This is a genomic window from Nannocystis sp. RBIL2 (assembly GCF_026626745.1).
In the GTDB taxonomy this organism is placed as follows: domain Bacteria; phylum Myxococcota_A; class Polyangia; order Nannocystales; family Nannocystaceae; genus Nannocystis.
This window is the reverse complement of sequence record NZ_JAPNJW010000001.1, coordinates 57,672-288,357: the sequence shown is the minus strand read 5'-3', so window position 1 is coordinate 288,357 and position 230,686 is coordinate 57,672. Positions and strand designations below refer to the sequence as shown.

At 72.2% G+C, this 230,686-nt stretch carries 175 protein-coding genes, 2 tRNA genes and 1 riboswitch (2 of these 178 only partly in view); of the genes, 76 read left to right on the top strand and 101 right to left on the bottom strand.

The annotated features are described in order from the left end of the window. Window positions 1-413: the 5' portion of a hypothetical protein gene (locus OV090_RS01095; protein WP_267701570.1), read on the bottom strand. 331 nt of this gene lie to the left of the window's left edge; only the first 413 of its 744 coding nucleotides appear in the window; the start codon lies at window positions 411-413; its stop codon lies beyond the left edge, outside the window. Window positions 414-580: 167 nt separating this feature from the next. Here OV090_RS01095 and OV090_RS01090 point away from each other — a divergent pair, with 167 nt between their 5' ends. After that, window positions 581-1,474 (top strand): hypothetical protein, encoded by an 894-nt coding sequence (locus tag OV090_RS01090; RefSeq protein ID WP_267701569.1) that lies wholly within the window; start codon window positions 581-583, stop codon window positions 1,472-1,474. Between the two features lie 179 nt (window positions 1,475-1,653). Here the strand turns inward: OV090_RS01090 and OV090_RS01085 are convergent, their stop codons facing one another. Then, window positions 1,654-2,910, bottom strand: a complete 1,257-nt coding sequence (locus OV090_RS01085) for an ATP-binding protein (protein ID WP_267701568.1) — start codon at window positions 2,908-2,910, stop codon at window positions 1,654-1,656. Between the two features lie 130 nt (window positions 2,911-3,040). Then, a complete protein-coding gene (locus OV090_RS01080; protein WP_267701567.1) occupies window positions 3,041-3,883 on the bottom strand; it encodes a hypothetical protein in 843 nt (280 codons plus the stop codon). Between the two features lie 100 nt (window positions 3,884-3,983). Here OV090_RS01080 and OV090_RS01075 point away from each other — a divergent pair, with 100 nt between their 5' ends. Then, window positions 3,984-4,790: a hypothetical protein gene (locus OV090_RS01075; protein WP_267701566.1), complete on the top strand. Its 807-nt coding sequence runs from the start codon at window positions 3,984-3,986 to the stop codon at window positions 4,788-4,790. 107 nt (window positions 4,791-4,897) lie between these two features. Here OV090_RS01075 and sppA read toward each other — a convergent pair whose 3' ends face one another. Then, complete coding sequence (gene sppA, locus OV090_RS01070; RefSeq protein ID WP_267701565.1) at window positions 4,898-6,838, bottom strand: signal peptide peptidase SppA; 1,941 nt, start codon at window positions 6,836-6,838, stop codon at window positions 4,898-4,900. Window positions 6,839-6,954: 116 nt separating this feature from the next. On the opposite strand from sppA, the gene OV090_RS50390 reads away from it, so the two are divergent. Beyond that, window positions 6,955-8,034, top strand: coding sequence for a ribonuclease H-like domain-containing protein (locus OV090_RS50390; RefSeq protein WP_267701564.1), 1,080 nt, complete (start codon window positions 6,955-6,957; stop codon window positions 8,032-8,034). Window positions 8,035-8,114: 80 nt separating this feature from the next. On the opposite strand, the gene tyrS is transcribed toward OV090_RS50390, so the two are convergent. The 3 genes from tyrS to prfA are packed head-to-tail and all read right to left on the bottom strand — an operon-like array spanning window position 8,115 to window position 10,803. Beyond that, window positions 8,115-9,389 (bottom strand): tyrosine--tRNA ligase, encoded by a 1,275-nt coding sequence (tyrS, locus tag OV090_RS01060; RefSeq protein ID WP_267701563.1) that lies wholly within the window; start codon window positions 9,387-9,389, stop codon window positions 8,115-8,117. A gap of 5 nt (window positions 9,390-9,394) precedes the next feature. Next, complete coding sequence (locus OV090_RS01055) at window positions 9,395-9,739, bottom strand: cell division protein ZapA (protein WP_267701562.1); 345 nt, start codon at window positions 9,737-9,739, stop codon at window positions 9,395-9,397. Then, on the bottom strand, window positions 9,736-10,803 hold the full coding sequence (gene prfA, locus OV090_RS01050) for a peptide chain release factor 1 (protein ID WP_346660378.1): 1,068 nt from the start codon (window positions 10,801-10,803) through the stop codon (window positions 9,736-9,738). The genes OV090_RS01055 and prfA overlap by 4 nt, the downstream gene beginning before the upstream one ends. Before the next feature lie 289 nt (window positions 10,804-11,092). Here prfA and OV090_RS01045 point away from each other — a divergent pair, with 289 nt between their 5' ends. The 4 genes from OV090_RS01045 to OV090_RS01030 all read left to right on the top strand — a co-directional run bounded on the left by OV090_RS01045 (window position 11,093) and on the right by OV090_RS01030 (window position 15,346). Continuing rightward, on the top strand, window positions 11,093-12,382 hold the full coding sequence (locus tag OV090_RS01045) for a hypothetical protein (protein WP_267701560.1): 1,290 nt from the start codon (window positions 11,093-11,095) through the stop codon (window positions 12,380-12,382). Between the two features lie 209 nt (window positions 12,383-12,591). Further along, on the top strand, window positions 12,592-13,239 hold the full coding sequence (locus OV090_RS01040; RefSeq protein ID WP_267701559.1) for a UPF0158 family protein: 648 nt from the start codon (window positions 12,592-12,594) through the stop codon (window positions 13,237-13,239). Beyond that, window positions 13,236-14,222, top strand: a complete 987-nt coding sequence (locus tag OV090_RS01035) for a DUF429 domain-containing protein (protein ID WP_267701558.1) — start codon at window positions 13,236-13,238, stop codon at window positions 14,220-14,222. Before OV090_RS01040 ends, OV090_RS01035 begins: the two co-directional genes overlap by 4 nt. A 116-nt stretch (window positions 14,223-14,338) precedes the next feature. Further along, complete coding sequence (locus OV090_RS01030; RefSeq protein ID WP_267701557.1) at window positions 14,339-15,346, top strand: hypothetical protein; 1,008 nt, start codon at window positions 14,339-14,341, stop codon at window positions 15,344-15,346. Window positions 15,347-15,738: 392 nt separating this feature from the next. Here the strand turns inward: OV090_RS01030 and OV090_RS01025 are convergent, their stop codons facing one another. Then, complete coding sequence (locus OV090_RS01025; RefSeq protein ID WP_267701556.1) at window positions 15,739-16,434, bottom strand: hypothetical protein; 696 nt, start codon at window positions 16,432-16,434, stop codon at window positions 15,739-15,741. Window positions 16,435-16,526: 92 nt separating this feature from the next. On the opposite strand from OV090_RS01025, the gene queF reads away from it, so the two are divergent. The 3 genes from queF (at window position 16,527) to OV090_RS01010 (ending at window position 19,748) form a co-directional block, all read left to right on the top strand. Further along, the gene (gene queF, locus OV090_RS01020; RefSeq protein WP_267707045.1) at window positions 16,527-16,895 is read left to right on the top strand and encodes a preQ(1) synthase; all 369 of its coding nucleotides are present in this window, start codon (window positions 16,527-16,529) and stop codon (window positions 16,893-16,895) included. 43 nt (window positions 16,896-16,938) lie between these two features. Continuing rightward, window positions 16,939-18,366, top strand: coding sequence for an OmpA family protein (locus tag OV090_RS01015; protein WP_267701555.1), 1,428 nt, complete (start codon window positions 16,939-16,941; stop codon window positions 18,364-18,366). Window positions 18,367-19,427: 1,061 nt separating this feature from the next. Beyond that, window positions 19,428-19,748 (top strand): hypothetical protein, encoded by a 321-nt coding sequence (locus OV090_RS01010; protein WP_267701554.1) that lies wholly within the window; start codon window positions 19,428-19,430, stop codon window positions 19,746-19,748. Between the two features lie 618 nt (window positions 19,749-20,366). Here the strand turns inward: OV090_RS01010 and OV090_RS01005 are convergent. The 5 genes from OV090_RS01005 to OV090_RS00985 all read right to left on the bottom strand — a co-directional run bounded on the left by OV090_RS01005 (window position 20,367) and on the right by OV090_RS00985 (window position 25,937). Then, window positions 20,367-21,443: a GAF domain-containing protein gene (locus OV090_RS01005; RefSeq protein WP_267701553.1), complete on the bottom strand. Its 1,077-nt coding sequence runs from the start codon at window positions 21,441-21,443 to the stop codon at window positions 20,367-20,369. Between the two features lie 150 nt (window positions 21,444-21,593). After that, entirely contained in the window at window positions 21,594-22,334 is a 741-nt protein-coding gene (locus OV090_RS01000; RefSeq protein ID WP_267701552.1) for a methyltransferase domain-containing protein, read from the bottom strand. A gap of 173 nt (window positions 22,335-22,507) precedes the next feature. Continuing rightward, entirely contained in the window at window positions 22,508-23,548 is a 1,041-nt protein-coding gene (locus OV090_RS00995; RefSeq protein ID WP_267701551.1) for a zinc-binding dehydrogenase, read from the bottom strand. 70 nt (window positions 23,549-23,618) lie between these two features. Further along, window positions 23,619-24,611 carry a DUF3829 domain-containing protein gene (locus tag OV090_RS00990; RefSeq protein WP_267701550.1) on the bottom strand — a complete coding sequence of 331 codons (993 nt, stop codon included), beginning with the start codon at window positions 24,609-24,611 and terminating at the stop codon, window positions 23,619-23,621. Window positions 24,612-24,881: 270 nt separating this feature from the next. After that, complete coding sequence (locus OV090_RS00985) at window positions 24,882-25,937, bottom strand: diacylglycerol kinase family protein (RefSeq protein ID WP_267701549.1); 1,056 nt, start codon at window positions 25,935-25,937, stop codon at window positions 24,882-24,884. Window positions 25,938-26,127: 190 nt separating this feature from the next. Here OV090_RS00985 and OV090_RS00980 point away from each other — a divergent pair, with 190 nt between their 5' ends. Continuing rightward, window positions 26,128-28,398, top strand: a complete 2,271-nt coding sequence (locus OV090_RS00980) for a S46 family peptidase (RefSeq protein WP_267701548.1) — start codon at window positions 26,128-26,130, stop codon at window positions 28,396-28,398. A 62-nt stretch (window positions 28,399-28,460) separates the two neighbouring features. Here the strand turns inward: OV090_RS00980 and OV090_RS00975 are convergent, their stop codons facing one another. After that, entirely contained in the window at window positions 28,461-28,904 is a 444-nt protein-coding gene (locus OV090_RS00975; protein WP_267701547.1) for a hypothetical protein, read from the bottom strand. A gap of 75 nt (window positions 28,905-28,979) precedes the next feature. Between OV090_RS00975 and aac(3) the strand changes: the two genes are divergently transcribed. Further along, window positions 28,980-29,801 carry an aminoglycoside 3-N-acetyltransferase gene (gene aac(3) / locus OV090_RS00970; RefSeq protein WP_267701546.1) on the top strand — a complete coding sequence of 274 codons (822 nt, stop codon included), beginning with the start codon at window positions 28,980-28,982 and terminating at the stop codon, window positions 29,799-29,801. Between the two features lie 78 nt (window positions 29,802-29,879). Here aac(3) and ggt read toward each other — a convergent pair whose 3' ends face one another. The 6 genes from ggt to OV090_RS00940 form a co-directional block, all read right to left on the bottom strand. After that, window positions 29,880-31,724 carry a gamma-glutamyltransferase gene (ggt, locus tag OV090_RS00965; protein ID WP_267701545.1) on the bottom strand — a complete coding sequence of 615 codons (1,845 nt, stop codon included), beginning with the start codon at window positions 31,722-31,724 and terminating at the stop codon, window positions 29,880-29,882. Window positions 31,725-32,129: 405 nt separating this feature from the next. Next, window positions 32,130-33,599, bottom strand: coding sequence for a DUF1254 domain-containing protein (locus OV090_RS00960; protein ID WP_267701544.1), 1,470 nt, complete (start codon window positions 33,597-33,599; stop codon window positions 32,130-32,132). Between the two features lie 443 nt (window positions 33,600-34,042). Further along, window positions 34,043-36,811, bottom strand: coding sequence for a DUF4388 domain-containing protein (locus tag OV090_RS00955; protein ID WP_267701543.1), 2,769 nt, complete (start codon window positions 36,809-36,811; stop codon window positions 34,043-34,045). Between the two features lie 218 nt (window positions 36,812-37,029). Beyond that, window positions 37,030-39,069, bottom strand: coding sequence for an ATP-binding protein (locus OV090_RS00950; protein ID WP_267701542.1), 2,040 nt, complete (start codon window positions 39,067-39,069; stop codon window positions 37,030-37,032). Further along, a complete protein-coding gene (locus tag OV090_RS00945) occupies window positions 39,066-39,710 on the bottom strand; it encodes a DUF4390 domain-containing protein (RefSeq protein WP_267701541.1) in 645 nt (214 codons plus the stop codon). Before OV090_RS00945 ends, OV090_RS00950 begins: the two co-directional genes overlap by 4 nt. Next, entirely contained in the window at window positions 39,707-41,203 is a 1,497-nt protein-coding gene (locus tag OV090_RS00940) for a BamA/TamA family outer membrane protein (RefSeq protein ID WP_267701540.1), read from the bottom strand. Before OV090_RS00940 ends, OV090_RS00945 begins: the two co-directional genes overlap by 4 nt. 136 nt (window positions 41,204-41,339) lie before the next feature. Between OV090_RS00940 and OV090_RS00935 the strand changes: the two genes are divergently transcribed. Next, complete coding sequence (locus OV090_RS00935; protein ID WP_267701539.1) at window positions 41,340-41,723, top strand: response regulator; 384 nt, start codon at window positions 41,340-41,342, stop codon at window positions 41,721-41,723. A 127-nt stretch (window positions 41,724-41,850) separates the two neighbouring features. On the opposite strand, the gene OV090_RS00930 is transcribed toward OV090_RS00935, so the two are convergent. Further along, the gene (locus OV090_RS00930) at window positions 41,851-42,609 is read right to left on the bottom strand and encodes an NTP transferase domain-containing protein (protein WP_267701538.1); all 759 of its coding nucleotides are present in this window, start codon (window positions 42,607-42,609) and stop codon (window positions 41,851-41,853) included. A gap of 233 nt (window positions 42,610-42,842) precedes the next feature. Between OV090_RS00930 and OV090_RS00925 the strand changes: the two genes are divergently transcribed. The 5 genes from OV090_RS00925 to OV090_RS00905 all read left to right on the top strand — a co-directional run bounded on the left by OV090_RS00925 (window position 42,843) and on the right by OV090_RS00905 (window position 53,081). Next, the gene (locus OV090_RS00925) at window positions 42,843-45,932 is read left to right on the top strand and encodes a hypothetical protein (RefSeq protein WP_267701537.1); all 3,090 of its coding nucleotides are present in this window, start codon (window positions 42,843-42,845) and stop codon (window positions 45,930-45,932) included. A 15-nt stretch (window positions 45,933-45,947) separates the two neighbouring features. Next, complete coding sequence (locus OV090_RS00920) at window positions 45,948-46,841, top strand: neutral zinc metallopeptidase (protein WP_267701536.1); 894 nt, start codon at window positions 45,948-45,950, stop codon at window positions 46,839-46,841. Between the two features lie 250 nt (window positions 46,842-47,091). Continuing rightward, window positions 47,092-50,244 carry a DUF2309 domain-containing protein gene (locus tag OV090_RS00915; RefSeq protein WP_267701535.1) on the top strand — a complete coding sequence of 1,051 codons (3,153 nt, stop codon included), beginning with the start codon at window positions 47,092-47,094 and terminating at the stop codon, window positions 50,242-50,244. Window positions 50,245-50,268: 24 nt separating this feature from the next. Continuing rightward, the gene (locus tag OV090_RS00910; RefSeq protein ID WP_267701534.1) at window positions 50,269-51,609 is read left to right on the top strand and encodes a proton-conducting transporter membrane subunit; all 1,341 of its coding nucleotides are present in this window, start codon (window positions 50,269-50,271) and stop codon (window positions 51,607-51,609) included. Further along, window positions 51,606-53,081 (top strand): proton-conducting transporter membrane subunit, encoded by a 1,476-nt coding sequence (locus OV090_RS00905; protein ID WP_267701533.1) that lies wholly within the window; start codon window positions 51,606-51,608, stop codon window positions 53,079-53,081. The genes OV090_RS00910 and OV090_RS00905 overlap by 4 nt, the downstream gene beginning before the upstream one ends. An 85-nt stretch (window positions 53,082-53,166) precedes the next feature. On the opposite strand, the gene OV090_RS00900 is transcribed toward OV090_RS00905, so the two are convergent. The 4 genes from OV090_RS00900 to thiC all read right to left on the bottom strand — a co-directional run bounded on the left by OV090_RS00900 (window position 53,167) and on the right by thiC (window position 61,790). Further along, window positions 53,167-56,028: a hypothetical protein gene (locus OV090_RS00900; RefSeq protein ID WP_267701532.1), complete on the bottom strand. Its 2,862-nt coding sequence runs from the start codon at window positions 56,026-56,028 to the stop codon at window positions 53,167-53,169. 459 nt (window positions 56,029-56,487) lie between these two features. Beyond that, window positions 56,488-57,381 (bottom strand): hypothetical protein, encoded by an 894-nt coding sequence (locus OV090_RS00895; RefSeq protein ID WP_267701531.1) that lies wholly within the window; start codon window positions 57,379-57,381, stop codon window positions 56,488-56,490. 255 nt (window positions 57,382-57,636) lie between these two features. Next, window positions 57,637-60,051: a sulfatase-like hydrolase/transferase gene (locus OV090_RS00890; protein WP_267701530.1), complete on the bottom strand. Its 2,415-nt coding sequence runs from the start codon at window positions 60,049-60,051 to the stop codon at window positions 57,637-57,639. Then, a complete protein-coding gene (gene thiC, locus OV090_RS00885; protein ID WP_346660346.1) occupies window positions 60,048-61,790 on the bottom strand; it encodes a phosphomethylpyrimidine synthase ThiC in 1,743 nt (580 codons plus the stop codon). Before thiC ends, OV090_RS00890 begins: the two co-directional genes overlap by 4 nt. Continuing rightward, window positions 61,780-61,872: riboswitch (TPP riboswitch) on the bottom strand. Its footprint overlaps the gene before it by 11 nt. Window positions 61,873-62,239: 367 nt before the next feature. Between thiC and OV090_RS00880 the strand changes: the two genes are divergently transcribed. Continuing rightward, entirely contained in the window at window positions 62,240-63,793 is a 1,554-nt protein-coding gene (locus tag OV090_RS00880) for a DUF4215 domain-containing protein (RefSeq protein ID WP_267701529.1), read from the top strand. 115 nt (window positions 63,794-63,908) lie between these two features. Here OV090_RS00880 and OV090_RS00875 read toward each other — a convergent pair whose 3' ends face one another. After that, a complete protein-coding gene (locus OV090_RS00875) occupies window positions 63,909-65,744 on the bottom strand; it encodes an STAS domain-containing protein (protein WP_267701528.1) in 1,836 nt (611 codons plus the stop codon). A gap of 90 nt (window positions 65,745-65,834) precedes the next feature. Here OV090_RS00875 and OV090_RS00870 point away from each other — a divergent pair, with 90 nt between their 5' ends. Continuing rightward, window positions 65,835-66,899 carry a saccharopine dehydrogenase NADP-binding domain-containing protein gene (locus OV090_RS00870; protein WP_267701527.1) on the top strand — a complete coding sequence of 355 codons (1,065 nt, stop codon included), beginning with the start codon at window positions 65,835-65,837 and terminating at the stop codon, window positions 66,897-66,899. An 80-nt stretch (window positions 66,900-66,979) separates the two neighbouring features. On the opposite strand, the gene OV090_RS00865 is transcribed toward OV090_RS00870, so the two are convergent. From OV090_RS00865 to OV090_RS00845, 5 genes are all read right to left on the bottom strand, one after another. Continuing rightward, a complete protein-coding gene (locus tag OV090_RS00865; protein ID WP_267701526.1) occupies window positions 66,980-67,498 on the bottom strand; it encodes a hypothetical protein in 519 nt (172 codons plus the stop codon). A 212-nt stretch (window positions 67,499-67,710) separates the two neighbouring features. Further along, window positions 67,711-68,481: a hypothetical protein gene (locus tag OV090_RS00860; protein ID WP_267701525.1), complete on the bottom strand. Its 771-nt coding sequence runs from the start codon at window positions 68,479-68,481 to the stop codon at window positions 67,711-67,713. Between the two features lie 14 nt (window positions 68,482-68,495). After that, window positions 68,496-69,233 carry a hypothetical protein gene (locus OV090_RS00855; protein WP_267701524.1) on the bottom strand — a complete coding sequence of 246 codons (738 nt, stop codon included), beginning with the start codon at window positions 69,231-69,233 and terminating at the stop codon, window positions 68,496-68,498. Window positions 69,234-69,423: 190 nt separating this feature from the next. Beyond that, window positions 69,424-71,481, bottom strand: a complete 2,058-nt coding sequence (locus OV090_RS00850) for a TonB-dependent receptor (protein WP_267701523.1) — start codon at window positions 71,479-71,481, stop codon at window positions 69,424-69,426. Between the two features lie 610 nt (window positions 71,482-72,091). Continuing rightward, a complete protein-coding gene (locus OV090_RS00845; protein WP_267701522.1) occupies window positions 72,092-74,164 on the bottom strand; it encodes an enoyl-CoA hydratase-related protein in 2,073 nt (690 codons plus the stop codon). A 283-nt stretch (window positions 74,165-74,447) separates the two neighbouring features. On the opposite strand from OV090_RS00845, the gene OV090_RS00840 reads away from it, so the two are divergent. The 5 genes from OV090_RS00840 to OV090_RS00820 all read left to right on the top strand — a co-directional run bounded on the left by OV090_RS00840 (window position 74,448) and on the right by OV090_RS00820 (window position 76,980). Then, window positions 74,448-74,711: a hypothetical protein gene (locus OV090_RS00840; protein WP_267701521.1), complete on the top strand. Its 264-nt coding sequence runs from the start codon at window positions 74,448-74,450 to the stop codon at window positions 74,709-74,711. 272 nt (window positions 74,712-74,983) lie between these two features. Beyond that, the gene (rph, locus tag OV090_RS00835; RefSeq protein WP_267701520.1) at window positions 74,984-75,730 is read left to right on the top strand and encodes a ribonuclease PH; all 747 of its coding nucleotides are present in this window, start codon (window positions 74,984-74,986) and stop codon (window positions 75,728-75,730) included. A 32-nt stretch (window positions 75,731-75,762) separates the two neighbouring features. Then, window positions 75,763-76,416, top strand: a complete 654-nt coding sequence (locus tag OV090_RS00830) for a non-canonical purine NTP pyrophosphatase (protein WP_267701519.1) — start codon at window positions 75,763-75,765, stop codon at window positions 76,414-76,416. Between the two features lie 364 nt (window positions 76,417-76,780). Then, window positions 76,781-76,854: transfer RNA gene (locus OV090_RS00825), tRNA-Pro, on the top strand. 52 nt (window positions 76,855-76,906) lie between these two features. Beyond that, window positions 76,907-76,980, top strand: a tRNA-Arg gene (locus OV090_RS00820). A gap of 36 nt (window positions 76,981-77,016) precedes the next feature. Here the strand turns inward: OV090_RS00820 and OV090_RS00815 are convergent. Beyond that, window positions 77,017-77,805: a BtpA/SgcQ family protein gene (locus OV090_RS00815; RefSeq protein ID WP_267701518.1), complete on the bottom strand. Its 789-nt coding sequence runs from the start codon at window positions 77,803-77,805 to the stop codon at window positions 77,017-77,019. A gap of 299 nt (window positions 77,806-78,104) precedes the next feature. Here OV090_RS00815 and OV090_RS00810 point away from each other — a divergent pair, with 299 nt between their 5' ends. After that, entirely contained in the window at window positions 78,105-79,193 is a 1,089-nt protein-coding gene (locus OV090_RS00810; protein WP_267701517.1) for a hypothetical protein, read from the top strand. 69 nt (window positions 79,194-79,262) lie between these two features. Here the strand turns inward: OV090_RS00810 and OV090_RS00805 are convergent, their stop codons facing one another. The 10 genes from OV090_RS00805 to OV090_RS00760 all read right to left on the bottom strand — a co-directional run bounded on the left by OV090_RS00805 (window position 79,263) and on the right by OV090_RS00760 (window position 91,377). Next, window positions 79,263-79,886 carry a histidine phosphatase family protein gene (locus tag OV090_RS00805; RefSeq protein WP_267701516.1) on the bottom strand — a complete coding sequence of 208 codons (624 nt, stop codon included), beginning with the start codon at window positions 79,884-79,886 and terminating at the stop codon, window positions 79,263-79,265. 38 nt (window positions 79,887-79,924) lie between these two features. Next, on the bottom strand, window positions 79,925-80,224 hold the full coding sequence (locus OV090_RS00800; protein ID WP_267701515.1) for a GIY-YIG nuclease family protein: 300 nt from the start codon (window positions 80,222-80,224) through the stop codon (window positions 79,925-79,927). A gap of 165 nt (window positions 80,225-80,389) precedes the next feature. Further along, window positions 80,390-82,417, bottom strand: coding sequence for an ATP-dependent DNA helicase RecQ (locus OV090_RS00795; RefSeq protein ID WP_267701514.1), 2,028 nt, complete (start codon window positions 82,415-82,417; stop codon window positions 80,390-80,392). A gap of 397 nt (window positions 82,418-82,814) precedes the next feature. Then, window positions 82,815-83,702 (bottom strand): hypothetical protein, encoded by an 888-nt coding sequence (locus OV090_RS00790; protein ID WP_267701513.1) that lies wholly within the window; start codon window positions 83,700-83,702, stop codon window positions 82,815-82,817. 499 nt (window positions 83,703-84,201) lie between these two features. Beyond that, on the bottom strand, window positions 84,202-84,903 hold the full coding sequence (locus OV090_RS00785; RefSeq protein WP_267701512.1) for a siderophore-interacting protein: 702 nt from the start codon (window positions 84,901-84,903) through the stop codon (window positions 84,202-84,204). A gap of 175 nt (window positions 84,904-85,078) precedes the next feature. Then, on the bottom strand, window positions 85,079-86,824 hold the full coding sequence (locus OV090_RS00780; protein WP_267701511.1) for an MXAN_6640 family putative metalloprotease: 1,746 nt from the start codon (window positions 86,822-86,824) through the stop codon (window positions 85,079-85,081). Then, entirely contained in the window at window positions 86,821-87,720 is a 900-nt protein-coding gene (locus OV090_RS00775) for an HmuY family protein (protein WP_267701510.1), read from the bottom strand. The genes OV090_RS00780 and OV090_RS00775 overlap by 4 nt, the downstream gene beginning before the upstream one ends. A 97-nt stretch (window positions 87,721-87,817) precedes the next feature. Beyond that, window positions 87,818-88,627 (bottom strand): ATP-binding cassette domain-containing protein, encoded by an 810-nt coding sequence (locus OV090_RS00770; protein WP_267701509.1) that lies wholly within the window; start codon window positions 88,625-88,627, stop codon window positions 87,818-87,820. Between the two features lie 718 nt (window positions 88,628-89,345). Further along, on the bottom strand, window positions 89,346-90,377 hold the full coding sequence (locus OV090_RS00765) for an iron ABC transporter permease (protein ID WP_267701508.1): 1,032 nt from the start codon (window positions 90,375-90,377) through the stop codon (window positions 89,346-89,348). Between the two features lie 97 nt (window positions 90,378-90,474). After that, window positions 90,475-91,377, bottom strand: coding sequence for an ABC transporter substrate-binding protein (locus tag OV090_RS00760; protein ID WP_267701507.1), 903 nt, complete (start codon window positions 91,375-91,377; stop codon window positions 90,475-90,477). 185 nt (window positions 91,378-91,562) lie between these two features. Between OV090_RS00760 and rpsD the strand changes: the two genes are divergently transcribed. Then, window positions 91,563-92,180: a 30S ribosomal protein S4 gene (rpsD, locus tag OV090_RS00755; protein ID WP_267701506.1), complete on the top strand. Its 618-nt coding sequence runs from the start codon at window positions 91,563-91,565 to the stop codon at window positions 92,178-92,180. Window positions 92,181-92,187: 7 nt separating this feature from the next. Further along, window positions 92,188-92,589 carry a hypothetical protein gene (locus tag OV090_RS00750; RefSeq protein WP_267701505.1) on the top strand — a complete coding sequence of 134 codons (402 nt, stop codon included), beginning with the start codon at window positions 92,188-92,190 and terminating at the stop codon, window positions 92,587-92,589. Window positions 92,590-92,767: 178 nt separating this feature from the next. On the opposite strand, the gene OV090_RS00745 is transcribed toward OV090_RS00750, so the two are convergent. After that, window positions 92,768-94,363 (bottom strand): hypothetical protein, encoded by a 1,596-nt coding sequence (locus OV090_RS00745; RefSeq protein WP_267701504.1) that lies wholly within the window; start codon window positions 94,361-94,363, stop codon window positions 92,768-92,770. 57 nt (window positions 94,364-94,420) lie between these two features. Between OV090_RS00745 and OV090_RS00740 the strand changes: the two genes are divergently transcribed. Both OV090_RS00740 and OV090_RS00735 read left to right on the top strand, forming a co-directional pair. Next, complete coding sequence (locus OV090_RS00740) at window positions 94,421-96,436, top strand: tetratricopeptide repeat protein (RefSeq protein ID WP_267701503.1); 2,016 nt, start codon at window positions 94,421-94,423, stop codon at window positions 96,434-96,436. Window positions 96,437-96,696: 260 nt separating this feature from the next. Further along, on the top strand, window positions 96,697-98,526 hold the full coding sequence (locus OV090_RS00735; RefSeq protein WP_267701502.1) for a DUF2330 domain-containing protein: 1,830 nt from the start codon (window positions 96,697-96,699) through the stop codon (window positions 98,524-98,526). 185 nt (window positions 98,527-98,711) lie between these two features. Here the strand turns inward: OV090_RS00735 and OV090_RS00730 are convergent, their stop codons facing one another. The 3 genes from OV090_RS00730 to OV090_RS00720 are packed head-to-tail and all read right to left on the bottom strand — an operon-like array spanning window position 98,712 to window position 101,603. Continuing rightward, complete coding sequence (locus tag OV090_RS00730) at window positions 98,712-99,131, bottom strand: VOC family protein (RefSeq protein ID WP_267701501.1); 420 nt, start codon at window positions 99,129-99,131, stop codon at window positions 98,712-98,714. A gap of 40 nt (window positions 99,132-99,171) precedes the next feature. Then, window positions 99,172-100,647, bottom strand: coding sequence for an NAD(P)/FAD-dependent oxidoreductase (locus OV090_RS00725; protein WP_267701500.1), 1,476 nt, complete (start codon window positions 100,645-100,647; stop codon window positions 99,172-99,174). A gap of 53 nt (window positions 100,648-100,700) precedes the next feature. Continuing rightward, complete coding sequence (locus tag OV090_RS00720; protein WP_267701499.1) at window positions 100,701-101,603, bottom strand: LysR family transcriptional regulator; 903 nt, start codon at window positions 101,601-101,603, stop codon at window positions 100,701-100,703. 62 nt (window positions 101,604-101,665) lie between these two features. Between OV090_RS00720 and OV090_RS00715 the strand changes: the two genes are divergently transcribed. The 4 genes from OV090_RS00715 to OV090_RS00700 all read left to right on the top strand — a co-directional run bounded on the left by OV090_RS00715 (window position 101,666) and on the right by OV090_RS00700 (window position 105,223). Then, window positions 101,666-102,217 carry a hypothetical protein gene (locus tag OV090_RS00715; protein ID WP_267701498.1) on the top strand — a complete coding sequence of 184 codons (552 nt, stop codon included), beginning with the start codon at window positions 101,666-101,668 and terminating at the stop codon, window positions 102,215-102,217. A 228-nt stretch (window positions 102,218-102,445) separates the two neighbouring features. Next, entirely contained in the window at window positions 102,446-104,035 is a 1,590-nt protein-coding gene (locus tag OV090_RS00710) for a DUF4215 domain-containing protein (RefSeq protein ID WP_267701497.1), read from the top strand. 95 nt (window positions 104,036-104,130) lie between these two features. After that, a complete protein-coding gene (locus OV090_RS00705; protein WP_267701496.1) occupies window positions 104,131-104,418 on the top strand; it encodes a hypothetical protein in 288 nt (95 codons plus the stop codon). Window positions 104,419-104,440: 22 nt separating this feature from the next. Next, complete coding sequence (locus tag OV090_RS00700) at window positions 104,441-105,223, top strand: hypothetical protein (RefSeq protein WP_267701495.1); 783 nt, start codon at window positions 104,441-104,443, stop codon at window positions 105,221-105,223. 178 nt (window positions 105,224-105,401) lie between these two features. Here OV090_RS00700 and OV090_RS00695 read toward each other — a convergent pair whose 3' ends face one another. The 3 genes from OV090_RS00695 to OV090_RS00685 form a co-directional block, all read right to left on the bottom strand. Further along, window positions 105,402-107,258 carry a DUF3604 domain-containing protein gene (locus OV090_RS00695; RefSeq protein WP_267701494.1) on the bottom strand — a complete coding sequence of 619 codons (1,857 nt, stop codon included), beginning with the start codon at window positions 107,256-107,258 and terminating at the stop codon, window positions 105,402-105,404. A 101-nt stretch (window positions 107,259-107,359) separates the two neighbouring features. Then, window positions 107,360-108,346, bottom strand: coding sequence for a HupE/UreJ family protein (locus OV090_RS50385; protein ID WP_267701493.1), 987 nt, complete (start codon window positions 108,344-108,346; stop codon window positions 107,360-107,362). Further along, window positions 108,343-109,197, bottom strand: coding sequence for a peptidylprolyl isomerase (locus OV090_RS00685; RefSeq protein WP_267701492.1), 855 nt, complete (start codon window positions 109,195-109,197; stop codon window positions 108,343-108,345). Before OV090_RS00685 ends, OV090_RS50385 begins: the two co-directional genes overlap by 4 nt. 109 nt (window positions 109,198-109,306) lie before the next feature. Here OV090_RS00685 and OV090_RS00680 point away from each other — a divergent pair, with 109 nt between their 5' ends. The 3 genes from OV090_RS00680 to OV090_RS00670 all read left to right on the top strand — a co-directional run bounded on the left by OV090_RS00680 (window position 109,307) and on the right by OV090_RS00670 (window position 113,311). Further along, window positions 109,307-110,125, top strand: a complete 819-nt coding sequence (locus tag OV090_RS00680) for a TIGR02452 family protein (RefSeq protein WP_267701491.1) — start codon at window positions 109,307-109,309, stop codon at window positions 110,123-110,125. Window positions 110,126-110,265: 140 nt separating this feature from the next. Beyond that, window positions 110,266-112,848 (top strand): hypothetical protein, encoded by a 2,583-nt coding sequence (locus OV090_RS00675; RefSeq protein ID WP_267701490.1) that lies wholly within the window; start codon window positions 110,266-110,268, stop codon window positions 112,846-112,848. A gap of 76 nt (window positions 112,849-112,924) precedes the next feature. Further along, the gene (locus tag OV090_RS00670; RefSeq protein WP_267701489.1) at window positions 112,925-113,311 is read left to right on the top strand and encodes a hypothetical protein; all 387 of its coding nucleotides are present in this window, start codon (window positions 112,925-112,927) and stop codon (window positions 113,309-113,311) included. A gap of 109 nt (window positions 113,312-113,420) precedes the next feature. On the opposite strand, the gene OV090_RS00665 is transcribed toward OV090_RS00670, so the two are convergent. Next, on the bottom strand, window positions 113,421-114,926 hold the full coding sequence (locus OV090_RS00665) for a lyase (protein WP_267701488.1): 1,506 nt from the start codon (window positions 114,924-114,926) through the stop codon (window positions 113,421-113,423). A 173-nt stretch (window positions 114,927-115,099) separates the two neighbouring features. Further along, window positions 115,100-116,548, bottom strand: coding sequence for a hypothetical protein (locus tag OV090_RS00660; RefSeq protein WP_267701487.1), 1,449 nt, complete (start codon window positions 116,546-116,548; stop codon window positions 115,100-115,102). Window positions 116,549-116,879: 331 nt separating this feature from the next. On the opposite strand from OV090_RS00660, the gene OV090_RS00655 reads away from it, so the two are divergent. Then, window positions 116,880-118,010 carry a hypothetical protein gene (locus OV090_RS00655; protein ID WP_267701486.1) on the top strand — a complete coding sequence of 377 codons (1,131 nt, stop codon included), beginning with the start codon at window positions 116,880-116,882 and terminating at the stop codon, window positions 118,008-118,010. Between the two features lie 109 nt (window positions 118,011-118,119). Beyond that, window positions 118,120-120,402, top strand: a complete 2,283-nt coding sequence (locus tag OV090_RS00650; RefSeq protein ID WP_346660345.1) for a phosphoenolpyruvate carboxykinase (GTP) — start codon at window positions 118,120-118,122, stop codon at window positions 120,400-120,402. A gap of 78 nt (window positions 120,403-120,480) precedes the next feature. Here OV090_RS00650 and OV090_RS00645 read toward each other — a convergent pair whose 3' ends face one another. Next, window positions 120,481-122,304: a hypothetical protein gene (locus OV090_RS00645; RefSeq protein WP_267701484.1), complete on the bottom strand. Its 1,824-nt coding sequence runs from the start codon at window positions 122,302-122,304 to the stop codon at window positions 120,481-120,483. Between the two features lie 115 nt (window positions 122,305-122,419). Here OV090_RS00645 and OV090_RS00640 point away from each other — a divergent pair, with 115 nt between their 5' ends. Then, the gene (locus OV090_RS00640) at window positions 122,420-123,358 is read left to right on the top strand and encodes a bile acid:sodium symporter family protein (RefSeq protein ID WP_267701483.1); all 939 of its coding nucleotides are present in this window, start codon (window positions 122,420-122,422) and stop codon (window positions 123,356-123,358) included. Here the strand turns inward: OV090_RS00640 and OV090_RS00635 are convergent. From OV090_RS00635 to OV090_RS00625, 3 genes are all read right to left on the bottom strand, one after another. Further along, the gene (locus OV090_RS00635; RefSeq protein ID WP_267701482.1) at window positions 123,334-124,377 is read right to left on the bottom strand and encodes a TauD/TfdA family dioxygenase; all 1,044 of its coding nucleotides are present in this window, start codon (window positions 124,375-124,377) and stop codon (window positions 123,334-123,336) included. The genes OV090_RS00640 and OV090_RS00635 overlap by 25 nt on opposite strands. A gap of 185 nt (window positions 124,378-124,562) precedes the next feature. Continuing rightward, on the bottom strand, window positions 124,563-125,444 hold the full coding sequence (locus tag OV090_RS00630) for a hypothetical protein (RefSeq protein WP_267701481.1): 882 nt from the start codon (window positions 125,442-125,444) through the stop codon (window positions 124,563-124,565). Between the two features lie 82 nt (window positions 125,445-125,526). Further along, complete coding sequence (locus OV090_RS00625; RefSeq protein WP_267701480.1) at window positions 125,527-126,849, bottom strand: hypothetical protein; 1,323 nt, start codon at window positions 126,847-126,849, stop codon at window positions 125,527-125,529. Window positions 126,850-127,409: 560 nt separating this feature from the next. On the opposite strand from OV090_RS00625, the gene OV090_RS00620 reads away from it, so the two are divergent. Both OV090_RS00620 and OV090_RS00615 read left to right on the top strand, forming a co-directional pair. Next, a complete protein-coding gene (locus OV090_RS00620) occupies window positions 127,410-128,639 on the top strand; it encodes an aspartate aminotransferase family protein (RefSeq protein WP_267701479.1) in 1,230 nt (409 codons plus the stop codon). 198 nt (window positions 128,640-128,837) lie between these two features. Then, window positions 128,838-130,163: a hypothetical protein gene (locus OV090_RS00615; protein WP_267701478.1), complete on the top strand. Its 1,326-nt coding sequence runs from the start codon at window positions 128,838-128,840 to the stop codon at window positions 130,161-130,163. Window positions 130,164-130,286: 123 nt separating this feature from the next. Here OV090_RS00615 and argH read toward each other — a convergent pair whose 3' ends face one another. The 6 genes from argH to OV090_RS00585 form a co-directional block, all read right to left on the bottom strand. Then, entirely contained in the window at window positions 130,287-131,582 is a 1,296-nt protein-coding gene (argH, locus tag OV090_RS00610) for an argininosuccinate lyase (protein WP_267701477.1), read from the bottom strand. Window positions 131,583-131,735: 153 nt separating this feature from the next. Next, window positions 131,736-132,686: an N-acetyl-gamma-glutamyl-phosphate reductase gene (argC, locus tag OV090_RS00605; protein WP_267701476.1), complete on the bottom strand. Its 951-nt coding sequence runs from the start codon at window positions 132,684-132,686 to the stop codon at window positions 131,736-131,738. Window positions 132,687-132,906: 220 nt separating this feature from the next. Then, a complete protein-coding gene (locus OV090_RS00600; RefSeq protein WP_267701475.1) occupies window positions 132,907-134,235 on the bottom strand; it encodes an acetylglutamate kinase in 1,329 nt (442 codons plus the stop codon). Between the two features lie 13 nt (window positions 134,236-134,248). Next, window positions 134,249-135,466: a M20/M25/M40 family metallo-hydrolase gene (locus OV090_RS00595; protein WP_267701474.1), complete on the bottom strand. Its 1,218-nt coding sequence runs from the start codon at window positions 135,464-135,466 to the stop codon at window positions 134,249-134,251. Continuing rightward, a complete protein-coding gene (locus OV090_RS00590) occupies window positions 135,463-136,692 on the bottom strand; it encodes an argininosuccinate synthase (protein WP_267701473.1) in 1,230 nt (409 codons plus the stop codon). Before OV090_RS00590 ends, OV090_RS00595 begins: the two co-directional genes overlap by 4 nt. A gap of 44 nt (window positions 136,693-136,736) precedes the next feature. Further along, window positions 136,737-137,741, bottom strand: coding sequence for an N-acetylornithine carbamoyltransferase (locus tag OV090_RS00585; RefSeq protein ID WP_267701472.1), 1,005 nt, complete (start codon window positions 137,739-137,741; stop codon window positions 136,737-136,739). Window positions 137,742-138,114: 373 nt separating this feature from the next. Between OV090_RS00585 and OV090_RS00580 the strand changes: the two genes are divergently transcribed. The 3 genes from OV090_RS00580 (at window position 138,115) to OV090_RS00570 (ending at window position 140,104) form a co-directional block, all read left to right on the top strand. Then, on the top strand, window positions 138,115-138,843 hold the full coding sequence (locus OV090_RS00580; protein ID WP_267701471.1) for a TetR/AcrR family transcriptional regulator: 729 nt from the start codon (window positions 138,115-138,117) through the stop codon (window positions 138,841-138,843). Further along, window positions 138,840-139,676, top strand: a complete 837-nt coding sequence (locus tag OV090_RS00575; protein WP_267701470.1) for a class I SAM-dependent methyltransferase — start codon at window positions 138,840-138,842, stop codon at window positions 139,674-139,676. Before OV090_RS00580 ends, OV090_RS00575 begins: the two co-directional genes overlap by 4 nt. An 83-nt stretch (window positions 139,677-139,759) precedes the next feature. Then, window positions 139,760-140,104 (top strand): VOC family protein, encoded by a 345-nt coding sequence (locus tag OV090_RS00570; protein WP_267701469.1) that lies wholly within the window; start codon window positions 139,760-139,762, stop codon window positions 140,102-140,104. 55 nt (window positions 140,105-140,159) lie between these two features. On the opposite strand, the gene OV090_RS00565 is transcribed toward OV090_RS00570, so the two are convergent. After that, a complete protein-coding gene (locus OV090_RS00565) occupies window positions 140,160-141,284 on the bottom strand; it encodes a hypothetical protein (RefSeq protein ID WP_267701468.1) in 1,125 nt (374 codons plus the stop codon). Window positions 141,285-141,607: 323 nt separating this feature from the next. Between OV090_RS00565 and carA the strand changes: the two genes are divergently transcribed. The 4 genes from carA to OV090_RS00545 all read left to right on the top strand — a co-directional run bounded on the left by carA (window position 141,608) and on the right by OV090_RS00545 (window position 148,579). Further along, complete coding sequence (gene carA / locus OV090_RS00560; RefSeq protein WP_267701467.1) at window positions 141,608-142,834, top strand: glutamine-hydrolyzing carbamoyl-phosphate synthase small subunit; 1,227 nt, start codon at window positions 141,608-141,610, stop codon at window positions 142,832-142,834. A 1-nt stretch (window position 142,835) separates the two neighbouring features. Continuing rightward, window positions 142,836-145,985 (top strand): carbamoyl-phosphate synthase large subunit, encoded by a 3,150-nt coding sequence (gene carB, locus OV090_RS00555; RefSeq protein WP_267701466.1) that lies wholly within the window; start codon window positions 142,836-142,838, stop codon window positions 145,983-145,985. A gap of 683 nt (window positions 145,986-146,668) precedes the next feature. Then, complete coding sequence (locus OV090_RS00550) at window positions 146,669-147,478, top strand: hypothetical protein (protein WP_267701465.1); 810 nt, start codon at window positions 146,669-146,671, stop codon at window positions 147,476-147,478. 342 nt (window positions 147,479-147,820) lie between these two features. Next, a complete protein-coding gene (locus OV090_RS00545; RefSeq protein WP_267701464.1) occupies window positions 147,821-148,579 on the top strand; it encodes a hypothetical protein in 759 nt (252 codons plus the stop codon). A gap of 333 nt (window positions 148,580-148,912) precedes the next feature. Here the strand turns inward: OV090_RS00545 and OV090_RS00540 are convergent, their stop codons facing one another. Together OV090_RS00540 and OV090_RS00535 are read right to left on the bottom strand one after the other, a co-directional pair. Next, window positions 148,913-150,655, bottom strand: coding sequence for a hypothetical protein (locus tag OV090_RS00540; protein WP_267701463.1), 1,743 nt, complete (start codon window positions 150,653-150,655; stop codon window positions 148,913-148,915). A gap of 103 nt (window positions 150,656-150,758) precedes the next feature. Then, window positions 150,759-152,045, bottom strand: a complete 1,287-nt coding sequence (locus tag OV090_RS00535) for a VCBS repeat-containing protein (protein ID WP_267701462.1) — start codon at window positions 152,043-152,045, stop codon at window positions 150,759-150,761. Between the two features lie 151 nt (window positions 152,046-152,196). Between OV090_RS00535 and OV090_RS00530 the strand changes: the two genes are divergently transcribed. After that, on the top strand, window positions 152,197-153,168 hold the full coding sequence (locus OV090_RS00530) for a cysteine synthase family protein (RefSeq protein ID WP_267701461.1): 972 nt from the start codon (window positions 152,197-152,199) through the stop codon (window positions 153,166-153,168). Window positions 153,169-153,285: 117 nt separating this feature from the next. Here the strand turns inward: OV090_RS00530 and OV090_RS00525 are convergent, their stop codons facing one another. Further along, complete coding sequence (locus OV090_RS00525) at window positions 153,286-153,969, bottom strand: hypothetical protein (RefSeq protein WP_267701460.1); 684 nt, start codon at window positions 153,967-153,969, stop codon at window positions 153,286-153,288. A 297-nt stretch (window positions 153,970-154,266) separates the two neighbouring features. Between OV090_RS00525 and OV090_RS00520 the strand changes: the two genes are divergently transcribed. Both OV090_RS00520 and OV090_RS00515 read left to right on the top strand, forming a co-directional pair. Next, window positions 154,267-154,644, top strand: a complete 378-nt coding sequence (locus tag OV090_RS00520) for a DUF5335 family protein (protein ID WP_267701459.1) — start codon at window positions 154,267-154,269, stop codon at window positions 154,642-154,644. Next, window positions 154,641-155,408, top strand: a complete 768-nt coding sequence (locus OV090_RS00515) for a hypothetical protein (RefSeq protein WP_267701458.1) — start codon at window positions 154,641-154,643, stop codon at window positions 155,406-155,408. The genes OV090_RS00520 and OV090_RS00515 overlap by 4 nt, the downstream gene beginning before the upstream one ends. Window positions 155,409-155,496: 88 nt before the next feature. Here the strand turns inward: OV090_RS00515 and OV090_RS00510 are convergent, their stop codons facing one another. The 6 genes from OV090_RS00510 to OV090_RS00485 form a co-directional block, all read right to left on the bottom strand. Then, the gene (locus OV090_RS00510) at window positions 155,497-156,405 is read right to left on the bottom strand and encodes a hypothetical protein (protein WP_267701457.1); all 909 of its coding nucleotides are present in this window, start codon (window positions 156,403-156,405) and stop codon (window positions 155,497-155,499) included. A gap of 3 nt (window positions 156,406-156,408) precedes the next feature. Further along, window positions 156,409-157,956 carry a hypothetical protein gene (locus OV090_RS00505; protein WP_267701456.1) on the bottom strand — a complete coding sequence of 516 codons (1,548 nt, stop codon included), beginning with the start codon at window positions 157,954-157,956 and terminating at the stop codon, window positions 156,409-156,411. Between the two features lie 2 nt (window positions 157,957-157,958). After that, a complete protein-coding gene (locus OV090_RS00500) occupies window positions 157,959-159,743 on the bottom strand; it encodes a hypothetical protein (RefSeq protein WP_267701455.1) in 1,785 nt (594 codons plus the stop codon). Between the two features lie 168 nt (window positions 159,744-159,911). Next, a complete protein-coding gene (locus OV090_RS00495; RefSeq protein ID WP_267701454.1) occupies window positions 159,912-161,534 on the bottom strand; it encodes a hypothetical protein in 1,623 nt (540 codons plus the stop codon). A gap of 354 nt (window positions 161,535-161,888) precedes the next feature. Continuing rightward, entirely contained in the window at window positions 161,889-163,772 is a 1,884-nt protein-coding gene (locus OV090_RS00490; RefSeq protein WP_267701453.1) for a potassium transporter TrkA, read from the bottom strand. A 231-nt stretch (window positions 163,773-164,003) separates the two neighbouring features. Next, on the bottom strand, window positions 164,004-164,357 hold the full coding sequence (locus OV090_RS00485) for a helix-turn-helix domain-containing protein (protein ID WP_267701452.1): 354 nt from the start codon (window positions 164,355-164,357) through the stop codon (window positions 164,004-164,006). Between the two features lie 123 nt (window positions 164,358-164,480). Here OV090_RS00485 and OV090_RS00480 point away from each other — a divergent pair, with 123 nt between their 5' ends. The 3 genes from OV090_RS00480 (at window position 164,481) to OV090_RS00470 (ending at window position 168,480) form a co-directional block, all read left to right on the top strand. Then, complete coding sequence (locus tag OV090_RS00480; RefSeq protein WP_267701451.1) at window positions 164,481-165,353, top strand: NAD(P)-binding domain-containing protein; 873 nt, start codon at window positions 164,481-164,483, stop codon at window positions 165,351-165,353. 277 nt (window positions 165,354-165,630) lie between these two features. Continuing rightward, the gene (locus OV090_RS00475; protein WP_267701450.1) at window positions 165,631-167,433 is read left to right on the top strand and encodes a hypothetical protein; all 1,803 of its coding nucleotides are present in this window, start codon (window positions 165,631-165,633) and stop codon (window positions 167,431-167,433) included. Between the two features lie 309 nt (window positions 167,434-167,742). Further along, window positions 167,743-168,480, top strand: a complete 738-nt coding sequence (locus OV090_RS00470) for a hypothetical protein (protein WP_267701449.1) — start codon at window positions 167,743-167,745, stop codon at window positions 168,478-168,480. Between the two features lie 192 nt (window positions 168,481-168,672). On the opposite strand, the gene OV090_RS00465 is transcribed toward OV090_RS00470, so the two are convergent. The 5 genes from OV090_RS00465 to OV090_RS00445 all read right to left on the bottom strand — a co-directional run bounded on the left by OV090_RS00465 (window position 168,673) and on the right by OV090_RS00445 (window position 176,633). After that, a complete protein-coding gene (locus OV090_RS00465; protein ID WP_267701448.1) occupies window positions 168,673-170,097 on the bottom strand; it encodes a phospholipase D-like domain-containing protein in 1,425 nt (474 codons plus the stop codon). A 192-nt stretch (window positions 170,098-170,289) separates the two neighbouring features. Then, the gene (locus tag OV090_RS00460) at window positions 170,290-173,163 is read right to left on the bottom strand and encodes an ATP-binding protein (RefSeq protein ID WP_267701447.1); all 2,874 of its coding nucleotides are present in this window, start codon (window positions 173,161-173,163) and stop codon (window positions 170,290-170,292) included. A 198-nt stretch (window positions 173,164-173,361) separates the two neighbouring features. Beyond that, window positions 173,362-174,159, bottom strand: a complete 798-nt coding sequence (locus OV090_RS00455) for a hypothetical protein (protein ID WP_267701446.1) — start codon at window positions 174,157-174,159, stop codon at window positions 173,362-173,364. Between the two features lie 43 nt (window positions 174,160-174,202). Next, entirely contained in the window at window positions 174,203-175,792 is a 1,590-nt protein-coding gene (locus tag OV090_RS00450) for a Na+/H+ antiporter (protein ID WP_267701445.1), read from the bottom strand. Between the two features lie 43 nt (window positions 175,793-175,835). Further along, window positions 175,836-176,633 carry a Smr/MutS family protein gene (locus OV090_RS00445; RefSeq protein ID WP_267701444.1) on the bottom strand — a complete coding sequence of 266 codons (798 nt, stop codon included), beginning with the start codon at window positions 176,631-176,633 and terminating at the stop codon, window positions 175,836-175,838. A gap of 71 nt (window positions 176,634-176,704) precedes the next feature. Here OV090_RS00445 and OV090_RS00440 point away from each other — a divergent pair, with 71 nt between their 5' ends. Both OV090_RS00440 and OV090_RS00435 read left to right on the top strand, forming a co-directional pair. Next, window positions 176,705-177,160, top strand: a complete 456-nt coding sequence (locus tag OV090_RS00440; RefSeq protein WP_267701443.1) for a cupin domain-containing protein — start codon at window positions 176,705-176,707, stop codon at window positions 177,158-177,160. Window positions 177,161-177,285: 125 nt separating this feature from the next. Then, a complete protein-coding gene (locus OV090_RS00435) occupies window positions 177,286-177,723 on the top strand; it encodes a hypothetical protein (protein ID WP_267701442.1) in 438 nt (145 codons plus the stop codon). Between the two features lie 61 nt (window positions 177,724-177,784). Here the strand turns inward: OV090_RS00435 and OV090_RS00430 are convergent, their stop codons facing one another. Continuing rightward, window positions 177,785-180,205, bottom strand: a complete 2,421-nt coding sequence (locus OV090_RS00430) for a CARDB domain-containing protein (RefSeq protein WP_267701441.1) — start codon at window positions 180,203-180,205, stop codon at window positions 177,785-177,787. A 338-nt stretch (window positions 180,206-180,543) separates the two neighbouring features. Between OV090_RS00430 and OV090_RS00425 the strand changes: the two genes are divergently transcribed. Together OV090_RS00425 and OV090_RS00420 are read left to right on the top strand one after the other, a co-directional pair. Continuing rightward, the gene (locus tag OV090_RS00425; protein ID WP_267701440.1) at window positions 180,544-180,999 is read left to right on the top strand and encodes a hypothetical protein; all 456 of its coding nucleotides are present in this window, start codon (window positions 180,544-180,546) and stop codon (window positions 180,997-180,999) included. A 186-nt stretch (window positions 181,000-181,185) separates the two neighbouring features. Next, window positions 181,186-181,491 carry a putative quinol monooxygenase gene (locus OV090_RS00420; RefSeq protein WP_267701439.1) on the top strand — a complete coding sequence of 102 codons (306 nt, stop codon included), beginning with the start codon at window positions 181,186-181,188 and terminating at the stop codon, window positions 181,489-181,491. Between the two features lie 9 nt (window positions 181,492-181,500). Here OV090_RS00420 and OV090_RS00415 read toward each other — a convergent pair whose 3' ends face one another. After that, on the bottom strand, window positions 181,501-183,096 hold the full coding sequence (locus OV090_RS00415) for a XylR N-terminal domain-containing protein (RefSeq protein ID WP_267701438.1): 1,596 nt from the start codon (window positions 183,094-183,096) through the stop codon (window positions 181,501-181,503). Between the two features lie 146 nt (window positions 183,097-183,242). Between OV090_RS00415 and OV090_RS00410 the strand changes: the two genes are divergently transcribed. Both OV090_RS00410 and OV090_RS00405 read left to right on the top strand, forming a co-directional pair. Then, entirely contained in the window at window positions 183,243-183,710 is a 468-nt protein-coding gene (locus OV090_RS00410; protein WP_267701437.1) for a nuclear transport factor 2 family protein, read from the top strand. A gap of 213 nt (window positions 183,711-183,923) precedes the next feature. Then, window positions 183,924-185,693, top strand: a complete 1,770-nt coding sequence (locus tag OV090_RS00405) for a S53 family serine peptidase (RefSeq protein WP_267701436.1) — start codon at window positions 183,924-183,926, stop codon at window positions 185,691-185,693. An 81-nt stretch (window positions 185,694-185,774) separates the two neighbouring features. Here OV090_RS00405 and OV090_RS00400 read toward each other — a convergent pair whose 3' ends face one another. Beyond that, the gene (locus OV090_RS00400; RefSeq protein WP_267701435.1) at window positions 185,775-185,930 is read right to left on the bottom strand and encodes a hypothetical protein; all 156 of its coding nucleotides are present in this window, start codon (window positions 185,928-185,930) and stop codon (window positions 185,775-185,777) included. Window positions 185,931-186,130: 200 nt separating this feature from the next. Between OV090_RS00400 and OV090_RS00395 the strand changes: the two genes are divergently transcribed. The 3 genes from OV090_RS00395 (at window position 186,131) to OV090_RS00385 (ending at window position 193,836) form a co-directional block, all read left to right on the top strand. Next, the gene (locus tag OV090_RS00395; protein WP_267701434.1) at window positions 186,131-187,558 is read left to right on the top strand and encodes a hypothetical protein; all 1,428 of its coding nucleotides are present in this window, start codon (window positions 186,131-186,133) and stop codon (window positions 187,556-187,558) included. A 117-nt stretch (window positions 187,559-187,675) separates the two neighbouring features. Continuing rightward, entirely contained in the window at window positions 187,676-189,280 is a 1,605-nt protein-coding gene (locus tag OV090_RS00390) for an ATP-binding protein (RefSeq protein WP_267701433.1), read from the top strand. Continuing rightward, window positions 189,277-193,836 (top strand): hypothetical protein, encoded by a 4,560-nt coding sequence (locus OV090_RS00385; protein WP_267701432.1) that lies wholly within the window; start codon window positions 189,277-189,279, stop codon window positions 193,834-193,836. Before OV090_RS00390 ends, OV090_RS00385 begins: the two co-directional genes overlap by 4 nt. A 102-nt stretch (window positions 193,837-193,938) precedes the next feature. Here OV090_RS00385 and OV090_RS00380 read toward each other — a convergent pair whose 3' ends face one another. The 5 genes from OV090_RS00380 to OV090_RS00360 all read right to left on the bottom strand — a co-directional run bounded on the left by OV090_RS00380 (window position 193,939) and on the right by OV090_RS00360 (window position 200,673). Then, window positions 193,939-194,133 carry a hypothetical protein gene (locus OV090_RS00380; protein ID WP_267701431.1) on the bottom strand — a complete coding sequence of 65 codons (195 nt, stop codon included), beginning with the start codon at window positions 194,131-194,133 and terminating at the stop codon, window positions 193,939-193,941. A 144-nt stretch (window positions 194,134-194,277) separates the two neighbouring features. After that, complete coding sequence (locus OV090_RS00375; RefSeq protein ID WP_267701430.1) at window positions 194,278-195,864, bottom strand: DUF4215 domain-containing protein; 1,587 nt, start codon at window positions 195,862-195,864, stop codon at window positions 194,278-194,280. A 74-nt stretch (window positions 195,865-195,938) separates the two neighbouring features. Beyond that, on the bottom strand, window positions 195,939-197,531 hold the full coding sequence (locus OV090_RS00370) for a hypothetical protein (RefSeq protein ID WP_267701429.1): 1,593 nt from the start codon (window positions 197,529-197,531) through the stop codon (window positions 195,939-195,941). Beyond that, a complete protein-coding gene (locus tag OV090_RS00365) occupies window positions 197,528-199,114 on the bottom strand; it encodes a DUF4215 domain-containing protein (RefSeq protein ID WP_267701428.1) in 1,587 nt (528 codons plus the stop codon). The genes OV090_RS00370 and OV090_RS00365 overlap by 4 nt, the downstream gene beginning before the upstream one ends. Further along, window positions 199,111-200,673 carry a DUF4215 domain-containing protein gene (locus tag OV090_RS00360; RefSeq protein ID WP_267701427.1) on the bottom strand — a complete coding sequence of 521 codons (1,563 nt, stop codon included), beginning with the start codon at window positions 200,671-200,673 and terminating at the stop codon, window positions 199,111-199,113. Before OV090_RS00360 ends, OV090_RS00365 begins: the two co-directional genes overlap by 4 nt. Window positions 200,674-200,806: 133 nt before the next feature. On the opposite strand from OV090_RS00360, the gene OV090_RS00355 reads away from it, so the two are divergent. The 3 genes from OV090_RS00355 (at window position 200,807) to OV090_RS00345 (ending at window position 203,133) form a co-directional block, all read left to right on the top strand. Next, a complete protein-coding gene (locus OV090_RS00355; RefSeq protein WP_267701426.1) occupies window positions 200,807-201,823 on the top strand; it encodes a hypothetical protein in 1,017 nt (338 codons plus the stop codon). A 24-nt stretch (window positions 201,824-201,847) separates the two neighbouring features. Beyond that, on the top strand, window positions 201,848-202,171 hold the full coding sequence (locus OV090_RS00350) for a transposase (protein WP_267701425.1): 324 nt from the start codon (window positions 201,848-201,850) through the stop codon (window positions 202,169-202,171). Between the two features lie 83 nt (window positions 202,172-202,254). Beyond that, a complete protein-coding gene (locus OV090_RS00345) occupies window positions 202,255-203,133 on the top strand; it encodes a DDE-type integrase/transposase/recombinase (RefSeq protein ID WP_267701424.1) in 879 nt (292 codons plus the stop codon). A 25-nt stretch (window positions 203,134-203,158) separates the two neighbouring features. Here OV090_RS00345 and OV090_RS00340 read toward each other — a convergent pair whose 3' ends face one another. The 5 genes from OV090_RS00340 to OV090_RS00320 all read right to left on the bottom strand — a co-directional run bounded on the left by OV090_RS00340 (window position 203,159) and on the right by OV090_RS00320 (window position 208,225). Beyond that, complete coding sequence (locus OV090_RS00340) at window positions 203,159-203,731, bottom strand: hypothetical protein (protein WP_267701423.1); 573 nt, start codon at window positions 203,729-203,731, stop codon at window positions 203,159-203,161. A gap of 328 nt (window positions 203,732-204,059) precedes the next feature. Further along, window positions 204,060-204,221: a hypothetical protein gene (locus OV090_RS00335; RefSeq protein WP_267701422.1), complete on the bottom strand. Its 162-nt coding sequence runs from the start codon at window positions 204,219-204,221 to the stop codon at window positions 204,060-204,062. Then, window positions 204,218-205,228: a hypothetical protein gene (locus OV090_RS00330; protein WP_267701421.1), complete on the bottom strand. Its 1,011-nt coding sequence runs from the start codon at window positions 205,226-205,228 to the stop codon at window positions 204,218-204,220. The genes OV090_RS00335 and OV090_RS00330 overlap by 4 nt, the downstream gene beginning before the upstream one ends. Before the next feature lie 7 nt (window positions 205,229-205,235). Further along, window positions 205,236-206,501 carry a vitamin K epoxide reductase family protein gene (locus OV090_RS00325; protein WP_267701420.1) on the bottom strand — a complete coding sequence of 422 codons (1,266 nt, stop codon included), beginning with the start codon at window positions 206,499-206,501 and terminating at the stop codon, window positions 205,236-205,238. Continuing rightward, window positions 206,498-208,225 carry a serine/threonine-protein kinase gene (locus OV090_RS00320; RefSeq protein ID WP_267701419.1) on the bottom strand — a complete coding sequence of 576 codons (1,728 nt, stop codon included), beginning with the start codon at window positions 208,223-208,225 and terminating at the stop codon, window positions 206,498-206,500. Before OV090_RS00320 ends, OV090_RS00325 begins: the two co-directional genes overlap by 4 nt. Window positions 208,226-208,786: 561 nt before the next feature. Between OV090_RS00320 and OV090_RS00315 the strand changes: the two genes are divergently transcribed. The 4 genes from OV090_RS00315 to OV090_RS00300 all read left to right on the top strand — a co-directional run bounded on the left by OV090_RS00315 (window position 208,787) and on the right by OV090_RS00300 (window position 212,501). Further along, the gene (locus OV090_RS00315) at window positions 208,787-209,650 is read left to right on the top strand and encodes a hypothetical protein (protein WP_267701418.1); all 864 of its coding nucleotides are present in this window, start codon (window positions 208,787-208,789) and stop codon (window positions 209,648-209,650) included. 263 nt (window positions 209,651-209,913) lie between these two features. After that, complete coding sequence (locus OV090_RS00310) at window positions 209,914-210,510, top strand: hypothetical protein (protein ID WP_267701417.1); 597 nt, start codon at window positions 209,914-209,916, stop codon at window positions 210,508-210,510. 149 nt (window positions 210,511-210,659) lie between these two features. Then, window positions 210,660-211,574: a UV DNA damage repair endonuclease UvsE gene (gene uvsE, locus OV090_RS00305; protein ID WP_267701416.1), complete on the top strand. Its 915-nt coding sequence runs from the start codon at window positions 210,660-210,662 to the stop codon at window positions 211,572-211,574. Between the two features lie 153 nt (window positions 211,575-211,727). After that, window positions 211,728-212,501, top strand: coding sequence for a hypothetical protein (locus tag OV090_RS00300; protein WP_267701415.1), 774 nt, complete (start codon window positions 211,728-211,730; stop codon window positions 212,499-212,501). Between the two features lie 50 nt (window positions 212,502-212,551). Here the strand turns inward: OV090_RS00300 and OV090_RS00295 are convergent, their stop codons facing one another. Both OV090_RS00295 and OV090_RS00290 read right to left on the bottom strand, forming a co-directional pair. Further along, a complete protein-coding gene (locus OV090_RS00295; protein ID WP_267701414.1) occupies window positions 212,552-215,077 on the bottom strand; it encodes a right-handed parallel beta-helix repeat-containing protein in 2,526 nt (841 codons plus the stop codon). Between the two features lie 21 nt (window positions 215,078-215,098). Continuing rightward, window positions 215,099-215,497 carry a hypothetical protein gene (locus tag OV090_RS00290; RefSeq protein WP_267701413.1) on the bottom strand — a complete coding sequence of 133 codons (399 nt, stop codon included), beginning with the start codon at window positions 215,495-215,497 and terminating at the stop codon, window positions 215,099-215,101. On the opposite strand from OV090_RS00290, the gene OV090_RS00285 reads away from it, so the two are divergent. After that, a complete protein-coding gene (locus OV090_RS00285) occupies window positions 215,475-216,341 on the top strand; it encodes a hypothetical protein (protein WP_267701412.1) in 867 nt (288 codons plus the stop codon). The two genes, OV090_RS00290 and OV090_RS00285, sit on opposite strands and share 23 nt — an antisense overlap. An 87-nt stretch (window positions 216,342-216,428) precedes the next feature. On the opposite strand, the gene OV090_RS00280 is transcribed toward OV090_RS00285, so the two are convergent. The 4 genes from OV090_RS00280 to OV090_RS00265 form a co-directional block, all read right to left on the bottom strand. Beyond that, complete coding sequence (locus OV090_RS00280) at window positions 216,429-217,112, bottom strand: STAS domain-containing protein (protein ID WP_267701411.1); 684 nt, start codon at window positions 217,110-217,112, stop codon at window positions 216,429-216,431. Next, a complete protein-coding gene (locus tag OV090_RS00275) occupies window positions 217,099-217,527 on the bottom strand; it encodes an STAS/SEC14 domain-containing protein (protein WP_267701410.1) in 429 nt (142 codons plus the stop codon). Before OV090_RS00275 ends, OV090_RS00280 begins: the two co-directional genes overlap by 14 nt. 211 nt (window positions 217,528-217,738) lie before the next feature. Next, a complete protein-coding gene (locus OV090_RS00270; protein WP_267701409.1) occupies window positions 217,739-218,749 on the bottom strand; it encodes a DnaJ C-terminal domain-containing protein in 1,011 nt (336 codons plus the stop codon). Window positions 218,750-219,135: 386 nt separating this feature from the next. Beyond that, complete coding sequence (locus OV090_RS00265; RefSeq protein ID WP_267701408.1) at window positions 219,136-220,050, bottom strand: AraC family transcriptional regulator; 915 nt, start codon at window positions 220,048-220,050, stop codon at window positions 219,136-219,138. A gap of 174 nt (window positions 220,051-220,224) precedes the next feature. On the opposite strand from OV090_RS00265, the gene OV090_RS00260 reads away from it, so the two are divergent. Further along, entirely contained in the window at window positions 220,225-220,962 is a 738-nt protein-coding gene (locus tag OV090_RS00260) for an SDR family oxidoreductase (protein ID WP_267701407.1), read from the top strand. A 184-nt stretch (window positions 220,963-221,146) separates the two neighbouring features. Here OV090_RS00260 and OV090_RS00255 read toward each other — a convergent pair whose 3' ends face one another. Continuing rightward, window positions 221,147-224,644, bottom strand: a complete 3,498-nt coding sequence (locus tag OV090_RS00255; RefSeq protein WP_267701406.1) for a serine/threonine-protein kinase — start codon at window positions 224,642-224,644, stop codon at window positions 221,147-221,149. A 77-nt stretch (window positions 224,645-224,721) separates the two neighbouring features. Then, the gene (locus OV090_RS00250) at window positions 224,722-225,366 is read right to left on the bottom strand and encodes an RNA polymerase sigma factor (protein ID WP_267701405.1); all 645 of its coding nucleotides are present in this window, start codon (window positions 225,364-225,366) and stop codon (window positions 224,722-224,724) included. Between the two features lie 232 nt (window positions 225,367-225,598). Here OV090_RS00250 and OV090_RS00245 point away from each other — a divergent pair, with 232 nt between their 5' ends. Together OV090_RS00245 and OV090_RS00240 are read left to right on the top strand one after the other, a co-directional pair. Further along, window positions 225,599-226,846, top strand: coding sequence for a hypothetical protein (locus OV090_RS00245; RefSeq protein WP_267701404.1), 1,248 nt, complete (start codon window positions 225,599-225,601; stop codon window positions 226,844-226,846). Window positions 226,847-226,916: 70 nt separating this feature from the next. Next, window positions 226,917-227,102: a hypothetical protein gene (locus OV090_RS00240; protein ID WP_267701403.1), complete on the top strand. Its 186-nt coding sequence runs from the start codon at window positions 226,917-226,919 to the stop codon at window positions 227,100-227,102. Between the two features lie 193 nt (window positions 227,103-227,295). On the opposite strand, the gene OV090_RS00235 is transcribed toward OV090_RS00240, so the two are convergent. The 3 genes from OV090_RS00235 to OV090_RS00225 form a co-directional block, all read right to left on the bottom strand. Continuing rightward, window positions 227,296-227,535 carry a hypothetical protein gene (locus OV090_RS00235; protein ID WP_267701402.1) on the bottom strand — a complete coding sequence of 80 codons (240 nt, stop codon included), beginning with the start codon at window positions 227,533-227,535 and terminating at the stop codon, window positions 227,296-227,298. A gap of 44 nt (window positions 227,536-227,579) precedes the next feature. Next, on the bottom strand, window positions 227,580-228,062 hold the full coding sequence (locus OV090_RS00230; RefSeq protein ID WP_267701401.1) for a hypothetical protein: 483 nt from the start codon (window positions 228,060-228,062) through the stop codon (window positions 227,580-227,582). A 687-nt stretch (window positions 228,063-228,749) separates the two neighbouring features. After that, window positions 228,750-229,538 (bottom strand): hypothetical protein, encoded by a 789-nt coding sequence (locus tag OV090_RS00225; protein ID WP_267701400.1) that lies wholly within the window; start codon window positions 229,536-229,538, stop codon window positions 228,750-228,752. A gap of 176 nt (window positions 229,539-229,714) precedes the next feature. Here OV090_RS00225 and OV090_RS00220 point away from each other — a divergent pair, with 176 nt between their 5' ends. Continuing rightward, a complete protein-coding gene (locus tag OV090_RS00220) occupies window positions 229,715-229,900 on the top strand; it encodes a hypothetical protein (protein WP_267701399.1) in 186 nt (61 codons plus the stop codon). Between the two features lie 267 nt (window positions 229,901-230,167). On the opposite strand, the gene OV090_RS00215 is transcribed toward OV090_RS00220, so the two are convergent. Continuing rightward, window positions 230,168-230,686, bottom strand: the 3' end of a protein-coding gene (locus OV090_RS00215) for a hypothetical protein (protein ID WP_267701398.1). Its footprint extends 1,554 nt past the window's final position; 519 of the gene's 2,073 nt are visible here — the last part of the coding sequence; the start codon falls outside the window, past its right edge; its stop codon occupies window positions 230,168-230,170.

Sequence of the window (230,686 nt, the reverse complement as noted above, 5' to 3'; positions counted from 1 at the left end):
CGCAGGCCGTCGATCTCGCCCTCGCCGCCCCAGAAGCGGCCGCGGACGTAGACGTAGGGCGGGGCCATCACGCCGGTGACGCCGGCGATCTGGCGGGCGGCCTGCGGCTGGTCGTGGAGGTTCATGCGGCGGAAGGCGATGCCCTCGGCGGTGAACACGGCGGACACGCGATCGGTGGCCGCGTCGCCGGGGTAGCCGAACACGACGACGACGATCGGATCGGACCTGTCCAATGGTTCATCCTGCGGCGCGGGCTCGCCGGCGGGCGGCTCGGGGCGGGCCTCGTGACGCCCTCCGAGCGCCGCGGCGCGCTCCTGCACCTGCTCGATGAGCTTGCGGCTGGTCTCGCGGACACCCTCGGGGAGGTGCTTCTCCGCCATCGATTGCGCCTTGCGCAGCAGATCTCGCAACACGCGAGGACAGTAACGCGAACACCCGAGGGCGACCAGAGCGCGCCCGCGACGGGCGGAGCGAGACCCCGGCGACGCGGCGCGCAGGGATTTTCGCGCGCGAGCGGGCCCGGCCGTTCCGAATCCCGCCGCCCCTCGCAGATCCGTGGTATGGGTCTGCCTCGCGCCCGATGTTGCGGCTCACGCTCCACCTCGTGCTCGCGGCCAACTTCGCCGTGAGTCCCGTTGCCGGATCCAAGGACAAGCCAGCGTCCAACTGCCGCAACCCGAGCGCCCTCTACGAAGAGGGCCTCAAGGATTACGATCAGAAGTTCACCAAGGCCGCGATCGAGAAGTTCGAGGCGGCTCACAAGTGCTCGAAGAACCCGCTGATCCTCTACAACATCGGGCTGGCCTACAAGCGCCTCTACGACACCGAGCAGCAGCCCGACCTGCTGCACGCGGCCAAGAAGGCGCTGGTCGAGTATGTCGATGCGATCGAGAAGGACCCGACGCTCGGCGCCGATCCGGAAGAGGTGAAGCCAGTGCTGGCCGAGATCGACGCCGAGATCGAGCGGATCCGTCCGCCCGAGGTGGCGCCCGAGCCGGAACCGCCGCCGCCGGCGCCCGATCCGGTCGACCCCGGCAAGCCGCGGCGCCTGCTCGGCATCGGGCTGATGAGCGGCGGTGGAGCGCTGACGGTGGTCGGCGTGGCGGTGAGCGCCGCGTTCGCCAGCAAGGGCGCCCGGCTGCACGACCAGCTCAACGGTGACGGCGGGATCTACGAGCAGCTCGAGGCGGGCGGCTGCGGGCTGACGCAGGTCGACGACGCAGTGGGCGCCGACACGATGACCTGCGACGCCCTCCGCAGCGAACGCCAGGACCTCAAGACCGACGGGGCGCGCGCCAACGGGGTCGCGTTCGGGATGATGGCCGTCGGGGTCGTCGGCCTCGGCCTGCTCATCGGCGGCGCGGTGGCGTTCGCCCAGGGCAAGCGGGCCACCGCCGAGTGGGAGTCGAGCCAGCGCGCCCGCGTGCGCGTGCTGCCGACGATGGGCGGGTTCGTGCTGCAGGGTCGCTTCTAGGCGGCGTTCGCGGTCGAACGGTTCGCGGCGTCGCGCGTCGGTCGCCTCGGGGCGCTGCGGCGCGTGTCGAGCCGAGGCTCGTGCGGCGCGAGGACCGGGGGCGAGGCCGCGTTCGCGGCCCTGGGCCGGGATGAGCGAAAGGACATGTCCTCACGGGCATGTTTTTAGGAACATGTCGTTCAGGACATGCCCTGAAGGCCACGGGGCAGCAGCAGGGTGAAGCGGGAGCCGCGGCCGAGCTCGCTGTCGACGAGGATGTCGCCGCCGAGGAGGCGGGCGAAGCGGCGGCTGATGGCGAGGCCGAGGCCGGTGCCGCCGTAGCTGTGGCGGGCGTCGTGGACCTGCGAGAAGTCGCGGAACAGCAGCGACAGCTTGTCGGCGGCGATGCCGATGCCGGTGTCGGCGACGCGGAAGGCGATGAACTCGCGGTCGCCCTCGTGGGCCACCCGCACCGCCAGCTCGATCTCGCCGCGGGCGGTGAACTTGATCGCGTTGCTCAGCAAGTTGAGCAAGATCTGGCGCAGCTTGGTCGCGTCGGTGATGATGTCCCCGAGGCCAGGTTCGAGCGCGAGCCGCCAGCGCAGCGGCTTGCCGCGCAGCTGCGGGCGCACGGCGGCCTCCATCTCCTCGGCCAGCGGCGCGAGCGCGACCGACTCGCGCCGCAGCTGCGGCACGCCGGCTTCGAGGCGCGCGAGGTCGAGGATGTCCTCGATGACGGCGACGAGGTGGCGACCCGAGCGGTCGACGGTCTGGATGTCGGGCAAGAGCTGGCCCAGACCGGCCGCGGTGGCCTCCTCGCGCAGCAGCTCGGCGCAGCCGAGGATCGCGTTCAGCGGGGTGCGCAGCTCGTGGCCCATGTTGGCGAGGAACACGTCCTTGGCGCGGGCTGCGGCGACGGCCTCGGCGCGCGCGCGGGCCAGGTCGGCCCGCTGCTCGGCGAGCTCGCGCTCGCGGCGATCGAGCTCGAGGCGCGCGGCGGCCTGGCGGGCCAGCGCGAGCAGGCCGCGCCGCTGGTCCTCGGTGAAGCGGCGCGGGACGACGTCGAGGACGCACAGGGCGCCCAGCGGCTGGCCGTCCAGGCCCGGCAGTGGGGCGGCCGCGAGGGTGCGAAGCCGGGGCCCGGCGGCCACCAGCGGGTGCGCGGCGAACCGCGGGTCGGCGGCGAGATCGCTCAGCTCGAGCGGCTCGTCGCGCGGGATCACGGAGGTACAAAAGGACAGGTAGGGCGAGGCGTCGACGACGTCGAGGCCGACGCTGGCGGCGAGCCACGCGGAGCCCTGGTCGGCGAGCGCGAGGAGGACGATCGGCGCGCCGAGCAGCGTGGCGGTCAGGCGCGTGAGGTCGTCGAAGGCCTGCTCGCGCGCAGAGCCGACGGCCGCACGCTCCGGCGCGGCCGCAGGCTTGGCCTCGAGCTCAGACGACGCGGCCCACTCCACGCCTCTACGATACTCGCCGCTTCGAGCCCAGCAAGCCGTCTTCATCGCCATCTGCCGCGTACGGCTGTCCGCGGGCAGCTGTTCGAGAAATGGCGCCGATCGAGCGGACGAGCGACGCGTGTCGTCGCTGTCAGAACTTGCCGAGGCGAAGGCCGAGAGTGCCGGTCAGACCGCTGAGGAGCCGGTCGCTCGGCCCGCTCCACGGCTGCGCCACGGCGAAGCGATAGCCGCCCGAGAGCACCAGCCGCAGCACGCGAGTCAGCGCGAACGACAGGCCGAGCTCGGGTTCGGCGACGAACATCGCGGCTCGATTGACGCAGCGGTCGAGCCGCTCGTCGTTGAGGCAGACCCGGCCGCCGCCGATGAGCGCGCCGATTTGGAGCGAAAAGAATCGGACCTGCAGCAACGCGACGGCCAGCGTGACGCCGGCGTACTGGGTCCGCATGTTGAAGGTGCGATCGTCGCTCCGCTGGGCCGGCAGCGGGGTGGCGAGCGCGGTGCCGGCTGCGCCGAACATGAAGCGCTCGTTGACGATGACGGCAAAGTCGGCGCCGAGCATCAGTCCGGGCGAGCGTCCGAAGCCGGTCAGCTTGAAGGTGGGGGCGATGTAGGCGCCGACCTTGGAGCCGCCGCCGATCAGCGGCTTGCCCTCGGTCCACAGCGGCCCGCGCTTCGGCCCTCCCTGGGGCTCGGCTGGCTTTGGGGCCATGGTCGCAGGGGCAGGTCCGGCGGTGGCCGGGACCGAGGGGGCGGCGACGTCGGGCGGCGGCGGCTGCCAGGCGGGGACGCTGGCGGGCTGGGTGAGGTCGGGCGGGTTGCCCTGGATCGGCTGGGTCGCGGGCATCGGCGCCAGGTCGGCGCTGCCGCTGCTGCTGGCGTGCGGGGAGGGCGGGGCCTGGACGCCCGCGGTCGCGCTCGCCGAAGCGGACAGGAGCGCGAGCGCGGCGAGCACGGGAAGGACGCGGGGGGCCATGCGTGGGGATACTGTTGCAGGGCCGGCCCCACGAGGCAATCGCTGGTGGACGACGGGCCGCGAGCTTGCCGGCCCGCGCCACCCCGTGCAAGATCCGCCCGTGCGCCGCCTCGCTGCTCTCGCCCTGTCCGCCTCGGCCGCGCTGCTCGCGTGCACCCCCGAGCCGGCCAGCACGGTCGAGATGCGCCAGGCGGTGGTCGAGGTGGTCGACCAGGGCCGCGCGATGGTGATCGAGAACGCCATGGTCGCGCTGGTCGGCAGCATCGACCCGGACGACAGCCTGGCCGGCATCACCGACGAGGTGGCGGCCGCCGTGGCGATGCACACGCCCTGCGCGGTCGTCAGCCGCCCCGGCGCGGTGGCGCTGCGGATCTGGTTCGGCAGCAAGGACTCGCCGTGCCCCTACGCCGGCATCGGCCTCAGCGGGACGATGCGCGTGGTGTATACGCGGCCGGACGGCCAGGGCCTGCTGGCCTCGATCTACTACGAGCCGCTGCGCGGCGACTCGACGCTGCTCGACGGCTTCTCGCAGCTGACGTGGGCGGCCGACGGCAGCCAGCGGCTGGTCACGGAGATCCGCGTCGACACGGCGACCGAGCGCGAGGTCGAGATCCAGTCGGATCGCCTGCTGTCCCGCGTCGACGACGCGCTCAAGGTCGAGGGCTGGCGCCGCTGGCAGACGCTGATGGGCCGCTGGGAGGCCGACCTCGCCGGCTTCCTGCTGGCGCCCGAGGAGCTGATGCCGTTCGCCGGCCTCGCGGCCGTCGACACGCCCTTCAACCACACGATCGTGCTCGACTTCACGCAAGAGGCCGGCGGCGCCCAGGTCCGCGCCAACGGCGGCCGCCGGGACCGCCTGTTCGAGGTCACCGACGAGGGCGACGTGATCGACCTCGGCGACGGCTAGCGGGCGCGGCTCTGCAATATGTGCGTTCGAGCATGCTCGAACGCACATGCGCGAAGGGACATGCCCGTGCGGGCATGTCCCTTCGGACAGGGGACTCGGCCCGCCGCTCAGCGCAGCAGGACCGGCCAGATGAGGGTGGTCTGAATCGGGTCGTCGCGCAGCGCGTCGAGCTGGGCGAGGACGCCGGAGACGGCCGCCATGCCGTCGACGCCGAGGGCGGCGGCGAGGCCCGGGACGAGCTCGTGGTCGGCGGCGGCGCGGAGCAGGCTGGGGCCGCTGTCGAAGCCCTCGATGAGGTCCTTGATCGTCGGCTCGGGCGGGTAGACCTCGAGCGCGACCTCGGGGCCGATGCCGGTCAGCTTGCGCGCCTCGGCGAGCGCCTCGGTGAGGCCGCCGAGCTCGTCGACGAGGCCGCGCTCCTTGGCGGCGGCGCCGGTCCACACGCGGCCCTGGGCGATCGCGTGGATCTCCTCCGGCGACTTGCCGCGGCCGCTGGCGACGCGGCCGAGGAAGACCTTGTAGACATCTTCCATCGTCGCCAGGACGCTGGCCCGCTCGGCCTCGGTCCACGGGGTCATCGGCGACCACATCGCGGCTCGCTTGCCCTTGGTGATCGGGAAGGTGCGGATGCCGGCCTTCTCGAGCATGCCCTCGAGCGCGATCTTGCCGCCGACGACGCCGATCGAGCCGGTGAGGGTGTTGGCGAGGGCGAAGATCTTGGTCGCGCCGCACGAGATGTAGTAGCCGCCCGAGGCCGCCACGCCGCCCATCGAGACGATGACCGGCTTCTTCTCCTTGGCCCGCTGGAGCGCGCGCCAGATCTGCTCCGAGGCCATCGCGCTGCCGCCGCCCGAGTCGACGCGCAGCAGGATCGCGGCGACGTTGGCGTCGTCGGTGAGGTTGTCGATCGCGGCGGCGAGGGTGCGGCCGGCGATCTGGTTGCGCGCGCCGATGGTGCCCTGGCCGCGGCCGTCGATGATGCCGCCGAGGGCGTAGACGAGGGCGATGTGCGGCTCCTTGGGCCGCTTGGGCGGGACGAGGCCGAGGAAGGTCTGCAGCTTCTCCATGTCGAAGCCGCCGCCGCTCGGGCTGTCCTTGAGCTTGACCTGCTTCCACGGGGCGCCGCTGGTGTGCTGGGTGCGGAAGTCTTCGTAGGTGGCGACGCCGTCGACGAGGCCGGCCGCGAGCGCGGCTTCGCTGGTGAACAGGGCCTCGTCGATCCGCTGCGCGACTGTCTCCGGGGACAGCTTGCGGCCGGCGACGATACCTGACTGCATGGTCAGGTAGGCCTGGTCGACCACGGCGGACAGGGTCTCGCGCATCTCCCTCGACGGCTCGGTGCGCGTCAGCGGCTCGGCCGCGCCCTTGAAGGCGCCGACGTGGACGAAGTCGGGGACGACGCCGAGCTTGTCGAGGAGGCCGCGCAGGTGCAGCGGCATGGCCATGGGGCCGTGGATCATGACCTCGCCGACCGGCTGGACGCCCACGGCGTCGCAGGCGCTCATGAGGTAGTAGACGGCGTTGGTCGGGACGTCGGCGTGACAGACGAGCTTGCGCTTGCCCTCGGCCTTGAAGGCGAGGAAGGCGCCGCGCACCTCCTCGGCGGTGGCCATGTCGAGGCCGACGTCGGTGAAGCGGACCAGCAGGCCCTGGACGTTGCCGTCGGCGGCCAGGCGGTCGAGGCGCTGCAGCAGGGCGTGGAGCTCGATGAGGGCGCCGCCGCCGAACAGCGACATCGGCGCGAGCTCGCCGATCTCGCCGCCGAGGTCGAGGGTGAGCCAGTGCGGTTTGCTGGCGTCGAAGCCGGGCGACTGGCGCGGCGGGTCGTAGGGACCGGGGGCGTCGAGCTTGTCGGCGAGCATGCTGCTCAGCGGGCCGAGGTTGGCGAGCGGGCCGCTCGCGGCCGGCGGCGCCGAGGTCGGGGCGACGTCCCGCTTGTCGGTGGCTTCGGGCGGGGGGGACTGGCCGGGTTTCTGGTCGCCGCGACAGGCGGTGGCGCACAGAGTGGCGAGGCTGAGCAGGACGGTGGTGGCTCGCGAGACGCGCAAGGGGTTTCCTCCGGGCGATGTGGACCCGGACCGGGCGCGCGGGGTGTCGCGAGCGGACGGCTGGGCGGGTCGCTTCCGCGCAAGTATCCTCCCGGCACTCGTCCATGCAAACTCCCGTGTCCGAGCTCGTCCCGCGGCCTCAGGGGCCTGAACTCCTCGCCGACCTGACGACCCTGGTGCCCGACCCGAATCGGCTGTGCGTGGCCTATGCGAGCCTCATGCAGGTGCAGGAGGGCCGCACCCGCCAGGGTCGTCCTTATTTCGACCTCGTGGTGAGCGACGCCGCGCGGACCATCGCCGCCAAGATCTGGGACGACGCGCCCGAGGCGATGGAGGCGGCCCGGGCGGCGCGGCGGGGGCAGGCGGTCAAGCTGCTGTTCCGCGTCGAGCAGTACCAGGGGGCGCTGCAGCTCAACGTCCGCAAGCTCCGCGGCGCGCAGGACGACGACGACGGCTACGCGCCGGCGCGGGTGTTCGGCGACGGCTTCGAGCGGGTCGCGGGCAAGCTGTGCCGCACTCTGGTGTTCGACCTCGAGACGGCGCCGGCGCACGATCCGGCGACGATGCCGGCCAGCGTGGTCGAGGCGATCCGCCGCCACGCGACGCGCGAGGGCTGCGAGCCGGAGCTGGTGATGAGCCTGTCGCCGCTGTTCGGGCAGATCGTGTCGCTGGCGTTCATGGACGGCGAGGACCTCGACAGCGAGGTGTGGGCGCTGGGGGTGCCGCCCGGCGGCGACCCGCGGCGGCTGGTCGGCGAGGTGCCGCCGTGGCTGCAGATCGTCAGCGAGCGCGAACTGCTACAGGCGTTCTGGCTGCTGGCGGCGCAGGCCGAGGTGGTGGTCAGCTACAACGGGCGCAACTTCGACGTGCCGTTCTTGCTCGGGCGCAGCCTGGTCCACGAGGTGCCGGCGCGCGTCGACCTGCTCGGCAGCCCGTACCAGGTGCGGCCGCACCTCGACCTCTACCGCATGGTCGCGACCGGCCGCTCGGTCGCCCCGGCCTCGCTCGACGCGGTCTGCTGGGCGCTCGGGGTCGAGAGCCCGAAGGACGGGATGAGCGGGGCCGACGTCGCCCCGGCCTACGCCCGCGGCGAGCTGGGCGCGATCGCCACGTACAACCGCGGCGACGTGCGCGCGACCGCCCGCGTGTACCAGCGCGTGCGCGACACGGTGCTGCGGTTCCGCGACGACTGGTAGAAGGGACATGTCCCCACGGGCATGTCCGTGGGAGCATGTTCGAAAGGGCATGCTCCGAGGGGCATGCCCTTCGGGTCAGATCAGGCGAACGTCACGCGGAAGCGGCACTTCTTGCCCGACTGCAGGCGCAGGCCCTGATCGCCGGTCTGGGCGGCGATGACGAGGTGGGCCGGGTCGGTGACGGGCTCGCCGTTGAGCTTGACGGCGCCGGCGGCGATCCGCTCGCGGGCCTCGCGCTTGGACTTGAAGGCCTCGATCTCGGGGTGGGTGACGAGGTCGACCAGGCGGATCTCGGGGCCGGGGACGGTGACGAGCGGGACGGCGCTCCAGTCCTCGCTGCTGCCGAACGCCTGCTCGCTGGCCTGCCTGGCCTGCGTGGCGTGATCGAGGCCGTGGAGCAGGGCGGTGGCCTCGAAGGCGAGGCGGGCCTTGGCGCCCTTGAGCGCCGCGCCGCCCTCGGCGGTCAGCGCCTCGATCTCGGCGAGCGGGACGTCGGTGAAGGTCTTGAGCAGGCGGACGACGTCGCGGTCGTCGCAGCCGATCCAGAACTGGTAGTACTCGAACGGGGTCAGCCGCTCGGGGTCGAGCCAGACGGCGCCGCGCTCCGTCTTGCCCATCTTGCGGTTGTCGGCGGTGAGCAGCAGCGGCAGGGTCAGGCAGTAGGCGGCGTTGGGCTGGCCGTCGGGGGTCATGCGCCGGATCAGCTCGATGCCGGCGACCATGTTGCCCCACTGGTCCGAGCCGCCGAACTGCAGGGTGCAGCCGTGGTGGCGGAACAGGTGCAGGAAGTCGTAGGCCTGCAGCAGCTGGTAGTTGAACTCGAGGAAGCTGAGCGGGATCTCGGCGTCGAGGCGGTCGCGGTAGGTCTTGACCGCGATCATCCGGTTGACGGTGAAGTGGCGGCCGACGTCGCGCAAGAACTCGATGTACTTGAGCCCGAGCAGCCAGTCGGCGTTGTCGAGCATGACCGCGTCGTTGGGCCGGCCGCTGTCGAAGTGGAGGAAGCGGCCGAGCTGGGCCTTGAGCCCGGCGGCGTTGACCGCCACGTCCTCGCGCGTCAGCAGCTTGCGCGTCTCCATCTTGCCGGAGGGGTCGCCGATCATGCCGGTGCCGCCGCCGACGATGACGATCGGCTTGTGACCCGCGCGCTGCAGGGCGCGCATGCCCATGATCTGGACCAGGTGGCCGACGTGCAGCGAGGCGCCGGTCGGATCGTAGCCGACGTAGAAGGTGACCATGCCGCTGTCCAGCGCGGCGTCGGTGGCGGCGAAGTCGCTGGCCTGTTCGAAGTAGCCGCGCTCGAGCATGCGCTGAAGGGCGGCGGAGCGGGGCGGCTGCGGCGGGGTGGCGTTCATGACGTTCACGCGGTCGGGGGTTCGTCGAGGGTGTCGGTGGCCGCCTCGGCGGCGGCCAGCCGCTGCTCGTGCTGATCGAGGGCGAGCCGCAGGCCGAGCAGGCGCTCGTGGACCTTGCGGCGGAACCGCTGGTGCAGGTCCTTCTCGCGGAACAGCTCGTCGGCGATCTGCATGGCGACGAGGAGGGCGACGCGCTGGGCGTTGGCGGCGCTGTTGACCCGCTTGTTGCCGCTCAGCAGCTGCAGGTGGCCGTCGACGAACTCGGCCAATTGCTGGACGTAGTCGGGCCCCTCGTCGCTGCGGATCGTGAGGGTCTGCCCGGCGATCTCGACCTGGACCGAGCGCTTCATGGCTGACCCTGGGCCTCGGCCAGGCGATCGGCCTCGTCGCTGGCGCGCAGGGCGGCGATCACGTCGTCGATGTCGCCGGCCATGAAGTCGGTGATCGCGTGCCGCGTGAGGCCGATCCGATGGTCGCTGATGCGGTCCTGCGGGAAGTTGTAGGTGCGGATCTTCTCGCTGCGATCGCCGGTGCCGACCTGGCTGCGGCGGTGGGCGGCCCGCTCGGCCTGGACGCGCTGGATCTCGCGGTCGAGCAGGCGGGAGCGCAGGAGCTTCATCGCCAGCTCGCGGTTCTTGGTCTGCGACTTCTCCTGCATGCAGTGCACCGCCAGCCCGGTCGGGATGTGGGTGATCCGCACGGCCGAGTCGGTGGTGTTGACGCTCTGACCGCCGGCCCCGGAGGCGCGCATGAACTGCACCTCGAGGTCCTTGGGGCTGATCTGGATGTCGACCTCCTCGGCCTCGGGCATGATGGCGACGGTCGCCGTGGAGGTGTGGATCCGGCCCTGCGCCTCGGTGGCCGGGACGCGCTGGACGCGGTGCACGCCGCTCTCGAACTTGAGGAGGGCGTAGACGTCGCGGCCGTGGATGATGGCCGAGATCTCGCGGAAGCCGCCGGCGCCGGCCTCGGACATGTTGAGCGGCTCGACGGTCCAGCGCTGCCGCTCGGCGAAGCGGGTGTACATGCGCCAGAGATCGGCGGCGAACAGCGCGGCCTCCTCGCCGCCGGTGCCGGCCCGGATCTCGAGCACGACGTCGCGGCTGTCGTTGGGATCCTTGGGCAGGAGCAGCTTCTGCAGCTCGCCCTCGAGCTCGGCCCGCTGCTGCTTGAGATCGCGCAGGTCGCTTTCGGCCATGTCCCGAAGGTCAGGGTCGGCGAGCAGCTCCTCGGCGTCGCGGGTGCGGGCCTCGAGGTCGCGGTAGCGGGCGACGGCGGCGGCGATGGGGGCGATCTCGGCGTGCTCGCGCGAGAGGGCCAGCAGGCGGGTCTTGTCCTGCGCGATTTCGGGGGCGCAGAGCATGACGCCCAGCTCTTCGTGACGCTCGGCGATGCTCTCGAGCTTGGCGCGCAGGGCAGGGTCCATGGCGAGCGCGCGACGCTAGCACCAGGGCGGAGGGCGCTCAAGGGCCACGCCGCCGCGGCCGGCGCCGACGCGGACGAGGCGCGGGACGACGCGACAAAGCACGGCCGGCGGCGAGCACACGTGTCCGCGGTCAGGTCGACGCGGCCGGGTGGGGCGAGGGCGACGCGCCGGACCACGGCCGGGGAGGGCGCGGAGAGGGGTCCCACGCGCCAGCGCGCACGCGGGCCGCGAGCGCCCTTGCCTCCCGGCCAGGGCGCGCGCTATCCGTGTGCGCGCCATGCTCCACGCCGACCGCTGGGCCGCCCGCTACGGCTTTCTCCGCGAGCTGTGGGCCGGCCGCAGCCGCGTGCTGGCCGACCCCGCGCTCGAGGCGGCGCTGCGCGGCGCGAAGACGTTGCCGGCTCCGTTCGCGGCGCTGCTGGCCGAGCTGCTCCCGGGCGGCGGGAATCAGGCGTGGCTGCTCGCGCACGAGGCGAGGCCCGGGACCGGGCGCGGGCGCACGGGCCCGCGGGTGGCCGAATTCGACGCGTTCGAGGAACTGCTGGCCGAGGCGCCGTGGCAGGTGGCGATCGTCGATTTGGCCCGCCACTTCGTCGACGCGGCCAACCTGTCGCGGTTCGCGGCGCGGGCCCAGAGCCGGCTGGAGAATCGCCTCGAGACGCGAGCGTTCCGCCTGCTGACGGCCCTGGCCGAGGGGGCCGAGGCCGGCCGCGTGGTGGTGGTGAGCGCCCCGGGCGAGGCCGCCGGCGGGCTCGAGCTGGGGCTCTTTCAAGAGCTGGTGACGCAGCACTTCCCGCGGGCGCGGATCTACGCGCTCGCCCTGACCCGCGCGGCCAGCGTGATCGACTGCGGCGAGGTCACCAGCGACGAGATCGAGGACGAGGAGGCCGACGAGCGCGGACCGGTGCCGCTGGCCTTCGACAACAGCCTCGGCGAGGACTCGGGCTTCGAGTGCCTGATCGCGGTGGTCGGGGCCCGCGACGTGCCCCGCGGGGTGACGCTGCTCGAGCTGCCGCCGACGGGGCCCGCGGAGCCGGCGCGGCCGGAGCCGGCGCGGCCGGAGCGGGCCAGGCCGGAGCGGGCCCGCGACGAGGAGAGCGAGTCGCTGCGCGGGCAACTGGCGCAGGCGCGGCGGCAGATCGAGCTGGCGAGCATCGCTCGCCAGTCCCTGGTGGAGCAGCTCGACGCGGCGCAGGGCCGCATCGACGCGCTCGAGGACCAGCTGGCGGGTCGCGCGCCGGCGCCGGCGAAGGCGAGCGAGGCCGACGAGGAGGGCCCGCGGCGAATTGACGCGGCGGCGGCGGCGCTGCAGAGCGCCCGCTGGGAGCTCGAGCAGCTGCAAGGCGAGCTGCGGCGGGTCACGGCCCGGCCGGCGGACGAGCTGGAGCGGTCACTGGCGGCGGCCCAGGCGCGGCTGGGGGCGCTGCACGCCTGCGCGGCCACCGTCGAGGCGCTGGCGCAGCGAGCCGGGGCGGACGAGGCGCTGGCGGGCGAGTTGCAGACCGTCCGCGACCGTCTGCTCGAGCTCGCTGGACCGCCGCCGACCGGGGTCGCCGAGTCCTCGTAGTGACGGCGGTCGCCGACCGGCCGCGCCGCGACATGGTTGCCGGGGCCGGGCGCGCCGGACTATCCTGGCCGAGGCGCGCTGGTGACCCAGACCCGCGCGCCTCGCCGTGCGGCCGCAAGCACGTCTGCGCTTGACCACCGCGGACTACGGGCCGGTCACGGTTGTGCGCACCGAACCATCACCCCCCCTAGAGCGGAAGCGACTTAGCCATGCGAGTTTCCCCGGAAGCGCCAGTCCCCGACTGGTCGGCCCTCGAGACCTCTTTTGAGCACAACGCCCCCGACCACCACGCCTACCTGGATCTGCAGAACGGGCAGGTGGTCACCATCAACGACACCCGGCCCGAAGACGAGGAGAAGCGGCAGCAGATCGCGCGCTCGACCGGGCGCTTCATCCACCTCGACCCGGCGTCGTCGCGCGAGCAGTACCGCTGGATGGAGCGCTTCGTCGCCTCGGTGGAAGATCCCGCGCTGCGCGAGCGGCTGACGCTGGCGATAGACGGGAAGGGCGCGTTCCGTCGCTTCAAGGACGTGTTGCTGTCGTACCCGGTCGAGCGCGACCGGTGGTTCTCGTACCGGGCGAATCTACTGCACATCTACATCGATGGCTGGCTGGCCAACCAGGACGTCGCGCTCGGCGCGTATCCGCCGTGGGGCAAGCCCGAGGATCCGCCGGAGCCGAACATCCCGCTCGAGAAGCCGGCGAGCGAGCGCGCGCCGGGGCCGTCGGAGACGCTGCGCCGGACCGCGCGCGATCTCATCGATCGCTTGCCCGCGATCGAACTCCCGGCCGCGATCGCCTATCTGCAGTACCTGCTCGACAAGCAGCCTTCGGTCCACCACGAGCCGACCACGTGATCCGTCCGATCGAGCTGTCCCTTGCGACATCTCCGGCGCGACGCTTCACCCGCTTCATCGGCGTGGCTCTCGGCGGCGGCCGCGGCAAGACGACCGCGGTCGCGCGGCTCGAGCGCGTCGAGACGGAGGGTGACGCGCCGCGCGTGCGCCTGGCGGAGGCCCGACTCCGCCACGGCCACCGCGGCAGCGGCGAGGAGGGCGGCGAGGGCGGCGGCGATCCTTTGTTCCGCGACGAGGTGCTGGTCGCGTACCTGCAGCGGTGGGTGTCGGACGACACGGTGGTCGCGATCGACGCGCCGCTGACGTTGCCGCCGTGCATCCGCTGTCCGCTGGCCTGTCCCGGAGTACAGGCGTGCACCGTGCCGGTGGTCGCGTGGATGCGGAAGCACGCGCCGGCCTTGCACGCGGCGCGGCGCTCGGACCCGGGCAAGCCGGCGGTCACGCCGTACACGCAGCGGGCGGTCGACGTCTTGCTGACGCACGTGGGGCTGTCGCCGCGCGAGTCGCTGGGGCAGGGCATGGGGCCGCTGGCGGCGCGGGCCGCTTATCTGCGGCGCGCTCTGTCGCCGCTGCTGCGGCTGCACGAGAACCTGATCGAGGTCCACCCGCCGGCGACCGTGACGCGGCTGTTCGGGGCCGAGGTCGAGCATCGGCACCGGCGCAGCGACAGCGAGCAGGCGTGGGAGCTGCGCAAGCGGATGCTGACGGCGCTCGAGCCGATGCTCGCGTTCGACTTCGTCTGGCCCGAGGTTGTGGTCCGCAGCCCGCACGTCTTCGACGCCGTCATCGCCGGCGTCACTGCGTTCTTGTGGGCGCATCAGGGGTGGCAGGGGCCGCTCGATCTGCTGCCGGCGCAGTCTGCGGCCGCCAGCGAGACGGTGACGCCCGATCCGCTCCGGGCCGCGATCGCGGGGCTCGAGGATCGCTGGCTCGAAGACGGCTGGATCTGGGTCCCACCAGCTCCTGGAGGCGGACGCGTGTGATTCTGCACGATTTGGCGCAGACCGGCGGCTCGGGCGGGCCGTTGCTTCCCCTGCTTGCCTGCGATGCGCCGCCAGGTGCACAGTAGACAGGCTACAGGCCCTCGGACCCCAGACGCATGCGAGACCCGGCCCACGGCAGCGACTTCACCCCCGACGAGCTCGATCTTTTGGAGGACGCGCTCGAGTGGGTGGAGGATCCCGCGCGCCGCGGCGATCTCGAGGCGATGCCCGCGCCGCTGCGCCAGCGCGCCGACGAGTACGCCGCGATCCTGGCGATGACGCGCGAGGCGATGCCGGAGGAGGACGTCTCGCCCGGGGTGCTCGACGGCATCCTCGCCGAGGCCCGCAGGGCGGCGCCTCCGCCGGCCGCCGCGCCGGGTCCGAATCTGTGGGAGCGGCTGCGGCGCTCGTTCTTGCTGCCAGGTGTGGCGCTGGCCGGCACGGCGGCGTTGCTCTTGTGGGTGGCGCGGCCGGTCGACGAGGCGGGGCCGTCGATCCGCGACGAAGCTGCGCCCGCGCCGTCACCCGCTCCTGCCGCTCCGGAGGCGGCCCGCGAGCTGCGAGCGGCGCCCGAGGCGGATGCCCGTAAGGACATGTCCCCGCCGACAGACGAACCCAAGGCCGAGGCGCCCGCCGAGGCCGCGCCGGCGATGCCAGCCGCCGACGCTGCGAGCGTGCCGGGGGCCATCGAGCAGGAGCCGTCCGCGCCGATGATGAAGGCCGCGCGGGGCGGGGCGCCGGCGAAGAAGAAGGCGATGGAGGTCGACGCAGGGCCGCTGCCCGGCCTCGGCGTGCCGGAGGAGCAGCGCGTCGACGCCGACAAGGAGTCCGTCCGCGACCAGCTCGAGAGCGGCGACCGGGCCCGCAACAAGGGCCGCTGCGAGCTCGCCGAGGCGGAGTACGCGGCGGTCGCCAACAGCAACGGTCCGGCGGCCGAGCGCGCGCGAGCCCTCGCAGGCCTGGGCCTGTGTCGTGAGGCAGCCGGCAAGGTCGCCGACGCCGAGCGCTACTTCGAGGCAGCCCGAGCGCTCGACTCCAGCGTGGAGCGCTGGATCGGCGGCGAGACCGAAGTGGTGAAGAAGAAGGCCGTGAAGGCGGCCAAGCCCAAGGCCGAAGGGCTGTAGCGGGACGGCCGAACGGCCGGCGCGAGCGTCCGCGGGGCCGTCTCATCCTGGCTCGAAGGACAGGTGACGCGCCGGCGACGCGAACCTGCGACCTGGCGGTCGGCCCTTCTAACTGTCCGAAAAGATAGGGTCGTACAAGGACTGACCGAAAGGTCAGGTCAACGCGCCGGCGCTCTCGCGTGCGTGGCGGATGGCGGCTGGCCGAGTCACCCGCGAGCTGGCGGAAAGGACAGATCGATGTGCCAGCGCTCTTGCGTGCGTCGAGGATGACGCTGGCCGAGTCACCGCCGAGCTGGCGGAAAGGACAGGTCGATGCGTCGGCGCTCTCGACGGCGCCGAGGCGGTTCGCTGGCCGAGTCATCGCCGAGCTGGCGGAAAGGACAGGTCGGTGCTCAGTCGACGTCGACCGCGAAGTCGACGCCGACGCTCGGGCCGTCGTAGCTGGGGAAGCGGTGGTCGTAGACCGCCTTGCGCGCGCAGGGGACGATGCCCCACACGTTCAGGCTCGCGGGGGCCTTGACCGACACGCTCTCGACCTTGCCGGAGGGCAAAAGGCGCAGCTGGACCGCCAGGCGGCCGCTGCCGACGTCGCCGTAGCGACTCGCAGTGATCACGCAGTCGGTGATCTTCGGCGTGATCTTGGCGAAGTGCTGATCGAGGACCCGCTCGTTCGGTCGCTCGCTGCCGGCCTCGAGATCGATGGTCTGGACCTTGTCGTTGGAGAACTGGGGGATCTTGCGATCGTCGACGGGGACGAACGGGGGCAGCTTCTCGCCAGCGGGCTCGGCCTCTTCGATCTCGTCCTCGGGGGCAGGCGTCGGTTCGGGGCCCGGTCCACCTCCCGCGGCCGAGCCCGGCGTGGTCCGGCGCACACGCTTCTTCTTGCGCCGCTTTTTCTTCTTCTTGCCGTCGTCGGCGACGGGGGGAGCGACCGGCGCGTCGGCGACGCACTGACCCTCGACGCAGGTGCTCCCAGGGCCGCAGGGGGCCGCGCAATCGGGCTTTGGCGCGGGTTCGCACGCGAACGAGGCCGCCAGCGCGAGCGTGGCGAGGCGGGCGAGGCGGGCGCCGGGCGGATGCTCACCCATGAGGCCCGGATGATGCCGGCCGCGGCGGCGCGGTTCAAGCTCACGGCCCGAGATCTGGCCCGCGGCCGGCGGACCATGGCAGCGTGCGCGCCGTGTCCACGGTGCCCTCCCGAGAGCTCGCCACGTTCGCCAATCCGCGCCCCGGGCGCGACTACGAGGTCCGCTTCGATTGCCCCGAATTCACCTGTCTGTGCCCGATGACGGGCCAGCCGGACTTCGCCACGATCCGGATCCGCTACCGCCCGCGGGCGCGCTGCGTCGAGCTCAAGAGCCTGAAGCTGTACCTGTGGTCGTTCCGGGACACGGGGGCTTTTCACGAGGCGGTCACCAACCAGATCCTCGACGATCTGGTCGCGGTCCTGGACCCCGAGCTGCTCGAGGTCGAAGGCGACTTCCTGGTCCGCGGCGGGATCCACACGGTCGTGCGGGCTCGTCACGTGGGCGCGCCGCTGCCGGGCTGAAAGCGGCGGGCGGGCGTGATAACGTCCGCCCGGACTCGCTGCCATGCCCATGTTCTCGACCCTCGCCGGCGCCCTGATCGCTCTCCTCCTCGACGGTCCCTTCAACTACGAGTTCTCGCGCGTCACCGACGAGAAGGGCCAGGCCCACGTGCTCCTGCGGGCCAACGAGGACCTGCAGGCGATGGAGGTGACGATCACCGGCGACCGCCAGACGATCCGCAAGAAGATCCCGGCGCTCAAGGCCGGCAAAGAGTTCAAGATCGTCTGGACGCAGAACGGCGACAACTCGGCCTACGAGATGGCGATCGTGTCGTCCGCCGGCGAGGCCAACGCCAACTTCGAGGTCGCGCGGGGGGCCGGCAAGCCGGCGGGTGGTGGCGGCGGCGGCGGCGGCGGCGGTACGGCCGGCAAGGTCACTGCGATGGCCACCGCGTCCGACATCCTCTACGACCACAAGGTCGCGTACACGACCAGCTTCGAGGTCAGCGGCTACGAGTTCAAGGTCTTCAACACCGACGGCGACGTGATCCACAACGACTCGGGCACCGGCGGCTGGAAGGCCAACGAGCGCATCGAGCTCAAGTGGGACACGACCGACGACGTGTTCCTGGTCAAGGTCCGCTTCGAGGGCGCGCAGGGCCAGTTCGGCGAGCACATCCTGGCGCCGATGGCGATCGAGATCCCGCACACCGAGGTCGTGTTCGACAGCGGCAAGGCGCTGATCCGCGGCGAGCAGGCGCCGAAGATCGACGAGGCCGCGGCGGTGGCGATGCACAAGCTGGCGGCGGTCGAGAACGCCAAGAAGGCGGTAGGCAACGCGCTCGAGGGCGCCGGCTACGTGCCCAAGCTGTTCATCTCCGGTTACACCGACACCGTCGGCAAGCCCGGTGACAATCAAAAGCTCTCGGAAGGGCGCGCGCGCGCGATCGCGGAGCGCTTCTACGAGAAGGGCGTGTGGGCCGAGATCTACTACACCGGCATGGGCGAGAAGGGCCTCAAGGTCCAGACGCCCGACTCGTTCGACGAGGAGAAGAACCGCCGGGCGGTCTATGTCATCAGCTTTCAGCCGCCGACCGGTCCGTGGTTCCCGTCACCGGGGGCGTGGAAGAAGGTCGCCAACGCGCGCCCGCGCCCGGCCGAGCTGCCGCCGTACCCCGAGAAGTGGAAGGAGTACGAGGACAACAAGCGCCACGGGAAGCCCGACGGCGGGTCTTCGCCCAGCGCGGGTAGCGGCGGGGGCAGCAGCTCGAGCGACTCGTCGTCCGGCGACGACGCCTCGGGCACGTCCGGCAGCAGCAGCTCGAGCGGCGAGCCGTACCTGGGCTCGGCCGAAGGCCCGCCCGAGGTCGGTGGCGAGCCGGGAGCGAGCAAGAAGGGCTGCAACGTGAGCACGGAGCCGACGCCGGGCGCGACCATCCTGCTGCTGGCAGGGTTGCTGACGCTGCGCCGCCGTCGCGGGCACGCTGCGTGAGCGCCTGCGGGCCCGCTCGCGCGGGCCGGGCTCTGTCGTTGCTGCGTCGAGCTCGAGCTGGGCCGGCTTCGGTGGTCTCGTTCTTCCTTTGCTGACGCGGCGCGTGAGCGGGGTCGGTTGGGTCGCCGGGGCTCGATAGTCTCTGCTCTCGCGCAGAGGACCGGCCGTTCGGGCCGGCTGTTCTCCTTTTTTCGCGGACCCCTCGTGCGGGCCGGGCCGTGCCGAGGATGAGGCCGGTCTCCTGCCTGGACCGGCGCGTGAGTGGGCGGATCGCTCGGGCAAATAGCCTTCCTTCTTCCCTGGTGCGACGCGATCGCGTGGCCGGTGGGTCCGGTCGCTTGGGCTCGTTGCTCTGATTCCTTCGCGTTCGTGGGGAGCGGGCCGTTTGAAGGAGTGCATCGGTCGCTCGGCCCGCTGCTTCTCTTCTTCGCGGGCGCGGCACGTTCCTCGTTCACGCGGGGGCGTCCGGGAGAGGGGCGCTCGGGCCATTTCTTGCCGTCATCGGCGCGGCTCGGGAGTGGACGCTCGGGTCCGCTGTTCTTCCTGCTTCGCGGATGCGGTGGGAGCGGGTCGGGCGCTGACTTGCGACCTTGCTTCACGGGCGGGGCGCGTGAGCACGGGGCGTCGATCGGGGGGCGAGGGCTTCGCCGCCGCCCGGCCGACTGCGGGGTCGTGCTTCCGAGGCCCGATGCAGGACGGTTCCCCCACGGGTCGCACACGGTGAGGGTCGATGCGTCGACGATGCCGATGCATCGACGAGGGCCCCGATCGCGCGGCGTCGCACCGATGCAGGCCCTCGGGCGGCGGGCCGGGAGCAGCGCACGAGCACTGCACGCGAGAGAGCCGCGAGGTCGTGGCCTCGAGAGAGCCGCGATCGCCGGCGTTCGATGCAACGAGAAAGGGCGCAGAATGGCATGCTGCGCCGCGAATTCAGCATTTTCGCCGAGGTGGCCTTTGGGACCTGCGCCACGCGGCAGGTGTTCACGTGCAGCCTGTGATCGATGAAGTGGTTGCAGGCCGGCCAACGTGTTCCAGACTTGCGCCACAGAAGGAGTGAGAGCATGGCACGTAGCACTCGGACGAAGCAGAGTGGGCCGGCGCGGGCCGGCGCGAAAGTACGCAAGACGACGCCGACCAAGACCGGTGCGAAGACGAGGGCGAAGAGCCCCGCGGTGAAGGGCAAGGCGACCGCCGGCCGGACGACGAGCAAGACGGCCGGGCGCACCGGCAAGCAGGCCGCGGCGCCCACGTCGAAGTCGCGCAGCGAGGCGGCGAAGAAGGGTTGGGAGACCCGTCGCAGCCGCGCCGCCAAGACTTCGCCGACGACCGCCCGCAAGACCACCGCCGGCGCGGCCAAGGCGAAGAAGACCCGGGCCCGCTAGCGCGCGACGACGAGCCGGGTCGCCCGAGTCGGCGGTCCGCTCGCGGATGTCCCTCGGGACATGCCCGTTCGCAGAGGTCGAGGACGAAGCAGGCGAGCACACGAGACCGCGTGTGCTGGCCGTCGCGGAGCGAGGCACGAGACCGCGTGCCTCGCCCGACCTGAAGAAGCAGGCGAGCACGCGTGTGCTGGCCGTCTCGGAGCGAGGCACGAGACCGCGTGCCTCGCCCGAGCTGATGAAGCAGGCGAGCACACGAGACCGCGTGCGCTGGCCGTTCGCGGAGCGAGGCACGAGACCGCGTGCCTCGCCCGACCTGCAGGCGAGCACACGAGACCGCGGAGCGAGGCACGAGACCGCGTGCCTCGCCCGACCTGAAGAAGCAGGCGAGCACACGAGACCGCGTGCGCTCGTCGTCGCGGGGCGAGGCGCGCGACCGCGTGCCTCGCCCGACCTGCAGGCGAGCACATGAGACCGCGTGCGCTCGTCGTCGCGGGGCGAGGCGCGAGACCGCGTGCCTCGCCCTTCATGCTTTCGGTGGCGCGGAGCAAGGCTTCGCCTCGACACGCCCGCGAGGCCGCGTGTACCCGCGACCGCGTGGGCTCGCCGCGGACAGGCCCCTCAGGCGAGCTGGCCTTCGGGACAGGAGCTCTGCAGGCAGTGCTGCAGCCCGCACTTGAGGCTGGTGGTCGCGGGCAGGCGGGCCAGCTCGGGGCACAGGGCGACCAGTTGGGTGACGGCATCCGTGTTGACGCCCGACAGCACGCAGGCGGCTCCGAGGCGGCGGACCGCGTGGGCGATCTGGGCGACGGACTCGGCGTTGACGGCGTCGATCGCCTCGAGGGCTTGTAGGTCGAGCACCACCCACGCGGCCTGTTGGCGGGAGATGGCCTCGGCCAGGCCGCCGATCGTGGCCGCCTGGCGGTCGCCGTCGAGGTGACCGATCAGCGGCACCGCGAGGACGCCGTCCCAGATCTCCAGCACCGGCGAGGTGAGGCGCGCGATCTCTTGCCGTTGCGCGTGGATGACCGACATCTTGTGCAACAGGTCGCGCTCGGCGGTGCGACGCCGATCGGTCTCGAGCACGAGCGTGACGGCGTCGGCGAGCGAGGCGACGAAGGCCAGCTCGTCGTCGGTCCACACGCGCGGGTCGCCGATGTACTCGCAGCAGAGCACGCCGGACAGCCCGCCGCGCGAGCGGATCGGGGCGTCGAGGGTGGCGGACACACCGTGGCGGCGAAAATAGATGGCCGAGAACTCGCGGGTGCGCGGGTCGGTCTGCGCGTCGGAGGCGTCCAGCACGCGGGTGGTCGCCAGGGTGGCAAAATAGATCGGGAAGTCGCAGCGGTAGAGCACGGAGCCCGACGTGTGCGCGGCTGTCGCCACGTCGTACAAGTCCGCGCACTCGAGGGCGGAGGCGTCGGGGGTGAAGAACCACACTCCTGCGCGATGGATCTTGAGGATGTCGATCGCGGTCTCGGTGATCCGCCTCAGGCCGGTTGCGAGGTCGACGTCCGGTCGCTCGCGATCGCGGGACAGCTCGAGCAGGGCGCTCAGCTGACGGGCCAGGTTCTTGTTGTCGCCCGCCTCGTCGCCGCCGCACATCAGCTCGGCCAGCACGCGCGCCCGGGCCCGATCCGGGTCCTCGGCGATGCGCGCGGCAGCGGCGATCCGCGCGGCTCGGTCGAGCAGGTTCATGCTTCCCCTCCAAGGCAAGTATGACCGGCAACACGAGGCGCGCGAGCGGTGTGGCCGCCGGATCTGCGTCACATGTCTGGAAGGGCAGGTCCCGGCGGCCGCGGCGCTGGCGGTTTCGCGGGCGGATCGGCGATCGGGCTCGGCCGCCCGTCACTCGAAAGTGACGACGAAGACTTCCTGTTCGCTGTCGGTGCCGGCGGCGCCGGTGGTGGCGCTGTCGTCTCCGCGGCGTGCGCGACGGATCTCCACCTCGCTGCGGTAGCCGAGCCCCTCGAGGGCGTTGACGGTCGTCTGGAACAGGGGGCGTCCCGGGTCGGCGAGGATGATCCGGCCGCCCGGGCGGCACAGGCGGGCCAGCGCCGGCGCGACCTGTTCCGCCAGGCCCGCCTCGTAGGCGACGTCGCTGGCGAGCACGACGTCGGCGGTGCCGAGCGAGGCGACCAGGGCCTCGGGGTCGGCGACGTCGCCGTGATGGTAGGCGATGACGGCGTCGTTGAGGGCGGCGTTGCGGCGCAGCAGGGCGAGCACGTCGGGGTGGGCGTCGCAGGCGAGGACGTGGGCGCCGAGGCGGGCGGCGACCAGGGCGGGCAGGCCGACGCCGCAGCCGACCTCGATGACGCGGCGGCCGCGGACGAGGGCGGGCCTCTCGCCGAGGTGGGACGCCAGCGCGCGGCCGGCCGACCACAGGGTGCCGAAGTACGGGACCAGGCGCAGCGCCTCGGCGTCGTCGAGGCTGCGGCCGACCTCGTCGCACAGGGCGTCGATGGCGGCGTCGAGGCTGGAGACCACGTCGAGCTCGACGACGACGCCGCCGCACAGCTCGCGGACGCGGCGCAGCGGGTAGTCGAAGCGGCTGCCCGAGAGGACGGGAGAGGGATCGGTGCGGGTCATCGGGCGAGGTGGTCGCGGCGGCTGGCCGAAAGGACAGGAGATAGATGGGTGCGGGTCATCGGGCGAGGTGGTCGCGGCGGTTGACCGAGAGGACAGGAGAGGGATTGGTGCGGGTCATCGGGCGAAGTCGTCGCGGCGGCTGGCCGAAAGGACAGGAGATGGATCGGTGCGGGTCATCGGTCGAGGGTGAGGACGACCTTGCCGAACTGCTCGCGGCGGTCGAGGTAGCGGTGGGCGGCCTCGGCTTCGGCCAGCGGGAAGGTGCGGTCGAGGATCGGCTTCAGCTCGCCGCGGCCGACGTGGGCGAGGAGCGGGAACAGCAGCGACTTGCTGCCCATGGTGCTGCCGAGGACCTGCAGCTGGCGGAAGAACACCTGGCGCAGGTCGGTGGTGGCGGCGTGGCCCGAGGTCGCGCCGCAGGTGACGACGACGCCGCCGCGCTTGCACAGGCGCAGGCTGGCCTCCCAGGTCGCGGCGCCGGTGTGTTCGAACACGATGTCGACGCCGCGCTTTTGCACCCACGGGACGGCCCGCACGCGGCGCTCCCACTCGGAGTCGTCGCTGCGGAAGGTGAGCTCGGCCCCGAGCTCGCGCGCGCGCGCCAGCTTGGCGTCGCTGCTGGCGAGGGCGAGCACGCGGGCGCCGAACAGGCGGGCGATCTGCAGGCCGGCGACGCCGACGCCGCTGCCGACGGCGTGGATCAGCACCGTCTGCCCAGGCTTGACCTGCGCGCGCACGACCAGCATCTGCCAGGCGGTGAGGAAGGTCAGCGGCACCGCGGCGGCGCTGACGAAGTCGAGGTTGTCGGGCTTGGGCAGCAGGTTCTGCGCCGGCACTGCGATCTTCTCGCAGTAGCCGCCCGGGAGCTGCTCGCCGAGGATGCCGTACTTCGGGCACAGGTTGTCCCAGCCCGACAGGCACGCCTCGCACTGGCCGCACGAGACGCCGGGGCTGACGACGACCTCGGCGCCGACCTTGCTGGCGTCGACGCCGGGGCCCACGGCAGTGACGACGCCGGCGATGTCGCAGCCGAGCACGTGCGGCAGCGGCAGCTTGAGGCCCGGCAGGCCGCCGCGGACCCAGATGTCGAGGCGGTTGAGGGCGCAGGCGCGGACCTCGACCAGCGCCTGGCCGGGGCCGGGCTCGGGATCGGGCAGGTCGGCGAGCTCGAGGACGCTGGGGTCGCCGTGGCGGCGGAGGACGACGGCTCTCATGGCGATGTTCCGAAAGGACAGGTCGAGAGGGACAGGGTGGAAGGGACAGGTCCGAAAGCGCAGGTCGAGCTCAGCGCAGGCGGGCGAAGTTGACGGTCTCGCCGTCGTGGACGACGTCGCCGTAGTCCTGGACGACCGCGCTGATGTCGCCCGAGCGGGCCTTGCCGGCCCGGATCGTCTGCGCCAGGGCGTCGGCGGCGGCGGCGTAATCGGCCAGGCTGGCGGCGAACTGCGGCAGCCAGAACACGGCGGCGGACGCCTTCGGGTCGGAGTCGTAGGCGGCCCGGAACTCGGCGTAGGCGGCGGTGAAGGCGGTGTGGAACGCCTCGCACACGCCGGCGGTGAACTCGTCGTGGTCGCCGATGCAGCGCACGTACGGCTTGGCCTGGGTGACGACGTTGCGCGTGTGCCACTCGAGGCCGGCGCCGGCGCGCGCCTCGATCTCGGCCAGGACGGCGGCGTCGAGCCGGCCCTGGCGGGCGGCGATCTGCTCTTCGAGCGCCCGCCGCGAGTCGTCCCAGGCGCGGTAGGCGTCGCTGAAGTTGTTGTAGATCGGCGAGCGCTCGCCGTCCTCTTCGATCGAAGATGACCTGTGGGACATGTCCTCGCGGACAGCGTCGATGGTGGCCGCGAACACCTTGGAGGTGTCGTTGTAGACGGCGGCGGCCTGCTCGAGCGCCGGCTGCGGCGGCTTCAGCAGCGGACCCTCGTGCTCGGCCTTGTCGCACTCGCCGATCGCCTCGGGCGGGATCTCGGCCGGCGGGGTGCGCGTGCGCCCGGCGAACGCGGCCGCGCCCTCGCGGTAGGCGTCGTACACCGGCACGCGCGTGGCGCCGACGCAGTCGACGTAGAGCCGCAGCTTGTTGAGGACGAGCTCGGGCGGCAGGCGGTCGGGCTCTTCGGGCCGCTTGCTGTCGGTGGCGGTGAGGCCCTGCTGCAGGCGCTCGCTGATCTGGCGCTGGAGGCCGGCGACCCCGCCGTTGCAGGCGACGACGGCGCACAGCGGCGCGGCGAGCAGGGGCCCGCGGAGCCGAGAGTGATGCGTGGCCGGGCCCGAAGTCATGCCGAACCGGCAGACCAGCGTGCCACGGGCCGCCGGCGCCCCGCAAGCGCCCGGGCGGCCAGCGAGCCCGACGATGCGGGGCGGCGACGCGACGCGACGCACGAGCAGGGACGACGAGATGGACGCGCCGGAGCATCCGCGCGACGCGGGACACGAGACGGGCGCGCCGGAGCATCCGCGCGACGCGGGGACGAGACGGGCGCGCCGGAGCAGCGGAGCACGAGCACTGCCCGGTGCGACGAGCGACGAGCGACGAGCGACCCGTGCGCGTCAGACCCAGTGCGGGTCCTCGGGGACGATGATGCGCAGGTAGTGGAAGAGGTTGCGGATCCGGTAGTGGTCGGTCGAGACGTACTCCTCGCCGTCGATCTGCGAGGGGACCGGGCCCATGCCGGCGGGGCGGAAGATCTTGACCTCGATCTGCGAGCCGCGCGGGATCTGCTTGGGCGCGAGGCCGAGGACGGCGAGGTCGTCCTGCGTCACCGGGTTGCGCTTGTGGGCGCGGATCGTGATGGCGCCCCAGTCGGCGGGGTTCTCGACGATGATGACCTCGAACTTGCCGTCGTCGGGCTTGGAGGTGGGATCGAAGATCCAGTCGCCGCCGTACAGGACGGTGCCCTTGATGACGATGTCGTTGATGCCGCCGAGCTCGCGCGTCTCGCCGTCGATGGTGATGAGCGCGGCGAAGCGGGCCTTGCCGATCAGCGACTTGAGGGCGTTCTTGGCGAGGCTCGACAGGCCGGCGCGGATGTAGACGAGCTTGTCGCGGTAGAGCTGGCGCAGCACCGGGATCTTGGCGACGATCTTGCGGTCGCGGTTGCGCTTGGCCAGGATCTGCGCCGACAGGCCGAGGCCCCAGCTGTCGAACCAGAGGTCGCGGTCGACGACCTCGCCGGCGGCGTCGCAGGCCTCGACCTCGCCGACGTCGAGCCACTGCTCGACGCCGGCGGCGATGATGGCGATGTTGTCGGGCAGGGCCTTGAGGCCGGAGTGGACGCCGAAGCTGCGGCCCTGATCGTTGGCGGTGCCCATCGGCAACATGCCCATCGGCGTGTCGATGCCGTAGCGCTCGCGGGCGAGGATGATGCCCTTGGCGGTCTCGGCGAAGGTGCCGTCGCCGCCGAGGTAGATCACCCGGGCGACGTCGCCGCGTTCGAGCCGATCGGCGAGCGCCGCGACCGTGGCCCCCTGCGGCAGGGTCGAGAAGAACTCGGGCTCGAGGCGGGCGCGGGCGAGGCCCTCCATCGCCGCGGCGATGGCCGCCTCGGCCTTGCCGCTGCGGGCCGTGGGGTTGCCGACGAGCAGCGAGACGCGAGGGCGAGGCACGGCGGCGGAAGGCTAAACCTCAGGGCCCGCGCGGGGCAAGTCCGTGCGCGGAGGCGCACCGGGGCCGTGCACGCGGTCGCGCGGGCCGCCCGCGCCCCGCCAGGCCGCCGCGGGGTTTCAGCGCCCTTCACCCGGGGAGGTCACGCGAGCGTCTCGCGCCGGGGCCGCGCGGATCTGATACCCATCCAAAATGCTCCGCACCCTCCCCGCCGCGCTGCCTTCCAGCCTCACCCTCGTGCTCCTGATCGCCGGTTGCGCCGGCAAGGGCGCCGATTCGGCCAGTCCGAGCGGCGGCGAGAGCGTGGCCCAAGAGACAGGTCCGACCACGCCCGCCGTCAAGTTCGAGAACCCCGGCGGGATGTGGATGCCCGGGCAGATGACGGCCCACGCCGAGACGCTGAAGAGCCTGGGGCTCGCCTACGACCCGGCCGCGCTGACCGACCCGACGGCGTTCCCGCTCGGCGCGATCGTCAGCCTCGGCGGCTGCTCGGCCTCGTTCGTGTCGCCCGAGGGCCTGATCGTCACCAACCACCACTGCGTGACGCGCTACCTGCAGGCCAACTCGACGCCGGAGAACAACCTGCTCGACAACGGCTACCTGGCGAAGACCCGCGCCGACGAGAAGTCGGGCGGCCCGGCGGCGCGCGTGTTCGTGACCACGGCGTTCACGGACGTCAGCGACAAGGTGCTCGGCGGGCTCGAGGGCGTGGGCGACGACAAGCGCGCGGGCCAGATCGAGGATCGCCGCAAGCAGCTGGTGGGCGCGTGCGAGGGCGGCCGCACCGGCGTGCGCTGCACCGTGGCGAGCTTCTACGAAGGGGCGCAGTTCTTCCAGATCGAGCAGACCGAGCTCCGCGACGTGCGTCTGGTGTACGCGCCGCACGAGGGCATCGGCGTGTTCGGCGGCGACATCGACAACTGGCGCTGGCCGCGACACACCGGCGACTTCTCGTTCCTGCGCGCGTACGTCGGCAAGGACGGGCAGCCGGCCGACTTCTCGCCGGACAACGTGCCGTTCAAGCCGAAGCACCACCTGAAGGTGGCGACCGACAAAGCGACCGAGGGCAGCCTGGTGATGGTGGCGGGTTACCCGGGCCGGACGCAGCGGCTCAAGACCGCCGCCGAGGCGCAGCAGGCGGCCGACTGGTACTACAGCCGGCAGATCCAGCTCTACGAGGAGCTGATCGCGGTGATGGAGGGGATCGGCAAGCAGGACCCGAAGGCGCAGATCGCCGGGGCGTCGCGCCTGCGCGGGCTCCACAACTATCTGCTCAACTTCCGCGGCATGCGCGACGGCCTGGTCAAGGGCGGGGTCGGGGCCGACAAGGCCCGCATCGAGGGCGAGCTGCAGAAGTGGATCGAGGGCGACGAGGCGCGCAAGGCCAAGTACGGCGACGTGCTGGCGCAGATGGCGACGCTGACGAGCGAGAAGGCCAAGACGCGCGAGCGCGACGCGGCCCACGACGACCTGGTGCGCGGCTCGCTGCTGCTCAGCGCGGCCGACACGATCGTGCGCCTGGCCGACGAGCGCGCCAAGCCCGACGACCAGCGCAAGCTCGGCATGCAGACCCGCGACGAGCGAGACCTCGAGCAGTCGATGCAGGCGCTGCAGGCCAACTATCACCCCGACCTCGACCGCGCGGTGTTCCGCCTGTACCTGCAGCGCGCGGCCAAGCTGCCGGAGGCCGACCGCCCCGAGGTGCTGACCGCGATCGTCGGCAAGAAGGGCACGATCACCGACAACGACATCGATCGCGCGCTCGACAAGCTCTACAAGGGCACGAAGCTCGGCGACGCGGTGGTCCGCCTCGAGGCCCTGCGGGCGGCCAGCGCCAAGACGGTCAAGGCCAGCAGCGACCCGTTCGTCAAGCTGGCGCTCAAGCTCAAGCCGATGGTCGACGAGCACAAGAAGCAGGGCGAGGCCACGACCGGAGCGATGGCGGCCCTGCGTCCGCGCTACATCGAGGCGCTGCGCGCCTACCACAACGGCTCGCTGGCGCCCGACGCCAACTCGACGCTGCGCGTGACCTTCGGGACGATCCGCGGCTACTCGCCGTCGGCCGGCGCGCCGGTCTACAAGCCGTTCACGACGGTGTCCGAGATGGTGCGCAAGAACACCGGCGAGGAGCCGTTCGCGGCCCCGAAGGCGGCCCTCGACGCGATCGCGGCGCGCAAGTTCGGGCCCTACGTGGCCCCGGAGCTCAGCGAGGTGCCCGTCAACTTCCTCGCCGACCTCGACATCACCGGCGGCAACTCCGGCTCGGCCACGCTCAACGCCAAGGGCGAGCTCACCGGCCTGGTGTTCGACGGCAACATCGAAGCGATGGCCAGCGACTGGGTGTTCATGCCGCCGATCACCCGCTCGATCCACGTCGACATCCGCTACGTGCTGTGGGTGATGGACGCGGTCGACGGCGCCGACCACCTGCTGACCGAGCTCGGCGTGACGCCGACGATCTGACGCCGCCAAGGCGGTGAGTCGAGGGCGACCTCGGGGGCGCGGCTCCCGAGGTCGTTCTCGTTTTACGGGGCCCCGGACGCGCGCGCGAGGACGGCGAGCACTGCGTCGGGCGTCGGGGTGCCGAGGCGGCCGTCGGCGGCGAAGAACAGGCCGCCGCCCTCGCCGAGAGCGATGTAGCCGAGGAAGGCCCCGCGCGGGCACGCGAGCGCGGGCATGGTCGCGTGGTTGCGCGAGAAGTCGAAGCCGCAGGCGGCGACCAGATCGGGCAGGACCACCAGGGCGACGAACAGCGGCACGATGTCCGCAGGGACCGCCGTGCGCGCGACGTCGAGGGCGCGCTGGACGGCCGGGAAGAAGGCGGCCCCGCGGTCGTCCGGCTCGAACACGACGATCCGCGCGTGGGCCTGCTCGAGCGCGTCGCCGACGCGCGGGTGGGCGTCGAGGAATTGTCGCCGCACGAGGGTCGGGCCGATGTGCGTCCCGAGATCGAGGACGTGCGGGTCCATGTCTGCTTGTAACACCCGGGCCCCGCGCTTGTCGCCGGCGCGGGTCCGGCCTATCGTCGGCGCACAGGAGCGGCCGTGAACCTCGTCTGTCCGCGGATCACCCAGGAGACGCTCGCGCGCGACTGCGCGGCGCTCGGCGTCGTGCCGGGCGACACCGTGATGGTACATGCGTCGCTGCGCGCGGTCGGACCGCTGCTCGCCGGGCCCGATACGCTGATCGCCGCGATCCTGCAGAGCCTGGGCGAGGCGGGCACGATGATGGTGTATCTCGGCTGCCCGTCGCCGTACGACGACATCGGGCGGGGGCTGCATCCGCCCGAGGACGAGCGCTTCATCGAGGAGCACTGTCCGCCGTTCGATCCCTGCCTGACGCGAGCCAGCCGCGACTTCGGCGTCCTGCCCGAGTTCTTCCGCGGCCACCCGCAGGTGCGCTGCAGCGCCAACGCCGGCATGCGCATGGGGGCCGTGGGCGCGCGCGCGGACTTCTTGACCCGCGATCACGGGCCGAACTACGGGCTCGGCGAGGGCTCGCCGCTGGCGCGGCTGTGCGAGGTGGACGGCAAGGTGCTGCTGGTCGGATCCGACCTCGACCAGGTGACCCTGCTGCACTACGCCGAGGCGGTGGCGCCGATCGAGGGCAAGCGCCTGGCCCATGTGCGCGTGCCGGTGCTGCGCGGCGGGGCGCGGGTGTGGCTCGACGTCGAGGAGTTCGACACCATGAACGGCATCAAGGACTGGCCCGACCGGTTCTTCGGCGCGATCGTCGAGGGCTTCATCGCCGCCGGGCTGGGGCGCAGCGGGCCGATCGGCCAGGCGACCTGCCACCTGCTGCCGGCCCGGGCGCTGGTCGACTTCGCGGTGCCGATCATGACCGCGACCGCGGCGCAGCTCGCCTGAGCGAACGGGCATGCCCCGAAGGGCATGCCCGTAGAGACATGGGCTTTGGGGCATGTCTCTGAGGACATGCCACGGAGGTCAGCGTCCGAGCCCGGCGACTCCGCCGACGCGGCGGGGGTCGGCGGCGCCGTAGGTCTCGCCGGTCTCCGGGAACCGGACTGCGATCTGGGCGGCGCCGAGCTTGAACACGAGGTCGAACGAGTAGCCGAGCTTGCGCAGGGGCTCGAGGGTGTCGAGCATCAGGCCCGGCTCGACGGCGGTGACCGCGGTGCTGCTGCCGCTCTGCAGGGTGAGGCGCGGGGCGGCGACCGCCTCGGTCAGGGTCTCGCCGTGATCGACGAGGCCGAGGGTGAGGGTCAGCATGGTGCTGGGGATAGTGGAGCCGCCGGCCGCGCCGTAGGCGGCGACGGGGCGGTCCTCGGAGAACAACATGGTCGGCGCCATGCTGCTGAGCGGGCGCTTGTTCGGCGCGGGATCGTTGGCGCCGGGGTCGATGGCCGCGGGATCGGTGCTGCGGGTCGGGCGGTGGTTGAAGTTCGCCAGCGAGTCGTTGAGCATGAAGCCGAACTTCGGGACCATCAGGCCCGAGCCCCACGCCGACGACAGGGTGCTGGTCCAGGCGACCATGTTGCCGGCGCTGTCGATGACGTTGAAGTGGGTGGTGTGGCCGCCGCCGTCGCGCGGGTCGCCGGTGACGGGGGCGACCATGCCGTCGGGGCGGATCGTCGGGTCGAACTGTCGCGGGTCGCCGGCGACGATCTGCGGCATGCGCACGCCGAGCTCGATCGACTGCGTGCGCTGCTCGATGTAACCGGCCGACACCAGGCCGGCGACGGGCACGCGGACGACGTCGGGATCGCCGATCCACATCGACCGGTCGGCGTAGGCCAGGCGCATCGCCTCCTGCTCGAGGTTGAGGGTCTGGCTGTCCTTCGGGCCCATGTCCTCGCCGCCGATCGGGAAGCGCTCGAGGACGCCGAGCATCTGCAGCAGGGCGACGCCGCCGGCCGAGGGCGGCGGGGTGGTGACGACCGTGAAGTCGCGGTACGGCCGGCTCAGCGGGCTGCGAATCACGACGTCGTAGGTGCGCAGGTCGTCGCAGGTCATGCTGCCGACGCCGTCGGGGTTGACCTCGCGGGTGGCTCGCTGGGCCTCGACGATGGCCTGGGCGAGCCCCGAGTCGTCGTCGCAGTCGTAGAAGGCGGTCGTGCCGCCGGCGGCGATGATCTCGAAGGTGCGGGCGAGGTCGGGCTGGAGCAGGGTGTCGCCGTCGGCGAGCGCGGTGTTCTCGGGGCGGAACACCGCGCGCGCCTCGTCGTAGGCGGGGTCGCCGAGCTCGTGGTCGAGCCGGGCGCTGCGGATGTCCTCGGCCAGCAGCGGTTGCACCCGCACGCCGCGCTTGACGGCGTCGAGCGCAGGGCCGATGACGGTGGGGATCCGCATGGTGCCCCAGCGATCGAGGGCGGTGGCGATGCCCTTGAGGGTGCCGGGCACGCCGACGATGTAGCCGGACGAGCCGCGCACCTCGGCGTCGGCCTGGCTGACGAACATGTCCGCGGCGGCGCCGGCCGGGGCCCGCTCGGAGGCGTCGAGGACGTAGGTCTTGTCCTCGGCGGCGATGTAGACGAGGAGGAAGCCGCCGCCGCCGAGGCCGGACGCCTGCGGCTCGACGACGTTGAGCATGAACTGGACCGCGGCCGCGGCGTCGACTGCGTTGCCGCCGAGCGTCAACATCTGGCGGCCAGCGTCGGCCGCGACCTGCGAGGTGGCCGTGACGACGCCGACGCTGAAGCCGCCGGGCGGGCCGTCCTGCATGTCGCCGGTCGGCAAGACGGGGTCGCCGCTGGCTGCCGGCTTGGAAGGTGACGGACAGGCGCCGGCGACGGCGAGGAGGACGGCGAGGGTCGCAAGGTGTCGGGTCATGATCATCGACGCTCCCGGCCGAGCTCGAGCGCGGCCTGTTGCTGCGGTCCACTGCGGGTGTACGCGGAGCGAGGCGCGCTCCCACGCGTGGCGCCGACGCGAGGGCGCTCGCGCGACGAGGCTCGCGTCGAGAGCGGCAGGCGGGACGCGTCGGCGCGGGCACCGACGCGGGCGCGGGGGCCGTTGCTGGGGCTGCAGCAGCGAACCGACGTGCGACATCAGCGGCAGCGATTGGGTGTCCTTGGGGACAGGCGAGCAAGCGGCGACTTCGCGGCTTCACGCGCGGCCGTGCCCATGCGCGCCGCCTCGTGCCGCTCGCGGGAAGCGATGTCTCCCGGGTCCGCGGAAAGGCGTGGCGGCGAGGTGTCTCTCGGGACAGGCGGGGCGACGTGCGATGAGCGGCGCTCAGGGCATGCGCGCGACCGGGGGCGGGACCCAATCGCCGCGCAGGGCCGGCTCCTTGGGCCAGTAGAGGCGCATGATCAGGTTGAAGTGGCCGGCAGGGGCCGGCAGCCAGTTGGCCTCGCGGGCCTTGCCGGGCGTCTCTTGCTGGATGTAGATGTCGATCGAGCCGTCCTTGTTGCGCCGCAGCTTGCTGCGGTCGCCGAGGGCGTAGCGATCGATCGGGTTGTCGACGAAGTAGTGCTGCTCGTCGTAGAGCGTGAGCGACCAGAAGCCCTCGACGGGCGGGGTCTCGCCCTTGTCGAAGTGGAGGACGTAGCGGCTCGCGCCGGTCAGCGGTTCGCCGTTGCCGTCGACGTCGGTGGCAGGGTAGAGGGCGTCCTGCGGGAGGTTGGCGCCGAGGCCGACCTCGGCGACGAGGGCCCGCCGCGCGTAGTCGACGCCGTACTGGCCGGTGTCGGTGAAGATCCGCCAGCCGTTGACCTTGTCGCCGGGCAAGTGACGGGTGGCCGCCGCCAGCTCGGCGCGGGCGTCCTCGACGCCCTCGCGCAGGGCGAGCAGCTCCGCGGGTCCGAGCGCCTCGGCGTCGAACGGGGTGCCGCGCACGAGCTTGAGCTCGCGCATCTTGTCGACCATGGGGGCGTCGGCGTCGCTCGGCGGGTTCTCGGGCAAGAGCTCGGCGACGCGGGCGAGGAACTGCTCGGGCGGCATGGCCTGGACCTGCTGCGGCGGCGGGGTGCCGATGTCGACGCCGGTGGTCAGCGGCGGCGGCTCGGGCGCGACGGCCATCGGGCCCCAGCCCGACAGCGGAGTGAGCTTGAACTGGTCCTGCAACTTGTGGACCGCGAGGGTGTCGAGCTCGCTGGTGACCCGGGTGCGGCCGATGATCCAGACGGTGTCGGTCGGCGCGCGCAGCAGGGCGAGACCCTCGGGCAGCTGGCCCTGCCACTCAGGCCCGGCGACCGCGAAGTGCTGGACCTCGTTGCCGGTGGTGCGCGTGCCAGGCGAGGCGAACACATTGGTCCAGGCGTCGAGCATGGGCATGAGCCAGTAGCGCTTGCCCATGTCGGGGATGCTCAAAACGATCGGCTCCTTGGCGAGGTCGAGCCAGGCGGAGGAGTAGAGGGTGTCGGCGTTGGGGCTGACGACCTCGCGGAACTTGGCGCTGGGGTAGGCGCGCAGGTGCTGGAAGGTGTTGATCGGGGTCTGGACGGTCATGACCTGGCGCGTGAGGTCCATGAGCACGAGCGGGTAAGCGAAGGTGTAGACCTGCTCGGCGATCTTGCGCAGTCGCGGGTCGGCGGTCGGTGCGGGCGCAGGCGGCGGAGGCTGCGGCTCGGGGGCGGGCTCGACCGGCGCTGCGACCTCCTGCGCGGGCGCGAAGGCGACCTGCTCGCTGCGGTGACACGCGAGCGCGAGGAGGGAAGAGGAGAGGAGCGGGACGAGCAAGCAGCAGGACGAGCTCCGATGCATCGGGCTAGGCTGGCCGAGGCGCGCCGCGGCGCAAGCGGGCGGCGCGGCGCGCCTGGGAGCGGGCGGGCGGAGGCGCGGATGTCCTGAGAGACGTGTGATGCTCTGGCGGAGCGGTGCTTCGAGAGACCCTGGCCGCCTGGCGGATAAAACGTCCCGAGAGACATGGGCGTCCGAGAGGGGTTTGGCCACCGAAACAAGATGTCCCGAGAGACATGTGGTGCCGGGGGCGGATCCCTGGGAGACGTATGGCGGCCGGGCGGATGTCCCGAGAGACACAGGGCGGCCGGGGAGCGGATGTTCGAGGGACATGTGGCTCCTCGACGGCGGATGTCCCGAGGGACATGTAGCGCCGGAGGAGCGAGTGTCCCGAGAGACATGTGATTTCGCGGAGATGTCCCGAGGGACATCTCCGCGGATGGGCCGACCTGGTCGGTCGCGCTCGCTTACTCGGCGTCGCGGTACTCGAGCGCGAGCTCGCAGTACGGGTCGAGGTAGAGCGCGCGCTCGAAGCACTCGCGGGCGTTGTCGGCGGCGCCCATGCCGACGTAGATCGCGCCGCGATAGGCGTGGAGGATCGCCAGGCTGGGGTTGATGCCCTCGGCGTAGTCGAGCAGGTCGAGCGAGTTCTGGGCGATCTCGGGGTCGCCGCCGCTGGCCCGGTAGCGGGCGAAGGCGAGGTGGGCGTGCAGGTCGGCGGTGTCGAAGCCGGTGTTGTACGCGTCCTCGAACAGGGCGACCGCGGTGTCGTAGTCGCCCTCGCGCATGGCGACCTCGGCCTCGCCGTAACGCATGGCCGCGTAGGCCTCGGCGCCGCCGTCGCCGCCGGCGCCCTCGTCGTTGGGCCCGACGAAGGTGTTCTCGCCGCTGGCGAGCATCGGCTCGTCGACATAGCCGGCGTCGCCGCCGAGGTCGCCGAGCTCGGGCTCGTCGTCGAGCGGGTCGAGCTCCTCGGCCTCGGCCTCGTCTTCGTCCTCGTCCTCGCCGAGGTTGCCGATCTCGGCCGAGAGGTCGCCGGAGACGTTGGGATCGCCGAGGTCGGCGAGATCGACGGACAGCGAGAGGTCGCCGGAGACGTTGGGATCGAGCGGGGCGCCGTCGAGGTCGTCGCCGAGGTCGCCGGCGAGGTCGCCGAGGTCGTCGCCGAGATCGAGGCCGTCGAGGTCGTCGAGGTCGGGCAGCGGCTCGTCGGAGTCGCCGAGCAAGAGGTCGTCGTCGACGCCGGCGAGCAGGTCGTCGGGATCGAGGCCGGCGTCGGCGGCGAGGCCGGCCTCGGGGGTGACGGGCGCGGGCGGCTGCAGGGCGCTGTCGCCGGCGAGGTCGCCGAGGTCACCTGGCTCTTCGGGCAGGTCCGTGAGGGCCTCGGGGGCGAGGCTCACCGGCGCCAGCGAAGGGGGAGGCTCGGCGTCGGGGTCGCTGCCGGCGAGGCCCGCGAGGTCGGCGAGGGCGTCATCGGCCTCGTCGCGCGGCTCGTCGACGTCGGCGGCGGCGGCCACGGGCGGCTCGACCGGCTCGTCCTCGTCGGCGGCCTCGTCCTCGATCATCTCGTCGTCGTCGAGCTCCTCGAGCTCCTCGATGTCGTCGAGCGGCTCGTCGCCGTCAGCCGCCTCCTGCTCGTCGGGGATGGCGACGCCGACGAGGGACTCTTCGGGGAGGGGCTCGTCGGGGATGGCGATGCCGACGAGGGACTCTTCGGGGAGGGGCTCGTCGGGGATGGCGATGCCGGCGAGAGACTCCTCGGGGAGGGGCTCGTCGGGGAGGGCGATGCCGGCGAGGGACTCGTCGGGGAGCGGCTCGTCGGAGAGGGCGACGCCGGCGAGCGACTCGTCGCCGAGGAGGTCGTCGGGATCGGGCAGGTCGTCGGGCAGGTCGTCGGGAAGCTCGGGGTCGTCGAGCAGGGCGATGACCGCGGAGGTGTGCGAGACGTCGGCGCCCCCGGCCGGCGGAACCACGGGCGCCGGGGTGTCCTTGCGCAGCAGCGAGGCGAGGCCGGGCGGCGGGCCGAGCTTGTGCGCGGGGGCCTGCGCGGGCGCGGGCACGGGCACCGTGGCGCGGACCGAGTCCTCGGGGCCGTCGCGCAGGTCGCTGAAGTCGGTCTCGGAGTCGAACGAGCCCGAGACGTCGGCGGCCGCGGGGGCAGGGGTGAGCGTCGGGGCAACGGCGGGAGCGGGGCGCGGGATGATCTCGCGGCTGGCGGCGGCCTGCAGCTTGGCCCGCAGGTTGCGCGGGTCGGTGACGATGCTCTCGTCGACGTTGAGGCCGCGGAACATCTCCTCGTCCTCGGTCGGCAGCAGCGGGACGCGAGGGTTGCGGCTCGAGGAGGCGCCGAGGTCGACCGGCAGGCGGCTCGGCAGCGGGGTGTCCTCGTACTCGCCGATGGTCGAGAGGACCTCGAAGCCGGGCGCGAGCTGCTCTTCGGGCAAGGTCGGCGGGGTCAGGTTGGGCCGCAGGGGGGCCAGGCGGCGCGGCGACTTGGTTTCGAGGGCATCGACGACGCCGGCGCTGACGAGGCCGAGCAGCAAGGTCGACAGCTGCGGGACCTCGAGGTCGGGCCGGCGCGACAGCAACTCGTCGGTGGTCCGGCTGCCGTCGATGCAGCGCAGGAAGTACAGCTCCTCCGGCAGGAGCTCGAGGCCGGCCGCGTCGCCGGTCCACTTCGGGCTCTGGGTCGGGTACTTGTCGGCGTAGGGGCGCAGGGCCTCGCGCGCGCGCTCGTCGGTGAAGCGCTCCTGGATCGCGGCGAGGATCAGCGCCTCGGTGGTGCCGGCCGGCGGGGTGCCGGTGAGCCCGGGCTCGGCCCCTTCCTTGAACTGGAAGCGGCCCTCCTCCCAGGCGAAGATCTCGAACAGCTTGCGTCGCAGCTGCTCCTCGAGGCCGTAGCGCAGGTTGTGCTCGGAGAGGATGCCCATCTCGACGAGCAGCTCGCCCTGCTTCTTGCCGGTGCGGCGGATCGCCTCGAGGGTGTTGTCGCACTGCTCCTGGGTGATGAGGCCCTGATCGGTCAGGACCTGGCCGAGGAACTCGCTGGCGAGGTTGCTGCGGACGACGGTGGGTCGGCCGTCGACGAAGAACACCACCTTCTTGGTGTCCCCGCTCATCAGGTAGAGGCTGCCGGTGACGCCGGCGCCGCCGATGTCGCGCAGCAGGCTGGAGAACGGCACGCGCTTGAGCGAGCCCTTGGTCGGGAACCCGAGATCGGTGTCAGCGGAGGTCATGCGCGAGAGCTCTGGAGCCGAGCGGGCCTACGATACCCCGGCGGCCACAAGCCGGGCAGCCCGGTCCGCGGGGAGTCTGCGCCGGATCGGGCGCCGGACGAGGCGCTTATGCCCGCGCCCGGGCGGTGTCAGAGTCGAGATGCGCGCCGCGCTGTTTGCGCGGTCGGAGGGACCGGCGCGCTGCGCAGATCTGCCCCTCGCCGCGGGGCCGCCGGCGGTCAGCCCGGGGGCTCGTGGAGCGGCAGCCGGATCACCACGGCGGCGCCGCCGAGCTCGCTGTCCTCGACCCGCACCTCGCCGTTGTGATCGAGGACGACCTTCTTGACGATCGCCAGGCCGAGGCCGGTGCCCTCCTTGCGCGTCGACTCGTAGGGCTCGAACACCCGCTCGCGCCGCTCGGGCTCGATGCCGGGGCCGTTGTCGTCGACCCGCAGCTCGACGAACCCGGGCTCGCCCTCGGCCGGGCGCGCGGTCACCCGCACGTGGACCGGGCCGCGCTGCCGCTGCGACAGCACCGCGTTCTCGACCAGGTTGACCAGGCACTGCTTGAGCAGCTGGCGATCGCCGAGGATGGCGAGCGAAGGCGGGGCCGGCATGACCTCGAGGACATCCGACTCGCGCTCGGTGAGGTGGCCGTAGGCGCGCTCGAACTCGGCGAGGATCCGCGCGACCACGGTCGGCTCGAGCTGGGCCTCGGGGACCTTGGCGAAGCGCGAGAAGCTGGTGACCATGCGCCGCAGCGACTCGATCTCGTCCTCGACGATCTCGACCGAGGAGCGGAGCAGGCGCGAGAAGTTCTCGTCGGTGCCGGGGTCCTTCTCGCGCAGCTGCTGGGCGGCCAGCTGGATCGGCGTGAGCGGGTTCTTGATCTCGTGGGCGATCCGCCGCGCCATCTCCTGCCAGGCGCCGACCCTCTGCAGGTACGACAGCTTGCGCTGGGCCGAGGCGAGCTCGTCGAGCATGCCGTTGAAGGCGGCGCCGAGCTGGCCGAGCTCGTCGTTGCCGAGCTCGGGCACCCGCGCCAGCAGGTCGCCGCCGGCGACCCGCAGCATGGCGTCGCTGAGCATGCTGAGCTTGCGCGTGGTGGCCCGCGCGAGCAGGAAGCCGGCGATGAAGGCGACCATCAACACCAGGGCGCTGGCGGCCCCGATCGCGCGGTAGACGGCCCGCTCGAGCTCGCCGCGGTCGACGACGTTGCCGTCGACGGTGACGTAGTCGAGGCCGCGCTTGATCATGCCGAGCGACTGGTAGTCGCGGTCGAGCGCGGGGTCGAGGGCGAAGATGGCGGCCAGGCTGCCCTGGTCGATCGGCCCTGTCGGGGAGGACATGTTCAAAGGGACAGGGCCCGACATGACCCAGATCCGCGCGCCCTCGTCCTCGGGCAGGAGGGCGCGCCGCTCGGCCAGGGCCGAGTGCGGACCCTGGGCCTGCAGCTCGACGAGGTCGGCCTCGCGGCGCAGGAGCTCGTGCAGGAGCTCGCGCACGGCGGCGGGGTCGTCGGCCGCGAGCTCGCCACGCGCGGACGCCAGCTCGACCTCGCGGGCCATGGCCTCGAGGCGGGCGCGGTAGGTCTCCTTGCGCGCCTTGACGTAGCCGTCGTAGAAGGGCAGCGCGAGGGCGACGGCGTCGTCGCTCTTCTGCGTGGCCGAGCCGACGATGCCCTCGAAGTACTGGACGGTGAGGGCGACGAGGTAGGCCGAGGCGCCGACGCAGAGGATGCCGAGGCACACGAGGGCGGTGATCACCCGCGACTCGAGCCGTCCCCACCACGGGACCCGCGGAGCGGCGACGATCCGCTGGCCGATCCGGGTCATGCGGATCCGCGAGAGATCGGAGGGCCGCGAGTCGGGCACCGAGAAGCGGGCGAACGAGGCGAACGACCGCTGGGGGGCGTCGGTGGAGGACTTGAGCGCGGCCGACTCGGGCCGCGCGGCCGGGGTGACTGTCGAGGGCGGGCGCCCGGCGGGTCGCGCGAGCGGGCGCGAGGGCTCGCGCTTGCCGGGCGCGAGCGGGCGCGAGGGCTCGCGGGGCCGGGCGCGCGGGTCGGAGGACGGCGCGGATCCTGCGAGGTCGTCGCGCCCGCGGGCGGAGGATCCTGCGAAGTCGTCGCGGGCGCGGCGGGCGGAGGATCCTGCGAAGTCGTCGCGCGCATCGGCGGAGCGAGGACGGGACGGATCGGCCGCGCGCTCGCCGGGCGGGGTGTCCGCCGGCCCCGGGCGCGGGGCGTCGTCGTCGTCGCTGGGGCCGCGCGGACTCATGACGACACCAGATAGAAGCCGGGGACGGTTTTTATTGCGAAGGTCTGCTCTGCGCTCTGGGTGGCGCGGACGAAGATGCCGACCCAGCGCGAGAAGACCGAGAGGTCGCGGCCCTGGCCGCGGTCCCACTCGTCGCCCGACTGCGGGGCGAGCAGGTCGCGGTCGATCGGGTTGCGCTGGCCGACGACGGTGGCGAAGTAGACGGCGTCGGGGCCGCGCTGGAGGGCGCTGACGCGGCCGACACGGACGCGGTCGAGGGTGGTGGCGCGGGCGATGGCCTCGTCGCGCTCGGTGTAGTAGCGGATCTGCGGGGCCCGCCCCGGATCGCTGGTGGTGACCACGTAGCGCTCTTTCCAGGGGTTGTACTGGATCTTGACGACGCGCGAGCGCTGGTCGACCGGGACGCTGTGACCGGCGCGGTAGACGACGATCTCGAACACGAGGGTGGTGGCGAACGCCGACTCGAGCGAGGCCATGGCGTCGACGTCGCGCGTGGGGAGCAGCTCCGGCATGGCGACGGTCATGAGCACGCCGTCGCCGACCTCCTCGAACTTGGCCCGGCGGTTGCGCAGCAGCTCGAGGCCGCTGGCGCCCAGCAGCGGCAGCGAGAGGCCGGCGAGGAGGAGGGCGCGCCGTCTCACAGCGGGGTCCTCCGCAGGACGTTGCCGACGCTGAACTCGAGCGCGCCGACGACGGTCTCGAGGCGCAGGCCGAAGTTGGCGTTGAAGCCGATCGGGGCGGCCCACTCGCCGGCGGCCCGGTGAAGGGCCCGCTCGGCGGAGTCGCCGGCGAAGGTGAAGATGCCGGTCGACCACACGAGGTAACCGGCCTTGATCCCGCGCACGCGATTGCGCTGGAACAGCGGCCACACGTACTCGAGGTCGAGGCGGGCGAACAACGAGCCGAGGACGCGGCGGTCGATGCCGGTATTGAAGACGTCGACGGGGCTGCGGGTGGTGTAGACGAGACCCAGCTCGCGTCCGGGGGTCCAGTCGCTGAGATCGCCGGCGAAGAAGCGCTCGAACCGCGGGGCCCGCCCGGCGATCTGCCCGGCGACGACGCTGGGGGTGATCCAGTGGCCCCAGGGCAGGCGGAAGCTGTAGGCGCCGCCGGCGACCAGCTTGATGTACTCGTACTCGCTGCCGACCAGCGGAGAGCTGAGCTGGAGGTCGAGGGCGACCCGCGCGCCCTTGCCGAACCGCGCGGCCTCGTCGCGGCCGTCGTAGTTGAGGCCGAAGTCGAAGGAGGTGAGGCGGTGGACGCCGGACAGCAGCTCGAGGTCGATCGACCGCGACTCGCCGATCGGCGAAGTGTAGGTCGGGTCGACGGGGAGCTGGGCGTTGACGCGCTCGAACCGGTAGTCGAGGCCGAAGACGAGGCGGTTGCCGGCGTTGAAGGTGGTGCCGAGGATGCCGCCGATCCGGCCGTAGTCGACGGTGCGGAACAGGGACGGGTCAGGGTCGTCGGTGCGGCCGGCGATCCGGTACGGCTCGCTCGCAGAGGTGACGTAGACGGTGCCGGCGAGGCCGAACCGGCTGCCGCGCAGGCGCGGGGCGGCGAGGTGGAGGCGGAAGGCCTGCTGCCGCCGACTGCGAGGGACCTGCCGCGGCAAGCTGCCCCACACGAAGCCGCCGCCGAGGTGGAGGGCGCGGCCGAGGAAGTTGCGCTCGAGCGCCTGGATGCCGCCGCGGAAGGGGGTGAAGCGAGATGTCCCGAGGTACAGGTCGGTGACCTCGAGCGAGATGCGCTCCTCGACGTCGACGGTCAAGGTGACGCTGCCCGGCTCGCCGGCGAGCGGGCGCAGTCGCAGGGTGACGCGCTCGAAGGCGTCGGTCTGGAGCAGGCGCAGGCGGGCCCGCTGGACCCGCGCGTCCTCGGGCCACAGCAAGGTCTCGCCCTGGCGCAGACCCTCGGCGGCGAGGATCTCGAGGACCCGCGCCGACGGGGTCTGCTCGGTGCCGCGGACCTCGAGCGCGGCGATGGTGACGCTGCGCCGCTCCTGCGCGGCGGGGCCCGCGGGCCCTGCGCTGGGGCTCGCGGTCGGGCTCGCCGTGCTGGCCGCGCTCGCAGGCACTGCCGGGCCGGCGGCCGCGGCGGTCCACGGCAAGACCCCTGCCGCGAAGAGACCCCACACGGGGCCGCACGACCACCGACTCGGAGCAGGCCGCCGGGATCGGCGGTCGCCTGCGCGGGCGTCAGGGGCGTGCATGGGCCGCGAGTGTAACGCAAGGCGCGCCCGCGCCGCGCCGTTGTCCGCTAGACTGCAGCCCGTGGAGGGCCGCAAGCTCGTCGTCTACATCGAGGACAACCCGAGCAACTTCGCTCTGGCCCGCAAGATCCTCGAGCTGTCCGGCGAGTACGAAGTCATCGGCGCCAAGGACGGGCTGTCCGGCCTGGCCCTGGTGCGCGACCGGCGACCCGACGTCGTGCTGCTCGACCTCGACCTGCCAGGGATCAGCGGGATCGAGGTGGTCCAGCGGATCCGCGCGACCCCCGACATCGCCGCGACGCCGGTCCTCGCCGTGACCGCCAGCGTGATGAAACGCGAGCGCCGCCAGGCGATGGACGCGGGCTGCGATCGCTTCATCGAGAAGCCGTTCGACATCCACGAGCTGCGCAGCCAGGTCGACGAGGTCGCGGCGATCCAGCGCTGAGGCGAGGGCGCGGGGGCGCGGGAGCCCGTGCGGAGACCGGTGGGCAGGTCCGAGAGGACATGTTTTGACGAACATGTCTGCGAGGACATGCGCGTTCGGGCATGCTCTCTCGGACATGCCCGAAGGGTCAGCCCCCGCGGGCGGCCAGCAGTTCGCCCACGGCGGCCAGCTGCTCGGGGGTGTTGACGCCGGCGACCTCGTCGGCGGGGACCTTCAAGGTGTGGACGCCGCGGCCGGCCGCCCGGGCCACGAGGTCGGTCAGGTAGATCTCCCCCTGCGCGTTGGCCCGCCCGAGGGCCGGCAACTCGCTGCGCAGGAGCTCGGCGGAGGCGCAGTAGACCCCGGCATTGCACTCCCGGATCGCGCGGATGGCCGCGTCGGCGTCGCGCTCCTCGACGATGGCTTGGATCCGCCCGTGGTCGTCGCGGACGATCCGGCCGTAGCCGTGCGGGTCGGCGGGCTCGAAGGTGGCGAGCGCCAGGCCGGCGCCGCTGGACGCGCAGGCGTCGAGCAGGCCGGCGAGGGTGGCCGGTCGCAGCAGCGGGACGTCGCCGGAGAGGATGAGCACCGGGCCGTCGTGATCGCCGATCGCGGGTAGTGCGCACTGGACCGCGTGCCCGGTGCCGAGCTGCTGGGCCTGCAGCACGAACCGGAGGTCGGCGAACACGGGCCGCAGGGCCGCCTCGACCTGCTCGGCCCCGTGACCGACGACGACCACGAGCCCGGCGACGCCGGCCGCCCGGGCGCTGCGCAGGACGTGCACGGCCAGCGGCTCGCCGGCCAGCGGGTGCAGGACCTTGGGCAGGTCGGAGCGCATGCGCGTGCCCTTGCCCGCGGCGAGGACGACGGCGAGCGGGGGCGAGGCAGGGACGAAATCGGCTGGCACGCGCGGCGGACGTTAGCAAAATCGCCGCGACCTGGCGTTCGGGTCAGCCGGCGACCGGCGCCGTGCGCTGCGCAGGGGCGCTCGCGCTCGCGTGGGACAAGGTGGGACCCCGGCGGCGGCCGCCACCCCCGCGGCAAAGCGATGCTTCGAGCCGCCAGGTTGCGCCGCAAGGTCCCCTGTGCGACCGTTGGTGTCGGTCCGCGCGCATCGGGATGGCACTCCGTAGCAACAGGTTGGCTGGTTGGAGCTCGGCGCCGATCGCCGTGGCGGTGCTGGCGCTCGCGTGCGGCGGTCCCGGCGCTCGCTCCGAGTCGGGGCCCGATCTGGCGAACCTGGCCGCGAAGACCGGCGTCGACGAGCCGATCCGCCGCGAGCCGCCGATCTCGCTGACCGCGGCCGACGGGGCCGAGCTGCCGCTGCGCGTGCTGCGAGTGCGGGCGGTGCTCGATCAGCCGCTGGCGTTCACGGAGCTCGAGCTGGCGTTCGACAACCCGGAGGGCCGCACTCTGGCCGGCCGCCTGGCGCTGGCGATCCCGCCGGGCGCCCGCGTGACCCGCTTCGCGGCGCTCCGCGACGGCGCGTGGCAAGAGGCCGAGGTGGTGCCGCGGCGCACGGCGATCCAGCAGCTGGCGCTGGACCACGCGCCGCAGGAGCCGCAGCTGGTCGGCGCGCCGGAGGGCGAGCGCTTCGTGGCGCGCGTCGAGCCGATCGCGGCGCGGCAACAGACGCGGCTGATCGTGGCGTACACGCAGGAGATGCGGGGCCGCAGCGAGCCGTACCGCGTGCCGGTGGCCGGCCTGGCGCCGCTGCGCGAGCTGGCGGTGGCGCTGCGCTCGCGCTCGCCGCTGGTGATGGGCGGCGACCCGCTGTTCGCCGGGGTCCGCGGCGACGGCGAGTTCTACCGCTTCGCCGACGTGCGACCGACCGGCGACATCGTCGTGCAGCCGCACGGGCCGCGCGAGCTGGGCCTGCGCCACGACAACATGGTGGTGGCCCGGATCTCGCCGATCCCCCACGACCACCCCGATCCGGTCGAGAGCCTGGCGATCCTGTTCGACACCAGCGCCTCGCAGGGGCTCGGCTGGGACACCCACGTCGATCGCCTGGGCCAGGTGATCCAGGAGCTGGGCGCACGTGTCCCAGGGGACATCCCGCTGCGCGTGGTGGCGTTCGATCAGGGCGCCGAGGTGGCTTACGAGGGCCCGATCCGCGGGTTCGGCGAGGCCGAGCTGGCGGCGATCCGCTCGCGGCGGGCGCTCGGCGCGTCGAACCTGCTCGGGGCGCTGCGCTTCGCGGTCCGCGGCGGCGAGCGGCCGGCGCGGCGCATGCTGGTGATGACTGACGGGCTGGTGACCGCCGGGGCGCACAGCGAGGCGGCGCTCGTCACCGAGGCCGAGCGGCTGCGCAAGCTCGGGGTGGCGCGGCTCGACGTGATGGTCGAGGGCGGGGCGGCCGACCCGGCGCTGCTGCGCGGGCTGACGACGCTGACGCAGCTCGGCGCGCGGCCGGAGACGATGAAGGCGATGGGCCACGAGCTGGCGGCGGCGCGGCCGGGGCTGGTGCTGCGCAGCGGGGTGACGCCGCGGGTCGCGGCCCACCGCATGACCCGCACGGTGGTCCGCGACGTCGAGGTGCGCGTGCCCGGGAGCGGCTGGGTCTACCCGCAGAAGCTCGAGAGCGTGCAGGCCGGCGACGACGTGCTGGTCTACGCCGAGTACGCGGAGGACGAGCTCGAGGTCGAGCTGGTCGGGCACGAGGTCGCGGCCCGCCACGGCGTGGCCCTGACGCGCTCGCCGTCGCCGCTGCTGCAGGACGCGTGGGCGGGGGCCCGCGCCGCCTGGCTCATCGACCAGGCCCGCTCGTGCGCCCGCGGGCCCGACGACACCTGCGACAAGTTCCGCGAGCGCGCGGTCGAGTTCTCGCTGTCGAACCGGATCGTCAACGACGCCACGGCGATGGTCGTGATCGGCTCGGCCCACGACTACGCCCGCTTCGGCCTCGACGGCACCTCGCTGCGCGACGTGCTGGCGGTCGGCAAGTTCGGCGCCGAGTGGCGCGAGGCGGCCCCGGTGCCGCTGCCCGACGAGCGCGTCGCGCCGGAGTCGCACGCGCTGCTGGCCGAGCTGCGCATGACCAGCTTCGACGTGGCGCCGCCGTCGATCAGCGCCGCGCCGCCGCCGCCGGTGCCGCCTGTCCGTTCGCGCAGGTCCCAAAGGCAAGGTCCGAAGGGACCTGTCCGGGAGAACAGCCGGGCCGACGCCGCGGCCGAGCTGGCCCGCGAGGACGCGCGCGACCGCCTGCGCGACAAGGACGCCGGGCTGCGCTTCGGGCCCCAGCGCACCCCGGCCGACGCCTACGAGGGCAACTTCCTGGCGGTGATGAACCTGCTGGGCGCGTGGGACGACAAGCGCAACGCGCTCGGGGTCGCCGAGCGGTGGCAGCGGGCGGCGCCGGCCGACGTGATGGCGCTGCTGGCCTTCGGCGAGGCGCTCGAGGCCAACGGCCGCGACGACCTGGCGGCCCGCGCGTACGGCTCGCTGATCGACCTGTACCCCGGCCGCGCCGACGTGAGGCGCACGGCGGCGGGCCGGCTCGAGCGCACCGGCGAGGCCGCCAACTGGCTGGTGCTCGACGCCTACAGCCGGGCCATCGAGCAGCGCTACGAAGACCCGGCCGGCTACCGCCTGTACGCCTACGCGCTGCTGCGGGCCGGCTACTTCGGCGAGGCCTGGGCGGCGCTGCTCGACGGCATGGCGTGGGCCCGCGTCGAGCCGAAGACCCGCGGGCTCGAGCGGGTGTTCAAGGACGACCTCGGCCTGGTCGCGGCGGCGTGGATCCGCCGCTGGCCCGACCAGCGCGACTACGTGATGGAGTCGCTGCGCGTGCAGGAGGCCGAGCTGGCCGAGCAGCCGTCGCTGCGCTTCGTGCTCAGCTGGGACAACGCGCAGGGCGACCTCGACCTGCACGTGCGCGACGGCCACGGCTGGCACGCGTTCTACCGCGAGAAGACGCTCGAGTCCGGCGGCCGCCTGCTCGACGACATGGACGCGGGCTACGGCCTCGAGGCGTTCGTGATCGACGGGACGGCCTCGGCCTACCCGTACCGCCTCGAGGTCGGCTACTACGGCCGCAACGCCGACTACGGAGCGGGCAAGGTCCAGATCGTCGAGCACGACGGGGCGGGCCAGCTGTACTTCGACGAGCGGCCGTTCGTGGTGCTGAAGCAGCGCGGTTACGTCGACCTCGGGGCGCTGACGGGCCCGCTGGCGCCGACCGACCCCAGCCAGAGCGCGGTCGCCTCGCTGGCGCCGTCCGGCAAATAGGATCACGCTCGAGGCATGCGCTTCGAGAAGGGCTACCGCAGCGACGACGTCATCGACCGCCGAGGCCAGCGGAGCTTCGGGGGCGGCGGGGGCGGCGGGGGCGCGATGCTCGGCCTCGTCGGCGTGCTGCTCCGCTCGCGCTTCGGCTGGATCGGCGTGATCCTCATGCTCGTGCTGTACGCGACGATGGGCCGCTGTGAGCAGCAGGGCTCGTACCTGGCGGGCCAGCAGGACGCGCCGGTCGCCGCCGACAAGGCCGACGACCTGTCGAGCTACGTCGCCTACGCGCTCGACGACGTGCAGGGCTCGTGGCTGGCCCGCTCGCCGATCGCGGTGTCCGGGGCCGGGCCGACGCCGTACCAAAAGGCCAAGCTGGTGCTGTTCACCGACCGCACGCCGACCGGCTGCGGCTACGGCGACGCCGCCTCGGGGCCGTTCTACTGCCCGGCCGATCAGCGCGTGTACATCGACCTCGGCTTCTACCGCGAGCTGCGCGACCGCCTCGGCGCCACCGGCGACTTCGCCCAGGCCTACGTGATCGCCCACGAGGTCGCCCACCACGTGCAGAACCTGCTCGGGCTGTCCGACAAGGTCCACGCCGCCTCGCCGCGCCAGCTGCAGGGCGCGGGCGGGCTGTCGGTGCGGCTCGAGCTGCAGGCCGACTGCCTCGCGGGGGTGTGGGCGCGCGACGCCGAGCTGCGCGGCAAGCTCGACCCCGGCGACATCGAGGAGGCGATGCGGGCGGCGGAGGCGATCGGCGACGACCGCCTGCAGAAGATGGCCCGCGGCACCGTGCAGCCGGAGTCGTTCAGCCACGGCACGTCGCAGCAGCGGGCCCGGTGGTTCGCCCGCGGCCACGACTCTCACGACCCGGCCAAGTGCGACACCTTCGGCGCCGCCGAGCTGTGAGTGGGAGGATGTGCCGGAGGACATGCTCCATCGGACATGTCCCGAGAGCCACGACTGAAACATGCGGCGCGAGCGGCGCGCGCCGCGTCGAATGTGACCGCAAGGCGAGCGCGAGGCGGGCATTCGTCCGCGGCGCTGCTGAGGCCGTCGCGGCCGGCTTTATGAACGCAGCTTAACCGGTGGTTCAGCGCGAGCCTCGAGACCAGCGTTCATGCTGGCCGGGCCGCGAGGTGCTCGCGCGCGGGTTCCCATGTCGACCGCAACGGCCCACCAGCTCTTCCACGACGCGCAGCCCGAGGTCGCAGCGGAGCCCGACATGCACGCGCGCGTGCGGGCGGCGCTGGAGCACGCCTCGCACTACCTGCCGGCCCAGGCGCCGCTCGAGGTGTTCGTCCACCACAACACGCTGCACGCGTTCCAGCACCTGCCGTTCCACGCGGCGATCCGCGAGGCGCAGAGCAAGCTGCGGGTGCGCGGGTACCTGACCAAAGAGACATACCGCGATCTGCTGGCGCGCGGACGGATCCGCGACGACGACCTCGACGCGGTGCTGGCCGACGAGCAGTTCTCGCCCGAGCCGATCGCGCCGGGCTTCCCGAGCCGCGACGTCGCGGCGGCGCTGGTGATCCGCCACGGCGTGGGCGCCGAGACGATCGCCCACCTGCGCTGGAACCTGGTCGAGAAGGACGCGGCCAACCGCTTCGACGGCGACATCCGCCAGGGGCCGCGCGACGCGATCGTCCGCAGCACGCGGGCCTGGCTCGAGCAGGAGGTGGCGGCCGCCGGCGGGCCCGCGGGGGCGCGCGAGGTGGCGGCCAAGGTCGTCAGCCCGACGCCCGGCGAGCGCGCGCTCGATCCGCTGCTCAAGCTCGGCGCGCTGCTCGGCCGCCGCGTCGACCCGCGCGACCTGCTGGCGGCGTTCGCCTGCAACCCGGAGCTGTTCTCGGTGCGCGCGCTGTGGACCGCGTGCGTCCGCGCGTGCGAGCACCTCGAGGGCCAGCCGTGCCCGCAGGCCACGCCGGCGGTGTTCCACCGCGACCTGCTGCTGCGCACCAGCGGCGAGGACCCGAACGAGATGGTCCACGCGCACCTGATCCCGCTGTGCGCGGCGTTCCTCGACCGCGGGCAGTCGTACTGGACGATGCCGGACCGCGAGCGCGGGTTCTTCCGCGCGTGGGCGAAGGTGCTGTCGTCGGGGCTCGGCGTGCGCCCGGCCTGGCTGGCGGGCCTCGGCGAGCGCCTGCGCGACTGGGACGCGCGCAAGCTCGGCGCCGAGGACGTGGTGATCGAACTGCTGGCCGAGCTCGGGATCGCGGACGACGAGCTCGACGCGTTCATCGAGCACACGCTGCTGCAGCTGCCGGGCTGGGCGGGGATGTTCCACCGCCTCGAGAGCGCGCCGGGACCGATCGGCCGTACGCGCGCGCAGGTCCACCTGATCGACTACCTGGCGGTGCGGCTGGTGCTCGACCTGTTCGCGTACTGCGACGTCGGGGCGCGCCTCGGCATCCGCGGCCAGGCCCGGGCGATCCGGGCGGCCTGCGCCGGGCTGCCGCAGGTCTCGGGGCCGCAGCAGCGCGGCCGCCACGACACCTCGTGGCCGCTGTTCCGCCTGTGTCAGCTCGCGGGGGTATCGGCGGCGACGATCTACGCGGCCAGCCGCGCCGACGTCGAGGCGGTGCTGGCGTTCCTCGACGAGCTCGACGAGCCGACGCGCCTGCGGGTGCTGCACGAGGCCTACGAGCGCCGCTACCGGGTCGAGCTGCTCGACGCGCTGGCGGCCAACCTGGCCGCGCCGCCGCCGGTGACGACGCGGCCGCGGCATCAGGTGGTGTTCTGCATCGACGACCGCTTCGAGTCGTCGCGCCGCCACCTCGAGGAGCTCGCGCCCGAGTGCGAGACGCTCGGCGCCGCGGGGTTCTTCGGCCTGGCGATCGCGTACCAGGGCATCGACGATCCGAGCACGTTCCCGCTGTGCCCGGTGGTGGTCCAGCCGCAGCACCGGATCGAGGAGCAGGCGCTGACGCGCCAGTTCAGCATCGCCGAGCTGCGCGCGAGCCGACGCCGTCAGCTCGGCGAGATCGAGACGGCGTGGGGCCGGATGTCGCGCTCGCTGCTGCTCGGATCGATCGTGACGGCCATCGCCGGGTTCTTCGCCGCGATCCCGCTGCTGGCCAACGTGTTCTCGCCGCGCGCGGCCGGGCGGGTGCGCAAGGCGATCGCGCGCTGGTGGCTGCCCGAGCCGATGACGCGGCTGACCGAGCTGCGCGCCGAGCAGGACGGCACCCGCACGGCGCAGGTGATGTCGGGCTTCACCCTCGACGAGATGGCGACCCGCGTGGCGGCGCTGCTCGAGAACATGGGCATCGTCCACCGCTTCGGGAAGCTGGTGGTGGTGCTCGGCCACGACTCGTCGAGCGTCAACAACCCGTACTTCCCGGCGTACTCGTGCGGCGCGTGCGGCGGGCGCTCGGGCGGGCCCAACGCGCGACTGTTCGCGCGCATGGCCAATCAAGCGGGGGTGCGCGAGCGCCTGGCGGCCCGCGGGATCGTCGTCCCGGAGGACACCGTGTTCGTCGGCGGGCTGTACGACACCGCCAACGACATGATCCGCCTCTACGACGCCGAGGACCTGCCCGACGCGGCGCTGCACGAGCTGCGGGTGCTGTCGCCGCAGCTCGAGGAGATGTGTCGGCGCAACGCGCAGGAGCGCTGCCGCCGGTTCGCGTCGGCGCCGCGTCGCTCGGCGCCCGAGCGGGCCCTGCGGCACGTCGAGGGCCGCGCGTTCGACCTGGCGCAGGCGCGGCCGGAGCTCGGCCACGCGACCAACGCGGCCTGCTTCGTCGGCCGGCGCGAGCTGACCGCGGGGCTGTTCCTCGACCGGCGGGCGTTCCTCGTCTCGTACGATCCGGGGCAAGATCCGACGGGCGCGATCCTCGAGCGGATCTTGCTCGCCGCCGGCCCGGTCGGCGCCGGCATCAACCTCGAGTACTTCTTCTCGACGGTCGACATGGAGCGCCTCGGCGCCGGCACCAAGCTGCCGCACAACGTCACCGGCCTGTTCGGGGTGATGAACGGGGCCAGCAGCGACCTGCGGACCGGGCTGCCCAAGCAGATGACGGAGATCCACGAGCCGGTGCGCCTGCACCTGGTGGTCGAGGCGTCGCCGGCGACGCTGCTGGCGATCGCCGGGCGCCAGCCGGCCGTCGCGGAGCTGGTGACCAACGAGTGGCTGCGGCTGGTCTCGGTCGACCCCGAGACCCGGGCGATCCAGACGTTCGACGCGCGCTTCGGCTTCCGCCCCTACACCCCGCTCAGCGCCGGGCTGCCGCGCGTGCGCAGCTCGAGCGACTGGTACGCCGGTCGCGATCAATTCCTGCCGCCGGCGCTGATCCGGCCCTGACCTTTCGGACATGGTCTTCGCGTCATGCTCGACTCGAACTCGCTCGCTCACGTGATCGCGCTGGCCCCGGCCGCGCCGGCGCTGGGGGCCGTCATCATCGCGCTGTTGCTGGCGGCCCGGCTGGCCAGCGAGCGCGTGGTGGCGACCGTGGCCCAGACCGCGATCGGCCTCGGCTTCCTCGGACTTTTGGTCGGCCTCGTCGGCTGGGCGGCGGGGCCCGCGGGGCCGCTCGAGCTCGGCTTCGGCTCGTGGTACTCGGGCGCGGGCTACGACTTCCGCATCGACCTGCTGATCGACGGCCGCTCGGCGGCGGTGTCGGCCCTGGTGTCGCTGCTGCTGGCGGCGACCAGTCAGTTCTCGATCGCGTACCTGCACCGCGAGCCCGGCTTCAACCGGTTCTTCCTGTTGATGCTGCTGTTCGGCGCCGGCATGCAGGCGCTGGTGCTGGCCGGCAACCTCGAGCTGCTGTTCGTCGGCTGGGAGATCGTCGGCATGACGTCGGTGCTGCTGGTCGGGTTCTTCCACGAGCGCCTGGGTCCGGTGAAGGCGGCGACCCGCGTGCTGGTGACGTACCGCCTGTGCGACATCGGGCTGCTCACCGCCGGGGTGTCGCTGCACCGCTGGCTGCACACGAGCGACTGGATGGCGGCGGAGCAGGCGGCGCTGACGAGCCCGTGGCCGTCGACGTTCGTCGGCCTGTCGCTGGTGTTCGCGGCGATGGGCAAGTCGGCCCAGTTCCCCCTGGGCGGCTGGCTGCCGCGGGCGATGGAGGGGCCGACGGCCTCGTCCGCGGTGTTCTACGGCAGCCTGTCGGTCCACGCCGGGGTGTACCTGCTGCTGCGCGCGGCGCCGCTGCTCGAGCACTCGCTGGCGGCGCAGACGATGATGATCGCGGTCGGGGCGATCACCGCGGTCATCTCGGCGATGAGCAGCCAGGCGAGCCCGGACGCCAAGTCGGCGCTGTCCTACGCGACGGCCAGCCAGGTCGGGCTGATGTTCGTCGAGATCGGGTTCGGGCTGTACACGCTGGCCACCATCCACCTCGTGGCCCACGCGGTGCTGCGCTACTACCAGTTCCTGCGCACGCCGTCGGCGCTGCAGGACGCGCTGGCCCGCCGCGCGGCGCTCGGCCGCACCGAGGCCGACGAGGGCGCGGTCCGCTGGGAGGCGCTCGGCCTGCGCACGCGCCGGTACGTGTACCGCATGGCGATCGAGCGCTTCGACGTCGAGATCGCGCTCGAGCGCTACGTGGTGCGTCCGGTGATGGCGCTGTCGCGTCGGCTCGATCGCCTGGAGTCGCAGCTGCTGGCGCTGCACGGCGAGTCGGAGCGGCGCGCCCGTGATTCGAAGGGAGGCCGGCGATGAGCGCGTGGGTGCAGTACTCGCTGATCTTCCTGTGGCTGACGCCGCTGCTGGCGGCCGCGGCGCTGCGCTGGGGCGTGCGGGGGGCGACCAAGCAGCGCGCGCTGGCGCTGGGCTTCGCGCTGCCGATCTTCCTGGTCGCGTGCGCGCTGTTCGTCCACGAGGGCACGCGCCACGCGTACAAGGAGGACCACCTCGAGCAGGGCCTGGGCTGGCTGCACAGCCACTTCGCGGTCGACGGCCTCAACGCGGTGCTGCTGCCGCTGACCGCCGGCCTGGTGCTCGTGGCGCTGCTGATGACGCCGCGGGCCGACATGCGCGCGGGGCTGGCGGCCAAGATCATGGTGGTCGAGGGGGCGCTGATGGGCAGCTTCCTCGCGCTCGACGCCGGGGTGCTGTCGAGCTTCGTGGTGCTGTCGCTGCTGCCGCTGTGGTTCGACGCCAAACACCGCGGGTCGCGGCCGCTGCAGGTGATCATGAAGTCGCTGGTGGTGGCGACGGGGCTGGCGCTGGCGGTGGCGATGATCGGGCTGGCGTTCGAGGCGTCGGCGGCGGGGGTGCAAAACCCGCTCGACCTGGTCGAGCTGACGAAGAGCCCCTACACGCCGTCGCCGTGGATCGGGACGCTGGTGCTGGCGGTGGCGCTGCTGCGCATGGGCATCGTGCCGCTGCACCTGTGGTTCCCGGCGACGGCGCAGCACAGCACGCCGCACCTGGCCCTCGTGACATGTCTGACGCCGCTCGGGTCGTTCATGCTGGCCCGCCTGGCGCTGGCGATCTTCCCGCGCGTGCTCGGGCCGGCGGCGCCGCTGCTGATGGCGGTGGGGGTGTTCACTGCGCTGTACGGGGCGTTTCTGGCGGTCGGGCAGTTCGACCTGCGCCGGATCGTGGCGTGGTTCTGGGTCAGCCAGTCGGGCCTGGTGCTGGCGGGCTTCGCCGGGCTCGACGACGCGAGCGTGTCGGGCGCGCTGCTGCAGGCGATGTCGACGGTGGTCGAGTGCGGCGGGCTGATGCTGCTGACGCTGGCGGTCGAGGTGCGCGCGAACACGACGGACCTGCGCAAGCTCGGCGGGCTGGCTCACAACGCGCCGCGCATGGCGACCGCGTACCTGATCCTGGCGGCGGCGGCGGTCGGCTTCCCGGGCACGATCTCGTTCGTGGCCGAGGACCTGGTCGGGCAGGGGCTGCTGCGCGAGCACCCGTTCGTGGTGGGGCTCCTGTTCATCGTCACCGCGGTCAACGGGATCACGCTGTGGCGGGCGTTCAAGCGCACGTTCCTCGGGCCGCCGTCGCCCCACGCGGACGACCTGCGCGGGTTCGAAGACCTGCGCCGCTGGGAGTCGTACGCGATCTGGGGGATGATAGGGACGCTGCTGCTCGGCGGGTTCCTGCCGGAGCCGCTGCTGGCGGTCCGCCGCGGGGTGGTCGACGCGATCGGCCGCGTCGAGGCGGCGGCGAGCGTCGAGCGGCACTGAGGTCCGGGCGTCTGTCCGGGCGGTGGTCGCGCGATCGTGCTGATCTTTGGAACATGCCTTTCAGGGCATGTTCATAGGGGCATGTTTAAAGGGGCATGTCCATGTGGACATGTCGGCCGGGGCGCGTGGGCGCGTCAGGGTCGGCGCGCCCAGCCGCGAGGTCGGCGATGAAGGCCTCGATCTCGGCCTCGCAGGCGATCTGCGGCGAGCGGGCCGGGTCGAACGGCGGCAGCTCCGGGAGCGGCAGGCCGAGCTGCTCGAGCAGGCGGGTGCACTGGCGCAGCCCGTCGAAGCTGGCGAACGGCGGGCCGTCGCCCCAGGCGAAGCGGTAGGCGGCGAGCGCCAGCGGCCGGGCGAGGTCGGGCTCGCCGAGGGCGAGGTGGGCCTCGGCGAGGAGCCGATCGGGCGCTTCATCGCCAGCGGCGGCGAGGGCCCGGCGGGCTTCCACAGGTCGATCGAGGTGCGCGAGGCAAGTCGCGAGCTCGGCGGAGAAGCGGGCGACGCTCGAACCCATGCGACGGGCGAGCTGCAGCGCCTCGCACAGGTGGGTCTCGGCCGCGGCCCAGGCACCGGCATCGGCGGCGACGCGGGCCTCGAGGGCGTGCAGCTCGGCAATTTCGAACAAGCGCGGCGTCCGCTCGCTCTCGCGCCACGCAGCCGCGAGCCACGGCGCGGGATCCTCGCCGCGGTAGATGGCGAGAGCGGCGCGGTCGTGGGCGAGGGAGAGGCGGTCGTGAGCGCCGAGCTCGCTCTCGGCGATCGCGGCGACGTGCGCCTCGGCCTCGTCCCACCGGCCGAACTCGATCGCCATCCGGGCGCGGTGGCGCAGCAGGAGGGCCTGCTTGCCGCCGGCGGCGACGGCGAGGCGGTGGGCGAGGATGAAGGTCCGCAGCGCCGCGTGGTTGTGGTTGTCGGCCTCGATCGACAGGGCCCAGTTGACGAGGCTGATCACCAGGCCGCTCGCGTCGCGTTGCTGGAGGTCGAGGCGGATGCCGAGCTCGCGCAAGGCCGCGGCGTCGTCGTCGCGGCCGACTATAGCGAGGGCGTTCGCCAGGCTGGTGAGCGCCCTGGCTTGATCCGCGGGATCGGAGAGGCGCGGGAGCTGGCGCAGGCCGGCGGGGAACAGCGGGGTCAGGAGCTCGACGATCGTCGTGCACGCGGAGAGGCGGTCGAAGAGCGGGCCAGACAGGCGGTCCCCATACAGTTGGTAGGCGGCGTAGAAGTCGCCGGCGCCGACGAGCGCGCTGTAGATCTCGATGGTGCGCTGGAGGTCGGCGACGCTGCGGACGGGAGCCGCGGGCTCGGGCGGGAGCTGCTCGAAGTGGTCGCGGATCGCCACGAACGCGGCGGTGCGCTCGGCGTCCGCGAGGCACTCGAAGGCGTAGGCGCGGACGACCGGGTGGAGGTCGTGGCGGTTGCTGCCGCGATCCCACAGCAGGAAGCCGCGGGCCTCGAGCAGGCACAGGTCGGCGTGGATGCGGGCGTAGTGGGCGAGGACTTCGGGCAGGCGGGCGTAGGGGCGCGCGAGGGCGCGGTAGACGTCCCAGGCGTCGCGGCGGGCGCGGAGCTTGTCGTGGCGGTCCTGCAGATGAGTGCGGGTGCTCGGATAGTAGTTGTCGTCGGCGAGGAGCCGCTCGAGCTGGCGCAGCGGCGCGAGGGGCTGCCGGGGCGGGCGGCGCAGGCCGAGCGGGGGCGGATCGGCCAGCGCGAGCACGGTGTCGATGCCGACCGGCGAGCGCAGCGCGGCGATCCGCGACAGCAGTCGCGCGGCGCGGGCCGGCAAGTGCTCGAAGGTGGTGCCGAGGATGTGTGTGCGCAGGGTTGCAGGCTCGCTGTCGCCGTGGCCGGTGAAGGTCGAGGGTCTGGCGTAGTCGTAGGCGCAGCCGGCGATCAGGCGCCACAGCAGGCTGGAGTGGCCGAGCTTGGCCATCGCCTGCGTGGTCGGTGCGACCCACCAGGCTTCGGGGTCGAGCCCGACCGCGCGCAGGAGCTCGGGGATGTCGGCGGGGTCGAGGCCCTGCGCGGCGGACAGCTCGACGCCGGGCACCAGGGCGTCGCCGTCGCGCAGGTCGCTGGGGAAGATCCGCGAGGTCGCGAGCAGCCGCGACGGGCTCGCCTGCACGAGCGCCCGCAGGAACCGGCCGTCTCGTGGATCCGTGCACGCGTGCAGGTCGAGGGCGGCGTCGGCGAGCTCGTCCGGCAGGCGCGCGGCGTCAAGTCGGTGATAGGCGACCAGAGCACGCTCGAGGCCGTCGAGCACGAGCAGGAACGGGCGCGCTCGCAGGGCCGCGAGCACCTGGCGCTCGAGCTCGGGTCGATCGGCGCGCATCGCCTGCGCGGGCGCGACGCCGGCGGCGTAGACCGCGAGGTGACGGATCATGAGGTCGAAGGTGGCGCCGCCCTCGTAGAAGCTCCACCACATGCAGCCGGCCCACGGGGCGTCGGGGAGCCGCCGCTGCAGCCAGGCCCACGCGAGGGCGCTCTTGCCGATGCCGCCGAGGGCCGCGAGCACCCGCGCAGGCTGGCCGTGCGCGAGCCAGGCGTCGAGCTCGGCGAGGTCGGCGGCGCGGCCGGTGAAGATGCGCGGCTGGAAGTAGGGGTGGACGAGATAGGGGGCGGGGAGGGCCGGCGGGGCGGGCAGGGTCTCGCTCGCGGGAGCTTCGGTGTCGGCTAGCTCGTCGTCTTCGTCGTCTTCGTCGTCGTCTGCGGCATCGAGCTCGTCATCGTCGGTGTGGTCGTCGTCTTCGTCTTCGTCGTCAGCGTCTTCTTCGCCCTCCTCGGTGTCCTCCTCGTCGTCCCCTTCGGCGGGCAGCGCGAGCAGGCGCAGCTCGGCGTAGGCGGCGGGGCCGACGTTTGCGTCGTCGGGGAGGCGCAGGTCGGCGGGGCCGGGTTCGGCGCCGACGCGGATGACCAACACGTCTTCGTCATGCGATGTCTCTTCGGACATGTCCACAGGGATATGTCCGGATCGCCATGCTGCGTCGAAGACGGCAGACCGCGCAGCTTCGGGGGCGTGGATGACGACGACGCGACGTCGGGGCTGCATCGCCATGCATGATCGTCGATGCACTCGCGCCATGGAAGTCCCGCGGACGCATCGCAACACGCCGTAGAGCGCTCGGATGGGCCGCGCATGCATGAGCGTCCTGGGCGTCGAGACGGCCTCCACGGGGCTCGTCGCGGGTCGGGCGGCCACGGGTCGAAGCAGGCCGCAGAAGTCGCTCTAGCGGGTTGGGGAGCCGTCACAGCGCCGATTTTTATTGGTCGTCGATTTACTCGCGGCATGGGTGTTCCGCAGGACGCATAGCGACACGCCGAAGAGCGCTCAGACGGCTGCGCGTGCATGAGCGTCCTGGGCGTCGAGACGGCTTCCACGGGGCTCGTCCGGGTCGGGCGAGCCAGCCGTTCACGGCAGGGCGCAGACGCCGACGTTCTCGAGCCCGGACGGAGCTTCGCCGGGCTCGTAGTAGGGCCGGCACTGCTGACCCACGCCGGGGCAGGCAGGAGCGCTCAGGTCGCAGTACGGGGAGCAGCAGCCCGGGCCTTCGCCACCCAGCACGCACTCCGTGGCCACGTCACCGTCGGCGCAGCTCAAGCCGGGGGCGCAGCGCCAGTCGCCGCCGCAGCCCTCGAACAGCTGGTTGCCGGGCAAGCCGTCGACCTTCAGGCACACGAAGTCGACGCCGGCGTACTGGCAGCTGTCGCCGGCGGGGCAGTCCTGAAGCAGCGGATCGCAGTGCGGCACGCACAGCGGCATCTGGTGGTAGCCGAAGCACTCCTCGTCGGCGCCGCAGATCGGCTGGTGGTCGCTGCCCTGGCAGATCACCGCGCAGGTGCCGGTGCCGGTCTGCGGATCGATGTCGTCGCAGAACAGGCCGAGGTCGCAGGTGTCGGGGCCGAAGTGTCCCTGAACGAGCCGCTGGCACGATTCGCCGGCCTGGTCCGGATCGGGGACGATGGCCGAGCAGGTGATGTTGTCGAAGTCGAGCGGCGGTGGGCCCTCGGCGGTGCACTTGAAGCCGCTGGGGCAGTCCTGCGCGTAGACGTCGCAGGCGGGCGGCGGCTCGGGCGGGACGATGAACACTGCCTCGGTGGCGCTGTCGCAGGTGGTGCAGGTCTCGCTGGCAAGGCCGGTGGTGTCGCTGCCGCCGGTCGAGGTGTCCGAGGTGGCGGTCGAGGTCATGGCCGGCGGGCCGGACTCCGAGTCGCCGGAGTGGCCGCTGGTGAGGATCGGGTCGAGGATCCCGAGGTCGCAGCCGGCGAGGACGAGGACGAGGGTTGATAGCGTTGAAAGGCGCATGTGCAGAGGTCGCGCGGGCCCCGGGCGATGGCTCATTTTTTTTCGCGCGGGGCGGTGACGAGGCGGCCGCCCGGCGTGAAGGCGACGCAGGCAGGTCGCCCAGCTGCGTGCGCCGGTCGCGTCGGCGCGGGAGCCACGAAAATGTCGGGCGCACGAGCTCGCTCGCGGCCCGGCCGCGCGAGAGCTCTTTCGCACATGTCTCGAGGATCATGTGCGATGGGACATGCCTCCAAGGGCATGTCCCTTCGAGCAGGCTCACTCGCCGGGCGCGGCGGCGTTGCGCTCGCGGAGGCGGCGGCCGCGGCTGGAGCGGTCGAGCTCGACGTGGGGGGCGGCGTGGTAGTACTGCATCAGCTCGCCGACGCGGCGGGGCGCCGACTCGGCGAGGTTGTTGCGCTCGCCGAAGTCGCCGCTGAGGTCGTACAGCTCGGTGAGGTTGTCGCCCGGACGCACGAGCAGCTTGTAGGGCCAGGCGATGACGCCGTACTGGTCGCTCTCGTTGAGGATCAGCGGGCGGCCGCGCGGGCGCAGCTCGTCGGGGCTGCCGGGGACGAGGTGCGGCAGGAGGCTGCGGCCGTCGAGGCCGGCGAGCGGCTCGGCGCCGGCGAGGTCGAGGAGGGTGGGGGTGACGTCGAGGACCGAGACGGGGTCGGTGGCGAGGCCGCCGGGGGTGCCGGGGATCCGGATCACCAGCGGGACGTGGATCAGCGGGTTGTAGAGGACGCGGCCGTGGTTGTCCGGCAGGCGCGGATCTTCGCCGAGGCCCTCGCCGTGATCGCTGACGATGACGACGAGGGTCTTGTCCCACAGCTGGCGCCGGACGAGCTCGTCGACGAGGGCGCCGACCTGCTCGTCGACGAGGCGCAGCATGGCGCGGTACTTCTCGCGCCGGCCGAGCCGCGGGTTCGGGTTGGCGAGCACGCGCCGCAGGCTGCGGTCGCCGCCGTCGACTTCGTCGTGCTCGTGGACGTCGAAGTAGTGCAGCCACAGGTAGAACGGGGACGCGGCGCCCTGGTCGGCGGCCTGCTGGCGCTGGTCGAGGAAGGCGAGGCCGAGGCCGGTGGTCCGCGCGGAGGTGCTGTAGGAGCCGATGTCGCGCTGGCCGGCGTCGTTGACCAGGCGGTCGTGGCTGTGAAGGCCGCGGGTCAGGAGGGTCTTGCCGGCGTAGCGCAGCACCTCGCTGGGGATGACGCCGTGGGCGACGCGGCCGGCGTCGTGCAGGGCCTCGGCGAGGGTCTTGTCGACCTGGGTGAACGGGTCGATGCGGCCGGTGAGGATGCCCGAGAGCGACAGGTCGGTGCCGGCCGACGGCGCGAACGCGCGGGTGAACACGGTCGACTCGGCGAACAGCTGGAACAGCCGCGGGTACTCGGCGCGGTTCTCGGGGCTGTCCGCGAGGACATCCGCGCGCAGGGCGTCGATGCTGAGCAGGACGAGGTTCATCGGCGCGGTGCGGCGCAGGAACTCGCGCACCTCGGGCTCGTCGCGCCACTGGCCCTGCTTGCGCGCGGCGACCTCGTCGGCCTGGGCCAGCGCGGCCGCCAGGTCCTCGCGGGCGACGTAGCCGTCGCAGTCCTCGTCGACGTCGTTGCCGATGATCTCGCGCGCCTCGGGGTGGACCTGCGGGTCGGTGTCGTCGCAGTCGGCGCCGCCGAGCGCGGGCGAGTGGCCGTCGCCGTCGCCGTCGACGAGGCCGCGGACGACCCGCGCGAGCAGGCGGGTGTGCATGCCCTGGGTGGCGACGACGAAGCGGGTGTCGGGGTCGCGCAGGCCGAGCTGGACGCAGGCGACGAGGTTGGCGACCACGGCCATGACTGCGCTGATGAGGCCCGCCAGCGCGAGCGCGCGGCCCTGGGCGACCGGGGCGCGGCGCTCGACCTGGTCGTAGCGCCAGGGGCGGGTGAAGCCGAGCCACAGCGACAGGCCGGCGGCCCCGCAGGCGCCGATGACCAGCATGGTGTGGAGGTCGGGGTACTCGCTGCGCAAGAAGGTGCGGTTGACGTACTCGCAGGCGACGGCGCCGAGGCCCAGAGCGAAGGCGATCACGCGCCGGCGGCGGATGAACAGCGGCAGCGCGGCGCCCTTCGGCGGGGCCCGGCCGACGGTGTCGGGCCGCGGGTACTGCAGCCATCTGCCACCTGGCCAAAAGGCCAGAGTGAGGCCGGCCCAGCCGAGCAGCGGGACCCACACGAACGCAGTGCTCGCGCCGGGCAAGGTGCTGGCGAAGGCGCCGTCGAACAGGTGGCGCGCGACGGGGATCAGCACCGGCAGGCAGCAGGCCGCCCGCACCGCGGCGGTCACCAGCGGGCGCGAGCGCAGGCGGGCGACCAGCCACTCGGCGAGCGCGAGGACGCAGCCGATGGCGGCCCCGAGCGCGAGGATCAGCGACCAAGCGGCCCAGATGGCGCCAAGGTCGGCGCTGCCGCCGAGCGCGCGGTGCTCGATCGGGGCGATGGCGACGGCGCCGAGCAGACCGACGGCGAGGCCCGCGATCACGCCGCGCGACGGCTGGACGCGCGGACGTCGGGCCCGCAGGCCGCTGCGCACCTCGGGCAGGTCGCGCACGGTGGCGCGCAGGGCCTCGTCGCCGGTGGCGGGCGGCGCGGCCGCTGGCGACGGGATGTCCTCGTCGCCGTCAGGCAGGGGCGTGATGCGATCGTCGTCGCTCAATCCGCGCCCTGGGTGGTGGCCTGGCCGGGCAGCAGGTCCTCACGCACGCGGACGTACAGGTCGCCGCCGCCGGCGCGGAACTCCTCGGCCTTCTCGCGCATGCCCTCGGCGATCGCGGCCTCGTCGAGACCTGTCCCCGAGGACACGTCAGCGGCCTCGCTGAGGTCGCGCAGGTCCTGGGTCAGCTTCATCGAGCAGAAGTGCGGGCCGCACATCGAGCAGAAGTGGGCGTCCTTGGCCGGCTCGGCCGGCAAGGTCTCGTCGTGGAAGCTCTGCGCGGTCTCGGGGTCGAGCGAGAGGTGGAACTGGTCGCGCCAGCGGAACTCGAAGCGGGCCTTGCTGAGCGCGTCGTCGCGGGCCTGGGCGCCGGGGTGGCCCTTGGCCAGGTCGGCGGCGTGGGCGGCGATCTTGTAGGCGATGACGCCGGCCTTGACGTCGTCGCGGTCGGGCAGGCCGAGGTGCTCCTTCGGGGTGACGTAGCAGAGCATCGCCGTGCCGTACCAGCCGATCATCGCCGCGCCGATCGCCGAGGTGATGTGGTCGTAGCCGGGCGCGATGTCGGTGGTCAGCGGGCCGAGCGTGTAGAACGGCGCCTCGTGGCACAGGCGCAGCTGCTCGTCCATGTTCTCCTTGATCTTGTTCATCGGCACGTGGCCGGGCCCCTCGATCATGACCTGGACGTCGTGGCGCCACGCGATCTCGGTCAGCTCGCCGAGGGTCTTCAGCTCGCCGAACTGGGCCGCGTCGTTGGCGTCGGCGATGCACCCGGGGCGCAGGCCGTCGCCGAGCGAGAAGCTGATGTCGTACTTCTTCAGCAGCTCGCAGATCCGCTCGAACTCGGTGTAGAGGAAGTTCTCCTTGTGGTGGTGGAGGCACCACTTGGCCATGATCGAGCCGCCGCGCGAGACGATGCCGGTGACGCGCCGCGCCGTCAGCGGGACGTAGCGCAGCAGCACGCCGGCGTGGATCGTGAAGTAGTCGACGCCCTGCTCGGCCTGCTCCTGCAGCGTCTCCATGAAGATGTCGATGTTCAGGTCCTCGGCCTTGCCCTTGACCTTCTCGAGCGCCTGATAGATCGGCACCGTGCCGATCGGGACCGGCGCGTTGCGCAGGATCCACTCCCGCGTCTCCTTGATCTGCTTGCCGGTCGACAGGTCCATCACGGTGTCGGCGCCCCAGCGCGTCGACCACTGCAGCTTCTCGACCTCGTCCTCGATCTTGCTCGACACGGCGCTGTTGCCGATGTTGGCGTTGATCTTGACCAGGAAATTGCGGCCGATGATCATCGGCTCGAGCTCGGGGTGCTTGATGTTGGCGGGGATGATGGCCCGCCCGCGCGCGACCTCGCTGCGCACGAACTCGGGGTCGACCTGCTCGCGGATGGCGACGAACCGCATCTCCTCGGTGACGACGCCCTGGCGGGCGTAGTGCATCTGGGTGTGGTTGCCGTCGCTCTTGGCGAGGCGAGCCGCGATCCAGTCCTTGCGCCGCGGGGGCAACCCGTCTCTCGGGTCATGTCCTTGAGGACCGGTGGTGTCGTAGACGACCACGTCCGGGTTGCCGCCGGTCTGCTGGATGCTGCGGAACGGGACCTTGAGTTCGCCGACCTCGATCTTGTTCGAGCTCGGGAAGCTGGTGTGGAGGGGAGGGACGGGACGCAGCGGGTGTACGTCGGGGCCCGCGATGGGCAATCCTGCGCGCCGCGCAGAGCTGTCGGATGTGTCGTCTTGACGGTCCATTCGCACTTTCCTCCGCCGGAATTATCCGGATCAGGTTCGAGGGGTATGTTCTCAGGCCGTATGGCCACCCCCAGGCGAGAGACGGGGACGATACGGCAGTTGGCGGCGGCCGGCACGTGATCTGCGCGAGAAAAAGCCCGTGCGCTAGTGTTTCTGCGCAACGAACGGCAAGGCCGAGGTCTGTAGACCCCGGTTTCGGCGCGGCTCGCCCCAGAGGGCACAAAATCGCGCAGAACGCCGTTTATTGTGCGTTTCGTCCGCTCATGGTCCGCCCGCGAGGGGTTGGATCACAGCCTCGGGGATCGGAGCATTTCCCGTTGCAATTCGGCACTCCGCCCGCGCGTCTCCCCCCGTTCGCGCCGGCCCTGAGCGACGCGACGCGAACGCCTCGTCCGGCTCGTACGCCGGTCGGGGCTCGCGCCACCGAACTCGTACCACGCAGGACCCCTATGCATCCCCACAAGCCCGCTCTCATCCCCTTCTGCGCGACCGCCGTGGCCCTCGCCCTCATCGGGTGCGGCACCGCCGACGCGCCGGGTCAGGACACCGACGGCGACCCGTCGACGTCGACCGGCGCGACCACCGACGCGCCGACCGGCACGAGCGGCGTGACCGAAGGCGGGCCGGCCTCCTGCGGCGACGGCGTGCAGGACGCCGGCGAGGAGTGCGACGACGGCGCGGACAACGGGGCCGATCGCCCCTGCACCCCGAAGTGCACCAAGGTGGCCTGCGGCGACGGCTTCCAGGGCCCGGGCGAGGGCTGCGACGACGGCAACTCGCTCGACGGCGACTCGTGTACGAGCGCGTGCCAGGCCCCCGGCTGCGGCGACGGGGTGGTCAGCGTCGGCGAAGAGTGCGACGACATGAACACCGACAACAGCGACGGCTGCCTCAACAGCTGTCAGCTGGCCAGCTGCGGGGACGGCTACGTCTACAGCGGCACCGAGCCGTGCGACGACGGCGACGACGACAACGGCGACGGCTGCCTCGACACCTGCGAGGTCGCCAAGTGCGGCGACGGCTTCCTCCACGACGGCGTCGAGGTGTGCGACGACGGCGACAGCGACAACGGCAACGAGTGCCTCAACAACTGCCAGGTGGCCCGCTGCGGCGACGGCTTCGTGCAGGAGGGCGCCGAGGCCTGCGACGACGGCAACGAGATCGACAACGACCTGTGCAAAAACGACTGCAGCGCGCCGGCCAGCTGCGTCGACGGCGAGCAGAACGGCGGCGAGAGCGACGTCGACTGCGGCGGGCTGCACTGCTTCGGCTGCCTCGACGAGCAGGTCTGCGACAAGAACGCCGACTGCATGTCGAGCTACTGTCACGAGGGCCTGTGCGTCACGCCCCGCCACTGCCGCGACCTCCGCGACCTCGGCCTCGAGACGGAGGACGGGGTGTACGGCATCGACCCCGACGGCTCTGACGGGCCGCTGCCGCCGGCGCAGGTGTTCTGCGAGATGACGTTCAACGGCGGCGGCTGGCAGGCGGTGTACAACATGATGGACAAGCCGATCGGCGAGGCCGCGGCCCAGGCGATGCTCGACAGCCTGATCGTCAACGGCCCGGCCGGCCCGGTGCTGCCCGACTCGAACAGCCCGGCGGTGCTCACGGAGGGCCTGGTGCTGGCCGACTTCACCGAGGTGGTGTTCGGCTGGGCGCCGACCAGCGGCAGCGACGTGGCCCGCTACGGCCGCCTCGAGTCACCGACCGGCCTGGCCGGGGTGTGCTACCTCGACGGCTACTGCGGCGCGGGGATCGAGGTCGGCGACTTCGACATCGTGCCCACCGGCAACACCCGCACGCTCCGCACCGGCGACGACGACGACTTCCCCCACGTCGGCCTCGGCTACGACGAGCAGATCATGGTGTGGGGCTACGACCGCCAGGCGTCGATCTTCAGCAACTGGGCCAACTGGAACGACCAGAACATGTGCTGCAAGGCCGGCAACGTCGAGGCGATCGAGGTGCCGGGCTGGCGCTACACGATCTACGTGCGCTGAGCCGACTGAACTTCGGGGCATGTGCCTTCGGACATGCCCGAAAGCGCATGCCCGAAAGCGCATGGCCTGGGAAGCATGTCCGAGGGGACAGCCTCCGAGCGGCGATCGCCCGCGCTCAGGAGCGGGGGTTGACGAGCGCGCTGGCGAGGGCGTCGCCGAGGCCGTCGATGTGCTCGCCGGCCAGGGCGTCGGCCAGGGTCGCCGGGGCGGCGGAGAAGATGACGCTGGCGCCGCGGGCGACCAGGGCGCGGGCGGCCTCGTGGACGACCGTGGCGGTGCCGGGGTCGATGCCGGTGATGCCGGTGAAGTCGAGGATCAGGGTCCGCGGGCCGCGAGGGACCTCGGCGACGACCTCGAGCAGCTGCTGCGCGCGGGCGTCGTCGAGGGCGCCGGTCACCGGGATGACTGCGAGCTCGTCGACGATCGCCAGCACGGGCACGGCGCGGCGGGCGAGCAGGGCGCCCTGGCGCTCGAGCAGGACGTCGCGGCCCTCGAGGCGCTGGCGCTCGGAGCGGGCGTCCTCGGAGGTGTCGAGGAGGACGCCGACGGCGTTGCCGGCGGCGCCGACCAGCGGGGCGGCGAACACGGCCAGGGCGGGCTCGCCGACGAGGTCGCGCCGCAGCTCGACGCCGGCGCTGAGGGAATCGGCGAGGGCGCAGGCGACGGGGAGGTGGGCGCCGCCGGTCAGGCCCAGCGCCGTCCAGCGCGAGTTGCCGCGCAGGGCCTCGCCGGTGCCGACCACGGCGGCGACGGGCAGGGCCTCGAGGTCGGTCGGCTCACCCGTGGGCGCGGCCGCGGCGGCGTCGGCGAGCAGGGCGCGGCCGGCCAGGCTGACCGCGGCGGGGCCGGCCAGGGCGACGTACAGGCGGCGCAGGGCGGTCGGCAGCGGGCGCGGCGAGGACCAGCCGAGCTCGACCAGGGCGACCTCCCGGCCGCCCCAGGCCAGCGGCAGCAGCAGCGTGGCGCCGTGGGACGAGCCGTCGGGGCCCGTGGGCTCGGCCAGCCGCGGCGTGGGCGCGCCGGGCTCGATCTCCGTCGGGGTGTCCGAATGGACCTGTTCGAACAGCCATGGCTCATTGGGCCTGGCGAAGAGGCCAGCCAGGTCGGCGAGCGGGCGGGTGGCCGGCTCGCCGCCGGCGCGCAGCACCAGGCGCGTCGGGTCGGCCGGGTCGCGCAGCCACAGCGCGGCGGTCGAGGCGTCGATCGCCTGGGCGGGCTCGGCGAGGGCGGCCAGCGTCTCCTCGAGCGTCGCGGCCTCGGCCAGCGCGAGCGCGGCGACGTACATGGTGTTGGCCTCGTCGATGGCGCGCTGGTGGTCGCGCAGGGCGTCGCGGGCGACCAGCAGCGAGGCGACGGCGGCGCCGAGCATGTCGTAGACGAGGCGCTCGCGCGGGCTCGGGATGTGGACGATCCTCCACGACAGCACCAGGACGCCGGGCCAGCGCGCTTCGGAGCCGCCGGTGGTGAGCGGCAGGACGACGAGGGCCTGGGCGCTGCGCTCGCTCGGGTGCGCCGCCGGGCGCGGGTCGGCCGAGAGGTCGTGCAGCACCAGCGCCTGCCGCGGCGCCGCCAGCCAGCGCGCCAGCACCGGGTGATCGGCGAGCGCGAACGGCCGGCCGAGCAGCGGGTCGGTGGCGGGGCAGATGCCGGCCTGCCACACGCTCGACAGCTCGGCGTGGGTCGGCACGCTGGCGTCGGTCTGGGCCGGGCGCGGGCCGCTCCGGTCGATGAAGCGCGGGTCGTGCGAGCCGAGGTCGCCCGGGTCGTCGCGCAGGGTGTAGAAGCGGATCAGCGACGGGCCGTAGCTGCTCACCGCGGAGGCCACCGCGCGCAGGACGGCGTCGTCGGTGTCGGCCTCGACGAGGGCGAGGAGGGCCCGGGCGAAGGTCGTGGCCAGTTCCACGCCCTGGGGGCCGTGGAAACCTGCTTCGGCGCGCGGGTCTGGGATCATGAGAGCCGCTAGAGACGATGAGCCGAGCGGCCGCCGAGTACAAGCGCTTTCTGTGGCGGGGACCCTCGCACCCGCGCTATAGCGCCGGGCATGCGCGAATGGGTGCTGTACGGCGCGAACGGCTATACTGGCGAGCTCATCGCCCGTCAGGCGGTCTCCGAGGGTCTACGCCCGATTTTGGCGGGCCGCGACGCGACGGCGATCGGGCGCCTCGCTGGCGAACTCGGGCTCGAAGCGCGGGTGTTCGGGCTCGACGACCCGGCCGCGCTGACCCGCGGGATCGCGGGCGCCGCCCTGGTGCTCCACGCCGCCGGCCCGTTCTCGCGGACCAGCGCGCCGATGGTCGCGGCCTGTCTCGAAAGCAAAATTCATTATCTCGACATCACCGGCGAGATCCCGGTGTTCGAGGCCTGTCGGGCGCAAGGTGCCAGCGCGCGCGAGCGCGGCGTGGTCCTGATGCCCGGCGTCGGCTTCGACGTGGTGCCGTCGGACTGCCTGGCCAAATCCCTGGCGGAGGCGCTGCCGGGGGCGACGCGGCTCGAGCTGGCGATCTTCGCGCTCGGCGAACTCAGCCGTGGCACCACCAAAACGATGATCGAGCACCTCGGCGAGGGCGGCGCGGTGCGCGAGCACGGGCGCCTGGTGCCGATCCCGGCCGGCTCGCGCACTCGCACCGTCCGCCTCGGCGGGCGCGAGCGTTTGGTGGTGGCGGTGCCGTGGGGCGATCTGGCGACCGCCCACGCGTCGACCGGGATCGAGAACATCACCACCTGGATGAGCTTCCCGAAGGCGCAGGTCCGCGGGATGCGGCTGCTCGGCCTGCTGGGGCCGCTCCTGCGCCGCAAGGCCGTGATCAGGGCCTTGCAGGGGCTGGTCGACCGCCGGGTCACCGGGCCGAACGAACAGGTCCGCGAGTCCGGGTCGAGCGAGATCTGGGGCCGCGTCGAGGCGCCCGACGGCCGCGCGATCGAGGGCCGCGTGCGCGCGCCCGAGGGCTACAAGTTCACGGTGATCGCGTCGCTGGCGATCGTCCGCCGCATGCTCGCGGCGCCCCCGGCGGCCGGCTACCAGACGCCGGCGACCGCGTTCGGCGGCGACTTCGTGGCCACGCTGCCGGGCTGCTCGCTCACGGTGCCCGACACGGCTGGCGCTTAGGGCATGCGCGAAAGGGCATGTGCTCTCGGGCATGGCCCGGAGGACATGCCCGAACGGGCATGTCCGAGCGGCGCGGCGGCTCACTCGCCCTGGTGCAGCGGGAACTCGCAGTCGTCGCAGGGCTCGACGAGCTCGTAGGTGTACTCGCGGACCACCGTGCAGCCCTCGCCGGCCCAGGCGCAGCTGCCGTCGTCGCGCCAGTCGGCGGTGAGTCGGCTGCGCACCGTCTCGCCGTCGACGGTCTCGACCTCGACCCGCTCGTTCTGCATGCATCCGCCGCCTTGCACCTCGGAGGCGTACTCGCCGGCCTCCGGGTCGAACTTCACCTGCATGAAGCGGTAGCCGGCGAGGGCCACGCACGCCTCGCAGGTCTCGGAGATTCCGAGGAAATCGACGTGGGGCACCTTGATCCACTCGGGCGTGACGTGGACGACCTCCTCGCCGGTGTAGTCGTCGTCGAGCTTCGGGTGGCAGTCGTTCTCGAGGGTGACTGCAGTCATGCGGTAGATGCCGCTCGGCGGGAGGGCCTCGCTCTCGGGGCCGCAACCGGGTGCCACGAGAAGGAGCGCCGCGAACGCGAGGACGGGGCGGGTGAACATGGCGGCGAGCCTAGCGCGGCGATCGGGGTCATGCACGTCGCGGGGGCGCCGTCGGGTCGCCGGACGCGAGTCGCCGGCCTGAAGCCCGTCGCGCGAGCAGACCGCGACGTTCCGCTGGCACGACGAGACTGCCCGCCGCATGCGCGATCACGGCTGGGGTGTGACGGCGAGAGTCGGAGCGGGCAACGACGCAGCGGCCCTCGCCCGTGGTGTCAGTCGGTGCGGGCGGCCGTGCAGTGGCCCTCGCCGTTGATGTGGCCGAGGGTGGTGGTGAGCTGCTCGACGAACGACCACAGGTCGGTGATGTTCGTCAGGTCGCCGACCTGGTAGCGCTCCTGAGTGGTGATGTCGACGGCGCGCAGGTCGTCCACGGTGAGCTCGCCGTCGCCGTCGTCGCTGGCGGCGATCAGGTCGAACGCGACCTTCGGGTTCTCCGCGAACAGGTCGTCGTAGAACAGGTGATCGGCGTGGATCGTGAGCTGCACGTCGGTGGCGCCGGCGAGCTCGCAGCTGCTGTAGATCGTGCGGGTGGAGAAGCCCCAGATGAAGGTGAGCGCCTCGCCGCCGCGGGTGGCGGTGCCCTGGACGTAGATCGAGTGGCCGCCGTCCTTCATCAGCGCGACGTCCTCCTCGGTGGCGTTGCCGGCGACCGCGCCGCTGCTCGGGCCGACGACGTAGGTGACCAGCGGGTTCTCGGCGGCGATCGTGCCCTCGAGGATCGGGAAGCCGGCGCCGTCGCTCGCCTGGGCGAGGTCGAAGATCCGGTACGGCTCGTCGTCTTCGCCGAGCATTTGAGTGTCGACCTCGATGCCGCCGACGCTGATCAAGAACTTGTCGAAGGTGACGGACCAGTTGTCGGAGAAGATCGCGGCGGGGATGCCCTCCTCGATGAACTTCTCGCCGTAGATGGAGGCCTCGTAGGTGCGCTCGGTGGCGCCCGTGCAGGCGCAGGCGAGCAGGAGCGGGAACAGGACGGTTCGCATGGCGGTTCTCCGGATCACAGAGGAGCGACAGTGTAGAACACGTGAGACTGTAATGCGCGCCGGACGAGGTTGTGCGCGGGGTCGCCGGGGCCGATGCTCACCGGGGTGCCGTCGCCCGCATCGAGGGCGGCAAAGTCGACGCCGTCGAACAGCGCGGCGCCGCTGGTGTCGTCGCGGAGCCGCAGCTGCAAGCCGAGGGCGTCGCTGCTGCCCTCGTCGATGTCGAGGTCGAACGGGGCGCCGATGACCGCGGCGCCGACGTCGAGGTCGAGGATCGCAGCGAAGGGGAGGTCCTGGCCGTCCTTGCTGGCGGTGCCGGCGAAATGCGCGGTGTGCCCGGCGAGCGGGTCGTCGGCCTGCAGCTCGTCGGCGCGGCGGAAGGCGATGTTGCAGCCGTGGTAGTTGCCGGTGAGCAGCTCGGCGCGCCCGAGCTCGTCGCCGTCGCCGGCGATCCAGTCGAGCACGAAGTTGCCCGGCAAGGCGCCGGTGACGTCGCCACCGGCGTAGTGGCCGGGGTGGGCGACTGCCGACGGGACGAGCAGATCCCACAGCCGCGCGAGGGCGTGCATCTCGCCCTGAATCGTGAATTCGAGGTCTCCGGTGGCGATCCGCGCGGTGTCGAGGTGGATGGTCCAGCCGAGGTCGGTGGTCGCGTCGACGAGGCCGCTGCCGTCGACGACGACCGGGAGCTCGACGCGCACTGCCTCCTGGCTGGGGGCGCAGGCGAGCACGAGACAGGTCGCAAAGGACATGGCGGAGAGGACAGGTCGGATCGACGGGGTGGCTGCGGCGCTCGGTCGCTTCATGGCAGTCACGGCGCAAGAGCGACCGCTGCCCGAGGCCGATCGCGGCGCTCGATCTGCACGGAGGCGCGCAGCGTCGGCATGTGTGATGGGACAGGTCGGAGAGGACAGGGCGGAGAGGACAGGTTTAATCATGACGTCACAGCCACAGGGTGGCGCCGATCCGGGCGGTCAGCGGCGGGCCCGCGAGGAAGTGCAGGGTGGGGATCGTGCTGCGCGGCTCGCTGCGATCCCACCACGAGGCGAAGTGGTACTCGCCCTCTTTCCAGTGGGCGTTGGTGACGTTGTCGATCTGCAGGTCGAGCTGCAGCGGACCGACGCGGTAGCCGAGGCTGAGGTCGAGGAGGGCGTAGGCGGAGGTGCGGGCGCCGTGCGGGAGGGCGCGGCTGCCGACGACGAGGAAGCGAGCGCCGGCGCGGAAGCCCGAGGGGTGGACGAGGGTGAGGCCGGTCGCCGACATGAACGGCGGCGCGAGCGGGACGGGGGCGCCGGAGTCGACGAAGCGCGCCTGCACGAGGCTCACGTCCTGGCGCAGCTGCAACCATCGCCGCGGCCACACCGCGAGGTCGAAGTCGACGCCGAGCCGGCGCGTGCGGTTGAGCTCGATGTTGACTGCGGACACGTGATCGAAGACGAGCTCGCGATCGATCCACGTGCCGAACAGCGACAGGCCGGCGCTGACGAGCTCGCGGTGCTGGAACCGCGTGCCGACCTCGACGCTGTCGGAGGCGACGATCCGCGCCGGGCCGCCGCGATAGCGATCCAGGGCGGTGTCCTCGGGGACCGCGGCGCCGCCGAGCACGGCGCGGGCCTCGGGCGCCCGCAAGCCGCGGCCGTAGGCGAGGAAGAGGGTGGCGAACGGGGCCAGGCGCACGCTGGCGTTGATCCGCGGCGAGGGCAGGGCGAGGACCTTGCGCGCGCGCCGGTCGAGGTCGATGCGGTCGCGGACGTTGTAGGCGACGAGGTCGAGTCGCGCGCCGGCCTCGAGGACGAAGCGATCGACGGGCCGCCAGCGCAGGCCGGCGCGCGCGTGGGCCTGGTGCTGGCCGGCGCCGAGGTCCCAGTTGCGGCTGACGACCTCGTGACGGACGTCGACACGGACGTCGTGCTGGCGAAGGACGTCGCCCTGCCAGGCGCCGCCGGCCAGCAGCTCAAGGGTGCGGTGGAGCGGGCGCCGGTAGTCGAGCTGATAGCCGAGGCTGGCGAAGCGATGCCGCTGGTTGCGACGATCGCCGGCGAGCGGATCGAGGAGGTAGCCGGTGAAGTCCTCGACGAGGTCGAGGGCGCGCAGCTGGCCGTGCAGCCGCTGCTCGAGCTTGCCGGCGCCGAGATCGAGCTGATGGCGCAGGGCGGTGAAGAGGCGGTTGGATCGGCCGCCGCCGTCGTCGCGGTAGACGCCGGCGAAGTCGACGCGACCGGCGGCGACGTCGTCGGCGCGCACTGCCCCGGGGGCGTCGAACTTGGCCGCGTAGACGCCGGCGGTCAGGTCGAGGGCGCCGTGGGTCTTGCTGTCGAGCAGGCGGATCTGGCCGAGGAAGGTGGCTCGCTGGGCGGCGCGGGCGGCGGCGAAGCCCTTGTCGGTCATGGCCTCGACGGCGAAGAATGTCTCTTTGGCCATGTTCTTCGGGGCATGCACGAAGACGCCGCGGTGACGCAGGGTGCTGCCGAACTCGTAGCCGATCCGGCTGCCGCGGGCGTCGGGCTCGACGCCGAGGTCGAAGCGGATCGTGCCGGCGTTGGCGAAGTTGCCCTGGTCGAGCAAGAACGGGCCCTTGTTGGCGGTGACGCGGCGGACGACCTCGGGGATGACGAAGCCGAGGTCGACGTAGCCCTGGCCGTGGATGTTGGACAGCTCGTTGACGGCGACGCCGGCGACCTTGACCTCGATGTCGGCGCCGTGGGCCGCGTCGAAGCCGCGCATGAACATCTGCTGGCCCTTGCCCTCGGCGCCGTGCTGGATCAGGAGGACGCCGGGGACGAGCCGCAGGAGGTCGTCGGCGCTGCGCCGGCGCGGGCTGGCGGCGATCTCGGCCGGTCCGACGGTCCGCTGCGAGGCCGTCCGCGGGCTGCGATCGCTGACGACGACGGTGGCGTATCGCCTGTCCTTGGGGACATCATGCGCCGCCGCGCCCGCAGGGGCCGCCAGGACGGCGAGGAGCGCAAAGGCGCGCAGCAGGGGCTCGCTCGGTCGGCGCACGCGTCGGGCCAGGATACGCGAGGCGCCTGGCGGCGGATCGAGGCGAAGGCAGAGGCGGCCGACCCGGGCGCTCGCCGGCGCGCGGGCCGATGGTGCGCGTGTGAGGGCGACGCAGGCGAGCGGTGGGGCTCGAGTTTCTGCGGCGACGGACGTGCATGTGCACGCGCGGACAGGCGCGGTCACGGTTCGTCGCGGTTGCAGGTGCACGACCCGGGACGCCGCCTGGGAGATGCGGGTGCATCGCTACGAGGTTTCGAGCGAGGCCGCACTTGCGAGGTGGCCCGCGCTCACGCGATCGCAGATGCACGACAGGGGGCTCCGCCTGCGAGCTGCAGGTGCATCACCGCGTGGCCTCGAGGCAGGGCGCGCTTGCGTGGCGGCCCGCGCTCACGTGATGGGAGATGCACGGCGGGGAGCTCGGCGCAGGCGAGCTACAGGCGCATCGGCGCGAGCGCCCCGGTCGTCCACGTTGCCGGGCAAAGGCTCGTGCGGTGCAGAGCGTGACAGGCTTCGCTGCGAGCGAGTCGTAGAAGCGTCGCCGCGAGCGCAAGGGCGCTCGCGGCGGGTGCATGTGCAACGGAGGATGCGGAGGCGAGCGCTCCGCGAGCGGTCAGGCGAGCGGGTGCTCGAACACCGGGGGCTTGCCGCGGCTCATGGCGGTGACGCCGACGCGGGCGGCCGACTGGTTCAGGCTGTCGGCGGCGCGCTGCTCCTCGAGGGCGCCGCCGGCGGCGACGTCGAGGGCGTTGGCGTCCTCGATGGTGCGGGCGAGGAGGTCGCGCAGCTCGGCGTCGAGGACGACGCCCTGCTCGTTGCGCGGATCGACGGCGCGGTCGACCGCGACCTCGGCGGGGCCGGTGCGGAAGGGCGGGAGCGGAGCTGTCCCTCGGGCCAGGCTGAGCGCGAGCTCGCCGCTGGCGCGCGGGAGGTCGCGCACCGGGACGACGGCGCTGACGAGGCCGAGCTCGCGCGCGCGGGCGGCGTGGATGCTCTTGCCGGTCAGCAGCAGCTCGTTGAGGGCGGTGTAGTGCTCGGGGGCGCTGCTGCGGTGGAGCAGGTGGCAGCCGCCGAGGCCGGGGATCACGCCGACGGTGGGCTCGGGCTGGGCGATGACGGCGCCCTCGCCGGCGATCCGCGCGTGGCAGGAGCTCGCCAGCTCCATGCCGCCGCCAAGGGCGCGGCCGACGATCGCGGCGACGGTCGGCTTGCCGGCCCGCAGCTTGGCGAGGGCGGCCTTCCAGCCCTGGATCAGGGCGAGCGCGGCGTCCCGCTTGCCGAGGACCGGGACGAACGCGCCGATGTCGGCGCCGTGGCCGAAGTCGCGGTTGTAGAGGCCGTCAGGGGCGACGACGATCGCCTCGACCGCGGGGTCGGCCTGCAGGGCGTCGACGGCCCGCCCGAACTCGGCGAGCAAGGTGTGGCCGAGGGTCGAGCGCTTGAGCGAGATCAGGCCGACGCCGCCGCTGACGCTGCGGCCGACGTAGATGCTGTCCCATCCGACATGTTCGCCGAGACCTGTCCGCGAGAACACGTCCAGCGGGGCGACCTCGTCGGCGCGGGTGATCTGCTGCTCGACGAGGAAGGCGCGGGTCAGGGCGGCGGCCTGCTCGAGGCCCATGGCGGCGATCAGCGCCGGCGGGCCGTCGCGGAAGGCGAGGGCTTTTTCGGCCAGGTAGTTGAGGGCGTCGGCGGTGACGATCTTGTGGGCGAGCATGCGCGCGGTGAGGGCGAACAACATGCCGTACATGCGCGCGCGGACGACCGCGACGCCCTCAGGCGGGCACTTCTGGCCGCGCTCGTAGGGCCACTGCTTGCCGGGGTCGGCGATGTACGGCCTCCAGGCGTCGGGGATGGCGTAGAGGCTGCTGTCGACCTCCTCGCGCATGAGCTCCATGCAGTGGGCCGACAGGCCGTTGGCGCCGCGGATGAGGTTGTGGACGAAGAAGGGGGAGGTGCCCAGCAGCTGCTTGCAGGCGTCGTCGATCTGCGCGGGGCTGAGGCCGGTGCTCTCGTGGATCCGCACGGCCTCGAGCATCATCCCGCAGAACAGGCGGTCGGCGGCGAAGCTGGGCACGTCGCCGACGGAGATCAGGGTCATGCCGGCGCGGCCCAGGAAGGCCTTGATCTGCTTGAGCGTGGCGGCGCCGGTGACCGCGCCCTGCTCGGGCAGCTCCCACAGCTTGTTGGTGAGGTGGGGGAAGAAGGGGTGGAGGACGCCGCAGCGGTCGGCGCCGGGGAGGTCGTCGAAGAGGTGCCGGGTGGTGAAGCCGCTGGTGGCCGAGAAGATCAGGGCCTCGGGGTCGCGGGCCCGGATGGCGGCGTAGAGCGGCTTCTTGATGGCGAGGCTCTCGGGGACGGCCTCGAACACGAGGCCGATCTTGAGCTCGGCCGGGATGTCGGCGATGCCGCCCCGGATCGGGATGATGGCCTTCGTGATGGCCTCGATCTCGGCCGGCGAGACGCGCGGGGCGAACTGCTCGGCGAGCTTGGCGGCGACCTGGTCGACGGCAGGCGACAGGTCGAGCGCGATCACGGGGACGCCGTGGCGGGCGAGGATGCGCGCGAGCTGCCCGAGCTTGCCGAAGCCGACGTTGCCGCAACAACCGGCGACGAGCAGAGCCCGCGGCGGACCCCCGTCAGGCTGAAAGATGGCTGCTACCGAGGGATCGCGCGCGTTTTCCATGGGCCGGGAGGATAAAAGGCGACAGCGACCGCCCGAGCGCGGTCCAGATTGAGCTTCCCCACGACCCGGACGAATTGTGTATTCGCCGTCATCTGCCATCTGCCGGCCGCTTCGCGGCGATCCGCAGAGATCGCCCCGGATCCTTCTATATAGCGGGTGTTCGCCCGCTTGCGCAGCAGGCGCCGCGGTTTTCTCTCGATCGTTGCCGAATTGGCGGCGTTCGGACTACAGTGCCGTTCACGACTCGATCGACCCACGATCAAGGCACGTAGGAGAACCCGTCATGAAGCACACCAAGATCGTCCTTGCGGCCCTCGCCGCGATGTCCCTGTCCCTCCCGGCTTGCGGCGGGGACGCCAAGAAGGAAGAGAAGAAGGAAGAGAAGAAGGTCGAGACCAAGACCGAGGTCACCAAGACGGTCGAGACCCCCAAGCCGGTCGAGGCGAAGCCCGAGGTGAAGCCCGAGGACGCCAAGCCGGCCGATCCGGCCGCCCCCGCCCCCGGTGGCGCCGCGGCCCCGCCGCCCGCCCCCGAGGCCGGCAAGTAAGCGGTCCTCTTCTCAGCCACCAAGCAAGACACGGCGAGGCGCCACGATGGCACCTCGCCTTGTTTTTTAAGGTGCTTCGTTCGCCGGGCGTCCTGGTCTTTGCCCTCGTTCGCGACTTGCGCGCGAGTCATCCGCGGGGCTTTGCCGTCGTTCGCGGCGAGTCACCCGCCACGACGAGGGCCGGTGTCTTGCCCTCGCTCGCTCGCGTCGCGACCGGTGACCGCGTCGACGACTGCACAGCGAAGCTCGGCTCGGTTTTGCTAGGGTGAGGCATGCGCCACGACGGCCGTGCTCTCGATCAGTTGCGACCCTTCTCCCTCGAGCCCGGCTTCATCGGCTCGGCCCTCGGCTCGGTGCTGGTGGCGACCGGCCGGACGCGGGTGATCTGCACCGCCAGCCGCGAGGCCAAGCCGCCGGGCTGGCTGACCCAGGGCGGCTGGGTGACGGCCGAGTACGCGATGCTGCCCGGCGCGGTGCGGCCCCGCGGGCGCCGCGAGCCGGACGGCCGGGCGAAGGAGATCCAGCGGCTCATCGGCCGCTCGCTGCGGGCGGCGATCGACCTCGAGAAGCTGGTCGGTCCGCAAGGCCCGGTGGCGCTGACGGTCGACTGCGACGTGATCGAGGCCGACGGCGGGACGCGCACCGCGGCGATCACCGGCGGGATGGTGGCGCTGGCGCTGGCCGTCCGGGCGCTGCAGCGCGAGGGAGTGCTGACCGCCGACCCGGTGCGCGCGCTGGTGGCGGCGGTCTCGGTCGGCGTGTGCCCGCTGCCGGCGGCCGGCGCGGAGGTGCCGATGCTCGACCTGGCTTACGTGGAGGACAGCCAGGCGGTGGTCGACTGCAACGTGGTGATGCTGGAGCGCGGCGGGCTGGTGGAGGTCCAGGGCACGGGGGAGCGCGGCGGCTTCGACCGGCCGACGCTGTCGCGCATGCTCGACCTGGCCGAGTCGGGCATCGCGTCGCTGTTCGCCGGTCAGCGGGCGGCGCTGGCGAAGGTGGCTGAACAGGCAGGATTGTGAGTTCGTAGATGATCGCGCAGGACGGTTCGGACATGTCCCGAAGGCTAGTGCTGGCGACCGGCAACCCGCACAAGGTGACGGAGCTGGCGGCGATGGTGCGCGCGGCCGGGCTGCCGCTGACGGTCTGCTCGGCGCGCTCGCTCGGGCCGGCGCCGGAGATCCCGGAGGACCAGGGCAGCTTCGAGGCGCACGCGCGCCTCAAGGCGCTGGGGATCGCAGGCTGGCTGCGAGGCCGCGGCGAGCCGGGGTCGACTCTGGTGCTGGCGGACGACTCGGGGATCTGCGTGGTGGCGCTGGACGGGGCGCCTGGGGTCGATTCGGCGTACTTCGCGGGGCCGCAGGCGGACGACGCGGCCAACAACGCCCGCCTGGTGGCCGAGCTGGGCGCCCGCGGGCTCGAGCGCTCGCCGGCGCATTACCTGTGCGTGCTGGCGCTGACGCGAGTCGACGGCGAGCCGATCGCAGGCGCGGAGGCGGTGGTGCGGCTGTTCACGGGCCGCTGGGACGGGGAGGTGCGGACGACGCCGCGAGGCTCGGGCGGGTTCGGCTACGACCCGTACTTCTGGCCGACCGGCAGCGCCCGCTCGTCCGCCGAGCTGGCGCCGGCAGAGAAGAACGCGCTGTCCCACCGCGGCCGGGCGACGGCGGAGCTGCTGGCGGCGCTACCAGCGGTGCTGCACGGCTGAGCGGGCGGCGAGTCCGCGAGTCGGTGGATCTTGCGAGGCCGCAAGGAAGTCGCGGGGCAGGCCCGGCCGACGCAGCGTGCGGTCCGAGGCGGATGGCGGTGCGGAGCGCGAGGGTCGAGAGGCGACGAACGGAGGACGGGCGCAAGGCGGGCGGATCGCGGCCGCGTGGGCACGGTCCTGAGCGCGAGGGCGGGGCGACGGGTGCTGAAGATGGCGCGCAGAGGCCGGTAGGGGGTCGTGTGAGCCGGTCCTGGCGGGGAGATGGGGCGCGGAGGACGGGACGCAGAGGCCGGCGGGCGAGCGGCGGAGAGGGTGTCGTGGCGCTGGATCGCGGCCCAGGGGTCGTGTATGGTCCGGGGCCGCTCGGGGCGTAGCGCAGTCTGGTAGCGCGCCTGCTTTGGGAGCAGGATGCCGGAGGTTCGAATCCTCTCGCCCCGACTTTTTTGTTTCACGGCCGTCCGCGGCCTGTTCCACGGCCTTCCGAGGCCCTGCGCCCATAGCTCAGTTGGATAGAGCATCGGCCTTCTAAGCCGAGGGTCCCAGGTTCGAATCCTGGTGGGCGCGTCGCGTTCGCGCCCGCCAGTGAGGGGCTGCGGAGGCTCAGGCGCCGGCGCTGGCGGCCCGCCAGGCGTCGGCGAAGCGACGGGCGCGCTCGGGGTCGACGGGGCCGCCGGCGCGGCCGTCGGCTCGCAAGGCGCTGCCGACGATGACGCCGTCGCACAGGCCGGCGAGGACGGGCAGGGCGGCCTCGGTGGCGCCGCTGGCGACGTAGAGCGGGACGCCGCCGGCGGCCGCCCGTACGCGGCGGAGGTGGTCGGGATCGACGGCCTCGCCGGTGCCGCTGCCGGTGACGAGGACGGCGTCGGCGAGGCTGCGCTGGACGAGGTCGCGGGTCTCGTCGGCGAGGTCGCGGGCGGCCAGCGGGGCGGAGTGCTTGACCGCGACGTCGGCCCAGATCTGGAGGTCGGGCCGCCCGAGCTCGCGGCGCAAGCGGAGGACGTCGGCGGCCTGACCCTCGACGACGCCCTGGTCGGTGACGCGCGCGCCGGAGAGGACGTTGATCCGCACGCTGGCGGCCCCGACGACGACGGCGATAGCGACCGCGGCGAGGCCGTCGTTGCGCAGGACGTTGATGCCGAGCGCGAGGTCGGGGCAGGCGTCGCGCACCGCGAGGGCGCAAGCGGTGATGCCGGCGATGGTGACCGAAGGGACATGTCCCTTGAAGAAGGGGACGTCGCCGAAGTTCTCGACGACGGCGAGATCGAAGCCGGCCGCGGCGAGGGCCCGGGCATCGCGGGCGACTGCGCGGGCGATCGCGGCGACGGGCTCGCTGCTGCGCGGGCTGCCGGGGAGCGGCGGGAGGTGCAAGACGCCGACGAGGCTGCGCATGACGGCGAAGGTAGCAGCGATCGCCGAAGTGCGGGTCCCAGCGCGCGAAGGCGGCGATCCGAGGTAGGCCGGCGCGAGCCTGCGGCGTAGCGAGAGCGGCGATCGTGCGCGTGCGCAGCGAGCTGCGCCGTGATGATGGAGACAGAGGCGCGCCCACGCGGCGCCGCGGCCGAGGTGGCGGGCCCGCGATCGGTCGAGCGCAGCGAGCTGCGCACGCGATCGCCGGGGGCCGCCGGTGATCGCCCGCACACGCGGCGCACACGCGGCGACGATAGCGTCGGGCACAGGAGGTGTTCGGCATGCGGGGGACGTGGACGATCGCGGCGGCGCTGGTGCTCGGAGGTTGCGGCGACAGCGGGCCGGGGGCGAGCACCGGCGGAGCGAGCGAGGGGACGACGACGGGGACGTCGACGGACGCGAGCGCGACGATGACGACGGGTCCGACGACGACGACGGCGGAGCCGACGACGACCGGGACGACGTCGACGCCGACGACGGGCGAGCCGACGACGACGTCGCCGACGACGGGCGCGCCGGCGGAGTGCCAGACGGCGGCAGACTGCCAGGCGCCGACGTGCCAGGCGCCGACCTGCGAGGCCGGGACGTGCGGGACGATGAACCTGGCCGAAGGGACACCTGTCGACGACCTGCCGGGCGACTGCCGGGCGACGGTGTGCGACGGGGGCGGCGGGACGAAGGAGATCCCGACCGACGATCCGCCGCCGCAGGCGCCCGGGGACTGCAAGCTGGCGGGCTGTCTTCAGGGACAGGTCGAGTACACGCCGGCCGACGACGACCTGCCGAACGACGACAACGACTGCACGATCGACACGTGCATGGCCGGCGAGCCGGTGTTCTCGGCCAAGCCGATGCACAGCCCGTGCGGGCCGATGGGCGCCAACTTCTGCCACTCGGACGCGAGCTGCCAGGCGTGCAAGGAGGTCACGGACGCGTGCGAGGACTACGGCGCGGAGCCGCACGAGACGCAGGCGACGGCCCACAGCCTGGGCGAGATCACGGACGCCGACGCCAACGGATCGTTCGCCTGCGGGACGATCAAGGGCACCGGCGACGTCGACTGGTTCACGTTCACCGGGGTCGACGCGTTCCTCAACATGGTCGACCCGTCACGCACTCTGGTGGCCGAGAACGACGCGGGCCGGCTGTGTGTGTACATGCAGTGCGACAACGGCACGACGTCGGTGACGTGCGGGGCCAACGACACGCCCGACACCGCGCCGCTGGGCCAGAAGGGCTGCTGCGGGCTCGGGACGGTGTCGCCGGGGCTGAACTGCACGGGCCTCGACGACTCGGCGAAGGTGTGGATCAAGGTCGACAACCCGGAGATGCTGGCCTGCGTGCCGTACCGGCTCGACTACCACTTCTAAACAGAAGTGGTGCGGCAGTATGGCGTCCGGGACATGCTCGATCGGGCATGTCCTCTCGGACAGGCCCGATCAGGCGGTCGTGATCAGCGACGGCGGCAGGTGGCCGGCGTCGTTGTAGTTGATCAGCGCCTCGAAGTCTTCCTGGTAGATCCGGAGCTCCGTGATCCCGCAGTGCGAGCAGTCGAAGCGGCTCCAGGCCTCGTAGGGGAGGCGCAGGGTGTGGGCGACGAGGTAGCGGATCAGGTTGCCGTGGGTGAAGATGACCGCGAAGTTCGTCTGCTTCGGGGTGCGGAAGAAGCGGTCGCGGACCTTTTCGACCTGCTTGACGGTGACCGCCCGGTCCTCGGGGCTGGTGAACGGCAGGCCGGGGTGGACGCCGAACTCGGCGATCCGGTTGGCGTCGACGATCGGCAGGACCTCGTGCAGGTACGGCTTGACCTTGATCCGGTCGATGTGGAGCTCGTGCGCGGCGATCTCGGCGGTCTGCAGCGCGCGCGGCCAGGGGCTCGAGAACAGGCCCTCGAACCGGCCCTGGGCGGCGTCGAGGATCTGCGCCAGGCGCCGACCGGTGCGCACGGCCTGGCGCCGGCCCAGCGGGGTGAGGCCCCAGACGGTGTCGCCTTCGTCGCCGATCCGCTCGTAGTGGCCGTGCCGGACGAGGATGACCCGGCTGTGGACGACTTCGAGGCTCATAGGGCGCGGCGGCGCTTTGTAGCACGGGGCCGGCAGGGTCACAAAGGAGTCACGGCGAGCCGCCGCAGCCGCCGCCACAGGGCGAGGTCCCCGGCCACGAGCCGCTCCTTTTCGGCCCGCCGGAGGGCCTTGAGGGCGTACTCCAGCTGCCGGGCGTGCCGCGGCAGCTGCTGCCCGCGCTTCCACGCGATCTCGACCGGCAGCCGCGCCCGGGTGTACTTGGCGCCCTTGCCGGCGTTGTGGGTCGCCAGGCGCCGGGCGAGGTCGTCGGTGATGCCGGCGTAGAGCGAGCCGTCCGCGCAGCGGAGGAGGTAGACGGTGTAGCGCCGCTCGGGCACGGGAGCGGACGATACTCGCGAATCGCCGGCGCGCGCAGCGAGGCGGCGGGCGGGCGTGGGCGCCGCGCGGGGCGAGCGGGCGCTCGCGGACCGACAGAGGCTCGCGGACCGATGCCGGGGAGCGGTCTCGGCGACGGCGCCGGCCTCGGCCTCGGCGTTCGCGGCTCAGCCGGCGGCGGCGATCACTTCGAGCAGGCCAGCGCCGTACTTCTCGGCCTTGGCGGGGCCGATCCCGTGGGCGAGCAGCAGCTGGTCGCGGTTGCGCGGGCGCATCAGCGCGAGGTCGCGCAGGCTGCGGTCGCTGGCGACCACGTACGGCGGGACCCCCTCGCGGCTGGCGACCTGCATGCGGTGGGCGCGGAGTCGCTCGAACAGCGCCAGGGCGGCGGCGTCGAGCACGGCCTCGGGCGCGTCCGGGCGATTGCTGGCCTTGGGGGCATGTCCGGAAGAACCTGTCCCTGGGAGCATGTCCTTGGAGGCAGGGCGCACGCGCGGCGGCAGCAGCAGCCGCGCCGGCAGCTCGCCGCGCATGACCCGGCGGCCGATGTCGGTGAGGACCACGACGGGGCGGTCGTCGCCGGTGAAGTCGACCCAGCCGGCGACGACGCAGCGGCGCAGCAGGCGGAGCAGCCAGGTGCCGTCGTGCTCGCGCAGGGCGCCGAAGGTGGGCGTGTTGACCAGGCCGGTGCGCTCGAGGCGCTCGTCGGCGGCCCCGCGCAGCAGGCTGACCGCCGCCTGCAGGCCGAAGCGGCGGTGGATCCGGGCCACCGCGCTGAGCGCCTTGCGGACGATCAGGGTGGTGGCCTCGGGGTCGTCGTCGGCGTCGGCCGAGAGCTGGCGGCACACGTCGCAGCGGCCGCAGCCGCCCAGCGCCTCGCCCTCGTCGCCGAAGTAGCGGAGGATCGCGTCGTGGCGGCACGAGCCGCCCTCGGCCCAGCGCATCAGCTCGAGGAAGGTGTTCCACTTGTGCTCGACGACCGCCGGCGCGGGCGGGCTGTCGTCGCCGCCGCCGCGCTCGATCAAGCGGCGCCGCAGCGGCAGGTCGCCGGGGGCGATCAGGAGCAGGCCGGTGGCGTCCTGGCCGTCGCGGCCGGCGCGGCCGACCTCCTGGTAGTAGGCCTCGATCGAGCCCGGCGGGGCCAGGTGGATCACCGCCCGCACGTCGCCGCGGTCGATGCCCATGCCGAAGGCGTTGGTGGCGACGACGACGTCGAGCTCGCCGCGCGAGAAGCGGGCCTGGACCTTCTCGCGCTGCGGGCCCTCCAGGCCGGCGTGGTAGGCCTCGGCCCGCCAGCCGCGGGTGACCAACCGGACCGACTCCTGCTCGGTGACCTTGCGGGTCGGCGCGTAGATGATGGCTGTCCCGGCGGGCATGTCCTGAGAGGCATGTGCCGGCGGACGGCTGCCGGGGCCGCGGCCGAGGGCGATCTCGAGGGTGCGGTCGACGAGCCGCTCGCGCGCGCGGCGGTCCTCCTCCTCGGCGACGTGCAGGGCCAGGTTGGGGCGGGCGAAGCCGCGGACGATCTGCGGGGTGTCGGCGGGCAGGCCGAGGCGCGAGATGATCTCGTCGCGCACCACCGGGGTGGCGGTGGCGGTGCAGGCGAGCACGCGGGCGCGCGGGAGGTCGGCCAGGAGCTCGCCGATCTGCAGGTACTCCGGGCGGAAGTCGTGGCCCCACTCGCTGATGCAGTGGGCTTCGTCGACGGCGATCAGGGGGACGGCGATCCGGCGGCAGATGTCACGGAAGGCGGGCGCGCCGAGCCGCTCGGGGGCGACGTAGACGAGCTTGTAGTGGCCGCGCGCCATGGCGCCGAGGCGGGCGCTGATCTCGGGGCCGGGGAGGGTGCTGGCGAGGAAGGTGGCCGTGACGCCGCGCGCCTCGAGGGCTCGCACCTGGTCGGCCATGAGGGCGATCAGCGGCGAAAGGACGATGGTGGTGCCCGGCAAGGCGCTGGCCGGGAGCTGAAAGGTGAGGCTCTTGCCGCCGCCGGTGGGCGCGACGAGCAGCAGCCGCCGCCGCTGCATGAGGACCTCGATGGCCTCGGCCTGACCGGGCCGGAACGCGTGGTAGCCGAGCCGCTGCAGGGCGCCGAGGAAGTCGGGGGCGTCGGCGGGCGCGAGCTCCGGACGCGCCGCGCCGGAGCCGGCAGGCCGAACCGTCGCGTCGTGCTCGTGGGCGCCAGGAGAGGTCACGGGCCGACAGGGTGGGCGTTCGCGCGCGCACGCGCAAGCATCATCGCGCAGGGGCCGGCGCGGCGGGTGTGCGGGCTCGTGCGCGTGAGCGCGAGCGCCGTGCTTGGCGGCGGAACGGGGCGCTCGAGGTGCGTCGCGGCGGGAGCGAGGGCGGAGCAAAGGGCGCGCGGCTCGGGAGCCGGGGCCGTGGAGGTTCAAGCGAAGCGAAGCGCCCACCTGGGTGGAATCAGCGGGCTCGGGTCAGAGAGTTGGCTCGGTGGAGTCCGGAAAGCAGAGGCTCAGCGGTGGAACGAGGGCGGAGCAGAGGATGCTCGCGCGGCTCAGGGCGCCGGCTCGGCGGAGTCCAGGCAGAGGCTCAGCGGTGGAACGAGGGCGGAGCGGAGGATGCTCGCGCGGCTCAGGGCGCCGGCTCGGCAGCGGCTTCGGCGGCAGCGGCTTCGGCTGCAGGGTCGGCGGGCTCGGCCGGGGCGCCGCCGAGGCGGAAGATGCGGGCGAGGAGGCCGTTGGGCACGACGAAGGGGGCGATCCGCTGGCGATCGAGGGTGAGCTGCGGGCACTCAGGGGTGCGCCGGTCGGGCCAGATGTCGACGCCCGAGGCGAACACGCTGAAGCCGGGGTCGCCGGCGGCACACTGACCCGAGAGCCAGGCGTCGCGCGCGTCGTGGCCGTCGAGGGCGGCCATGACGACGAGGCGCGGACTCAGTGCGGGCAGCAGGGCGTCGGCCCAGGTCAGCGGGACGACGTGAGCGCCGTCGACGGAGAAGCTGCGGGCGACGAGCTCGGGCGGCGCGGCCTCGGCGTCGGCGGCCTTGGGGTCGACTGTGGCGTCGATGCGCTCGCACACGAGGCTGACGATCTGCGTGGTGGCCAGCGGCGTGACGCAGGTGACCTCGACGGTGCCGACCTTGCCCTCGAGCCGCTCGTCGGTCCAGGCGTCGAGATCGGCGGCCTCGCGGATCAGCGCGGCGAGCTCGCGCTCGCGGTCGTCGTCGGGCAGGTCGACCTCGGGGTAGCTGATGGCGACTGCGACCTGGCCAGGCCGGCGCGCGATCGACTTCTCGGTCACCGGGACGAAGGCGAGGCCGTCGCTCAGCGGGGCAGTGGTGTAGAGGCGGTCGGAGGTGGCGACGAACAGGGGCGGGGGGCTGCGCGGCTCGCTCGACTCGGCCGGCTGCGGTCGGCAGGCGAGCAGCGCTGCGAGGGGCGCGACGACTGCGACGAACCGCGACGAGAGAGGTCGCGGAGCGCCCGCGCTCGCGGCAGCTGTATGTTCGGACAGGTGCATCGGGACAGCTCGGTCGCGGCCGACAGGACCAGAGTGCGCCGTGCGACGGCCGGCTGCAAGACGCGCGGGCGATCTCGTCGAGAGCGGGCAAATCGGCGTAGTTCGGGCAAGCGCGGGTGCGGCGCGCGAGCGAGCTTCCGAGGCGGGAGGGCAAGGCGCCGGGGATTGCGAGGAGGTCAGCCCGGGGGTGGTGCTGCTGAAGCTCGGCGAGCACGGGGGCGACCGAAGGTGCCGCGGGACGTGGCGAGGTCGGGAGCCGCGGATCGCACCGTGGCGCGAGGGGGCGCTGGAAGGGCGCAGGGAGTCGTGGCTGCCTCACGATGCGAGTGGAGGTCGAGGTCGTCTCCGCGATCGAGCGAGAGCCGGGAGCGCGGCGGGGCGGTCTGATTCAGAGGACATGCTCTTGGGGCCATGTCCACTCGTACACGTGAGGTCCGGAGTCAGACGCGTCGAGATGGTTTTCGGGGCATGTTCTTTAAAACATGTCCTTGGGTGCATCTCAGAGGCCGCGACGGTGGTCGCTCCAGTAGGCCTTGGTGCGGATCCGGCGGCCGGGGATCGACCACTGCTGCTGCAGGGCGCGGCGCAGAGCGACGACGCTGTCGGCGTGGCCGGCGAGGTAATAGACGCTGTCGACGGTGACGACGCGGTCGAGCCAGGTGAGCAGGGCGGCGCCGCGCGTGGGGCCGCGCGGGAGGACCTCGAGCGGGAGGCCCATGGCGCTGAAGAGGTCGGGCGGCAGGCCCTCGCCCTCGACGGCGCCGGTGAGGCCGGCGGTCGGCGGGACGGCGCGGGCGAGCGCGGCGAACAGGCCGGCAGTGGTCTCGTCGCCGAGGAAGACGTGGTGGGCGGTGTCGTCGTCGAGGCGCAGTCGACCGCCAGGACCCATGAGGTGGGTCCCGTCGCCCTCCCGCAGCGCCTCGGCCCAGGCGCTGCCGGGACCGCGACCGTGCAAGTAGAAGAGGATGTCGACCTCGCCGCGCGCGTCGTCCCAGCGCATGGGGGTGTAGTGGCGGAATTCGCGGGCGCCCACGCGCACCTCGACCTCGTGCCCGGGCCGCCAGCCGCAGCGCTTCAGGGTGGCGCCGCCGAAGCGGACGCGACGCAGCCGCGGGGCGAGGGTCTCGGTCTCGAGGACGGTGCAGGCGCGGCCGAACCAGGACTCGGCGCGCGCGGCCAGGAATGCGGGGATCTCGGGCATCGGAAACCTCCAGGGGGGCCGTCGCGGGGGGCAGCGAGGGGGGAGATGGCTTTCAGGACATGTTTTAAGGGACACGCTGTCGCGGGGCGCGATGCGGGGACTCGACCTATGGATGGCGTTCAGGACATGTTCTTTTGGACACGTCTTCGCGCGTGGCAGCAGTTCGAGAAGGTGCTCAGGACATGTGCTTGGGGGCATTCCGGCGTCGGCGCCGGAGCAGGAGGGCCAGGCCGGCGAGGCCGGGGCTGCCGGTGCGGCAGCCGCCGCAGCCGTCGCCGTCCAGGGGGGCGGGTTCTTCGGTGGTGGTGTCGCCGGTGTCAGCGTCGCCGGTGGTGGTGTCACCGGTCGTGGTGTCGCCGGTGGTCTCGGGGGCGGGCAGCGGGTCGACGCAGGCGAGGGCGTCGCGGGTGGCGGCGGCGCACAGGTGGGCCTGGATCGACATGTCCGAGAGGACAGGGTTGACGACGGCCAGCCAGTAGCCGCCGGCGGGCAGGTCGGCGAGGATCTGCGGCTCGGGATCGGCGCCGTCCCAGAGGAACTGCGGCGGTTCGACCGGACCGTCGGCGGCGCCGGCGGCGACGGCCTGCAGGGCGAACTCGAGGCCCGGCGCGGCCTCGGCGAGAGCGAACCACATCGGGCCGCCGGGGTGATCGAGGCGGTAGTAGCGGGCGGTCAGGGAGAAGAAGCGATCGTCGTCGGCGAGCGGCGAGGCATCCTGCTCGGCGGTGACGCCGGCGAGCTGTTCGGCGTAGGGGTAGCTGTCACGGGCGCCGGCGCGCGAGCCGGTGGCGAGGTTCCAGGCGCTGAACTCGAGCCAGGCGGGGCGCAGTTCGTCGCTGCGCTCGAGCAGGAGCTCGGCGAGGGCGGCCGGCAGATCGGGGGCGCCGCCGATCTGCAGGAGGACGTCGACGAGGTCGGGGCCGTGGCGCTCGATCAGGAAGTCCCACCACAGGGCGGTGCCATAGGCGAAGGCGGGGACGGGGCCGGCGGGCGGCTTAAAAAGGGAGCGGCCGGTGTCGGCGAGGTAGGCGTCGCACAGGCGCAGGAAGTCGCGCGAGTCGGGGCGATAGGCCCGCTCGGCCCAAACTGCGGTGCCCTCGGAGAACCACACCGGGAGGTCGACGACGTAGGCGGCCTGGACGGCGTGGAACAGCTCGTGGCTGACGACGGTGTCGACGGCCTCGGCGAGGTCGGCGTAGGCGTAGCCGGTGAAGTCGTTCTCGAGCAGGAGATGGCCCGCGCAGGCGTCGGGGTCGCATGCGTCGTGGCCGAAGTGACCGTCGGCGGCGCCGGCGAAGTCGACGAGGTAGATGTCGAGGGCGTCGCTGCCACCGAGCGGGCCGAGGTCGTGCTCGGCCTCGGTCCGCGGCGGTCGGAGGTCGAAGACGTCGCGGTAGAGGGCGAGGACGTCGGCGGCGGTGTCGGCGACGAGGGTGACGTAGTCGGGGACGCCGTCGGCGTCGAGGTCGGCGAGGGGGACGACGCTGGGGCCGTCGACGCTGTAGTGGACGCGCAGGCCGCCGCCCGGGTGATCGTGGGTGGCGAGGATGTCCTTCGGGTCATACGGCCAGAGGCCGCCCTCGGTCGGCCGCTCGGCGCGGGCGAGACCGGGGAGCATCAGGACGGCCGCGAGCGCGGCGAGGCGGAAGAGGCCGGATGCGCGGCCGCTCGGGGGTACGCGCGTGAGGCGTCGCTCGGGCGGTCCCGCGTGCGAGAGGGCAGGGCCGATGCCGGGGACCACGCGGTCGCCGACGACGAGGTCGAGGTCGATGCCGAGGTCGATAGTGACGGAGGTGATGCCGGTGGCGGGGCTGATGGCGGTGGCGAGGTCGATGGTGCCGGTGGCGAGGTCGATGGCGGGGACCGTGCCGTCGCGGACGACCTGGTCGGTGCCGGGCTGCGCGGAGCGGCGGGGGTTCATGGGAGGAAGCTCCAGCGCCAGGTCATGAGCGCGGGGCCGGTGCCCATGGTGCCGTTGTCGTTGCAGTCGTCCTGGCCGGCCTCGTAGTAGGCCTCGATCGTCAGCTTGACGGTGCGGCCGTCGGCCAGGCGGAGGGCGTAGGGGAAGCCGGTGGTGGTGACGCAGCCGGTGTAGCCCCACCAGCCGGCCATGCGGTAGGCAGGGCTGCCCGGCAGGCCGGAGCCGTCCTCCTGCAGGAGGCAGGCGTCGTCGTAGTAGTCCTCCGGCGCGAACTCGGCGTCGGGCGGGGCGGCGTCGAGGTCGGCGTAGTCGCCGGCGGGCGCGGCGACCGTGACGCACGAGGGGCCCGAGCTGCCGCTGTTGACGCGGATCCCGTAGCGCTTGGCGGCGATGTCCCAGGCGCCGCTCTCGAGCGCGGCGACGTCGTCGAGGTCGACCCGCTCGAGGCCGGCGTCGGTGAAGCGGAGGTAGACCCAGGGGTTCGTGGCGGCGCCCATGGTCCCGCCCGCGGAGGCGTCGACCCGCGAGACCCAGTCGGCGCCGTCCTGCGCGCTCGTGACCTCGGCGTCGCTGACCTTGTCGTCGTGCAGGGAGAGGTCCTGGATCGCAGCGTCGATGCACGGGACTTCGGCGAGCGGGCAGGCGTTCGGAGGCTCGTCGGGGTTGTCGGTGGTGCCGGGCTCGGCCGTGGTGGTGGGGTCGTCGGTGGTGCCGGGATCGGCGGCGGTGCCGGTGGTGGCATCGTTGCCGGCGGTGGCATCGTTGCCGGTGGTGGCATCGGTGCCGTTGCCGGTCGTGGCGTCGCTGTCCGAGGTGGGACCCTGCCCGGAGTCGCCGCAGGCGGCGAGCATGGCGAAGAGGATGAGGTGAATCTTGGGACAGGTTGTGAAGGACATGTGCGGGGAGCTCGCGGGTGAGAGTGAGAGGTCCTGGGGGACAGGGGCCGCGGCGACCTGAGCCGGCGGTGAGGCTGCTTTCAGGACAGGTCGGCGGTCAGGATTGGAGGTCGTCGGGAGGGCGCGGGAGGACGGCGAAGCCGCGGCCCGTGGGGGCAGGCACGAGGTCGAAGCGGGCGCCGAAGCAGTCCTGGAGGCGATCCGGGGTGAGGACGGCGGCAGGGTCGCCGTGAGCGACGCAGCGGCCGGCGTGCAGGAGGGCGAGGTCGTCGGCGCACTGACTGGCGGCGCCGAGATCGTGGAGGACGAGGACGAGGGCGGTGTCGGTGGCGCGCACGAACTGGCGCAGGCGCGCGAGGATCCGGACGGCGTGGCCGGGGTCGAGGTTGGCGGTCGGTTCGTCGAGCAGGAGGTAGCGGCGCGGGTGCTCGGCGGTGGGCTCCCAGATCTGGGCGAGCACGCGGGCGAGGTGGACGCGCTGCTGCTCGCCGCCGGAGAGGGTCGGGGCGAGGCGGTCGGCGAGGTGCGCGACCTCGGCCAGCTCGAGGGCGGCCCAGGCGATGTCGCGGTCGCGTCGCGTCTCGCCGCGGCCAGGGTGCGGGAGCCGCCCGAGGGTGGCGACCTCGAGGGCGGTGAGCGGGAAGCGCAGGGCGGTGGCCTGGGGCAGGACGGCCCGCAGGCGGGCGAGGGCGCCAGGGTGGAGCTGGCCGATCGGGCAGCCGTCGAAGCGGAGGTCGCCGGCGCTCGCGGCCTGCTCACCCGCCCAGACGCGCAGGAGGGTCGACTTGCCCGCGCCGCTCGGACCGACGACCGCCAGCACCCGCGCGCACTCGGCGACGAGCGAGAGGTCGCGCAGCAAGACGGCGCCCCGGACGTCGACGCTGACCCGCGTGGCTTCGAGGCTCATGCCGGGCCTCGCGGTGCGGTGAGGAGGCGGATGGCTCTCGGGACAGGTCGGCTCGCCGGGGTGGATGCTGTGATAGTTGAGAAGTTAGAAGCGAAGTGCTTGCCTGTAAAAGCTTTTTTAATGATGCGAAGGACGGCAACCATCGTTGAGTGGCCGGTGGCGAGGAGTCGCGGCGAGTGCGCGAGCGAGCGGGCGCGCGGAGATCCGAACGGGACGGTGCGCGCCGGTCTCCTCGGTCCAGGAGCGGCGGGACCCGATTGCGAGCGGCACCTGTTCCGGCGTGTTTGCGGCCACTTGGGGGCGGATGGGGCGCTACAGCGGAGCGGGACGGGCTCGCGCCGAGGGAGCACGTGCAGACGAGGGAAGCGCCTGGCCGGACGACCGCCTGACGTGGCGCCCCGAGAAGGCTCTGTCCGACGAGCTGCGGCCCCGGGATGGCGTCCGCCGGGGCCAGGCAGGCCGTCGTCCGCGAGAGGGAGCGCGCGTCGGCCTGGGCCCGGCTGGGCCGCTGTCGCTCCTGCGGGGAGCACGAGGCGATCTGGCTCTCGGGGCAGGCCGTGCGAGGCCCCGGACTGGCCTGCGAGGGCGTCGCCACAGGCGCCGAGAGGTATGGCTTTCAGGACAGGTCGGGGCGCTCCGGCGAGCCTCCGCGGTGCATCATTGGATGCATGCATAAATGTGACCCAATCGCATGACATGACATGATTTTCTGTCGCCATCATACGAGCTCCGTCGCGCGCACGCGGGCGAGCAGGGTGAGGAACACCGGGGCGCCGAGGAGCGAGGTCAGGATCCCGACCGGGAGCTCGGCGGGGGCGAGCATCGTGCGGGCGGCTGCGTCGGCGAACAGCAGCAGGCCGGCGCCGCCGAGCGCGGCCGCGGGGACCAGCACACGATGGCGCGGGCCGACGAGGCCGCGCAGCAGGTGCGGGACGACCAGGCCGACGAAGCCGATGATGCCGGTGAAGGCGACGCAGACGCCGACCGCGAGGGCCACCTCGGTGATCACGCGCCGGCGCAGGCGCTCGACGTCGACGCCGAGGTGGAAGGCCTCGGATTCGCCGAGGAGGAGGGCGTCGAGGTCGCGGGCGCGGCGCCACAGCAGGCCGCCGCTCAGGGCGACCAGGGGGACGAGGATGAAGGCGACGTCGCGGGTGATGCCGCCGAGGCCGCCGAGCAGCCACAGGCTGAGGTCGCGCAGCTGGCGGTCGTCGGAGACGTAGCTGAGCAGGCCGAGCGCGGAGCCGGCGAGGGCGGTGACGGCGATGCCGGCGAGCAGCAGGCCGACCACGGAGGTCTGGCCGCGCACGCGTGCGAGGGCGTGGACGAGCCAGGTGGCCGTGAGACCGCCCGCGAAGGCGAGGACCGGCTGGGTGAAGCCGCCTGGTAGGACCGGCAGGACGCGACCGAAGACGATCGCCAGGCCGGAGCCGAGCGCGGCGCCGCTGCTGACGCCGACGAGAGTCGGGTCGGCCAGCGGGTTGCGAAACAGGCCCTGCATGGCGCACCCGGCCACCGCGAGGCCGGCACCGACGACGACCGCGCCGATGGCCCGCGGCAGGCGCAGGGCGGTGAGGATGTAGTGGTCGCTCGGGTCGCAGCTCGGATCGGGGGCGACCAGGCAGGCGACCGCCCGCGGGAGGTCGAGCGAGGCGGCGCCGACAGCCAGCTCGAGCAGCACGCCGAGGACGACGAGGACGGCGAGGCCCAGCAGGACCGGGCGGACGCGCCGGACTGTCCCGGCGGGCATGCTCGCCTGGACCGGGATCACACGGCCGCTCCTGTGCGGGACGGACGGGGCGCGGCCGGGCAGCCTGCCTTCGGGGACATGTGCGATCGGCCAGGCCTCACGGGGCGGCTCCTTCGCCGAGCTCGGGGTGCAGGGCCACCAGCAGCTCGCGCACGCCCTGGCCGATGCGGGGGCCGAAGCCGAGCAGCTTGAGGTCGTCGACGGCGACGACTCGCTGGGCGCGGCCTGCGGGGGTCTCGGCCAGGCCGGGCAGGGCGAGCAGGCCCGGGACGCCGCCGAGGCTCTCCAGGCCGCGCGACGGCAGGACCACGAAGTCGGGGGCGGCGGCGACCACCGCCTCGGCGCTCCACGGGCGCATCCCGGTCAGGGCGTCGCCGGCGTTCTCGGCCGCGGCCAGGCGCACCAGCTCGGCGCCGGTGGTCTCGCGGCCGGCGACGAGCAGGCGACCCGGTCCGCGGGCGTAGATGAACAGGACGCGCGGCCGCGAGGTGACGCGGGCGCGCAGACGGTCAGCCTCGGCGAGGTCGGCCGCGAGCGCGGCGAGCACCTCGGCCGCCGCCTCCGGCCGACCGATCGCGGCGGCCGCGGCGGTGATGTTGCCGCGGGCGGCGTCGAGGTTCTCGCCCGCCGGCACCAGCTCGAGGCGGACGCCGGCGTTGCGGACCTGCTCGAGCGCGGTCGCCGGACCGGACTCGCTGCTGGCGAGCACGAGGTCGGGGCGCAGGCCGAGCACGCCCTCGGCGGAGAACTGGCGGTAGTAGCCGACGCGCGGGAGGGCGGCGGCGCTCTCGGGATAGAGGCTCGAGAGGTCGACGCCGACGACGCGGTCGCCGGCCCCGAGCGCGAACACTGCCTCGGTGATCGAGCTGCCGAGAGTGACGATCCGCTGCGGGGCGGTGACCTGCGCGGCCGCGGGCGCCGGGCTGTCCCCGGGGACAGCACAGGCCGGGACCAGCGCGAGGGCGAGGACGAGCGAGCGGAGGACGGTCGAGGCGGACATGCAGCTCCAGGCCGATGACACCGCGGGGCGGTCGGTCCAGGAATGTCGGTAGCACATTTTGAAAATGGAAATCAAAGTTAATTTCGTGAGTCTTCCTCGCAAACCCGTCCCCACAGGGTCACCGGTGGGCTTGACATGTGATTTTGAAAATTGATATCAGTTTGTCCCTCGCTCGGAAGCGCACCATGAGTCGTTACACCGGACCTCGTCTCCGCATCCTCCGCCGCCTCGACGTCGACCTCCCGGGGTTGACCGCCAAGTCGCGCGAGAAGCGGCCCTATCCACCCGGACAGCACGGGCAGGCGCGGCGCAAGCGGCCCTCGGCCTACGGCATGCAGCTCGCGGAGAAGCAGAAGCTCTGCTTCAACTACGGCGTCACGGAGCGGCAGATGCGGCGCCTGTTCGCCGAGGCGATCGCGGCGAAGGGCGTCACCGGCGAGGTGCTGCTCGAGTACCTCGAGCGCCGGCTCGACAACGTGGTGTTCCGATCCGGCCTGGCGCCGACGATCCCGGCGGCCCGCCAGCTGGTGACGCACGGACACATCCGCGTCGACGGTCACCGCGTCGACATCGCCTCGTTCCGCGTGCGCACCGGCGCCGAGATCACGCTGCGCCCGCGCAGCGTCGACCTCGACATCGTCCAGCGCGCGGTGGCCACGCCGACCCGCATCCCGCTGCCCGCCTGGCTCGAGTGCGACCTGCCGCACCGCCGGGTGAAGATGGTCGGCACCCCGCGCGGCGACGGGGCCCCGTTCGAGCTCGATGTTCAGCTGGTGGTCGAGTACTACGCCCGCTTCTTCTAGGAGTCCCATGCCGCGCCCCTCGACCCCCGACAATTCGCTGATGGCGCTGATCGTGCGCCGCTGCGGCCTCGACGCTGTGGCGACCGAGCAGCTGCAGCGGATCGAGGCCGCCGCCTGGGACCTCGTCGCCGACGGCGTGACGCCCGACGTGCTGCGCGCGGTGCTGGCGGTCGTCGCCGACGTCGCGCCGGCCCCGACCGGCCTGCCGCCGCGCGCGCGCCGGCTGCTGCGGAAGTTCGCCCACGCCCGCGACGCCGGGGTGCCGGCCGACGTGGTGGCCTGCTTCACCGAGGACGCGCTGCGCATGGCGCTGCTGATCGATGACGCGTTCCACCGCGGCCACGCGATCGGCCGCGCCGAGGCGACGACGCCAATCGACGCGCCGGCCCGCGGGGCCTGGCCGCACTGAGCGACCCAACTGTTCGCGGCGTCGAGCACGGCTCGTCGCGCGACGCTCGGGCTTCACCGCTCCTTGCACGAAGCCTGGACCTCGGGGCCGAGCCGGCGCGACGGCGGTGATGGAATTTCAGGGCATGTCACCAAGGACATGCCCTCGGAGGCATGTCCTTCAGGGCATGCTCTTCGAGTCAGAGCGCCTGCGCGGCGATCCAGCGGAACACTGCGGGGCCGGTGCCGCGCATCAGCTCGGGGTCGGGCTCGAGCGCGTCGACGCGGGCGAGCTCGCCGTCGGCCGTCAGCACGTAGAGGTTGCGCGGGGCGGCCGGCGGCAGCAGCAGCTCGAGGCTGAAGTCCTGGTCGTCGCGGCTGTGGAGCAGGAGGTCGCCGTCGTCGTCGATCGCCAGGGCCCACATCGGCACGCCCTGGAACCGCTCCATGCCGGCCGAGGAGACGCGCACGATCTCGCCTGCGGTCAGACCGCCGACGTCCTGGGTGTCGCTGGCGCAGGTCCAGGCGGCGAAGCGGGCGTTCGGCGAGGCGACCGGCGGCTGGCCGCCGACGCAGGGCGCCTGCTCGGCGCTCAGCAGCTCGAGGCGGGCCTCGTCGACGCGCAGGGCGGCGCCGCGGGTGGTGACGAACAGCAGCGCGCGGCCGTCGGCGCTGGCGCGGGTGAACAGCTCGCTGGTGTCGCCGATCAGCGGCCGGCCGTCGTGCTCGCCGGTGGTGTGATCGTAGCGGCGGACCACCAGGCCCTCGCGGAACACGTAGTGGCGCGGCGAGATGGCGGCGATCAGGCGCGAGGGATCGGTCCACTCGGGGCCGTCGGCCGCGACTGCGCAGGCCGCCTCGGGCTCGCCGACGGCCCAGCGCCACACGCGGCAGCTGCCGTCGGCCCCGCCCACGCTCAGCGCGCTGCCGTCGGGGTCGACCGCCGCGAGGCCGCAGCTGGGGCCCGGGCCGGCGCAGCGCACCCGTTGGGTCCGCGCCAGCGGGACGCCCGGGAGCCGGGCCGCGCCGAGCTCGGTCAGCGCGGGCGCGGCGTCGTAGCCCTCGCTCGGCCGCGGGTACCTGAGCGCAAGGACATGTCCGTTGGGACCTGGCCGTAAGAACCCGTCCTCGGGGACACCTTGGAGGACGAACACGACCGGGGCGTCGGCGGCGCCCACGGCCCCCCAGACCTCGGCGCAGCCGGCCGGCAGCGGCCAGGCCAGCGGCACGACGGCGGGCGGCTCGCCGGCGGTCGGGGTCGCGACTCGCGGCGACAGCGGCACCAGCTGCAGCTCGGCGGGGCAGCCGGCGGTCCACCACAGCGCGCCGCCTGCGGGGGCGAAGCCGGTGGCGTCAGGGGCGAGGCGGGCGGGCAGGGCGAGCGGCAGGGTGCGCTCGCCGACGAGGTCGACGTAGCCGGCGCGGAGGGTGCCGAAGCTGTCCCCGAGTTCATGTTGCCAGCCGCCGTCACCGGCCCGGATCAGCGCGCCCTGGCCGCGCGGGTCGAGCTCGACGACCAGCGGCTGGATGTCGGCCTCGGGCCCGGGATCGGCGGGCAGGAGCTCGCGCTCGACGAAGCGGCCGGCGTCGTAGATCGCCAGGGCGCGAGCGCCCCCCTTGTCGCGCTCCGACGCGATCCACAGCGCGCGCGCGTCGACCGTGGGCGGGCCGCAAGCGGCCAGCCACAGGGCCCCCAGGGCCGCCGCGCCCGTCAGCCCGCGGACGCCCAGGCCCGCGGGCGCGCGCGAGGCCGTGGCTTGTGACTTCACTCCCCCGCCTGGTGTCGCCGTGGCCACCACCCCCAGGGTACCAGCCTTGCGCGCCCGGTGCGGGTTTGGCAGGCTTCGCGCCTCATGTCCGGCGACCCCAAAGACCCTGATTACGACGACACCGAAGGCGACCTCGAGCCCGGCGAGCTGATGTTCGAGGAGGGCGACGAGGAGGAGGGCGCAGCCTCGGAGGAGGAGATCCAGGAGGCGGCCCAGGCGATCGAGCTCGTCACGCTGCCGGTCTCGTGCACCAACGAGGGCAAGGGCGCGCCGCTCGGCATGGGCATCCAGCGCTTCTGGGCCCAGGAGCTGGCCGAGGCCGGGGTCCGGGCCGCCGCGCCGGTGTTCACGGCCATCCAGGAGCAGAACGGCCGCCGCGCGCCGGCGCTGATGATCTTCCGTGAGCCGTGGACCGACGACCGCGCGCTCGAGGGCATCAACCGGTTCGCCAACGCCCAGTACGGCCTGGCGACCGACATGTTTGCCCAGGAAGACAAGGTCACGCTCACCGCCCGCCTGATCGCCGTGAGGCCGGGCCCGGTGCTCGAGACCGTCGACACCTTCACCGCCGAGACCACCGCCGATCAGCTGCCCGGCGAGGTGTTCGTGCTGACGCAGAAGATCGCCGCCGCCCTCGGCAAGTCGGTGGCCAAGCCGACCTGGCAGGACGCGTTCGGCACCGCCAACGTGCAGGCGATCATCTCGTTCCTGGTCGGCCTCGGCAACCTCAGCGCGCTCCAGGGCCGCTGCGTGCCGACCACCTCGGACCAGCTGCTGTCGCCGCTGATGGACGCCCTCGGCCGCGCGCCCGAGATGGACGTGACGATGCAGGCGCTGCACGCGATGACCGACATCCTCATCGCCGGCCAGCCCGACCAGGCCGCCATCCCGCTGTCGGTGCAGGCGCTGTCGATCGCCGCGCAGAAGCGCAAGAACGACCAGGGCGCGTGGCACCACCTCGCGCTGGTGCTGCGCCGCGTCGGCGACCTCGGCTCGGCGGTGCAGGCGTTCCAGCAGGCGATCAACCTCGGCCCGCAGAACGCCGCGGTCGCGGCCGGCTTCGTCGACACCCTGCGCGCCGCCGGCGACCTCGAGAACGCGCTCAAGGTGGCCCAGTTCGCGGTCGAGAACGGCAACGAGGGCCCGGTGGTGATGGCCCAGCTCGGCAGCCTCCTGATCGAGAACGACCAGTTCGACGAGGCCGAGCCGTTCCTCCGCCGCGCGGTCGAGGAGGGCAAGGTCCCCAGCGCCTACGGCGACCTCGCCAACGTGCTGTGGGAGACCACCGCGGAGGAGCCGAAGAAGATCCAGGAGGACCGCGACGAGGCGCTCGCGCTGCTGGCTCAGGCCATCGAGCAGCCGACGATCCACAAGAGCACGCTCGACATCCTGCTCGACCTCCACGAGGAGGAGAAGCTCGAGAAGGCGACCGTGCTGATGCTGCGCGCCGCCGAGAAGCACGCCGAGAACGCGACCGTGCTGCGCTACGTCGCCAGCATGTACCTCGAGGGCGACGAGCCGGCCCGCGCCCGCCCGTACCTCGACGCGATCCTCAAGCTGCAGCGCCGCAGCCTCGACGACGACGCGTTCGCCCGCCGGGCGATCCTCACCCTCGACGTCGACAGCTTCGAGGACCGCTACGACCAGGCCATCGACTACGTGCGCAGCGGCGACCCGCAGAAGCACCTGGCCGCGGCCAAGTTCCTGCGCGAGATGATCGGCCGCGACCCGCGCTACTGGCAGCCGCACCTGATGCTCGCGCTGGCCGTGCGCGACAGCGAGGGCGACGCCTCGGCGCTGTCGCACCTCAACGACGCGGTCCGCCTGCGCCCCAACGACGCCGAGATCCGCAACCTCATGGCGGCGATCCTGCGCAAGCAGGGCCGCGCGCGCGAGGCCGTCGAGCACCTGCGCGCGGTCGTGGCGATCAACCCGCGCGAGATCGAGCCGGTCGTCAACCTCGCCTCGGCGATGCGTGACGCCAACATGTTCGACGAGGCGCGCCAGGTCTGCGGCGCCGCGCTGCAGATGATCCCGGACCACCCGGAGTTCAAGCGGATCCTCGACAGCCTGCCCCCGCCGCGGCAGCGCCAGAATTGAGCCGCGCCGGGCGAACCGGCCGTCACAACCGCGACGACGCGCATGCCGGAGTGCTCCGGGGTGCGCGTCGTCGGCGTTTGTGGGGCGAGGGCCGGCCTCCAGTAACGCTGTTACCAACGATGTCGTGAGCGAGCGGCCCGCGCCCGGCGTGGTGTGTCGGCGCGGACTGGTTCAGCCTATCCCTGCTGACTTGTCGCCCCCGGGCGATTGCCCCTGTGCGGGGCTCTTACCAGCGAACCTAGCGAGCGGGAGTGTCCGTAATGCGAAACCTTAATTGGAAGTGTCGGAGCCGGGTCCTCAGCGCGTGCGTGGTCCTCGGCGCGGCCGGAGCCCTGGCGACGCCGCAGACGGCCGAGGCGTGCGGCGGCGTGTTCTGCGAGGGCGGCCTGCCGAACTCGATGCCCGTCAATCAGGACGGCGAGAACGTGCTCTTCGTCCTCAATCAGAACGAGGTCGAGGTCCACATCCAGATCAGCATCGACCCCAACACCAACGCGCAGAAGTTCGCGTGGCTGATCCCGATCGCCCAGATCCCCGAGTTCGAGGTCGGCTCGCAGCCGCTGTTCGACGCGCTGCTGAACTCGTCGGTGCCGACCTACCAGCTGCAGCAGACCTTCGAGGTGTGCGGCGAGGACGGCATCTCCGGCGGCCTGTCGAGCGCGAGCAACGGCGACCCGGGCCTCAGCACCGCCGACGGCGGCACGGGCACCGAGGGCAGCGACAGCAGCGGCGAGGACCCGGTGGTGTTCAAGACCACCGCGGGCGCGTTCGAGATCGTGGTGCTGCAGGATCAGACGATCGAGCCGATCAAGCAGTGGCTGATCGACAACGACTACCAGTGGATCGACGGCTCGGAGATGGTGCTGCAGCAGTACCTCGACGAGGGCCAGGTGATCGTCGCGCTCAAGCTGGCGGCCGGGTCCGACGGCGGCGACGTGCACCCGATCGTGCTGCGCTACCCGTCGAACGAGAACTGCTTCCCGCTGCGGCTGACGCGGTTCGCGTCGATCGAGAACATGGACATCCGCGTGTTCGTGCTCGGCAACAACCGCGCGGCGCCGACCAACTACCGCCACGTCCTCGTCAACCCGCTGAAGATCGATTGGCTGCAGTTCGCGGCCAACTACAAGGACGTCATCACCAAGGCGGTCGACGACCTCGAGGCCGAGGGCCTGGCGTTCGTGACCGAGTACGCCGGTCCGTCGAGCGTGGTCCAGCCGTTCGCGTTCAACTTCTACAGCACGTCGTGGAACGAGTCGGCGTTCGTCGGCCTGGCGCCCGAGCAGGTCATCAACACGCTCAACGATCAGGGCCTGGCCAACTGCTTCGGCGCCGACTTCTGCTTCTACAACCACCCGCTGGTCGAGAGCCTTCTCAATGACTTCCTGCCGGTGCCCGACGGCCTCTCGGCGGAGGAGTTCTACGCGAACCTGCCGGCCTACGCCGACCAGATCGACGCGATGGCGTGGGGCGACGGCAGCGCGTTCGCGCAGGGGCTCGACAGCCGGATCATCGCGCCCGGCGAGCACGCGCAGGAGCTGATCGACGCCTTCCCGTACCTGACGCGCATGTACACGGTCATCTCGCCCAACGAGATGATCGCGGACCCGATCTTCCACATCAACCCGGACCTGCAGGACGTGCCGAGCTTCCGCTCGGCCACCGAGTACAACCTGTGCGACGGCAACAGCGTGGTCACGCTGCCCGACGAGCGCGAGATCTTCGTGCCCGACGGCGGGCCGTGGCCGGACTTCATCGGCGAGATGTGGTGGGCCGAGGAGGTCCAGCAGGTCGCGCTCAAGGGCAAGCCGATGCACCTGGTCAACAACACCGCGGCGATCAACAAGAAGATCGAGGAGTGGAACCTGGCCCACGGCTGGCCCCGCTTCCCCGAGGGCGCGCCTACTACCAGCGCGAGTGACACCGACACCGACAGCTCGGGCAGCAGCGACAGCGGGCCCGACTCTGCCACCGGTGGCGGGCAGAACGACGCCAGCGGTTGTGGCTGCCGCAGCGACGGCGCGCCGGGCGGGAGCGTGCTCGCGCTCGCGGGGCTCGGTCTGCTGGCAGGGCGTCGCCGCCGACGCTGAGCGGCGAGCAGCCCCGCCGCCGCTCAGCGCCGACGGCGAAAGCGAAGTTCGGACGCATCAGATCTGCGCGTGGGCGACCATGGCCGGTCGCCCGCGTGTCCTCGAGGACATGCTCGCAGGGGCATGTCCTTCACGACACGGTTGCAAGGACATGTCCTTCACGACATGCCCTTTTTAAAAAGGACTCAGAAGTCGACGACGACCGAGCGGGCGGAGAACTTGGCGGGGCCGTGGAAGACGGCCTCGACGTTGTTGCCCTCGGGGTCGAGGAGGAACGCCCCGTAGTAGCCGGGGTGGTAGTGGCGCTCGCCCGGGGCGCCGTTGTCGCGGCCGCCCGCGGCCAGGCCGGCGGTGTGGAAGCGCTCCACTGCGCCGCGGTCGGGGGCCTGGAACGCGAGGTGGACCCGCCCGGTCAGCTGGCCCAGGGCGGCCTTGCTCTCGGCGTTGGAGATGAAGAGCTCGTCGTACCACACGTGGTCGTCGGCCTCGCCCCCGCGCGGGATGCCGAGGGCGCCGAGCACCGCGGCGTAGAAGCGCTTGGCCGCGGGGAGGTCTGCGACGACGAGCTGGATGTGATCGATGAGACGGCCGCGGTGGAGCTGCATGCCTCACCGTAGCCGATCACCCGGCGCGCGCAACGCCGACTCAGGCGACGGGCTGGTAGTCGCGCAGATCGAGCTGCCGCGTGCGCAGCCAGTAGCTGACCGTAAAGCCAGGCCACAGCGCGGCGGCCCGCCCGTCGGCCGTCTGGTACCAGCTCTTGCAGCCCGACGACCACACGGTGCGGCCGAGCTGCTCGTAGAGCTCGCTGGCGAAGGCGCTCTGGACCTCGGGGCGGACGTCGAGCGCGCGCAGGTTGCGGTCGCGCAGGGTGGTGATGCACTGCAGCGCGTAGCGGACCTGGGCCTCGATCATGAAGATCATCGAGTTGTGACCGAGGCCGGTGCCCGGGCCCATCAGCAGGTAGAGGTTCGGGAAGCCCGACACCGTGATGCCGAGGTACGTCTCGGGCGCGCCGCGCCAGCGCTCGTTCAGCTCCTGGCCGTCGGCGCCGACGATCTCGATGGCAGACAGGTAGTCGGTGGCGCGGAAGCCGGTGCCGAGGATGATGGCGTCGACCTCGCGCAGCCCCCCGTCCTGAGTGCGCACGCCGCTCGGCTCGACGCGCTCGATCGGGTCGGTGACGAGCTCGACGTTGGGCCGCGTCAGCGCCGGGTAGAAGTCGTTGGAGATCAGGACGCGCTTGCAGCCCATGCGGTAGTCGGGCGCCAGGCGGGCACGCAGCTGCGGGTCGGTGACCTGGCTCTGCAGGTGTCGGCGCGCCAGCGGCTCGACCAGGCGCATCAACCTCGGCCGCAAAAACGCCAGAGCGCGCGCCTCGTGCTGCCAGTAGAGGCCGCTCCGCACCAGCCGCTGCAGCGCCGGCACGCGCGCGTAGACGCGGCGCGCGACCTCGCCGATCGCGTGGTCGGGCTTCGGCACGATCCACGCCGGGGTGCGCTGGAACAGGTGCAGGCGCCGCACGACCCGGGCGATCTGCGGCACGAACTGGATCGCGCTGGCCCCGGTGCCGATGACCGCGACTGTCTTTTGGGACATGTCGTAGCCGTGGTCCCAGCGGGCCGAGTGGAACGTCTTGCCCGCGAACGTCGCCAGCCCGGGCAGGTCGGGGTAGGCGGGCAGGTGCAGCGCGCCGTTGCCGAGCACGAGGGCGCGCGCGGACAACCGCTCGCCCCCGCGGGTGCGCACGTGCCAGCGCCCGGCCGTGCGGTCGAACTCGGCGTGCTCGACCTCGGCGCCGAAGCGGATGTGCTTGCGGACGTCGTACTTGTCCGCGCAGCGCTCGAGGTATTGCTGGATCTCCGACTGCAGCGGGAAGGCCCGGGTCCAGTTCGGGTTCTGCTCGAACGAGAACGAGTACAGGTGCGAGGGGATGTCGCAGGCTGCCCCGGGGTAGGTGTTGTCGCGCCACGTGCCGCCGACGCGGTCGGCCTTCTCGAGCACGACGAAGTCGGTGATGCCGACGCGGCGCAGCTGGATCGCCATGCACAGGCCGGAGAAGCCGGCGCCGACGATGACCACGTCGACGTCGCGGGGAGCGCTGGCAGCGGAGTCGGACATCGCGCGCAGTGTAGCGTGTGGTGCGGCGCCGGGCTGGGGGCCGGCGGGGACGTTCACGTCGGTCTCGCGGCGCGCGACGCGGGGCGACCCTCGAGCGCGGCCAGCCGCTCGCGCAGCCGCGAGGCCGCGGGCGGCAAGCTGGCGCCGCGGCGCCACATGAGTCGGTACGTCACGTGGCCGAGCTCGGGCACCGGGCGGGCGACTGCGCCGCGCGGCAGGTTGCAGATGCCGTTGACGATGGCGACGCCGAGGCCGAGGCCCGCGAGGTGCAGCATCAGCGGCCAGCCGTCGGCCTCGATCGGCGGCGCGGCGGCGTCGGCCAGGCCGGCCAGCGCGCGGCCGACGAAGGCGCGGTGCGACTGCCCGTGCGGGGCGAGGACGAGGCGTTCGCCCGCGAGGTCGGCCAGGCGCACGCGGCGGCGCCGGGCCAGGCGGTGGTTCGCCGCCATCGCCACGCACAGCGGCGTGCGCACGAGATCGCGGGCGACCAGCTCCTCGGGCACCAGATCGACGACACCGACGGCGAGGTGGGCCGCGCCCTCGCGCACTGCCTCGGCGGCATCGGGACCGCCGCGGGTGAGCGGGCACAGCGTCGCGTCGGGTTCGTCGCGTGTGAAGGCCCGCAAGCTCGGGCCGAGCAGATAGAGGTACGCGCCTTCGCCGGCGGCCAGGACGACGCGCTCGCGGCGGGCCTCGCCGCGCAGCTCGGCGAGGAAGGTCTGCGTGCGCGCCAGCTCCTCGCGGGCGAACGCCGCCACGCGCACGCCGGCGTCGGTGAGCCGCAACTGCCGGCCCTCGCGCTCGTACAGCGAAGCGCCCACCTCCTGGCCGAGGCGGGCGATCCGCTCGAACAGGGCCGGCTGCGACAGGCCGACCACCCTCGCCGCGTGGGTGAAGTTGAGGGCGTCGGCGAAGGCCACGAACGCGCGCAGCAGCTCGCCCTCGAGTATCGGCACGACCGATGACATATCGACGCATTCTAGTCGACGCCGATAGTTCGCGGGACCACCCTTCGGGCATGCACGTCGCCACTCCCGCCCCTCGCAGCTCGGCAGTCTGGTGGGCCGAGACCCGGACCGACCCCGAGCGCCTCCACGCCTGGCTGTTCGCGCAGTACCGCGGCGAGGTCACGGCCGCGCGGCGGATCCTCGACCTGCGCGACGCCCACGCGACGCCGGGCAGCCGCGCCCACCGTCTGCTCACGGTGATCGCCGGGCAAGAGCGCGACCACGCCGCGTGGGTCGGCGAATTGTTGCGGGCGCGCGGTCTGGCGCCGGCGCTCGTCGGCGGGCCCGAGGCGCGTTACTGGAAGCAGACGCTGCCCGGCATCGCCGACCTCGAGACCGGCTGCGCCGTCGGGGCGCACGCGGAGGCGATGCGGCTCGCGCGGATCGAGGTCATCGCGGGCGACGCGGCGGCGCCGCCAGACATCCTCGAGGTGTTCGCCAGGATCTTGCCGCAAGAGCGCTTCCATGAGCGAGCCTTCCGCTCGCTGGCGACGCCTGCGAGCCTCGCGGCGACCGGCGCTGCCCACGAACTCGGGCGCGCGGTGCTCGGCCTCGAGGCGTGACGAGAGCGCTGCGCCGCTCGCCCTCGCAGCGGCCTGTCCTCGGGGACATGTTCTTTTGCGCTCGCGATCATCGTGTTCGAGCCCCGTGGAATTCGGCGGACACGGACTGTCAGAAGCGCGATGGTCCGTCGAATCGTGTCCGTATGTATTGCGCTGAGTGGGTGCTTGTTGGCCTGCGGAGGCCCCGAGAGCACCTCTTCCGACACCACCGCCGCGGGGCCGCAGACGATGAGTACGTCGTCTCCCGCGACCAGCACCGCCGACTCCACCGGTTCGCCCGCGCCGACGACGGGCGAGGCGACCGAAGGCGGGACCGGCGGAGCGACCGAGAGTTCGCCGACCACCGGTGTCGCCACGACGACGACGACTACCGATGGTTCGACCAGCGGGACGACGTCGACGACCGGGCCGGACCCGGCGGTCTGCGGCGACGGCGTCGTCGACGAGGGCGAGGCGTGCGACGACGGCAACCTGGTGCCCGATGACGCCTGCAACCACCTCTGCGAGTTGCCCGCTTGTGGCGACGGGGTGGTCCAGGCTGGCGAGGAGTGCGACGCCGGCGCCGACAACGGCGCGGGCAAGGCCTGCCTCGGGACGTGTAAGAGCAACGTCTGCGGCGACGGCGATCAGGGCCCGGGCGAGGGCTGCGACGACGGCAACCTCGACGACGGAGACGCCTGCACCGCGCAGTGCGCTCTGGCGAGCTGCGGCGACGGCAGCGTGCAGGACGGCGAGGCGTGCGACGACGGCAACGCCGTCGACACCGACGCGTGCACGAACGCGTGCACGACGCCGAGCTGCGGCGACGCGATCGTGTCGGACGGCGAGGCGTGCGACGAGGGCAACGCGAACTCCGACGCGGGCGCGTGTACGTCCGCGTGTCAGGCGGCGAGCTGCGGCGACGGGCTTATCCACGCCGGCGTGGAGCAGTGCGACGAGGGTGCGAGCAACGGGCCGAACCAGGCCTGCCTGGCGACGTGCAAGAGCAACGTGTGCGGCGACGGCGACAAGGGCCCCGGCGAGGCGTGCGACGACGGGGCCAACAACGGCGACGACAAGGCGTGCCACGCCGACTGCGAGCTCGACGTGTGCGGCGACGGCCTCGACGGCCCGAACGAGTCCTGCGACGACGGCAACACGATCGGCCTCGACGGCTGCAGCGCCAAGTGCCACGAGGAGCTCAAGTGCGGGAACAAGCTCTACAAGTGCGGCAACGGCCTCGATGACGACGGCGACGGCGCGATCGACCTCGCCGACCCGGAGTGTACGACGCCGTGCGACGACGACGAGAAGTCGTATCAGACCAGCCTCCCGGGGCAGAACCTCGACTGCAAGTCCGACTGCTACTGGGACGCGGACAGCGGCGTCGGCAACGACCAGTGCGAGTGGAACCTCAAGTGCGACATGCAGAACCCCGGGGCCGACATCGGCTGCGGCTTCGACCCGAACCTGAAGATGTGCGTGCCGAAGGTGCCGACCCAGTGCCTCGACTTCTGCGTGCCGCTGATCCCGAACGGCTGCGACTGCTTCGGCTGCTGCCAGGTCGGCGACCAGTTCGTCTACCTCAACTCGAACCCCGAGTGCAGCCTCGACAACCTCGACGCCTGTAACAGCTGCACGTTCTTCCCGCAGTGCGCCAACCAGTGCGAGCCGGCGATGTGCGAGGTGTGCTTCGGCCAGGACGTCGACGACCTGCCGCCCGAGTGCAACGGGATGCCGACCTGCGAGCCCGGGGTGACGCCCTGCCTCGACACTGCCGAGTGCCCCGAGGGCGAATTCTGCCAGACCGGCTGCTGCGTGGCAGTCGTCCCGCAGTGAGTCGAGCGGCGAGAAAAAGCGGCGCGCGGCGGGGCTGACCGCCGCGCGCCGGTTGAGGAGGTCGGCACGGACGGGCGCGAGCGGACACGTCGTCGATGAGTTGGAACGCGGGCGAGCAGAGCGGTCCCAGGCGTGAGGACTCGATCATGATACGCGTACTCGTTCCCGTGTTTCTCGCGCTCGTCGTCGCCTGCGGCGGCTCCGGCGGCAAGGTCGATCAGGCGGTGGCGATCGCCAAGGAGCTCCGCGCAAAACCCGATGAGGCGGAGAAGATCCTCGGCGCGCACCAGATGACCACCGAACAGTGGGAGACGCTGATGTACGAGATCGCCGACGATCCCGCGATGGCGGAGCAGTTCGAGGCCGGCCTGCAAAAGAAGTAGCGAAGAACCGAGGAGGTTTCCCGTGCGAACCATGATCCTTCATGTATTTGCGATCGGCCTCGCCGCCGCGCCGCTGGCCGCCCACGCGGCTCCGGCCGCCGGCGAGGCGAGCGAACGCGCCGAGGACCGGCGCACCCCCAACGAGCGGATCCTCGGCGCGCTCGCGCTGCCGCTGAAGGCCCAGGCGCTGCGCAAGGCGGGCGTCGGCGAGGGCGAGGTCAAGGCCGGACTGACTGCGGCCAAAGGGAAGAAGCTGGCGGCCGGCGACGCGGCCTCGCTGCTCGACGAGGCGGCGAAGGCGACCCGCGACCACGGCCCCGTCGACAACTTCGGCGCGTTCGTGCAGGCCAAGCTCGACGCCGGCCTGCGCGGGCGGGACCTGGCGGCGGCGATCCGCGAGGAGCACGCGGCGCGCGGCAAGGGCAAGGGCAAGTCCGAAGGCAAAGGCCCGCCGGAGGGCAAGGGGCCGGCCGAGGCGAAGATCGACGGGCCGCCGCACGGCGGGCCGGGCGAGGGCAAGGGGCCCGGCGAGAGAGGTCCGGACGACAAGGGACCGGACGCGCGCGGGCCGGAGGGCAAGGGGCCCGACGACAAGGGCCCGCAGGGCAAGGAGGCCGCGGAGGGCAAGGCGCCGGACGACAAGGGGCCGAACGCCGCGGGCGCGCCGGAGGGCAAGGGGCCGGGCGACAAGGAGCCGCCGGGCAAGGCCGGGCCGGAGGGCAAGGCCGCCGACGAGAAGGGCGCCGCGAACGCGAAGAACGGCAAGCCGAACGAGAAGGCCAAGCCGGAGACCGCGGGCAAGTAGAGCGACTGGCGCGGCCGTCGAGGCGCGTGTCTCTCGGGACATGCGCCTGAACGAGAAGACATCCGGAGCCCAAGTAGGGCTAGCTCGCGTCGGCGAGCCGGATGTCTCTCGGGATATGCGCGATCGGGCATGTCTCATGGGACATGCTTGATGGAGCATGTCCCAGGGAACCTGCCGTTCAAGCGCCAGGCGAGTACCAGATCGGGCTCGTCCAGGCGCGCTCCTGGATCGTGCGCGGGAGGGCCGGATCGCTGCACGCGGGCGGCCGGGCGTCCTCGGGCAGGCTGAGGCAGTCGCGCCAGCTCCAGCGGCACACCGGATCCTCGATCACGCGCACGTAGTAGAAGGCGGGGCGCGCGGGGTCGAAGTCGGGGTCGCGCCAGACGCCGCACAGGAGGGCTGCGCCGCGCTGGTCGGCCGCGCAGGTGGCCTCGTCGACGCTCGAGCCGTCGGGTCCGCCGCCGACGTCGACGACTGCGATCTGGCCCACGCCAGCTTCGTCCTGCCAGCCCTTGATCACCTGGATCCGCTCGAGCTGCGAGCCGGGGGCGCCGGCGCTGCCGGGGTCCATCTGTGCGCTGACTGCGATGACCGGGCCCGAAGTACCTGTCCGTTCGGGCAGGTTCGCGCCCATCGGCACGCCGCTTCGCTCGGCCGCGGCGACGAAGTCACCGGCGCCGCACAGATCGTCGGGCAGGTCCCAGCCGCCGAACACGCGCACCGCCATGCGCGGGCCGCTGGTGCCGTAGACCTCGCGGCGGCGGAGGGCGTCCCAGATCGCCTCGCGGCTGTTCTCCTCGGCCCACACGGCCACGAGACCACCGGGGCCGTTGCGCGCGCCGGCGGGGACGTTGCCGGTGAGGCGCGTCGTCGCATCGATCTCGCGGGCGCCGAAGTGACCGGGGTAGGTCGCCTCCTCGACGTTGCCGGGCGTGCCGTTGTGCGTATCGGTGCTGGCGATGACGCCGAGGCGGAACGGGTTGACGCCGAGGCGCTGCTCGGCGCCGAGGCCGGCGAGGAGGATCCCGCGCAGGAAGTCGAGGCGCGAGACGCAGCCGCGGCCGACCATGCCCTGGCTGCCGGTGCCGTCGCCGCAGTCGTCGAACGGCAGCGCGCGCAGCTTTTCGAACTCGCAAAACTCGTCGGGCGGGCCGAGGCCGGCGACCCCGGGCGAGCACTCGGAGTCGCCCTTGTGCTGGTAGATCTCGAGCAGCGGCTCGAGGTCGGCGCGCACCTCGGCGAGCTCGGCCTCGTCGGCGCCGGCCGGGATCTCGGGCGTGAACAGGTTGCCGTTCGACCAGTTGCTGTTGTGCGGGATCGCCAGCACGTCGCAGCCGGCGACGCCGTCGCGGCACTCGCCCTGCAGGCGCTGCCACAGCTCGCCGGCGGTGGGCGCCTCGAAGTGCGTGACCGGCAGCGCGGGCACGCGGCGCGAGCGGAAGATGACGTTGCGGTGGAGGTTCGACAGCATGCGCGAGCCGGACCACTCGTAGGCGACGAAGCTGGTGAAGCGGCAGGCGGCGGTGCGGTCGTAGGCGGCCTCGGCGGCCTCTTGCACGCGCTTCCACACCGCGCCGGCCTGCGCGTCGCAGTCGAGCCCGCCCTTTCCGCACAGGTCGTCCCAGCGCTCGGCCCCGTCACCGTCGAGGCCGAGGCCGAAGTTGACCAGCGCGGCGGTGCTGCCGGCGCGGAAGTCCTTGCAGCGGGCGCTGTCGTAGACGGCGGAGCCGGGGGTGGTGCAGCCCTCGACCTCGGCCAGGTACTCGGCGTGATCGGTGACCGCCGCGAAGTCGAGCGGGCGCGCGAGCTTGTGCCCCGCGACCTCCTCGCCGCGGGCGAACGCGTAGGCGCCGGCCGGGTCGGTGCGGACGTCGTTGATCCACGCGTCGAACGAGTACGAGGTGTGGACGTGGAGGTCGCCGAAGTAGAGGTTGCGCTGCGGGTTGCGATCGCTGCACGCCTCGCGGCGGTCGACGAACGGCTCCGGCTCGGCGCGGCAGGCGAGCTGACCGAAAAGGCATGTCACGAGGGACATGGCCGAAGCGACATGGTGAAGCGGATAGGTGCGAAGGGGCAGGCGAATCATGCGGGGCTCCGGGAGGCGCCGCTCCGGACGGCGAGGTGGTCGCTGGGGCGTCATGCGGGGCTCCAGAAGGCGAGGACGCGCTCGAGGGTCCAGGCGACGGCGACGGCGCCGAGGCCGAGGGCCGGGAGGGCGCGCAGGGGGGCGCGGGCGCGGGCGGGCAGGGCCGCGAGGGCGGCGCGGGCGAGGGCGGCGAGGGCGAGGACGACGACGGCCGCGAGCAGCTGGCCGAGCTCGACGCCGGCGTTGAAGGCGAGCAGCGCCGGCACTGCGGCGCCGGGCGGGAGGCCGATCTCGGCGAGCGCGCCGGCGAAGCCGAGGCCGTGGAGCAGGCCGCAGGCGCCCGCGAGGCGCCAGGCAGCGCCGGCCGACGGTCGCTCGTCGCGGGCGAGGGCGCGGGCGAGGAGCACCAGCGAGACCGCGATGCAGGCCTCCACCGGCGGCTGCGGCAGCGCGAGCAGGCCGAGGGCGGCGAGCGCGAGGGTCAGGCTGTGGGCCGCGGTGAAGGCAGTGAGGGCGCCGGCGAGGCGCAGCGCCGGGCGCACGAGCAGGGTGAGGCCGGCGACGAACAGCAGGTGATCGGCGCCGCCGAGGATGTGCTCGACGCCGAGGGCGAGGTAGCCCGGCGGCGGGCCGATGTCCGGGGTCAGCGGGGCGGTTGTTTGACCTGGTCGGAGGACCATGGTCTGAAGGCCAGCCCCGTGGCGACGCAGGCGGACGATCAGCTCGCCGCGCTCCAGGCCGGTGACGCGGAGCGAGCCCTGCAAGCCGTCGGCGCCACAATCGGCGCGCAGCCGGCCCGGGGCGGCCGGGAGCGCGCGACAGCCCGGCGGGAGCTCGACGACGAGCTCGCGGGCGTCCGGCTCGGGCGGGAGCTCGAGGCGCCCCTCGAGGCGGCCGTCGGCGGTCTCCTCGAGGACGAGCACCGCCGGGCGGAACTCGTGGGCGCGCGCGGTCGGGGCGGCGAGGAGCACTGCGGCGCAGCTCAGCGCGGCCGCGGCGCGGAGGCGGGCGGACGAGGGGACCGAAGAGGTGCTCACAGGCCCTGCTCCGCGAGCGCGGCGGCGAGGTCGGCCGGCAGGGCGTCGAGGTCGGCGGGGTCGCTGCGGCGCAGGTCGTCGAGGGCGGCCTGGACGGCCTCGGCGCGGCGGCGCTCGGCCAGGTCGGCCATCAGCCGCGGGCGCGCGGCGGCCAGGGGCAGCAGCTCGGCCGGGGCGCGCGCGTCGATGCGGACGGCGTGAGCCCCGAGCTGGGACTGAACGATCGACCATGTGCCTTCGGGCATGTCCGAAAGCGCAGCCGCGAAGTCGGGCCCGAACATGCCGGCGTAGTCGCTGGCCGGTCGCAGGCCGAAGCGGCGGGCGTGCGGGCCGGGGTCGCCGAGCTCGGCAGGATCGGCCCCGCCTTCGAGGCGGCGCACGAGCTCGCGCGCGGCGGCCTCGGGATCGGGGTGGCGCCCGCGCGCGGCGAGGACCTGGGTCAGGGCGAGGCGGGCCGGCGCGGAGTAGCGGGCCGGTTCGGCGTCGCGCAAAGCGAGCAAGGCGGCGTCGTCGGGGGCTTCGACGTCGGCGGTCGACTCGTAGGCGAGGCGCAGCTTCTGGATCAGCCGCCGGCGCACGATGGGGTCGTCGCGGTCGAGGCCGAGGCGTACTGCCTCGCGGACCATGCGCTCGTCGTCGAGCGCGTCGCGCAGGGCGGCGGCGAGTTCGCGGTCGTCAGGGGCGCGCCCGAGCCGCTCGGCCAGGCCGGCGCGGGTCGAGGCGACGCGGTCCGGATCGACGCGCATCGCCCGGTCGGGGTCGGGGCGCACGCGCGCGTGCAGGGCGAACAGGGCCAGCCCCACGAGGAGGAATTGGACGAGCGGTTCGCGGAGGAGGGCGCGCCAGGTCAATGCGCGAGAGTGTCCCTCGCCGGCGCCCGCGGGAGCAAGGGCCGGCGACGAGGAGGTCGATTGACCGCGGCCCGGCGCGTCGGGGGCCCCGACCCTGTACCATCCCGGGATGTCACTCGCAGGGTTGGCCAAGGACACGGTGGCGATCGTCGAACGCGGGAGTTACACCGGTCCTTCGGGACAGGTGGTGTCGATCGCCCAGGCGGTCGCGGCGGCGCAGCAAGGGACGGTGCTGTACCGGCCCGGCGACTTCGACGACCTGCCGATCCCGGCCGGGACGGGGCAGGCGGCGAAGATCGAGGTGTGGGCCGACACGACCGGCGGCGCGGCCCGCAAGCTGGTCGAGCAGCAGGGCGTGGCCGAGGTCGCGGCGCTCAACTTCGCGTCGGCGCGCAACCCCGGGGGCGGGTTCCTCGGCGGGGCCAAGGCGCAGGAGGAGGACCTGGCCCGCTGCTCGGCGCTCTATCACTGCCTGCTCGAGGCCCGCGAGTACTACGACGTCAACCGCGCCAACGAGTCGGTGCTCTACACCGATCACGTCATCTGGTCGCCGGGGGTGCCGTTCTTCCGCGACGAGCGGCTCGACCTGCTCGAGCGGCCGTTCCACGTCGGCGTCGTGACCGCGCCGGCGCCCAACGCCGGCGAGCACCTGCGCCGCGCGCCGAACGGTCGCGCCGACGTCTCGGAGGCGCTGCGCCGCCGCGCCGAGCGGGTGCTGCGGGTGCTGGCGCGGCACGGGCAGCACACTCTGGTGCTCGGGGCGTGGGGCTGCGGGGTGTTCCGCAACGACCCGAAGGAAGTGGCGCAGGTGTTCGCCGACCTGCTGCGCTCGACCTACGCGAAGTCGTTCGCCCGGGTGGTCTTCGCCATCTACGACAAGAGCCGCGAGAGGTCGACGCTGCAGGCGTTCGAGCGCGTGTTCGGCTGAGCGCGGCCCGGGATGGCGAGGGACGATCTGCGGGGGCGGGGCGTGATGTCGCGAATCCCCCGTGGACAGAGCAGTTGCAGCGTTGACGCGGCTCCACGCGTGGCTGCGCGCCGGCCGCCGTTCTGGTATCGCTGGCGTCGATGAAGAAGACTCCCCCCAAGTCGACCATCCCTCCATTCGAAGAACTCACCGAGAAGAAGCTGCGCTCGCTCGGCGAGAAGCTCGACAAGCTCGGCGATCCCAACGGCTTCAAGCACAACAACTTGTTGTGGAAGAGCACCAACCGGGCCGCACCGCTGCTGTGGCACCTGGTCCACCACGGCCTCGTGCTGCAGACCGTGAGCTCCGCCGGGATGTTCCGGATCCTCGGCGAGAACACCCGCGACGTGCCGGCCGCCGACATCATCGCGGTGCTGCGCCGTCTGCCCCCCGACATGGGCGTGCTCGACAAGGGTCAGGCGCGCGACTGGGCCTCGTACACGCCGGGGGTGCTCACCCACGTCAACGACCTGATCACTGCCGCGTACGTGGCCGACCCCGCGGCCGTACAGGCCGTGCGCGACGAGCTGCCGGAGAACTTGCAGGTGGCGATCGACTTCGTCCGCGGCCGCGCGGGCGAGTCGATCCCGTCGGACTCGAGCGTGACGATCTTGCGACACCTGGTGGCGCATCACCTCGAGCGCGGCCTGGCGGGCAACTGGGACTGCCCGTGGATCGAGGGCGGCAAGCTGGTCGAGTGGCGGCTGCAGTCGACGAAGGACGTCGAGCAGCTGGCGGCGCGGTTCGGTTCGTCGTGGGCCGAGGAGGCGCTGGCGTGGATCCTGCCGCGCGTGAAGTTGTTCCGCGAGCGCTCCGGCGACATCAGCCGCAACGGTCTGGCCGGGCTGCGGCTGGCCACGCTTTCGGACGTGATCTATTTGTTCGGCGACGGCTACTGGAACCCGAGCTCGCTGTTCGAGGTGCTCGACGCGCGCAGCGATGCGCCGGCGGCCCTGTTCGCCGCGGCGAACAAGCTGGCGGAGGAGGGCAGCGCGCCGTTCAAGATCACGACGCCGCAGATCAGGCCCGAGAAGCGGGCGCAGGCGAGCAGCGACGACGAGGATGACGACGAGTACGGCGGCGACGGCGACGGCGACGACTACGACGAGTTCGACGCGTACGGCGGCGACGACGGCGACGGCGACGGCGAGGAAGAGGACACGATCGAGGACGCCAGCGGCGACGACGAGCGGGTGAAGAGCCTGGCGACGATCCTGACGGTCGTCGGCATCGAGCGCGCGCACGCGGCCGGCCAGGCGATCCCGGCGGAGATGGACGCGCGCATCGACCTCGACCGCGTGTACGAGAGCGAGGCGGTCCTGATCGCGCGGCTGCGCGGGGCGATGAAGATCCTCGGCCCGGCGCGCACGCACGCGATCCTGCGAACGACGCTGGCCAAGGAGTTCTGGTACGGCAAGGCAGCCGCGTTCCTCGACGTGCACTTCGACCCGGCGCTGGTCGAGGAGGCGATCGGCCGCCTCGGCGCCAGCCAGTACGCCCCCGAGGCCGGGTTGCTCGGCTACGGCACGCCGACGCTGGTGCCGTACCTGGCGCGGGCCCAGCAGCAGGCCACGGCGCCCGACTTCAAGGCGAGGTTCGGCGAGGCGATCCTCTACATCCTGGCGCGGGCGTCGGCGGCCGGCGAGACCTGGGACGCGGCGCTCGACGAGCACGTGCAGCTCGACCAGATCGCCTTCAACTACGGCGGCAGCAAGGTCGATCCGGTGCTGGCGTTCCTCGACAAGCTGCCGCTCGAGCGGTGGGCCAAGATCGTCGCCGCCAACCGCGAGCGCTGCGCCGGCGAGCCCGACCGCCTGGTCAAGGTGCTGCGGCCCGACACGCCGCCTGAACTCTTGGACATGGTCTTCGGGGCAGTGATGACGAAGCGGCAGGCGATCGGCCACGGCTCGCTGGGCTCGCGGATCGGCGCCTTCGGGCCCGAGATCGTCGCGCCGCTGCTGCGGGCGATCGGCGACGCGCCGGCCGAGAACACGTTCATGAAGGAGCTCGAGCGGGCGCTCGCCCCGGCCGTGTTCGCGGCGGTCAAGGAGGGGCTCGGCAAGGCGGTCGAGACGCCGGAGCAGGAGCTGCGGCGGTTGGCGGCGAGCGTGCCGGGGCCGAAGGTCCGGATCTACCGCCTGCGCCGCGGCGAGGACGAGCCGGCCGCGGACTCGGTGGCGCGGATCGGCGGCACGCCGCGTGGGGTCGTGACTGCGCCGGTCGACCGCAAGGAGCCGATGACGCACATCCTGACGCTCGATCTGGCGCAGCTGCCCGAGCTCGCCGCGCAGCATCCGGGCGCGCGCTCGCTATCCCTCTACTTGCCCGATCCCGACACCGCCGAGCGGCACCGTCACGGCACGCTGGTGGGGACGACCGAGGAGGAGCTGGCCCGCGCGCCCGGATCGATCGAGGACGCGGTCACGCTGAGCGTCGAGGCGTTCGACGTGCCGGAGCAGATCTTCGGCGGCGGCGACCTCGAGGGCGCGGCCAAGCGCGTGCGCAGGATCGTCTACGGTTCGGCCGGGTTCGTCGGCGGCGGTCCGCTGTGGTTGCAGGACGGCGATCCCGGCGTCGATCCGAGCTTCCTGTTTCAGTTCGACGAGAGCCTCGCCCACATCAACCTCGGCGACTCGGGGGTGATGTACGTGTTCGACGGAGGCATCGACTGGCAGTGCCATTGAGGACGTAACCAAACGCCTCCGTCGCGGCGACGGAGGCGTTTGGGGACACTGCTGGGATGCACAATTCGACGGCTCGGTGAGCGCGCGCGGCGAGGAGCCGCCGGGTGACAACGCGGTGTGCGGCTACCGTGCCGGCGGCGGCGGCGGCTCGGGCGGCGGCATCGTCGTCGCCGCGGACTCGGTGCTCGGGGCCGGCTCGTTCGACGCCCGCGGCGGCAACGGCGGACCGGGGCTCGGCGACCAGAACGAGACGTGGGCGTGGGGCGGGGGCGGGGGCGGCGGCGGCCGGATCAAGGTGTTCACGCCGGGCGACACGTTCACCGGCATGCGTCTCGTCGACGCCGGCGCCGGCGGCACCGTCCCGCCCACTGCGAGCAGCTTTGCCGGCTCGCCGGGGATCACCGGCAAGACGGCGGCGGTCGCCACCATCCCTGCGAGCTACGACAACCTGACCTGCGAGTGAGCGCGCGAGCATGTCCGAAAGGACATGCTCGTTCGAGAATGTGCGAAAGGGCATGTCCGCGAGGACATGCCCTTTCGGCGCGTCGGCAGGGGGCGGGGCCCCGCGGGGCTCACATCGGCAAGATGCTCTGCAGCTGGCCGCCCGTCATGTCGGAGTAGACGTAGTGGCTGCCGGGCACCTGGACCTGCTGCATGGCGGGGACGTTGTCGGGGTCGATCTTCCAGGCCCAGCCCTCCTGGTCGACCAGCCACACGAACTTCTCGGTGTCGACGCTGAGGCCGATCGCGGTCGAGCACGGGTTGGTGTTGTGGCTGGCGACCAGCGTCTTGGTCTGGCGGTCGATCTGCAGCAGCGCGCACGGGCCGTTGGAGGCGACCCACACGTGGTCCTTGTCGGCCGTGATGCCGCGGAAGCAGGCGTTGGTGCCGGGGACCGAGGTGTACTGCTCGGTGTCGGCGTCGAAGGTGCTGACCGGGCCGGAGCAGCCGGCGAACCACGGGTTGCCGTCGGCGTCGACGGTGAAGCCGTACGACTGGATGTTGAACGGCGCGGTCCAGCGCGACACGGTGATCGGGTTCTGGTCGGTGTTGATGCGCAGGAACTCGCCGCGCAGGCCGCCGAACCACGGGCGGAACTCGGGGTCGAGCGCGCCGCCGTAGGGGGCGTAGCCCTGGCCGTTCCAGTTCGGGACCGGGATGGTCTCCTCGATGGTGCCGGTCTCGCCGTCGATGCGGACGAAGTGGGCGACGCCGCCGGGCGCGTTGTAGCCGAGCCACACCTTGGGCTGGACGTACTGGCAGAGGTTGTAGTCCCAGGTGCCGGGCGTCCAGGTGACGCCGCGCGGGCCGTTGGAGAAGCCGCCGGCGTACGGCCACTGGTGGTGCCAGAGCAGACACTCGTCGGCCATCCACGGGCGGACGTCGTTCTTGTTCTGCGAGGTGTCGATCACGCCGTTGGCGTTCTTGTCGACGCAATCCTCGAGGTTGGCGGCGAACATCGACGAGGTGCCGGTCTCGCGGTTGTTGACGACGACGAAGCGGCCGTCGACGCTGACGGCGGTGCGCGACGGGCTGTCGCCGCCGGGGCCGGTCTTGTAGCGGGCGACCTCGACGAGCGTCTGGGTGTTGATCTTGGCGACGTCGCTCAGGTCCTGGCTGGGGATCCAGATGAAGCTCTTCTCCACCGGGCCCATGCCCATGCCGTCGCCGGGCTCGCACACCGGGTTGCCGGTGGTGCCCGCGGTGGTGGTGCCCTCGGTGGTGGTGGTGCCCTCGGTGGTCGTCGTCGAGGTCGTGCTGGTCGTCGTCGTCGCGGTGCTCTCGGTGGTCGTCGTGTCGGGACCGGTCGAGGTCGGCGAGATCGTGGTCGTCGGCGCGGTCGTGCTGGTCGTCGTCGTCTCGCCGTTGGACTCGGAGCCCGAGGCGGTGGTGGGGCTGGTCGAGTCGGTGCCGGTCGGCACCGTCGTCGCCGTGGTCCCCTGCGTCGGGTCGAGCGTCGACCCCTGGGTCATCCCGCCCGTATCCGTGCCGGTCGCCGTCCCCGAGTCACCGCACGCCGCGAGCCCCACCGCCAGGGGCGCCGCCAACCACCGCTTGCCAACGCTTGTCTTCTGCATGGTTCCCATCATGCGGAAGCGCCGGGTAGTTCGGGTGGTTGTCCGCGTGGATTAACCTGTCAGCGGATGAGTGGATCCTCTCTGGTCGATTTCGCCCGGCGCGATCGCGCGCGCGGGCGCGCGGGTCTGGCCCTGGCGTCCGGGACATGTCCTCGGAGCCATGTGAAAGGGCCTCAACCCTGCGGATTGACGACCAGGTCGAGGCCGGCGCCAGTCATGTCCGAATAGGTGTAGGGCTGGTTGAGGCCCATGACCTGGAGGACGACCTGATAAGTCTCGGGGTCGACCTTGTAGGCCCACCCGCCCTGGTCGACGACCCACACGTAGCCCTCGACGTCGATGCTGATCCCCACGGGCGTGACCGAGCCGGGCAGCGGGACGTTGGGGTTCAAGATCGTCTTGGTGTTGGTGTCGACGACGACCATCCCGCCCGGGAAGCCGTTGTGGGCGATGAAGGCGCGGCCCATCTTGTCGACCATGAGCCCGCGCATGCAGCCGGGGCCGGTGCCGACGACGGTCCAGATCTGCGAGGCAGGATCGAGGTGGTAGATGTTGCTGTCGCAGCCGGCGACCCATAGCTCGCCCTTGGCGTCGAGCGCCATGCCGTAATAGGAGGGGAAGCCGTTGTTGGTGAAGACGGTGACTTCGAGGGTGTCGTGGGCGATCCGGATCGCGGGGCCCGACGACCAGCCGGTGACGAAGAAGTCGCCGTCCTTGTTGACGGCGCCGCCGTAGGGGCCCCAGGCGTTGCCGCTCCACGGGACGTCGACCATGTCGAGGGTCTGACCGGTGGCGCCGTCGAGCCGCTCGAAGGCGCCGAGGTTCTGGCCCTGCTTGTAATAGCCGAACCACAGCGGCGGGTTCTTGGCCGGGCACTTGTCGGGCTGGATCTCGCCGACCCACGCGAGCGGTCGCGGGCCCTCCTGGTACGCGAGCGGGTTGGTCGGCGTCGGGTGGTGCCACAGCACGCACTCGTCCTGGCCCCAACCCTTGACGTCGAGCGGGCCGGTCGAGGTGTCGGCGACGCCGTTGCCGTTGGTGTCGGGGCAGTCCTCGAGGCGCGCGGCGATCTTGGTGACGCCGCCGTTGCGGTTGGCGACCGCGGCGTCGCCGTAGAGGTTGACGGAGGTGCGGCTCGGGCCGTTGTTGGCGTCGCCGAGGCCCGAGGTGTCCGGACCGGTGACGTAACGGCCGACCTCGACGCCGGTGAAGGTGTCGATCTTGCTGACGGTGCCCTCGACCGAGTTGGCGATCCAGATGAAGCTGAACTCGGGCATGCCACCGCCGCCGCCGTTGCCGCTGCAGCCGCTGGTGCCTCCGTCGGGCTGGACGCCGAGGTCGAACTTGACCTGCTCGGTGGTGCTGCCGGTGGTGGTGGGCACGCCGGTGCTGGTCACCCCCTCGGTGGTGGCCGTGGTGGTGCCCGTCATGGTCGCGTCGCCGCTGGCGCTGCCGTCCGTGGTGGTCGGCTGCAACGTGCCGCCGGTGGTCGGCGGCGGGGCGGTCGTGATCGTGGTGGTCCCCATGGTCGCGCTCGCAGTGCCGGCCTTGTCGTCGCCGCAGCCGAGGAGCGCGAGAGAGGCGAGGGTGCCGAGGACGAGCGAACGAGACGGAAGAGACATGAAAATACCATCGGTGGTTCGGTAGCGCGCCGCAAGCGCTATCCCGGGGGTTTTCGCGCACGGGTCGTGTGGATCCACGCGCGGCTCGAAGCGCGTCGCAGAGGTCATAACCCGGGTGGGCGGGTCTGCAAGCGCGAGGGTCGAGGCCGCTTCGGGATCGGGGAGACTGTGAGGCTCTGTCCTGGCGAATGCGACATGTCCGATGGGACATGCGAGCGCGAGCGGCGATGTCGCGCGCGCCGTGTGCCGGGTTGCGCGGAGGGGCGCGCCGGCCTGCGGGCCGCCGCTCCAGGGCCGACGCGCGGGCCCGGCGGGAGGGTATGGTGCCGCCATGCGAACGACTTACGTCTTGTTGGCCGCCGTGCTGCTCCCCGCTTGCAACGGGAGCGCGGGCGATACGACCGCCGACACGTCGGCGGGGACCGGCATCACCGGCGTGACCGGGCAGGGGCTCACGAGCACGACCACGGCCGCGAGCGACAGCGACAGCGGCGGTCCGAGCAGCGAGGGCAGCGAGGGCGCCAGCGAAACCGCCAGCGAGACGCCGACGACCGCGGCCCCGCCGACGAGCACGAGCACCACCGACGAGCCGTCGACGACGACGACGACCGAGGCGACGAGTACGAGCACGAGCACGAGCACCGCGACCACGGAGCAGACGAGCACGACGGGGGTGGTCGAGGAGAAGTGCCCGTGCCCGGACCTCGAGGTGCCGCTCGACGACGGGATCTTCGTGCTGTCGAAGACGGCGCAGCTGTGGAAGTACTTCCCGCAGACGCACGACTTCGAGCTGCTGGGGCCGGCCGACTGCGGCCTGGCGCCGTCGACGTTCTCGATGGGGGTCGACCGCGAGGGCTTCGCGTGGGTCCAGTACAGCGACATGAAGCTGCGCAAGATCGACGTCACCGACACGACGCAGTGCAGCGACCCCGGCTTCGTGCCGATGCAGAACGGGATCGAGAATTTCGGGATGGCGTTCGTGTCGAACAGCGCCGACGACAAGTGCGACCGGATCTACGGCAACCACTACAACGGGGTGGCCAACGGCGACATGGTCAGCGAGTTCTTCAGCGTCGACCCCGAGACTCTGGCAGTGGAGCCGCACGGCCTCAGCGACTACGGCCTGGCCGAAGTGACAGGCACGGGCGACGGCCGGGCGTTCCTGTTCGCCGGGCCGGATCCGTCGGTCCTGGTCGAGGTCGACAAGGCGACGGGCGCGACGATCGAGGTGACGCCGCTGCCCGGGGTGAAGACCGGCGGCGGGTTCGCGTTCGCGTTCTTCGGCGGCGACTTCTACTTCTTCACCGACAAGGAGTCCGACAGCACCAGCGAGGTGACCCACCTCGACTACGACGACAGCGACGGCAACGGGGTGCAAGACCTCAAGGTCGTGGTCGAGGACGCGCCGCTGCGGATCGTCGGCGCCGGCGTGTCGACCTGCGCGCCGCTCATCCCGCAGTGATGGGTGGAGATGTCCCCGGGGACAGGTTGCCCGGGGACGCGAGGCGGGACCGGGCGCGGGGAGTGAAGTGTCCCTCGGGGCATGGTCTCGCGGGCATGTCCCTGGGGACATGTCGCGCGGCGAGCCCGCGGCTGGGACGAGCGGTGCGCAGGCCTCGCCGCGTCGGCGAGCCCGACCGTGCGCCGGGGCGAGGCTGCGGCGCGAGATCGGCGTCCGATCCGGGGGAGCGGCCGGCGACGGGCGAGCGGGCGCACGACGAGCGTGCGGTGCTCGCACGGGGCCGACGCGCCGCGAGAACGAGGGAATGTGCCGGGTCCGGGCATCGCGTCGCAAGGTCGGCGGCACGCGTGAGTCACGGCCGAGGCGGGCCCCGGCGACCTCGGCCGCCGGCGATCGCCCTGGCAGAGTTCGGTCACGCGGCCCGGCGGCACGCCCGTGCAATCGCCTGCGCGTGGTGCAGCGCGGGCGTCCGACGCCGTTCGCCCGGGTGGCTGGACCTCCAAGTCCGTCGCATGGCCGACGGTTGAGTTTTCTTACCCCCACCCGGCCCCCCGGGGTAGGCTTGGCGACGCATAACAGTCGCCGAGCGCACGAGGTACTTATGAGCGAGACCAAGACGAAACACCAAGAGCTGCAACGCTTTGTGGACGAGTGGGCGGCGCGCTGCAAGCCGGACCGCGTCGAGTGGTGCGACGGTTCGGACGCCGAGTACGATCGGATGCTGGGGCTGCTGATCGAGAGCGGCGCGGCGATTCGCCTCAATCCCGCGAAGCGCCCCAACAGCATCCTGGTGCGCTCGGACCCGCGCGACGTGGCGCGCGTCGAGAGCCGGACGTTCATCTGCAGCGCCTCGCCGGAGGGCGCGGGCCCGACCAACAACTGGGAGGACCCGCTGGTGATGCGCAAGAAGCTGAACGGGCTCTACGACGGCTGCATGCGCGGGCGGACGATGTACGTGATCCCGTTCTGCATGGGCCCGCTGGGCTCGCCGATCGCCCAGGTCGGCGTGCAGCTGAGCGACTCGCCGTACGTGGTCGCCAACATGAAGATCATGACCCGCATGGGCAAGGCGGTGCTCGAGGCGCTCGGCGAGGACGGCCGTTTCGTCAAGGCGGTCCACTCGGTCGGGCAGCCGCTCGAGCCCGGCGACGCCGGCCCCGCGTGGCCGTGCAACCCCGAGAACACGTACATCACCCACTTCCCCGAGAAGCGCACGATCCTGTCGTTCGGCAGCGGCTACGGCGGCAATGCGCTGCTCGGCAAGAAGTGCTTCGCGCTCCGCATCGCCTCGGCGATGGCCCGCGACGAGGGCTGGCTGGCCGAGCACATGCTCATCCTCGGCGTCGAGGGCCCCGACGGCAAGAAGACCTACGTGACGGCGGCGTTCCCCAGCGCCTGCGGCAAGACCAACTTCGCCATGCTCATCCCGCCCAAGGAGATGACCGGCTGGAAGGTCACCTGCGTCGGCGACGACATCGCGTGGCTCAAGCCCGACGCCGAGGGCAACCTGCGCGCCATCAACCCCGAGGCCGGCTTCTTCGGCGTGGCCCCGGGCACGTCGATGGAGACCAACCCCAACGCGATGGTCTCGTGCGCGCGCGACTCGATCTTCACCAACGTCGCGCTGACCGACGACGGCGACGTGTGGTGGGAGGGCATGACGAAGGAGCCGCCCAAGCACCTGATCGACTGGACCGGCAAGGACTGGACGCCCGACTGCGGCCGCAACGCGGCGCACCCGAACGCCCGCTTCACCGCGCCGGCCCGCAACTGCCCGGTCATCGACCCCGAGTGGGAGAACCCGGCCGGCGTCCCGATCCGCGCCATCATCTTCGGCGGCCGCCGCATGAACGACGTGCCGCTGGTCTACCAGGCGTTCAACTGGTCGCACGGCGTGTACATCGGCGCGACCATGGGCTCGGAGCAGACCGCCGCGGCCGAGGGCCAGGTCGGGGCGCTGCGCCGCGATCCGATGGCGATGCTGCCGTTCTGCGGCTACAACATGGGCGACTACTTCCGCCACTGGCTGTCGATGGCCAAGCGCGTGAAGGAGCCGCCGCGGATCTTCCACGTCAACTGGTTCCGCAAGAAGGACGGCAAGTTCATGTGGCCGGGCTTCGGCCAGAACATGCGCGTGCTGCGGTGGGTGGTCGAGCGCTCGCGCGGCCAGGCCATCGGCGTCGAGTCGCCGCTCGGCTGGATCCCCCACTACCACGACATCGACTGGCGCGGCCTCGACTTCTCCGAGGCCCAGTGGGACGAGCTGATGGGCTACGCGCGCGACCGCGTCAAGAAGCAGACGCTGTCGCACGAGGAGCTGTTCCTCGAGCTGTCCGAGGCGCTGCCGAAGACGATGATCTTCGAGCGCGAGCTGCTGATCAGCCGCCTGTGAGCGTCGGTTGAGGATGCGAGGGCCGTGGCTTTCGGGCCATGGCCCTTCGTGCATGCCCGATCGGGCATGTCCGTCGAGTCATGGCGCTTCGGCCAGCCAGGCGGCGACGTCGGCGCGCAGCTCGACCGGGCGGTCGTAAGTGACCGCGTGGGAGGCGTCGTACGGGGCCAGCCGGATCGTGCGCAGGCCGGGGTCGGGCTCGCCGGCGAAGGCGTCGGGGCGGAACTGAACGTGCAGCTCGCCGGGCCGCTCGCTGCCCTGCGGCAGGTCGTCGACGTGCTCGACGCCGACGACGACGCTCTTGAACAGCTCGAGGGTGGGGGCGATCGAGGGGCCCCACACTGCGAGGTCGCGGGCGGCGTCGGTGATGAAGACGCGGGCGTAGGCGAGGTCGTGGAGGAACAGCGCGCCGTAGTGCGGGTCGCTCGAGTGGACGCCGGCCATGATCGCGGCCGGGCCGCGGAAGCCGTCGAGCGCCTCGACCGAGAACGGCAGGAAGTAGCGGTCCCACGCCGGCAGGGCGCCGAGGTGATCGGCGAGGTCGGGGGCGTCGGCCGGATAGTCGCCGGGGTTGCGCACGCGGAAGGCGGTCGGCCGGTCGGCGGCGGCGAGGCCGTCGATGGCCTCGGGCGCGACCTGCAAGACTGCGGCGAGGGTGTCGCGGCGCGACAGGCCGGCGCGAGTGCGGGCGAACAGGTCGCTGAGCCAGGTGCCGGAGCCGGCGATGTCGTAGCGGCTGCGGCCGGCGTTCTCGACGAAGTTGATGGCGTTGGCCCATGGGTCGCACGGGTCGGGCTTGGCGGCGCAGGCGACGAACTCGAGGCCGATGCTGTCCGCGAGGACATGAACCGGAGAACCTGGCGCTTCGAGCAGGTCACCGGCGCGCGCCTGCTGGGCGGCGCCGGCCAGGCTGGGCTGGACGAGGACGAGGTGGCCGAGCTCGCCGGCGACGAGGTCGGGGCCGGGGGGCTCGTCGCCGGGGAAGCGCGCGGCGAGGTGGGCGGCGATCGCCGCGGCGAGGGCGGGGTCGCGGTAGCGGCCGGGGCCCTGCTCGTAGCGGGCCGGGAACAGCAGCATGTGCAGCAGGATCGAGGCGCGGATGCCCCCGTAGCTCTCGCCGACGAGGACGAGGCGACGCCCGGCGAGCGCGGGGTGGTCGTCCCAGAAGCGCAGGAGGGCGCGGGCGAAGTCTGCGGCGTCGAGGTAGCTGTTGAAGTTGCGGCTGTTGAGCTCGGCCGAGCGCAGGCCCATCTGCGAGGGGTCGGCGATCGATTGCTGCGAGAAGCCGGTGTTGCGGGCGTCGATGTAGAGGAGGTGGCCGAGCGCGGTCCAGGGCGCGGGGCTGGGGACGGGCCCCAGGTCTTCGCCGAGGGTCTGCGGGGCGGTGTTGCCGGCGAGGATCAGGCCGGTCGACACGCCGGGGCCGCCGTTGAAGAGGAGCAGGAGCGGGGCGTCGCCGGGATCGTCGTCGGCGGGGTGGAAGCTGTAAAAAAGTCGCGCCGGCGAGCTGGTCATGGGGATGACGACGTCGCCCTCGCCGATCTCGTAGTCGACGCCGTCGACGTCGAGGTAACCTGCCTCCGGGGACAGCTCGGGGCAGTGACAGTGGAAGACGTCGTCCTCGCAGGTGCAGGTGTCGCACGGCGGCGGGGCGTCGCAGCCGGTCGGAACGGCGGTGGTCCCGGTGGTGGTCGAGGGGGTGGGGTCGAGAGCCTCGGTGGTCGAGGTGGAGGTGGTGGTCGTCGAGGACGATGAGGTTGTGGTGGGATCGACGGAGGTCGAGGTCGTCGCGGACGTCGAGGTCGTCGAGGTCGAGGTGCCGTCGCTGTCGCTGGCGGGAGGAGGGTCGGTGCAGGCCGCGAGGAGCAGCAGCGCAGCGGCCACGCGAGCGCGAGTCGACATGCAACGAGCCTAACGCGGCGGGCCGCGCATGTGCGCGCCGGGCGTGAGGGCATGGCGGGGCAGAGGCGGCGGGACCGCTCGTAGGCCGCGTGCAGGGATGGTAGGGTGAGGCTCGATGTCCGGCGCAGAGCTCGATCGGGTGACTCTGGCGTTCGAGCCGGGCAGCCTGGTGGTGCTCAACGTGGTGCTGGCGCTGGTGATGGTCGGGGTGGCGCTCGACCTGCGCCCGCGCGACTTCGCGGCGGTGCTCCGTCACCCGCGGGCGGCAGTCGTCGGTCTCCTGGGACAGGTGGTGGTGCTGCCGGCGCTGACGTTCGCGCTGGTGCTGGTGCTGCAACCGCCGGCGAGCGTGGCGCTGGGGATGATTTTGGTGGCGGCGTGCCCCGGCGGCAACATGTCGAACTTCATCACCCACCTGGCCCGCGGCAACACGGAGCTGTCGGTGACGTTGACGGCGGTCGGGACGGTGCTGGCGGTGGTGACGACGCCGCTCAACCTGGCCTTTTGGTCAGGCATGTCCGCGGACACTGCGGCGCTGGTCCGGTCGGTCGCGCTGTCGCCGGATGAGCTGGTGACGACAGTGCTGGCGGTGCTGGGCGCCCCGCTGGCGCTCGGGATGCTGGTGGCGGCGCGTCGACCCGGGCTGGCGGACCGCCTGCGCGGGCCGTTCAAGCTGTTCTCGGTCGGCTGCCTGGCGCTGTTCATCGTGATCGGGCTGAGCCGCAACGTCGGGATCCTGGCCGACCATTGGGGGCTGCTCTGCGGGGTGGTGGCGCTGCACAACGGGTTGGCGCTGCTGTCGGGCTGGCTGGTCGCAAGGACAGCCGGGCTGCCCGGCCGCGACCGACGGGCGATCGCGGTCGAGGTGGGGATCCAGAACGCCGGGCTGGCGCTGGTCCTGGCGTTCGACTTCTTCCCGGGGCTCGGCGGGACGGCGATGATCGCGGCCTGGTGGGGCGTGTGGCACCTGATCGCCGGGCTGACCCTGGCGTTCGTGTGGCGCCGCCGGGTGCTGCGCGAAGAGGACGCTCAGGCCCAGGCGACGACGACCTGACGCGGACCGCGGTACGGCAGGCGGCCGTGCGAGACGGAGAAGTTGTCGATGGCGACGACGTCGCCGGCGCGCCACGGGAACACGACCATGTGCCGCCAGACGACGTCGCGCAGGTGCTCGAGGTCGGCCGCATCGATCTCGCGGCCGTCGCGGTAGGTGCAGTGCATCGGCAGGGCGTCGGCCGCGGTGAAGCGCCGCCGCGCGCCGATCATGAGCCGGGCGAACTGCGACAGGGCGAGGCTCCGCAGGTCGCCCTGGCGGGCGTGGACGCGGCGCAGCTCGGCGGCGGCGCTGGCGGCGTGGAACACCTGGACATGGTTGAACCACACCGGCTCGCCCGACTCGGGGTGGGCCCGCAAGGCGTCGTGCTCGCTGACGAGGCGCAGGCGCTGTCCCGCGAGCCAGGTGACCTGAAAGCCCTGCTCGACGCACTTGGCCTCGACGACTGCGCGGTCGGTCGTCAAAAACATCTCGTCCCAGCGCTTGAGCTTCCACAGGTCGAAGCGTCCGCCGCCGTCGGGGCCGTCGTAGTTGCGGATGATGCGGATCCCTCCGCGGACGAAGCGGTCGCGCACGTCGGGATCGAGGTCGGCGACGACGCGGCGAAAGTCGCACAGCGGTGTCTCTCCGCCGCCTCCCTGCGGGGCGACCAGACAGGCGAAGAACAGCCGCCGCGGCGGGTCGCGCAGGAACGACATCTCGCAGTGCTGCGGGATCGGGTAGTAGGGCGGCAGCTCGCTGGCCGAGAAGACGTACTCGCTGAGGGCGTCGCGCGGGGAGGTGCCGAGGTACTCGTTCTTCAGCCCCGGATCGATGGCCCGGGCGACGTGCTCGAGGTCGACGGGGACGCGCACGCCGAAGCCGCGCAGCAGGACCGCGCCGTGGGTGCGCAGCTGTCCGGAGAGCCAGGTCTTCTCGGCGTCGAGCCAGGCGCGCAAGGCGTCGACGCGGACGTCGCCGTCCGGCTCGACGACCGGGACTGCGCCGCCGCCAGGGCCGCGGATCTCGCTGAGTCGCATGCGCCGACGATGGCACAGATCGGGCGACCGTGGCGGGCGGGCCTTGATGCGGCCGGGCGAGGTCGCACCCGGGAGGCGGGAGATGGCTTTGGGGACAGGTCTGGCGCGGGCGGAGCTGATGGGACCCGAGGGCGCCGGGGCAGGGCGCTGGGATGTCCTTTCGGACAGCGTCGCGGCCGGACGGCCTAGTCGTCGGTGAGGACCTCGTCGAGGCGCGTGGCGACCAGGACGCGGGCGGCCCAGGTCTCGAGGACGGCCTCGTCGCGGCAGTCGAGGACGCGCTGGCGCTGGGCGTCGGTGAGGCTGAAGCCCTTGAGCTGGAGCTGTTTGAGGACGAGCTCCGCCTTGCCGGCGACGCGACCCTTGACCTCGCCCTCGGCGATGCCCTCGAGCCAGGGCTTGCGGAACATGTCACTGATCGGTTCCCAGCGCTTTTTGGTGGCCATGAGCTGCTCCAGGGCGAGGCGGGCCGCGCGGCCGAGCAGGCCGACGACGAAGTCAGGGTAGTGGATCCCCCGTTCGTCGTCGAGCTCGCGGCTCGCGTCGAGCGCAGCCAGGGCGATCTGTTCGACGCCCGGCTCGTCGGCGTGGGCGGCGACCGACAGCACCGCCAGCTCCGGCAGCTCGCGCGCTCGATCGAGGTCGGTGACCGCGGGCACGGCCTCGGGGCCGAGGACCCACGGGCGCAGGACGTTGCGCTGGTGGCCGAGGTCGATCGGCTCGGCGCACCAGCGGGCCACGTCGCGGTCGAGCGAGACGACCACGAGGGTCACGGGACAGTTGAGGCGCGTGCGCAGGCCGGCGACGTACAGCGGCCAGGTCCAGCGCTTGCGCGGGTCTCGTTCGACCTGGACCTCGACGACCAGAGCCTCGTCGGGCCGCTCGGGCGCGCCGCCGAGGCCCAGGACCGCGTCGGCGCGGTGCTCGGCGAAGTGGAGGTCGACGAACTCGGCGGCGCTGATCCGGACCGGACCCGGCGCGGCGACACCCGGCCACAGGAGGTCGGGGATCAGCGCCGGCGCGTGGCGGACGAGCTGGACCAGCGCCTCGTGGGACAGCTTGGGCATCGCAGCGCGCGAGCTAGCACGCGCGGGCCGGCGGTCCAGAGTTCGCCCGGTCCGCGGCCGTGCGGGCGGTCCGAGGGGGCTGTCAGCGGGCGGGACGCTCACGCCGGCCCGAGGACAGGGCCCAGCGGATCAGGAACTGGATCTTGCCGTCGCGCTGGAAGCCGCGGAAGAACTCGACGAGGTCGTCGTAGATCTTCGGGTCGCGCACGAGGCGGCCCATGGTGCCCTCGCCGCGCTCGATGCCGGCGACGATCTTGTTCACGTTGCCGAGCGTGTCCTGCACGCTCTTGAGCATCTTGCCCTGCGAGTCGTAGAGCAGGCGGGTCGAGACGTTGACGTTGTAGGGGTCGTGCAGGGCGTTGGAGACGGCGGCCATCTTCTTGCGGCCGTCGTCGACCAGCGGCTGCATGCTGTCGTCGAACTTGGTCAGCGCCTTCTGGCCCTTGGCCAGGAAGTGGTCGAGGTCGGCGGCGCCGTCCTGCACGCCGCGGAGCGAGCTGCCGAAGCTGCGCAGCAGGTCCTCGTCGTTGAGCATGGCGCCGACCATGCCCTTGCCGGCTGCGGTGTTGCGCAGGTTCTCGTCGCCGGCAGCGAGCCGGTCCTGGATGTTCTTGACGGTCTCGCCGTCGCCCATCGCCGCCGCGAGCTCGGCGATCCCGCCGATGGCCTCCTCGACCTTGACGAAGCCGCCGTCGACCTTCTCCTTCACTGCGTCGATCGTCTCGGACATCGACGGGGTCGTCTGGATCCGGCCGTCAGGCTGGATCGGTTCGCCACGGCCGACCGAGATCTGGACGATCTGGTCGCCGAGCACGCCGTTCTGCGAGATGGCGGCCCGGCTGTCGTCGCGGATGTGCATCATGCTGTCCTGAAAGACAGACAGGGTCACGCGGATCCGGCTGTGATCGGTGGTGAAGCCGTCGCAGATACCGGTGCCGCCGGTCCACAGCACGCCGCGGTAGCGCCGGCGCATCTCCTGGGTGACGCACACCTCGCCGTGGCCACACTGCGAGTCCTCCTCGCACGGGGCGTGGAGGTCCTTGTTGAAGGAGTACGACTCGAGCTCGGCGCAGCGGCCCTCGGCGGCGCAGAACATGGTGCGGTCGCAGTCGTCGGTGCGGCCCTGGCCGAAGCGGCCCCGGTCCTCGGTCTGCGGGTTGCACGGGTAGTCTACCCACACGAACTCGCGTTTGACGACAGTGCCGATCTCCATGCCCTCGATCTGGACGGCGCTGCCCTCGCGCAGGCCGGAGACCTGGCGGAAGTCGGCGGTGATCGAGACCCGCTCCCTCCACAGGTTCTTGCCCTGGCTGAACACCACGATGGCGATGAGGCTGGCGAGGCCGCTGATGATGACGACGAGCCCGACGAATTGGTTGCGGCTCTGCTCGCTCCTGCGGGCCATCCGTGGATCGTAGCGGATCCGGCCGCGCGTGAGGAGGTCGCCCCCCGGGCCTGCCGCGGCGTTCGCACAGGGCGCGGGCGACCGAGATCGCGCGCTGCGGCGGGGCGAATGGGCGTGCGGGCGTCTCGTCGGCGTCGCGTCCGGCAGCAGCCGATGCGAGGAGGACGGAGCGATCGACGGCCGGCTCGCGCCTGCGAGTGTGGCGAGCACGACCCTCCGAGCTCATCGGCGGACCAGTTCGCGAGGGCCCATGGCTAGCGACGGTGAGGCGGCGTCGAGTGACTGCTGCTGGCCTCGTGGTCTCGCGGTGGTGGCCAGGGGGCTTCTGCGCGTGGGGTGACGAGGTCGAACCTCCTGGGCGGAGTCGTCTCGTCGCGGCGGTCGAGGAGGGGCGTGACCGGGACGCCGGGGCGCCGGGCTGAACGGTGCGGATCGTCTCGATCAGCGCGGCCTGCGTCCCCGCGCGTCGGCGCCGGCGCGGCGGGCCAAGGCCCCCTCGCGAGGCACCCTGCGGACGGCTACTCGACAGCGGGGGCGCGATGTGGAATGTCCACGGCGCCATGTCCGCTTCGTCTCCCGCCCCGTTCGACGCGCAGGCGTTCGATGCTCACGTGATGTCGACCTACGCCCGCTTCCCGATCGCCCTCGAGCGCGGCGAGGGCTGCAGGGTGTGGGACACGACGGGCCGGGCCTACCTCGACTTCGCGGCAGGGATCGCGACCTGCACTTTGGGACATGCCCACAAGAACCTGGTCGAGGCTGTGACGCGCCAGATCGGCAAGCTGCACCACGTGTCGAACCTGTTCTACATCCCCGAGCAGGGCATGTTGGCGGCGCTGCTGGCGGCGCTCGGGGGCGGGGAGCGGGCGTTCTTCTGCAATTCGGGGGCGGAGGCCAACGAGGCGGCGATCAAGCTGGCGCGCAAGTACGGGCACACGCGCCTCGGCATCGAGCGGCCGGTGGTGATCGCGGCGCAGGCGAGCTTCCACGGGCGCACTCTGGCGACGGTGACGGCCACCGGGCAGGCGAAGTACCAGCAGAACTTCGACCCGCTGGTGCCGGGCTTCGTGCACGTGCCGTACAACGACGCGACGGCGCTGAACGAGGCGATCGTCGAGCTCGACCGCGAGCGCAAGCAGGTGGCGGCGGTGCTGCTCGAGCCGCTCCAGGGCGAGGGCGGGATCCGGCCCGGCGACCCGGCGGTGTTCCGCAAGATCCGCGAGCTGTGCGACGCCCGCGGGATCTTGCTGATGTTCGACGAGGTCCAGGTCGGCGTCGGCCGCAGCGGCAAGTGGTGGGGCCACCAGCACCTCGAGGTGGAGGCCGACGTGATCACCCTGGCGAAGGGCCTGGCCGGCGGGCTGCCGATCGGGGCGATGCTGTGCAAGCGCAGCTGCGACGTGTTCCAGCCCGGCGATCACGCGAGCACGTTCGGCGGCAACCCGCTGGCCTGCGCGGCGGCGCTGACGGTGCTGATGACGCTGGAGAAGGACAAGCTGGTCGACAACGCCCGCCTGCGCGGCGAGCAGCTGCGCGCGGGGCTGCAGGCGCTGGCGAAGTCGTCGCCGGGCAAGATCGCCGAGGTGCGCGGCTGGGGTCTGTTGCTCGGCGCGGAGCTGGGCCCGGCGGAGTCGCGCACGTCCGCCGAGATCGCCCGCGCGGCGCTCGAAGCCGGGCTCCTGGTGGTGCCCGCGGGGCCGCGCGTGGTCCGCTTCGTGCCGCCGCTGATCGTGTCCACGGCCGAGATCGACGAGGCGCTGGCGGTGTTCGCGAAGGTGCTGGCGGGCTGACGGCGCAGCTGTCTTTTCGGGCAGGTGGCGCTCGATCGCGGGACCTGTCTTTGGGAGCAGTCGAGCCGGGCCGCTCGTTCGCGGGCCCGCGGCTCGTACGAGGTACGACATGTCCTCTCAGGCATGTCCGAAGGAGCATCCTCGCGCATCAAAAGCGCGCGGCTCGGCGGTTCGGCGCCGTGGTATGGTCGAGGCTGCATGACTGCGAGCTTCGACTCGATCCGCGAACAGGTGGCCGCCGGGGACGCGTCCGGCGGCTGGGTGGCCCTCACGCAGGTGTTCGGCTACCCGAACGGGGGGTCGCTCGACGGCCAGTCGTTCGCGGAGGCGATGGCGCTGGCGCTGGTGATCACGCGCGAGCTGGCCGGGCCGGACGGGGTGGTCGACCTGGCGCGCGCGGCGGCGGCTCCGGACGATCCGCGGGCGCTCTACGACGCCGGCTGGTGGCTCGCGGAGCAGCGGCAGTTTGCGATCGCGGCGAGCGTGCTGGAGCGCGCCAACCAGATCGCGCCGGGGCAGCCGGGGATCGTCGGCGAGCTGGCGAACGCGCTCGAGCATCTGCTGCACTACGGGCCGGCAGCGCTTGTGATCGAGGCCTCGGGGCGGGCGGAGGACGATCCGCTGCTGGCGTATCTGTCGGGCTTCTACTGGTTGATGTGCGGCGACCTCGAGCGGCCGCGGGCGCGGCTGGGGCAGCTCACCGGGGTGACCGAGGCGAACCTGGTGTTCATGCGCGAGGCGCTGGCGGGGATGCTGGCGCGGGCGGACGCGCTGGCGGCCGCGGGCGTCGTCCTCGGCGACGACGCGCTGACGGCCTGGCACGCGGTGCTCAACGGGTCGTTGCTGTTGCACGAGTCGCCGCACGGCCACCCGGAGCCGATGCACGGGCGCTACGCGTTCCTCAACGACTCCGCGGCGCTGCAGCGGCTCGGGCTCGAGCGGCTGCAGCGCTTGCTGGCGGCGGTGGGGCAGCGGCCGGAGCGGATCTTGACCGCCCCCGATCGCGCCAGCCGGATCCTCGCGCACGCGGCGGGGCAGGTGCTGGATCTGCCGGTCGAAGCGTGGGCGGACGATCCGGGACAGCGCGGGCTCGTGGTGGCGTGGAGCCTCGACGCGGTCGAGGATCCGGCGTTCCTCGGCGGGATGCGGCGCCACGCGCCGGGCCGGCCGCTGTTCGTCCACGTGACCGACTGGATCGAGCCGTTCGCGTACGCGCCCGACGTGGGGACGGTGCTGGCCCAGGTCGTGCGCCACCCGTTCACCGGCGGGGCGCTGACGTACGATCCGGCGACGCGCAAGGTCGCTGAGGCAGAGGCTGACGGCCGCAGCGAGGCCGAGCTGGGAGGGCTCGTCGCCGCGACGCTGGTGGCGGACGACAGCGCGACGCCGCTCGAGCTGCTCGTGGGGATCGACCGCGCGCTGGCGGGGCTGGCGGCGGACCTGCGCCCCGGGCTGCACCGCGAGGCCGGGTCGCGGCTGATCCACCGAGCCGGCAGCCCGGTGCCGAGCAACCGCTTCACGTGAGCTCGGCGCGCGTCAGTAAATGGGTCATCGGACATGTCTTGATAGACATGTCCTTGCGGACATGGGGACGGTATGTCCCGGAGGACCTGTCCTTTCGGTCATGCCGCCCCGCGCTGACACGGCTCAGCGGAGGGCGTCGAGGCGGGCGCGCAGGCGGTCGAGGCCGAGGTTGCCGGGGCCGCCGAGGCTGACGCGGGCCGCGAGGCTGGCCGCCGGAGACCGGTCCTTCAGGTCATGCATCTCGGCGGCGGCCTGGCGGTAGGCGTCGCGGAACGGCACGCCGGCGCGGGCGAGCTCGACCGCGCGGTCGGTGGCGTACAGCTCGGGGTCGATGGCGGCGGCCATGCGGGGGGCGTCGAGCTCGAGCGTGTGGACGAGCGCGGGGACGAGGGCGAGGCCGGCGAGGCCGCGGGTGAACGCGCGCAGGACGGGGGCCTTCGTGGCCTGGAGGTCGCGGTGGTAGCCGCTCGGCAGCGACAGCAGGGAGGACAGCTCGGACATCGCGCCCTCGGTGACCGACGGGACTGCGCGCAGCAGCTCGACGACGTCGGGGTTGCGCTTGTTGGGCATGATCGACGAGCCGGTGGTGTAGGCGTCGGGCAGGCGCACGAACGCGAACTCGGCGGTCGAGTACAGCGACAGGTCCCAGGCGAGGCGGCGGACGTCGAGCAGGGCCTGGTGCAGCGCCTGGACTGCCAGCAGCTCGAGCTTGCCGCGGCTGTTCTGGGCGTAGATCGGCGAGACCTGCACGCGCGAGAAGCCGAGCTCCAGGGCCACGCCGTCGCGGTCGAGCGGGAGGTTGACGCCGTAGCCGGCCGCGGTGCCGAGCGGGCTCGAGTCGAGGGTGCTCGCGGTGGCGCGGGCGGTCTCGGCGTCGTCGAGGAAGGCCTCGGCGTGGCCGGCGAGCAGGGCGGCGAGCGACGAGGGGACAGCCCGCTGCAGGTGCGTGTAGCCGGGCAGAGCGACGTCCTGGGTCGTCTCGGCGCGCTGCAGGCAGGCGTCGGCGCAGTCGAGGCAGCGGGACCGCAGGTTGGCGAGGGCGTCCTTGAGCCACAGGCGCATGGCGACGAGGATCTGGTCGTTGCGGCTGCGGCCGGTGTGGACCTTGCGGCCGACGTCGCCGAGCCGCTCGCTCAGGTACCACTCGATCGCGGAGTGACAGTCCTCGAAGCGTTCGTCGAGCACGAAGCTGCCGGCCCGCACGGCCTCGGCGAGCGCGCCCAGGCCCTCCACCAGCGCCTCGGCCTCGGCGGCGGCGAGGACGTCGATGCGCTGGAGGCCGTGGACGTGGGCGATCGAGGCGCGGATGTCGTGGAGGATGAGCTGGCGATCGAGGACGACGTCGTCGCCGGCGCAGAACTCCTGGGCGGCGGCGTCGAGCGCGGCCTGGCCCTTGTCCCATAGCGGTCGGGTGCTCATGCGGTTCTCCTGGCGGCTGGTGAGCGGTCGCTGGTTCCTGGCCTTCGGGGCAGGCGCGACGGGGGAGCGGTGGTTGCTGGCCTTGGGGTCAGGAGCCCTGGGGCGGCGGGGATCCTGGCCTTCGGGACATGCGATGCGGGACGCGCGGGCAGGTCAGGGGGTCGGGTCCTGCGGCAGGCCCTGGCGCTCGGGCAGGCCGAGGGCGAGGTTCAGGTTCTGCAATGCCTGCGAGGCGGCGCCCTTGAGCAGGTTGTCGAGGGTGACGACGACGACTGCGTGGCGGTCGTCGACCTGGAAGCCGCCGATGGTGACGTCGTGGCGGCCGGCGGCGGCGCGGACCTCGGGGATGTCGTCCGTGACGCGCACGAGCGGCTCGTCGGCGTAGACGTCGCGGTAGCGGCGGACCAGGGCGTCGCGCTCCATCGGGCGCGCGAGCGGGAGGGTGATCGTGAGGGTGATGCCGCGGAAGAACGGGGCGACGTGCGGGACGAAGCGGACCGCGTGGCCGAGGTGGTGGCTGGCCTCGCGCTCGTGCAGGTGGCCGGTGAGGGCGTACGGCATGAGGTTGTCGCGCAGGCGCTCGGGGTCGTTGCGCGGCGAGGGGGTGGTGCCGGCGCCGCTGTAGCCGGACACGCCGAAGGCCTGCGGCGGGCCGGCGAGCAGCTCCAGCAGCGGGGCGATGCCGAGCTGGATGCCAGTGGCGTAGCAGCCGGGGTTGGCGATCTTGCGGGCGCCGCGGATCCAGGCCCGGTGGCGCTCGGGCAGGCCGTAGGCCCACGCCGGGTCGAAGCGGAAGTCGGCCGAGAGGTCGACGAGGACGGGGGCGCGCGGGTCGGCGGCCAAAGCGTCGGCGTAGGCGGCGGCGAGGCCGTTGGGCAGGGCGAGCACGACGGCGTCGACCGGCCAGGAGGCGACTGTCTCGGGGGACATGTCCTCGAGGACAAGGTCGGCGGGCGCGTGCGCGAGGTGAGCCGAGAGCGGCTCGCCGACGCCCTGGCGCGAGGCGGCGCGGGCCAGGCGGAGGCCGTCGTGGCCGGCGAGCAGGCGCGCGAGCTCACCGCCGACGTGGCCGCGGGCGCCGACGAGGCCGAGGGTGAAGCTCATGGCGCGCCTCCGTGGGTGAGGGCCGCGAAGGGGCGGGCGGCGAGCGGCCGGCGGGACGCCCCGAGCGGGCCGGAGGCGAGCGGCGGGCGGCGGGTCGCGGTCCAGGAGGCGTCGACGAGCTGGAGCACGCCATGTCCCATGGGGCATGGCGCCAAGAGCATGGTGCTCGGGACCTGCTCGATCGAGCATGTTCCCGGGGCCAGGATGAGAGGTTGCGCGATCACGCGGCGTCTCCGATCGTGTGCGCGGCCTCGAGGGTCGGCGGGGCGGCGAGGGCCCGCCCGACGCACTCCTGGATGGTCGGGAAGTCGGTGACGCCGGTCCAGAACACGGTCCAGGCGCCGCCGGTGTAGCTGCCGTCGGCGCGCTGGAAGTACCAGGGGTTGATCGGGTTGTCGACGCGGGCGCGCCAGAACAGCTTGGGCGTCTCCCGGGTCATGCGCAGCCACAAGGAGCCGCCGATGCCCTCGCCCTGGGCCTCGCCGGTGACCGCGAACTTGTCGAGGTACGGGATCGGGCCCTCGTCGGTGAGGATCGCGGCGGCGCGGTAGCTGTCGGCGAGGTAGATCCGGCGGAACGGCTTGCGGGTGAAGTAGTCGGCCACCGGCGGGCGGCCGAACGCGGCGGCCAGGAGGCCGGCGAGGCGCGGCAGGTCGACGCTCTGCAGCGACTCGTGGAGGATGATGCGCTCGCCGCGGCGCACGAGGGTGCCCGAGCCCTTGTGGGTGAAGAGCTCCATGGCCAGGAGGTCAGGCGAGGTGATCGAGACCGAGGAGGCGCGCGGGAGCTTGCCGAGGAGGTCGTGGATCAGCTCGAGCTTGTGGCGGGTGCTGGCGGTCATCCACGGCTCGGCGAGCAGCGGCTCGTAGTCCTCGGCCAGGTTGACGGCCGAGATCAGGTCGCCGTACTCGTCGCGCAGGCCGCCCTTGGCGCGCAGGAGGACGATCTTGTACGGCTGCAGGCGCACCGCGAGGGCGTGCGCGGCGAGGTCGGGGCCGAGGTCGAGGATCTGGCCGCCGGCGGTCTCGCCGATGCTGGCGAGCACCGGCATCGAGCCGGCCTTGAGGCTCGAGTCGATGGCGTCGGTGTCGACGCGGACGATCCGGGCCCGCTGCTCCTTGCCGCGATCGTCGTCGTCGAGCTCGGCCGCGAACACGCCGCCGACCACCGGCCGGCCGCGTGCGCCCATCTCCTCGAGCATGTCGACGAGCCGCAGGTTCTCGGCGCGGAACACCCGGCGCACCTGCTCGAGCGCCCGCGGCGAGGTGCGCTGGGCCCAGTCGGTCGGGTCGATGCCGGCGGCCCCGAAGGCGGCCTGCAGCTGCGGCCCGACGCCGTGGACGACGACCGGGTGGAGGCCGACCTGGTGGAGGAAGTTGAGCGAGGAGGCGAGGCTCTCGAGGTCGTCGGCGAGCAGGCCGCCGCCGACCTTGATGACGGCGAAGCGCTTGTGCTCGACGCTCGAGAACTGCTTGAGGTACTGCTCGACCTCCTTGCGGCCGCCGAGGTTGCGCAGGAGCTTGACGATCAGCTCGCGGGGGTTGGGCATGGTCGTTGGATCTTCAGGACAGGATCGCGCGGTAGCGGGTCGCCGCCTCGACGAGGTCGGCCAGCGGGACGTACTCGCCCGCGGTGTGCGCCTGTTCGATCGAACCTGGCCCGTAGACCAGGACGTCGCAGCCGGCGGCGGAGAACAGGGCGGCCTCGGTCCAGAAGTCGACCGGGTCGCCGGGCGGGAGGCCGAGGCGCTGGGCCAGGGCGGCCGCGGCCGCGCGGGCGTCGGCGAGGCGCGTCGGGCCGCCGGCGGGCAGCGGCGGGGCGAGGAAGCCGGGCGTGAAGCGCACGCGCTCGGGGTCGGGCGCGAGCGCGAACAGCTCGGCCAGGGCGGCCGCGGGCGGCAGCTCGGGCGGCGGCCGCACGCCGAAGCGCACGGTGGCGGCGCTGGCGATCATGTTGGCCTTGAGGCCGCCCTCGACCGCGCCGAGGTTGAGGCGCAGGCCGCGGAGCGGGCCGGCGGACCCGGCGGCCTCGCTCTCGCTCGCGCGGGCGAGGGCGAGGCTGGCCCAACGGACAGCCTCGTGGACGGCGCTGTCGCGCAGGGCCCGGGCCGCGGAGGCGTGGCCGCCGGTGCCGGAGAAGGCCGCGGTGGCGGTGCCGATCCCGCGGTGCTCCAGGACGGCGCGGCAGCGGGTCGGCTCGCCGACGACGACGCTGCGGAAGGTCGGGTGCCGCGGCGCGGATGTCCGCGGGGACAGGTCGGATGTCCGCGTGGACAGGTCGGAGAAGGCGGCGCCGGATGTCTCGGAGGACAGGTCAGATGTCCGTGGGGACAGGTCGGAGCGGGCCAGGAACTCGCGGATGCAGCGGCTGCTGCCGGCCTCCTCGTCGGACGAGAACAGCACCGCGGCGGGGCCGGTGGTGGTCTCGAGCACGCTGAGCAGGCAGGCGGCGGCGCCCTTGATGTCGCAGGCGCCGAGGCCGCTCGCGCGGCCGTCCGCGACGCGCAGGACGTGCGGGTCGGCGGTCCAGCCGGGGTCGGCCGGGACGGTGTCGACGTGGACGTTGAACAGCACCTGCGGGGCGCCGCGGACGGCGAGCAGGTAGACGCAGCCGTCGCCGAGGTCGACTGTGTCGCAGGTCAGACCTGACCCTTGGAGCATGTCCCGGAGGTAGGCGAACAGGCCGGCGTCGCCGGCGATCGCCCGCGGCGGGTTGCGGGTGTCGAACGCGACCAGGCGCCCCAGGTGCTCGAGGGTGCGCCGGAGGGTGACCTCGGTCATCGCTGCCCGGGGCGCCGGCGCGGGTTGACGCGCGCGGACAGGGTCGAGCTCATGCCGAGCAGCTTGATGAAGCCCTCGGCCTCGCGGGCGTCCCAGTCGGCCGACTGGGCGTAGACGGCGCCCTTGTTGCGCAGGATGTGCTCGGAGCGGACGGCCACCGGGGTGACGAGGCCGCCGGCGGTCTCGAGGGTGACGGTGCCGTTGACGAAGGTCTGCGACGAGCGCAGGAACGCCTCGAGGTCGTCCTTGAGCGGCTCGAAGAAGAAGCCGCGGTAGACCAGCTCGACCCACTTCTTGGCGACCAGCGGCTTGAAGCCGTTCTGGTTGGCGGTGAGGATCGCCTCCTCGAGCGCGCGGTGGGCCGTCATCAGGCCGGTGATGCCGGGGCACTCGAACACGATCCGGCCCTTGAGGCCGATCGTGGTGTCGCCGGTGTAGATGTTGCGGCCGACGCCGTAGGCGCCGAGGCGCTCGTTGAGGCGGCGCAGGATCTCGGGGCCCGGCATGGCCTCGCCGTCGAGCTTGATCGCGACGCCGCGCTCGAACTCGATGTCGATGCGCGCGGGCTGCTTCGGCCAGCTCTCCGGGCGCGCGCACATCTGCCAGGTCTCGGGGCCGGGGGCCTGGAACTCGTCGATCTCCGAGCCCGAGGCGGTGACGCCGAGCAGGTTGACGTTGATGCTGTACTTGGCGGTCTTCGGCCGCACGTGGTGGCCGAGCTTCTGCAGGTACTCGGCCTCGTAGGCGCGCACCGCGTGGTGCTCGTGCTGGATGTCGCGGATCGGCGCGACGATGTCGTAGTCGCCGAGCGAGCGCACCGTCTGGTCGAAGCGGACCTGGTCGTTGCCCATGCCGGTGCAGCCGTGGGCGAACACGCGGGTGCCGCGGGCGTCGCACAGCGCCAGGGCGCGCTCGACGATGATGTAGCGGTCGCTGACGAGCAGCGGGTAGACGTCCTGGTAGAGCTGGCCGCCGATGACCAGCGGGACGACGACGTCGTCCCAGATCGGCTGGGCGCCGCTCTCGGTCACGTGCTCGACGGCCCCGAGGTCGCGCGCGCGCTGCTCGATGTAGGCCCGCTCGGCGTCGTCGACCCCGCCGGTGTCGACGAACAGGGTGACGACGTCGTAGCCGCGCTCCCGCAGGTAAGGCACGCAGAAGCTGGTGTCGAGGCCGCCGGAGAAGGCGAGCACGACCTTCTTGTTCGAAGCTGTACTTTGGGACATGGCTTTGGGGGCTATTGGAGAGCGGGCGAGCGGAGTCGCGGAATTCACAGGGCGCCGCGCAGCAGGGCGTCCATCACGGCCTTCTGGACGTGCAGGCGGTTCTCGGCCTCGTCGATGTGGATCGCGCGCGGCGAGTCGAGGATCTCGTCGGTGACCTTGACGTTGCGGCGGACCGGGAGGCAGTGGCTAAACAGGCCGTTCGGGGTCAGGTCCATCTTGGCGGCGTCGACCATGAAGCGACGGCTGGCCTCGCGGATCGGCTTCTCCTCGTCCCAGCGGCCGAAGTAGGGCAGCGCGCCCCAGCTCTTGGCGTAGACGATGTCGGCGCCGCGGTAGCCCTGCTCGATGTCGTGGGTGACCGTGAGGGTGCTGCCGGCGGCCCTGGTGTACTCGGCGGCGGCGTCCATGTAGCGCTTGTCGAGCACGTACTCGGGCGTGGGGCAGAGGAGGGTGACGTCCATGCCGAGCTTGGCGGCGATGATCAGCGCCGAGTTGGCGACCGCGGTGTTGAGCGGCTTGGGGTGGTACGTCCACGTCAGGCACATCTTCTTGCCCGCGAGGTCGCCGAGCTTCTCCTTCAGCGTGAGCGCGAGCGCCAGCTCCTGACACGGGTGCGTGATCGTCTCCATGTTGATCACGGGCACGGTGGCGTGGCGCGCGAACGACTGGATGACGCGGTCCTCGCGGTCGACCTCCCAGCGCTGGAACTTGGGGAAGGCGCGCACCGCGATGGCGTCGACGTAGCGCGAGAGCACCCGCGCGACCTCGCGGACGTGCTCCTCGGGCTCGCCGTCCATGATCACGCCGTCGTCGAACTCGATCGGCCAGGCGCCCTTGCCAGGCTCGAGCACGATGGCCTTGCCGCCGAGCTGGTGCATCCCGAGCTCGAAGCTGGTGCGGGTGCGCAGCGAGGGGTTGAAGAAGACCAGGGCGATCGACTTGCCGGCCAAGGTCTGCGCGTGCGGCCCGGCCTTGAAGGCGCGCGCTGCGGCGAGGAGGGCTTCGATCTCGGCGCGGCTGTAGTCGAGGGTCGAGAGGAAGTGGCGCACGCGCGCTCCTCTAGCACAGGGGGGCGGTGGGCCAAATAGGCGCGGGGGCCGACGCGCGGCGCGAGAGGGCGAGCGATTGTGAACTTCCTCTCGCGTTGGTGGAACCCCGGCGGCGTCGCGCTCGCCGGGCCGGCGGGGCGCTCGCTGCTCCCGAGGGCGGCACGGAGGAGGGTGATGGTGGTTCGGGGCAGGGTTGTTGGGACATGTCTGAAAGGACATGCTGGAGGTCGCGGCGGCGGATCGTGCGGGCTCGAGGTCTCGATGGGCGCGCGGAACAATGGTTCCTGCGTGCCGGGCCCGAGCGGCGAAGGGCATTTTCGCGCGCTCTGATGTCTGCCTTCGGGAGATCTGGACGACCGACCCGCGGTCGGTCATGCTACCGACCGACGGTCGGTCGGAATTCATGGCGCGCATTATCAAAACTGCGGAGGTTCGGCGGGGGGAACTGCTCGATTGCGCGCAGGCGCTGTTCTTCGAGCGCGGTTACGAGCGCACGACGATGAACGACATCATCGCGCGGGCGGGGGTGTCGAAGGGCGGATTTTATCACCACTTCGAATCGAAGGAGGCGCTGCTCGAGGCATTGTCGGCCCGCACTGCGCAGGCGACGGTGGCCCGATTCGACGACGTGCTGGCGGCGCCGGGCTTGGGGGCGCTCGCGCGGCTCAACGCGTTCTTCGCCCGGGCCCGCGAGATCAAGGTGGCGGAGGCGCCGGCGCTGCGGGCGACCTACGATTCGCTGTTCCGGCCGGAGAACACGCTGCTGTACCTGCGGATCCACGCGGCGGTCAATCCGGTGATCGCGCCGGTGCTGGCGCGGATCCTCGAGCAGGGGCGACAAGAAGGGGTCTTCGATGTGCCGGATCCGCAGGCGGCGGCGGAGATCGTGCTGCAGCTCGGTACTACCATTCAGGCGGCGATGGGTCGGGCGCTGGCTGCGGCGGGCACCGAGGACGCGGCGGCGGCGATCCAGGCGCTCGAGGCCCGGCTGCGGTTCCACGGGCTGGCGGTCGAACGGATCCTGGGAGTGCCGGCGGGGAGCATTTGCTTCCTCGAGACGGACACTGTGACGGCGGTGATCTCGGAGGAGAGAGCGAAATGAGCGCGGAGAAAGTGACACTGACTGCGGAGAAGGAGACGCTGCTCATCACGCTGCTGGCGAAGGCAGGCGAGAGCCGGCTGCCGGATTCGCTGCTGCACGACGAATGGGCGGCCAGGGCGGTGGAGCGCATCGACTACGATTTTTCAAAATTGAAGGTCGACCGCAACCTGATGATCGGGGTGTCGATGCGCGCGCACATCTTCGACGGGTGGACGCGCGAGTTCTTGCGAGGGCACCCGCAGGCGACGGTGATTCACATGGGGTGCGGGCTCGACAGCCGGGTGTTCCGCGTCGACCCGGGGCCGGAGGTGCGCTGGTTCGATGTCGATTATCCGGAGGTGATCGCGCTGCGGGAGCGGCTGTTTCCCCCGAGGAAAGGGTATACGATGATTCCGACGTCGGTGACGGCGCCGGGGTGGATCGAGGCGCTGCCGGCGGACCGGCCGACGCTGATCCTGGCGGAGGGATTGATGATGTACGTGGGGGTGGAAGAGGCGCCGCGGCTCATCGGGCGGGTGCTCGGGCGCTTTAATGAAGTGGGCGGGGAGCTGGCGTTCGACGGGTTCAGCAAGCGCGGGGCGCGGATGATCCTGCGCCACCAGGCGGTCAAGGCGACGGGGGCGTCGATGCACTGGACGATCGAAGACCCGCATTCGCTCGAGCGTGAATTTTCGCAGTTGCGCTTGGTGACGGATTATCATGCGTACGATCCGCGGGGGTACGATCCGCGGCAAGTGGCACGATTGTCGTGGGCGGCGCGGGTGGCGGTGAAGCTGTTCGCGCTGATCCCGGCGCTGGGGCGGATCAGCCGGCTGTTGCGGTATCGGTTCTGAGGCGAGAGGGGCACGGAGGGGCCGAGAGCTGGCTCACCTGGCACGGGGTCGCCGGGGGCGCGCAGGTGCGCCATGCCCGGGACATGCTGAAGATCGGTTCCGTCGTTTGGGGGGTCACCGACGTGGCGCGGGCGGTCGAGTTCTGGACGGCGGCGCTGCGCCTGGAGCTGCGCTACCCGGCGGCGGAGGGCTGGGCCGCGTTGGCGCCGATCGACGGGGTCGGGCCGCGGATGTCGCTGAAGCGGGTGCAGTCGGGGCACGCTCGGCGGCATCACCTCGACCTTTATGCGGACGATCAGGCGGCGGAGGTCGAGCGCCTGCTGGCGCTCGGGGCTCGGCGCGTGGAGGGCTGGGATTATGAAGCGGGCGCGGATTACGTGGTGCTGTGCGACCCGGACGGGAATCGCTTCTGCGTGGTGCAGCGCTGACGGGTGTGCGTGCACGGTTCTCGGCCGCCGCAGCCGAGAGGGCTCCCCGGCCGCTTCAGCGGCGGTCCTTGGCCAAGGCCTTGAGGTTGGCGCGCCGGGCCTCGTGGGCGCAATCGGGGCACCAGGTGTGTTGATAGCGGACGGCGCTCGGGCGGGCCCACCAGCGGTGGCCCTTGTCGCACTCCCACTGCAAGTGGGTGTTGCGGTCGACGTATTTTTTCGAGATGCACTTGCCGCGGTTGGCGGCGGCCATGCGCCGCATCTCGGCGATGCCGAGGCGGGTGTCGGCGCATTGCGGGCACCAGCGATCGTTGAGGATGTTGCCGCTGGTGCTGAGCCACTCGTGGCCCGCGGCGCAGCGCCAGCGCAGCTTCTTGCGCGATTGCAGGTTGCGCTCGGTGAGCAGGGCGCCGCCGCGGCGGGCGGCGATCTCGCGGACGGCGGCGATCCAGCCGTCCTCGCGGCGACACTCCTTGCACCACCGGCCGAGGCGAATGTTGCGAGCGCGCGAGCTGAAGCAGTGGCCGCGGGCGCACTCCCAGCGCAGGGGGCCGTCGAAGTCGACGGTTTTGGGGGAGACGCAGCGACCGCCCCAGCCGGCGACGAGGGCGTCCATGTCGGCGAGCGTGCGCCGGCAACGGCCGCACCAGTGGCCCTCGCGGATCTTCCTGGCCTCGGCGTCCCATTCGTGGCCGCGCTCGCAGCGGAAGCGCATCTTCTGGCCGAGCGGGGGATATTCGCCGGAGAGGCAGCGGCCGCCCCTGTCGCGGGCGATCGCCCGGATCTTCTCCAGCTTGTCGGGGGTGCGATAGCGGCAGGTGGGGCACCAGTGGCCGCCGAGGATGATGGCGGAGGTGGTGTTCCAGCGGTGACCTCGCTTGCATTCGTAGTCGGCGCGGCCCTGGTAGCCGGGATAGGCCGCGGCGAGGCATTTGCCGCCGTGCTGGCGGGCGACGGCGCGGAGGGCGGCGAGGCGGGCGGCGGGGTCGTTGCGAGGCGGGCGCGGCTGGACACTCGGGGCGGGTGAGGCTCGCCGGGTCGAGGTGGAGGCAGTCTTTCGCTCGCGGGCGGGCGCGGCGGCCGCGACAGGTCGATTCGGGGTAGGGGCCCGGCGCGACTTGCCGGCGGCGGCGGTCCGGGCGGCGCCGGCCTTGCGCGTGGACCGGGTGCGGGTGGGCACGATGACCGACGCTAGCACCCGCCGGCGGATGCGCGCAAGCGCGCGCGGCGGCGCTCCTCCTTCGATTCGCGCCGCAGCGGGGTCTCGCTGGGCTCGCGGAGGTTCTTCTGGATCTGCGTGGTCGGTGTCCCCCGGCGGCGTGCGGGGCGACCCGCAGGGTGACGGGTCGCGACGGCACGACCCTCGGGGGCGGAGCGAGGTGCTGCCCCTTGGGACAGGTGGCGCGGCGGCGGAGCGGCCGCCCCGGCGAGACGTCGCGGAGTTCGCGGGCGCTTCCCCTCCGGGCGGGAACGCGCTAGCTAGCGTCCCCGACGCGGAGGCCCATGGCTGCAGCTTTGTCGAGGATCGACCCACCGAGCATCCCAGGCCTCTTGGCGCTGGCCGACGGGACCCTGTTCCGCGGCCGTGCGCTCGCGGCCGAGGGGCGGACGTGCGGCGAGGTGGTGTTCAACACGGCGATGACCGGATACCAGGAGGTCGTCACCGACCCGAGCTATCACCAGCAGATCGTGACGCTGACCGCGGCGCACGTCGGGGTGGTCGGGGTCAACCAGGACGACGAGGAAGGCCGCGGGCCGCAGGTGGCCGGGCTGGTGGTCCGCGACGCGCCGCGGATGTTCGCGTCGTGGCGCGGACGCGAGGACCTGGGGGCTTACCTGCGTCGCGCGGGCGTGGTGGCGGTGGCGGACATCGACACGCGGCGGCTGACGCACCTGCTGCGCGAGCGCGGGGCGATGGCCGGCTGCATCGCGGCCGGCGAGGCGGCCCGCGACGAGGCGGCCTGCGTGGCGGCGGCGCGGGCGTTCCCGGGGCTGCAGGGGGCGGCGCTGGCCGAGGCGGTCAGCGTGCCCGAGCCGGCCGGCTGGGCGGCGGGGTCGGTCCGCTGGCTGGACGGACATGTCTCTGAGAGCAGGTCGGAGAAGACAGGTCTTGAGGGGCAGGTTCACAAGGACATGTCCCCGGGGGCAGCGGGGCACGTGGTCGCGTTCGACTACGGGGTCAAGCGCAACATCCTGCGGCTGCTGGTCGACCGCGGGCTGCGGGTGACGGTGGTGCCGGCGGCGACGACGGCGGCCCAGGCGCTGGCGCTGCGGCCCGACGGGATCTTCCTGTCGAACGGGCCCGGCGACCCGGAGCCGCTGCAGGCCCAGCAGGCGGCGATCCGCGAGCTGGTGGCGTCGGGGCTGCCGGTGTTCGGGATCTGCCTCGGGCACCAGCTGCTGTGCCTGGCGCTCGGGGCCCGCACGTTCAAGATGAAGTTCGGCCACCACGGGGCCAACCACCCGGTCCGCGAGCTGGCGACGGGGCAGGTGCTGATCACGAGCCAGAACCACGGGTTCGCGGCCGACCCGGCGACGCTGCCGGCCGAGCTGCGGGCCACGCACGTGTCGCTGTTCGACGGGTCGCTGCAAGGCGTGGAGCTGGCCGGCCGGCCGGTGTTCTCGTTCCAGGGCCACCCGGAGGCGTCGCCGGGGCCGCGCGAGCTGGCTGGTCTTTTCGACAGGTTCGCCCGCGAGGTGGTCGCGGGCCGGGCCGCGAGGGGGGTGTGAGATGCCCAAAAGGACAGATCTGAAGTCGATCCTGATCCTCGGCGCGGGGCCGATCGTGATCGGTCAGGCGTGCGAGTTCGACTACTCGGGGGTGCAGGCCTGCAAGGCGCTGCGCGCCGAGGGCTACCGGGTGGTGCTGGTCAACTCGAACCCGGCGACGATCATGACCGACCCGGAGACGGCCGACGCGGTCTACATCGAGCCGGTCGAGTGGGAGACGGTGACGCGGATCCTCGAGCGCGAGCGGCCCGACGCGCTGCTGCCGACGATGGGCGGCCAGACGGCGCTGAACTGCGCGCTCGACCTGTTCCGCCACGGGGTGCTGCAGCGGCTCGGGATCGAGCTGATCGGCGCGAAGGTCGAGGCGATCGAGAAGGCCGAGGACCGCGAGCTGTTCAGCAAGGCGATGCGCTCGATCGGGCTCGAGATGCCGGAGGCGGTGTTCTGCCGCTCGGTGCCCGAGGCGCTGGCGGCGGCCGAGACGGTCGGCTTCCCGGCGGTCGTGCGCCCGTCGTTCACGCTCGGCGGGACCGGCGGCGGGATCGCGGCCGACGCGGCCGAGCTGGCGGCGATCGCCACCCGCGGGATCGAGGCCAGCCCGATCGGCCAGATCCTGGTCGAGCAATCGGTGCTCGGCTGGAAAGAGTTCGAGATGGAGGTGGTCCGCGACCGCGCGGACAACTGCGTGATCGTGTGCGCGATCGAGAACGTGGACCCGATGGGCGTCCACACCGGCGACTCGATCACGGTGGCGCCGGCGCTGACGCTGACCGACAAGGAGTACCAGCGCATGCGCGAGGCGTCGTTCGCGGTGATCCGCGAGATCGGCGTCGAGACCGGCGGCTCGAACGTGCAGTTTGCGATCGATCCGCGGACCGGGCGGATGGTGGTGATCGAGATGAACCCGCGGGTGTCTCGCAGCTCGGCGCTGGCCAGCAAGGCGACCGGGTTCCCGATCGCCAAGGTCGCGGCGAGGCTGGCCGTGGGCTACACGCTCGACGAGCTCGGCAACGAGATCACGCGGGTGACGCCGGCGTCGTTCGAGCCGGCGATCGACTACGTGGTGGTGAAGTGCCCGCGCTTCGCGTTCGAGAAGTTCAAGGGCGCCCAGACCCGCCTCGGCACGCAGATGAAGTCGGTCGGCGAGGTGATGGCGATCGGCCGCACGTTCCAGGAGGCGCTGCAGAAGGCGCTGCGCGGGCTCGAGATCGGGGCCGCGGGGCTCGAGCGGCGCGGGCCGGAGCTGGACGAGCAAGGCTTGACTGCGGCGCTGGCCGAGCCGGGGCCGGAGCGGCTGTTCGCGGTGGCGGAGGCGCTGCGGCGTGGCTGGCCCAAGGGACAGGTGGAGAGCCTGACCGGGATCGACGCGTGGTTTATCGATCAGCTGGCGGAGCTGGTCGAGGTCGAGCAGGCGATCGCGGGCCGCTCGCTGGCGGAGCTCGACGCGGGGAGGATGCGCGCGCTCAAGCGGATGGGCTTCGCCGACCGGCGGCTCGCGCAGCTGCTGCAGGTGAAGGAGACGGCGGTGCGCGAGCATCGGCACGCGCTCGCGGTCCGGCCGGTGTTCCTGCGCGTCGACACGTGCGCGGCCGAGTTCGCGTCGGAGACGCCGTACCTGTACTCGAGCTACGAGGAGCAGTGCGAGGCGCGACCGACGAGGCGCGAGAAGGTGATGATCCTCGGCGCAGGGCCGAACCGGATCGGTCAAGGCATCGAGTTCGACTACTGCTGCGTCCACGCGGCGCTGGCGCTGCGCGAGGCGGGGGTCGAGACGATCATGGTCAACTGCAACCCGGAGACGGTGTCGACCGACTACGACACTGCCGACCGGCTGTACTTCGAGCCGCTGACGCTCGAGGACGTGCTCGAGGTGATCGCGGTCGAACAGCCGCGCGGGGTGATCGTGCAGCTCGGCGGGCAGACGCCGCTGAAGCTGGCGCGGGGGCTCGAGGCGGCCGGGGTGCCGATCCTCGGCACGTCGCCCGACGCGATCGACGTGGCGGAGGATCGCGCCCGCTTCCAGGCGCTGCTGCACGAGCTCGGGCTGAAGCAGCCCGACAACGCGACCGCGACGACGATGCCGGAGGCGCTGGCCAAGGCGGAGGGCCTGGGGTTCCCGCTGGTGGTGCGGCCGTCGTACGTGCTCGGCGGGCGGGCGATGGCGATCGCGCGCTCGCAGACGGAGCTGGAGGGCTACCTGGCGGAGGCGTTCGCGGCGGCGGAGGAGCAGCCGGTGCTGCTCGACCGCTATCTCAGGGACGCGATCGAGGTCGACGTCGACGCGCTGTCCGATCGGTCCGACGTGGTGATCGGCGGGGTGATGGAGCACATCGAGCAAGCCGGGGTGCACTCGGGCGACTCGGCGTGCTCGCTGCCGCCGTACTCGCTGCCGCCGGCGATCCAGGCGGAGATCCGGCGCCAGACGGTGGCGCTGGCGCGTGCGCTCGGGGTGGTCGGCCTGATGAACGTGCAGTTCGCGGTGGCCGGCGGCGAGGTGTACGTGCTCGAGGTGAACCCACGCGCGGCCCGGACCGTGCCGTTCGTGGCGAAGGCGACGGGCCGGCCGCTGGCGAAGCTGGCGGCGCGAGTGATGGCCGGGGCGACGCTGCGCGAGCTCGGAGTGACGGAGGAGAAGCTGCCGACGATGGCGAGCGTGAAGGAGGCGGTGCTGCCGTTCCGCCGCTTCCCGGGCGCGGACCCGATCCTCGGGCCAGAGATGAAGTCGACGGGCGAGGTGATGGGCAGCGGCGAGAGCTTCGCCGAGGCCTATGCGAAGGCGCAGCTCGGGGCGGGGGTGCGGCTGCCGCTGCAGGGGCGCGTGGCGCTCGAGGTGGCGGACGAGGACGCGCCGGGGCTGGTGGCAGTGGCGGATCACCTGCGGCTGCTCGGGTTCGAGGTGCTGGCCGGAGCGGCGACTGCCGAGGCGCTGGCAGGCCTCGGCTACCCGATCGGCCGCGTGGACGGGGAGCTCGAGGGAGTGACGCTCGCCCTGGCCTCGGGGACAGGTGCGGCGGGGCTGCGGGCAGCGGCGACGGGGCGCAAGATCCCCTGCTACACGACGATCGCGGGGCTGGCCGCAGGGGCGCGGGCGATCCAGCGGCTGCGCGAAGGACCGCTGCCGCCGCGGGCGCTGGCCGAAGTGGCGGGGTGAGGCTGGGGCTCCCTGTCCGAAGGGACAGGGGCGCCGGTGAGAGCGCTGGCCGGAGGGACAGGCGCTCTGGCGGGCTCCCTGTCCGAAGGGACAGGGGGCGCCTGTGAGAGCGCTGTCCGGAGGGACAGGCGCTCTGGCGGGTTCTATGTCCGAAGGGACAGGTGGCGCCGGTGAGATCGCTGGCCGGAGGGACAGGCGACCTGGCGGGCTACCTGTCCGAAGGGACAGGGGGCCGCCCCGGGTTCGTGAGATCGCTGTCCGAAGGGACAGGCGCTCTGGGGGGCTCCATGTCCGAAGGGACAGGGGAGCCTGTGAGATCGCTGTCCGGAGGGACAGGCGCTCTGGCGGGTTCTATGTCCGAAGGGACAGGATAGTCCACGGGCTCGCTGTCCGAAGGGACAGGCATGCGGGCGAAGCGACGGATGCGGTCTGTCGCCCCCCCGGTTCGGCGAATCGGGGACGGGGGCGCGGTCTCGGGGGCTCCATGTCCGAAGGGACAGGTGGGCGAGGGCTGGCGAGCTCCATGTCGGGCGGGACAGGGGCGTGTGTCGGCCGGGATCCATGTCCGAAGGGACAGGGAGGGAGGAGCTGCCGGGCTGGGGGCTGACGCCGGCTTTCGGGGCTGCCGCGGTCGTTCTCGAAGGAATGTGTATTTTCGCGCGGGGCGGTGGTAGGGGCGTAGGATGCACGACAGCCGGGCGCCCCAGAGTCTCGATCCCGAGGTGTTGCGAGCCGCGTTGAGCGAGCCGGAGCGGCTGGGGCTGTATCTGTCGCGCGGGCTCGGAGGGGCGGCCGAGGGCGGCGAGGGCCAGCCGGAGTTCGTGCGCGTGGCGGTGCTGACGACGACTCCGCCGGCGGTGCTGCAGACGGATCGACAGGCGTGGCGGGCGGCGGCGGCGGGGCTGGGCGTGGGCGCGTCGCCGCGGCTCGCGGGGCTCGAGCTGGTGGCGCCGCCGGCCGGGTCTCCGTGGGCGCAGGTGGCCGCGGAGACGCGGGCGGCGTTGCTGCGCGTGGCGGTGCGCTCGCTGCTGGCGTCGGCGCCGGAGGTGGCGGTGTTCCACATCACCGACGAGTTCGGCGGGGGGATGCTGGTGCGCCTGCAGTCCGGGCTGGCCCTCGGAGAGCCGCGCCTGGACGCCCGACTGCTCGAGCACGTGGTGTTCGCGGCGTTGACGTATCGGCTGCTGGTCCACTCCGGGGAGGCGGTGGTGGTGACGCCCGGGGACGAGGCGACATGGTCTTCGAGACAGGTGTTTGCGGAGCACGCGGCGGTGTGGCGACGGGCGCTGGTGTCGGCGCCGAGCGAGGGGCTGGCCGGGCTCGAGCTGGCAGATCTGTCAGAGGCGCTGGTGTGGGCGACGGCGACCCGACGCGGGCGCGCGACGGTGGCTGCGGCCCCTCCGGCGCTCGCCACGGCAGTCGCGGAGGCGGAGGCGGAGCTGCGCCAGCGGTCGACGAACTTGCTGCGAGAACGCGCCGGCGGAGGGAATTGAGGAGCAGGTGGAGCCGCTGGCGCGGGGGCGCGGGCGAGCCCAGCAACGGTGAGCGAGCTGCCGTCGTGCGCGAGGAATCGGAGACCGATGCGTATGCATTGCCGACCGCTGGTGCGGAGGCGGCGGTCATCGTGAGGCGGTGGGCTGTTGGTGCGAGGCGGCGGACCGCTGATGCGAGGCGGCGGACCGTTGGTGCGGATGCGGCGCGAGGCGATGTGGGGGCGGAGATCGATCTGCGGCCGCTCGTGGGCGACGCGGTGTGACAGGGATGCTCGCAGGCTCCGGCGAATTCGCGCCGTGGCCGCCGCTGGACGGGGCCGGATCGGGCAGGTAGCCTGATGAATGATGGATGCGCGACTCGGTCAGGGCTTCGGGTGGGCGGTGGCGTGTCCAGCGACGGCCGAGGACGCGGCTGCACGCCACGTGGAGGGGCTCTGGGCGTCGTTCTTCCCGGTGGCGGCCGGCTACGCGGTGACCCGCTCGGAGGTGGTGTCGGTGCCCGAGCCGTCGCCGTCGCGCGGACGCGCGCACCAGCCCGGGATGCGCCTGCAGGTCCGTCGCGGCGATTTCTGCGGCGAGGTCGAGGTGGCGGCGACGACGGGGCCGCGGCGGTCTCGACTGTGGCTGCGCGGCTATGCGGGCTCGCAACGGTTGGCGGCGGTCGAGCTGCGAGCCGCCCGCGCGACCGACCGCCTGCGCCTGGCCGGTTCGCTGGTCGGCGCCTCGGCCCTGCTGGCGCTCTGCGTCGAGCTTCTGACGCACCCGCCAGGCTTCACGGTCGACATGATGTTCTTCCTCGGCGGGCTGCTGGTGGCGGTGATCATGGTGGTCGGCCTGGCGATCGGGGCGAACGTGGGGTCGTGGTTCGGCGAGCGCCAGGCGGTGCTCGGCTGGGTGCGCGCGCTGGCCCTGGTCGAACGCGACACCGCCCTTCGGGAGGACCTCCGCCGCTGGCGCTCGCTGGTCAAGAACCTGGCCCACTACCGCGATGCGCTGGCCGGATCGAGCCGCCGCCAGCCGTTCCGCGCGCTCAGCCCAGGCGCGGAGGATGACGAGGAGCTGGCCGAAGAGACAGGGGCGCCGCAGGCGTCGGTCGGCTGAGCGCGGGTGCTGGAGGCTTCAGGACCTGTCTGAAAGGACATGTCCACAGCGAGCGTCGACCGGCTGAACGCGGGCGCACGCGGTTGCCGGAGGCTGGTCGAAGAGGCAGACGCGCCGCGACGCAGGGGGTGGCGGACGGCTCTCGCCCGAGGCTGGTCGAAGGGACAGGCGGACCGCGACGCCGGTCAGCGGGCACGAGCGGCGGCTCCATGAACTGGCTTGAAGGACAGGCGAGTCGCGGACTTCGGCCCGCTTGGGTCTGGTCGAAGAGACAGTCAACGTAGGCGCTCGGTATGCCCTTCGTGACATGTCACTTTGGACATGTCCTCCAGGTCATGGCCCGCCAGGCTGGGGGGTGACCTTGAGCTGGACGTTGACGATGGGGAGCAGGCCGTTCGATTGCCAGCGCTGGCCGTCGTGGGTGGTGTCGGGGCCGGGGACGACGTCGACGATCTCGACGAGGTAGTCGTCGATGGTGTAGGCGCCGGCGCTGTCCGGGCGGAGCTGGCGCGAGAGGTGGGCGTTCTCGCTGTTCACCGACAGGCCAGGGCCCGAGAGCTCGGTGTAGAGCTGGATCGACAGCGGGATGGTGCCGCGGCCGGGGAAGGTGACGACGGTGCGGCCGAGGGCGCTGAGCCAGACGTAGGCGGGGGCCTGCGGGGCGGGCAGCTTGTGCTCGTGGGGACAGGTGACTGTGGCGCGACGCAGGCGGACGCGATCGCCGTGGCCGTCGGTCTCGATGCGCACGAGCTCGTGGCCGAGCCGGACGATCCGCGGCGACATGCGTGGGTCGGAGACGGACTGGCCGCCGAGAGCGCCGCCGAACACCTGCAGCAGCGGGACCTGCTCGGCCTCCTCGCGGTACGGGCCGTGGCCGCGGGCGGGGATCTCGAGGGTGATGTACTTGAAGGTCAGCGGACCGAGCGCGAGCTCCTTGCCGACGTCGAGGGTGCGCGGGGGCTGGATCGCGGGGAGCTTGGTAAGCGCGGCGGGGACGGCGGTGCGCGCGGAGGACTCGAGGCACGGATCGCCGGCGGCGACCGGGGCGGGCTTCGGGGCATCGGCGGCGGGGTCGATGCGCACGCGCACGTGGAGGCGCGCGTCGCCGTCGGCCTGCCAGGTGCCGGCATGGCGGGTGCCGGGGCCAGGAGTGACGCGATCGAAGGTGACGAAGTGAGGGCCGACGCGGAAGCGATGTTCGCCGCCCGGCCGCGGGGCGAGCCAGTGGCGATAGCCGAGGTCGGTGATGTCGAGGCGCGGGGTGTCGCCGCGACCTTCGAGGTTGAACTGCAGGAGCTCGCCGGCGAGGTCGTAGGTGTAGGTGCGGATGGCCTCGGTGCTGAGCCAGAAGGAGCGCGAGGCGGCGGCGGGGGGCATGACCGCCGCGGCCGGGCAGACCTCGCGGCTGACCGTGACCGCGACGCTGGCGGGCGGATCGCCGGCGCCGGTGCGGAGGTCGAAGCGGTAGGGGCCGACGAAGGTGTGGTGCTCCTGGTCGGGGTGCAGGTCCTCGTGCGCGCCCCAGGGGTCGTGCGGGCCGACCTCGGCGCGATCGATCTCGATGCTCAGCGCGGCGCCGCGGTGGCCGGCCTTGCGGGTGCCGATCCAGGCGTCCGGATCGTAGTGGAGCGCGGCCTTGCCGATCTTTCGCTTGTCGCCCGGGCGCAGGGTGCCGGTGCCGATCGGGGCGCGGCCGCGGCCGAGGTTGGGCGGGAGCTCGGTGGGCTGCTCGCCGGCCTCGCCGCAGCGGCGATCGGGCGGGATGCTGGCGAGGGTCGGCGGAGCGGCGGGGAACGAGGTCGTGGCGCTCGAGCTCGCGGTTGCAGGTGCGTCGGTCGGTTCGAGGGCGAGCGCGGCGGCGGTCGTGGGAGCGGGAGCGGCTCCGCTGTTCGGATCGAGCGCGGAGGAGGTCGCGTTGGCGTTCGCGGCCTCCGGGGCGGGGTTGGCGGGGTTGGGCTGGGGTGCGCCCGGGACTGCGATCGGCGGGGTGTCGGTGGCGTGCGCGAGGTCGGCGGCGTCGCGTCGATCGCAGGCGCCGAGGAGCGCGAGGCCGAGGATGAGTGGGCGCGTGGACACGGGCGGGTGGAACGTGGGGCCGGTGCGAGCGGCGTCTGGTCGCGTGTTCTTTCGGACATGCGCTTTCGCGCATGTCCGGATGAACATGGCCTGAGGATCAGGCTCAGGGGGCGACGGGGTTGAGGAGGACGGTGACTGCGCCGGCGTCGAAGGTGGCGACGGCGAGGTCGAGGGCGGGGCCCGGATCGAGGCGGGCGGCGTGGACCCGCACGGCGCCGGAGGGCAGCTGGAGGGCCTGGGGGGGCTCGAAGGCGCCGTCGCCGTGGCCGGTCCAGTAGAGCAGGATCGGGCTGAGGGCGTCGACTGCGACGACGTCGAGGTGGCCGTCGCCGTCGAGGTCGTCGATGTCGAGGGCGTGCGGCTCGAAAGGCGGGTCGATGTCGATCTCGCCGACGTGGGTAAAGCCGCCGGCGCCGTCACCTGTCGCAAGGGACAGGCGCGTGGGGAAGTGCTCGGCGGCGAGGATGTCGAGCGCGCCGTCCTCGTCGAGGTCGCCGAGCGCGGCGCTCCACGGGCGCAGGTGGCCGACCTGGACCTCGGGCTCGACGAACTCGCCGCCCGGCCGGCCGAACACGCGGAGGAAGCCGCGCGGGGCGTCGGCCTCGAACAGGAGCGCGTCGGGGACGCCGTCGCCGTCGAACTGGCCGACGAGCAGGCCGGCGGGGGCGAAGTCGGCGACGGCGCCGAGGACTGTGGTGGTGGTGGTCCAGGCGGCGGCGTCGCTGCCCCGGTGGACGGTGAGGCCGAACTTGTGGGCCCCGTGGCAGAGGGCGATTACGTCGTTGCGGCCGTCGAGATCGAGGTCGGCGACGACGTGGTTGCGCGGGGTGGGCGGGCTCGTGAGCGTCTTGTAGGCGGCGAACTCGGCGACGTGCCAGCGGAAGATCCGGGCGGCGTCGGCGAACTGCGCGACCATGACGTCGACGCCGGCGTCGCCGTCGAGCTGGCCGATCGCCGGGTAGGCGCTGGCGCCCTTGAGGGTGGGCGCGAGGTCGGCGGTGAAGGTGCCGTCGCCGTGGCCCCGCGCGACCCAGCCGGCGATCAGCTCGGCGTCGTCGAGGCCCATGACGAGGAGGTCGTCGTGGCCGTCGCCGTCGAAGTCGGCGACCTCGAGCGAGTAGGGCTCGATCGCGGGGCTGAGGGCGTCGCCGCCGAGGCCGTCGGTCGGATCTTCGGTCGGATCGCCGGTCGGATCGCCGGTCGGGTCGAGGCTGGTGAGGCCGCCGGTGCCGTCGCTGCCGGGGCTGGGGTCGCCGCCCGGGCCGGCGCTGGTGAAGCCCTCGGTCCCGGCGCTGCCGGCGTCGCCGTCGCTGTCGCCGTCGGTCTCGCCGAGCGGACGATCGGTGCAGGCGACGAGCAGCGTCAGCGCGGACGCCAGGTGGGCCCTCATTGGACAACGCTGCCACGGGGGCGCGGTCGCGGCAAGCGCCGCCCGGGCAGTCCGGCGCGCGATCGCGCGGAGCCCGCGGCCCGCGCTTGCAGGCGGGCGAGCGGCGCGGTAGGTGTGGGGCGAGGCCGCTCCTTCGGCTGGCCTATCGGACATGCACGAAAAGCCAGGTACACAGTGCGCGGGGGGCGGGATCCTGGGCCACGTCGGGGACACGCCGTTGGTGCCGCTGCGCCGGCTGGCCGCGGGGCTGGCGACGCCGGTGCTGGTGAAGTGCGAGCACCTGAACCCGGGCGGGAGCGTGAAGGACCGCATCGCAGTGGCGATCGCGGACGACGCGGAGGCGCGCGGGCTGCTGCGGCCGGGGATGACGATCGTCGAGGCGACCGCCGGCAACACGGGGGTGGGGCTGGCGCTGGTGGCGGCGGCCCGGGGCTACCGGCTGGTGTGCGTGCTGCCGGAGAAGATGTCGGCCGACAAGCGGGCGGCCCTGGCGACTCTCGGGGCGGAGGTGATCGTGACGCCGAACGCTGCGCCGTCGCACCCGGACAACTTCCGCCGGGTAGCCGAGCGCCTGGCCGGCGAGCGCGGGTGGTTCCTCGCCGATCAGTTCAACAACCCGGCCAACGTCGAGGCCCACGTGCGCACGACTGCGGCGGAGATCCTGGCCCAGACGGGCGGGGTGATCGGGGCGTTCGTGGCCGGGGCGGGCACGGGCGGGACGATCACGGGGGTCGGTCGGGTGCTCAAAAGGGCATGTCCGAAGGTGCAGGTGGTGCTGGCCGATCCGGTCGGCTCGGGGCTGGCGCAGTGGGTGGAGTCGGGGACGCTCGGGCCCGACGGGGCGTACGCGGTCGAGGGCATCGGCGCGAGCGAGCCGCCGGGCAACCTCGATCGCTCGGTGATCGACGCGGCGGAGCGAGTGTCCGACGCGGAGAGTTTCAAGATGGCGCGGCGGCTGATCGCGGAGGAAGGGCTGCTGGTCGGCGGGTCGGCGGGGACGAACGTGGCCGCCGCCCTGCGCTTGGCGGCCCGCGGGGGGCTCGAGGGGCCGGTGGTGACGGTGCTGCCCGACAGCTGGGACCGCTACCGCAGCAAGCCGTGGATGCAGCCCGGGAGCGGGTGAGCCGGCCGGGGCGTGCCGGTCGCTTCGTGAGGGTCACGGCGCAATGGCAACAGTTGCCCAGGAGCGCTCGATGGGTGCGAGCGGTCGGACGATCATGATCGGAGTCGGACGCGCCGGTCAATCGTCGTAGACGAACGGAATGTCGAGGCCGCCGAAGCGCTCGCCGGTGTTGGGGTCGACGAGCTCGAACATCAGGTTGATGTGGCGGACGTCCTCGAGCTCCTCGAAGTAGAGGAAGCCGGTGATCCGCCCGCCGGGGCTCAGGACGCCCTCGGGCAGGGCTCGCTGCAGCAGCTCGCCGTCGGGCAAGGGGAAGTGCTGACAGGAGGTGTAACAATTGCCGTAGTAGTCGGCGCGGAAGGGGAAGCTGCCGCCCCACACGGACAGGGCGGGGTACCACGGCGAGAGATAGGGGGCGAGGCCGAAGCCCATCGGCGGATAGACGAGGTCGACGGGGCCGTAGGCGACGCCGGTGACGATGACGGGCGGCAAGGCGGCGAACCGCACGCCCGCAGGGGTGACGAGGGCGAAGTGCTCGTAGCGCAGCTCGAGCGACCGCCCGCTGCGATTGGTGAGGGTGACGAGGACGGGGGTGACGAGCTCGTCGAGCTCGGGCGGATGGCCGCGCCAGGCGTCGCTGACAGCGACGAGCTCGATGCCCGCCTGCTCGTCGACGGCCGAGGAGGCGATTCCAGGGACCCGCCTCGACTCGGGGGCAGGTTCGAGGTTGCCCGCGCAGCCGAGCAGCGCGGCGCCAGCGAAGAACCATCGACGGACAGTCGCGACGTTGTGCTGCAGCATGGGGTCGTGCTCGCCCCAATCGTTGAGCGGTTCGCCCCCGCGGCCACGCGGCGCACGAGGCCCCGGCGGACGCAGGCGCCGCGACGTCGCAGATAGCGACACGGCGAGCCGCGGCGCGAGCGCAACGTCGCGAACTCGTCACGATCGCGGCCGCGCCGGCGAGGATGTGCGGGGCCGGCGATCGCCTCCGACGGGGCGGACGCGCCCTCCGGACCGCTTGCTCGCCCCCGCGCCGGTGCTATCCGACCAGGTTGCGCGCGAGGGCTACGCGCGAGCAGGCGAGCAGAGGAGACCTCGATGAAGACGACCAAGCAGCTCCCGGTGCACGAGTGGAAGACGTACTTCGACGCGTTCTCGCGCAAGCACCTGCGACCGGACGCGGCGGGGATCGTGACGATCCAGGCGGTGTCGCAGCGGATCGGCGACCAGGTGCTCGCCGAGAACGCGCGCCTGCTCGGCATCAGCTACGACCCCCACGGGAAGACGCTCGAGGTGCAGCTCGAGGGCGCGGACCACCTGGTGTTCCGACCGGCGGAGGTCTGGGTGCTCGAGGGCGATCGCGAGGACGTGATCGCGACGATCGAGCTGGTCCGCCAGGACGGGATCAAGGAGATCTTGCACGTGCAAGGCGGGGGGCCGATCGAGCGGGTGCGCGCGGCCGGAGGCTTCCGGTGACGCCAGAGACGAATCGGCGGATGGCCGGCGGGGCGCTGGCGGTGTCGGCGTTCAGCATCGCGTTGGCGCTGTTCGCGTACTGGCGCGCGGGCGGCAAGCAGGAGGCCGAGACTGCGCACGCGGAGATCCGGGCGACGGTCGATTCGCTGCGCGAGAAGCAGACGGAGCTGGTGGAGCACACGCGCGGGTCGCTCGACGCGGCGTTCCAGAACAGCCGCGATCGCCTGACGCGGGTGCGCGAGCTGCTGCGGATCGAGAAGGACCGCGCGGAGGCGGAGCTGAAGCACCAGCTCGACCGGGCGGAGGGCGACGTGAACCGGCTGGTCGCGTCGGTCGAGCTGGAGGCGCGGAAGATCCGCGACTCGACGATCGGCAGCGCCGAACAGGCCGAGCGGGCGCTGTCGCAGCGGGTGCGGACCATCGAGGGCCGCGTGGCCCTGCTGCGCGCGAAGTACAAGGCGCGCCGCGCCGAGGTGCTGGCGGACGGGCAAGAGTACGAGGAGGCGTTGCGCGCGCTGGTGGAGGCGACCGACCTGCTGGACCAGGCGCAGGAGCGTCTGCCCCGCGAGTACGACCAGACTGTCGGCTCCCTGCGAGTGGCGATGCACGAGGCGCTGGCGTCGGTGCAAGGCCGGGCGGTCGACATTCGCGAGCGCATCGACGAGGTGCTGCGCCAGACGAATTCGCTGGTGCGCACGCTCGAGAACGACGAGGCCTCGGCGGCCGGATCGGTGGTACCGCCGCCGGGCCACCCTGCGTCGTGAGAGCGAGATGTCCTCGGGGACAGCAGCGGCACGCCGCTGTGAGATGTCCTCGGGGACAGCAGCGGTGCGGTGCGTCGCGCTCGCCGCCTCACTGGAAGCGGACGAACACGCCGAAGCGCCAGACGAAGCCGCGGATGGCGAGGTCGCCGAGGTCGCTGGTGTGGGTCGGGAGCGGGTCGTCGTAGACGGAGAGCTCGGGACGGACCTTGATCTTGCTGCGGAAGGTGTAGCCGGCGGCCAGCTCGAAGCCGGCGGTGGCCCGCGCCGCGCCGCGCCGCGGCAACCACTTCTTCGGCAAGTACAGCGAGACGCCGGCCTGGGCGTCGGCCATGGCGGTGACGGCCTGCTGGTAGCCGCTGTTGTAGGTGCTGGTCCACGACGACAGCGACAGCGCGGTGAAGCTGGGGCCGCCGCCGACGTGGGCGAACACGTCGAAGCCCTCGCGCACGACCGCAGCGAGGCGGAAAAAGACCAGCGGCTCGCGCACGGTGAGGTCGGCGTCGAAGCTGCCGTAGAGGTAGTTGTAGGCGGCGAAGCGGCGGAAGCTGGCGCCGCCGCCGAGGAAGATGCGGCCGTCGGCGAGGCGGAAGTCGCCGCGGATGGTGCCGCCGGCGTGGAAGGCGGAGCGGTTGTAGTCGAAGGCGCGCCAGGCGGGGTCGAAGTTGACCGTGGTGCCGATGTCGCCGACGAGGTCGACGCGCCAGCGGATCGGTCTCTCGGGCCAGGTGCGCTTGCGGCTCGGCGGCGGGGTCGGCGGGCCGGCGCTGGGCGGCGGCGACGGCTGGGTGACGGCCGGCGGGGCGTCTTGCGTGGGCGGAGCGACGGGCACCGGCATGGGCATCGGCGCGGGCGTGGGCGTGGCGCTCGCGGGCGGCGGATCGGTCGCAGCCGGGCTCCACGCCTCGACGGCGGTGGGCGCTTCGGCCTCGACTGCGCCGCGATCGGCGGCAGCAGGAGCGGCGAATACGAGGGCGAGGATAAGCATGGAGGACGGCATGTCTCACTCCTGATCGAGCACGCCCTGCAGCAGGAAGCCCCAGTGCACGTGGCTGGTGGATCGCGACGGGTCGGCCGGATCGACGATCGTGAGGTGGCCGGCGGGATCGTCGTGGGTGACGACGATCCGGTCGGGGCCGGGCAAGTAATGGAAGTGGCCGATGAGGTCGTCGAGCAGCATCGACTCGGGGTTCAAGGTCTGGAGGTCGACCGTGCTGACCCACGACTGGCCGGAGGTGCCGAGCAGCAGGCGATCGCCGACGAGGGCGCTGCCCCGGGGGTCGTAGGGGACCTGCGAGGACAGCGGGGTGACCTGCTCCTCGGGGAAGTCGACGACGTAGAGCTTGTTGCCGCTGCCGATCAGGACGCGGTCGTTGTCGAGGACGACCAGCTCGTCGATGCCTGTCTCGATCTTGAGGTGCTTGGGCTTGCGGCCGAGGCTGTCCTCGATGCCGCCGAGGTCGAGGGTGCTGATCTGGGTGCCGTTGCGAGCCCAGGCGACGACCTGCTTGCCACCGTCGACGTCGCGCAGGAACAGCCGCTGGGCGGCGCTGCCGAGCGGGACGACGAAGCCGCCCTGGGTGCGGATGTCGGTGAACACGAGGGCGCCGGCGGCGGCGTCGACTGTGATGAGGTAGGGGACGCTGGCGCTGTCGTAGAAGATGAAGTCGCTGCTGGTCTGACCGACGGGGATCAGGCTGATCTGGGCGGTGAAGCCGCTGCCGTCGCCCTCGTCGATGAGGGTGAGCATGCCGACCTCGCTGCCCTGGGCCGACAGGACGAACAGGGCCGGGTCGACGAACAGGCCGTTGCCGGGCCGCAGGAGGGTGGTGCGCGGCGAGAAGCCGATGTCGCTGCCGAGCGGGACTGCGACCTGGTCGAGCGCGGGATCGTCGAGGTCCATCAACACGACCTCGCTGTCGGCGAGGAAGGCGGCGATGTCGTGGGCGACGCCGCCGATGATGATCGGGGTCTGCTCGCCCTCGACGATCTGGCCGGGGAACTCGACGGACTTCAAGGTGCCGCCGAAGCCGTTGAGGGTGACGTTCTCGACGCCCTTGCCCTCGAGGTCGACGATGGCGATCTGGTTGGCGTTGTGGAGCTGCTCGGAGCTGCCGTCGCCGCCGAAGTAGAGGATGGCGCGCCGGTGATCGGGGCTCAGGGCGGCGGCGGTGAACGGGGCCTGCACGTCGTAGACGACCGGGTCGCCCTTGCCGTCGGCGGGGAAGCGGTAGAGCTGCTCGTCGATGTCCTCCTCCTTGGCGCTGGCGGGGATCGTCAGGGCGAGGACGGAGTCCTGATCGCGGGTGGCGGCGCTCCAGGCGACGACGGTGTGCTCGTCGCCGACGGCGGCGCGCCGGGTGGTGACGCTCTCGCCCTTGGGCAGGACGAACACGACCTCGTCGCGCGCCGGGTCGACCCATACCAGGCCGTCACGGGTGGTGACCGGCGGGAGCAGGTCGAAGCTGCCCTCGTAGGGGTCGGGCGGCGCGCAGGCGCCGGCGAGCAGCGCGAGGGTGAGACAAGAGCGTAAGCGAAGCGGTGGTTGCATGATCAATCCTTCACCGAATCATTGAGGACATAGCCGGTGACGGTCTGGACGGCGCCCTTGGGGTCGACGAACGTGATCCGCCCGGTGGGGTGCTGCTGCGAGACGAAGATCTTGTCGGTGGGGTCGACGTAGCCGGCGCCCTCGGGCGGCGAACCGAGCAGCAGCGGCTCGACGATGAAGTTGCCGAGGTCGACGAGGTCGACCTTGCGCACGCCGATGCCGTCGTCGCGCAGCAGCACCGCCGCGCGCCCGCCGTCAGGGGTGAAGAGGATCGGGCCGGGCTCCGCCTCGGTGTTCTGCCGCTTGAGCAGCGGGAAGGCCGGGGTGAGGTCGAACAGGCTGTAGGACCAGCGGTTGTCGGTGAGCACCGGGTGGCCGTCGTGGACGAGGATGGCGTTGCGGCTGTCGGGGGCGATGCCGACGCTGATGATCGGGACCTCGACGAAGAGGGTGACGAGGTCCCAGCCGTCGCCGTCGCGCCGCGCGAGGGTGATCCGCTGGCGCGGGTCGGCCTGCGGCGGGCCGTCGTCGCCGGTGGTGCCGCTGGTGGTGCTGCTGGTGCCGGTGGTCGAGTCGTCGCTGGTGCCGCTGGTGGTCGAGTCGTCGCCGGTGGTCGAGGAGGACGAGGACGAGGAGAGGTAGACGCCGTGGTCGTCGTACAGCGGGAGGTCGGAGGCCGGCGCCTGGGTGAGCGCGAACGGATTGACGGTGGTGTAGAGCAGCATGGTGTCGCCGTCGGGGGCGACGCTGGCGAGGCCGACGTACTCGCCGGGGACGTCGTGGACCTCGAACTCGCCGGGGCCGAGCGGGAGCGGGACCTCGAGGAAGCGGCTGCCGCCGGGGGCCGGGAGGGTGAGGACGGCGAACTCGCCGGAGCTCGAGACGTCGAGGTCGGTGGGGACGCCGGGGAGGTCGAGGACGGTGAGCTCGCCGCCGGGGAGCTGGGTGACCGCGAGCCACGGCTCGCCGTCGACGCGCGCGAGGGCGATGCCGAGGCCGGCGACGATCTGGACCTCGAGGGTGGCAGGGTCGATGCCGGGATCCTGGACGACGGGCAAGAGCGGCGGCTTGCCGACGGCGCCGAGAGTGGCGAACGGGATGACGTTGACGCCGGCGGCGGTGATGACGTACGCGGTGCTGTCGTCGGGCGCGAACACGATCTCGCGCGGGTGGGCGCCGACGGTCATCTCGTAGGCGGTGCCGGCGGCGACGTCGAGGACGGAGAGCTCCTGGTCGCTGCCGGCGCCGAGCTGCTCGGGGCCGTCGACGTCGTGGTAGACGAACACGAAGTTGCCGCCCGGCGAGACCGCGAGGTTGTTGGCGCCGGGGGTGACCTTGTGAATGGCGACGGTGGTGGCGCCGGCCTCGCTGGTGCGCAGGACTGCGACGTCGTTGCTGCCCTGATCGAGGACGACGACGCTGCCGGCGTCGCCTGCTTGCCCGGGGATCGGCTCGACGACGGTCGGTCCCTGGCCGACCTCGACGACGTCGATGACGAGGTTGGAGGTGTCGATGACGGCCACCGAGTCGGTGGTCTGACTGGCGCTGTAGACGTACTTGCCGCTGGCCTTGGGGACGCGGAAGTCGCCCTCGTCCTCGGTCTCGGGCGGCGGAGCGCCGGTGGTCGGCGCGCCGTCGGTGCCGCCGGTGCCTTCCGTGCCGCCGTTGCCGGTGAGGCCGCTGCCGTAGCTGTCGGTCATGTAGCCGCTACCGTAGGCGCCGTCGTTGCCGCAGGCGACGAGGAGACTGAGACAGATGGGCCACATCGAGACGGGGTGCCGGGGCATCGGGCGAATCTCCATAAGAGGGGTCAAGGCTGCGCGCGGGTTCACGGGCCTGCGCCGGCCGCTCGAGGGGGAAGTAACCGGGGGCCGCAGAAAAATTGCGGGCGGCGAAAATCTCGCGCGCACGCGCCGGCGCGCCCGCCGGCGAGCCAGCGGGCGCGGGCGCTCCTGTCAGTCCTTGACCGAGTCGTTGAGGACGTAGCCGGTGACGGTCTGGATGTCGCCGTCGGGGCCGATGAAGGTGATCCGGCCGGTGGGGTGGGCCTGCGAGACGAACACCTTCTGCGTCGGGTCGACGTAGCCGGCGCCCTCGGGCGGTGAGCCGAGCAGCAGCGGCTTGACGATGAAGTTGTCGAGGTTGACGAGGTCGACCTTGCGCACCTCGGCGAGGTCGTCGCGCAGCAGGACGGCGGCGCGGTCGCCCTCGGGGGTGAAGAGGATCGGGCCCGGCGGGGCGAGGGTGCTCTGGCGCTTGAGCAGCGGGAAGGCGGGGGTGAGGTCGAACAGGCTGTACGACCAGGCGGCGGCGGAGGCGGCCGGATCGACGTCGTGGACGAGGATCGCGCTGCGGCTGTCGGGCGCGAGGCCGACGCTGACCAGCGGGACCTCGACGAACAGGGTGACGAGGTCCCAGGTGTCGCCGTCGCGCCGGGCGAGGGTGATCCGCTGGCGCGGGTCGGGCTGCGCGCCGCCGTCGTCCTGGAACGGATCGACGGTGGTGTAGAGCAGCATGGTGTCGCCGTCGGCGGCGACGCTGGCGAGGCCGACGTACTCGCCCGGGACGTCGTGCTGCGCGAACATGCCGGGGCCGAGCGGGAGCGGGACCTCGAGGACGGCGCTGCCGCCGGGGCCCGGGAGGGTGAGGACGGCGAAGTCGCCGGCGGGGGCGACGTCGAGGTCGGTGGGCACGCCGGGGAGGTCGAGGACGGTGAGCTCGCCGCCCGGGAGCTGGGTGATCGCCAGCCACGGCTCGCCGTCGACGCGCGCGAGGGCGAGGCGCTCGGCGGCGACGATCTGGACCTCGACCCGCGCCGGATCGACGCCGGGATCCTTGACGACGGGCAAGAGCGGCGGCTTGCCGACGTCGCCGAGCGCGGCGAACGAGATGACGTTGACGCCGGCGGCGGTGACGATCCACGCGGTGCTCTCGTCGGGAGCGAACACGACGTCGCGCGGGTGGGCGCCGACGGTCATGCGGTGGGTGACGCCGGCGGCGAGGTCGAGGACGGACAGCTCCTGGTCGCTGCCGGGGCCCTGCTGCTCGGGGCCGTCGACGTCGTGGTAGACGAACACGTAGTTGCCGCCGGGGCTGACCGCGAGGTTGTTGGCGCCGGGGGTGACCTTGTGGATCTCGACGGTGGTGGCGCCGGCCTCGCTGGTGCGCAGGACGGCGACGTCGTTGCTGCCCTGATCGAGGACGACGACGCTGCCGGCGTCGCCCGGCTGGCCGGGGATCGGCTCGACGACGGTCGGACCCTGGCCGACCTCGACGACGTCGATGACGAGGTTGGAGGTGTCGATGACCGCGACCGAATCGGTCGACTCGCTGGCGCTGTAGACGTACTTGCCGCTGGCCCGCGGGACGCGAAAATCACCGTCGTCCTCGGTCTCGGGCGGGGGCGGCTCGCCGGCGCCGGTGCCGTCGGTCGTGCCGATGCCGTTGCTGTCGCCGGTGTCCCAGCCGTCGGTGGCGCTGCCGTCGAAGTCTCCGCCGGCGAGCTCCATGGAGCTGCAGGCGGCCAGGCAGGGGGCGAGACACAGGGCCAGCGTCCACGCGGATCGCAGAGGCTTCATAAGCAGCTCCAGTCAGGTCAAGGCAAGGAAAAGGAAAGGAGCCTCGATGCTAGCCCGGGGTCCAGAGGGCAGCAAGAGGGGCCGCCAGGACGCCCGGGACGGGCGCGGAACAGCGAGCGGCCGCAGCGGGGCCGGGGCTTGCGCCATGAGCGGGCGGGCGGGCGTCCTCGCGGACGGGGCCGGGCATCGGGTCGGCGGGAGGGCGCCGCTGCTCCCACCCGCCGCGAGGCGGACTCGCTCGCGCCGGGGCGCTGCCGCTGGCCTGTCTTCACGGGCATGTCTCAGAGGACATAAAGCAAGGGGCATGTCTTCGGCGACATGCCCATTCAGGCAGGTGCGAAGCGAGGCGCGAGCTCAGTGCTCGGCGAGGACGATCACGCGGTCGCCGGCGGCGAGGCGGATCCGCTCCGACTTGCGCGGGTTGAGGACGACGCCGTAGGCCTTCTCGGAGTCGTGGGCGCGGGCGGCGAGGCGGTAGCCGAGGGCGATCTCGCCGCGCCGGGCGGCGGCCTCGACGACGGTGTAGAAGTCGATGTCGCTGCCGGGCTGGACGTAGTCGCGGGCCGGCTTGAGGTAGATCTCGTGGCCCTCGGGCGACAGCAGGTCGTCGAGCACCGCGGCGATCCGCCGGTTCTCGCTGACCTGCGAGACGACCAGAGAGACGAGGGTGTTGCTGATGATGAAGTCGTCGGCCTCGGTGACCGCGGCGAGGTCGCGGTTCTGGCCGTCGAGCATCTCGCTGGTGATCGGCACCGACTTGCCCTGGCGGCGCAAAATGTCGCGCAGGTGCAGGAGGGTGATCATGGTCCGCGAGTCGGTCATCTCCTGCGTGCGACCCTCGGTCTCGGCGAGCACGAGGATGTTGTCGAAGGCGGCGACGTCGAGGCCGTCGAGGACCGCGCGGTCGGTGACGTCGCCGACGCGCACCTGCACTGCGGTGTGCTTGAGCTCGTCGCCGCCGAGGCGGGCCGCGAGGTGCCGGGCCTCGCCGACGACGAGGATGGTCGAGCCGGGGGCGACGTAGGCGTCGAGCTCGCGCAGGACCAGCGGCAGGAGCTGGCTCTCGCCGAGCACGAGGGTCCGCTCCGGCTTCGGCGCGGCGTGCGGGTGCAGCGGCGCGAGGGCGGCGTCGGCGACGGCGGTCGGTCGGCCGTTGGCGATCACCGTGTCGTCGTCGCGGCTGATGGCGATGACCTGATCGCCGGACTCGAACCGGCGGTCGAACGGCGGCGGCATGAGCCGCTCGCCCGCGGCGGTGTAGATGCCGACCAGCGCGCTGTCCTCGTAGGCGAACAGGGCCTCGCGGAAGGTCTTGCCGGCCAGCTGCGGCTGGGCCTGGATGTAGAGCTCGGCGCCGCTGAAGGAGAGCAGCTCGGTGTAGACGACCGAGAGCCCCGACTGCCGCCCGGTCTGCACGAGCACGCGGCTGATCAGCGGCGGGGTGAGGATGAGGCCGGCGGCGTCGCCCACGACCATGCGCGCGACCGAGAGGGTCTTGTCGCTCTTGATCTCGGCGACCACGTGCGGCTGCTTGCCGGCCTTGTCGCCGGCCTTGGCGACCGCGAGCAAGGTCTTGAGGACGACGGTGTCGGCCTCGGGCCCGTCGGGCGACATGACGATGACGGAGCGCGCCTCGCCGAGGTTGACGAGGTCGAGGTCGCGCCGCACGAGCGGGCTGCCGGTGCGCGTGACGACCCGCATGGGCACGTCGCCGAGGACGCTGCGCAGCTCGTCGTCCATGGCGACCTTGTCGTGCTCGGCGAGGATGACGACGGAGGCGCCCGGGCGGTTGGCGTTGGCCTCGGCGAGCTCGGCGAGGAGGGCGTGGATCTTGCCGGTCCAGCCGAGGATGACGGTGTGGTCGCGCTCGATGACGACGCTCCGACCCTTGCGCAGGCGCTCGAGGATCTCGCCGAAGCCGCCGGTCAGGACGCCGATCAGGGCCGAGAACACGAAGATGCCGCCGAACGAGACGGCGAGCATGATGAAGAGGAAGGTCCAGGAGCCGGCGTCGCTGCCGACGGCGCCGGGATCGATGGCGTGCATCAGGCCGAGCCACACGAGCCGCCCGAACGAGACCGGCTCGCCGTCGCCGCCCTGGGGGCTCAGACCGGTGAGGGTGAGCAGGGTCGAGGTGACGAGGATCAGGACGAGGGTGACGATCGCCAGCATGGCGATCTGCGAGCCGACCCCGCGCGCCATGGCGTTGTCGAATCGATAGCGCAGCCTCTGCTTCAACGTCGGGGACGGCACGGTCGCGGCGCGTTCTATCACAATGGCCAGGGCCCGCCGCGGCGATAATTCCTGTCCGCGACGACAGCTGGCGCGCTCGTACGTGACACCGGTGCAAACGCGGCGAGCCGCGACGAGCTCGACCGTGTACCTGCACGCATGAGGGCGGACGCGAGGGTCCACCAAGGCAGAGTTCCGCGGGGCGAGCTCGCAAGGGGCCGCGACGACCCGGGTCGCTCAGGGCGGCGCGTCCCCGGCGGCGGTGGCCCGCGCCGGCCGGCCGTGCCGCGTGCCCCACTCGGCGAGCGCGTGGACGGCGGCGTTGAGCGCGGCGCCGGCGGGCGTCAGCGAGTACTCGACGCGCGGCGGGACCTCGGCGTGAGCCTCGCGATGCACGACGCAGTCGGCCTCGAGCTGGCGCAGCTGCTCGAACAGGATCTTCTCGCTGATGCCCGGCACCAGCCGCCGCAGCTCGCCGAAGCGGAGCGGACGCGCGTGCAGCTGCCACACGATCGTCGGCTTCCACTTGCCGCCGATGATGTCGAGGGCCGCTCCGAGCCCGCAAGTGTCGCCCTGGGTGGTCTTTGTCATGAGAGCCTCTCGTCTCGGCGATCCGTGATTCGCAGGACCCCTTACGTAATTGTAAGTACTTGTCGCGGCCGATCGCGGCGCGCATGTTGTCGACGTCGCGGCGAGCGCGACGAAAGGATGGACATGGGCGATACGACGATTCTCGGTTCGGGTGAGATGGGCGCCGCGCTGGCGCGGGCGCTGCTGCGCGGCGGCGCCACGGTGACGGTCTGGAACCGCACGCCGGCCAAGGCCGAGGCGCTGGTGCGCGAGGGGGCGTCGCTCGCGGCGAGCGCGGCGGCAGCGGTGGCGGCGAGCCCGATCGTCATCGTCTGCGTGTCGAACTATGCGGCGACGCGGGAGGTCCTGCAAACCCCGGCGGTCACTGCGGCGCTGGCGGGCCGGGTGCTGGTCCAGCTCAGCACCGGGACGCCGAAGGAGGCGCGCGAGCTGGGCGCGTGGGCCCGGGCGCACGGGGCTGATTACGTCGACGGGGCGATCCTGGCGTGGCCGCGACAGATCGGCGAGGCGTCGGCGGTCATCCTGGTGTCCGGCGCAGAGTCGGCGCTGGCACGCGCAGACGGGGTCTTGCGCCGCCTCGCGGGCGGCCTGACGCCGATGGGCCCGGAGCTCGGCTCGTCGGCGGCGCTGTTCGCCGCGGTGCTGGCGTACCTGGCGATGCGCTGGATCGGCATCTGCCACGGGGCCCGGATCTGCGAGGCCGAGGGCCTCGGCGTGACGGGCTTCGGCGAGGTGCTGGCGGGCCTGGCCGGCGCGCTCGCGGAGGACGCGAGGCACATGGGCGCGGTGATCGCCAGCGGCAGGTTCGAGCGCCCGGAGAGCACTCTGGCGACGGCGGGCGGAGACGTCGAGCGGCTGGTGCAGCACGCGGCGGAGGCCGGGATCGCGGACGAGGTGCCGCGCTTCGCGGCGGGGCTGTTCCGCCGGGCGATCGCGGCCGGCCACGGCGCGGAGGAGCACGCGGCGCTGATCAAGGTGCTGCGAGCGGCCGGCTGAGCGGCGATTCGCGCGAAGGGTCGGCGCGCGGTGAAGTATGATGGATGTACTTTGGGACATGTGATGCGAGTGCGTCGCGTGCGGTTCGGCGCTCGCGGGCGCGGGCGAGAATGCTCGCGGTGTTCGCAGCCCCCGGGCGAGCGCCGTGCGTCAACATACGGATTTCATCGCAATTGGGCGAGGGCCGCCAATCACTGGTGTTTTAATCGGAGCGAGCCGCGGCGCGCGAACACGTGCGCCGGGGTGGATTCGCGGCCGATTTCCAGAGGAACATCGTATGCGCAATCCGACCCGTCCATCGATCTCCCTGCCGTGCGCCGCTGCGCTCGCGGTGTCCGGCCTGTTCGCCCTCGCGCCCGCCGACGCGGCCGCGGCGGGCAAAACGGTCCGGGTCCACGTGCAGGCACCGGTCGACTTCCACAACCCGATGGCGACGCGCCTCGAAGGGATCGAGCAGTACGGTCAGGTGCTGTTCTGGCAGGACTTCGAGATCCCCTACGACCAGCTCGAGAAGCTGATAAGCGAGAAGCTCGACGAGATGGTGCCGAACAAGATCGGCGACACGATCGTATGCACGGACCCATGCCCCGACGTGACGTACAGCGTCCGGATCAAGCCGACCTTCAAGTTCACGAAGAAGAACCAGCCGGTGGTGACGAAGATCGGGCCGTCGGGCGACGCGCGGGTCAAGGTCGAGCTGAGCGCGCAGGCGAAGGTGTCGGTCCACGCCGACGTCCACGCGGAGACGTGGATCGACAGCGTCGACGTGCCGGTCGACGTGTTCGTGGTCATCGGCGTCAAGGCGTCGGTCGAGGTCGGGCTGTGGCCGAAGATCGATCCGAAGCCGGTCTCGCTCGAGTTCACGCTCGACGACAAGAACATCGACCTCGAGCTCAACGGCAAGGCCGTGGGCCTGGGCATGAAGTGGGGCACGATCATCGGCCTGTCGCCGGTGGGGCTGTTGGTCGGCGGGCCGATCCTCGGGCCGATCCTGGCGATCCTCGGCGACGAGGCGGCCGATTATGCCGAGCAGAAGGTCAGCCAGATCTTCTACGACCGCACCGAGAAGCTGTTCGCCGAGGCGACGCGCGGGCTCGAGGACATGGTCAACGATTACATCGAGCCGTACGTGAAGCAGGTCAACGACATCAAGGACAAGCTGCTGAACAAGCCGATCAAGGGCCCGAACAAGACGGTCGGGCAGCTGCTCGGGCAGCTCGGGGCGTCGCTCGAGCTGCACACCGTGGCGCCCGACGGGGGCTTCGCGGCGTCGGCGTTGGTGCGCATGACCGGCGCGCCGGCGGGCGGGAAAATTTACGGGTCGGTGCGTATGCCCAAGAAGGTGTGCGAGTACGCGAAGGTCAGCGGCGGGCCGCTGAAGGGCGCGACGATCCCGCTCGGGCTGGTGGACGCGAACCAGGATCTGCAGGCGAAGGTCGGGCAGGCGTGTACGGCGGTGCTCGGGGCCGACGGCATCGGCCGGCAGGTGTACCTCGGCGCGAACCCCCGCACCGTGCTAGGGGCGACTGCGCAGAGCCTGCCGTCGTGGAAGTCGTCGGGGTCGCTGACGTGGAAGGGCAACCTGGTGGCGGAGGCGGACTGGTACGCGTGCAAGTTCGAGATCGGCGGGCTGCCCAACGCGGCGGTGGTCGAGCTCGAGACGGGCGGCGCGGTGGCGGCCCGCCACGTGGCGGCGAAGGAGCGCTTCTTCGAGATCACGGCGGCGGGCAAGAGCCTGGTGTTCGACGCGGGCCTCAGCCCGGAGCCGGTCGAGGGCGGCAACGGGCAGGTGATCTTCGGCGGCGCCGGCAAGTGCAGCGCGGGCGGCGGCGGAAAGGGGGCCGCGCCGAACAAGCTCAAGGAGCTGAAGGATCTGCTCGACCCCGCGAAGTGCCCGCAATGCGGGATCGTCCGCAAGCCCGGGTCGGAGCACGTCATCGAGATCACGAACGGCGACGCGTTCGCCAAGACGAACTTGGGCAAGGACCTGGTCCAGAAGGTCAACGCGGCCAAGCTGAACCCGAGCCAGGCAGCGCCGAGCGTGAAGCCGGGGGCCGTGAAGCCAGGCATGCAGCGGTGAGACCGGCGCGCGCGCGACCGCACCGGTCGCGCGCGTGAGCGGCTGCGACGATTCTGCTGCGGCTCGGGGTGGGCGCTGCGACGATTCCGCGGTCGTCGCGGGCGACTCGGGGCATCGCGTATCCGCTCGCGCGGGCGCGGCGATGCGCCATCGGGCGCGGTGCGTGCGCAGGTGGGTCCATGGGTCCGACATGGCCTGTCTGAAGGGCCATGTGCTGCCATTCACGACGGCGCGGGCGGCGAGCGAGCGGCGGGGGTGATCGGGGTCGCATTCGCGGCGGCGCCGCCGGGCCACGGTCTGGAGATGCGAATGGACGCAGCTCCAGGGACGATGGCGCGGGCGACCGCGGGGATCGAGGCGGTCGAGGTCAAGCAGACGGTGGCGGCGCACGCTCACGCGCGCGCGCTGGCGGTGCTGGGGCTGCAGCCGCAGGCGGCGCTGTGGCGGCGCCTGTTCTTCTACGACACGCCCGGGCTCGACCTGCACGCCGGCGGGGTGGTGCTGCGGGCGCGCGCGACGGTGGGCGAACCGGACGACTCGACGGTGAAGATCCGCCCGGTCGACCCGAGCCGCGTCGAGCGCTGGCGCGGGGTGCCGGGCTTCAAGCTCGAGGCCGACATCGTCGGCGCGGCGGTGATCCGCTCGGCGTCGTTCACGAGCCGGCAAGGAGGCGCGGAGATCGACGCGGTGGCCCGCGGGGAGCGCTCGATCGCCAAGCTGTTCTCGCAGGCGCAGGAGGCGTTCCTGCGCGCGCTGGCGCCGAAGCCGGTCGAGCTGGGGGAGCTGTTGCCGCTCGGGCCGGTCCACGTGCGCCGCTGGCAGGTGCGCCACGCGGGGCTGCCCCATCGCGTGTGCGCGGAGGCGTGGCGCATGCCCGACGGCGGGTCGCTGCTCGAGCTGTCGATCAAGGCCGACCCGGCGGCGGCGGCGGCGGCGTCGGCGGGGTTCTCGGGGTTCCTCGCGGAGCTCGGGATCGCGATCCGTGAGGCGCCGGAGGCGAAGACGCGCACTGCCCTGACGTCTCTGGTGGCGGCGTCGCAGCGCTGAGCGAGTGCGCGCGGTGGGGCGAGTGCTCCGCGAGCGGGCGGCGCGGCTGGCTCGCCTCATGGGCGGCTATCGCTGATCCTGTGGGCGCGCATGGTCGCATCAATGTCCATTGCGACATGTTTTAATGAGAATGTCGCATCGGACATGTCTAAAAGAGCATGTCGTGTGGGGCAGGTCGGAAGCGACCGCGCGTCACGGGGTCTGGGTGAGCGGCGGGCGGCGGGCGTAGGTCGCGGGGTCGAGGGCGTAGCAGCCGGCGAGCACGGGGCCGCCGCGCAGCAGGCTGTCGCGGCTGGCGCGGGCGCTGGCGGCGAAGCGCTCGAGGGCGTCGAGGTCGTCGTCGGCGGCGACGTCGGTGTGCTCGGCGACGAGCTGGAGGAGGAGCGGGAGGCAGTGCGCGCGGCCCCACCAGGCGGCGTTGAGCTCGGTGTGGTCGCGCTCGAGGCTGAGGTCGACGAGGTTGGCGGAGCCGAGGGTGGCCCAGGCGCCGTCGACGATGCACAGCTTGGCGTGGGTGTAGACCTCGCGGTGGCCGTCGTCGTCGGTTCGGGCGAGGGCGGCGAGGGTGAAGCCGGGGTGGCGGGCGAGGCCGGCCAGCTGCGTGAAGGTGGGGCCGTAGCGGTGCTCGTGCTCGCGGCCGTGGCGGGCGAGCTCGGCGACCTCGGCGGCGGCGTGCCAGATGGCCGGCATGGGGTCGGCAGGGACGACCATGACGACGCGGACGCCGCGGCTCAGGGCGGTGTCCAGGGCCTGCAGGACGGCGTGCTGGCCGGGGTGCTGGTTCTCGATGTAGATCGTGCGGCGGGCAGCGGCGATGGCAGCGAGGTAGTGGGCGAGGATGGTGGCCTCGCCGGCCTCGCTGTCGAACGGGCGGGCGCCGACGATCGGGGTGGGGCCGGGGTAGAGGCCCGGCGCGAGGCTGCGGGTGAGCTGGACCTGCACGTCGCCGCACTCGGGCGGCAGGCGCTCGGGCCATGGGAGCGGACCGGCGCGCAGCTCGTCGGGCCACGGCGGGGCGGCGGGATCGGTGCGGGCGAGGTTCCACCGCTGGACGAAGTTGTGCTCGGCGTCGGCGACGACGGGGCCGCGCAACTCGAGGAAGGCGTCGTGCTTGTGCGAGCCGCGTGGATGGCCGGGGTGGGCGAGGGTGGAGTTGCTGAGGACCATGCCGCCGACGAAGGCGATGGCGTCGGGCTCGCCGGCGTCGACGAGGAAGGCCTTCTGGTGGTGACAATGGGCGGGCTCGGTGGAGCTGTCCCAACGGGCAGCCCAGGTGGCGTGGCGGGCGGCGAGGAACTGGCGCTCGGCCGGGCCGCCGAGGAAGACGTGGCGGGTGCTCGAGAACCGCGGGTTGCGCCAGAACAGCACGCGCACGTCGAGGCCGCGCGCGCGACAGCGGTCGAGCAGGTCCCACCAGGCGAGGCCGTCCGGGAAGCAGAAGGCCGGCTCGATGAAGGAGACGACGGCCCACACGCGCGCGCGAGCGGCAGCGACGGCGGCGGCGAGGCGATCGTAAAAGGGGACGCCGTCGATCCAGGGGATCACTCGATTGCCGCCGCGGACGGGGTACGGGCCGTGGCGGTCGGCGATCGCAAGCAGGCCGTCGTCCTCGTGCATGCCTCGGAGAGTGCCCGCGCGCGGCGGGGCTGTCGAGGCGATGGCAGGTCCGCGCGGTTTGCCAGCGCGCATCACCGACGCGCTGATCCGAGCGCGGGCCACAGCCTCGGTCGTGTTTGAAAGGGCATGCTCGAGGAGACATGTTTGATGGAACATGCTGTATCGAGCATGTCCCAAGGGGCTGGCGAATATTTACGCGCAGCGGACGGCGTACTGGTCGAGCGTGCGCTCGAGGTCGCCGAGGTTGACCGGTTTGACGAGGTGACAGTCGCAGCCGGCGGCCTTCGAGCGGGCGCGGTCGGCGTCCTGGCCCCAGCCGGTCAGGGCGATGATGGCGATGTCCTTGCCCCACGGGCGTTCGCGGATCTGGCGGGTGGCGTCGAGGCCGTTGAGGCGCGGCATGCCGACGTCCATGAGGATGACCTGCGGGCGGAAGGCGCCGGCGACCTCGACTGCCTCGACGCCGTCGTGGGCGGTGCGGACGTCGTGGCCGAGCATCTCGAGCATCATCGCCATGGCGCCGGCGCCGTCGTGGTTGTCGTCGACGACGAGGACGCGGCAGGCGGGGCCGTGGGCGAGCTGAGGGACGTCGGCGGGGGCATGCCGGGCCGCTTCGGCGAGCGCCGGGAGGCGGACTGTGAAGGTGCTGCCGCGACCCTCGCCGTCGCTGGCGGCGCTGACGCTGCCGCCGTGCATCTCGACCAGGCCCTTGACGAGGGCGAGGCCGACGCCGAGCCCGCCGGCGCTGCGCTCGAGGGTGCGATCGACCTGGCTGAACATGTCGAAGATCGAGGTCAGAGAGTCGGCCGGGATGCCGGTGCCGTTGTCGGTCACCGTGACGACGACGTCGTCGCCGCGGCGCTCGGCGGCGAGACGGATCCGCCCGCCGGGCGCGGTGTACTTGGCGCTGTTGGTCAGCAGGTTGCTGAACACCTGGGCCAGCCGGGTGAGGTCGGCGTCGAGCCAGACCGGCCCGGGCGGCAAGGCGAGCTGCAGGTCGTGGCCCGCAGCCTCGATCTGCGGCCGCGCGGTCTCGACTGCGCTGCCGAGCACGTCGGCGAGTAGGATCCGCCCGCGCCGCAGCTCGAGCTTGTTGCGGCCGATCCGGCTGACGTCCATGAGGTCGTCGATCAGCCGGACCATGTGCGACAGCTGGCGATCCATCATGTCCTGCGCGCGGGCGACCATGTCGGGGTTGCCGCGGGCGAGGCGGGTGACCTGCAGGCCGGTGCGGATCGGCGCCAGGGGGTTGCGCAGCTCGTGGGCGAGGAGGGCGATGAAGTCGTCCTTCTTGCGGTCGGCGTCGCGGAGCTGCTCGACCAGGCGCTCGCGCTCGGCCTCGGCGTGCCGGCGAGCGCTGATGTCGGTGAAGATGATGGCGACGCGGTCGCCGTCGCCGAGCTTGAAGGCGTAGACGTCGAACCAGCGGTCGCCGAGCGCCCTGGCCTCGTTGATGAACCGCGTCGGCCGGCCGGTGCGCGCGACCTCGCCGTAGAGCTCGAACCAGTGGGCGTCGTGGTCGGGAGCCAGCTCGCGCATGGTCTTGCCGGCGGCGTCGCGCAGGCCGGTGTGCTTCTCGAAGGCGGGGTTGACCTCGAGGAAGCGGTAGTCGACGGCGCGGTCGTCGGCGAACAGGACCTCGATGACGCAGAAGCCCTCGTCGATCGAGGTGAAGAGGGTGCGGTAGCGGGCCTCGCTCGCCCGCAGGGCCTCCTCGGCCTGCACGTGCTCGGTGACGTCGAGGGCGATGCCGTCCCACGCAGTGGAGCCGTCGGCCAGGTAGCGGGGGGCCGAACGGCAGTGCAACCAGCGGAGGTCGTGGCGGCCGCGGATCCGGAACAGACAGTCGAAGCGCTCGCGCTCGCGGAAAGCGGCGGTCTCGACGCGGGTCACGAGGGCGAGGTCTTCGGGGAGGATCCACGCGTAGAGGCCCATCGGGTGGGCCAGGATCTCGTCGGGCCCGACGCCCGAGATGGCCTCGACGCCGCGGCTGACGTAGCTGAAGCGGCGAGCGCCGTCGGGGTGCTCGATGACCTGGTAGATGAAGCCGGACGGCAGGTTGTCGGCGAGCTTGCGCTGGCGCTCCTCGCTGTCGCGCAGGGCGGCCACGGCGTCGCGGCGGGCGGTGATGTCGTAGTTGGCGCCGACGTAGCGGACCGGGCCCCGGCCGTCGGGCGTGGGCATCAGGTCGCCCTTGGCGGCGATCCATCGGTACGTGCCGTCGGAGCGGCGCACGCGGAATTCGGCGTAGCACGAGGCGCGGGCGCGGACGGACCGCTCGGTGTTGCTGCGGACGCCCTCGACGTCGTCGGGGTGCATGAGCGCGAACCACTCGGCGGCGTTCGGGGTCGGGTCGCCGAGCTTCAGGCCCAACATGTCGAAGATGGCCTCGGACCACAGGACCTCGCCGGTCTCGGTGTTCCACTCCCAGGCGCACACGCCGGCGGCCTGCAGGCCCAGGGAGAGGCGCCCGGCCTCGGCTGCGCGCGCGGCCTCGGCGGCGCGGCTGTGGGCCAGCTCCCGCGCGAGGCGGCGGTGCTGCAGGGCGTTCTCGAGCGGCCCGGCGGCGACCTGGACGCAGCGGCCGAGGAGCTCGGCGGCGCGGCCTTCGAGCCGCCCGGGCCGGGCGAAGTAGAGGGTGAGGACGCCGAGGACCCGGCCGTCACGACCGATCAGCGGGACGGCGTGGAGGGCCCGGATCCGGCCGGGCGCGGCCTCGCGGGCTTCGACTGCGAGAGGGTCGAGGTCGGTGTCGGCGACGACGACGGGGGCGCCCCGCTGGCAACACAGCAGGCTGACGCTGCCGAGCGGCGCGAGCGCGTCGAGGGCGAGGCCGAGGCTGGTGCCGAGGCCGGGGCTGCAGTCGTCGTGGACGAGGCGCAGGATGCCCATCTCGGCGCCGACGAGCGCGGCGGCCTCGGCGAGGGTGGCGACGAGGATCGGGCCGGGCTCGAGACCGGAGGAGAGCCGGACGCCGAGGTCGAGCAACCGCTCGAGCTCGCCGCCACCGGCCAGGGAGAGAGCGCGCTCGACCGTGGCCTCGGGGGTAGCGTCGGCGGGGCGCATCCGCGAGAGAGTGTAAGGGTGGGTATCGACGCGGCCAATGTGGGGTCTGCGTGCGTGGAGGCGGTGGGCGCCGCGGGACGGGCGGGGACGAGGGTCCGAGGGCGCGCGCGCGATCGCGGCCTGCGGGGGCCCGGGGCGGTCCACGGCGCGGCGGTGGCGGCGCGTCCGGACTCGGCTGGCCTTCGGAGCAGGTGCCGCTCAGGGCGAGTCGATGTCGACGTCGAGGCAGAAGTGGGCGAACGGAGAGTCGTACCACTCGCGCAGGTTGGTCAGCGGGGAGTCGCAGAAGTCGCCGGGATCGTCGATGGCGACGAGGCCGTCGCCCGGGGCCATGCCCTCGTGATCGGTGTTGAGGACCAGGGTGGAGGTCGCGCCGCCGCCGGTGATCCGCAGGCAGAAGTCCTGGATGTCCAAAAGGACAGGCGGGTCGAGGTCGAAGCTGCGGTAGGCCATGCCGGCCGGGATCGGGCCGAGGTCGCGGGTGTCGAGCACTGCGAGCACGGGGGCGTGGTTGCCGGGGTCGTAAGGGAGGACGTCGAGCTTCGCCGTCGGCTCGCCCTCGGCGAAGCGGATCTGGAAGCCGAGGCGGGTGAGCTGCAGGGGCGGCGCGGCCGGGGCAGTGAAGCACTCGACGGCCTCGATCTTGGCCGAGACCGGGTCGCCGCCGCTCATGCAGAAGGGACCGTCGACGCAGTTGGCCAGCTCGTACGGGCGCAAGGTGACGGGGCCCGGCAGGCCGGTGGTGGTGTCGACGGTGGTGCCGATGGTGGTGGTCGTGGTCGAGGGCGCGACTGCAGTCGGATCGCTGTCGTCGGTGGTCGACGCGGGGCCGGTGGTCGGGACGCCGGTAGTGATGGTGCCGGTGCCGGTGCTGGTGCCGGTGGTGGCAGCGGTGGTCGAGGCGCTCGCGCTGTCGCTGGCGCCGTCGAAGCCGGGGTTCGGGCGCAGGCATCCCCACAGGACGAGGACGGACAGGTGCGCGACGCGAGGCCTCACGCGGAGACTCTATCGCCTCGAGCGGGCGGAAGCCAGGCGGCGGTCAATGGTTGGCGCGGTGCAGACGGACCTCTTCCATGTCGAGCTGCTCCTCGGCGGCGCGCAGGACTTCGTGATCGTAGGTGCCGTCGCGGCGGGCCAGCAGCAGCGCCCGCTTCTGCGCGTGGACCAGGTCGATCATGAGTTTGTGGTGCTCGGCCCGCAGGTCGGCCTCGACTGTGAGGTCGGTCTGCGAGGCATGGAGGACGGCGGCGTGGTGGGCCCGCACGCGCTGGACTGCGTCGCGCTGGCGGTGCTCGCCGGGGTAGTGCTCATCGAGGTGGGCGAGGGCGGCGGCGGCGAGGCGGGCCGACAGCGCCTGTTCGTCGCGGGCGCGCCTCACCTCGTCGCCGGAGCCGAAGCGGAGCAGGCGGACGACGAGCGGGAGGCTGATGCCCTGCAGCACGAGGGTGACGAGGATGACGACGAAGGTGATGAAGAGGATGAGGTGACGGTGCGGGAAGGCGGTGACGCCGTCGGCGAGGGTCAAGGGCACCGCCAGCGCCGAGGCGAGCGAGACGACGCCGCGCATGCCGGCCCAGGCGATGACGACGAGGGCCTTCCAGTCGGGATCGGGGGCGTCGGCGGGCCGCGAGCGGCGCAGCCGCAGGGCGCCGGCGGCGGCGAACACCCAGACGAAGCGGACGACGATGGTGAGCAGGCTGATGGCGAGGGCGTAGCCGGTGGCGTCGGCGAGGGCCTCGGAGCCGAGGCCCTCGGTGGTTTGCGGCAGCTGCAGGCCGATGAGGATGAAGACGAAGCCGTTGAGGAGGAAGACGAGGGTGCTCCACACGAAGTTGGCCTGGACGCGCGAGGTGGCGGCGAGGAAGTCGTGCGCGCGCGCCGACAGGAACAGGCCGCCGGCGACCACCGCGAGGACGCCGGAGCACCCCAGGCCCTCGGCGGCGAGGTACATGAGGTACGGGGTCATGACGGTGAGGCTGGCGTCGACGCTCGGGGCGCTCGGCAGCAGGCGGTGGAGGGCGTAGACGAGCACGGCGACGGCGAGGCCGACGCCGACGCCGCCGAGGCTGACGCGGAAGAACTCGCCCACGACGTCGACCGCGACGAAGCTGCCGGTGACGACGGCGGCCAGGGCGAAGCGGAACACGATCAGCGAGGCGGCGTCGTTGACGAGGCTCTCGCCCTCGAGGATGCCCACTGCGATCCGCGGGACCCGCATGCCGTGGAGGACGCTGGTGGCGGCGACCGCGTCGGGCGGCGAGATGATGCCGCCGAGCATGAAGCCGAGAGCGAGCGAGAACTCGGGGATGAGGGCGTGGGCGAACAGGGCGACGGCGCCGGCGGTGCACAGGACGAGGCCGAAGGCCTGCAGGGCGATGGGTCCGCGCAGCCGCACGAACTCCTTCCACGGGGTGAACCACGCGGCCTCGTAGAGCAGCGGCGGCAAGAACACCAGGAACACGAGGTCGGGGTCGAGGCTGACGTGCGGGGCGCCGGGGACGAGGCTGAGCGCGAGGCCGCCGAGGACCAGCAGGATCGGGTAGCTGATGCCGAGCCGGCCGCTGAGCACGTGCAGCACGCCGATGGCGAACAGCAGCGAGAGGACGAGCAGGAGTTCGTGGTGCAGCATCGGCGCGCTTCGAAGCTAACGCGGGCCGACGAGGCGGTCCACGTCAGACGTCGGGGTCGCGGGGCGAAGCTGGCCCGGGGGACAGGTTGACGACGGTGGCGCCCCATCCGCCGCCGCGGTGGCCGCCGAGGCGGTAGCCGACGACGCGCGGGTGACGATCGAGGATGGCGTGGACGGTCCGCCGCAGGGCGCCGATGCCCTTGCCGTGGACGATCCGGACCTCGGTGATGCCGCGCGCGAGGCAGACGTCGAGGTACTCGAGGACCAGGCGCTTGACGTCCTTCGGGCTGAAGTTGTGGAGGTCGAGCTCGCCGTCGACCGGGAGCTCGGCGGCGCTGTCGGAGTCGGCGAGGGCGCCGAAGAAGCCGGCGCGGCCGGCCCATGGGGCCCACGGCAGCGGCGGGGCGGCGCTCGGGCGGTAGGCGGCGGGCCGCGGCGAGGCGCAGTGATGGACGGTGACGGCGGCGCGGGCGAACGGGTTCCACGGGCGGAGGCCCTGGACGGGGCCGGGCTGCCAGCGCTCGCCGACGCGGAGCTCGAGGGTGAAGCGGCCGGGGCGACCGGCCCAGCGCTCGGCGACGATCCGCAGGTCGCCGAACAGGGCGGCGCCGATCAGGTCGAGGGCGAGGGCGGCGTGATCGCGGCCGTCGTCGTCGTCGGTGAGCTCGCAGGTGGAGGTCCAGCCGGACAGGTCGACGGTGACGCGGGCGCCGCGGAGCTGGACGTCGAGGTCGAGGGTGCCGGCGGTGAGGCGGGCGCCGTCGTCGGTGCGCGCGGCCTCGCGGCCTGCAGCGGCGAGGAGGGCGTCGAGTTCGTGGCCGAAGGCCTCGCCGGGAGCCATGACCCGTCCAGTGTAGGGGCGGTCGGCGGCGAAGGGCCAGGCGCGGCGGCGAAGGCGTGCTAGAAGCGGGCATGAAGATCGACATCGACGGGGCGCCGACGTGGGTCGGCAGCGGCTATCCGGCGCCGTTCGACGCGCCGTGCCTGGATCGCAAGCGGGTCCGGCTGGGCGCGGCAGCGGGGCTGTCGCAGTTCGGGGTCAACCTGCTGCACCTGCAGCCGGGCACGTGGTCGAGCCAGCGCCACTGGCACTCGCGCGAGGACGAGTTCGTCTACGTGCTGGCCGGCGAGGTGGTGCTGGTGACGAACGCGGGCGAGACGGTGCTGCGCGCGGGCGAGTGCGCGGGCTTCCCTCATGGCGTGGCCGACGGGCACCACCTGCAGAACCGCGGGACGGAGGTGGCGGTGGTGCTCGAGGTCGGGACCGACGACAAGCGGGACGTGGCGGAGTACCCGGACGTCGACCTGCGCGCGACGCCGGACGGGTACGTGCACCGCGACGGGACGCCGTATCCGCCGCGCAAGTGACTGCCAATTTGGCGGGGCCGCGGGCGCGGATCGCCGCGCTGGCGCGTCGCTGCGGGTGAACGCGCGCCCGCGAGGCGGCGGCGGCTCGGTTCTCGCGCTGGCACGGGGCGTGCTCATGGGAGGTCATGGACCTCTCGCTGCCCCTCCGTCTCGAGTCCCTCCAACAAGCCCTGGTTCGCCGCGCGTGCGCATGGGTCGTCGGCCTGGCGTCGACGGTGATGATCGCCTTCGTCGCGCTGCGGCCGCGACCCGCGTGCGGGTGCATGACGAAGGAGCAGATCGCGGCGACGGAGAACCTCTGGCTGATGGCGGCGGCCGAGCAGTTCGAGCGCCAGCACGGCCGCTGCCCGCGCGACCACGCGGAGGTGCGGATCGCCGGGCTGGCCCCGAAGGTCGCCGCGGACCCGTGGGGCCGCCGCTACGAGCTGAGTTGTACGCCGGGGGCGCTGCGCGTGTGCTCGCGCGGCGCGGACGGGGTGCGCCCCGGCGACGACGTGTGCGGGGGCGCGGTGCGCCTGCCGGCGCTGGCGGTCCGATCGACGGCGGACGACATGGTCCCCTAGACATGTCCCTTGGGACATGCTCGATAAGGCATGTCCTGGAGGACATGCCCCGGAGGACCGGTCAGCCCGGCGCGGGGCAGGCGGCCGAGGTGGTGAGGTCGGTGTTGTTGGCCTCGTTGCACTCGGCGACGTCGCCGTTGCCCTGGCTGGCGTGGTCGACCTCGACGAAGTAGTCCGCGGGCATGTCGACGGGCGGGGCCTGGATCAGCAGCTTGACCTTCTCCGAGCCGCCGGGGAGGAGGGCGGTGGCGGTGACGGTGCTCAGCAGCAGGGTGCCGGTGGCGTCCTGGCCCTGGTAGAAGTCGACCGCGACGCCGGCGGGCACGCCGAGGGCGCCCTCGTTGCGGACCGTGGCGATGAGCTCGAGCTGGTCGGCGCAGAAGCCGAGGCCGATCGAGAGCTCGACGGTGAGGTCGGGGGCGTTGAACACGCCCTCGCCCTGGACGTTCTGGCGGTAATTGTTGAGGCCCGGCGTGGTCCAGTTGTCGGCCTCCTTGGCCGGGACGTTGCCCGCCGAGGTGGTGCCGGTGACGTGGTAGGTGTGCTGCGTCCACACGCGCCGCGTCGGCACCCAGCCGTCGCCGGCGTCGCCGTAGAGGTACACGCCGCGGCGCTGCTGGTAGCCCGGGGCGTTGCAGCCGCCGCCGTTGGTGGCGACCATGAGGATCTCCGAGTTACCGTCGGCGTCGGCGTCGACCACCAGCGGGTACTCGTGGACGGTGGCGCTCGAGTTCTCGATCTGCAGCAGGACGGAGCCGTCCTTGCCGGAGTAGACGCGGGCGTAGCACTCGTCGTTGTAGGTGACCTCGGCGGCGCCGTCGCCCTGGAAGTCGAACACCGACGAGCCGGTGGCGTTCGACGACTGATCCTGGGTGGTGGCCGACCAGCGGCGGTAGATGGCGCCGGCCGGCGGCATCGGGTCGTTGTTGGGCTTGACGATCTCCTCGCCGTCGCGGTTGAGGTCGTACACGGTGTAGCGCGAGGCGCCGGCGACCGCGAGCTCGGGCCGGCCGTCGCCGTCGAAGTCGGCGACCGTGGGGGGGCCGCCGAGGCCGCCGCCGGGGACCGCCGCCGGCTGGGTGCGCATGGCGTCGTTGTTCTCGCACGCGACGCCGGTCGGATCGATGCCGCACCACAGCTTGCCGGTGAGGCCGTCGAGCACGCGCACGTTGCCGCTGGCGGCCAGGACGACCTCGGGGGTGCCGTTCTGATCGAGGTCGGCGATCGCCGGCCAGCCGTCGGTGCCGTTGTTGTTGTTCCACAGCTCGGTGACCGCGACGGTCGGCGGGTCGCCGGCGGTCCAGGCGACCGACCAGGCCTGCTTGCCGCTGACGATCTCGGGGTAGCCGTCACCGGTCAGGTCGGCGACGGACGAGATACCGCCGAGGTAGCCGGCCGGCGAGCCGACGATGCCGCCGTTGTTGTTCAGGTTCCACACGACGAGGCCGTCGTGGTCGAGCAGCATGGCGCCGACGACGATCTCGGCCTGGTCGTCCTCGTCGAAGTTGGCGAGGGTGATGCCGCCGTTGTCGAAGCGGGTGGTCGGCGAGAGGGCGTTCGGGTTGGGCGAGTGCGAGGTCCACAGCCAGTTGCCCGTGCCGTCGACGGCGTGGATCGGGCTCTTGCCGCCGCTGACGCGGCCGGGATAGACGATGTCGGGCAGGCCGTCGCCGCTGACGTCGCCGATTGCGACGGTGGTGCGGCCCTGCGAGCCGAACTTGTTGTTGTTCGGGTCGTGGTCGATGCGGAACTTCTCGAGGCCGGTGGCGCCGTCGAGGACGATGATCACGCCGACCTGGTAATCGTCGGAGTCCTTGTAGCGGGTGGTGTTGATGACGACCTCGGGCACGCCGTCGCCGTCGAGGTCGGCCACCGCGGGGCTCGAGAACACCTCTTCTTCGGTCCACGACCACTCGGGGACGGCGTTGAGGGTCTCGAACTCGGGCACGATCTCGCAGGTCAGCGGATCGGGCTGCGGCAGGCACTGGCCCAGGGTCTGCTCGCAGTACTCGCCGGGCTGGCAGTCGTAGGAGTCCTGGCACGGGGCGCCCGGGGTGACGCACTCGGCGCCCGAGCAGACCTGACCGGCGGCGCAGCAGTCGAGGCTCGGGCCGCAGTAGACGCCGCTGTCACATGTCGGCAGACAGTTGTCGAGGAGGCACTCGTTGCCGGCGGGACAGCAGGTCGCGGGCTGACCGCACAGGGTGCCGCCCTCGCACAGGTCGTCGCCGGTGGTGCTGGTGCCGGTGATGGCGTCGGTGGTGCTGCTGGTGGCGTCGGTGGTGACGGCGGTGGTGCCCGTCATGGTCTCGCCCGCGGTCATGCCGCCCGAGGTCGGACCGGTGGTCGGCACGCCGGTGCTGGTCGGCTCCGTGGTGGCGGTGCCGTCGGTGGTGACGCCGGTGCTCGAGGCGGTGCTGCCCTCGCTGGCAGTGACCGTGCCGCCGCTGTCGCCGCAGCCGACCGCGCCGACGAACCACATCAACCAACCCGTACTCCGACCCAACCTTGTTCCCTGCATCGCCGGCGAAGATCATCACAGGACCCTGGGCCGATCAACCGGCGGACCCCCGGGCTGTTTCTGCGCTTGTCCGCGAGCGACGACGGTCCTCGGGCCGCATCCGAGGCGCGACGAACGCGGGGCCGCGATGTCACTGGTTTGTGAACGCAGGTGGGCTCGCCGTTTACCGCCGGTTGACGCGCGGGCGAGAAGCGAGGCCCGGTCGTGTCCGTCGACGCGTCACGCTCGACGAACCGCGCGCGGACGCCGGTCGTCGCCAACCGCAGGTACCGATGTCACACCCGATCTTTCGTACACTCATGGGCACGCTCGTGTGCGGCGCCCTGGCTTGCGCCTCGTCGCCCGAGCGTCTCCGCGGCCTGGACCGGCGCTTCTACCAGAACCTCGACGGCGAGAAGGACCGCGCCGAATACCTGAAGGTGCCGAAGGCGCAGCGCCAAGCCTTCCTTCAAAAAAAGGGTCTTTGGGACAGGTGGCAGGCGCTCCCCGAGGCCGAGCGCACGGCGGCCAAGCGCGGCGAGCTCAAGGCCGGGTCGCAGGAGTTCGCGGCGTTCATGGCGTGGGGCCCGCCCGCCGACACGCAGCGCCGGAGCGCCGGCGAGCGCGAGGTGGCGTTCCACACCTTCATCCGCTGCACGAGCGGGCCGAAGACCGGCCGCTACGTGCAGGCCACGAGCACCTGCGACGGGACGTTCAACGAATGGGAGGTCGCGGTCGAGGGCGGAATCGTGACCGAGATCAAGCTGCTGCATTGAGGGGCCGGCGAAGACCTCGCGCGCGCGGCCGGCGGCGCACGATTCCCGAACGCGGCGACGCGCGACGGACGACGGCGCGCGAATGCGCGGGGTGCATGATTCGGTGAGATCGAGGGGCCGGCGCGGCCGCGGCGATCGACGATATGCGCAAGTGACAGCGGGTCTGCGCGCAGCCAGCCTCGCGCCATGAGCACTGCCAACGATCACGTCCACGTCGTCGCCACCCTCCAGGCCCACCCCGACCACGTCGCCGAGCTGGCGGCGCTGCTCGGCGAGCTGGCGCGCACCAGCCGCGCGCAGCCCGGCAACCTCCGCTTCGACGTCCACCAGCAATCGTCGAACCCGCACCAGCTCATCACCGTCGAGCACTGGGACGGGCTGGCGTCGGTCGACGCGCACATGACGAGCCCGCACGTCGGGGCGGTCCTGGGCAAGCTGGCGCCGCTGCTGGCAGTGCCGCCGCAGATCGTGCGCTACAGCCAGATCGCGTGAGGCCGCGGCTCAGCCGTCGGTCTTGCGGAAGCGATAGGCGAGCTGCGGGCGAGTGAGCCCGAGCAGGCGCGCGGCCGCGGCGAGGTTGCCCCCGGCGCGCTCGACTGCGCCGCGGATCAGGGCCTGCTCGAGGGCCTCGATGCCGGCGCGCCGATCGAGCAGGGCGTCGATGAGATCGTCGACGCCCGGGGCGGCCGGATCGCCGGCGGGACGGATCGGCTGCAGCACGCCGGCGGGCGCGAGCTCGAGGCGCGCGGGCGGAGCCTCGTCGCCGCCGAAGAGGTGGCCGCGATCGATCGGCTCGTCGTCGCCGACGAGCACCGCGGCGCGGGCGACCCGACCCCACAGCTCGCGCACGTTGCCGGGGTAGTCGTGGTCGAGGAGGGCGTTGTTGGCCGCCTCGGTGACGCCGCCCAGGCGCCGCCCGAGCGCGCGCGCCTGCTGGTCGAGGAAGCGGCCGAGCAGCAGCGGGATGTCCTCTCGCCGCTCGCGCAGCGGCGGCAGCCAGACCGGGAAGGCGCCGAGGCGCTGGACCAGCTCGTCGCGCACGAGGCCGCCGCGCCGCAGGTCGACCCGCGTGCTCGCCAGCCAGCGCAGGTCGTGATCGCCTGTGTCGAGGGCGTGGAGCAGGCTGTCCTGAAGGTCAGGTGCGAGGCGATCGAGGTCGGCGACGAGGAGGCTGCCGCCGCGGGCCCGCGCGAGCGCGTCGGCGAGGCCGCTGCGATCGAGGGCGCCGGCGCGGACGACCACGAAGGGGCCGGCGGCGCGGCGGCTGCGGTCGTGCACTGCGCGGGCGAGGTGGCGCTTGCCGACGCCGGGCTCGCCCTCGAGGAGGACCGGCAGCTCGGCGCCGGCGACCCGCTCGATCAGGGCCCAGGCGGCGCGCAGACCGGTGGCGCAGCCGATGACGGGGCCCTCGGGGCGCGCGGGCGGCGTGGCGGCTTCGCCCGCGCTCCGGGTGGCGAGGGGCTCGGTGGCGAGGAACTCGAACTCGGGCGGGGGCGGGTCGTCGCCGAGCGGGCGGCCGACGATCCGGCAGTGACGCGCCCCGCAGGCGCGACAGGCGACCTCGCGGTAGACGATCGGCCGACCCATGAAGACGGTGGTGAAGCCGCTGGCGTAGCCGATCAGGGTCCAGCACACCGGCTCGGCCGCGCGGCCCTCGCTGCCCAGGTGGGCCTCGACCTCGGCGGAGCTGCGCCAGGCGAACTCGCCGCGGTAGTGGCCGCGCTCGATGTCGAATTGCACCTCGAGCGGGCGCACCGCGACCATGCCCTCGAGCGCGTGCAGCTGCGGGCCGGCGGCGAACAGGTCGTAGTAGCTGGCGGTGCCGCGGACCCGGCGGGCGTGCTCGCCGTCGCGTTGGCCGGAGACGTAGCCCATGCGCGTGAACACGGCCCGCGCCCGCGCGACGCCGAGAGCGGCGATGAGCTCGCGCCGCAGGGCCGCGAGGGCGCTGACGTGGACCAGGACCATGCGCTCGTCGCCGAGAGTGATCCGGCCGTCGCGCGGCGAGAAGCGCAGGTGCTTGAGCAGGTCGGCGCTGTCGGGCAGCCGCAGCGCGTCGTCGTCGCCGGCCGCGACGAAGGGGTTCTCCTCGCTCACGTCCGAGGAAGGTAGGCCCGGGCGAATGCGGCGATCAAGCCCGAGGTTCGCGCGCATGCTGCCGACGGGCGAAATTGCCCGGACGCGCGGGCGAGGACTCCCCCGGGCGCTGCGGCTGCCGGCGCTGCTGTAGACTCGCCGCGCGCATGCACCCCAACGCCGAGACCATCCAGCGCTTCTACACTTCCTTCGCCGCCCGTGACGCGGCCGGCATGGCGGCCTGCTACGCCGACGACGTGGAGTTCAGCGACCACGCGTTCCCGGGCCTGCGCGGGCGCGAGGCCGGCGACATGTGGCGGATGCTGTGCGAGCGCGGCAAGGACCTGAAGATCGAGTTCCGCGACGTGACGGCCGACGACCAGCGCGGCTCGGCCCACTGGGAGGCGTGGTACACGTTCAGCACCGGGCGGAAGGTCCACAACGTGGTCGAGGCGCGGTTCGAGTTCCGCGACGGCAAGATCGTGCGCCACGACGACGACTTCCCGCTGTGGGCGTGGGCGCGGCAGGCGGTGGGCCTGCCGGGGCTCGTGCTCGGGTGGACCGGCTTCTTCGAGCGCTCGCTGCAACGCCAGGCGCGGCGCCAGCTCGAGGCGTACATGGCTGGCCGCTCGTGAGCGGCGACCGCGGGCGCGGCTCATCGCCGGCCGCTCGCCCGCGGGCGGTGTGATGATTCGCGGCCCGGCGCGAGCGCTCGCGGCAAATCGCCTGAGACTGCTTGCGGGCCGGTGAAGCTGGAACACGGTCAAGCCGTGCCGCCACGCCCGGATTTCACCGGACGCGACTCCCGGCACAGGGGGCGATGTATGATGATTCGCGCGGGTCATGCGGTGGGCCGTCTCGTCAATGTCGCGGTCGCGTCGCCGTCGGTCGCGCTGGCGCTGCTCGCCGGGTGCGGCGAACCGGAGGCCGTCGGCACCGCGACGGAGTCGTTCGGCAGCGGCACCGGATCGGTCGACGACGGGCTCGAGACGATGGTCGGCTGGTCAGGCTCGAGCGGGTGGGTGACGACGGGCCCCGACGACCCGGTCGGCCCGTGCGGCGACGATCCGTCGTGCCTGCCCCCGAGCGAGACGGTGCCGACCGAGAAGCCCGACGGCCTGCCGAGCCCGTTGCCGGGGGTCTACGACGACCAGGGGCCGGCTCCGCCTGATGCGGGCTTCCGGGCCCTGATCGGCTTCCCGACCCGCCAGCGCAAGCTGCTCGAGGACCGCGTGGCGCTGATGTACGCGCCCGGCAGCCCGCTGTTCCGCCGCTACATGACGGTGGACGCGTGGATGGCCGACCACGCGCCGGACCCGACCGTGGTCGCGCTGATCGAGAACTGGCTGCGCTCGCGCGGGTTCACGATCGACTTCGAGGCCAAGAATCGATTGCTGGTCCAGTTCTCCGGCACGGTGGCCGACTTCAACGCGACGTTCCAGACCGAGCTGCACATTTGCATGCGCAAAAACCCGCTGTGGGAGGACCCGCCGTTCCCGGTCTATTGCACGCTCGACCGGTTCACGCTGCCGAAGTTCGTGGCCGAGCGCACCAACGGGCTGGCGAGCGCGGACCTGCCGACCGAGAAGGGCGAGCTGACGCCGGAGGTGGGCAAGATCGTGGCCGACCCGCCGGGGCCGGAGGCGTACGGGCCGCGGGCGTTCTACGGGGCGTATCACCTGCACCCGCTGTTCGACGCCGGGTTCGACGGGGGCGGCTCGTCGGTCGGGGTGGTCGCGGCCGGCACGTATCACGCGATCGACCTGCAGATCTTCTGGAAGTCGTTCGGGGTCGAGCGCGCGCTGCCGAAGCGGGTGGCGGTGATGGAGCCGGTGTTCGAGCGGGTGACCGAGACCGCGCTCGACGTGCAGTGGGCGACTGCGATGGCGCCGGGCGCCAAGGCGGTGGTCTACGAGGGCCCCGACGCGCGCAACACGTCGCTGCTGTTCACCTGGAACCACGCGATCACGGCCAACGAGGTCGACGTGTTGACGTTCTCGTTCGCCCACCGCGAGGACTCGGAGCCCAAGCCGCTGCGCCACCAGTACGACGAGTCGGCGCTGATGGGCGCGGCGCTCGGGATGACGCTGGTCTCGGCCAGCGGCGACTCCGGGATGCCCGACACGCCGTGCTCGAGCCCGTACGTGACGTGCGTCGGTGGGACGCAGCTCGTCGCCTCGCAGGAGGGGGTGATCGAGAAGGAGTGGGCGTGGGTGATGTCGGGCTCGGGGCTGGCCAAGACGTTCGCCCGCCCGTACTGGCAGGACGCCGACGTCACGGCCGACCGGCGGGCGATGGCCGACCTGGCGCTGAGCTCGTCGACCGAGTACCCGATGTGGATGCGCCGCTGGTCGAAGTGGGAGTACTTCGGCGGCACGTCGTTCGCCGCGCCGGCGTTCGCCGGGATGCTGGCGGTGGTGAACGGCTACCGCCGCAGCCTGGGGCTGCCGCGCGTGGGCTTTCTGAACCCCATCCTCTACGGCCACAAGCCGACCCGCTCGACCTTCCGCGACATCAAGTACGGCCAGACCGAGCACTATCACGCCGGGCCCGGCTGGGACTATCCGACCGGGCTCGGCGCCCCCGACATCGCCATGCTGGCGCTGGCGCTGCCGTAGCTGCATGTCCGAAAGGTCCTGTCCAAAGTGCAATGTCCTCGAGGGCATGCCGGATAGGGCATGTCCTCGAGGTCATTGACGTCACTGGCGGACGTCGCTCAGGCGCCGCCGCACGTCGTCCCAGGTCGGCGGCTGGTCGGAGGCGGTCTCGCTCCAATGGGTGGTCTCCCACCCCCTGGTGTGCTTGAGGCCGTTCTTGATCGCGTTGCTGTGGACGGTGCCGAACACGAACTTCATGCGCGCGGCGTCGTCGCGCCACAGGGTGATGGTGCGCGCGCTGCCGCATTTGTCGGACCACGCGAAGCTGGCGCCGAGCAGGCCGTCGTGGGTGAAGACGTCGCCGGCCGATGCGCACGCGCGTGAGCTTGTCGCAAGGGCAGTGAACGACGCCGGTGATCCGCGAGCGGGACCCGCTCGGCTACAAGGGCCCGTAGCTTGTGAAGGAGAACGACTTGAAGAATCTACTTTGGACGACCTCGGCGGCGCTGGCCCTCTGCACATTGAGCGCTTGCCCCGCGGAAGAGGCGACGACCGACTCGCCCGACACCGATACGACGACGGCCGCGCCCGCCACCGACACGGATGCGCCGACCACCGGCACGCCGGCGGCCTGTCCGGCGCCGACCGCGGGGCCGACGATGCACGACGGCGAGCTCGGGATGGACGAGGTGTGGAAGGCCGACGGGAGCCCGCACATCGTGACGCGCTTCGTGTCGATCCCGGACGGGGCGACGCTGACGATCGAGCCGTGCGCGGAGGTGCGGATGCAGGCCGAGGCGGCGCTGGTGTTCGGCCACACGAGCTCGACCGAGGTGACGACGCTCAAGGCGGAGGGCGAGCCCGAGCGGCCGATCCGGTTCGTCCGCGACGGCGAGGAGCCATGGAGCGCGCTGGTCGCCTACCACCCGGCGCAGCTGCTGCTCGCCCACGCGACGCTCGAGGGCGGCGGCTCCGACGGGTTCCTGCACAACGCGTCGCTGGTGCTGCGCGGCAACAGCGAGACGCCGACCAAGAAGCTGGCCCGCGTCGATCACGTGACCGTGAAGGACTCGGTCGGCACCGGGGTGCTGGCGCAGTGGGTGTCAGGCTTCTTGCCGGAGTCGACGCAGCTGGTGGTGACCGGCAGCGGCAACGAGGAGAACCCGTACCCGGTGCGCCTCGGCGAGCACACCCTCGATTCGCTGCCCGACGGCGAGTACACGGGCAACCAAATCGACAAGATCCACCTCGATGCGGAGGGCGCGAACAGCAGCGGCGGCATGCAAGAGGACGGGACGATGCACGACCGCGGGGTGCCGTACCACTTCGGCGAGTTCGCGGGCTCGCGCTTCAGCATCGGCGGGCCCGCGCAGCCGCTGACGACGCTGACGATCGAGCCGGGGGTGCAGATCGAGTTCCTGCCGGGGACCGGGCTGGAGATCGAGCACTGGACGAGCGAGACGGATCCGGCGACCGGGGCGCTGGTGGCGGTGGGCACGGCGGAGGAGCCGATCGTGTTCACGTCGGCGGCGGAGAGCCCTGCGCCCGGCGATTGGGTGGGCTTGTGGTACGGCAGCGTGCCGGCGGCCCACAACCGGCTCGAGCACGCGCGGATCGAGTACGCGGGCGGCGAGTGCGGCTGCGTCGGCTTCACGTGCACCGACGCCGACGAGGCGAGCATCCTGTTCATCGAGGGCGTGCCGGCGGGCGCGTTCATCCAGAACACGACGATCGCCCACAGCGCCAACCACGGGATCGCCCGCGGCTGGCTCGGCGGCGGACCTGACTTTTCGGCCAGCAACACGTTCGAGGACATCGCGGGCTGCGATCAGACGCTGCCGCGCGATCCGGACAACGGCTGCCCCGACGGCGACGGCTGCGGCTGAGCGGCCCCGACGAGGGCGGTGCGCTTCCGCCCGGCTCGCCGGGCGACGGCTCGCAGGCGCGCCGGGCCTCGCGTGCTTGCCGGCCGGTCGCGCCGGGAGGTACCGTGCTCGGCGTCGATGGCGGCCGCGACCCCGGAGATCACGAACATCGGCGACGCGCTCGCGGGCCTCGTCCACCAGTTCGCAGATCCGTGGGCGTTCCTCCGCGAGCTGGTGCAGAACTCGATCGACGCCGGCAGCCCGCAGATCGACGTGCGCATCGACCACGACCCGGCGCGCGGGACGATGATCGTGGAGGTGGCGGACGCGGGCGAGGGGATGAGCCGCGAGATCATCGACACGCGCCTCACTCGCCTGTTCTCGTCGGCGAAGGAGGGCGACTACACGAAGATCGGTCGGTTCGGCATCGGCTTCGTGTCGGTGTTCGCGATCGACCCGGACGTGGTCTGCGTCGACACCGGCCGAGCCGGCGAGTGGTGGCGGGTGGTGTTCCGCCGCGACCGCTCGTTCGAGCGCATCCGCCTGCACGACCCGGTCGAGGGCACGACGGTGCGGCTGTACAAGGCGGCGTCGGCGACCGAGGTCGAGACTGCGCGCGAGCGGGCGCGCGAGACTCTGGCGTATTGGTGCAAGCACGTGAAGATCGAGCTGCACCTCGACGGCGAGCGCGTGAACGGGCCGCTCGACATCGAGGGGCTGTGCAAGGTGCGGCACGAGGAGGAGGGCACGGCGCTGGTGATGGCGATCGTGCCCGAGGCCGAGGCGCTGCGCGGCTACTACCACGGCGGCCTGACGCTGCACGAGGAGCGCGACGCGTCGCTGCCGTACATCGCGTACAAGCTCGACTCGCGCTTCCTCGAGCACACCCTGACCCGCGACAACGTGATCCGCGACGCGAACTACGCCAAGGCGATGACGATCGTGCAGGAGGTGGCGCGCGGCCGGCTGCTGGACCAGGTGTTCGCGGCGCTCGAGCGGATCGCGGCGGGTGAGGCGGCGCCGGCAGACGAGCGCGAGCTGCTGTACCGCTGCGCAGAGGCGCCGTTCAACTTCCGCTACGCGCAGCCGCGCTGGCTGACGATGAAGGTGCTGCCGACGATCGGCGGGCCGCCGGTGGCGATGAAGACGCTGCGGGATCAAGCGACGGCACGCCCGGTGCTGTGCGCGACGGCGATGTCGCCGCTGGTCGCGGCGATGCGGGCCGACAAGCACTTCGTGATCGCGTGCGAGGCGAGGGACGCGATCGACACTCTGGTCTATACGGCGACCGCAGCGTGGGCGACGCCGATCTCGCAGTGGTGCACTGCGCTGCCGCTGGAACCCGAGGAGGCGCGGTCGTGGGCGCCGCTGTGCGCGGCGATGGCGGCGCTGCTCAAGGCGCGCGGCTGGAAGGTCCGCGAGGTGACCGTGGGGCGCTTCGATTACCCGGAGTCGGCGATCGCGGAGCGCGTGGCGATCACTCAGGGCCGCTTCGGCGAGGTCACGAAGGTCGAGGACATCGGCCTGCTGGCGACGGGCTGGCTGGCGAGCGGACGCGTGCTGGTGCTGTCGGCGCTGCACCCGACGCTGCTGCACCTGCGCGCGGTGGCGAGGCGCGAGCCGGAGCTGGCGGCGTACCTGGCGATCAAGTCGTTCTTCTTGCACGGCGAGCTGAGCTCGACGATCGACGCCGAGCTGGCGAGCACGGCCGCGGAGGCGCGATGGCGACGGATGGACGGTTGAACGACCTGGTCGACGAGCTGCGGGCCGGGGGCGAGGTCGACTCGCAGGGCCGCTTCACCCTCGACCGCGCGCAGGCGCGGGCGAAGATGCAGAAGTTCCAGCTGGCCGACGCGCGCCGCTACGTGCTCGAGCTGGTGCAGGCGGCGGTGCTGCGCGGGGCGTCGAAGATCGCGTTCGCAATCGACACCGACGACATGCACATGCGCTTCGACGGCCGCCCGTTCACGCGGGCGGAGCTCGACGAGCTGTGGGGGTCGCTGTTCGCCGACGGCGAGGGCGAGGACTTGCACGGGCTCCGGCAGCTGGCGCTCGGCCTCAACGCGGCGCTGGGGCTCGAGCCGCGGCAGATCGTGGTGCGCAGCGGAACCTGGCAGTTGCGCATGGCGCCGGGGAGAGAGGACGCGTTCACCGAGCTGGCGCATCCGGTCGCGGAGACGACGATCGACGTCGAGAAGCGGCTGAAGCTCGAGATGGTGGTGGAGTTCTTCCGCGACCTGCGCGGCAGCCTGGCCGAGGAGGTGTACCTGCGCGAGCGCTGCCGCCACGCGCGGGTCTCGATCACGCTCGACGGCAAGCCGATCGCGCACGGGCCACGCATCGAGCACGCGATGCTGACGCTCGCGCTGGCCGAACCGGAGGTGCAGGGGATGCTCGCGCTGCTGCCGAACACGGCGCCGGCGGAGGTCCACCTGGTGAAGGACGGGGTGTGGATCGACACGCACCCGCTCGCGGGGGTGGGGCCGGGGATCGTGGCGATCGTCGAGGCCGCGGCGCTGCGCAAGGACGTGTCGATGGCGAAGATCGTCGCCGACGCGGGCTTCGAACAGGTGGTGGGGCTGGTCCGCTCGACCCGCTGGGCCCTGTTGGCGCGCGCGCAGGCGGCGGTGGCGGCGGGGGAGCTGCGGCCGGAGTCGGTGATGCCGCGGATCCGCGAGGAGGTGCTGCAGTTCCTGAAGCTCCGCGACGTCCGCAAGCGGGCCGAGGTGGCGCCGCTGCTGGCGGCGATCACGTGGATGGAGGCGAGGACATGTTCGGATGGACATGTCCCGACAGTCAGCCTGGCGGCGCTGGCCGAGGCGGTGACGACGGACGGGGAGAGCGGGGTTCGCGAGCTGCGCTACGCGACGCAGAGCTACGCGGCGCTGCGGCCGGAGGGGCCGGCGATCCCGCGGGTGCCTCGCGCGGAGGCGGGGCATCTGGCGCGGCTGCTGTCGTGCAACATGGTCGCGGTCGACGAGGCGCTGGCGGCGGCGCAAGAGCGCGAGAAGGCGCGGCTGGCGTGGCAACAGCGGCGGACTTCGCTGCGGCTCGGAGAGGGCAAGCGCTACCTGTTCCGGGCGCCGCTGCCGGCGACGGAGACGATCCGCGGAGAGCTGGGGATCGCGGCCGAGGCGGTCGAGGGCGGGCAGGCGACGGGGCGGATCTGGCTGATCGCGCAGGGCTGCCTGCTGCGGGTCGTCGAGGTCGACTGCGGGATCGCGGGGCTCGAGCTGGCGGTGGAGGCCCCGTTCACGCCGAGCGAGATGTTCGACGACGCGGCCCGCGACGGGGTGGTGGTCGAGGTGCTGCTGCGCGCGCTGGGGAGCCTGCCGGGGCCGCTGGGCGACCTGGCCGGAAGGTCAGGCGGGACTGCGATCGACGCGGGGGTGCGCGGGCTGGTCAAGGCGTGGCTGCTGCTGGCGCTCGACGCGGAGACGCGCTCAGGGCTGTGGCAGCGGCTCGCGGTGCCGGAGGCGCTGCAGCCCGAGGCGGCGGCGGTGGCAGGATGGTTGCCGTCGCCGGCGCAGCTGCGCGCGGGCCAGGGGCCGCTGGCGACGCTGATGCACCTGCTGCTGTTCGAAGACTTCGACGGGACGCGGCGGTCGCTCGACGAGCTGGCGCGACGCCAGGCGCGGGTCGGTCGGCTCGAGGAGGTCGATCGCTCGGTGGCGCCCGAGCCGTCGCTGGGCCGCGAGATCGCGTGGCTGGGCCGGGGTGACCGCAAAATTTTGGGCGGGCTGCTCGGGGGTGAGGCGGCGCTGCAGTCGTGGGCGCCGACGCTGGCGGTGCGTCGCCGCGAGCGCAAGTTTTGGGCCCAGGCTGCGCTCTCGTCGGAGGAGCTGACGCGCGCGGCCCACGAGGCCTTGCGCGTTGCAGGCAACGAGCCGGCGCTGTGGTGCCACGTGTGGCGCGACGAGGAGGTGGAGGCGGTGCTGACGTTGCACCCGCCGGCGTCGCCCTTCCGGCTGGCGCGAGCGGTCGAGGCGGCGACGATCGAGCTACGGTTCGAAGGCCGGCTGCTGACGACGCGCACGCTCGATCTCGGCTTCGGGCCGATCTCGGGGACAGCGAACGCGAAGGGGCTGCGGCCGAACGCGAGCTGGGACGAGGTGGCGGACGAGGCGGCAGTGGCGACCGTGACGACTGCGCTGCGGCGGGCGGCGTGGCGACTGGTGGCAGGGGTGCTCGACCGATGGGTCCGTGGGACAGGGATCGAGGATTCGACGTGGACGTGGCTGCGCGAGCAATTGCTGCGCCGGGTGGCCGAGTCGACGCGCTCGGAGGTGCTGGCCGAGGCGCCGGTGCTGCTGCAGGTGCCGCTGTTCGCGACGGTGGGCGCCGGGGTGCTGAGCCTCGCGGAGATCGAGGCGGTGGTGGCAGCGGAGGGCCAGATCGCGTGGGTGCCGATGACGACGCCGGGGGCGTCATTGCCGGCGCCGCCGATCGTGCGCGAGGACTCGCCGGCGATCGCGGCGCTGCGCCGATGGGTCGGCGAGGCGCGGGTGGTGGACGGCGGCGAGCGGGTGCGGGCGCAACGACTGGCGCGACGCCTGGCAGACCTGCCGACGATCAAGTCGATGACGCTGGATCCGGCGAGCGTGTGGGCGAAGACATCGCTGGCCGACGACAAGGGCAAGGTCGAGGGCGAGGTGGGGCTGCGCCGCGGCGACGATGCGCCGACGCTGCGCATCGAGGTGTGCCTGGACGGACGCAAGATCGGCGAGTTCGTTCACGAGGACGCACCGGCGCCGCTGGTGGCGATCGTCAGCGACCTGGAGCTGCCGCTCACCAGTGCTGGCGAGGTCGACACTCGAGCGAAGCGCTACGGCAATCTGCTGCGCCGGTGCCGACGCGCGGCGACGGAGCTGATCGTGCAGCTGTGCGAGGGCTATGCGTCGCTGCCGGCGAACGAGCGCGCGCCGGCGCGGGCGCTGTTGCTCGAGTTCGCGGCGCGACGGATCGAGCGCGCGGCGAAGGATGGTTCGGAGCCGGGCCGCGCGGTCGAGGCGGTGAAGGCGTTGCCGCTGCTGATCGATGTGTGGGGCGAGCAGTGCTCGCTGGCCGAGGTCACGACGCGCGAGGAGAAGGTGTTCGAGGCGGTGACGCGGCCGGTCGAGCAACCGCCCGTCACGGCGCAGGCGGAGCGCAGGATCCTGGTGGCGGACCCGCCGGCGCGGCGCGTCCTCGCGGCGATCGGTGAGGTGAAGCTGCTGGACTCGCACTGGGACGAGGTGCTGGGGACGATCCGGGCGCTCGCGGCGGCGCCGGAGTGCAAGCTGCCCGACCTGCGCGAGGTGGCATGGGTCGATCGCAAGGCGACGATCGCGGGCGGCATCGAGGCGCATCTGTGGATCCCACGCTCGCCGACGAACGAGGACTCGGTGGCGCTGGCCCGCGCGGGACGAGAGGTGGGGCGCATCCAGGCGATACCGGCGCTGCCGTGCGCGGGGATCGTGAGCGGGTGGGGCCTGAACAGCGAGTCGGGGGCAGCAGTGTTGGACGCGCGCCAGCTCGGCAGCCTGGGCAAGCAGGTGTGCCGGCTGTACGAGACTCTGGCGAAGCAGGTGAAGTCCGGCGGCCGCATGAACGCGAGCGAACGCGATCGTGCGGCGAGCTGGCTGGCACACGTGGACGAGCTCCTGGCGAGCGATCCCGGCGGGATGCCGGCAGACCTGGGGAAGGCGCTGACGGAGCTCAAGACGGCGCTGGCGGAGATGGTGCCGCCGGCGCTGCGCAAGGCGCGGGCGAAGACGGCAGAGGCGGAGGCGCGCCGGCGGGGAGAGGCAGAGGCGGCCGCGCATGCGCAGCTGGAGGCGGCGAGGCGAGAGCACGAGGCGCGAGAGCAGGAGACGCGGGCGCGGGAGCAGGAGGCGCGGGCTCTCGCGGGCGCGGGGCAGGCTTCGGGGATTGCGGGAGGCGTCGGGCCGACGCCGGTGCCGAAGCCGACGCCCGAGCAGCAACTACTGGCGCTGGTCCGCGCGGAGCTCGAGTGGGCACGCGCTCGTCACGGGTCCGCGCTCGAGCATCTCCGCCTCGATCGCCTGGCCATCGGGACAGGCCGCGAGCCCGGCATCGCCCGCTTCGACGACGGCATCGTGCTGCAGCAGCGCCACTCGCTCATCGCCCGCGCGCTCACCCGTCTGGCCATCGACGAGGTGCCGGATCCGATCGACATGATGTTCGTGATGGCGAACGTCTATACGCTGATGAACGAGGTGGCGGAGGAGATCGGCGCGCACGACGAGCAGGCGTTCGTGGCCCGGCTGGCGGAAGGGCTGGCGGCAGGGCTGGGGTGAGGCCGCGCGCCGGGGCTTCGCTCAGGAATGAGACGTCGGGGCGGGAGACCTGGTTCTCGTCGGAGTCGGCCTGCCGTTATCCTCTGGGCCGTTTCTGCAGGTTTAGCGACGAGCCAAGACGAAGGTCCAGTTCTCCTGGGCGTCGCACACGTCGGCGCGGGGTCCCTCGGCGGTGGCCTCGCTCCAGACGCAGTCGTCGGGGCAGGAGACCTGGTTCTCGTCGGGGTCGCAGACGAAGTTGTTGTTGCACTGCCAGGGCGGGTGCTCGGGCTCGCTTGCGCAGGCGGCGAGGGTCAACGCGAGAGTGTATGCATCGAGATGGAAGAGTTTACGACCCAGGTGGATGGGATCTGCTGATGCGTCCATGGTTGCCCGTGCAGAAGTGCATGAGTCAGAGGCGGGAATCGACGATTACCGCCTCGTAGCGAAGTCGATACCCTTTTAAGGGTCCTCGATGCAGTATAGGGGAAGAAGTACAGAGCAAATAATTGGACTCATCGAGTCCGTCCAGGCGGCGTCCTTGGCGAGGGTCGAGCCGTACAACCCTTGATTCATTTGGGATTCGCTCGACCATCCAACACAGTTGACGCCTCCAGCAGATGTTCCATTGGCGTTAGTATTGCTCCACGGGGGGCCGTCAATAGGAGATCCGGACTCTGTTTGGTCGATGGCATGGGAAAGTGTCCCGTCGGTGAGGTCGGGCCAGCCGTTCTCGGCGACCGGGGTGCCGTCAACGAGGATGTACATGCCCAGATAGCTCGTATCCATCCGCATCGCGGGCCAAAAGTCTCCAGTGGACACCCAGGCCTTGAAGGTCGAGGGATCGGCAAGGTCCTTATTCATGGCTGCGGCCATCTGGCACTTCTCGTCGATGTCGTCCATGAGGCCGAGAGCGCCCGTGAACTTGGTGCTGGTCACGAAGATGACGCGGCGGGGTTTGAGGCAATCGTTGTTGCAGGCGTCGGTGTCGACTTGGTTGCCGTCGTCGCACTCTTCATCGTCTTGGTGGACGATGCTGTCGCCGCAGGTGGCGGGTTGGCAGGCGTTGGTGCAGTCGTCGGTGTCGACGTCGTTGCCGTCGTCGCAGAGTTCCTCGCCGGCCCAGACATGGCCGTCGCCACAAGAGGCGATCTGGCAGGCGGCGCAGTCGTCGGTGTCGTCGTCGTTGGCGTCATCGCAGGTCTCGCCGGGGCCGACCTGGCCGTCGCCGCACTGGCTGAGTTCGCAGTCGGCGTTGCAGGTGTTTTGCGGGCCGTTGTTCTCGCCGTCGTCGCAGTCTTCTTTGCCGGTCCAGACGATGCCGTCGCCGCAGGTGGGGAGCTTGCAGGCGTTGGTACAGGCGTCGCCGTTGACGTCGTTGCCGTCGTCGCAGGGTTCGCCCTGTTCCTGGACGCCGTTGCCGCAGGTGGGCTGGGTGCAGTCCTGGGGGCAGGTGGTCATGGACTCGCCTTGGCCGCAGACCATGTCGCCGCAGACGCAGGAGTCGTCGTCGCAGGGGGGACAGTCGCGGACGCAGGCGAGCTCCTCGCCGGCCTGGCAGACGGAGTCGCCGCAGGTGTCGCTGCAGTCCTGGCTGCAGACGGCGGGGTTCTCGTGGAGGTCGCAGACGCTGTCGCCGCAGGTGCCGGGGTGGCAGTCGACCGGGCAACGGGTGGGGTCCTCGGCGGGGGCGCAGATGCCGTCGCCGCAGCCGGGGCCGGGGAAGTCGCGGGGGCAGGTGTCGAGGGTCTCGCCGTCGTCCTTCTGGCCGTTGCCGCAGGTCTCGCGGCAGGCGGAGACGAAGGTCCAGTTCTCCTGGGCGTCGCACACGTCGGCGCGGGGTCCCTCGGCGGTGGCCTCGCTCCAGACGCAGTCGTCGGGGCAGGAGACCTGGTTCTCGTCGGGGTCGCAGACGAAGTTCTTGTTGCACTGCCAGGGCGAGTGAGCGGGCTCGCTTGCACAGGTGGCGAGGGTCAGTGCGAGGATATGTGGCCCCAGATGTAAGAGTGTTCTATGGCTCAGGTAAGTGGGAGATGCGGAAGCGCTCATGGGTCCCCGTGCAGAAGTGCATGGAAGCATTGGAGTGGATTGAAGATGCTGCATTTGCAATAAACGTCGCTGCGCTATTGTTTATGGTCCTCGATGCAGTAAATGGGGGAAAAGCTAGAGCACGAATTGGGGTTCGGTGCGTCCGTCCAGGTCGCGTCGGTTGCAGTCGAGAGGCCGTGGTGGCCACTATTTCCTCCAGACTTGTTGGACCATCCCACACAGTAATGTTCATCACCTGCCAGGGTCCCATCGGCTTTCGTATTTGTCCAAGGGGTACCGTCGGCAAACATGCTCATCTCTGTTTTGTCGATGGCGTGCAAGAGTGTCCCATCCGTGAGGTCGGCCCATCCATTCTCGGCGATTGGGGTTCCGTCGGCGAGGACATACATGCCTATGAAGCTTGTATCCATTCGCATCGCCGGCCAGAATTCTTCTGTCGATAGCCAGGCCTTAAACGTCTGGTCGTGCGCGAGACCAGCGGTCATGGCGGCAGTTCTGCACTTCTCGTCGATGTCGTCGATGAGGCCTAGTTGACCCTGGTACATTGTGCTGGTGACGAAGATGACGCGGCGGGGTTTGAGGCAATCGTTGTTGCAGGCGTCGGTGTCGATCAGGTTGCCGTCGTCACACTCTTCGTCGTCCTGGTGGACGATGCTGTCGCCGCAGGTGGCGGGCTCGCAGGCGGTGGTGCAGTCGTCGGTGTCGACGTCGTTGCCGTCGTCGCAGAGTTCCTCGCCGGCCCAGACATGGCCGTCGCCACAAGAGGCGATCTGGCAGGCGGCGCAGTCGTCGGTGTCGTCGTCGTTGGCGTCATCGCAGGTCTCGCCGGGGCCGACCTGGCCGTCGCCGCACTGGCTGAGTTCGCAGTCGGCGTTGCAGGTGTTTTGCGGGCCGTTGTTCTCGCCGTCGTCGCAGTCTTCTTTGCCGGTCCAGACGATGCCGTCGCCGCAGGTGGGGAGCTTGCAGGCGTTGGTACAGGCGTCGCCGTTGACGTCGTTGCCGTCGTCGCAGGGTTCGCCCTGTTCCTGGACGCCGTTGCCGCAGGTGGGCTGGGTGCAGTCCTGGGGGCAGGTGGTCATGGACTCGCCTTGGCCGCAGACCATGTCGCCGCAGACGCAGGAGTCGTCGTCGCAGGGGGGACAGTCGCGGACGCAGGCGAGCTCCTCGCCGGCCTGGCAGACGGAGTCGCCGCAGGTGTCGCTGCAGTCCTGGCTGCAGACGGCGGGGTTCTCGTGGAGGTCGCAGACGCTGTCGCCGCAGGAACCGGGGTGGCAGTCGACCGGGCAACGGGCGGGGTCCTCGGCGGGGGCGCAGAGGCCGTCGCCGCAGCCGGGGCCGGGGAAGTCGCGGGGGCAGGTGTCGACGGTCTCGCCGTCGTCCTTCTGGCCGTTGCCGCAGGTCTCGCGGCAGGCGGAGACGAAGGTCCAGTTCTCCTGGGCGTCGCACACGTCGGCGCGCGGTCCCTCGGCGGTGGCCTCGCTCCAGACGCAGTCGTCGGGGCAGGAGACCTGGTTCTCGTCGGGGTCGCAGACGAAGTTGTTGTTGCACTGCCAGGGCGAGTGCTCGGGTTCGCTTGCGCAGGATAGGAGGGGCAGCGCGAGGAGGGAGGCGCTTAATCGCGGAAGTGCAGCGAGGTGTGGAGGCGCCGAATTGAGGGAGGGCTTCATGGATCCTCGATGCAGTAAATGGAACGTAGTCCGTCGCAACTGCTTGTATTCATTGCATCGGTCCAACTCGCGTCCTTCGCAATGGTCTTACCCGTGGCGCCGTTGACTCCTCCCCCAGACTCTGACCAGTTCAAGCAGTCTGGGGTGTCCCCCCGGGTTCCGTCTGCTTTCGTGTTCGACCAGGGGGCAGCGTCCACGGTTTCTCCTTTCTCCGTTTGTTCGATCGCGTGCGCAAGCATACCGTCGGTAAGGTCGGACCAGCCATCTTCGGCGATCGGGGTGCCGTCGACGAGGACGTACTTGCCCCCATAGCTCGTGTCCATTCGCATGGCCGGCCAAGTCGAAAATTTCGAGATCCAGGCCTTGAAGTTCATGGAATTTGCGCCGGAGATAGCCGTGGCAGCGGCCTTGCATTCATTGTCGATGTCGCTGATGGAACCGAGGTTGCCCGTAAACTTCTGGCTGGTGACGAAGAAGACGCGGCGGGGTTTGAGGCAGTCGTTGTTGCAGGCGTCGGTGTCGATCTGGTTGCCGTCGTCGCACTCTTCATCGTCTTCATGGACGATGCTGTCGCCGCAGGTGGCGAGTTCGCAGGCGTTGGTGCAGTCGTCGGTGTCGATGTCGTTGCCGTCGTCGCAGAGTTCCTCGCGGGCCCAGATGTGGCCGTCGCCGCAGGATGCCATCTGGCAGGCGGCGCAGTCGTCGGTGTCGTCGTCGTTGGCGTCGTCACAGGTTTCGCCGGGGCCGACCTGGCCGTCGCCGCACTGGCTGAGTTCGCAGTCGGCGTTGCAGGTGTTTTGCGGGCCGTTGTTCTCGCCGTCGTCGCAGTCTTCCTTGCCGGTCCAGACGATGCCGTCGCCGCAGGTGGGGAGCTTGCAGGCGTTGGTGCAGGCGTCGCCGTTGACGTCGTTGCCGTCGTCGCAGGGTTCGCCCTGTTCCTGGACGCCGTTGCCGCAGGTGGGCTGGGTGCAGTCCTGGGGGCAGGTGGTCATGGACTCGCCTTGGCCGCAGACCATGTCGCCGCAGACGCAGGAGTCGTCGTCGCAGGGGGGACAGTCGCGGACGCAGGCGAGCTCCTCGCCGGCCTGGCAGACGGAGTCGCCGCAGGTGTCGCTGCAGTCCTGGCTGCAGACGGCGGGGTTCTCGTGGATGTCGCAGACGCTGTCGCCGCAGGTGCCGGGGTGGCAGTCGACCGGGCAACGGGTGGGGTCCTCGGCGGGGGCGCAGATGCCGTCGCCGCAGCCGGGGCCGGGGAAGTCGCGGGGGCAGGTGTCGAGGGTCTCGCCGTCGTCCTTCTGGCCGTTGCCGCAGGTCTCGCGGCAGGCGGAGACGAAGGTCCAGTTCTCCTGGGCGTCGCATACGTCGGCGCGGGGTCCCTCGGCGGTGGCCTCGCTCCAGAGGCAGTCGTCGGGGCAGGAGACCTGGTTCTCGTCGGGGTCGCAGACGAAGTTCTTGTTGCACTGCCAGGGCGGGTGCTCGGGCTCGCTTGCGCAGGTGGCGAGGGGGAGCGCCAGGAGACAGGCGCGTCGTTGAGCGACGTTCACGAGGCTCCTGAAGAAAGCCCAACGGTCAGTGTGCTTCATGGATCCTCGATACAGTAAAGGTTGCGAAGGGCGTCGCACGGGGATTCCCCCATTGCGTGGGTCCATGACGCATCCGTCGCGTTGGTTCTCCCGAAGACTCCGAACACGTCCGGGGTATCATTCATCCAATTCTCGCAACGCACGGTGCCCGCGCTGGTCCCGTCTGCCTTCGTGTTCGACCACAGTGCAGCATTCACGGGCTCCCCCGTTTCCGTTTGATCGATCGGGTGCATGAGCAAGCCATCGGTGAGGTCGGGCCAGCCGTTTTCGGCGACCGGGGTGCCATCGATGAGGACGTACTTGCCCCCGTAGCTCGTATCCATCCTCATTGCGGGCCAAGTAGATGCTGTTGATATCCATGCCTTGAAGTCCGCCTTATTGACGCCGGGGATAGCGTTGGCGGCGGTCTGGCACTTGTCGTCGATTTGGTCGATGAGGCCGAGGTTGCCCGGGAACTTTGTGCTGGTGACGAAGATGATGCGGCGGGGTCTGAGGCAATCGTTGTTGCAGGCGTCGGTGTCGATTTGGTTGGCGTCGTCGCACTCCTCGTCGTCCTGGTGGACGATGCTGTCGCCGCAGGTGGCGGGCTCACAGGCGTTGGTGCAGTCGTCGGTGTCGATTGGGTTGCCGTCGTCGCAGAGCTCCTCGCCAGCCCAAGTGTGGCCGTCGCCGCAGGCGGCCATCTGGCAGGCGGCGCAGTCGTCGGTGTCGTCGTCGTTGGCGTCGTCGCAGGTCTCGCCGGGGCCGACCTGGCCGTCGCCGCACTGGCTGAGCTCGCAGTCGGCGTTGCAGGTGTTCAGCGGGCCGTTGTTCTCGCCGTCGTCGCACTCTTCCTTGCCGGTCCAGACGAAGCCGTCGCCGCAGGTGGCGAGCTTGCAGGCGTTGGTGCAGGCGTCGGCGTTGACGTCGTTGCCGTCGTCGCAGGGTTCGCCTTGTTCCTGGACGGCGTTGCCGCAGGTGGGCTGGGTGCAGTCCTGGGGGCAGGTGGTCATGGATTCGCCCTGGCCGCAGACCATGTCGCCGCAGACGCAGGAGTCGTCGTCGCAGGGGGGACAGTCGCGGACGCAGGCGAGCTCCTCGCCGGCCTGGCAGACGGAGTCGCCGCAGGTCTCGCTGCAGTCCTGGCTGCAGACGGCGGGGTTCTCGTGGATGGCGCAGACGCTGTCGCCGCAGCTGCCGGGGTGGCAGTCGGTGGGGCAACGGGTGGGGTCCTCGGCGGGGGCGCAGGTGCCGTCACCGCAGCCGGGGCCGGGGAAGTCGCGGGGGCAGGTGTCGAGGGTCTCGCCGTCGTCCTGCTGGCCGTTGCCGCAGGTCTCGCGGCAGGCGGAGACGAAGGTCCAGTTCTCCTGGGCGTCGCACACGTCGGCGCGGGGTCCCTCGGCGGTGGCCTCGCTCCAGACGCAGTCGTCGGGGCAGGCGACCTGGTTCTCGTCGGGGTCGCAGACGAAGTTCTTGTTGCACTGCCAGTGCGGATCGTCGGCCGCCGGAAACTCGCCGCGGAGGCAGCTCAGGCCGCCGAGGCCGAGCGAGAAAGCGAACAGGAAGTGCTTGCGCGCCATCGCCGGATCTTAGGCCACCGATCTGCGGCGATCAACGGCGCAGGCCGCCGAGCGAGCCCCCAACGCCAGTTGGGGGGGCCAACTGTAGTTGGGTGCTCGCCTTGGTCGGCAGTTTTCCGTAGACTCGCTGGCCATGGTCTGCGTCCTCGTGGCCGCTCTCCTGCTCCTGGCGCCTGCCGCTCCGACCCCCGCGTCGCCGGCGGCCGGTCCGAACGCGCCGACGAGCGCCGAAGCGCGTCCCTCCACGTCGCCGGCCGCCGGTCCGAACGCGCCGACGAGCGCCGAAGAGCGCCGTGCTCGCGCCCAGGCCGCGTTCGAGCACGGTCGCTTCGCCGAGGCGGCGCTCGAGTACGAGGCGCTCTGGCGCGAAGGACATGGCGCTTCGGACCTGTTCAATGCGGCAGCCTCGCGCTTCGCGCTCCGCCACTACGCGCACGCGGTGGCCCACCTCGAGTCGTTGTTGGCGCTGCCGACCTTGACGCCGGCGCAACGCGGCGAGGCGGCCAACCTCGAGAAGATCGCCCGCGGCAAGACGGTGGCGGTGACGCTGGTACTGCGGTCGGCCCGGCCGCTGACGGCGCCGCTCACGGTGACGTTCGGTACGGTGTCGGCGTTCGCGTCCGACTTGCGCCCCGACATCAGCAAGACGATCGGCCCCGGCGATCGGACGGCGCTGGCGCTCGATCCCGGCGCGTGGCGCGTCAGCGTGGATGACCCGCGGTTCGAGCCGCTCACGCTGGAGGTTCGCGTCGAGGCGTCGACCCCGACGGCGCCGCAGGTGCTCGAGCTCCGCGCGCGGCCCGACGCTCGGGCCCTGCGTCGCTTCGCGCTGGGTTGGGGAGCGGCGGGCGCGGTCGGGGTGGTGGTGGGCGCGGGCCTCGTCGGCGGCGGTCAAGGTCGGTGGTCGTCGCGGCTGGACACGCCGATCGATCAGTGCGTCTCCGGCAGCCCGGTGTATCCGATCGAGGCGTGCCGCGACGCGCTAGCCGGCGCGGGCAACCTGCGCACGGCGGGCGCTGGGGTCCTCGGCGCTGGTGCGGGAGCGGTGGTCGGCGGGCTGTTGGCGCTGGCCCCGACGCCGCGCGAGCGAAAGATCGGGTGGACGGTGTGTTTTGGCTCAGCTGGAATGGGACACGCCCCGGCCTGGTAGAAGGAGCCGGGGCAAGGACCGCCCATGAGCAAGAAGACACGTCGTCACCACACCCCTGACCAGAAAATCAACCTGCTGCGTCGACACCACCTCGAGAAGGTGCCGGTGTCGGAGGTCTGCGAGGGCGCCGAGCTGCAGCCGAGCGTCTTCTACGGCTGGCAGCGCCACCTGTTCGAGCACGGCGCGGCGGCCTTCGGGGAATCTCGCAAGCGCGTCGAGACCAGCCGGGAGCAGGAGCTGCTCGCGGAGAACGAGCGGCTAAGGGCCCGTCTGGCCCGCAAGGACGAGGTGATCGCCGAGGTGACCGAGGAGCTCGTCCGCACAAAAAAATCTGTTGGGGAGCCCTGACGGACCGCTGGGTTCCCCACGACGAGCGCGACCAGGTCGTCGACTTCGTGCATCGGCTGTCCGAAAAGACAGAGGTGCCGCTCGTGAAGTTTGTGGGGTGGCTGGGCATCGCCCGCGCCAAGTTCTACGAGTGGCGCCGGCGATACGGCAAGCTCAACGAGCACAACGGCAAGACCCCGCGCGACCACTGGATCGAGCCGTGGGAGCGCCAGGCGATTGTCGACTACTTCGATGCGCACCCGCTCGAGGGCTACCGCCGGCTGACCTTCATGATGCTCGACGACGACGTCGTCGCCGTCAGCCCTGCGACCGCCTACCGCGTCCTGCGGGCGGCCGGTCGCCTCGATCGTCATCGACCGAAGCCGAGCAAGAAGGGCACCGGCTTCGTCCAGCCCCTCGGCCCGCACGTGCACTGGCACATCGACATCGCCGTCATCACCATCGCCCGCGTCTACTACTACCTGTGCTCCGTCCTCGACGGCTACAGCCGATACGTCGTGCACTGGGAGTTCCTCGATCGCATGACCGAGGCCGACGTCGAGCTCATCCTCCAGCGTGCCCTCGAGGCCCACCCTGGCGCTCACCCGCGGGTCATCTCCGATAACGGCTCGCAGTTCATCGCCGGCGACTTCCGCCGCTTCATCGACCTCGCCGGCCTGACCCACGTCCGGACCTCGGTGAACTACCCGCAGGCCAACGGCAAGATCGAGCGGTATCACCGGACCCTCGACAAGAACACCATCCACGCCGTCACGCCCGACGGCGCCCACGCCACCATCGCCACCCGCATCGACCACTACAACAACCACCGCCTTCACAGCGCGATCGGCTACGTCAGCCCGCGCGACAAACTCCTCGGACGCGAGACCGAGATCTGGGCCGGCCGCGATCGCAAGCTAGAGGCAGCCCGAGAGCTCCGACGCAAGCGCCGAGAATTGGACCACCTCGGCACCGCCGCGTAACTTCTCTCGACCCTCCACTTCACCCTCAGCGTCTCCGTTCGTCAACCCACCCTCTGTCCCGTTCACGCTGAGCCAATACAAGCACCTGGACCGGCAGGAAGCGGACGGCGTCGCCCCAGCTGCTGCCGCGGCGAGCGAACAACTCGCGCAGGTCGGGCAGGACCTCCTTGCAGGCGACGCACCAGGGGGCCCACAGGCTGAGCACGTGCACGGCTCGCGGTGACAGCACCTCGGCGGCGCCGAGCCGCACCGTGCCTGCGGGGGCGCCGTTGCGCACACGTTCGAGCCGCAGGCGCATGAGGGGGGCGACGTCGACGCCGGCGGCCACGTAGGTGCCAGAGCCGAGCGCAGCACTCGGGGGCGGCGGGGCCACCTCCACCTCGACGCGCGGCGCCGAAGACGTCGACGACTGCGACGGGCGACACGAGGCGGCGCGCTCACGCAGCTCGTCCAGCGCCGCGATCTGCGCGGCGAGACGCCAGGTGAGCACCAACGTCAGGCCGGACAGCACTGCGACCGAGGCCAGGAGCGCGAAGGCAGCCCAGATCCACGCGCGGGGAGCCTCGGGCTCGGGCGGGGGCAGGGGCGTGGTCTTCACGGCGCGCGCTCCGGATCGCGGACCGTCGCTCCGAGCGAGCGGCATGGTCCGGGGGACCGGTGCGAAACATCGGGAAAAGAAGCGAGCGCGTGTCCTCGCCCGATGCGAGCGACCTGCTCGCTCGATCCTGTACGGAAGGCTCGTATCGTTCCGATGACCGCCCACCTGCGAGCGCCCGGTGCTCGTAGCGGGCGCGAATGTCCCGTGCTTTCGATCGGGCCGATCGGACCGGGGTAAAGCGCCAGGTTTGGCCGATCGCCCTGAACACTCGCTTTTCTCTGGCTCTTCGCACATGTGTGAAGAGCCAGGTGCAACCTCATCGCCGCGCTCACGGCGCTGGCTCCTCGCAGCAGGCGCAGGCTGCTTGCGCTTGGGACATGTCCCTTTGCACCTGTAGGAAGTGCCAGATGGCGGCGGCTGCCGCGGCCACCGCGACGGTCGTGGCCAGGGTGCCGGCGAGCAGCAGGCGTCGGGCGGTGGTGGGTTTCACCGCGTCTCCTTGGTGCCGGCGCAGGGGACGGGGATCACCAGGACCACGCGGTTGACGTCGCGCTGGAGCGTGCGGCTCTCCTTGGGCTCCTGGCCGGCGCGGACGGCTGCGAACCCGGCGGCGAGGCGCTCGCTCTCGGCGCGGCTGACGGCGATAGGCGTCTGGGTGCCGGCGTAATTGTCCACGAACTGCTTGAGCGCGACGGGCCGATCGCTCGGGGCGCCCCAGCCGATCAGCATCGGGCCCTGGCCGCGCTCGCTCGGCTTGTCGCGGCCGAGCGCCTGGTCGATGAGCCGCTCGACCGCGTTGATCCGCCGCAGGGCCAGCGCGTGATCGTCGGCGGGCTTGCCGTCGGGGCTCGAGCGGCCGATGACGAACAGTATCTTGGCCTCGCGCAGGGCCTTGGCGTGGCGCGCGAGCTCGCCGACGATGTAGGGGCGCGCGGCCTGAGCGGGCCAGGGCTGGCGCGCGAGGGGCTCGTTCGTGGGGAAGTAGACGGCGAGCCGGTCGGGGAAGGCGCCCAGCAGCGCGTTCATCTGGTCGTCGTCGGCGAGCAGGGCCCGCCACTCGTCGGCGCTGCAGCCCTCGCCGCCCTCGACGCGGTCCTGCACGCTGGTGCGCCGCTTCAGGCAGGCTTGCGTCAGCTGCGAGACGGCCGCCTCGACCGCAGGATCGCCGCAGGTCGGCGCCGGGGCCTCGGGCTCGTTGCTCGGGCGGCAACGCAGGTCGGCGCCGCAGCGCAGGCCGACGTCGCACGGGCAGTCGCGGCACTGCTCGCCGCGCTGCGCGACCTGGGGCTCCTCGTGCGGCGTGCACTCGCCGTGGACGCACCACTGATCGTCGGGACACTGCTCCTCGTCGGGGCGGCGTGGGTCGCATTGGTGGACGTCGCTGGCCTCGACGGCCGTGGTCGGCAGCGAGACCACGGCCCAGGCCACGAACAACACCATCGCCCAGACGCCGGCCGTCAGGGCGATCAAGGTCACGGTGATCCGATCGATCGCCATCAGTCCATCACTTCGCGCCGGGGGTCTCGACGAGCTTGAGGATCTTGCCCGCGCTGGTGGCCGGCATGGCCTGGTCGAGGTGCAGCTCGCCATCGACGATCGGCACCACGAACGCCTGCGGCACGCCGACCCGGCCGCCGCGGGCCTTCACCCACGCCAGCAGGTAGCGCTGCTGGGCCGCCAGCGCCGCCGAGGCCTCCTCGCCGTCGACGCAGGTGCGCAGCTTGCCGCCGGGGCCGAGCACGTCGGCCACCTCGGCGAGCGCCTGCTCGACCTTGTCGGTGGTGAATCGCGGCGCCTCGGTGTCCTGCAGGTCGAACAGCGCGGCCAGGGCGTCGAGGCCGCGGCCGGGGGCCAGGCGCTCGGCGCACAGGGCCGCCAGCGCGCCGAGGCAGGCGTTGTTGCTGCGCGCCTCGCCGTGGGTCTGCGGCTTGCCGTCGCCGTCGACGAACTCGTGCGACGGCAAGTAGCGCTCGTCGCAGTTGGCCCGCGGGAACATGTAGACCCACAGCTCGGCCCCGTGCGCGCGCAGGCGCGGCAGCGACTGCTGCAGGTAATGGAGCTCGCGGCGGCACAGCGGGCAGGTCGGGTCGACGAACAGCATCACCGCGGTGCGCGGGGCGTCGACGGTGGCCGCGAGAGTGACGGGCGGCGGATCGGGCGGCGGCGGCGGGCAGGTCACCGAGCGCGCGGCGAGCTGATAGGCGAGGGCGGTCCCGCCGGTGGCGAGCGCCCAGATCAGCACGGCCCGCGCGGCGCCGACTCGCGCCTGTCCTTCGGGGCAGGTCGGCGCTGCGCCGCGGACCAGCAGGGCGCCGACGCACGCGACGGTCAAGGTGGCGTACAGCGCCACGCAGAACGGGCACATGTGCGCGAACTGGGTGAAGGCGTAGAGCCCGAGGGCGAGCGACACCGCGACCCCGAGCGCGCCGAGGCCCAGCAGCGCGGCCGCGGCGACCTCGGCCAGCGGCCCGCGCCGGCGCAGCAGCGCGGCCGCCAGGAACATGGTCGTCACGACATGTCCGATCGACCATACGCCGAGCGGGAGCCCGAGCAGCTGCGACCAGCCGCTGGCCAGCGCCTCGGCGCAGGCCGGGCCGTCGTCGCCGCCGGGGCAGCCGCTGGCGTCGCACAGGTGGTCGGCGCCGAACTTGAGCCGCACCAGCCAGACGCTGACGGCCAGGCCGACCAGCCCGGACGCGAGCGTCAACCACGCGCCGACGCGGATCCGCGACGGGGGCTGGGACGGGGTGGCGATCGTCGGCGCGGTCACTTGCCTCCCACGGGCAGCAGGTCGTCGGCCGCGTCGGCCGCGGGCTGCGTCTTCTTGGTGGTGCTCTTGCCCGTGGGCGCGGGCTTCGGCGGGAGCTTCGGCGTGTCCTTGGCGCGGAACGAGTACGTCAGCTCGCCGCCGCCGTCGCTGGCCGAAAACTTCACGTCGTCGAGCTGCTCGGCGATGCACTCGCGGAACGAGGACGGGTTCGCCTGAACGCCCGCGACTGCGCCGTCGGGGGCCACGAGCAGGGTGAAGCGCAGGCGGTCGGCGCCGGGCCGGGCGCACACGCGCAGGTCGGTCAGCCGTTGCTCGAGCTCAGCTTCGACCTTGCTGGCCGAGAACGGTCGCGCGGACTGGGGGCTGGGCGGCGGCGGCGTGGGGACGGGCGCTGCTTGGGGCGCGGGCGTGGGGGCGGTGACGGGGGGCGTCGCGGCGTCGACCGGCGCCTCGACGCGTGCCACCTCGACGGGCACAGGCGCGGGCTCGACGGGCACAGTGCGGGCCTTGGCGGCCGAAGCGGAGGCCATGCGGGCCGGCTCGGCGTGGGCCGTCGCCTCGCGCACGAGCAGCTGGTGCGTCGGCGTCGGCCGCACGTCGACGAGTGCTACTCGCCCCGAGCCGCCGCGCCCGGGCTTGCCCTCGGGCGCCAGCGACCACGCGCCGCCGAACAGCGCCGCAGCGGTGGCCGCCGCGATCGCGGCCTCGCGCCGCCAGCTCGCGCCGGTCGTCGACCCCTGCACCACGGTCGCCTCGCGGGCCGCCGAGCCGCTCGGCGGCACCGCGCGCGGCTCCTCCAGCGCCAGCCGCAGCGCCGCGGTGACCTCCTCGACCGATCGGAACCGCCGCGACGGGTCGCGCTCGAACGCCTGCATCACCGCGGCCTCGATGGTCACCGGCACCTGGCCGCGCACGTGGTCGTGCAGCGGCCGCGGCGACTCGTGCATCTGCGCGTAGGTCATGTCGCCGGCGCTGCCGGGCAGCCACGGCAGGCGCCCGGTCATGAGCTTGTAGATCGTCACGCCGAGGCCGTACACGTCGGTCGCCGGCGAGGCCCGCGACTCGCCGGCGAGCAGCTCGGGCGCGACGTAGCCGGGCGTGCCGAGCACCAGGCCGAGGCCGGTCTGCTCGCCGCTGGCGTCGAGGTCCTTGGCGATGCCGAAGTCGATCAGCTTGACGAAGTCGTCGCCGCCGTCGCCGCCCTCGACGAGGAAGCAGTTCGACGGCTTGACGTCGCGGTGGATGATGTTGCGGGCGTGCGCGGCCGCCAGCGCCTCGCACAGCTGGACCCCGATCGCCGCCGCGCGCCGCCACGGCAGCGGGCCCTCGCGCGTGAGCACCTGGTCGAGGTCGCGGCCGCGCAGGAACTCCATCACGAAGTAGATCTCGTTCTCCGGCGTCGTGCCGACCAGGAACGCCCGCGGCACGTGGCGACTCTCGATCTCCGCCATCGTCCGCGCCTCGCGTTGACAGCGTCGACCCATGTCGGGGTCGGCCGTGAAGCGTCGGTCGAGGAACTTGACCGCGTACTCCATGCCGGACTGGCGGTCGACCGCGCGGTACACCGCCGCCATGCCGCCCTTGCCCAGGCGATCCATGATCCGGTAGCGGTCGGCGAGGAGGATGCCCACGCGTGTGTCGGCCCTGGGCGGCGGATGCAGCGTCGAGGTCACGTGCGCCTCGGCCTGCTCCGCCTCGCCGAGCTCCTCCTCGGTGAACTTCACGACGCGAGGCTAGCCCCGGCGCCGCCGTCGGTAAAGTGGCCCGACCGGCCGCGCGGCGAGCTCCGCCGCCGGTCCGCGAGCGTCCCGCGCTGGCCGGATCTGCGGCTGATTGGCCGTCGGGCAGGCTCTGGCGGGCGTGGCGAGGTCGGACGAGGTGACTGTCTGTGAGATGCCAGGACCACCCGACGTGCGTCGTCCCAAGTCGCTCGCGGCGGCGCCCCGACCCGCGCGTCATCGCGCGACCGCCGCGAAAACCGCCCGGATCGGCGGCCGGTCGAGGGTTCTAGGATTGATCGGACATGTCGGATCGTACATGACCCAAAGGACCGCTGGCTCGTCGCGCAGCGCCGGGCTCGGCCGTTGTCCGGCGAAACGGCCGCGTAATCGCTGTTCTGCCGCATCTGTCCGGCATCCACGCTGCCCGCGCGAGCAGACGAGCCGGGGAGTCTGCGGCCAAAAAACCCGGCTCCGCGCGAGCCGGCCTCGGGGCCGGAGGGCGGCTGGGCGGCGCCGCGTCGCGCAATTTTTCTCGCGGCGCCGAAACATCCTAGGATCTACGCAATGCTCCGCGCGGTCCTCCTCTCCACCTTGCTGCTCGCCGCCTGCGGCGACGACTCCATCGCCACCACCGACGACGGCTCCGGCAGCAGCGGCAACAGCTCGACCACCACGACGACCGGGCCGACGCCGACGACCGGCGACGAGACGACGACGACGACGACGTCGACGGGCAGCGATTCGGACGCCAGCAGCAGCGCGGGCGACACCACGACGACCGGCACGACCACCACGACGACGACGAGCACCACCGACACGACCACGCAGGGCATCGACACGAGCTCGTCGAGCTCCACGACGACCACCACCGGCACGACCGCCGACGAGACGACGACCACGACGACCACGGGCGAGACGACGACGACGACCACGGGCGAGACGACCGACACCACCGGCGACACCGGCGAGGTCGTCGGGCCGCCGGTCCCTGCGGGCCTGTGCACCATGGGCCAGCTGACGAGCTTCGTCGAGCCGATGGCGCAGGCCGAGGAGCTGCACATCATCGGCGTGTACCAGGCGTCCGGGAACGCCCTCACGGTCGAGGTCACCCGCGTCGACGTGCCGCTGACCCTGGTGCTGTCGTCCTACGAGCCGGTCGCGTTCACGCTGAACCTCGCGCCCGGAGTGCTGCTCGAGCACGTGATCCTCAACGGTTACAACGCGCACACGGTGCAGGGCCAGGGCGCGGCGACCGTGACCGACGTGTCCGGCCAGTTCAACTTCTACGCCGCCTGCGCCTATGAATGGCCGGAGGACGACGGCGGCTGTAACACGCCGGGGCTGGTCGCGGGCGCAGAGGCTGCGACCGGACTGAGCCTCACCACGTTCGCGGCTTGTTACGAGGGCAGCAGCTTCTCGCTCGATTGACGCGCCCGCATCGCCCGCCTGAGCCTCGCCTCGCGGGTTATTACGAGTGCAGCAGCGCCTCGCTCGATCGGTGCGTCCGAGTCGCCCGCTCGCCGGGCGGTGCTTGCGCGCACGCGCTGCGCGGCCGCGCGGACCGGCCCGCTGGCGGCCTTCTCGTGTCCCGGTCGCGGCGAAATCAGGCGAGTGCCCGGCACAGCCCGGTTGCCGCGGCGACGCGATGACGCATGCCTGGCCGCGAACCGAACGACGCGAGAGACGACATCATGACTGAGAAGACGACCGCGACCTTGACGACCTACCTGACTGACATGCACGCGCTGGTGAATCACGGCCTGCGGGCGATCGATCGCCAGGCGCGCATGCTGACCGGCACGAGCCACCTGCAGGCGCTCGGCGCGGTGCAGGAGTTCCAGCGCACGCTCGAGGGCCACCTCAAGCTGCTCGACGCACGTACCGAGGCGCTCGGCGGCAAGGTCACGCAGCCGTTCAAGGACGCAGTCACCACGGTCACCGGCTTCCTCGCCGGCCTCACCAGCCGCCTGCGCCCGCTCAGCGCCTGCAAGGCGATCCGCGACGACTACACCTTCCTGTCGCTCGTGGCAGTCAGCTACCTGATGCTGTTCACCACGGCGAACGGCCTCGGCGACCGCGACACCGCGATGCTGGCCGAGCAGGGCTACCGCGACGCGGCCCGCCTGGTGATGCACATCGACCGGATCTTGCCGAGCCTGGTGGCCCAGGAGCTGCGCGAAGACAACCTGCCGGTCGCCGACCTCGAGCGTCAAAGCCGGACGATGCTGGCCCGCGCGTGGAAGCGCGAGGAGAGCGAGCTCGGCCTCGAGACCAACGCGACGGCCTGAGTAAATTCCGGTGCGATGGACTGCCCGCATTCGCCGGACCGGCGGGTGCGGGCATTGGTGCGTGCGCCACCGCAGCGACTGCGGTGAATCACGGGCGCGCGCTCACGGATGGGTTTGTGAATGGGGGCAGTTGCGATCATGCTAGGACGGTGCGCTTGGGTCTCTGCTGCACCTTCCTCGCGGAGCCGATCAAGTTCCGCCACGCCACCGCGCGGGTCGTCGGCGCCAAGCCGCGTGCGGCCCAGCGGCTGTACCTCGGCGAGATCGCGCTCGCCAACGCCGACGCGCTGGCCGCGGCCGTGACGTGGTGCGCGGAGCGGGGGATCGGCGCGTTCCGGATCTCCTCGCAGTTGTTCCCGCTCGCCACCCACCCCGAGGTCGGCTACGCCCTCGAGGAGCTGCCGACCTGGAGCGGCGTCGAGCGGCGGCTGACGGCAGCGCGGGAGCTGGCGCGGGCCAAGGACGTGCGGCTGAGCTTTCACCCCGACCAGTTCGTGGTCCCCGGTTCGGCCTCGCCGGCGGTGGTCGAGAGCTCGCTCGCCGAGCTCGAGCACCACGGGCGGATGGCCGAGCTCGTCGGCGCCGAACAGGTCACGTTGCACGGCGGCGGCGCGCAGCCCGACAAGGCGACCGCGCTCGCGCGGCTCGAGCGCGGGCTCGATCGCCTGTCGCCGCGGGGGCGCGAGCGGATCGTCCTCGAGAACGACGACCGCGTGTTCACCGTCGACGACCTCCTGCCGGTGTGCGCCCGCGCCGGCCTGCCGCTCGTCCACGACGTCCATCACCACCGCTGCTTGCCCGGCAAGATCCCCGTGGAGGAGGCGATCGAGCTGGCGGCCGCGACGTGGGGCGCGCGCGAACCGTGGGCCCACATCTCGAGCCCGAAGGGCGGCTGGGCCAGCAAGCAGCCGCACATCCACGACGACTACGTGCGCCCGGCCGACGTGCCGCAGGCGTGGCTGGGCCGCCGGATCACCGTGGACGTCGAGGCCAAGGCCAAGGAGCAGGCGGTGCTGCGCCTGGCTCGGTGGGTCGCGGCGCAGGCGAAGCCCCGAGCGGCGTGAGCCGCGGCGCCGGGTGGTGCATCCGAGAATTGCTCGAAAAGACATGTCTTGACGTACATGTCTATCGAGACAGATGAGTCGAGGTGGGCTCGCGGGCAGGTCCGTCGGCTGGCCGGTCGCGGTCGGCGGGCGCCCGCGCTACTCTCGCGTTCCATGCCCTTGCTCAGCAAGCACCCCGGCCTCGAGGGTGTCCTCCGCCTCAACCGGCTCGACGGCTCCGGGCTCTACTATGGGCGGCGGGGGCGGATCGGGCCTGTCGATGCCGCGCGGCTGGAGGCCTTCTTGCACGCCTGGCACTTGCACGACCGCCACCTGCGCATGGGCGTGATCCCGCTGATGACGCCCCACGCCTTCGACGACGACCGGCCGCATACCGTCGACGCGCTGCTCGGCGACCGCCTGGCGGACTTCGGCGTCGACGACGACTTCGTCATCCCGGGCACGCCCGGCAGCGTGGTCGGCGACTTCATCGCGGGCAAGCAGGCGGCGATGAAGCCGCGCGACCGCGAGGCGCTCCTGAACTGCGCCGCGGCGCACGGGGTCGCGCTCGGCGACCTGGCGGACGGGTCGTGGACGGCGATGCTGTACCGTGGCCCGACCTTCGGATTTCGCGGGCAGACACCGCAGAGCGTGGAGCTGCGGGTCGGCCTCGGCATGCGCCCGCGCGACGCCGAAGACCTGCCGCTGCCGGGCGGCATGACGCAGTGGAAGAACCACAAGTACGTGGTCGTCGCGCGCACTCTGGCCGAGGTCCGCAGCCCCGCGGTGACCACCGTGGTCGAGCCCGACAAGCTGCACGAGGGCCTCCGCGTGGCCCGCTCGGACATCGACGCCCTCGCGCGCGCTCCGGCGTGGCAGCGGATGATGACCCGCGCCGGCTGGACCGAGGCCGACCTCGGGGTCCAGCTTTACGTGCGTCTCGCCTGAGCGCGACGCGAATCAGCGTGTCGTACGATATGTCCCGAAGGACATGGTCGTCATTCGCCGGCCGCGAGGACGCGGACCTCGCCGAGGTACATGTAGCCGGCCTTGCGCACGCGCACGTAGCGGTAGGGCGTGCGGTCGTCCCAGCGGGCCTGCCAGATCGCGCGGTGGGGCACCGGCGTGGCGCCGAGGCGGGCGAGCACCACCGCGTCGCTCGCGTCGGGCTGGTTGGCGCCGACGATCTCGAGCTCGGCGCGGGTGCTGGGCTGGTCGAGCTCCCAGCGCGTCACCACTTCCGCGCCGGCCAGCGCGTGCGGCTGCTGCAGGTCGACTTGCCACCACGGCGAGGGGTCCTCGTCGCCGCCCTTGGGCGACCAGCCGGTGCGGCCGTCGCCGTCGTTGCCGTGGGCCTCGGGGTGGCCGGGGTCGTAGATCGAAGAGGCAGTCGCGGGCAGGCCGCGGGCGACGTCGTCGGGGTGCATCGCCCGGTGCTCGGGCGACAGGCCGGCGGCCGCGACGATCGCCAGCGCCTCGGGCGGCAGGGTCGCGCCGAACACCACGTTATCGGCGATCGTGTTCGACGGGTGCGGCGGGTCGGGCTGGACGAACGGATTGTCGAGCTCGCTGTAATTGCCGGTGATGACATTGTTCGTCGCGTCGGTGGCGTAGGTCGTGCACAACAGCCAGTAGTCGACCTTCTCGACCACGTTGCCGGTCACCGCGTAATGCTGGGTGCCGTTGTCGAGGTAGAGCGCGCCGTACGGGTGACCCTGGTTGTGGACGTAGTTGCCCTGGGTGGTCGAGCCCATCTGCGCGCCCAGGGTGTAGATGCCGCCGCCGTCCTCGAGCACCCGCAGGTGATAGGCGACGCGGTTGCCCTCGATGTGATTGTCGAGCGACGACGCCGGCGTGGGGTAGTCGACGTCGACCGCGCCCCAGCCCCAGCCGACCGAGATCCCGGTGTACGGCAGCTCGAACAGGTCGTTGTGCTCGATCCGCGTGCCCTCGGTGTAGCCGGCCCAGATCGCCACGGTGCTCGGGTACTCGACGCCGGTGCGGGTGATGAAGTTGTCGCGGATCGTGTTGTCGGCGACGATCGTGGCCGGGTCCTCGGGGTGGTGGTGCCACGGCTGGGTGACGTCGCCGAGCTGGATCGCGCCGGCCGAGATGTCGTCGAAGCGGTTGCCGACGACCAGGTTGTCGTGGGCGCCGAGCTCGAAGGACAGCGCGCCGGCGCCGAGGTGGGTGAAGGTGCAGCCGGCGATCGTGACGTGGTCGGCGGCCTCGAAGCGGACCGCGGCCGGGGTCTTCTCGCTGGCCCAGGTGCCGCCGCCGACCAGGCGGATGCCGGCCTGCAGCTCGACGTAGCCCTGGGCGCCGCTCGGGGCCCGCCAGGTCGAGTGGGCGAAGGTCAGGCCCTCGAAGCGGACGTGGCGCAGCGGGGCGTCGGTCGTACCTGCCCCATGGAGCAGGGTCTCGAGGACAGGCAGCACCGCGGGCGCGGCCTGCAGGTCGACGCCGGCGCGCGGGATGTGATCGACGGTCTTGGCGTTGCGGTCGAGGTAGAACTCGCCGGGCTCGTCGAGCAGCTCGCGGGCGTTCTCGAACCACTGCGGCAGGGCCATGCTGAAGTCGCCGTTCATGTCCTGATGCAGCTGGGCGTCGGTCCAGCACGGGCTCTGCACGGTGACCTCGGCGCCGGCGACCGCGGCGAGCGGGCAGCGGAAGCTCTTCCAGAACCGGTGGCCGACGACCTCGATCGCGGTGATGTCGGCCCACGCGGCCATGCTTGCGTCCGGGGCAGTGTAGCCGGTGGCGGTCTCGACGAAGCCGGCGGGGGCTTCGGGGCCGCGGGCGCGGATTGCCCGTTCGCCGTCGACCCATAGCTGGCGGCTGTCCGAAGGGACAGGTGCCCGGTAGACGTCGTGCTCGGGGTCGACGAGGCGCCACGGGCCGACGCTCACGCCGCCGCTCAAGATCGGGGTCTCGCCCGGGAAGGCCCGCCAGACGATGTCGTGGCCGCCGCTGCCGGAGTCGGCCGCGGCGTGGACCCACGGCGTGGTCAGCGAGTAGGTGCCGCCGCGCAGGTAGACGCGGATCTCGCCGGTCATGACCTTGTTGAAGATCCGGACCACCGCCTGGGCGTCGGTCAGAGAGCACGGAGCGGCGTATGTGCATTCGCTGCCGGTGGCGTCGGGCGCGGCGTAGAGGACTGCGTCGGGACAGCTGCCGGGGCCGTCGCAGGCGAGGCAGCCGCTGGCAGGATCGCAGACGCTGCCGACCTCGCAGCCGCCGCAGGCGTCGATGGGCTCGCCAGTGTCGCCGGTGAGCCCGGTGGTCGCGCCCGTGCCGGTCGGCGGGTTCGTCGAATCGTCCGTCGTGGTCGTGGGCGACTCCCCGGCGGTGGCAGTCGTGCCGCTCGTGGCCTCGCCGGAGGTGGTGACGGGGCCGTCGGTGGGGCGGCCCGGAGCGTCGTTGCAGGCGGCGAGCAGCGCGACCACGCAGAACAGCGTGACGGGACGCGCGGGGCGGACGTGGGGCCTGGATTCGCCGGGAGAGCAGACCAGCGCGGGGCGCATGACGAGGCACGCTACACGAAGTCACGCCGGCGCTGCAGCGGGCACGAAGGCGCGGATCGGCGCTCTCGGCCGCGGCCACGCGCGGGCGACGACGAGCGGTTTTTTTTTCGAATCGGCGATCCGCGGGAGGCGACGCGGCCCCGCGGCCGGCTGTCTCGACTGCAAATGCCGGCGTGAATGCGCCGACTCGCACCGCTCGGGCTGATAGTCTCGCGCCATGACTTCACGCCGCTTCGTCTTCGCGTCCATGGTGATCGTGCTGTCGTCCGCCTGTGGGGGCGATCCGGGGGACAGCAGCGGCTCGACCGCTTCGGGCGGCGCGACGGAGACGACGACGACGTCCACGGGCATGACGACGACGTCGAGCGCGACCGATGCGGAGACCGATGCGACCACGGTGGCGCCGACGAGCACGAGCACGACGACGTCGACGACCGGGCCCGGGACGACCGAGGCGCCGACGAGCACGTCGACCACGACCACCGGCGAGCCGTTCCTCTGCGAGGTCGACATGGAGGGGTGCTGCGACGTGGCGCTCGAGGTCGAGGCCGACACGTTCTTCTCCGACGCGTTCGACGGCATTGAACCGGGGTGCCCGCTGCTGGACTTTCCGCCGCCCGAGTTCACCGATCTGGAGTGCCGGCACTTCAGCTTCGGCGCGACGCCGCAGCTGCAGCTGTTCAAGGACGACGGGACCATCTCCGCGGCGGTCGCGGGGCAGAGCGTGCTGGTGCTCCGGTTCCCGAGCGCGGACGGGGCGCTGCTTTTGGACGGTGAGCCGATCCCGAACGAATTGATCCTGGCGGCCCACCTCGAGCTGGCGGCCGAGGTCGACTGGACCCTGTTCAATGACTTGCAATTCGCCGTGCACGGCATCGACGCGGACGCGACCTGGCTCGAAGGCCAGGAAGAGGCGACAGGGTGCGTCGACGGCCTGGCGTCGTTCGCCTGCCGCGAGTGCGGCGCCACGGTCGGCGAGGCGTGCGCGAGCGAGTGGCAGGAGGCGCCGGGGATGTCGCCGCCGCTCGGGCTCGTCGACGGGCTGGCGGACGGGGGCCAGGGCCTGATGCCGATCGACCTCGCGCCGCTCGGCGCACCGAGTGCTTGGGTGCCGACGATCGCCGGCGGGCTCGTCGTCGCTCCGAGCTCGGCGGACTTCATGGGCCAGGCGTACGACGAGTACGTGCCGTTCCCAGGCGTGCGGGTGCACGCGCGCGAGTCGTTCACGCCGCCACGGCTGCGGTTGCGGCTGTGCCAGCCGTGAGGCGTCAGCGAGGTGCCGCGACGCGGGCGTCGCTCGTGACGTGGTGCGGGGAGACGACGCCGTCGCGCGGAGGGAGCCCGCGCCGGTTCACGGCCGGCTCGTGGCCGGGGAGGATGCGGCGCTGCGGGCGAGCAGGCAGTGACGCAGGCCCTCGCGCAGGTTCGGCAGGCACTGCAGGTCGCGCGGCGAGTGCTCGAGGGCCGCGAGGGTCCGGGCGACGCCGGGGCTCACGCCGGTGATGACGGCGCGGCAGCCCACGAGCTTGACGGCGCGCACGAGCTGGATGAGGTGGTCGGCGGTGTCGGCGTCGACGCCATCGACGCCGGTGAGGTCGACGAGGGCGGCGCGCGAGCGCGTGGCGACGACCCGCTGCAGCAGCGCGTCGGTGACCGCGAGGGCGCGCAGGTGATCGAGGGTGCCGACCAGCGGGACCGCCAGCACGCCGTCCCACACGTCGAGGATAGGGGCCGACAGCTGGTGGATCTCGTGGCGCTGACTCTCGATGAGCGCCAGCTTCTGCTCGATCTCCTGGTTGGCCTGCAGCAGCGCGGCGTGGACCCGGTCGCGCTCCTCGTGGCTGGCCTTCAGCTCGGTGATGAAGACCCGCAGGCCCTCCTCGAGCAGGCCGAAGTTGTCCTCCTGCGCGTCGGCGGCGAAGTGGGCGAGGGCCGCCGCGAACTCGCCGACCGAGGCGAGGCCGACCACTGCCATGAGCCGGTGGAAGCGCTCGGGCGCGGCCGTCAGCAGGCCGTCGAGCTCACCGGACGACATGCTGGCCTCCGGTCGCGCCGTGGCGCTTGGCGGCGTGGTCGGCGATCCAGCGGCGCGCGTCGACCTCGTCGCGGAAGAACTCCATCTCGATGTGCTGGTTGCCGACGATCCGGACGGCCTGGAACATCAGCGTCGCCAGGGCGCGGGTGGCGAAGCTGGCCCCGTACACCGCGACGCCGGAGACCGTGTGCTGCTTGTGCCACTCGCCGACGTAGCGCCGCGTGTCGGTCGGGATCCCGTCCATCTTCGACATATCGGCGAGCAAGTAGCAGCGCCCGGTCTCGGCCATGACCTGCGCCAGGAACTCGTGGACCGGCCTCGCGTGCTCGAGGACGAAGGGCCCGCGGAACTCGAGGTGAACGATGTCCGCCTCTCGCGTCAGTTGCAGGGGCTGGCTCGCGGTCTTGATCGCCACTGCGGGCAGCGTACCACGGCGCGGGCGAACACTGCTCCGCGGCGCGGCCGGAGCGGCGAACGATGATTCCTCGATCGTGCCCGCAGGCCGGCCCCGGGCGCGCGGACGCGCAGGGGCTCCGCAGCCCCCGAACGGCCGCGATCGAGGGCCCCTTTGGTGAACGTCGTTCGGTGTCTCGTTCGCGGCGGATTCACTGTCACATTCGCGGGGCTCAGCCCCGCGGGCGCGCCGCGGCTTGCAGGCGCTCGAGCGCGCGCAGCAGCTCGGCGTCGCCGGCCGGGGGCAGCTGGACGCGGAACGCGAGGTAGAGGTCGCCGACCTCGCCGCCGGGGCCGTGGACGCCCTGGCGACGCAGCCGTAGCTTGTGCTCGGGCGCGCAGCCGGCCGGGATCTGGACCCGCACTGCGCCGCGCGGCGTGACGACCTCGACGGGGTCGCCGCGGTAGAGCTCGAGCAGGGTGACGGGTACGGCCAGCGTCAGGTCGAGGCCGCGGCGGGTGAGGTCCGGATCGGGGAGGACGCGGATCGTGACGTGCAGGTCGCCGGGCGGGCTGCCGGCCTCGCCGTGGCCCGGCAGGTGGACCAGGTCGCCGTCGCGGGCGCCCGCGGGCACTGCGACGTCGACGATCCGGCCGCCGACGCGGACCTGCACCTGGCAGCCGACCACCGCCCGCGCCAGCGGGACCGAGGCCTCGGCGCGGGCGTCGCGACCCATGCCGCCGCTCGCGTCGTCGACGTCGTCCGTGTCGTCGTCGTCGTCGTCGTCGTCGAGCCGGACCTCGCGGCCGCGCCAGAAGCTGCCGAGGAGGTCGTCGAACACGGTGCGCCGCGCGTGCTTGAGGTCGTCGAAGTCGAGGTCGCCGGCGTCGTCGGGCAGGTCGTCCGGGTCGTCGTCCGCGGCGGCGCCGGGGCGGGCGGCCCCCCACGGCGAACCTTGCCAGGCCTGGTCGCTCGCGCCCGCCCGCTCGCGCGCGGCCCGGGCCCGCGCGGGGTCGAAGCCGCGGGTCAGGGAGAGCTCGCCGAACTCGTCGTACAGGGCCCGCGTGCGGTCGTCGCCGAGGATGGTGTAGGCGTCGACGATCTCGCGGTAGACCTCCTCGCTGCCCGCGTGGCCGCGGCGTACGTCGGGGTGGAAGCGCCGCGTCAGCTCGCGGTAGGCCCGCTTGATCGCGCGGGAGTCGGCGTTGCGTTCGATACCGAGGACGACGTACAGGTCGCGCACCCGATCAGGGTAGCGCGGCGGACCCGGCCAGGCCAGGCTCGCCGGCGCTCCGGAATGTCCCGAGGGACATGTGCGGGTGGCCTCCGGAGCATGTCCTGAAGGATAGGCTATTCCCGCGCCGGCCTGGCTGAGAAGAGGGAGGGTCCCGCGGGAGATGTGCGAATGGACGTCCCCGGAGCAGGACGCCTGCCTGGTTCTCAGGACATGACCGAAGAGATAGGCTATTCCAGCGCGCCTCGGGATCCTCGGGGCAGGACGAGCGATTCCTGCCGCTGCACTTCGGGTAGATCGGTCCGCCGGGCCCTCATGACCTGTCCGGAGGGACAGGCTATGCCCACGCAGCATGGCCTTGGGGGCATGTCCGGAGGGACAGGCGATTCCCGGCTTCACGCCGGCCGGACCAGGCCGCCGGTCTCGCGGAGGCGCCGCAGGTCGCGCGCGGGCGGATCGCCGAACAGCCGGCTGTACTCGCGGCTGAACTGCGAGGCGCTCTCGTAGCCGACGCGGAAGGCCGCGCTGGTGGCGTCGAGCGCCTCGCTGAACATCAGCCGGCGGGCCTCCTGCAGCCGGAGCTGCTTCTGGTACTGCAGCGGGCTCATGGCCGTGACTGCTTTGAAGTGGTGGTGCAGCGAGGACGGGCTCATGTGCAGCTCGCGGGCGAACTCGTCGATCCGCAGCGGCTCGGCGTAGTGCTGCTTGAGCCAGTCGATGGCGCGGGCGATCCGGCGCGCCTGGCCGTCACCGGCGGCGATCTGGCGCAGCCGCCAGCCCTCGTCGCTCTTGAGCAGGCGGTAGGTCAGCTCGCGCACCGCCAGCGGGGCGAGGGCGGGGATGTCCTCCGGTGCGTCGAGCAGGCGCGTCAGCCGGAGCACCGCGTCGAGCATCGCCGGCGTCGCTGCGCTGAGGTAGAGGCCGCGGGCGGGCAGCTGCGGGGCCGGCGGCGGGGGGCCGAATTCCAGCAGCATCTGCGCCAGCTCGCCGGGGTCGAGGTCGAGGCGCAGGCACAGGTACGGCGCCGCGGGGCTGGCCTCGACGACCTGACCGGTGACCGGCAGGTCGATCGTGATGACCAGGAAGCGCGAGGCGTCGTAGACGTAGACCTCGTCGGCCAGGTGGACGCGCTTCTTGCCCTGGGCCACCACGCACAGGGCGGGCTGGTGCAGCAGCACGAGCGGCTCGCCGGGCCGCGCGGCGCGGATCAGCGACAGGCGCGGGATGGCGGTCGGATGCACGCCGTCGCCGGGGGTGTGCCGCAGCCATTGAGCGGCCAGCTCGGCGGTCTCTGGCGTGGCGGTCGCCATCGGCCGAGCTTACGCGCGGGCCCTGCGGGCGGCAAGGCTGCAGGCCCGACGCGCGCGGCGGAGGATCGGGCAAGAGGCGGCGAGGAACGGGCTAACGCGCCGGTGCGGCCGCTTTTACTGTGACTGCGTGGCGGGGCGCTGCTGCAGGCGCCCGACGCAGACAGGAGAATCACCATGTCCGAAATCGAGAACAAAGTCGTATTGATCACTGGCGCGAGCAGCGGCATCGGCGAGGCGACCGCCCGCCTGCTGGCCAAGCACGGGGCCCACGTGGTGCTCGGGGCCCGCCGCACCGAGCGGCTGGCGACGCTGGCGGACGAGATCGCGGGCGACGGCGGCTCGGTCCGCTACCGCCGGCTCGACGTGACGCAGCGCGCCGACGTGGCGGCGTTCGTGGCGTTCGCGCAGGCGACGTTCGGCCGCGTCGACGTGATCGTCAACAACGCCGGGGTGATGCCGCTGTCGAACCTCGAGGCGCTCAAGGTCGAGGAGTGGGATCGCATGATCGATGTCAACATCCGCGGGGTGCTGCACGGGATCGCGGCCGGGCTGCCGGTGATGCAGCAGCAGAGGCGCGGGCACTTCGTCAACCTGTCGTCGATCGGCGGGCACTACGTGGTGCCGACCGCGGCCGTGTACTGCGCCACCAAGTTCGCGGTGCGGGCGATCTCGGACGGGCTGCGGCAGGAGGTCGGCGGCGACATACGCGTCACCGTGATCTCGCCGGGCGTGACCGAATCGGAGCTGGCCGAGACCATCTCCGACCCGGGCGCGCGCGACGGGATGAAGGAGTTCCGCAAGATCGCCATCCCGGCGGCGGCCATCGCCCGGGCGATCCTGTTCGCCATCGAGCAGCCGCCCGAGGTCGACGTCAGCGAGATGATCGTGCGGCCGACCGCGAGCCCGTATTGATGGCACCACGCGCTCGCGGGCACGCGCGAGGCCGCGAGGCCGCCACCCGGGCTCGGTCGGCGGGGGCGGCGGCGCCGAGGGCCGTCGCGGGCTCGCCGGGGCCTTCGGCGCGGGGCGAAGTGGCATTGCGAGAGGCGCCTGGAAATGGCGCTTTGGACATGTCCTGATGGACATGTCCTTTGGGTCACTTCGAGGCGCCCTCGCAGGGGCCGCGGACCTCGGGGTACGTGTCGGTGGCGGCGAGGGCCCGGCAGGCGGCCGCGAACGCGCCGGCGCGGGTGGCGGGGAGGGTGAGGACGGCGCCGCTGCGCTGGTGCAGGTGCACTGCGGCGCCGTCGTCGGCGAGCCGGGGCGAGTGCCAGTCGCTGGGGTCGAGGTCGCGGATCCGTACCTGCAGGCCGCCGGTGCGGCCGTCGAGCACCAGAACGTCACCGTCGTCGGCGGCCACGGTCAGGCGATCGCCGGTGCGCGAGAAGCGATCGCGGGCGTCGCCGTAGGCGTCGATGCCCTCGAGGGTGGCGACGAGCTCGCCGCTCGGGACGTCGCGGATCCACCCGCGCCCTGGGCCGTAGCACCAGGTGACGAGGCGGGTCTCGTCGGGCGAGAGATCGGAGTCGCCGTAGTAGTCGGCGGCGCAGGGATCCTCGACGCCGAGCTTGACCTCGCCGCTGCCGGCGTCGTGCACGACGGTCCGGCCGCCGCGCTGGACCAGGAGAGAACCTGTCCCCACGAACCTGAACTCTCGGGCATGTTCTACGGATCCGGTGGTTGCGACGCTGAAGGTCTTGCGGCAGGTCGTCAGGTCCCAGCCGACGGCGGTGCCGTGGCGGTCGAGGGTGGCGGCGAGGCGGCCGTCGTCGCGCATGGCGCTGTTGATCAGCGGCTGGCCGTCGCCGGCGAGGGTGCAGACGCGCTCGCCGCTGCGGGTGTCGAGCACCACCAGCGAGCCGTCGAGCTGCGGGACTGCGAGCCGGTCGGCGGCGCGGGAGAAGACCGGCTCGACCACCAGCCAGTCGTCGCTGGTGCGGGGGACGACGTGGCGGAGCCGCTCGGCGCCGGTCTGCGGGTCGAGCAGGCGGATCGACCACTCGGACGGGGCGTGGACCGCGTACGGCCACACGAGGAAGCCGGCGGGGATCCGGGCGACCTGGGGCTGGCCGAAGATGTTGGGGAACGCCGGGACGGTCGCCAGCGGCGCATCGCTGTGGGTGTGGATCCGGGTGACCCCGGCGGCGTCGACCGTGGCGAAGAATTCGTCCTCGAACACGAGGACGCGCTCGCCGAGCGGTGCTTGACGGCGACGCAGGGCGCGCGGGTCGCCGCCCTGCCACAGGCGCACGATGCCGTCGTCGCCGGCCGTGGCGAAGCGCCGGCCGTCGGGCGAGGCGACGGCGCGGCGGATCGAGCCGTCGTGGCCGCGAGTGCGCGTGATGACGCGGCCGGTTTCGTTGCTGCTCAGGATCAGATCGTCGTTCGCGTAGGAGACGAGGACGCCGCCGTCGAGCTCGACCGTGGTGATGCTGTGCTCGGGCCACAGGGCGAGGAGCTTGGCGTCCTCGAGGTCGTAGAGGCTGGGTTTGTCGTGGCTGTTGACGAGCAGGCGGGTGTCGTCGCGGATGAACCGCGGCGAGCCGTGGACCGGCCCGAACGAGCGCAGGAGCCGGCGGCTCTCGAGGTCCCACAGGTGCAGCTCGCTCTCGCCGTCGACCACTGCGAGCAGGTCGCCGCCGGCCGACAGTCCGATCGAGTGGTAGTGCGACGGCTTGACCCCGGGGATGGGCGGCAGGCGGCCGATCCGGCGCCCGTCGCCGATGGCGTACAGGTCGACTGCGTTGTCGTCGCGGGCGACGATCAGCGTCTGGCCGTCGGGGGTGACCACGGAGTCGTCGATGCCGTCGCCGTCGAGCTGCCAGGCGAGCGCGCCGGTGCCGAGGTCCCAGGCGGCGTGGCGCCAATCATCGTCGGCGATGCGCGCGCGGCCGACGATGCGGGTGTCGTCGGCCGCGAAGTGCGGGTACGTGCAATCGGGCAGCTCGCGCGCGAGGGTGCCCGTGGCGACGTCCCAGACGGTGCAGCTCGGGCGGTTGCGCGGGGCGACGCCGTTGGTCACCAGCCGGGTGCCGGTGCGATCGAAGGCGAGCATGCTGAACAGGCTGGCGTGGGTGAGGCCCTCGAGGCTCGGGGTGGCCCACAGCGCGGCGCCGGTGTTCGCGTCCCACAGCCGCACCGAGCCGTCGACGTGGAGCGAGGCGACGCGGGCGCCGTCGGGCGAGAAGGCGGCGCCGACGGCCCCGTGGTGGCCGTCGAGCGTGGCGTAGGGGATCAGCGCGGGCGAGGCCTCGGCGAGGCCGTCGAACACCATCGCCGAGACGCCCGCGAAGTCGGGCCCGTGCGGCGCCGCGAGCTGGACCCCGCGCACGAGGGCGTCGCGCTCGCGACCTGGCGTGGAGGACAGGCGCAGCACCTCGGCGGCCTGCTCGGCGGCGGCGATCGTGGCCTTCTCGAACTGGGCGCGCTCGCTCTCGGCGGCGCGCAGCTCGGCCAGCAGCTCGGCGCGGTCGGCTCGCTCGGCCTCCTGCGCGGCCTGCCACGCCTGCACGCCGGCGAGGCCCGCGACGCCGACCAGCGCCGCGCCGGCGACGCGCAGGACGGTGCGGCGCGCGGCGGCCCGGCGGTCGCGCGCGAGCTCCCGCAGCAGCGCGGCCATCGACGGCCAGCGGGAGGCCGGCGCGACCTGCAGGCCGCGCACGACGGCGGCGTGCAACCACCTTGGCACGCCGCGGCGCTCCGCAGGGGTGACGATGGCGTCGGAGCCCTTGGCGGCCACGAGATCGGCGAGGCGCTCGCCCTCGTGCGGCCAGCGGCCGTAGAGGCCCTGGTAGAGGGCGACGCAGAAGGCGTACTGGTCGCTCGCGGGGCTGGCGGCGCCGCCGGCGAACAGCTCCGGGGCCATGTAGACCGGGGTGCCGAGCAGGGCGCCGGTGGCGGTGAGGTCGGCGAAATAACCTGGCGATTCGGACATGTCCGTCGGGACATCCTCGACGTCGCTCGAGAAGCGGGCCAGGCCGAAGTCGAGCACGCGCGCGCGGCCGTCGGCGCTGACCAGGACGTTGGCCGGCTTGAAGTCGCGGTGGACGATGCCGGCGGCGTGCGCGGCCTGCAGCCCGCGGCCGGCGGCGACGAACACCGCGAGGACGGCCTCCCAGCGGCGCGGGCCGGGCGGCAGGGCGCGCAGCCAGTCGGCCAAATTGTGGCCGTCGACGAACTCCATGGCCACGTAGACCTGCCCGTCGTGCTCGCCGACCTCGTGGATCTGGACGACGTTGGGATGCGACAGCCGGGCCAGCAGCAGCGCCTCGCGGATCAGCCGCGCGCGCGCCCGCGGCCCGGCCTCGCGCGAGGTGTGCAGCAGCTTGACCGCGACCTGGCGATCGAGCTCGTCGTCGCGGGCGGCGTAGACCTCGCCCATGCCGCCGCGGCCGAGCACCCCGAGCACGCGGAAGCGGCCGATCCGCGGGGTCGCCACGGAGACGCCGAACAGGGCGTCGGCGAGGTGGGCGCGCATGACCTCGAGCTCGGGCGTGCGGCGCAGCTCCGGTCGCGGCAGGCCGGGGCCATCGTCGGGGTCGGTGGGGTCGACGTCGGTGAACTGAACGGTGCGGTCGAACGGCGGGAGGGGCATCGGATGGGCTCCATCGGAGTGGTTCCCGTCGCCGCCGTCCTGCTCGCCGGGTCGGTCGAATTTTTCTCGCGCCTCGCTCACCCCGACTCCGGACCGCGCCGGGCCCGCAGCGGTGCGCGCAGCTCGGCCGCCCAGCGCTCGAACCCGGTCTGGGTGCTGTGCGCCAGCGACGGGGACTCGGCGATCCGCTGCATCACCGCGTCGAGCTGCTCGCGCGCCCGCATCAAGCGCGTGCGCACGGTGCCGGGCGGGATCTCGAGGACCTCGGCGATCTCGCCGGTGGTGAGGCCCTCCCAGTAATGAAGCTCGACCAGGACCTGCAGCTCGACGGGGATCCGGCGCAACGCGGCGAGGAGCAGCCGGACCTCCTCGCGCTGGCCGATGGCGGCGGCGGCCGACGGCTGGAGGTCCTCGGCCGAGACGCTGGTGAAGTCGAGGCGCTGCTGCTCGCGCGCGCGGTCGCGGAAGAAGCGGCACAGCTGGCGGTAGGCGATGGCGAACAGGTACGAGCGGAAGCTGGCGCGGCCCTGGAAGCTCGGCAGCGACTCGACGCAGGCGAGGAAGGTGCGCTGGATCAGGTCGCCGCCCTGGTCGCCGACCTTGCTCTGGAAGAACCGCGCGACGGCGTCGTAGTGGCGCTCGAACAGCGCAAAGCCGGCCTTGCGGTCGCCCGCGAGCCAGCCGGCGAGGAGCACCTCGTCTGGAGGCGAGGGTTCGGACACGGGCCACCCAGGATGCCGCGCCTGGCCGGCGCGGTCAAATCAGCGCGCCATCGCGGCTGATGACCGCAGGCCCTGGCTCGCTCACACTGCGTCCAGGAGCAACGGCGAGCGCGAACGAACTCGGCTAGACTGCTGCGAAGAGCGATCAATGGTGGTTTCCGACTCGCGCGCGCGCATCTCTGGCCCGAACCTGTTCACCTGGCCGGGCCGCGGCGCCGTCGCATTCGCAGGAATGTTGCTGCTGGCCTGCGGTTCGCAAAAGGCGGACGGCACCGCGAGCGCGGCCGATACGACCACGACGAGTGGTTCGACGAGTGGTTCGACGAGTGGTTCGACGACGGGTCCGCTCGCAGGCTCCGGGACGTCCGGCGACGGCACGAGCACCTCGACCACCGGCCCGGACGGGCCGTACGTGTACGAGAACCAGGTCGCCCTGCTCGACTCACCGCCGCGGAGGACCGGGTTCACGCTCGAGGCGCTGCCGGGGGGCAGGGCGCTGCTCATCGGCGGGCTCGTGGCCGACGGCCCCGACGCCGGCAGCGACCCCGACGTGGTCCCCGGCACGCTGCTGTGGCGCCCGGGCGAAGGTTTCGTCGCCGGTCCCGAGCTGCAGCACCCGCGCTTCGAGCACGACAGCGCGGCCCTGAGCGACGGCAGCGTCCTCGTGTTCTCCGGGCGCTCGTCCCACGAGCTCGAGGCGAAGCTCGTCGAGGTCGAGCGCATCGATCCCGAGGGCCTCGCCAGCGCGGTCGTCGGCGCGCTCACCGAGGCGCGGCACGTGGTCACGGCGATCGCCGAGCCCGGGGACACCGTGGTCGTCCTCGGCGATTCGTCCGTGGTCGCCGAGCGCTTCGATCCGTCGACCGGAATTTCGACGCCGCTGCCGGTCGAGGTCGAGTTCCCGTTCTTCTCGGCCTTCTTCGCCCCGCTGTTCTCGGCCGCGCGCCGGGGCAACGGCGAGATCGTCGCGCTCGGCGGCTTCGATGCCTTCGAAGACGCGACGTTCATCACCCAGGGGCCGCAGGCGATCGACCTCGACGGCAACAGCAGTCGACCGATCGGCGCCGATGCCGGCGAGCAGGCGGACTTCTCCCGGCAGGCGCTCTCCCTCCCCGACGGCAGCGTGCTCCTGCTCGGGAGCCCCCGCCTCAACCATCTGCCGGGACCCTGGCTGGTCCGCCTGGACGCGGCGACGGACACCTTGACCACGCTGCAGGAGCTCGCCGATCCCGCGACGCCTTTCCATCGCCCGCCGGTGGGCGTCGTGCTGGCCGACGGTCGCGTGTGGATCGTCGGCGAGCCCGGCAAAGACCCGGGCGTCGCCACGCACTTCTACGATCCCGCCACCGACGCGCTGACCCCCGGCCCGTCATTGCCCACGCCGACGATCCCGATCGCGGCGGTGCTGCTCGACAGCGGGCCGGTGCTGCTGCTCGGCAGCAACGAGGGCCCGACGCTGTCCGCCTTCCTGCTCGAGTGAACGCTCGACATGCAAGGGCGGGCGGTCTCGCCATGGCTGCAGGGCGCGGCACAGTCGGAGTCAGGCCCGGATGAACGGCCGAGCATCCGGGGACGGGCCGCCGAGCGACCGGGACGCGCCTGTCCCCGGTCCGTCGCTGCCCGCGCCCACGTTCCCGTTCGCGGCGGTGCTGCTCGACACCGGCCCGGTGTTGCTGCTCGGCGGCAGCGAGAATCCGTATCAGGACCCGACGCTGTCCGCGTTCCTGCTCGAGTGAGGGCCAAGCTCTCTCAGAGGTCGGCAACGGAGCGGCTGGGCACCATCGTGGCAACGCGCGAGGCGCGGAATACTCATACAGCGAGGGGCGCCGGCGTCGAGGCGCCGGCGTGCGAGCCTCGATGTGCCCGCGCGCCGGCCCCGACGCGACATCGCGCCACGGGCCGCTGGCGCGGCCGTGGCTCGTCGTCGCGCTAGCTGCAGGCTCCCATCTTGCACTGAGGACCGAGGCTACATCCGCTCGGCAGCAGCTGGGTGCACGACGAGTTCATGATGTACCCCTCCCAGGCGCAGTTGCGCTTGACGCACGAGCCCGAGACACACTGGAACCCGTAAGGGCTCGCCTGGGTGCCGAGGGGGCAGTACGGGGGATCGGCGTTCGCGCTACTCCCCGAGAGGAAGGAGAACGAGAAGCACGCGACGGACAGGAGCATCCCGGTGAGGAAACCAAGGGTTTTTTTGTGGTTCTTCAATGTCATCACTCTCCATGTTTGTTGGTATGGTTCGCGGAATCGAAGGAGTTCGGGAGCTCGCCCGGCGGCTCGCTGATGTCGAGCGCGGCGAGGAGGTCGCGGCGGTGGAGCGCGTCCAGGGCCGCCTCGCTCATGCCGGACTCGACGAGCGCGCCGTCGACCACCCACGCGGGGACCTGCGCCGATTCGCCGACCTGGCTCGAGAGCCATTCGCGCGCCTCGGCGGCGATCAGGCCGCAGAGGTAATCGTCCGGCAGGACCTTCCACCATACGCCGTCGCCCGAGCGCAGCACCGTCAGCGCGTGCTCGCAGAGCGCCGCTCGCTCCGGGGTCGGGGCGAGGTCCGCGGCGATCGGGAGCATCGGCCGCGACCCTGGGCGCACGGCCAGCAGGTCGAGCGCTTGTCGGCTGAATTGGCAATCCAGCGTCACGTAGAGGCGATCCGGCGCGCGGGCGCGCAAGACGTCGTGCGGGCTCAGGGCGCGCACTTGCGAGGCCGCCGCCGCGCAGAGGACGAGGCCGACGGCGGCGCCCAGCGCAGGGAATGCGAGCGTTCTGGCCGAAGCGACGAGCGCCCGGAATGTTCTACGAGGCCACCCTCCCATACGAACTCTCCTGGATTGTTCATGCGCCGTGGCGACGGCCATGGTTCACATGTTTATGATAGCGCGCGCGCCGAGTGCGGCGCATCGGGGCAGACGAGCTATGAGATGAGCCAGACTTTAGATGTCTCAAGCGCAGAGATCAAGATGAAAACCTCGAGTTCCGAACGAGGCGCGATTAGACAGCCCCATGGGGCAGCCCCATGGGGCAGCCCCATGGGGCTGCAGTGAGGCCGCCGCGCAAGTGTGTGGCACTACGACGAGCCGAGGTCGCTGTCACAGGGCGAGCCTCGGCTCCTGCGATTCGCCTTCTAGGGCCCGCTGAGCGACTGCACGCGACGAATCGACGGGGTCGCTCGACGCGTTCGATCGCTACGCGTGCCTCCTCGCGTGAATCGCTGGACGCGAAATGGATGGGAACGACGGAACAGTCATGGCGGGCCCGAAATGGGCCAGCGGCAAGAAAACGTCGCGAGCGCGGCCGCGGACGTGCGACAGCGGATCGGTCCGAAGGCGTTGCGGTGCTGCTCGATACCGGCCGGTGTTGCTGCTCGGCGGCAGCGAGGATCCGTATCAGGGCCCGACGCTGTCCGCGGTCCTGCTCGAGTGAGCACTGCCACCGCCGGGGCTGCCGTACCGCATGCGTCGAGAACGCATCAGGGCGAAGGTTCCAACCCCGGTGACGGGCCTTGCGCCTCGCACGCTGCCACGTGCTGCTCGGGGACCGAGCAGGGCTCGCCTCGCCAGCGACGAACGCCGAGTGATCCGAGCACGACAGCTCGCCGATGCACGCGTACATCGCAGCGACTGCCGGCCGGCACGCGTCCGCTTCACCCCCGGAGATCGCGAGGTCGTCTTCACATTTCGCGGCACATTCCTCGGCGGTCGAGCCTGCGTCGGGATCGCACTGAATCTCCACATCGCGGCGCACAGCCCCTGCACGTCGGGAGCGTCCGCCAGAGTGAGCACCTCGACGATGTCCGGCACCACGTCGCAACCCTTCACGGCGCGGCTGTACTCCTCTTCGCGCGGCTCCAGTCCCGGGGCCTCGATCCGCACCCACAGCGTCCCCGCGCCGTAATTCCTGGGCTCTCGAGCATAGTGGAGGGTGAACGAGCAGGCGTCCGCGTCACCCGAAGCCGGCTCCGCAGGGAATCCGCAGGTGAGCTCGAACTGCACCACGTGGGCATCTTCACCGGTCCACGTCACGGCGATATTCGCCTGCGGCAACAGGTTTCCGCTTGCATCCTGCAAGCTGAAGTGGGGGAACGACAGGCGCAGATCGCAGGGCTCCTCGCGGCACGCCGGCGCGAACCAGAGCGCCAGCGCCAGCGGAGCCAGCGAGCGCTCAAGAACAGGCATGGGTGGGATTTTCATGGATCGCGGTGCAGATGAAGTCGAATACGCATGCGCGCATGCGGGCGAGGAGGGTCTCACGCCCTGGCTCAGGACGCCTGCTTCTGTTTCCCGTCGAACGCCCATTTCCTCGACTCCTTGGCGACCCAATACTCACGGACGATGGAGCTCGTCCAGGCCTCGTGGGAGAGACGCGCACGGTGCGAGAGGTCGAGGTGCTGGCCGCGGAGTTGGCCCGCTGCCACGGTCCGGAGAGCTCGTACCTCGACCTCTCGGCCGCGCCCGACACGCCGCTCCAGCGGGTCGTCGATGTCGCGCTCGTCGGCCGCGGCGCGGGGAAGCGGGTCGGCCTGGAGCCCGATCGCTAGCGCTCGGGGTCACGGGGACCAGGAGGCGCCGTCAGGGACACGAAATGGCGCCTGTGCGGCGGCCAGCCCTGGCCGTCGCACAGGCGCTCGTGACCTGTCCCGAAGGACACCTCCCGTCGAAGCCGGCGACGGCGCGTCGGCTTCTCACGGCTGCGGCCGGCCCATCCCCGGACCCCCCGCGAGGCGCAGTCGGCAATACGCGAAGCACCCACGCTCGAGCCGCCCGAGGTCGATGACATGCCCCGAAGGACATGTCATGAGCTCGGCTCACTCCGGATCGCAGGCCCCGTCGCAGAACGTCTCGACCACGCCCTCGCGGAAGAACTTGTCCATCGACGCGTTCGCGGCCGCCGTCTTGCGGGGCCCGCCGTGGGGGTCCTCGCCTTCCTTCATCGGCACGTTCACCGTCGGCTCCGCCGGCAGGCCGAAGTCGAACTCCACCATCGCCGAGCCGGAGTGGCTGCCCTCCACTTCCTCGAGCCCCCAGATCGAGCGATTGACCGGGCCCATGTTGGCGACCCCGCCGATCGCGCGGGCCATGATGTGGGCGCCGAGCGTCGTGACCTGGTGGTCGCCGATGGCGACGTTGAGCAGCACGTCGTGGGCCGGCGTGTTCGGCAGCGGCTCGCGGATGTGGTGGCTGTAGCCGTTGGGCTCGGAGCGGTCCCACAGCATCTGCACCAGGCCGAGCACCACCTGGATGTCGATCGGGTCGGGGTAGGCGCCCTTGACGACCGCGAAGAAGTTGTCGAAATCGACGCTGCGGTTGAGCAGGATATTGTACGG

Coding starts and splice junctions, on each gene's coding strand:
- OV090_RS00775 (WP_267701510.1), bottom strand. CDS start 87,720: ATGTCCTTCACAACCTGTCCCAAGATTCACCTCATCCTCTTCGCCATG.
- OV090_RS00915 (WP_267701535.1), top strand. CDS start 47,092: ATGTCGACCGCAACGGCCCACCAGCTCTTCCACGACGCGCAGCCCGAG.
- argH (WP_267701477.1), bottom strand. CDS start 131,582: ATGAGCACCCGACCGCTATGGGACAAGGGCCAGGCCGCGCTCGACGCC.
- OV090_RS00910 (WP_267701534.1), top strand. CDS start 50,269: ATGCTCGACTCGAACTCGCTCGCTCACGTGATCGCGCTGGCCCCGGCC.
- OV090_RS00770 (WP_267701509.1), bottom strand. CDS start 88,627: ATGAGCCTCGAAGCCACGCGGGTCAGCGTCGACGTCCGGGGCGCCGTC.
- OV090_RS00710 (WP_267701497.1), top strand. CDS start 102,446: ATGAGTACGTCGTCTCCCGCGACCAGCACCGCCGACTCCACCGGTTCG.
- rpsD (WP_267701506.1), top strand. CDS start 91,563: ATGAGTCGTTACACCGGACCTCGTCTCCGCATCCTCCGCCGCCTCGAC.
- OV090_RS00255 (WP_267701406.1), bottom strand. CDS start 224,644: ATGCCCCTCCCGCCGTTCGACCGCACCGTTCAGTTCACCGACGTCGAC.
- OV090_RS00995 (WP_267701551.1), bottom strand. CDS start 23,548: ATGAGAGCCGTCGTCCTCCGCCGCCACGGCGACCCCAGCGTCCTCGAG.
- OV090_RS00475 (WP_267701450.1), top strand. CDS start 165,631: ATGCGCAATCCGACCCGTCCATCGATCTCCCTGCCGTGCGCCGCTGCG.
- OV090_RS00350 (WP_267701425.1), top strand. CDS start 201,848: ATGAGCAAGAAGACACGTCGTCACCACACCCCTGACCAGAAAATCAAC.
- OV090_RS00730 (WP_267701501.1), bottom strand. CDS start 99,131: ATGCAGCTCCACCGCGGCCGTCTCATCGATCACATCCAGCTCGTCGTC.
- OV090_RS00655 (WP_267701486.1), top strand. CDS start 116,880: ATGCGAACGACTTACGTCTTGTTGGCCGCCGTGCTGCTCCCCGCTTGC.
- OV090_RS00480 (WP_267701451.1), top strand. CDS start 164,481: ATGGGCGATACGACGATTCTCGGTTCGGGTGAGATGGGCGCCGCGCTG.
- OV090_RS00545 (WP_267701464.1), top strand. CDS start 147,821: ATGATGGATGCGCGACTCGGTCAGGGCTTCGGGTGGGCGGTGGCGTGT.
- OV090_RS00430 (WP_267701441.1), bottom strand. CDS start 180,205: ATGTGGTTCGTCGGCGCGGTCGGCTGCGGCGACAGCGGCGGCACGGTC.
- OV090_RS01080 (WP_267701567.1), bottom strand. CDS start 3,883: ATGGCCCCCCGCGTCCTTCCCGTGCTCGCCGCGCTCGCGCTCCTGTCC.
- OV090_RS00630 (WP_267701481.1), bottom strand. CDS start 125,444: ATGCCCAAGCTGTCCCACGAGGCGCTGGTCCAGCTCGTCCGCCACGCG.
- OV090_RS00525 (WP_267701460.1), bottom strand. CDS start 153,969: ATGCTGCAGCACAACGTCGCGACTGTCCGTCGATGGTTCTTCGCTGGC.
- OV090_RS00355 (WP_267701426.1), top strand. CDS start 200,807: ATGGTCTGCGTCCTCGTGGCCGCTCTCCTGCTCCTGGCGCCTGCCGCT.
- OV090_RS01045 (WP_267701560.1), top strand. CDS start 11,093: ATGCTCCACGCCGACCGCTGGGCCGCCCGCTACGGCTTTCTCCGCGAG.
- thiC (WP_346660346.1), bottom strand. CDS start 61,790: ATGGACCGTCAAGACGACACATCCGACAGCTCTGCGCGGCGCGCAGGA.
- OV090_RS00860 (WP_267701525.1), bottom strand. CDS start 68,481: ATGCGAACCGTCCTGTTCCCGCTCCTGCTCGCCTGCGCCTGCACGGGC.
- OV090_RS00760 (WP_267701507.1), bottom strand. CDS start 91,377: ATGTCCGCCTCGACCGTCCTCCGCTCGCTCGTCCTCGCCCTCGCGCTG.
- OV090_RS00390 (WP_267701433.1), top strand. CDS start 187,676: ATGGCGGCCGCGACCCCGGAGATCACGAACATCGGCGACGCGCTCGCG.
- OV090_RS00675 (WP_267701490.1), top strand. CDS start 110,266: ATGAAGAAGACTCCCCCCAAGTCGACCATCCCTCCATTCGAAGAACTC.
- OV090_RS00260 (WP_267701407.1), top strand. CDS start 220,225: ATGTCCGAAATCGAGAACAAAGTCGTATTGATCACTGGCGCGAGCAGC.
- OV090_RS00485 (WP_267701452.1), bottom strand. CDS start 164,357: ATGACAAAGACCACCCAGGGCGACACTTGCGGGCTCGGAGCGGCCCTC.
- OV090_RS00715 (WP_267701498.1), top strand. CDS start 101,666: ATGCACGTCGCCACTCCCGCCCCTCGCAGCTCGGCAGTCTGGTGGGCC.
- OV090_RS00310 (WP_267701417.1), top strand. CDS start 209,914: ATGACTGAGAAGACGACCGCGACCTTGACGACCTACCTGACTGACATG.
- OV090_RS00420 (WP_267701439.1), top strand. CDS start 181,186: ATGAGCACTGCCAACGATCACGTCCACGTCGTCGCCACCCTCCAGGCC.
- OV090_RS00600 (WP_267701475.1), bottom strand. CDS start 134,235: ATGCCCAACCCCCGCGAGCTGATCGTCAAGCTCCTGCGCAACCTCGGC.
- OV090_RS00280 (WP_267701411.1), bottom strand. CDS start 217,112: ATGTCGTCCGGTGAGCTCGACGGCCTGCTGACGGCCGCGCCCGAGCGC.
- OV090_RS00550 (WP_267701465.1), top strand. CDS start 146,669: ATGCACGACAGCCGGGCGCCCCAGAGTCTCGATCCCGAGGTGTTGCGA.
- OV090_RS00590 (WP_267701473.1), bottom strand. CDS start 136,692: ATGTCCCAAAGTACAGCTTCGAACAAGAAGGTCGTGCTCGCCTTCTCC.
- OV090_RS00640 (WP_267701483.1), top strand. CDS start 122,420: ATGTCCGGCGCAGAGCTCGATCGGGTGACTCTGGCGTTCGAGCCGGGC.
- OV090_RS00955 (WP_267701543.1), bottom strand. CDS start 36,811: ATGACCTCCGCTGACACCGATCTCGGGTTCCCGACCAAGGGCTCGCTC.
- OV090_RS00880 (WP_267701529.1), top strand. CDS start 62,240: ATGCATCCCCACAAGCCCGCTCTCATCCCCTTCTGCGCGACCGCCGTG.
- OV090_RS00520 (WP_267701459.1), top strand. CDS start 154,267: ATGAAGACGACCAAGCAGCTCCCGGTGCACGAGTGGAAGACGTACTTC.
- OV090_RS00870 (WP_267701527.1), top strand. CDS start 65,835: ATGCGCGAATGGGTGCTGTACGGCGCGAACGGCTATACTGGCGAGCTC.
- OV090_RS00615 (WP_267701478.1), top strand. CDS start 128,838: ATGACTGCGAGCTTCGACTCGATCCGCGAACAGGTGGCCGCCGGGGAC.
- OV090_RS00725 (WP_267701500.1), bottom strand. CDS start 100,647: ATGTCCGACTCCGCTGCCAGCGCTCCCCGCGACGTCGACGTGGTCATC.
- OV090_RS01040 (WP_267701559.1), top strand. CDS start 12,592: ATGCGAGTTTCCCCGGAAGCGCCAGTCCCCGACTGGTCGGCCCTCGAG.
- tyrS (WP_267701563.1), bottom strand. CDS start 9,389: ATGAACGCCACCCCGCCGCAGCCGCCCCGCTCCGCCGCCCTTCAGCGC.
- OV090_RS00225 (WP_267701400.1), bottom strand. CDS start 229,538: ATGCCTGTTCTTGAGCGCTCGCTGGCTCCGCTGGCGCTGGCGCTCTGG.
- OV090_RS00830 (WP_267701519.1), top strand. CDS start 75,763: ATGTCCCGAAGGCTAGTGCTGGCGACCGGCAACCCGCACAAGGTGACG.
- OV090_RS01055 (WP_267701562.1), bottom strand. CDS start 9,739: ATGAAGCGCTCGGTCCAGGTCGAGATCGCCGGGCAGACCCTCACGATC.
- OV090_RS00905 (WP_267701533.1), top strand. CDS start 51,606: ATGAGCGCGTGGGTGCAGTACTCGCTGATCTTCCTGTGGCTGACGCCG.
- OV090_RS00500 (WP_267701455.1), bottom strand. CDS start 159,743: ATGCCCCGGCACCCCGTCTCGATGTGGCCCATCTGTCTCAGTCTCCTC.
- carA (WP_267701467.1), top strand. CDS start 141,608: ATGGCTGCAGCTTTGTCGAGGATCGACCCACCGAGCATCCCAGGCCTC.
- OV090_RS00805 (WP_267701516.1), bottom strand. CDS start 79,886: ATGAGCCTCGAAGTCGTCCACAGCCGGGTCATCCTCGTCCGGCACGGC.
- OV090_RS00815 (WP_267701518.1), bottom strand. CDS start 77,805: ATGCGCAGCCTCGTCGGCGTCTTGCACCTCCCGCCGCTCCCCGGCAGC.
- OV090_RS00680 (WP_267701491.1), top strand. CDS start 109,307: ATGTCACTCGCAGGGTTGGCCAAGGACACGGTGGCGATCGTCGAACGC.
- OV090_RS00645 (WP_267701484.1), bottom strand. CDS start 122,304: ATGTCGACTCGCGCTCGCGTGGCCGCTGCGCTGCTGCTCCTCGCGGCC.
- OV090_RS00535 (WP_267701462.1), bottom strand. CDS start 152,045: ATGAGGGCCCACCTGGCGTCCGCGCTGACGCTGCTCGTCGCCTGCACC.
- OV090_RS00300 (WP_267701415.1), top strand. CDS start 211,728: ATGCCCTTGCTCAGCAAGCACCCCGGCCTCGAGGGTGTCCTCCGCCTC.
- OV090_RS00360 (WP_267701427.1), bottom strand. CDS start 200,673: ATGGCGCGCAAGCACTTCCTGTTCGCTTTCTCGCTCGGCCTCGGCGGC.
- OV090_RS00470 (WP_267701449.1), top strand. CDS start 167,743: ATGGACGCAGCTCCAGGGACGATGGCGCGGGCGACCGCGGGGATCGAG.
- OV090_RS00245 (WP_267701404.1), top strand. CDS start 225,599: ATGTTGCTGCTGGCCTGCGGTTCGCAAAAGGCGGACGGCACCGCGAGC.
- OV090_RS00810 (WP_267701517.1), top strand. CDS start 78,105: ATGCGGGGGACGTGGACGATCGCGGCGGCGCTGGTGCTCGGAGGTTGC.
- argC (WP_267701476.1), bottom strand. CDS start 132,686: ATGAGCTTCACCCTCGGCCTCGTCGGCGCCCGCGGCCACGTCGGCGGT.
- OV090_RS00330 (WP_267701421.1), bottom strand. CDS start 205,228: ATGGCGATCGATCGGATCACCGTGACCTTGATCGCCCTGACGGCCGGC.
- OV090_RS00530 (WP_267701461.1), top strand. CDS start 152,197: ATGCACGAAAAGCCAGGTACACAGTGCGCGGGGGGCGGGATCCTGGGC.
- OV090_RS00845 (WP_267701522.1), bottom strand. CDS start 74,164: ATGGAAAACGCGCGCGATCCCTCGGTAGCAGCCATCTTTCAGCCTGAC.
- OV090_RS00740 (WP_267701503.1), top strand. CDS start 94,421: ATGTCCGGCGACCCCAAAGACCCTGATTACGACGACACCGAAGGCGAC.
- OV090_RS00400 (WP_267701435.1), bottom strand. CDS start 185,930: ATGAAGTTCGTGTTCGGCACCGTCCACAGCAACGCGATCAAGAACGGC.
- OV090_RS01025 (WP_267701556.1), bottom strand. CDS start 16,434: ATGGGTGAGCATCCGCCCGGCGCCCGCCTCGCCCGCCTCGCCACGCTC.
- OV090_RS01000 (WP_267701552.1), bottom strand. CDS start 22,334: ATGACCCGCACCGATCCCTCTCCCGTCCTCTCGGGCAGCCGCTTCGAC.
- OV090_RS00875 (WP_267701528.1), bottom strand. CDS start 65,744: ATGATCCCAGACCCGCGCGCCGAAGCAGGTTTCCACGGCCCCCAGGGC.
- OV090_RS00265 (WP_267701408.1), bottom strand. CDS start 220,050: ATGGCGACCGCCACGCCAGAGACCGCCGAGCTGGCCGCTCAATGGCTG.
- OV090_RS00460 (WP_267701447.1), bottom strand. CDS start 173,163: ATGCGCCCCGCCGACGCTACCCCCGAGGCCACGGTCGAGCGCGCTCTC.
- OV090_RS00790 (WP_267701513.1), bottom strand. CDS start 83,702: ATGCACCTGTCCGAACATACAGCTGCCGCGAGCGCGGGCGCTCCGCGA.
- OV090_RS00920 (WP_267701536.1), top strand. CDS start 45,948: ATGCGCTTCGAGAAGGGCTACCGCAGCGACGACGTCATCGACCGCCGA.
- OV090_RS00975 (WP_267701547.1), bottom strand. CDS start 28,904: ATGGACCCGCACGTCCTCGATCTCGGGACGCACATCGGCCCGACCCTC.
- OV090_RS00580 (WP_267701471.1), top strand. CDS start 138,115: ATGCTACCGACCGACGGTCGGTCGGAATTCATGGCGCGCATTATCAAA.
- OV090_RS00900 (WP_267701532.1), bottom strand. CDS start 56,028: ATGTCCGAAGAGACATCGCATGACGAAGACGTGTTGGTCATCCGCGTC.
- OV090_RS00505 (WP_267701456.1), bottom strand. CDS start 157,956: ATGCAACCACCGCTTCGCTTACGCTCTTGTCTCACCCTCGCGCTGCTC.
- OV090_RS00370 (WP_267701429.1), bottom strand. CDS start 197,531: ATGAAGCCCTCCCTCAATTCGGCGCCTCCACACCTCGCTGCACTTCCG.
- OV090_RS00895 (WP_267701531.1), bottom strand. CDS start 57,381: ATGCGCCTTTCAACGCTATCAACCCTCGTCCTCGTCCTCGCCGGCTGC.
- OV090_RS01090 (WP_267701569.1), top strand. CDS start 581: ATGTTGCGGCTCACGCTCCACCTCGTGCTCGCGGCCAACTTCGCCGTG.
- OV090_RS00570 (WP_267701469.1), top strand. CDS start 139,760: ATGCTGAAGATCGGTTCCGTCGTTTGGGGGGTCACCGACGTGGCGCGG.
- OV090_RS00315 (WP_267701418.1), top strand. CDS start 208,787: ATGCTCCGCGCGGTCCTCCTCTCCACCTTGCTGCTCGCCGCCTGCGGC.
- OV090_RS00960 (WP_267701544.1), bottom strand. CDS start 33,599: ATGCATCGGAGCTCGTCCTGCTGCTTGCTCGTCCCGCTCCTCTCCTCT.
- OV090_RS00665 (WP_267701488.1), bottom strand. CDS start 114,926: ATGCAGAAGACAAGCGTTGGCAAGCGGTGGTTGGCGGCGCCCCTGGCG.
- OV090_RS00625 (WP_267701480.1), bottom strand. CDS start 126,849: ATGGCCCGCAGGAGCGAGCAGAGCCGCAACCAATTCGTCGGGCTCGTC.
- OV090_RS00375 (WP_267701430.1), bottom strand. CDS start 195,864: ATGAGCGCTTCCGCATCTCCCACTTACCTGAGCCATAGAACACTCTTA.
- OV090_RS00425 (WP_267701440.1), top strand. CDS start 180,544: ATGGGCACGCTCGTGTGCGGCGCCCTGGCTTGCGCCTCGTCGCCCGAG.
- OV090_RS01010 (WP_267701554.1), top strand. CDS start 19,428: ATGGCACGTAGCACTCGGACGAAGCAGAGTGGGCCGGCGCGGGCCGGC.
- OV090_RS00365 (WP_267701428.1), bottom strand. CDS start 199,114: ATGAAGCACACTGACCGTTGGGCTTTCTTCAGGAGCCTCGTGAACGTC.
- OV090_RS00410 (WP_267701437.1), top strand. CDS start 183,243: ATGCACCCCAACGCCGAGACCATCCAGCGCTTCTACACTTCCTTCGCC.
- OV090_RS00650 (WP_346660345.1), top strand. CDS start 118,120: ATGTCGCGCGGCGAGCCCGCGGCTGGGACGAGCGGTGCGCAGGCCTCG.
- OV090_RS00765 (WP_267701508.1), bottom strand. CDS start 90,377: ATGCCCGCCGGGACAGTCCGGCGCGTCCGCCCGGTCCTGCTGGGCCTC.
- OV090_RS00450 (WP_267701445.1), bottom strand. CDS start 175,792: ATGCTGCACCACGAACTCCTGCTCGTCCTCTCGCTGCTGTTCGCCATC.
- ggt (WP_267701545.1), bottom strand. CDS start 31,724: ATGACCCGACACCTTGCGACCCTCGCCGTCCTCCTCGCCGTCGCCGGC.
- OV090_RS00785 (WP_267701512.1), bottom strand. CDS start 84,903: ATGCCCGAGATCCCCGCATTCCTGGCCGCGCGCGCCGAGTCCTGGTTC.
- OV090_RS00495 (WP_267701454.1), bottom strand. CDS start 161,534: ATGAAGCCTCTGCGATCCGCGTGGACGCTGGCCCTGTGTCTCGCCCCC.
- OV090_RS00705 (WP_267701496.1), top strand. CDS start 104,131: ATGAGTTGGAACGCGGGCGAGCAGAGCGGTCCCAGGCGTGAGGACTCG.
- carB (WP_267701466.1), top strand. CDS start 142,836: ATGCCCAAAAGGACAGATCTGAAGTCGATCCTGATCCTCGGCGCGGGG.
- OV090_RS00980 (WP_267701548.1), top strand. CDS start 26,128: ATGCTCCGCACCCTCCCCGCCGCGCTGCCTTCCAGCCTCACCCTCGTG.
- OV090_RS00510 (WP_267701457.1), bottom strand. CDS start 156,405: ATGCCGTCCTCCATGCTTATCCTCGCCCTCGTATTCGCCGCTCCTGCT.
- OV090_RS00575 (WP_267701470.1), top strand. CDS start 138,840: ATGAGCGCGGAGAAAGTGACACTGACTGCGGAGAAGGAGACGCTGCTC.
- OV090_RS00735 (WP_267701502.1), top strand. CDS start 96,697: ATGCGAAACCTTAATTGGAAGTGTCGGAGCCGGGTCCTCAGCGCGTGC.
- OV090_RS00435 (WP_267701442.1), top strand. CDS start 177,286: ATGGACCTCTCGCTGCCCCTCCGTCTCGAGTCCCTCCAACAAGCCCTG.
- OV090_RS00295 (WP_267701414.1), bottom strand. CDS start 215,077: ATGCGCCCCGCGCTGGTCTGCTCTCCCGGCGAATCCAGGCCCCACGTC.
- OV090_RS00465 (WP_267701448.1), bottom strand. CDS start 170,097: ATGCACGAGGACGACGGCCTGCTTGCGATCGCCGACCGCCACGGCCCG.
- OV090_RS00440 (WP_267701443.1), top strand. CDS start 176,705: ATGAAGATCGACATCGACGGGGCGCCGACGTGGGTCGGCAGCGGCTAT.
- OV090_RS01030 (WP_267701557.1), top strand. CDS start 14,339: ATGCGAGACCCGGCCCACGGCAGCGACTTCACCCCCGACGAGCTCGAT.
- OV090_RS00635 (WP_267701482.1), bottom strand. CDS start 124,377: ATGCGACTCAGCGAGATCCGCGGCCCTGGCGGCGGCGCAGTCCCGGTC.
- OV090_RS00595 (WP_267701474.1), bottom strand. CDS start 135,466: ATGACCGAGGTCACCCTCCGGCGCACCCTCGAGCACCTGGGGCGCCTG.
- OV090_RS00750 (WP_267701505.1), top strand. CDS start 92,188: ATGCCGCGCCCCTCGACCCCCGACAATTCGCTGATGGCGCTGATCGTG.
- OV090_RS00695 (WP_267701494.1), bottom strand. CDS start 107,258: ATGTCCCTCGTGACATGCCTTTTCGGTCAGCTCGCCTGCCGCGCCGAG.
- OV090_RS00840 (WP_267701521.1), top strand. CDS start 74,448: ATGAAGCACACCAAGATCGTCCTTGCGGCCCTCGCCGCGATGTCCCTG.
- OV090_RS01015 (WP_267701555.1), top strand. CDS start 16,939: ATGCCCATGTTCTCGACCCTCGCCGGCGCCCTGATCGCTCTCCTCCTC.
- OV090_RS00235 (WP_267701402.1), bottom strand. CDS start 227,535: ATGCTCCTGTCCGTCGCGTGCTTCTCGTTCTCCTTCCTCTCGGGGAGT.
- OV090_RS00950 (WP_267701542.1), bottom strand. CDS start 39,069: ATGAGTCCGCGCGGCCCCAGCGACGACGACGACGCCCCGCGCCCGGGG.
- OV090_RS01005 (WP_267701553.1), bottom strand. CDS start 21,443: ATGAACCTGCTCGACCGAGCCGCGCGGATCGCCGCTGCCGCGCGCATC.
- OV090_RS00620 (WP_267701479.1), top strand. CDS start 127,410: ATGTCCGCTTCGTCTCCCGCCCCGTTCGACGCGCAGGCGTTCGATGCT.
- OV090_RS00445 (WP_267701444.1), bottom strand. CDS start 176,633: ATGGCTCCCGGCGAGGCCTTCGGCCACGAACTCGACGCCCTCCTCGCC.
- rph (WP_267701520.1), top strand. CDS start 74,984: ATGCGCCACGACGGCCGTGCTCTCGATCAGTTGCGACCCTTCTCCCTC.
- OV090_RS00660 (WP_267701487.1), bottom strand. CDS start 116,548: ATGTCTCTTCCGTCTCGTTCGCTCGTCCTCGGCACCCTCGCCTCTCTC.
- OV090_RS00990 (WP_267701550.1), bottom strand. CDS start 24,611: ATGACTTCGGGCCCGGCCACGCATCACTCTCGGCTCCGCGGGCCCCTG.
- OV090_RS00780 (WP_267701511.1), bottom strand. CDS start 86,824: ATGAACCCCCGCCGCTCCGCGCAGCCCGGCACCGACCAGGTCGTCCGC.
- OV090_RS00865 (WP_267701526.1), bottom strand. CDS start 67,498: ATGTTCACCCGCCCCGTCCTCGCGTTCGCGGCGCTCCTTCTCGTGGCA.
- OV090_RS00855 (WP_267701524.1), bottom strand. CDS start 69,233: ATGTCCTTTGCGACCTGTCTCGTGCTCGCCTGCGCCCCCAGCCAGGAG.
- OV090_RS00240 (WP_267701403.1), top strand. CDS start 226,917: ATGAACGGCCGAGCATCCGGGGACGGGCCGCCGAGCGACCGGGACGCG.